224 protein-coding genes, 1 tRNA gene and 2 pseudogenes (1 of these 227 running past the window's edge) are annotated in these 230,686 nt (G+C 37.0%); 133 read left to right on the top strand and 94 right to left on the bottom strand.

What is annotated here, in order from left to right; all coding sequences use genetic code 11:
* From AW165_RS10560 to AW165_RS10545, 4 genes are all read left to right on the top strand, one after another.
* On the top strand, positions 1-376 hold the 3' end of the coding sequence (locus AW165_RS10560) for an amino acid ABC transporter substrate-binding protein (RefSeq protein ID WP_005076378.1). 518 nt of this gene lie to the left of the window's left edge; only the last 376 of its 894 coding nucleotides appear in the window; the start codon falls outside the window, past its left edge; it ends in the stop codon at positions 374-376.
* 94 nt (positions 377-470) lie between these two features.
* Positions 471-1,313 (top strand): amino acid ABC transporter permease, encoded by an 843-nt coding sequence (locus tag AW165_RS10555; protein WP_002114400.1) that lies wholly within the window; start codon positions 471-473, stop codon positions 1,311-1,313.
* A gap of 2 nt (positions 1,314-1,315) precedes the next feature.
* Positions 1,316-1,993: an amino acid ABC transporter permease gene (locus tag AW165_RS10550; RefSeq protein ID WP_016145033.1), complete on the top strand. Its 678-nt coding sequence runs from the start codon at positions 1,316-1,318 to the stop codon at positions 1,991-1,993.
* A gap of 13 nt (positions 1,994-2,006) precedes the next feature.
* Complete coding sequence (locus AW165_RS10545; protein ID WP_002114298.1) at positions 2,007-2,750, top strand: amino acid ABC transporter ATP-binding protein; 744 nt, start codon at positions 2,007-2,009, stop codon at positions 2,748-2,750.
* Positions 2,751-2,800: 50 nt separating this feature from the next.
* Here AW165_RS10545 and AW165_RS10540 read toward each other — a convergent pair whose 3' ends face one another.
* Positions 2,801-4,114, bottom strand: a complete 1,314-nt coding sequence (locus AW165_RS10540) for a DcaP family trimeric outer membrane transporter (RefSeq protein ID WP_212823852.1) — start codon at positions 4,112-4,114, stop codon at positions 2,801-2,803.
* A gap of 343 nt (positions 4,115-4,457) precedes the next feature.
* On the opposite strand from AW165_RS10540, the gene AW165_RS10535 reads away from it, so the two are divergent.
* Positions 4,458-4,928: an Lrp/AsnC family transcriptional regulator gene (locus AW165_RS10535; RefSeq protein WP_002050132.1), complete on the top strand. Its 471-nt coding sequence runs from the start codon at positions 4,458-4,460 to the stop codon at positions 4,926-4,928.
* A gap of 45 nt (positions 4,929-4,973) precedes the next feature.
* On the opposite strand, the gene AW165_RS10530 is transcribed toward AW165_RS10535, so the two are convergent.
* The 3 genes from AW165_RS10530 to AW165_RS10520 form a co-directional block, all read right to left on the bottom strand.
* Complete coding sequence (locus tag AW165_RS10530; RefSeq protein WP_002114471.1) at positions 4,974-5,723, bottom strand: YebC/PmpR family DNA-binding transcriptional regulator; 750 nt, start codon at positions 5,721-5,723, stop codon at positions 4,974-4,976.
* A gap of 161 nt (positions 5,724-5,884) precedes the next feature.
* A complete protein-coding gene (locus AW165_RS10525; RefSeq protein ID WP_060465777.1) occupies positions 5,885-6,430 on the bottom strand; it encodes a 1-acyl-sn-glycerol-3-phosphate acyltransferase in 546 nt (181 codons plus the stop codon).
* Between the two features lie 186 nt (positions 6,431-6,616).
* Positions 6,617-7,189: a TetR/AcrR family transcriptional regulator gene (locus AW165_RS10520; protein ID WP_005076373.1), complete on the bottom strand. Its 573-nt coding sequence runs from the start codon at positions 7,187-7,189 to the stop codon at positions 6,617-6,619.
* A gap of 269 nt (positions 7,190-7,458) precedes the next feature.
* On the opposite strand from AW165_RS10520, the gene AW165_RS10515 reads away from it, so the two are divergent.
* Positions 7,459-8,322 (top strand): iron-containing redox enzyme family protein, encoded by an 864-nt coding sequence (locus AW165_RS10515; protein WP_060465776.1) that lies wholly within the window; start codon positions 7,459-7,461, stop codon positions 8,320-8,322.
* A gap of 168 nt (positions 8,323-8,490) precedes the next feature.
* Here the strand turns inward: AW165_RS10515 and AW165_RS10510 are convergent.
* Both AW165_RS10510 and AW165_RS10505 read right to left on the bottom strand, forming a co-directional pair.
* Positions 8,491-8,567, bottom strand: a tRNA-Ile gene (locus tag AW165_RS10510).
* A gap of 1,113 nt (positions 8,568-9,680) precedes the next feature.
* A complete protein-coding gene (locus AW165_RS10505) occupies positions 9,681-10,565 on the bottom strand; it encodes a LysR family transcriptional regulator (protein ID WP_060465775.1) in 885 nt (294 codons plus the stop codon).
* An 89-nt stretch (positions 10,566-10,654) separates the two neighbouring features.
* Between AW165_RS10505 and AW165_RS10500 the strand changes: the two genes are divergently transcribed.
* Entirely contained in the window at positions 10,655-11,092 is a 438-nt protein-coding gene (locus AW165_RS10500; protein WP_060465799.1) for a PACE efflux transporter, read from the top strand.
* Between the two features lie 59 nt (positions 11,093-11,151).
* Here AW165_RS10500 and AW165_RS10495 read toward each other — a convergent pair whose 3' ends face one another.
* The 3 genes from AW165_RS10495 to AW165_RS10485 all read right to left on the bottom strand — a co-directional run bounded on the left by AW165_RS10495 (position 11,152) and on the right by AW165_RS10485 (position 14,439).
* Positions 11,152-12,567, bottom strand: a complete 1,416-nt coding sequence (locus AW165_RS10495; protein ID WP_005069645.1) for a purine-cytosine permease family protein — start codon at positions 12,565-12,567, stop codon at positions 11,152-11,154.
* 241 nt (positions 12,568-12,808) lie between these two features.
* On the bottom strand, positions 12,809-13,273 hold the full coding sequence (locus tag AW165_RS10490; RefSeq protein ID WP_017482308.1) for a hypothetical protein: 465 nt from the start codon (positions 13,271-13,273) through the stop codon (positions 12,809-12,811).
* A 236-nt stretch (positions 13,274-13,509) separates the two neighbouring features.
* Positions 13,510-14,439, bottom strand: a complete 930-nt coding sequence (locus tag AW165_RS10485; RefSeq protein ID WP_060465774.1) for a DMT family transporter — start codon at positions 14,437-14,439, stop codon at positions 13,510-13,512.
* 94 nt (positions 14,440-14,533) lie between these two features.
* Between AW165_RS10485 and AW165_RS10480 the strand changes: the two genes are divergently transcribed.
* Positions 14,534-15,385 carry a LysR family transcriptional regulator gene (locus AW165_RS10480; RefSeq protein WP_060465773.1) on the top strand — a complete coding sequence of 284 codons (852 nt, stop codon included), beginning with the start codon at positions 14,534-14,536 and terminating at the stop codon, positions 15,383-15,385.
* Between the two features lie 53 nt (positions 15,386-15,438).
* On the opposite strand, the gene AW165_RS19945 is transcribed toward AW165_RS10480, so the two are convergent.
* From AW165_RS19945 to AW165_RS10455, 5 genes are all read right to left on the bottom strand, one after another.
* Positions 15,439-15,618: a hypothetical protein gene (locus AW165_RS19945; RefSeq protein WP_031948130.1), complete on the bottom strand. Its 180-nt coding sequence runs from the start codon at positions 15,616-15,618 to the stop codon at positions 15,439-15,441.
* 558 nt (positions 15,619-16,176) lie between these two features.
* Positions 16,177-17,196 (bottom strand): fimbrial protein, encoded by a 1,020-nt coding sequence (locus AW165_RS10470; RefSeq protein WP_060465772.1) that lies wholly within the window; start codon positions 17,194-17,196, stop codon positions 16,177-16,179.
* A complete protein-coding gene (locus AW165_RS10465) occupies positions 17,193-19,637 on the bottom strand; it encodes a fimbria/pilus outer membrane usher protein (RefSeq protein WP_081325730.1) in 2,445 nt (814 codons plus the stop codon). The genes AW165_RS10470 and AW165_RS10465 overlap by 4 nt, the downstream gene beginning before the upstream one ends.
* Positions 19,638-19,776: 139 nt before the next feature.
* Positions 19,777-20,520, bottom strand: a complete 744-nt coding sequence (locus tag AW165_RS10460; protein ID WP_060465770.1) for a molecular chaperone — start codon at positions 20,518-20,520, stop codon at positions 19,777-19,779.
* A gap of 73 nt (positions 20,521-20,593) precedes the next feature.
* Positions 20,594-21,166, bottom strand: coding sequence for a fimbrial protein (locus AW165_RS10455; RefSeq protein WP_017399865.1), 573 nt, complete (start codon positions 21,164-21,166; stop codon positions 20,594-20,596).
* Positions 21,167-21,575: 409 nt separating this feature from the next.
* Between AW165_RS10455 and AW165_RS10450 the strand changes: the two genes are divergently transcribed.
* Positions 21,576-21,926 carry a hypothetical protein gene (locus AW165_RS10450; RefSeq protein WP_005076337.1) on the top strand — a complete coding sequence of 117 codons (351 nt, stop codon included), beginning with the start codon at positions 21,576-21,578 and terminating at the stop codon, positions 21,924-21,926.
* Between the two features lie 63 nt (positions 21,927-21,989).
* Positions 21,990-22,202, top strand: coding sequence for a hypothetical protein (locus tag AW165_RS10445; RefSeq protein ID WP_002121471.1), 213 nt, complete (start codon positions 21,990-21,992; stop codon positions 22,200-22,202).
* A 48-nt stretch (positions 22,203-22,250) separates the two neighbouring features.
* Here the strand turns inward: AW165_RS10445 and bioB are convergent, their stop codons facing one another.
* Both bioB and queG read right to left on the bottom strand, forming a co-directional pair.
* The gene (bioB, locus tag AW165_RS10440) at positions 22,251-23,240 is read right to left on the bottom strand and encodes a biotin synthase BioB (protein WP_017386794.1); all 990 of its coding nucleotides are present in this window, start codon (positions 23,238-23,240) and stop codon (positions 22,251-22,253) included.
* 87 nt (positions 23,241-23,327) lie between these two features.
* A complete protein-coding gene (gene queG, locus AW165_RS10435) occupies positions 23,328-24,428 on the bottom strand; it encodes a tRNA epoxyqueuosine(34) reductase QueG (RefSeq protein WP_060465769.1) in 1,101 nt (366 codons plus the stop codon).
* A gap of 26 nt (positions 24,429-24,454) precedes the next feature.
* Here queG and AW165_RS10430 point away from each other — a divergent pair, with 26 nt between their 5' ends.
* The gene (locus AW165_RS10430; protein ID WP_060465768.1) at positions 24,455-25,915 is read left to right on the top strand and encodes a bifunctional ADP-dependent NAD(P)H-hydrate dehydratase/NAD(P)H-hydrate epimerase; all 1,461 of its coding nucleotides are present in this window, start codon (positions 24,455-24,457) and stop codon (positions 25,913-25,915) included.
* A gap of 4 nt (positions 25,916-25,919) precedes the next feature.
* Here AW165_RS10430 and ruvC read toward each other — a convergent pair whose 3' ends face one another.
* Positions 25,920-26,465: a crossover junction endodeoxyribonuclease RuvC gene (ruvC, locus tag AW165_RS10425; protein ID WP_002121356.1), complete on the bottom strand. Its 546-nt coding sequence runs from the start codon at positions 26,463-26,465 to the stop codon at positions 25,920-25,922.
* A 198-nt stretch (positions 26,466-26,663) separates the two neighbouring features.
* On the opposite strand from ruvC, the gene AW165_RS10420 reads away from it, so the two are divergent.
* Entirely contained in the window at positions 26,664-27,257 is a 594-nt protein-coding gene (locus AW165_RS10420; protein WP_060465767.1) for a helix-turn-helix domain-containing protein, read from the top strand.
* Entirely contained in the window at positions 27,254-27,799 is a 546-nt protein-coding gene (locus tag AW165_RS10415) for a GNAT family N-acetyltransferase (RefSeq protein ID WP_017482297.1), read from the top strand. Before AW165_RS10420 ends, AW165_RS10415 begins: the two co-directional genes overlap by 4 nt.
* Positions 27,800-27,878: 79 nt before the next feature.
* On the opposite strand, the gene blaOXA is transcribed toward AW165_RS10415, so the two are convergent.
* On the bottom strand, positions 27,879-28,700 hold the full coding sequence (gene blaOXA, locus AW165_RS10410) for an OXA-213 family carbapenem-hydrolyzing class D beta-lactamase (protein WP_060465766.1): 822 nt from the start codon (positions 28,698-28,700) through the stop codon (positions 27,879-27,881).
* 492 nt (positions 28,701-29,192) lie between these two features.
* On the opposite strand from blaOXA, the gene AW165_RS10405 reads away from it, so the two are divergent.
* Positions 29,193-29,759, top strand: a complete 567-nt coding sequence (locus tag AW165_RS10405) for an FxsA family protein (protein ID WP_002121432.1) — start codon at positions 29,193-29,195, stop codon at positions 29,757-29,759.
* A 66-nt stretch (positions 29,760-29,825) separates the two neighbouring features.
* Here AW165_RS10405 and AW165_RS10400 read toward each other — a convergent pair whose 3' ends face one another.
* Complete coding sequence (locus tag AW165_RS10400) at positions 29,826-30,017, bottom strand: hypothetical protein (protein ID WP_032034812.1); 192 nt, start codon at positions 30,015-30,017, stop codon at positions 29,826-29,828.
* Positions 30,018-30,276: 259 nt separating this feature from the next.
* Between AW165_RS10400 and AW165_RS19940 the strand changes: the two genes are divergently transcribed.
* On the top strand, positions 30,277-30,525 hold the full coding sequence (locus tag AW165_RS19940; protein ID WP_002121448.1) for a hypothetical protein: 249 nt from the start codon (positions 30,277-30,279) through the stop codon (positions 30,523-30,525).
* 128 nt (positions 30,526-30,653) lie between these two features.
* Here the strand turns inward: AW165_RS19940 and metK are convergent, their stop codons facing one another.
* Entirely contained in the window at positions 30,654-31,820 is a 1,167-nt protein-coding gene (metK, locus tag AW165_RS10390) for a methionine adenosyltransferase (protein WP_005069601.1), read from the bottom strand.
* A 536-nt stretch (positions 31,821-32,356) separates the two neighbouring features.
* Between metK and tkt the strand changes: the two genes are divergently transcribed.
* The gene (gene tkt, locus AW165_RS10385; RefSeq protein ID WP_060465765.1) at positions 32,357-34,345 is read left to right on the top strand and encodes a transketolase; all 1,989 of its coding nucleotides are present in this window, start codon (positions 32,357-32,359) and stop codon (positions 34,343-34,345) included.
* A gap of 55 nt (positions 34,346-34,400) precedes the next feature.
* Here the strand turns inward: tkt and AW165_RS10380 are convergent, their stop codons facing one another.
* Positions 34,401-34,808: an OsmC family protein gene (locus AW165_RS10380; RefSeq protein WP_060465764.1), complete on the bottom strand. Its 408-nt coding sequence runs from the start codon at positions 34,806-34,808 to the stop codon at positions 34,401-34,403.
* Positions 34,809-35,023: 215 nt separating this feature from the next.
* Between AW165_RS10380 and AW165_RS10375 the strand changes: the two genes are divergently transcribed.
* Positions 35,024-35,614 (top strand): YceI family protein, encoded by a 591-nt coding sequence (locus AW165_RS10375; protein ID WP_002121395.1) that lies wholly within the window; start codon positions 35,024-35,026, stop codon positions 35,612-35,614.
* Between the two features lie 45 nt (positions 35,615-35,659).
* On the opposite strand, the gene AW165_RS10370 is transcribed toward AW165_RS10375, so the two are convergent.
* A complete protein-coding gene (locus AW165_RS10370) occupies positions 35,660-36,250 on the bottom strand; it encodes a lecithin retinol acyltransferase family protein (RefSeq protein ID WP_060465763.1) in 591 nt (196 codons plus the stop codon).
* A 193-nt stretch (positions 36,251-36,443) separates the two neighbouring features.
* Between AW165_RS10370 and AW165_RS10365 the strand changes: the two genes are divergently transcribed.
* Positions 36,444-37,190 carry a phosphodiester glycosidase family protein gene (locus tag AW165_RS10365; RefSeq protein ID WP_060465762.1) on the top strand — a complete coding sequence of 249 codons (747 nt, stop codon included), beginning with the start codon at positions 36,444-36,446 and terminating at the stop codon, positions 37,188-37,190.
* 35 nt (positions 37,191-37,225) lie between these two features.
* On the opposite strand, the gene AW165_RS10360 is transcribed toward AW165_RS10365, so the two are convergent.
* The 4 genes from AW165_RS10360 to putA all read right to left on the bottom strand — a co-directional run bounded on the left by AW165_RS10360 (position 37,226) and on the right by putA (position 43,232).
* Positions 37,226-37,456 (bottom strand): hypothetical protein, encoded by a 231-nt coding sequence (locus tag AW165_RS10360; RefSeq protein WP_000011679.1) that lies wholly within the window; start codon positions 37,454-37,456, stop codon positions 37,226-37,228.
* Positions 37,457-37,704: 248 nt separating this feature from the next.
* Positions 37,705-38,790: a tRNA (uridine(54)-C5)-methyltransferase TrmA gene (trmA, locus tag AW165_RS10355; RefSeq protein ID WP_060465761.1), complete on the bottom strand. Its 1,086-nt coding sequence runs from the start codon at positions 38,788-38,790 to the stop codon at positions 37,705-37,707.
* A gap of 108 nt (positions 38,791-38,898) precedes the next feature.
* On the bottom strand, positions 38,899-39,372 hold the full coding sequence (locus AW165_RS10350) for a GrpB family protein (protein WP_060465760.1): 474 nt from the start codon (positions 39,370-39,372) through the stop codon (positions 38,899-38,901).
* Between the two features lie 107 nt (positions 39,373-39,479).
* Positions 39,480-43,232 carry a trifunctional transcriptional regulator/proline dehydrogenase/L-glutamate gamma-semialdehyde dehydrogenase gene (putA, locus tag AW165_RS10345; protein ID WP_060465759.1) on the bottom strand — a complete coding sequence of 1,251 codons (3,753 nt, stop codon included), beginning with the start codon at positions 43,230-43,232 and terminating at the stop codon, positions 39,480-39,482.
* A 124-nt stretch (positions 43,233-43,356) separates the two neighbouring features.
* Here putA and AW165_RS10340 point away from each other — a divergent pair, with 124 nt between their 5' ends.
* The gene (locus AW165_RS10340; protein WP_060465758.1) at positions 43,357-43,845 is read left to right on the top strand and encodes an Lrp/AsnC ligand binding domain-containing protein; all 489 of its coding nucleotides are present in this window, start codon (positions 43,357-43,359) and stop codon (positions 43,843-43,845) included.
* Between the two features lie 34 nt (positions 43,846-43,879).
* On the opposite strand, the gene putP is transcribed toward AW165_RS10340, so the two are convergent.
* The 14 genes from putP to AW165_RS10270 form a co-directional block, all read right to left on the bottom strand.
* Positions 43,880-45,370, bottom strand: a complete 1,491-nt coding sequence (gene putP / locus AW165_RS10335; RefSeq protein WP_060465757.1) for a sodium/proline symporter PutP — start codon at positions 45,368-45,370, stop codon at positions 43,880-43,882.
* Positions 45,371-45,782: 412 nt separating this feature from the next.
* Positions 45,783-46,490, bottom strand: coding sequence for an SIR2 family NAD-dependent protein deacylase (locus AW165_RS10330; RefSeq protein WP_081309105.1), 708 nt, complete (start codon positions 46,488-46,490; stop codon positions 45,783-45,785).
* A gap of 109 nt (positions 46,491-46,599) precedes the next feature.
* Entirely contained in the window at positions 46,600-46,974 is a 375-nt protein-coding gene (gcvH, locus tag AW165_RS10325) for a glycine cleavage system protein GcvH (RefSeq protein WP_005069578.1), read from the bottom strand.
* 37 nt (positions 46,975-47,011) lie between these two features.
* On the bottom strand, positions 47,012-48,037 hold the full coding sequence (locus tag AW165_RS10320) for an AraC family transcriptional regulator (protein WP_002121430.1): 1,026 nt from the start codon (positions 48,035-48,037) through the stop codon (positions 47,012-47,014).
* Positions 48,038-48,145: 108 nt separating this feature from the next.
* Positions 48,146-48,586, bottom strand: coding sequence for a MaoC family dehydratase (locus tag AW165_RS10315; RefSeq protein ID WP_002121358.1), 441 nt, complete (start codon positions 48,584-48,586; stop codon positions 48,146-48,148).
* A complete protein-coding gene (locus AW165_RS10310) occupies positions 48,586-50,433 on the bottom strand; it encodes an ABC transporter ATP-binding protein (RefSeq protein ID WP_060465755.1) in 1,848 nt (615 codons plus the stop codon). Before AW165_RS10310 ends, AW165_RS10315 begins: the two co-directional genes overlap by 1 nt.
* 361 nt (positions 50,434-50,794) lie before the next feature.
* The gene (locus AW165_RS10305) at positions 50,795-51,331 is read right to left on the bottom strand and encodes a DUF2058 domain-containing protein (RefSeq protein WP_002121466.1); all 537 of its coding nucleotides are present in this window, start codon (positions 51,329-51,331) and stop codon (positions 50,795-50,797) included.
* Between the two features lie 3 nt (positions 51,332-51,334).
* On the bottom strand, positions 51,335-52,015 hold the full coding sequence (locus tag AW165_RS10300) for a YoaK family protein (RefSeq protein ID WP_060465754.1): 681 nt from the start codon (positions 52,013-52,015) through the stop codon (positions 51,335-51,337).
* A 5-nt stretch (positions 52,016-52,020) separates the two neighbouring features.
* Positions 52,021-53,223 (bottom strand): serine/threonine transporter SstT, encoded by a 1,203-nt coding sequence (gene sstT, locus AW165_RS10295; protein ID WP_014206582.1) that lies wholly within the window; start codon positions 53,221-53,223, stop codon positions 52,021-52,023.
* Positions 53,224-53,632: 409 nt separating this feature from the next.
* Positions 53,633-53,944, bottom strand: a complete 312-nt coding sequence (locus AW165_RS10290; protein ID WP_002121379.1) for an ArsR/SmtB family transcription factor — start codon at positions 53,942-53,944, stop codon at positions 53,633-53,635.
* A 468-nt stretch (positions 53,945-54,412) separates the two neighbouring features.
* On the bottom strand, positions 54,413-54,976 hold the full coding sequence (locus AW165_RS10285) for a TetR/AcrR family transcriptional regulator (RefSeq protein WP_060465753.1): 564 nt from the start codon (positions 54,974-54,976) through the stop codon (positions 54,413-54,415).
* A 353-nt stretch (positions 54,977-55,329) separates the two neighbouring features.
* A complete protein-coding gene (locus tag AW165_RS10280) occupies positions 55,330-56,493 on the bottom strand; it encodes a cupin domain-containing protein (protein ID WP_060465752.1) in 1,164 nt (387 codons plus the stop codon).
* Between the two features lie 30 nt (positions 56,494-56,523).
* Positions 56,524-57,117, bottom strand: coding sequence for a Maf family protein (locus AW165_RS10275; RefSeq protein ID WP_060465751.1), 594 nt, complete (start codon positions 57,115-57,117; stop codon positions 56,524-56,526).
* Positions 57,117-57,500, bottom strand: a complete 384-nt coding sequence (locus AW165_RS10270) for a DUF2237 family protein (RefSeq protein WP_002121396.1) — start codon at positions 57,498-57,500, stop codon at positions 57,117-57,119. The genes AW165_RS10275 and AW165_RS10270 overlap by 1 nt, the downstream gene beginning before the upstream one ends.
* Before the next feature lie 138 nt (positions 57,501-57,638).
* Between AW165_RS10270 and AW165_RS10265 the strand changes: the two genes are divergently transcribed.
* From AW165_RS10265 to fba, 3 genes are all read left to right on the top strand, one after another.
* Positions 57,639-58,826 (top strand): phosphoglycerate kinase, encoded by a 1,188-nt coding sequence (locus AW165_RS10265; RefSeq protein ID WP_017386816.1) that lies wholly within the window; start codon positions 57,639-57,641, stop codon positions 58,824-58,826.
* A 123-nt stretch (positions 58,827-58,949) separates the two neighbouring features.
* Positions 58,950-59,195, top strand: a complete 246-nt coding sequence (locus AW165_RS10260) for a hypothetical protein (RefSeq protein ID WP_002121463.1) — start codon at positions 58,950-58,952, stop codon at positions 59,193-59,195.
* A 121-nt stretch (positions 59,196-59,316) separates the two neighbouring features.
* A complete protein-coding gene (gene fba, locus AW165_RS10255; protein WP_002121428.1) occupies positions 59,317-60,354 on the top strand; it encodes a class II fructose-bisphosphate aldolase in 1,038 nt (345 codons plus the stop codon).
* A 118-nt stretch (positions 60,355-60,472) separates the two neighbouring features.
* Here fba and AW165_RS10250 read toward each other — a convergent pair whose 3' ends face one another.
* Both AW165_RS10250 and AW165_RS10245 read right to left on the bottom strand, forming a co-directional pair.
* Positions 60,473-61,783, bottom strand: a complete 1,311-nt coding sequence (locus AW165_RS10250) for a peptidylprolyl isomerase (RefSeq protein ID WP_060465750.1) — start codon at positions 61,781-61,783, stop codon at positions 60,473-60,475.
* Positions 61,783-64,218 carry an LPS-assembly protein LptD gene (locus AW165_RS10245; RefSeq protein WP_060465749.1) on the bottom strand — a complete coding sequence of 812 codons (2,436 nt, stop codon included), beginning with the start codon at positions 64,216-64,218 and terminating at the stop codon, positions 61,783-61,785. Before AW165_RS10245 ends, AW165_RS10250 begins: the two co-directional genes overlap by 1 nt.
* A gap of 120 nt (positions 64,219-64,338) precedes the next feature.
* On the opposite strand from AW165_RS10245, the gene AW165_RS10240 reads away from it, so the two are divergent.
* From AW165_RS10240 to pyrF, 28 genes are all read left to right on the top strand, one after another.
* Entirely contained in the window at positions 64,339-65,352 is a 1,014-nt protein-coding gene (locus tag AW165_RS10240; RefSeq protein ID WP_060465748.1) for an aminoglycoside phosphotransferase family protein, read from the top strand.
* Positions 65,352-66,041 carry an N-acetylmuramate alpha-1-phosphate uridylyltransferase MurU gene (gene murU, locus AW165_RS10235; protein WP_060465747.1) on the top strand — a complete coding sequence of 230 codons (690 nt, stop codon included), beginning with the start codon at positions 65,352-65,354 and terminating at the stop codon, positions 66,039-66,041. The genes AW165_RS10240 and murU overlap by 1 nt, the downstream gene beginning before the upstream one ends.
* 87 nt (positions 66,042-66,128) lie before the next feature.
* Positions 66,129-66,761, top strand: coding sequence for a 16S rRNA (guanine(527)-N(7))-methyltransferase RsmG (gene rsmG, locus AW165_RS10230; RefSeq protein ID WP_002121443.1), 633 nt, complete (start codon positions 66,129-66,131; stop codon positions 66,759-66,761).
* A gap of 21 nt (positions 66,762-66,782) precedes the next feature.
* Positions 66,783-67,565, top strand: coding sequence for a ParA family protein (locus tag AW165_RS10225; protein WP_002121458.1), 783 nt, complete (start codon positions 66,783-66,785; stop codon positions 67,563-67,565).
* Positions 67,562-68,449 carry a ParB/RepB/Spo0J family partition protein gene (locus AW165_RS10220; RefSeq protein WP_060465746.1) on the top strand — a complete coding sequence of 296 codons (888 nt, stop codon included), beginning with the start codon at positions 67,562-67,564 and terminating at the stop codon, positions 68,447-68,449. The genes AW165_RS10225 and AW165_RS10220 overlap by 4 nt, the downstream gene beginning before the upstream one ends.
* Positions 68,450-68,499: 50 nt before the next feature.
* Positions 68,500-69,135, top strand: coding sequence for a MotA/TolQ/ExbB proton channel family protein (locus tag AW165_RS10215; protein ID WP_060465745.1), 636 nt, complete (start codon positions 68,500-68,502; stop codon positions 69,133-69,135).
* Between the two features lie 15 nt (positions 69,136-69,150).
* Positions 69,151-69,579, top strand: coding sequence for an ExbD/TolR family protein (locus AW165_RS10210; RefSeq protein WP_005069548.1), 429 nt, complete (start codon positions 69,151-69,153; stop codon positions 69,577-69,579).
* Complete coding sequence (gene msbA, locus AW165_RS10205) at positions 69,576-71,303, top strand: lipid A export permease/ATP-binding protein MsbA (protein WP_060465744.1); 1,728 nt, start codon at positions 69,576-69,578, stop codon at positions 71,301-71,303. Before AW165_RS10210 ends, msbA begins: the two co-directional genes overlap by 4 nt.
* 2 nt (positions 71,304-71,305) lie before the next feature.
* A complete protein-coding gene (gene lpxK, locus AW165_RS10200) occupies positions 71,306-72,316 on the top strand; it encodes a tetraacyldisaccharide 4'-kinase (protein ID WP_060465743.1) in 1,011 nt (336 codons plus the stop codon).
* Positions 72,317-72,325: 9 nt separating this feature from the next.
* On the top strand, positions 72,326-73,087 hold the full coding sequence (kdsB, locus tag AW165_RS10195) for a 3-deoxy-manno-octulosonate cytidylyltransferase (RefSeq protein ID WP_060465742.1): 762 nt from the start codon (positions 72,326-72,328) through the stop codon (positions 73,085-73,087).
* Positions 73,088-73,100: 13 nt separating this feature from the next.
* Positions 73,101-74,081, top strand: a complete 981-nt coding sequence (locus AW165_RS10190; RefSeq protein WP_060465741.1) for a DNA polymerase III subunit delta' — start codon at positions 73,101-73,103, stop codon at positions 74,079-74,081.
* Between the two features lie 10 nt (positions 74,082-74,091).
* A complete protein-coding gene (locus AW165_RS10185; protein ID WP_002121335.1) occupies positions 74,092-74,433 on the top strand; it encodes a PilZ domain-containing protein in 342 nt (113 codons plus the stop codon).
* Between the two features lie 17 nt (positions 74,434-74,450).
* The gene (locus AW165_RS10180) at positions 74,451-75,224 is read left to right on the top strand and encodes a TatD family hydrolase (protein WP_060465740.1); all 774 of its coding nucleotides are present in this window, start codon (positions 74,451-74,453) and stop codon (positions 75,222-75,224) included.
* Between the two features lie 36 nt (positions 75,225-75,260).
* Positions 75,261-75,869 carry a TetR/AcrR family transcriptional regulator gene (locus AW165_RS10175; RefSeq protein ID WP_005069536.1) on the top strand — a complete coding sequence of 203 codons (609 nt, stop codon included), beginning with the start codon at positions 75,261-75,263 and terminating at the stop codon, positions 75,867-75,869.
* A gap of 6 nt (positions 75,870-75,875) precedes the next feature.
* Positions 75,876-76,430: a type II secretion system protein gene (locus AW165_RS10170; protein WP_060465739.1), complete on the top strand. Its 555-nt coding sequence runs from the start codon at positions 75,876-75,878 to the stop codon at positions 76,428-76,430.
* Positions 76,420-76,800 (top strand): type II secretion system minor pseudopilin GspI, encoded by a 381-nt coding sequence (gspI, locus tag AW165_RS10165; RefSeq protein WP_017482272.1) that lies wholly within the window; start codon positions 76,420-76,422, stop codon positions 76,798-76,800. Before AW165_RS10170 ends, gspI begins: the two co-directional genes overlap by 11 nt.
* Entirely contained in the window at positions 76,800-77,615 is an 816-nt protein-coding gene (gene gspJ, locus AW165_RS10160; protein ID WP_060465738.1) for a type II secretion system minor pseudopilin GspJ, read from the top strand. Before gspI ends, gspJ begins: the two co-directional genes overlap by 1 nt.
* Positions 77,616-78,575 carry a type II secretion system minor pseudopilin GspK gene (gene gspK / locus AW165_RS10155; RefSeq protein WP_060465737.1) on the top strand — a complete coding sequence of 320 codons (960 nt, stop codon included), beginning with the start codon at positions 77,616-77,618 and terminating at the stop codon, positions 78,573-78,575.
* Positions 78,576-78,803: 228 nt separating this feature from the next.
* The gene (locus tag AW165_RS10150; RefSeq protein ID WP_060465736.1) at positions 78,804-79,400 is read left to right on the top strand and encodes a 6-pyruvoyl trahydropterin synthase family protein; all 597 of its coding nucleotides are present in this window, start codon (positions 78,804-78,806) and stop codon (positions 79,398-79,400) included.
* 53 nt (positions 79,401-79,453) lie between these two features.
* The gene (gene ung / locus AW165_RS10145; protein WP_060465735.1) at positions 79,454-80,167 is read left to right on the top strand and encodes a uracil-DNA glycosylase; all 714 of its coding nucleotides are present in this window, start codon (positions 79,454-79,456) and stop codon (positions 80,165-80,167) included.
* The gene (locus tag AW165_RS10140) at positions 80,164-81,288 is read left to right on the top strand and encodes an enoyl-CoA hydratase/isomerase family protein (RefSeq protein ID WP_081410607.1); all 1,125 of its coding nucleotides are present in this window, start codon (positions 80,164-80,166) and stop codon (positions 81,286-81,288) included. The genes ung and AW165_RS10140 overlap by 4 nt, the downstream gene beginning before the upstream one ends.
* 5 nt (positions 81,289-81,293) lie before the next feature.
* On the top strand, positions 81,294-81,797 hold the full coding sequence (gene tadA / locus AW165_RS10135) for a tRNA adenosine(34) deaminase TadA (protein ID WP_002121378.1): 504 nt from the start codon (positions 81,294-81,296) through the stop codon (positions 81,795-81,797).
* A gap of 70 nt (positions 81,798-81,867) precedes the next feature.
* Positions 81,868-82,308, top strand: coding sequence for an SRPBCC family protein (locus AW165_RS10130; RefSeq protein WP_014206600.1), 441 nt, complete (start codon positions 81,868-81,870; stop codon positions 82,306-82,308).
* A gap of 10 nt (positions 82,309-82,318) precedes the next feature.
* A complete protein-coding gene (gene cmk / locus AW165_RS10125) occupies positions 82,319-82,999 on the top strand; it encodes a (d)CMP kinase (RefSeq protein WP_005069521.1) in 681 nt (226 codons plus the stop codon).
* Positions 83,000-83,110: 111 nt separating this feature from the next.
* Positions 83,111-84,784, top strand: coding sequence for a 30S ribosomal protein S1 (gene rpsA / locus AW165_RS10120; protein ID WP_002121348.1), 1,674 nt, complete (start codon positions 83,111-83,113; stop codon positions 84,782-84,784).
* 156 nt (positions 84,785-84,940) lie between these two features.
* Positions 84,941-85,243, top strand: a complete 303-nt coding sequence (locus AW165_RS10115; RefSeq protein WP_002121337.1) for an integration host factor subunit beta — start codon at positions 84,941-84,943, stop codon at positions 85,241-85,243.
* A 25-nt stretch (positions 85,244-85,268) separates the two neighbouring features.
* Positions 85,269-85,634 carry a lipopolysaccharide assembly protein LapA domain-containing protein gene (locus AW165_RS10110; RefSeq protein WP_002121360.1) on the top strand — a complete coding sequence of 122 codons (366 nt, stop codon included), beginning with the start codon at positions 85,269-85,271 and terminating at the stop codon, positions 85,632-85,634.
* Between the two features lie 179 nt (positions 85,635-85,813).
* Complete coding sequence (pyrF, locus tag AW165_RS10105) at positions 85,814-86,512, top strand: orotidine-5'-phosphate decarboxylase (RefSeq protein ID WP_025466022.1); 699 nt, start codon at positions 85,814-85,816, stop codon at positions 86,510-86,512.
* On the opposite strand, the gene AW165_RS10100 is transcribed toward pyrF, so the two are convergent.
* Complete coding sequence (locus AW165_RS10100; RefSeq protein WP_060465733.1) at positions 86,509-87,420, bottom strand: lysine exporter LysO family protein; 912 nt, start codon at positions 87,418-87,420, stop codon at positions 86,509-86,511. The genes pyrF and AW165_RS10100 overlap by 4 nt on opposite strands.
* A 46-nt stretch (positions 87,421-87,466) precedes the next feature.
* Positions 87,467-89,014 carry a flavin-containing monooxygenase gene (locus AW165_RS10095; RefSeq protein WP_081410606.1) on the bottom strand — a complete coding sequence of 516 codons (1,548 nt, stop codon included), beginning with the start codon at positions 89,012-89,014 and terminating at the stop codon, positions 87,467-87,469.
* 121 nt (positions 89,015-89,135) lie between these two features.
* On the opposite strand from AW165_RS10095, the gene AW165_RS10090 reads away from it, so the two are divergent.
* The 4 genes from AW165_RS10090 (at position 89,136) to AW165_RS10075 (ending at position 94,461) form a co-directional block, all read left to right on the top strand.
* Complete coding sequence (locus tag AW165_RS10090) at positions 89,136-90,158, top strand: AraC family transcriptional regulator (RefSeq protein ID WP_060465731.1); 1,023 nt, start codon at positions 89,136-89,138, stop codon at positions 90,156-90,158.
* A gap of 77 nt (positions 90,159-90,235) precedes the next feature.
* The gene (zapE, locus tag AW165_RS10085) at positions 90,236-91,378 is read left to right on the top strand and encodes a cell division protein ZapE (protein ID WP_002117902.1); all 1,143 of its coding nucleotides are present in this window, start codon (positions 90,236-90,238) and stop codon (positions 91,376-91,378) included.
* A 368-nt stretch (positions 91,379-91,746) separates the two neighbouring features.
* Complete coding sequence (locus AW165_RS10080) at positions 91,747-93,912, top strand: malate synthase G (protein WP_060465730.1); 2,166 nt, start codon at positions 91,747-91,749, stop codon at positions 93,910-93,912.
* A 99-nt stretch (positions 93,913-94,011) separates the two neighbouring features.
* Positions 94,012-94,461: a GNAT family N-acetyltransferase gene (locus AW165_RS10075; RefSeq protein ID WP_060465729.1), complete on the top strand. Its 450-nt coding sequence runs from the start codon at positions 94,012-94,014 to the stop codon at positions 94,459-94,461.
* A gap of 67 nt (positions 94,462-94,528) precedes the next feature.
* Here AW165_RS10075 and AW165_RS10070 read toward each other — a convergent pair whose 3' ends face one another.
* From AW165_RS10070 to AW165_RS19635, 6 genes are all read right to left on the bottom strand, one after another.
* Positions 94,529-94,942: an ExbD/TolR family protein gene (locus tag AW165_RS10070; protein ID WP_005076261.1), complete on the bottom strand. Its 414-nt coding sequence runs from the start codon at positions 94,940-94,942 to the stop codon at positions 94,529-94,531.
* Positions 94,943-94,961: 19 nt separating this feature from the next.
* Positions 94,962-95,384, bottom strand: a complete 423-nt coding sequence (locus tag AW165_RS10065) for an ExbD/TolR family protein (RefSeq protein ID WP_002118000.1) — start codon at positions 95,382-95,384, stop codon at positions 94,962-94,964.
* Positions 95,385-95,399: 15 nt separating this feature from the next.
* Positions 95,400-96,281: a MotA/TolQ/ExbB proton channel family protein gene (locus AW165_RS10060; RefSeq protein WP_081410605.1), complete on the bottom strand. Its 882-nt coding sequence runs from the start codon at positions 96,279-96,281 to the stop codon at positions 95,400-95,402.
* Between the two features lie 40 nt (positions 96,282-96,321).
* A complete protein-coding gene (locus tag AW165_RS10055; RefSeq protein ID WP_060465727.1) occupies positions 96,322-97,035 on the bottom strand; it encodes an energy transducer TonB in 714 nt (237 codons plus the stop codon).
* Positions 97,036-97,178: 143 nt separating this feature from the next.
* Positions 97,179-99,851, bottom strand: a complete 2,673-nt coding sequence (locus tag AW165_RS10050; RefSeq protein WP_060465726.1) for a TonB-dependent receptor — start codon at positions 99,849-99,851, stop codon at positions 97,179-97,181.
* A gap of 519 nt (positions 99,852-100,370) precedes the next feature.
* On the bottom strand, positions 100,371-100,493 hold the full coding sequence (locus tag AW165_RS19635; protein ID WP_014206611.1) for a hypothetical protein: 123 nt from the start codon (positions 100,491-100,493) through the stop codon (positions 100,371-100,373).
* Positions 100,494-100,624: 131 nt separating this feature from the next.
* Here AW165_RS19635 and AW165_RS10045 point away from each other — a divergent pair, with 131 nt between their 5' ends.
* The 7 genes from AW165_RS10045 to AW165_RS10015 all read left to right on the top strand — a co-directional run bounded on the left by AW165_RS10045 (position 100,625) and on the right by AW165_RS10015 (position 110,902).
* Positions 100,625-102,415, top strand: a complete 1,791-nt coding sequence (locus AW165_RS10045) for an ABC transporter substrate-binding protein (RefSeq protein WP_081410604.1) — start codon at positions 100,625-100,627, stop codon at positions 102,413-102,415.
* Between the two features lie 15 nt (positions 102,416-102,430).
* On the top strand, positions 102,431-104,254 hold the full coding sequence (locus AW165_RS10040) for an ABC transporter substrate-binding protein (RefSeq protein ID WP_081410603.1): 1,824 nt from the start codon (positions 102,431-102,433) through the stop codon (positions 104,252-104,254).
* Positions 104,255-106,288: a M3 family metallopeptidase gene (locus AW165_RS10035; protein WP_081410602.1), complete on the top strand. Its 2,034-nt coding sequence runs from the start codon at positions 104,255-104,257 to the stop codon at positions 106,286-106,288. It abuts the gene before it with no gap.
* A 12-nt stretch (positions 106,289-106,300) separates the two neighbouring features.
* Positions 106,301-107,239, top strand: a complete 939-nt coding sequence (locus AW165_RS10030; protein ID WP_000881922.1) for an ABC transporter permease — start codon at positions 106,301-106,303, stop codon at positions 107,237-107,239.
* A gap of 7 nt (positions 107,240-107,246) precedes the next feature.
* A complete protein-coding gene (locus AW165_RS10025; protein WP_014206615.1) occupies positions 107,247-108,389 on the top strand; it encodes an ABC transporter permease in 1,143 nt (380 codons plus the stop codon).
* A gap of 12 nt (positions 108,390-108,401) precedes the next feature.
* The gene (locus tag AW165_RS10020) at positions 108,402-110,135 is read left to right on the top strand and encodes an ABC transporter ATP-binding protein (protein ID WP_060465723.1); all 1,734 of its coding nucleotides are present in this window, start codon (positions 108,402-108,404) and stop codon (positions 110,133-110,135) included.
* A 107-nt stretch (positions 110,136-110,242) separates the two neighbouring features.
* Entirely contained in the window at positions 110,243-110,902 is a 660-nt protein-coding gene (locus AW165_RS10015; RefSeq protein WP_060465797.1) for an SOS response-associated peptidase family protein, read from the top strand.
* A gap of 59 nt (positions 110,903-110,961) precedes the next feature.
* On the opposite strand, the gene AW165_RS10010 is transcribed toward AW165_RS10015, so the two are convergent.
* Positions 110,962-111,330: a hypothetical protein gene (locus AW165_RS10010; RefSeq protein WP_002117993.1), complete on the bottom strand. Its 369-nt coding sequence runs from the start codon at positions 111,328-111,330 to the stop codon at positions 110,962-110,964.
* Between the two features lie 295 nt (positions 111,331-111,625).
* On the opposite strand from AW165_RS10010, the gene AW165_RS10005 reads away from it, so the two are divergent.
* A complete protein-coding gene (locus AW165_RS10005; protein WP_060465722.1) occupies positions 111,626-112,483 on the top strand; it encodes a 3'(2'),5'-bisphosphate nucleotidase CysQ family protein in 858 nt (285 codons plus the stop codon).
* A 57-nt stretch (positions 112,484-112,540) separates the two neighbouring features.
* Positions 112,541-113,275 carry a histidine phosphatase family protein gene (locus AW165_RS10000; RefSeq protein WP_002117975.1) on the top strand — a complete coding sequence of 245 codons (735 nt, stop codon included), beginning with the start codon at positions 112,541-112,543 and terminating at the stop codon, positions 113,273-113,275.
* Positions 113,276-113,332: 57 nt separating this feature from the next.
* Here AW165_RS10000 and rpsT read toward each other — a convergent pair whose 3' ends face one another.
* Positions 113,333-113,599, bottom strand: a complete 267-nt coding sequence (gene rpsT, locus AW165_RS09995) for a 30S ribosomal protein S20 (protein ID WP_002117906.1) — start codon at positions 113,597-113,599, stop codon at positions 113,333-113,335.
* 211 nt (positions 113,600-113,810) lie between these two features.
* On the opposite strand from rpsT, the gene AW165_RS09990 reads away from it, so the two are divergent.
* From AW165_RS09990 to AW165_RS09955, 8 genes are all read left to right on the top strand, one after another.
* Positions 113,811-114,476 carry an NAD(P)H-binding protein gene (locus AW165_RS09990; RefSeq protein WP_060465721.1) on the top strand — a complete coding sequence of 222 codons (666 nt, stop codon included), beginning with the start codon at positions 113,811-113,813 and terminating at the stop codon, positions 114,474-114,476.
* 12 nt (positions 114,477-114,488) lie between these two features.
* Positions 114,489-114,995: a ribonuclease E activity regulator RraA gene (gene rraA / locus AW165_RS09985; protein ID WP_060465720.1), complete on the top strand. Its 507-nt coding sequence runs from the start codon at positions 114,489-114,491 to the stop codon at positions 114,993-114,995.
* Between the two features lie 24 nt (positions 114,996-115,019).
* A complete protein-coding gene (locus AW165_RS09980) occupies positions 115,020-115,799 on the top strand; it encodes a glutathione S-transferase N-terminal domain-containing protein (RefSeq protein WP_002117989.1) in 780 nt (259 codons plus the stop codon).
* 141 nt (positions 115,800-115,940) lie between these two features.
* On the top strand, positions 115,941-116,873 hold the full coding sequence (locus tag AW165_RS09975) for a Dyp-type peroxidase (RefSeq protein ID WP_025466564.1): 933 nt from the start codon (positions 115,941-115,943) through the stop codon (positions 116,871-116,873).
* Between the two features lie 81 nt (positions 116,874-116,954).
* Entirely contained in the window at positions 116,955-117,311 is a 357-nt protein-coding gene (locus AW165_RS09970; RefSeq protein ID WP_060465719.1) for a hypothetical protein, read from the top strand.
* A 134-nt stretch (positions 117,312-117,445) separates the two neighbouring features.
* Positions 117,446-120,907: a transcription-repair coupling factor gene (gene mfd, locus AW165_RS09965; protein WP_060465718.1), complete on the top strand. Its 3,462-nt coding sequence runs from the start codon at positions 117,446-117,448 to the stop codon at positions 120,905-120,907.
* 201 nt (positions 120,908-121,108) lie between these two features.
* Positions 121,109-121,543 (top strand): HIT domain-containing protein, encoded by a 435-nt coding sequence (locus tag AW165_RS09960; protein WP_002117900.1) that lies wholly within the window; start codon positions 121,109-121,111, stop codon positions 121,541-121,543.
* A gap of 56 nt (positions 121,544-121,599) precedes the next feature.
* A complete protein-coding gene (locus AW165_RS09955) occupies positions 121,600-123,066 on the top strand; it encodes an adenylate/guanylate cyclase domain-containing protein (RefSeq protein WP_060465717.1) in 1,467 nt (488 codons plus the stop codon).
* A gap of 55 nt (positions 123,067-123,121) precedes the next feature.
* Here the strand turns inward: AW165_RS09955 and fdx are convergent, their stop codons facing one another.
* The 8 genes from fdx to AW165_RS09915 form a co-directional block, all read right to left on the bottom strand.
* Positions 123,122-123,460, bottom strand: a complete 339-nt coding sequence (gene fdx / locus AW165_RS09950) for an ISC system 2Fe-2S type ferredoxin (RefSeq protein WP_002117947.1) — start codon at positions 123,458-123,460, stop codon at positions 123,122-123,124.
* A gap of 17 nt (positions 123,461-123,477) precedes the next feature.
* Entirely contained in the window at positions 123,478-125,337 is a 1,860-nt protein-coding gene (gene hscA / locus AW165_RS09945) for a Fe-S protein assembly chaperone HscA (RefSeq protein ID WP_060465716.1), read from the bottom strand.
* Between the two features lie 37 nt (positions 125,338-125,374).
* Positions 125,375-125,893, bottom strand: coding sequence for a Fe-S protein assembly co-chaperone HscB (hscB, locus tag AW165_RS09940; RefSeq protein WP_002117921.1), 519 nt, complete (start codon positions 125,891-125,893; stop codon positions 125,375-125,377).
* Between the two features lie 90 nt (positions 125,894-125,983).
* Positions 125,984-126,304, bottom strand: coding sequence for an iron-sulfur cluster assembly protein IscA (iscA, locus tag AW165_RS09935; protein ID WP_002117986.1), 321 nt, complete (start codon positions 126,302-126,304; stop codon positions 125,984-125,986).
* Between the two features lie 30 nt (positions 126,305-126,334).
* On the bottom strand, positions 126,335-126,721 hold the full coding sequence (gene iscU / locus AW165_RS09930) for a Fe-S cluster assembly scaffold IscU (protein ID WP_002117907.1): 387 nt from the start codon (positions 126,719-126,721) through the stop codon (positions 126,335-126,337).
* Between the two features lie 66 nt (positions 126,722-126,787).
* On the bottom strand, positions 126,788-128,005 hold the full coding sequence (locus AW165_RS09925; protein WP_060465715.1) for an IscS subfamily cysteine desulfurase: 1,218 nt from the start codon (positions 128,003-128,005) through the stop codon (positions 126,788-126,790).
* 1 nt (position 128,006) lies between these two features.
* Positions 128,007-128,480 (bottom strand): Rrf2 family transcriptional regulator, encoded by a 474-nt coding sequence (locus AW165_RS09920; RefSeq protein WP_002117915.1) that lies wholly within the window; start codon positions 128,478-128,480, stop codon positions 128,007-128,009.
* A gap of 109 nt (positions 128,481-128,589) precedes the next feature.
* The gene (locus AW165_RS09915; protein ID WP_039761169.1) at positions 128,590-129,237 is read right to left on the bottom strand and encodes a hypothetical protein; all 648 of its coding nucleotides are present in this window, start codon (positions 129,235-129,237) and stop codon (positions 128,590-128,592) included.
* 208 nt (positions 129,238-129,445) lie between these two features.
* Here AW165_RS09915 and AW165_RS09910 point away from each other — a divergent pair, with 208 nt between their 5' ends.
* The 3 genes from AW165_RS09910 to AW165_RS09900 all read left to right on the top strand — a co-directional run bounded on the left by AW165_RS09910 (position 129,446) and on the right by AW165_RS09900 (position 132,340).
* Entirely contained in the window at positions 129,446-129,901 is a 456-nt protein-coding gene (locus AW165_RS09910; protein WP_005069443.1) for a phasin family protein, read from the top strand.
* Positions 129,902-130,070: 169 nt separating this feature from the next.
* A complete protein-coding gene (locus tag AW165_RS09905) occupies positions 130,071-130,343 on the top strand; it encodes an HU family DNA-binding protein (protein WP_001043034.1) in 273 nt (90 codons plus the stop codon).
* Between the two features lie 131 nt (positions 130,344-130,474).
* Positions 130,475-132,340 carry a SurA N-terminal domain-containing protein gene (locus AW165_RS09900; RefSeq protein ID WP_039761325.1) on the top strand — a complete coding sequence of 622 codons (1,866 nt, stop codon included), beginning with the start codon at positions 130,475-130,477 and terminating at the stop codon, positions 132,338-132,340.
* Between the two features lie 48 nt (positions 132,341-132,388).
* Here AW165_RS09900 and AW165_RS09895 read toward each other — a convergent pair whose 3' ends face one another.
* Positions 132,389-133,333: an AraC family transcriptional regulator gene (locus tag AW165_RS09895; protein WP_025469672.1), complete on the bottom strand. Its 945-nt coding sequence runs from the start codon at positions 133,331-133,333 to the stop codon at positions 132,389-132,391.
* Between the two features lie 189 nt (positions 133,334-133,522).
* Between AW165_RS09895 and AW165_RS09890 the strand changes: the two genes are divergently transcribed.
* Positions 133,523-134,734, top strand: coding sequence for an alkane 1-monooxygenase (locus AW165_RS09890; RefSeq protein WP_060465714.1), 1,212 nt, complete (start codon positions 133,523-133,525; stop codon positions 134,732-134,734).
* Positions 134,735-134,859: 125 nt separating this feature from the next.
* Here AW165_RS09890 and AW165_RS09885 read toward each other — a convergent pair whose 3' ends face one another.
* The 4 genes from AW165_RS09885 to AW165_RS09870 form a co-directional block, all read right to left on the bottom strand.
* A complete protein-coding gene (locus tag AW165_RS09885) occupies positions 134,860-136,065 on the bottom strand; it encodes an acyl-CoA dehydrogenase family protein (RefSeq protein WP_014206631.1) in 1,206 nt (401 codons plus the stop codon).
* 23 nt (positions 136,066-136,088) lie between these two features.
* A complete protein-coding gene (locus AW165_RS09880; RefSeq protein ID WP_171254249.1) occupies positions 136,089-137,372 on the bottom strand; it encodes an acyl-CoA dehydrogenase family protein in 1,284 nt (427 codons plus the stop codon).
* Between the two features lie 228 nt (positions 137,373-137,600).
* A complete protein-coding gene (locus tag AW165_RS09875; RefSeq protein ID WP_017386866.1) occupies positions 137,601-138,974 on the bottom strand; it encodes an ABC1 kinase family protein in 1,374 nt (457 codons plus the stop codon).
* 234 nt (positions 138,975-139,208) lie between these two features.
* Positions 139,209-139,511 (bottom strand): hypothetical protein, encoded by a 303-nt coding sequence (locus tag AW165_RS09870; protein ID WP_060465712.1) that lies wholly within the window; start codon positions 139,509-139,511, stop codon positions 139,209-139,211.
* Between the two features lie 189 nt (positions 139,512-139,700).
* On the opposite strand from AW165_RS09870, the gene ybaK reads away from it, so the two are divergent.
* The 9 genes from ybaK to AW165_RS09825 all read left to right on the top strand — a co-directional run bounded on the left by ybaK (position 139,701) and on the right by AW165_RS09825 (position 150,694).
* On the top strand, positions 139,701-140,168 hold the full coding sequence (gene ybaK, locus AW165_RS09865; RefSeq protein ID WP_060465711.1) for a Cys-tRNA(Pro) deacylase: 468 nt from the start codon (positions 139,701-139,703) through the stop codon (positions 140,166-140,168).
* Positions 140,169-140,326: 158 nt separating this feature from the next.
* Positions 140,327-142,558, top strand: a complete 2,232-nt coding sequence (locus AW165_RS09860; protein ID WP_081410600.1) for a TonB-dependent receptor — start codon at positions 140,327-140,329, stop codon at positions 142,556-142,558.
* A gap of 563 nt (positions 142,559-143,121) precedes the next feature.
* A complete protein-coding gene (gene mtlD, locus AW165_RS09855) occupies positions 143,122-145,269 on the top strand; it encodes a bifunctional mannitol-1-phosphate dehydrogenase/phosphatase (RefSeq protein ID WP_060465796.1) in 2,148 nt (715 codons plus the stop codon).
* Between the two features lie 100 nt (positions 145,270-145,369).
* Positions 145,370-145,996 (top strand): 2'-5' RNA ligase family protein, encoded by a 627-nt coding sequence (locus AW165_RS09850; RefSeq protein WP_060465709.1) that lies wholly within the window; start codon positions 145,370-145,372, stop codon positions 145,994-145,996.
* Entirely contained in the window at positions 145,984-146,502 is a 519-nt protein-coding gene (gene cobU / locus AW165_RS09845) for a bifunctional adenosylcobinamide kinase/adenosylcobinamide-phosphate guanylyltransferase (protein ID WP_060465708.1), read from the top strand. The genes AW165_RS09850 and cobU overlap by 13 nt, the downstream gene beginning before the upstream one ends.
* Position 146,503: 1 nt before the next feature.
* Positions 146,504-147,559, top strand: coding sequence for a nicotinate-nucleotide--dimethylbenzimidazole phosphoribosyltransferase (gene cobT / locus AW165_RS09840; RefSeq protein ID WP_060465707.1), 1,056 nt, complete (start codon positions 146,504-146,506; stop codon positions 147,557-147,559).
* The gene (locus AW165_RS09835; RefSeq protein ID WP_060465706.1) at positions 147,552-148,151 is read left to right on the top strand and encodes a histidine phosphatase family protein; all 600 of its coding nucleotides are present in this window, start codon (positions 147,552-147,554) and stop codon (positions 148,149-148,151) included. The genes cobT and AW165_RS09835 overlap by 8 nt, the downstream gene beginning before the upstream one ends.
* 124 nt (positions 148,152-148,275) lie before the next feature.
* Positions 148,276-149,844 carry a histidine-type phosphatase gene (locus AW165_RS09830; protein ID WP_060465705.1) on the top strand — a complete coding sequence of 523 codons (1,569 nt, stop codon included), beginning with the start codon at positions 148,276-148,278 and terminating at the stop codon, positions 149,842-149,844.
* Between the two features lie 106 nt (positions 149,845-149,950).
* Complete coding sequence (locus AW165_RS09825; RefSeq protein WP_060465704.1) at positions 149,951-150,694, top strand: adenosylcobinamide-GDP ribazoletransferase; 744 nt, start codon at positions 149,951-149,953, stop codon at positions 150,692-150,694.
* Between the two features lie 71 nt (positions 150,695-150,765).
* Here the strand turns inward: AW165_RS09825 and AW165_RS09820 are convergent, their stop codons facing one another.
* Complete coding sequence (locus AW165_RS09820; protein WP_078220773.1) at positions 150,766-151,875, bottom strand: 3-deoxy-7-phosphoheptulonate synthase; 1,110 nt, start codon at positions 151,873-151,875, stop codon at positions 150,766-150,768.
* Between the two features lie 96 nt (positions 151,876-151,971).
* A complete protein-coding gene (locus tag AW165_RS09815; RefSeq protein ID WP_017482233.1) occupies positions 151,972-152,859 on the bottom strand; it encodes a sulfite exporter TauE/SafE family protein in 888 nt (295 codons plus the stop codon).
* Positions 152,860-152,920: 61 nt separating this feature from the next.
* Here AW165_RS09815 and AW165_RS19200 point away from each other — a divergent pair.
* Positions 152,921-153,036: pseudogene (locus AW165_RS19200) on the top strand (hypothetical protein).
* Here the strand turns inward: AW165_RS19200 and AW165_RS09810 are convergent.
* The 4 genes from AW165_RS09810 to AW165_RS09795 all read right to left on the bottom strand — a co-directional run bounded on the left by AW165_RS09810 (position 153,011) and on the right by AW165_RS09795 (position 157,303).
* Entirely contained in the window at positions 153,011-153,292 is a 282-nt protein-coding gene (locus AW165_RS09810) for a hypothetical protein (RefSeq protein ID WP_017482232.1), read from the bottom strand. The pseudogene AW165_RS19200 and the gene AW165_RS09810 sit on opposite strands and share 26 nt — an antisense overlap.
* Positions 153,289-154,845 (bottom strand): PepSY-associated TM helix domain-containing protein, encoded by a 1,557-nt coding sequence (locus AW165_RS09805; protein WP_060465703.1) that lies wholly within the window; start codon positions 154,843-154,845, stop codon positions 153,289-153,291. Before AW165_RS09805 ends, AW165_RS09810 begins: the two co-directional genes overlap by 4 nt.
* Positions 154,838-155,137: a hypothetical protein gene (locus tag AW165_RS09800; RefSeq protein ID WP_005802273.1), complete on the bottom strand. Its 300-nt coding sequence runs from the start codon at positions 155,135-155,137 to the stop codon at positions 154,838-154,840. Before AW165_RS09800 ends, AW165_RS09805 begins: the two co-directional genes overlap by 8 nt.
* Before the next feature lie 66 nt (positions 155,138-155,203).
* Positions 155,204-157,303, bottom strand: coding sequence for a TonB-dependent siderophore receptor (locus tag AW165_RS09795; protein ID WP_060465702.1), 2,100 nt, complete (start codon positions 157,301-157,303; stop codon positions 155,204-155,206).
* Positions 157,304-157,523: 220 nt separating this feature from the next.
* On the opposite strand from AW165_RS09795, the gene lpxB reads away from it, so the two are divergent.
* Positions 157,524-158,699, top strand: a complete 1,176-nt coding sequence (lpxB, locus tag AW165_RS09790; protein ID WP_060465701.1) for a lipid-A-disaccharide synthase — start codon at positions 157,524-157,526, stop codon at positions 158,697-158,699.
* A gap of 36 nt (positions 158,700-158,735) precedes the next feature.
* Here the strand turns inward: lpxB and AW165_RS09785 are convergent, their stop codons facing one another.
* A complete protein-coding gene (locus AW165_RS09785; RefSeq protein WP_002049907.1) occupies positions 158,736-159,605 on the bottom strand; it encodes a DUF2797 domain-containing protein in 870 nt (289 codons plus the stop codon).
* A gap of 39 nt (positions 159,606-159,644) precedes the next feature.
* Here AW165_RS09785 and AW165_RS09780 point away from each other — a divergent pair, with 39 nt between their 5' ends.
* Together AW165_RS09780 and AW165_RS09775 are read left to right on the top strand one after the other, a co-directional pair.
* Positions 159,645-160,106, top strand: coding sequence for a DUF6231 family protein (locus AW165_RS09780; RefSeq protein WP_005069394.1), 462 nt, complete (start codon positions 159,645-159,647; stop codon positions 160,104-160,106).
* A gap of 99 nt (positions 160,107-160,205) precedes the next feature.
* A complete protein-coding gene (locus tag AW165_RS09775; RefSeq protein ID WP_060465700.1) occupies positions 160,206-160,796 on the top strand; it encodes a YidB family protein in 591 nt (196 codons plus the stop codon).
* 109 nt (positions 160,797-160,905) lie between these two features.
* Here the strand turns inward: AW165_RS09775 and AW165_RS09770 are convergent, their stop codons facing one another.
* From AW165_RS09770 to AW165_RS09760, 3 genes are all read right to left on the bottom strand, one after another.
* Positions 160,906-162,012, bottom strand: coding sequence for a porin (locus AW165_RS09770; RefSeq protein ID WP_014206653.1), 1,107 nt, complete (start codon positions 162,010-162,012; stop codon positions 160,906-160,908).
* Between the two features lie 256 nt (positions 162,013-162,268).
* Positions 162,269-162,682 (bottom strand): HIT family protein, encoded by a 414-nt coding sequence (locus AW165_RS09765; protein WP_005069390.1) that lies wholly within the window; start codon positions 162,680-162,682, stop codon positions 162,269-162,271.
* Between the two features lie 17 nt (positions 162,683-162,699).
* Positions 162,700-162,969: a YARHG domain-containing protein gene (locus AW165_RS09760; protein ID WP_060465699.1), complete on the bottom strand. Its 270-nt coding sequence runs from the start codon at positions 162,967-162,969 to the stop codon at positions 162,700-162,702.
* Positions 162,970-163,827: 858 nt separating this feature from the next.
* Here AW165_RS09760 and AW165_RS09755 point away from each other — a divergent pair.
* On the top strand, positions 163,828-164,295 hold the full coding sequence (locus AW165_RS09755) for a hypothetical protein (protein ID WP_060465698.1): 468 nt from the start codon (positions 163,828-163,830) through the stop codon (positions 164,293-164,295).
* 110 nt (positions 164,296-164,405) lie between these two features.
* Here the strand turns inward: AW165_RS09755 and AW165_RS09750 are convergent, their stop codons facing one another.
* Positions 164,406-165,491 carry an alpha/beta fold hydrolase gene (locus AW165_RS09750; RefSeq protein WP_060465697.1) on the bottom strand — a complete coding sequence of 362 codons (1,086 nt, stop codon included), beginning with the start codon at positions 165,489-165,491 and terminating at the stop codon, positions 164,406-164,408.
* Positions 165,492-165,627: 136 nt separating this feature from the next.
* On the opposite strand from AW165_RS09750, the gene AW165_RS09745 reads away from it, so the two are divergent.
* The 5 genes from AW165_RS09745 to AW165_RS09725 all read left to right on the top strand — a co-directional run bounded on the left by AW165_RS09745 (position 165,628) and on the right by AW165_RS09725 (position 169,879).
* Complete coding sequence (locus tag AW165_RS09745; RefSeq protein ID WP_033849962.1) at positions 165,628-166,815, top strand: O-succinylhomoserine sulfhydrylase; 1,188 nt, start codon at positions 165,628-165,630, stop codon at positions 166,813-166,815.
* Between the two features lie 169 nt (positions 166,816-166,984).
* Positions 166,985-167,221, top strand: coding sequence for a hypothetical protein (locus tag AW165_RS09740; protein ID WP_060465696.1), 237 nt, complete (start codon positions 166,985-166,987; stop codon positions 167,219-167,221).
* A gap of 265 nt (positions 167,222-167,486) precedes the next feature.
* A complete protein-coding gene (locus AW165_RS09735) occupies positions 167,487-167,816 on the top strand; it encodes a YbaB/EbfC family nucleoid-associated protein (protein ID WP_002113538.1) in 330 nt (109 codons plus the stop codon).
* A 9-nt stretch (positions 167,817-167,825) separates the two neighbouring features.
* Entirely contained in the window at positions 167,826-168,422 is a 597-nt protein-coding gene (gene recR / locus AW165_RS09730) for a recombination mediator RecR (protein ID WP_002113756.1), read from the top strand.
* A 332-nt stretch (positions 168,423-168,754) separates the two neighbouring features.
* Complete coding sequence (locus AW165_RS09725) at positions 168,755-169,879, top strand: ribonuclease D (RefSeq protein WP_060465695.1); 1,125 nt, start codon at positions 168,755-168,757, stop codon at positions 169,877-169,879.
* A 462-nt stretch (positions 169,880-170,341) separates the two neighbouring features.
* Here the strand turns inward: AW165_RS09725 and AW165_RS09720 are convergent, their stop codons facing one another.
* A complete protein-coding gene (locus AW165_RS09720) occupies positions 170,342-171,016 on the bottom strand; it encodes an FMN-dependent NADH-azoreductase (RefSeq protein WP_081410599.1) in 675 nt (224 codons plus the stop codon).
* 117 nt (positions 171,017-171,133) lie between these two features.
* Here AW165_RS09720 and AW165_RS09715 point away from each other — a divergent pair, with 117 nt between their 5' ends.
* The 3 genes from AW165_RS09715 to AW165_RS09705 all read left to right on the top strand — a co-directional run bounded on the left by AW165_RS09715 (position 171,134) and on the right by AW165_RS09705 (position 172,863).
* Positions 171,134-171,985, top strand: coding sequence for a LysR family transcriptional regulator (locus tag AW165_RS09715; protein ID WP_060465693.1), 852 nt, complete (start codon positions 171,134-171,136; stop codon positions 171,983-171,985).
* Between the two features lie 97 nt (positions 171,986-172,082).
* Positions 172,083-172,349: a hypothetical protein gene (locus tag AW165_RS09710; protein WP_014206661.1), complete on the top strand. Its 267-nt coding sequence runs from the start codon at positions 172,083-172,085 to the stop codon at positions 172,347-172,349.
* A gap of 178 nt (positions 172,350-172,527) precedes the next feature.
* Complete coding sequence (locus AW165_RS09705; RefSeq protein ID WP_019767826.1) at positions 172,528-172,863, top strand: hypothetical protein; 336 nt, start codon at positions 172,528-172,530, stop codon at positions 172,861-172,863.
* 71 nt (positions 172,864-172,934) lie between these two features.
* Here the strand turns inward: AW165_RS09705 and AW165_RS09700 are convergent, their stop codons facing one another.
* On the bottom strand, positions 172,935-173,099 hold the full coding sequence (locus AW165_RS09700) for a hypothetical protein (protein ID WP_002113596.1): 165 nt from the start codon (positions 173,097-173,099) through the stop codon (positions 172,935-172,937).
* Between the two features lie 466 nt (positions 173,100-173,565).
* Between AW165_RS09700 and AW165_RS09695 the strand changes: the two genes are divergently transcribed.
* The 8 genes from AW165_RS09695 to AW165_RS09660 all read left to right on the top strand — a co-directional run bounded on the left by AW165_RS09695 (position 173,566) and on the right by AW165_RS09660 (position 181,001).
* Positions 173,566-173,871 (top strand): YcgL domain-containing protein, encoded by a 306-nt coding sequence (locus AW165_RS09695; protein ID WP_005069366.1) that lies wholly within the window; start codon positions 173,566-173,568, stop codon positions 173,869-173,871.
* Positions 173,864-174,250 carry a hypothetical protein gene (locus tag AW165_RS09690; protein ID WP_025469819.1) on the top strand — a complete coding sequence of 129 codons (387 nt, stop codon included), beginning with the start codon at positions 173,864-173,866 and terminating at the stop codon, positions 174,248-174,250. Before AW165_RS09695 ends, AW165_RS09690 begins: the two co-directional genes overlap by 8 nt.
* 29 nt (positions 174,251-174,279) lie before the next feature.
* Positions 174,280-175,131: an AAA family ATPase gene (locus AW165_RS09685; protein ID WP_002113662.1), complete on the top strand. Its 852-nt coding sequence runs from the start codon at positions 174,280-174,282 to the stop codon at positions 175,129-175,131.
* A gap of 15 nt (positions 175,132-175,146) precedes the next feature.
* On the top strand, positions 175,147-176,334 hold the full coding sequence (locus tag AW165_RS09680) for a vWA domain-containing protein (protein WP_000498060.1): 1,188 nt from the start codon (positions 175,147-175,149) through the stop codon (positions 176,332-176,334).
* Positions 176,335-176,370: 36 nt separating this feature from the next.
* Positions 176,371-177,576 (top strand): tryptophan synthase subunit beta, encoded by a 1,206-nt coding sequence (trpB, locus tag AW165_RS09675; protein ID WP_060465692.1) that lies wholly within the window; start codon positions 176,371-176,373, stop codon positions 177,574-177,576.
* A 236-nt stretch (positions 177,577-177,812) separates the two neighbouring features.
* Entirely contained in the window at positions 177,813-178,820 is a 1,008-nt protein-coding gene (gene prmB, locus AW165_RS09670; RefSeq protein WP_002113580.1) for a 50S ribosomal protein L3 N(5)-glutamine methyltransferase, read from the top strand.
* 12 nt (positions 178,821-178,832) lie between these two features.
* The gene (gene aroC / locus AW165_RS09665; RefSeq protein ID WP_002113712.1) at positions 178,833-179,924 is read left to right on the top strand and encodes a chorismate synthase; all 1,092 of its coding nucleotides are present in this window, start codon (positions 178,833-178,835) and stop codon (positions 179,922-179,924) included.
* 330 nt (positions 179,925-180,254) lie between these two features.
* The gene (locus tag AW165_RS09660) at positions 180,255-181,001 is read left to right on the top strand and encodes a hypothetical protein (RefSeq protein ID WP_060465691.1); all 747 of its coding nucleotides are present in this window, start codon (positions 180,255-180,257) and stop codon (positions 180,999-181,001) included.
* 270 nt (positions 181,002-181,271) lie between these two features.
* On the opposite strand, the gene AW165_RS09655 is transcribed toward AW165_RS09660, so the two are convergent.
* Positions 181,272-182,501, bottom strand: a complete 1,230-nt coding sequence (locus tag AW165_RS09655) for a GGDEF domain-containing protein (protein WP_060465690.1) — start codon at positions 182,499-182,501, stop codon at positions 181,272-181,274.
* A 320-nt stretch (positions 182,502-182,821) separates the two neighbouring features.
* On the opposite strand from AW165_RS09655, the gene AW165_RS09650 reads away from it, so the two are divergent.
* The gene (locus tag AW165_RS09650) at positions 182,822-183,574 is read left to right on the top strand and encodes a TenA family transcriptional regulator (RefSeq protein WP_002113940.1); all 753 of its coding nucleotides are present in this window, start codon (positions 182,822-182,824) and stop codon (positions 183,572-183,574) included.
* A 48-nt stretch (positions 183,575-183,622) separates the two neighbouring features.
* On the opposite strand, the gene AW165_RS09645 is transcribed toward AW165_RS09650, so the two are convergent.
* Both AW165_RS09645 and lipA read right to left on the bottom strand, forming a co-directional pair.
* Complete coding sequence (locus AW165_RS09645; protein ID WP_017481196.1) at positions 183,623-184,762, bottom strand: hypothetical protein; 1,140 nt, start codon at positions 184,760-184,762, stop codon at positions 183,623-183,625.
* Between the two features lie 156 nt (positions 184,763-184,918).
* The gene (gene lipA, locus AW165_RS09640) at positions 184,919-185,905 is read right to left on the bottom strand and encodes a lipoyl synthase (protein WP_032057480.1); all 987 of its coding nucleotides are present in this window, start codon (positions 185,903-185,905) and stop codon (positions 184,919-184,921) included.
* Between the two features lie 362 nt (positions 185,906-186,267).
* Here lipA and AW165_RS09635 point away from each other — a divergent pair, with 362 nt between their 5' ends.
* The 6 genes from AW165_RS09635 to AW165_RS09610 are packed head-to-tail and all read left to right on the top strand — an operon-like array spanning position 186,268 to position 193,117.
* The gene (locus AW165_RS09635; RefSeq protein ID WP_060465689.1) at positions 186,268-187,230 is read left to right on the top strand and encodes a thiamine pyrophosphate-dependent dehydrogenase E1 component subunit alpha; all 963 of its coding nucleotides are present in this window, start codon (positions 186,268-186,270) and stop codon (positions 187,228-187,230) included.
* A 13-nt stretch (positions 187,231-187,243) separates the two neighbouring features.
* Complete coding sequence (locus AW165_RS09630) at positions 187,244-188,263, top strand: alpha-ketoacid dehydrogenase subunit beta (protein ID WP_049836581.1); 1,020 nt, start codon at positions 187,244-187,246, stop codon at positions 188,261-188,263.
* 1 nt (position 188,264) lies between these two features.
* Positions 188,265-189,803 carry a 2-oxo acid dehydrogenase subunit E2 gene (locus tag AW165_RS09625; protein ID WP_060465688.1) on the top strand — a complete coding sequence of 513 codons (1,539 nt, stop codon included), beginning with the start codon at positions 188,265-188,267 and terminating at the stop codon, positions 189,801-189,803.
* Positions 189,804-189,813: 10 nt separating this feature from the next.
* Positions 189,814-191,217, top strand: coding sequence for a dihydrolipoyl dehydrogenase (gene lpdA, locus AW165_RS09620; protein ID WP_060465687.1), 1,404 nt, complete (start codon positions 189,814-189,816; stop codon positions 191,215-191,217).
* 26 nt (positions 191,218-191,243) lie between these two features.
* On the top strand, positions 191,244-192,029 hold the full coding sequence (locus tag AW165_RS09615) for an acetoin reductase (protein WP_060465686.1): 786 nt from the start codon (positions 191,244-191,246) through the stop codon (positions 192,027-192,029).
* Positions 192,030-192,058: 29 nt separating this feature from the next.
* A complete protein-coding gene (locus AW165_RS09610) occupies positions 192,059-193,117 on the top strand; it encodes a 2,3-butanediol dehydrogenase (RefSeq protein ID WP_000642313.1) in 1,059 nt (352 codons plus the stop codon).
* A 47-nt stretch (positions 193,118-193,164) separates the two neighbouring features.
* Here the strand turns inward: AW165_RS09610 and AW165_RS09605 are convergent, their stop codons facing one another.
* Together AW165_RS09605 and AW165_RS09600 are read right to left on the bottom strand one after the other, a co-directional pair.
* Positions 193,165-194,076: a bestrophin family protein gene (locus tag AW165_RS09605; RefSeq protein ID WP_060465685.1), complete on the bottom strand. Its 912-nt coding sequence runs from the start codon at positions 194,074-194,076 to the stop codon at positions 193,165-193,167.
* A 69-nt stretch (positions 194,077-194,145) separates the two neighbouring features.
* Positions 194,146-195,417: a sigma-54 interaction domain-containing protein gene (locus AW165_RS09600; protein ID WP_060465684.1), complete on the bottom strand. Its 1,272-nt coding sequence runs from the start codon at positions 195,415-195,417 to the stop codon at positions 194,146-194,148.
* Between the two features lie 191 nt (positions 195,418-195,608).
* Here AW165_RS09600 and AW165_RS09595 point away from each other — a divergent pair, with 191 nt between their 5' ends.
* From AW165_RS09595 to AW165_RS09580, 4 genes are all read left to right on the top strand, one after another.
* Positions 195,609-196,304, top strand: coding sequence for an MBL fold metallo-hydrolase (locus AW165_RS09595; protein ID WP_032062287.1), 696 nt, complete (start codon positions 195,609-195,611; stop codon positions 196,302-196,304).
* 9 nt (positions 196,305-196,313) lie between these two features.
* Positions 196,314-197,969 carry a TIGR01244 family sulfur transferase gene (locus AW165_RS09590; protein WP_060465683.1) on the top strand — a complete coding sequence of 552 codons (1,656 nt, stop codon included), beginning with the start codon at positions 196,314-196,316 and terminating at the stop codon, positions 197,967-197,969.
* A gap of 267 nt (positions 197,970-198,236) precedes the next feature.
* Entirely contained in the window at positions 198,237-199,028 is a 792-nt protein-coding gene (locus AW165_RS09585) for a sulfite exporter TauE/SafE family protein (RefSeq protein ID WP_017399570.1), read from the top strand.
* 109 nt (positions 199,029-199,137) lie between these two features.
* Positions 199,138-200,139, top strand: a complete 1,002-nt coding sequence (locus AW165_RS09580; RefSeq protein WP_060465682.1) for a homoserine dehydrogenase — start codon at positions 199,138-199,140, stop codon at positions 200,137-200,139.
* A gap of 34 nt (positions 200,140-200,173) precedes the next feature.
* On the opposite strand, the gene AW165_RS09575 is transcribed toward AW165_RS09580, so the two are convergent.
* Complete coding sequence (locus tag AW165_RS09575; RefSeq protein ID WP_060465681.1) at positions 200,174-201,091, bottom strand: DMT family transporter; 918 nt, start codon at positions 201,089-201,091, stop codon at positions 200,174-200,176.
* Between the two features lie 166 nt (positions 201,092-201,257).
* On the opposite strand from AW165_RS09575, the gene AW165_RS09570 reads away from it, so the two are divergent.
* The gene (locus tag AW165_RS09570; RefSeq protein WP_060465680.1) at positions 201,258-202,112 is read left to right on the top strand and encodes a helix-turn-helix domain-containing protein; all 855 of its coding nucleotides are present in this window, start codon (positions 201,258-201,260) and stop codon (positions 202,110-202,112) included.
* On the opposite strand, the gene AW165_RS19195 is transcribed toward AW165_RS09570, so the two are convergent.
* Positions 202,109-202,504 (bottom strand): winged helix-turn-helix transcriptional regulator, encoded by a 396-nt coding sequence (locus AW165_RS19195; protein ID WP_005069321.1) that lies wholly within the window; start codon positions 202,502-202,504, stop codon positions 202,109-202,111. The two genes, AW165_RS09570 and AW165_RS19195, sit on opposite strands and share 4 nt — an antisense overlap.
* 95 nt (positions 202,505-202,599) lie before the next feature.
* Here AW165_RS19195 and AW165_RS09560 point away from each other — a divergent pair, with 95 nt between their 5' ends.
* Entirely contained in the window at positions 202,600-203,208 is a 609-nt protein-coding gene (locus tag AW165_RS09560; protein ID WP_060465679.1) for an FMN-dependent NADH-azoreductase, read from the top strand.
* A 77-nt stretch (positions 203,209-203,285) separates the two neighbouring features.
* Here AW165_RS09560 and chrA read toward each other — a convergent pair whose 3' ends face one another.
* Positions 203,286-204,635 (bottom strand): chromate efflux transporter, encoded by a 1,350-nt coding sequence (gene chrA, locus AW165_RS09555; protein WP_060465678.1) that lies wholly within the window; start codon positions 204,633-204,635, stop codon positions 203,286-203,288.
* Between the two features lie 241 nt (positions 204,636-204,876).
* Between chrA and AW165_RS09550 the strand changes: the two genes are divergently transcribed.
* The 8 genes from AW165_RS09550 to AW165_RS09515 are packed head-to-tail and all read left to right on the top strand — an operon-like array spanning position 204,877 to position 212,088.
* Positions 204,877-205,620 (top strand): GntR family transcriptional regulator, encoded by a 744-nt coding sequence (locus tag AW165_RS09550; RefSeq protein ID WP_000080816.1) that lies wholly within the window; start codon positions 204,877-204,879, stop codon positions 205,618-205,620.
* Positions 205,621-205,648: 28 nt separating this feature from the next.
* Positions 205,649-207,382 carry a fumarate reductase/succinate dehydrogenase flavoprotein subunit gene (locus tag AW165_RS09545; RefSeq protein WP_060465677.1) on the top strand — a complete coding sequence of 578 codons (1,734 nt, stop codon included), beginning with the start codon at positions 205,649-205,651 and terminating at the stop codon, positions 207,380-207,382.
* Between the two features lie 20 nt (positions 207,383-207,402).
* Complete coding sequence (locus AW165_RS09540) at positions 207,403-207,648, top strand: 4Fe-4S dicluster domain-containing protein (protein ID WP_000864073.1); 246 nt, start codon at positions 207,403-207,405, stop codon at positions 207,646-207,648.
* Between the two features lie 19 nt (positions 207,649-207,667).
* Positions 207,668-209,098, top strand: coding sequence for an ABC transporter substrate-binding protein (locus AW165_RS09535; protein ID WP_060465676.1), 1,431 nt, complete (start codon positions 207,668-207,670; stop codon positions 209,096-209,098).
* Between the two features lie 34 nt (positions 209,099-209,132).
* Positions 209,133-209,987, top strand: coding sequence for an ABC transporter permease (locus AW165_RS09530; protein WP_060465675.1), 855 nt, complete (start codon positions 209,133-209,135; stop codon positions 209,985-209,987).
* A 1-nt stretch (position 209,988) separates the two neighbouring features.
* A complete protein-coding gene (locus AW165_RS09525; RefSeq protein ID WP_060465674.1) occupies positions 209,989-210,828 on the top strand; it encodes an ABC transporter ATP-binding protein in 840 nt (279 codons plus the stop codon).
* On the top strand, positions 210,825-211,823 hold the full coding sequence (locus AW165_RS09520) for a HEAT repeat domain-containing protein (protein ID WP_060465673.1): 999 nt from the start codon (positions 210,825-210,827) through the stop codon (positions 211,821-211,823). Before AW165_RS09525 ends, AW165_RS09520 begins: the two co-directional genes overlap by 4 nt.
* Positions 211,807-212,088 (top strand): DUF971 domain-containing protein, encoded by a 282-nt coding sequence (locus tag AW165_RS09515; protein ID WP_060465672.1) that lies wholly within the window; start codon positions 211,807-211,809, stop codon positions 212,086-212,088. Before AW165_RS09520 ends, AW165_RS09515 begins: the two co-directional genes overlap by 17 nt.
* A 39-nt stretch (positions 212,089-212,127) precedes the next feature.
* Here the strand turns inward: AW165_RS09515 and AW165_RS09510 are convergent, their stop codons facing one another.
* Positions 212,128-213,414, bottom strand: a complete 1,287-nt coding sequence (locus tag AW165_RS09510; RefSeq protein ID WP_060465671.1) for an MFS transporter — start codon at positions 213,412-213,414, stop codon at positions 212,128-212,130.
* A 516-nt stretch (positions 213,415-213,930) separates the two neighbouring features.
* Here AW165_RS09510 and AW165_RS09505 point away from each other — a divergent pair.
* Positions 213,931-216,138 carry a TonB-dependent siderophore receptor gene (locus AW165_RS09505; protein ID WP_060465670.1) on the top strand — a complete coding sequence of 736 codons (2,208 nt, stop codon included), beginning with the start codon at positions 213,931-213,933 and terminating at the stop codon, positions 216,136-216,138.
* Positions 216,139-216,191: 53 nt separating this feature from the next.
* On the opposite strand, the gene AW165_RS09500 is transcribed toward AW165_RS09505, so the two are convergent.
* A complete protein-coding gene (locus tag AW165_RS09500; RefSeq protein ID WP_016806169.1) occupies positions 216,192-217,610 on the bottom strand; it encodes an aspartate ammonia-lyase in 1,419 nt (472 codons plus the stop codon).
* A gap of 404 nt (positions 217,611-218,014) precedes the next feature.
* Here AW165_RS09500 and AW165_RS19190 point away from each other — a divergent pair, with 404 nt between their 5' ends.
* The 4 genes from AW165_RS19190 to AW165_RS09485 all read left to right on the top strand — a co-directional run bounded on the left by AW165_RS19190 (position 218,015) and on the right by AW165_RS09485 (position 221,104).
* Positions 218,015-218,197: a hypothetical protein gene (locus AW165_RS19190; RefSeq protein WP_002113649.1), complete on the top strand. Its 183-nt coding sequence runs from the start codon at positions 218,015-218,017 to the stop codon at positions 218,195-218,197.
* Between the two features lie 110 nt (positions 218,198-218,307).
* Positions 218,308-218,529, top strand: a complete 222-nt coding sequence (locus AW165_RS09495; RefSeq protein WP_081410622.1) for a hypothetical protein — start codon at positions 218,308-218,310, stop codon at positions 218,527-218,529.
* A 554-nt stretch (positions 218,530-219,083) separates the two neighbouring features.
* Positions 219,084-219,977, top strand: a complete 894-nt coding sequence (locus AW165_RS09490) for a LysR substrate-binding domain-containing protein (protein WP_002113716.1) — start codon at positions 219,084-219,086, stop codon at positions 219,975-219,977.
* A 233-nt stretch (positions 219,978-220,210) separates the two neighbouring features.
* The gene (locus AW165_RS09485) at positions 220,211-221,104 is read left to right on the top strand and encodes a LysR family transcriptional regulator (RefSeq protein ID WP_003651675.1); all 894 of its coding nucleotides are present in this window, start codon (positions 220,211-220,213) and stop codon (positions 221,102-221,104) included.
* 48 nt (positions 221,105-221,152) lie between these two features.
* Here AW165_RS09485 and AW165_RS09480 read toward each other — a convergent pair whose 3' ends face one another.
* The 6 genes from AW165_RS09480 to AW165_RS09455 form a co-directional block, all read right to left on the bottom strand.
* Complete coding sequence (locus AW165_RS09480; protein WP_060465668.1) at positions 221,153-222,325, bottom strand: thiolase family protein; 1,173 nt, start codon at positions 222,323-222,325, stop codon at positions 221,153-221,155.
* Positions 222,326-222,390: 65 nt separating this feature from the next.
* Positions 222,391-223,800, bottom strand: coding sequence for a short-chain fatty acid transporter (locus AW165_RS09475; protein WP_060465667.1), 1,410 nt, complete (start codon positions 223,798-223,800; stop codon positions 222,391-222,393).
* A 114-nt stretch (positions 223,801-223,914) separates the two neighbouring features.
* Positions 223,915-224,556, bottom strand: coding sequence for a 3-oxoacid CoA-transferase subunit B (locus AW165_RS09470; protein ID WP_004792490.1), 642 nt, complete (start codon positions 224,554-224,556; stop codon positions 223,915-223,917).
* 1 nt (position 224,557) lies between these two features.
* The gene (locus AW165_RS09465; RefSeq protein ID WP_060465666.1) at positions 224,558-225,262 is read right to left on the bottom strand and encodes a CoA transferase subunit A; all 705 of its coding nucleotides are present in this window, start codon (positions 225,260-225,262) and stop codon (positions 224,558-224,560) included.
* Between the two features lie 245 nt (positions 225,263-225,507).
* The gene (locus AW165_RS09460) at positions 225,508-226,389 is read right to left on the bottom strand and encodes a LysR family transcriptional regulator (RefSeq protein ID WP_005305071.1); all 882 of its coding nucleotides are present in this window, start codon (positions 226,387-226,389) and stop codon (positions 225,508-225,510) included.
* A gap of 356 nt (positions 226,390-226,745) precedes the next feature.
* On the bottom strand, positions 226,746-227,765 hold the full coding sequence (locus AW165_RS09455) for a hypothetical protein (RefSeq protein WP_060465665.1): 1,020 nt from the start codon (positions 227,763-227,765) through the stop codon (positions 226,746-226,748).
* A gap of 1,189 nt (positions 227,766-228,954) precedes the next feature.
* On the opposite strand from AW165_RS09455, the pseudogene AW165_RS20105 reads away from it, so the two are divergent.
* A pseudogene (locus AW165_RS20105) lies at positions 228,955-229,357 on the top strand (J517_1871 family lipoprotein).
* Positions 229,358-229,916: 559 nt separating this feature from the next.
* Positions 229,917-230,576, top strand: coding sequence for a flagellar biosynthesis protein (locus AW165_RS09450; RefSeq protein ID WP_060465664.1), 660 nt, complete (start codon positions 229,917-229,919; stop codon positions 230,574-230,576).
* Positions 230,577-230,686 lie beyond the last annotated feature (110 nt).

Below are 230,686 nucleotides of genomic sequence, written 5' to 3'. Positions count from 1 at the left end.
TAATGTTCAAAATATTTATGGTAAAGATCATGCTGACTCTTTTGCCATGATGGCATCTGGCCGTGCTGCTGCATTTGTAATGGATGATAATATTTTAGCAGGCTTGATTGCGAAGTCTTCTACACCTAAAGCTTTCGCAATTGTAGGTCCGGTACTTTCATCTGAACCTTATGGAATTATGCTTGCTAAAGATGATCCAAAATTTAAAGCGGTTGCAGACCGTACCGTAAATAACTTGTGGAAAACTGGTAAAATGGACGCTTTATATAAGAAGTGGTTCTTATCTCCAATTCCACCAAAAAACACGAATTTGAACATGCAACAAAGTTCATCTTATAAGAAATTAAAAGCTAACCCAACAGATGCAGGAATCTAACTGGATCTTTTTGTCCTAAATTTACTTGTGTAAGTGTAAAGATTCATTTGCACAAGTGGTCTATTTTCTAAAGATATTAATTTAAGGGGCAAACATGTCAGTCGGCTCGCTAAACTGGACTATATTCTGTGCGGAGTCTAATGAATATGGTGTCGATAAAGCCGCATGGGCAGAATCAGTTTGTAAAGCTATTGGTAGCTCAAGCTACAATGCTTATGCTGAGGCACCCACATGGTTACAAATGTTAGGTTCAGGCGTGTTCACTATGGTTTGGACAGCTATTATAGCCTTTCTTATCGCATTTTTATTAGGTTCTCTCCTAGGGGTAATTCGTACATTACCCAACAAACCTCTCGCATTTATCGGCAATTGTTACGTTGAAATTTTCCGTAATATTCCACTTATTGTGCAACTATTCTTCTGGGCTTTTGTTTTTCCCGAGTTTTTACCGGACAGCTTAAGTGCAGGTAGTGGGGATGTAGTTGCTGGTGGTTGGTGGAAAAATATTTTAAATCAGCAACCTGCGGTTATTGGTGTTTTTGCATTAGGTCTCTACACGGCTGCCCGTGTATCTGAGCACATACGTGCCGGAATTAATACCGTGTCTCGTGGACAGAAGTTCGCAGCTTCCGCTATGGGTTTTACTACTGCACAAAGCTATCGTTATGTCATTTTACCGGTTGCATATCGTACCGTATGGCCAACGATTACATCTGAAGCAATGAACGTTTTTAAAAATTCAGCTGTTTTATATGCGTTGAGTGTGTTGAATTTCTTTGCTTACACGAAAACCATGCGTGAAGAAACTTCTCAGGACATTATCATTCTTATTCTCTCTACACCTGTTTATTTGATTATCACTTATAGCATTAAGTTTGTGATGGCATGGATTGAGAAACGAATGGCTGTACCTGGCTTAGGTTCAGGAGGGAAGTAATCATGGATTTTTCTTTATTACAAAACCCTGATGTGATCGCGGCACTCAAAGAAGGTTTCATTTTTACGCTTACTGTAACGGTATTAGCAATGATGGGCGGTATCCTAATTGGAACCCCATTGGCAATGATGCGATTATCTAGTAATGCCATCGCAAGTAATTTTGCAAAATTTTATGTTGATCTGTTTCGTGGTATTCCACTGATTCAGGTGATCTTTATCTTCTACTTTTTATTGCCGAAAATATTTGAGTTTCAATCTGATACCTATTGGGGACCATTATTTTCGAGTGTCGTGACCTTTGCTATTTTTGAAGCAGCTTTTTTCTCGGAAATTGTACGTTCTGGAATTCAGTCTATTTCAAAAGGTCAGGTACATGCAGGCTATGCGCTAGGTTTTACCTATGGTCAATCAATGCGCTACGTGGTATTACCTCAAGCCTTTCGTAACATGCTCCCAGTATTGTTAACTCAAACAATCATTCTATTTCAGGACATCTCTTTAGTTTATGTGATTAGTGCACCTGACTTTTTAGGTCGTGCAGATACATTGGCTAATACTTATGGACCTGAAACAAAAGCAACATTCTATTTAATCGTCGCTGTAGTGTATTTCTGTAGCTCGTTTGTGCTGTCGCATTTAGTCAAACGCTTACAGCAAAAAATTGCCATCATTCGCTAATTGGAGATTTTAAATGCCAATGATAGACATCCAACATATCTCTAAATGGTATGGTGATTTTCAGGTTTTAACAGATTGCACGACGAGTATTGAAAAAGGTGATGTCGTTGTTGTTTGCGGACCATCTGGTTCGGGAAAATCAACACTCATCAAAACAGTAAATGCTTTGGAACCATTTCAACAAGGTGACATTATTGTTGATGGAATTTCGCTTAAAGATCCAAAAACAGATCTCGCTAAATTTCGTTCACGAGTGGGAATGGTCTTTCAGCACTTTGAGCTTTTTCCGCACATGACTGTTTTGGAAAATTTAACCATTGCTCAAGTTAAAGTGTTAAAGCGTTCAGTTGCAGATGCTCGTGCAAAAGGTCTGAAATATTTAGAGCGTGTAGGCTTACTTGCTCATAAAGATAAATTTCCGGGGCAGTTGTCGGGTGGTCAGCAGCAACGTGTAGCGATTGCACGTGGCTTGTCTATGGACCCAATCTGTATGTTGTTTGATGAACCAACTTCTGCACTTGATCCTGAAATGGTCGGTGAAGTTCTTGAAGTTATGGTGCAGCTCGCACATGAAGGCATGACCATGATGTGTGTTACTCATGAAATGGGCTTTGCTAAAAGAGTATCTAACCGTTTAATTTTTATGGATGAAGGTAAAATTTTAGAAGATTGCCCAACCCATGAGTTCTTTGATAATTTAGAAGCTCGTCATGAGCGTGCTAAACTTTTCTTAGAAAAAATTCAGGCGATGCACTAATAACCCTAATAAAAAAAGAGCCATTAAAGGCTCTTTTTTATATCTAATTTTTAGAAACTATATTTTGCTAGCAGGTTGATACGTGAATAATCACCCTTGTCACCTGCAAAAGTTTCACGTTGACCGTAAGTATATTCTGCTCCTAAATCAATATTTTTAACTGGGTTCCAGATTAAATTGACTAAAGCGTTATAAATTTCTTTGTTATAGCTGGTATTGGTTAAATTGCTATTAGCATAGACATTATCATCTTTGTATTGAATACCACCTACAGCAAAAGTAGAACGCAGAATAGGGCTCCATTTACGTTGATATCCAATTACTGCGCTATCGAATTCTCCTAAATTAATATCTTGTGTTGTTGTGTCATAGTTATAAGCCGAATTGCTATAAAGTAAATAACGGCCATCGCCTTTAACATGATAGTAGTTAGCAACTACGCTATCTTGAGGCGTTAAATCATATTTACCACCAACGCCTACACCCCAGCCAAATTTCTCTTCAGAAGCACTATCTTTTGGAGCTACACGGTTTTCATGGGCAAGACCATGTAACTGTAATAGGCCTTTGTTATCCGTAGTTTTGAAATCATATCGTGCTGTTAAAGCAGGAAAACGACTTCCACCGGCAGCATTACCAGCTTTTTCAACATCGCCACCCTCTAAGGCAACTAATATTTTTTGTTGTGCATTAATTGGCTGGGTGTAACGAACCTGTACTGTACGTGTAGTACCTGTACCAATAGCGCCATTAAAATCTACTGTTTCTGGTGATGTATCTGTGTTTACAAAGGGTGAGGTTGTTTGACCAGCTAACCATTTTCCTAAAGACATATAGGCATGACGAACACGGAAAGTACCATTGCCATTATCTCCATTGCCACCCATGAAATCGGCTTCAATTTTACCTGTTAAATCTCCATATTGAGTTGGACGAGTAATATCTAAGCCAATTCGTGAAGTTGCTGCAGATATATTGAGTGAGTCTTGTTTTGGATCATCTTTATTCAGTGGATAATTGGCACCATTTGAAATACTGCCATTTGAACCTTTAAAGTCATAGGTTGCATCTGCCCGAACACTACCATAAAGCTTGACTTGAGTTTGCCCATCAGCCATAGCCATCCAACCTGGTTTTGATGCAGGAGGTGTAGGGGTAGAAGGTGCTGCGGGAGTTGTTGCTGGAGCAGTGACAGTTAAAGCTGTTTTTTGTTGATCAGATAGTTTCTGGACGAGTTGTTTTAACTCCTTTACTTCATCACGTAAGGCGTTAACTTCAGCATCTGTAGCGGCATGCACAGGCATCGTCACGCTCATTGCACCTAAAGAACTCATTGCTAACACTAGTGTTTTGATCTTATTCACAGGAACTCCCCCGACATGGATAAAAATTTTCCTGCAAATACATAACAAAAATGATGCCAACTTTAAGAAACTTGAAAAATAGTCAAATTTTGATGATTAATTCCTTTTTAGCCTCAAATGGTAGTGAGAATAAGGATTTTGCATCGATAAATCAGATTTAAGTATAAACCGACTCTCTAAAATGAATCGCCCCTGACACTACTTGCACGTTTAAAAGGCATAAAAGAATTAGGCTCTATAAAGGAAAAAGAGTTTTACTGTCTATAACCTTTGTATTTTCAATGCAGAGGTAGTGGTATAGGGGTATACTATCTTTAATGTGAAATTCTGGCTGGAGATAAGAGTGGAGTTAGATCGTTTTGATAAACAAATTCTAGAAATTTTGTCTCATGAAGACTTAAATTTGAATGAACTTTCAGAACGGATCAATCTGTCAGTCAGTTCTGTGCACCGCCGTATTAAGCACCTGATTGAAGCCAACATCATGGGACAGCTCAAAAGGGAAATTAATTTTAGTAAGCTTGGTTTTACTTTACATATTTTATTGCAAGTTTCATTGAGTAAACATGATAGTGAAACATTTGATAAGTTTCTGTCTGAAATAGAAGCAATTCCAGAAGTAACTAATGCATTCTTGGTAACGGGTCAGAGTGCTGATTTTATTTTAGAGCTTGTAGCACGCAACATGGATGACTACAGTGAAATTTTATTAAGACGTATTGGAAAAATCGACAATGTAGTTGCTTTGCATTCTAGCTTTGTCATTAAAGAATATAATGTGTTTAATTGCTATAACTTGCTCAATAAACTATAAAAAAACGCACCATTTGGTGCGTTTTCTTTGATTCAAATGTTTGATTTAAGCATCAAGTTGAGCCAAAACCTCATCCGAGAATTCAACGTTAGTATAAACGTTTTGTACATCGTCAAGATCTTCAAACATATCAATCATTTTAAGAATTTGTTTTGCTTGGTCAACATCTGTAATTTCAGCTTTTGTAGATGGACTCATCACAACTTCTGCGTTATCTGATTTTAAACCAGCAGCAGTAAGGGCATCTTGTACTTCACCGAAAGTTTCTGGTGAAGTGATTACCAAAATTTCATCTTCTGAAACTTCAATATCTTCAGCGCCAGCTTCTAAAGCAACTTCCATGATTTTATCTTCTAAAGAAACATCTTCAAAAGTAATCTCACCACGTTTAGTAAATAGATAAGATACAGAACCCGCAGTTCCTAAGTTACCATTTGTTTTACTAAAACAGTGACGTACGTCTGGTACTGTACGGTTTAAGTTATCTGTCATTGTTTCAACAAGAACAGCAACCCCACCAACACCATAACCTTCATAAGTTACTTCTTTTAGATCATCATTATCTTCACCACCAGCACCACGTTGGATAGCACGGTTAATGGTATCACGTGTCATATTAACTGAGAGAGCTTTTTCAACTACTGCACGCAGACGAGGGTTGCTAGCAGGATCTCCACCACCAAGTTTGGCAGCAGTCACAATTTCACGAATATATTTAGTAAAAACCTTACCGCGACTTGCATCTTGTTTAGCTTTACGATGCTTAATATTGGCCCATTTAGAATGACCCGCCATGGACGTGAACTCCAAAAAAAGAAAATGCAAAAGTGCTGGAATATTAGCATAGGCTTGGTTTTGTTGAAAACTGTTGCCCTGCGTTTTGTTAGCCAATTGAATAAGAACAATAAGCTTAAGACCTAATGATTGAGATTAGGTCAAATCAAGTCCAATTTGATTTAGTTAATTTTTACATCTATACCAAATTGAGCGTACAGCTCTTTAATGGTTTCCAAGTCTTTTTGTAAATCAGTCGGGTAAATTTTACCTAAAATCCCACCTTGTTTACTTCGAGCATTGGCATACATTAAAACAATAGGAACATTGGCTGCTTTTGCAATATGCCAAAAACCTGTACGGATAGGCTTACGTTCAGAGCCATCTTTAGCACGTGTAGCTTCTGGAGCAATCACTAAGTTAAAAGTTTCATGGGTTTGAAATTGTTCAACCATTTGCGAAACGATATCTTTACTTGCTTTACGATCAACAGGAATGCCACCCAATTTTTCTAAAATTGGCTTAAGTGGGCCTTTGAAAAGTTCTTTCTTTATTAAAGTATGAATTTTTATGTCTAACATTTGGAAGAGGGCAATCGAGAGCACTGCATCTAGATTTGAGGTATGTTCAAAGCCAATAATAACTTGTTTTTTCTCAAGAATTTTTGGGTCTACATTGTAGGTCCAACCAACGGCTTTAAAGATAGAGTTACCTAGAAATTTTTTCATACATCAGTGCAAATTGATAAATTTTCAGGATTCTAATATGAGTTTGTAAAAAAGCCTAGAAAAATTATGAAAGCTAAAGTAGAGCACAAAAGTTAAGGATTATCTAAGTTCTAAAATACTTTAAAAGTTCTTTTTTTATTTTTCTCAAACTTCGTCTGAAAGTAATAAACCTAGATAATTTTAAAATTAAGATACTGGCTGTGGTATCTCCTCATTAATTAAATATTCAATATATTTCCAAATTTTTTCAGGGTTAATAAGGTTTTTATCGGTCGTTCCATCAATAATCATCCCATCAATAATAGAAATAATGATATGAACAAGGGGAGTTGGGTTTTCTATACCTAACTGAGTAAGTTTTTCATGTAACAGATTAGTCAACCATTTTGTATATTCATAAAATGGTTCACGAATTGAAGTATATTGTTTAGATACTTCAATAAATGCCTTTTTAAATAAACAGCCATTAAATGTTTCGCTATTAATCCATTCAATATACCAATTAAAAATAATATGAATTTGCTCAAGAGGACTAGCATCTTGATGTAAACTCAATTGTTCATTGATTGAGTTTTGAATATTTATATTTCGATGTTGCAAGCATTCCATAATTAAATTTTCCTTTGACGGAAAATATTTATAAAAAGTCATTTTTGCAACATTTGATTCAGCAATAATACGGTCAACACCAGTAGCATTGTACCCAATCTGATTAAATAAATTTAAAGCAGTATTTATAATATCTTCTTTTTTTGACATTACTATTCCATATAGTTAAAACTAATTATAACTTAATCTAAAATATTAAATTTTTAATACAAATTATGATAATAAAAAACTGATTTTGATTCAAGTTGAGATTGTGATAATGATTATCATTAATTAAAGTTTTTTTTAATTTTTCATTTGATTTCGTACGATTTTAATTCTAATATTAATCAATGAAGGAACATATTTAAATATTAATTTAAGTCATTGTTTTTATAATAAAATATGTAAAAATCGATCATGCTTTAATGAGAGCGGATATGCCTAAGAAATTTGAGAATTTTAATAATCCTAGAAAGAAAGCACTCGCAGGGATGAAACAAAGCATTTCAGCTGAACTATGGGAAAAAAATTCAAACTTTTTGACCCGATTAAGAGCAAAGATTGCGAAACATCCTGTATCTCATCATCCTGCAATCGATATTTTAAATAATGGCGAAATTGATAAAGAAGATTTAAAAAAAATTCATTTAGAGTATCGCCATGCAATTGTGCAAACTTTTACTGATGCATTGCTCATGGCTCAATTTCAAACTAAACAATTAGAGCCGAGATTGCATGCTGGTGCAAAAATGTTCCCGCGTTTTCTTTTAAGTTTAAATATTTTTGATGAATTTGGATTTCGGCCAGGATTAGATAAAGACGGCTACTATCAGGGAAATCCTGAATATGCTCATTATCCCTTATTTGAAGATATATTGAATGATTTTGGTATTACAGAACAAGATCGTCTAACTTATCATCCGACTGAAATTGCAGATCAGGTTAGAGTATTTTTAGAAAATGCTTATGATGACTATAAAGCTGTTTCAGCCTTATTAGCGGTCGCAGAGGAAGAAGTCATTCTATATAGTCCACCTTTACGTAGAGCAACTAAAGCAGTTGGTCTAGATGTGGAGGGTGGTGGTTATTATCATGTACATGGTATCTCTGAGGATGAAAGTGCTGAAGCAGCAGATGATGATCATGAAGAAGATTTATGGTATGTCTTGATGCAAGCTTGTACAGAAGAAGACTATAACTATATTGAAAAATTGTGCTTAGAGTATTGTGATTTATGGGAAAAGTTCTGGGATACACAATTAGATAATTCTGAGCCCATGCGAAAGCAAATCTTAGCTTAATAGATGAAAGATGAATATTTAGTACGGAACGTAAGTGTATTTTAAAACATCTAAAATTTAGGGATAAAATAAATTTAAATTTTGAGTATTTTTATAAGAGTAAAGCATATTCTATTTGGATATATATTAAAAAACCCCATAAACTTTTTGTTTATGAGGTTTGGTATTTGGTGGGCCCACACAGACTTGAACTGTGGACCAACGGATTATGAGTCCGCTGCTCTAACCAACTGAGCTATAGGCCCTATAAGTCAGAAAAGCTTTTAATCTCAATGCTTTTCAGTGCGTGCAATACTAATCAATTTTTTAATTAAACACAAGTCATTTTCTGAAGTAGACGCAAACTAAACCCAAAAATATTGTGTCATATTGGTTAATATTTCAAGCGATAGTGATTCTAGCTTATGTGTACTTCAAGAGTAAAGTGTGAGAAGTTATTTATCGATCAATTAGAATTTATTCCAACAATCTACTGTGACGATGACTTAATTGTATTTTTAGTTTGAGACATCAATTTATATAAAATAAATTTTGTTTAAAATATAAGCAGGAGGTATGGGTGTGCTGTTTGAGTATTGTGAAAATATAGAATTAGAAAAACTTATTTAAGATAATATAAATGGAGATTAAAAATACTATATAAAAGTTTCTATATTTTCATACTGTCATTAAGCTTTAGATATATAATAAATCGTCTTTTAATTATATCTTTCGAAAAATAATAGTTGTAATAATTCTCTAAATAAGCTCTAGCCTATATAGTAAAGAACATAGACTATTACGTCTAAATGACTTAAGAAAATAGCATCATTAATTTTTAGATTAGCTTGAAATTTAAACTCAACTTAAAAAAGTAAACATTAAGATATAAAGTTAGCAACTTTAATAATGAAACATAAAACTAACGAATAAACGGATTCAATATTTTTTGATGCAAATAAATTTAATTAAAATATAATACTTTTTCTTAAGGTGTTGTTGTGTTTTTCTAAAAAAAAGCTGTTAAGGCCGGTAATAGAAATTTTTATCATTAAAATATCCCTTTTCTAAAGTATTTTCTATATAAAACCTAAATTGTGATTGTCTTCACAAGAATACAAATATTTGTATCTTATAAACTTTATTCTTGACTAAAACACTTGGTTTTAATAAAGTATAAGTGTATTTTTTACAAAACAAAATATTATTGCTTAATCCTGAAATACAACAAGAGGCCTACTTTCTAAGTAGGCTTTTTGTTTTTAGTAGTATTTAGAGAGATGGTACAGAGTAATAAGCTTAAGCTTTAAATAAACTAGATTTAACAAGAATAAAATTTATAAAAAATCTTTAGACTTTCAGAACTATCCTATAAAGTTTTATAAATTTTCTTGAATAATTTGAATTAACTCTCTAGCTGCTTTAGGTAAAGGGCGGTCTTGGAGCCAAATTAAATAAATAGATAAGGGTAGATGATTTTTCGTATTTTTAAAATCTAAAAGGACTAAGTGACCTTGATCAATTTTATCTTGTACTAGTGATAACGGAAAATTTCCCCAACCAAGTCCAGCTTCAACCATATTAATTGCTGTTTGTAGACTATTGGTTTTCCAGTACATTGCACCAATAATTGAGCGGGGATCTTTCATCTCATGTTCACTACTCGCCACAACAATTTGTCTAATATTGATTAATTCTTCAATAGAAAACTGCTTTGTTCTATCTTGTAGAAGAGCGTGGCTAGAAGAAATCGTAGCCGCTATTGTTTCAGTCATTACCAATTGTAGATTTTCACGCATTTTTATATTGAGGTCTGAACCCGCTAAGCAAAGACTGATTTGCTCCGTATAAAGTAAATTAACGATATCATCTTGAGGAGCAGTAATCACTTCTATGTTCAGTAAAGGGAATTTATCGGCTAATTTTTTTATTGAATGGAATAATAATTTTGTATTTACATCGGAAACAACGCCAATACGCAATTTACTTTCAAGTCCTAAAGAAAGTTCATGTGCATGAGTGCTAAATAGCCTAAGCTGTTCAGAAATAATTCGTGCTTGAGGTTCTAAGGCTAATGCTGTATCGGTAGGAATGACCTTTCGAGGAGTCCGTTCAAATAATATATAACCCAATTCTGCTTCTAAATTAGCAACGGCCATACTTACTGCTGAGGGGACTCGATTTAGTTTACGAGCAGCCGCAGAGAAAGAACCCGTATCGAGTACGGTTATGAAAAGTTCAATATTTTCACTGTTAAAATTCATTTTGATATCAGCTGAACTGAAAGCTATTAACTTTATATATGATTTTGACTGAAATTAAAATATAAGGAATGAAGCAGAGTTTATTGATTATGCAAGGTATAAAGCGTCGAATTGTATATATTTCTACCTATGAGATAATCGGCATGATTATTTCATCAATAGGGTTAGCGATTTTGGCAGGTGATAGTGTTGAACATACTGGACCATTATCCGTCATGATTACGACCATCGCTGTAACTTGGAATTTTATCTACAATATTTTATACGAGAAATGGGAAGCTAGACAAAGCAGTCATATCCGTACAGTTAAGCGTAGAGTTGGACATGCCATCGGTTTTCAGCTTACTTTGGTTCTGTTTTTAATTCCTCTTATTTCATGGTGGATGGATATTTCCCTGATTGCTGCTTTTTGGTTAGATGTGGCCTTTATTATCATTATTCCTATCTATACTTTTATATTTAATTGGAGTTTTGATAAGTTATTTGGATTGCCTATTTCGGCACAGGCTAAAGCGCTAGCAGAATAACCGTAAAATTATTTTATAAGCTATCAAGTTGATCGACTTTGATAGCTTATCTAGTTTCATTATTTGATTTGATCAATGACTAACTGTTTTGAAAACTTTAATTGAGCTTTCTTGGCGAAAATATAATAAATCAAGGCAGTAGAGATAAGACCTACGAGCCACGATAAATCGATTCCTCCTAGCATTGCCGCAATTTGACCCGTATAAAATTTACTATCAATAAATGGTAGTTGAATCAAAATACCTAGAAAGTAGCAGGTAATTCCAATCCGATTCCAACGGCCATACTTACCATTTGGATCATACAGTGCATCTACATCACATTCTTCTTTAGAGATAAAGTAGTAATCAACAAGATTAATGGCACTCCACGGAATAAAAAAGGTAAGCAAAAACAAAATAAATGCTTTAAAGGCGCTTAAAAAAGTATGTTCACCTATAATTGCAATAAAGGTTGAGACTACAACCATAGCAAGGACAATCAGTAATCTTGTTATTTTTGAGATTTGATTTGTCGATTTGAAACTATTCCAAATCGTAGCAATACACATAAAACTGCCATAGGCATTTAAGGTCGTTAGAGTAACTTTCCCAAAAGCGATACTAAAATATAGAAAGATCACGACGAGGGCAATTGGGTTCATACCAACAACATATTGAACTTCATTTCCGACAAAATTGCCGTTTGCAACCTGAGCGATTAAAACGCCTAGGCTCATAGAAATTTGTGAGCCAATTAAAGAACCTAAGCCGACAGCCCAAAAAACACGAGATGAAGATGTTTTAGTTGGAAGATATCGAGAATAATCTGCAACATAGGGACCAAAAGAGATTTGCCAAGAAGCAGAAAGGGAAACTGCTAACAAGAATGAAGACCAGCTGAAATGACGTACTGCTAAGAGTTCAGAAAAATCAGAAAGTGCGAAGATCTGAGTCAAAATAATCACAAAAGCAATCAAACCAATAATACTGGCTACTTTGCCTACCAAATGGATTAAACGGTATCCAATCGTTGCGAATAAAATGATTAAACTTGCATAAATTAAGATACCAGTTGTATTGCTGACATGTGCCAAATGTGCAATTGCTTTACCCGCTAATACCTCTCCAGTTGCGGTAAAACCAATATACATAAGGCAAACGAGTATGATTGGAATGCACGCGCCATAAACCCCAAATTGCACACGGCTTGAAATCATTTGAGGGAGGCCAAGTTTAGGACCTTGGGCAGCATGTAGTGCCATGACGCCAGCACCAAAACATTGTCCTACTAATAAGCCAATAATAGACCAAAAAACATCCCCACCTAACACAACGGCTAGCGCGCCTGTCACAATAGCTGTGATTTGTAAGTTAGCACCAAACCATAGGGTGAATTGGGCAAATACTCCGCCATGTCTTTCATTTTCAGGAATAAAGTCGATGCTTCGGTTTTCTATAAAACTACTATTAGGTTTCCCAGCCGATGAGTCCATTTCACTCTCCTTATCCTTTAAGAGCCATCCTATTCTTATTCATTTATATTTGTATAATCAAATATAAACATGTATATACAAGTAATTTTAAGAAGAATCAAATATTTTTGAAGTATTGGACGTTAAAATTGAGTTAAATAATTCATAGATAAGTAGAAAAAGTATTTGACTGATTTTATTTTTTAAAAGTTAAATGATAAAAAAATAATATATAAAAAAGCCCTCTGAAGAGGGCTCGATTTTATACGTTTGCGTCTAAAACAAGTTGGAAATAAGTGGGAAGTTCAGAAAATTGTACCAGTTGGGTCTTATCTTCTTGCTTAAAATAATACTGATAATTTGGAGTGTCTAAATGGTTATCTAGATATTGGGTTGCATCTGTAAACTGTGCTTTTGCAATCGGCTTATCTTTCTTGCATTTAATAATAACAGGGTTTACGGAGTTTAATTTTACAGGAACGCCATTTTCAAATTTAGCAGTTTCAATCAATAAGGAAATTTTGAAATCACCGAAGGTTACACAGAAGTGGCCTCCATTTTCAGTCTTAATTTCTCTGTCAGAGAAAAGATCTTTAAATAAATTCTTAAGGGATTCTCTATGTTTATCTAAGGCAACTTGAAATTCATGATCTCGTTGCTCGATCTTTTCTTGCTCTTCTTGTAGCAATTTGGCTTGCTTTTCAATTGTTGTAAAATCCAGCTTCATTTTAATATCTCCTTTGGTTGTTTTAAAACTATATATGGCAATCTTTTATTAAGTTTTAAAGAAACATACAGTATTTGTTACAACGGAATAATTAAGATGAGCTTTTGTATAAACTATCACAAATGTAAAAAAAAATTGAAAATATAAGAATTTAAAGAAATTATTGAGGAATAATTTTTATATTTGAAAATGCTGCTACATATTAAGGATAAATTTTTAATGTAGCAGCACATTTCTTATTTTGTACAAGGTTTTGCTATAAGTGGAGTGCTTTTAATTTTAAAAAATCCTCCGCTACTCATTACACCAAGCATCACTAAAACTGTTCCTACTAACTGCCAGATATTGAGGGCTTGTCCAGTAAGTAGAGCAATTATCATACTGAACACTGGCACAAAGTTAAAAAAGACAGAAGCACGACCAGCACCTAACTTTTGTATACCATTAAACCAGAATAGATAAGCAATCATGGTAGAGCAGATAACCACATATCCCATGGCTAAGTGCGCATTAATAGGGGCAGATGCAATTGCTGTAAAAGGATCTTCAAATATCACACTCAACAAACCAAGTGTTATTGCCCCGAACATCATAGAGAAAGTTGTTGTTTCTAAGGGAGTAGCATTTTTTACATAACGGCGAGACAGTACATTTGCTAGGCAAAATCCAAATGCGCCCAATAATATAAATAGATCTCCAATGTCTATTTTGAGGTGCAGCAAAGTCGTTATATGTCCCTGACTAATCACCAGTAACACGCCACTTAAGCCAAATAAAACGCCTAAGAATTTATTAGTAGTAAGTTTTTCACCATCTAAAAGGATTGTCATTAATAGAGTCATTAATGGCGTGGTTGCCATAATTAAAGCACCGTTAACAGCTGATGTGGTTTGAAGTCCATAAAAACAGCCAATGTTAAATCCCGCAATTCCGATAATACCAATAATCAGATAGATAGCTAGATTCTGTCTTAAGGCTGTCCATCTAAGCTGGCCTGTTATTGAAAAGATTAAGAGTAAGCCTAGACTTGCAATAAAAAAACGTTCAGACGCAGCAGATAACGGGGGCATATGTTGAATAATATAAGACATTGCATTAAATGCTGATCCCCAAAAAAACATCGTTAAAACAACACCAGCATAGGCATAAGCCACCGTTCTGTTCATGGACAGGCTCCCATTAAGAAAGGTTTTATTCTCGGCAAATCTATAAAGGTGTACAATTCCATATTAATACACTTCTAATGTGAAAATTTGCACAATGATTGATTGGGAAAATTTGCATTATTTTTCAGTTTTTACCGAAGAAAAGTCACTTTCTGCTGCTGCCAGGAAATTGGGAGTAGATCATGCAACTGTATCTAGAAGAATTGCCCAGCTAGAACAAAATTTAAAACTTAAATTAGTTGATCGTAGGCCACGGACATACATTCTGACTCCTGACGGAGAACGTCTTGCACAAGTAGTTGCTCGTATGATGGAAGAAACTTTTTCTATTGAACGTTTAACTCAAGCAGGTCAGCAAGAAGTAATGGGAAGTGTCTCTATTAGTATGCCTCCTTTAACTGCTGCACATCTCATCATGCCTCATTTGGGTAAATTTTATCGCCATTATCCGCAATTAAAATTACGGGTGCTCGGTGATGTTCATTATGTTTCTTTACAGCATAGTGAGGCTGATATTGCGGTACGATTTGGACGTCCCAAAGATGAAAATTTAGTTGCTCGAAAAGTAGGTGAAATACCTTTTGGAATATATGCAAGTCCAAATTATTTAGCTTCAACAGATCCTGAAAATTATGATTGGATTAGTGTAGAAGTGGGTGGAGTACATGGTCATAAACAGCAAAAGTTAAAAGAAAGGTTAAATCATAAAGAACCTATAATGGTTACCAATAATCCCGAGTTACAGTGGAGAGCTGCATGTGGAGAAATTGGTTTAGCGGTCTTACCTGATTTTTTAGGAGCTCTTAGTAATTTGATCAGATTACAAGATGATTATCCGATGAGTGCTGAAATATGGTTAGTCACACACGAAGATTTACGGCATAGTCCTGCAATACGTGCAGTAATGGATTTTCTAGTAAGCTGCTTCGAATCTTTCGAAATATAAATTTTCTTTAATAAACAAGCTAGATATTGATAGTTATACCCAATTGGTTTCATCTAGTTATCAGAAAAAAAGCCTGCATCTTCACGTGCCTGTTTTAAAGCTAAAATAAAAGATATTAGTAAAAGTAGCCCTATGAGGAAAAGAAAAAGATCAATTTTACTGATCGCGTAACCTATACTTGTAGCTCCTAGACTTAGTAAAACAATACATAATATTTTCCAAAAAATGAGCATGTTACGTTCTGATAAAAGCCTAAGAATATTGTTTGTAATTGAAGGGGATTTCTAAATTTATTTATGTTTTTTTTATTATAGATTATGTAATTCTTTATAATTTTATAAAATTCTTTTTTTATTAAGCTTTTGAAAAATAAATAAATTGTTTTTAAGTCATATGAATCAATTTCTTTCATTTTTTCTTAAAATTAAGTTTTTATTAATTAATAGAATGATAATTCTTTAGAAACACTATAAAATAGGAATGTAAAAAATAAATTTAATTTTTTAATTAATATAAAACAATAGTTTACTGTGGTTATTTAAATTTTTGTTAAAAAAAAGACTTGATTTTTAAGCTAAATTTTGGAATTATAGTTATGCAAATTGTGATCTATTTCCCACAATTTGTATTTCAGGTTAAGTGGTTATCACTAATGCTCATTTGCTATTTTTGCTTATGAGCATTTTTTTATGTGACTTTTTAATATAACTACAAAATTTTTGAAACATTAAATTTTAAGATTATTTAGCTGTGCTAAGCTTAATTATTTTTAATAAATTTTAAGAGATAAATTAATCATATTGAATAGTCACCGTCGCAGTGGCTTTAACCTCACCTGCGGTCACATTGGTGGCGGTCTGATAATAACGAGCAGTTAAGGGGATATCGTACTCTATAGTCTGATTAGAGCTGACTATGCCTATATTTTGTTTTATTGTTTTTTGAATTGGGGTAGTGGCACCATTCATATTCCATAATAATTCTACACCCACACCATTGGCTTTGGTTGAGTCCGCGGCACTATTATTAATGACCTGATTATTTGTAGAGTCAGAAGTATAATCAAAACTTAAACTGATCATATTACTTGTAGATATACCAGAAGTATTTTCGCCGCCGTTACATAAAATTGATAGATTAAAATTCTGTTCTCCTTGGGTTGAACCAATCGCTTTAAAACCTGACTTTGTAACAGTTGGGAGCTGAATGGGTATATCCACACCATTTTGAATTTCACACGATGAAGATGCAATTCGGATAGGAGCATTACTTAATACAGTTGTTGTTAATAAAGGTCGATTTAGTTGTCCTGTTACATAATAACTACTATAACGACCAGCTACTAATGCTCCAGAGCCAGTAATTTCAGCAGTTTTAATTATCTCCATAACGAAATATCCTTGTGAAAGCGTATATGGTGTATTTGGAGGTAATGGCTGTGAGTATGGATAATATCCTGTAAAATCTGAAACATCTGATGTTTCGCGATAAAGACGAATACCAATACCAGGTATATTTGTCGCAAAGACATTATTTCCAATAGGACTAATAGGATAATTTAAAGGGAGGATGGCATTAATCAGATCACCGGGACGGTTACAAGTTGCAGTTGAGTCATTTGGAGAAATTGCAAATGTACTTTTCTGTAAGATAGTCCCTATAGGGTCCGTAGGACGAACTACAATTGTTCCAACTGTCATTATAATGTCTATTGTTTTAAACCCTTTACTTAGAATGCAATTTGCATTTGTATGACTATATGCAAATAGACTCATCGCCAAAAATCCAATTTTTTTTAAGATATTGTTCATTTACACGCTGCCTTTGTCATAATAATTGACTGATTGTTATGCTTTATTTGATCCGTGATATCGTATTCAAGCTCGCACTTTTCAGTACTCTTATCACCCCATTTCACATATAAACGGTCATGTGTTAAAGGGGTTCGTAAATAAATACGGCTGCCTTGCGCAACAATACCTATCACTTCGTTATTTTGGTTGTATACCTGTGCTGCAAAAGGTAAGTGTGAGCCATCTAAAGTGGTCGTGCTAATAAAAAGTGCATAACCTTTTTTTGTTGTGAATTGAACTTTAGTGATTGAGCCTGCATAGGGAGCAATACGTAAGCTAGTTTCAGCTAGCTCAACCTGAGTAGACATGTTTTGCGGATCAAGACTAATGTCATTCATATGGTAAGGCGTAACATAGGGGATAACCGCATATCCATTTTTGTTTATGCTGAGGCCTGGTGTATTACCGACTTGTGCTCCTGTTGCATCTGGTGCATAAACTAAAACCATTGTTTGTGCTTGATCTGGCCCAAATAGAATTCCTTCGGAGTGGGCAACGATATTGCCACTCAAGTTAAGCATTTCTTGTTGATATGAGTCAGCGTAACTGAATGAAGCACCTAATGTTGTGTAGTTTGTCTTATAGTTGCCATTAATGTTGAGGTTTGTTTGACCATGGTCTTGACTAGAAATTGATGCGCCGTAATTCAAACGGTTTCCTGTAAAACCGCTAAAACTCAAAATTTGGCTATCTTTACTTAGAAGACTATTTAAATTTAAAGAGCTTTTCTTAAAATCTAAGGGAAAGGATAGAGAAATGAGGTATTGAGTATCTTGGTCAGCTCGCCCACCAGCTTCAATAGTTTCACTATTAATTGCAGAGAAACTATAAGTTAAATCTTTAAATTGGTTGCTATAACCTAATTGGAATTGCTTATTAGTAGTAGACTGGTTCCAATAGTTTGTCCACGAACCTACTAAATAGAAATTTCCCCATTGGTTTGGAAGAGCTTGATTTAAATTAATCTGGAATTCACTTTTTTGCTTACCTACCGAAAAACTATCAATGTTTTGCTCTTGTAAGTCCCGAATTAAAATTGCATCTCGTAGCTTGATATAGTTTTGTGTTGAATAACGATAAGTTGCTAGTGTTAAGTTAGTATGCGTTGGAGAAAATAACTTATTGTAACTTAGACGATAACTTTGCCCTGTCATTTTAGGTTGATGGGAAAAATTGGCATTTGACTGAGTTGCATCAAAAGAAATAGCACCAGCTGGCGTTGAAAAAGCTGTACCTAACAATACAGAGAAATACTGCTGCGTTCCTTGAATTGCGCTATAAGTTGTAAGGTAATTATTGATTCCGCGTTGATATTTACCCTGTATTAGCCATGGAGTTAACTTAATGTTTGGGTCTCGAAATTGTCCTAACGTGAATGAATATCGGCTTATTTGAGGACGTAACATTTCAATGACAGAAGCATATGGAATAGAATATTTTTGAACTATTCCATTAGATTCAAGTACCGAAACTTGTAATTCACCTCCAAATCCTGTGGGATAGAGATCATTAATTTCAAAGTTCCCAGGTGGAACAGTGGTCTGGTAAATTAAATTACCTTGTTGTCTAACTTCGACTTTTGCATTGGTTTTGGCATAACCTCGAACTCTTGGAGCATAACCGAGCATGCTATTTGGAAGCATTCGGTCATCACTTGAAATATTCATTCCACGATAGGGCAAAGAGTCAATAAAATCGCTATTAGTAAAATAATCTCCTAAAGTCACAACACCGTGAATATCGGGAAACGCCTTTTGTATATATGTATTTGTCGATGTATAAGAAGAATTATTAGATTGGCTTTGCCATTTCCATTGTCCATTATGGCGAAACTGCCACCTTGCTAAATTTGCTCCAAGATTGGTTCCCATAAAAGCATAACTATTTTGATGTTGTTCATTGACTATTCGATATGCTGTGGCGTTATAGCTTAAAAAAGCTGCATTAATACCGCGATCCCATAAATGTGGATCGATATAGCCTTGCGGATTTTTTTCTAAGACGACTTGCGGGATCGAAATATCAATTCTTAAACGGGAACTATCAAATACATAAAAAGCACCATCTATCCATGACGCGAGAGCTTTACATGAAGGTGATGAATTAGAATCATGTTGACTTAGAACATCAGCTTTTACGCCATATTCAAGCAACGCGGCTTCTGTAAAACATGTTTCAGCATTTGTGTTAGGAGCTGAGGCAGTAAATCGCATACGCCGTTTACCCAGCCATTGACCATTAATATAAACATCTAAGCTATATTCACCAGGCAAGATCGGGTTTCCGTATTTGAAGCGAGCTATATCAATTTTTTGTGCATTACCTACTAAGAAATTGCTATCAAATTCAGCCTTTGTAAAATGTGGAGCATCAGTATTATTTTCAGCATATATAGCCACAGGCATGAATAGCGTAATACTTGAGACGACATACCAAGTAAAGGGGCTTTTTAAACATATATAAGGTATAAACCATTTAGACATAGTTCTAGAGTCTATTCATGATAGGTTTTAAATTTTCTTAAGTAATACAATGAGGTTAGAATTTTATTGGGTGTTCAACTCGTCCACCGTAATCATTGATATATACAAAGCTCATATCGGCTAAGTTTTTATTTTTTAGTTTAATTTTATCCTCTGAATAAGGGGCAATCATTAAGCCTTGTTGCAATAAGTCTGTTTTATGGCCTTCACTTCCTTGAAAAATGGAGGTAATAGTAAGAAAAAAAGGTGTCGGATTTTTTATCATTAGATATTGATCATTTATTTTCCACTCGACTTTGTCACTTAGTTGATCAATATTTTCTTTTAGATCTATAGGGCGGTAAAAAAATTTAACTCGCGAACGAACAGCGAGTTGCAAAAAATTGTTAGAGGTTGTTGTGGTTTGACCTTGTTGAGTTCTCCCTTCAGGTTTAGGAGGTATATCTAAAACATTAAGCCAAAAAATAGATTCTTGTTGTTGGCTTAGTTGAGATGTAGTAGGCAACGTTGTAATTCTTAAGGTTTGCCCCTTAGTTGCTTCTACTCTTGAAATTGGTGGAGTAATAATGAAAGGTACATTTGTTTCATCTGGTGTTAAATTTGCATTTCCATCATCGATCCATGCTTGAACAAGAGACGGGGCCGTGCCGTTATTACTTAGTTGTAATGTGATCTCACGTGCATTTGAAGGGTAAATGACACGAGTACCATGTAAAACAATTTCAGTATGGCCTGTAGTAGTGAGCGCTACTTGCAGACAAACTAATCCCCAAAAAAATTTACGACCACGAAAAAGCATCAGTCATATTCTCAATAATAAATAATAGGAAGGAGATAGCTTCTATTCATGAATAGAAGCTTCAATTTTAAGTTTATTGATAAATGATCGTGTATTTTACTTGCGATGTTACCGTACCAGCAGTAGAAGCACCTGTAGCATAATATTCGGCATAATAGTTAAGATCAGCACTACCGCCTGCTGAAATATTTACCCATTGTGAATTCGTTTGAGTTTCATTTGTGCTTGTAGCAAGTACAGGAATTACAGCGTTATTACTGCCAAGTAACTGAATATTTACATTTGTTGCTGCACCAGAAGTTGCTTGGTTTAATAAACGACCCGTATTAAAGTCAATGGTTGCGCCTGGTTCAAAATAAGTTGCGACTTTACCTGCAGCAGCACAGTTCGTTAAATTAATTTGAAAAGGTGTGCGACCAGCTACATCACCAGCATTTTTTAAGGTTTGAGATGAAACAGTAGGCAAATTGATTGTTAAATTTTTATCTCCAGTATCAATAGTACAAGTATTATCCGTGACAAGACCATTAATAGTAATTGTGCCATCTGCTGCTTGTGCATTTGCTATATTTAAGAGAGAAACCCCCACCACAAAAATAAACTTTTTCATAAAATCCCCAAAATATATTTTTAAAATAAAATCCATTACTTTTCAGTAATTTTATTCTGATTAAGTAAGGCGAAGGAAATATATCACTTTTCAATCAAAAAACAAGAGAAACATTATATTTATATATATTTTGATCAATTGTTTTTATTAATAAAAATTAAAAAAAATTATTTTTATCATTTGGTAAAATAGCAAATTGGTTTTTACTTAAAATGAAATTTAAAAACTGGTAATATCTAAATGCTTGTATTCTATTTAATTAATGTAATTCTAAAATATTTAAGATAATAAATATTTAATATTTTTATATAAGTATTTGTTTTTTAATAATAAAATTATTTTGTGTGTATCTTATAAATATATTTAATTTTTTAAGAATTTTTTAAGGTTCAATTCCTACTGTTTTAGTTGTAATTCAATAAAAGATAATCTGGAGTTCAGTTCCATGAATACTATGAAGTATAGCTATAAACCTAATTACTTTTTCTTTGCTCATAAATTAGTTTTATTTTTAAAGGATTATCTCATCAAGCATCCGACGGAGCAGCAAACAACGTTTAACTTGCAAACGATTTATGACATCTTTAGCCATGATCTTGCTTCAAGTACGACAAACCTTGAAGGTATCTTAAATATTGCAGATGAATATGTTTTTGAAACAGAAGATGGCTTACTTCCATTAATTAGCAAGCATTCAGTCAATCTCAAAAATCATGTACTTTCTTTAGAATTTACACCTCAAGCCTTATCAAGGCTATTATCAGGACATTCGTTAGTAAATCCTAAAGCAGCTTAGATTTTCTTTTAAGGTAGAGTGAACTCATATAAAATTCATAAAATTTATTTTTAAGAGTTATTTATGAGTAAAGACTTCAAAGCCTTAACTTATATTGCGGATGAAAATGTAGCAGATACAGTGACTTGGCTTTTACACCATCAAGATGTTTTTGATTCTTTTAATTTTGATGTGTTGAGCCAAGAATTCACAGTAACGCATGCAGCAGGAAAGGATATTATTCGAGTCGGAACCTTTCTAAATGCTACTTACGGAATATTAGTAACTTCTATATAAATGAAAAAAGCCCTGAATAATCAGGGCTTTTAAATTTTCTAATTTGAGTTAAGCACTCATTGCATCTACTGATAAATCAGCAACTGTTGGCTTTGGTTTTTCAGCCGTTAAACCTAGTTTATTAAATAAAGCTTGGTCTTTACCTTCACCAGCATTTGGTGTGGTTAGTAGTTTATCACCAGAGAATAATGAGTTTGCACCTGCCATAAATGCTAATGCTTGGTCTGAATCACTTAATGATTCGCGGCCCGCAGAGAGACGGATATAACTATGAGGCATGATAATACGCGCCACAGCAATAGTACGAATCCACTCAATTACATCAAGCTTTTCAACATCAGCTAAAGGTGTTCCTTCAATAGGAACAAGCATATTGATTGGCACAGATTCAGGGTGAATTGGTAGGGTAGCTAGTTCATGTAATAAACCAATTCGGTCTTCACGAGTTTCGCCTAAACCCACAATACCGCCACTACAAACTTTCATACCAGCTTGACGAACATAATCAAGGGTATTTAAACGGTCATCAAAAGTACGAGTACTAATGATGTGAGAATAATACTCACGAGATGTATCTAAATTGTGGTTATAGTAATCTAAACCAGCAACCTTTAGGCGTTCTGCTTGAGATTGGTTAAGCATCCCTAAAGTCATACAGGTTTCCATACCTAATGCTTTAACTTCACGTACCATTTCTAAAACATAAGGCATATCGCGCTCATGTGGGTTACGCCAAGCAGCACCCATACAAAAACGTGAAGAACCTGAATCTTTTGCAGCTTTCGCTTCACTAATCACTTTTTCAACAGCAATACGTTTTTCTGCTTCTAATTTTGATTCGTAATGTGCCGATTGTGAGCAGTATTTGCAATCTTCAGGACATTTACCCGTTTTAATAGATAAAAGGGTACTGACCTGAATTGAATTGGCAGTGAAGTGCTCACGATGTACTTGCTGAGCCTTGAAAACTAAATCCAAAAAAGGTTGTTCATATAAAGCTTGGATTTCTTCACGATTCCAATCATTACGTAGAGTCATTGTCATATCCATGATGATGGCATTAATTCACTATACATAATCATACAGAATTCGTATTAAAGCTATAGGGCAAAAAACATCATTTTTTTAATTTGATAGCTGAAGTTGATTAAGTTGCTGTTCAATTGCCCAATCAATATGCACATTGACGATTTCGTCATGTAAATTTTTGCCATTTTGTAGTTGATCTACAATTTCTTTTGAATATGGAGCATTTCCTAATCCGATTGCAATATTACGTTTAAATGATTGATAACCTGTCCGGCGGATCGGGCTACCTTCTGTATTGGCAAAAAAAGTGGCTTCATCCCACTGCCAGATATCAAGCAGACTAATATTATCTAATCCATGTCTAGGATTAAAATCATTAATAGATGCTGTTTTGGCAAAACTATTCCAAGGACAAATTAACTGGCAGTCATCACAACCAAATATTCGATTTCCAATACCTGCACGTAATTCTTCAGCAATAATTCCTTTATATTCGATAGTTAAATAAGCAATACAACGTCGTGCATCTAGCATGTAAGGCTCGACAATTGCTTGCGTCGGGCAAATATCAATACAAGCGCTACAAGAACCACAATGTGCTGTTGCAGGCTCGTCGAAAGGTAAGTCGAGTGACGTAAATAGCTCACCTAATACAAAAAAAGAACCTGACTTTTTATGAATGAGCAAAGTATGTTTACCTGTCCAACCCATTCCAGCACTTTCAGCTAATGATTTTTCAAAAATAGGCGCCGAATCCGCAAAAGGACGAGATTCAAAGTCACCAACTTTTTCACGAATTCGTGTTGCTAGCGTTTTCAATCTACCACGCATGACTTTATGGTAATCACGGCCACGTGCATAACGGGCGATAATGGCAGAATTAGGCTCTAAAGGTACATATCGAGGCTTTGGAGATTCCACAAGATAATTCATGCGGACACAAATAATACTTTTTGTGCCAGGCACTAATAGTGTTGGATCAGCTCGTTTTTCTAGATTTTCTTCTAAATAGGTCATATCTGCATGAAAACCACGTTCAAGATACTCTAAAAAACGTGGCATTTGCTCTTGAGCATCTGGTTTTGCGATGACACAATCAGCAAAACCCAAGTCTAATGCTTGAGCTTTGATCCATGCTTTTAATTCATGTGGATCAATTTGTTGCACTGCAATGCGTGATGTGTCGGAAGATGTCATAAACCAAAATGCAAGAGGATAATAATATGCAAGCGGTAGTTTACCATAGCGATGATATTCGAGCATGGGAGCGGCGCTGGTTTGCTGCGCAAAACTCCTCATTAGGTTTAATGCAGCAAGCGGCTTGGTCAATTGCCCAGCAACTTATTGAGCTTTTTAACGATCGGGCTATTAAGAATATTGCTATTTGGTGCGGACAAGGCAATAACGCAGGTGATGGTTACTTTATAGCAAGTTACCTTAAACAAGCTGGATTTCAGGTTGAAATATTTGCGGCTCAATTGGGTGAGTCAACCGATTTACATTGTGCAGCGCAATTTGCTAGAGAAATGAAAGCCCAAATTCATCCAAATTTTGATATTAAAAGAACATTTGATTGTCATATTGATGCTTTATTTGGCATAGGTTTAAACCGAGAATTAAATATAGATTGGCAACAAGTAATTCAAAAGTTTAATGAACAATCTGGTCTAAAAATTTCAGTTGATATACCTAGCGGGTTACAAGCAAATACAGGGCAAGTTTTACCTTGCGCAGTGAGAGCTGATCATACCTTTACTGTTTTAGGACTTAAAGCTGGATTATTTACAGGACAAGGAAAAGAGTACGCAGGACAAGTTCATTTAATTAATTTAATTCCTATAGACCACGAGTTGAAACCCTTAGCTTATTTGTCACCCACAAATATTAGACTTCCTCAGCGTATGGCATTTGGCCATAAGGGAAGTTATGGGCATGTTTTAGTGGTGGGTGGAAATGAGCAAATGGGCGGTGCAGTTATTATGGCTGCTGAAGCTGCCTTTCATGCAGGTGCAGGCAAAGTGACAGTGGTTTGTCATCGCAACCATCATCAGGCCATTTTGTCGCGGGCACCTAATATTATGCTTCGTGATATTAATGCTTTAGATGAAAACAATATTAAAGAGATTCTATCTCAGATCGATGCAATATGCTTTGGAATGGGATTAGGCCGTGACGATTGGGCAAAGCAAATTTACCAACAATGGTTTAATTTGTTAAATCAAAGTACACGCTTAGAAATTGTTTTAGATGCAGATGCTTTATGGTTTCTGGCTAAACAGCCTGAAAAGTTAAATACACATATTTATGCCACACCTCATCCTGGTGAAGCCGCTACTTTACTTGGTTGCTCTACAGCGCAAATTGAAAATGACCGAATTGCTGCAATTTATGCCTTACAACAAAAATATGCAGGCCAGTGGGTACTTAAAGGAGCGGGTAGCTTAATTTTAGAAGATAATTTGTATATCTGTACGCAAGGTAATGCTGGAATGGGAACGGGTGGAATGGGGGATGTATTAGCAGGAATGATTACAAGCTTAAAAGCCCAATTCCACCAAGATATTGCGTTACATGAGATTGTTACCCTTCATGCACAAGCAGGAGACCTTTTAGCTAAAAATGGTATGCGTGGCTTGCAGGCTTTTGAGATGAATCAGGCAATTATTCAAGTCGTAAATCAATAAATTTTTAACGTCTGCGACTGCTAGAACGACTTCGCCCACGTGCCATACCACCTAAAGCATTTAAAACAGACAGTTTGCTCATACTTCCCGATGCATGAGCATGGCAAATGGCAGCAGCAAGAGCATCGGCTGCATCGGATTGAGGCTTAATCGTCAAATTAAGTAATCGCATGACCATCATTTGAACTTGTTCTTTATCGGCAGCGCCATAACCAACCACAGACTGTTTAATTTGACGGGCAGTATATTCTGCAACTTGTAAATCTAAATTCACTAATGCGGCTATGGCAGCACCACGGGCTTGTCCTAGTTTTAAGGCAGAGTCTGGGTTTTGAGCCATAAAGACTTGCTCAACCGCAGCTTCAGTTGGGCCATGGAATTTCACAATTCTCTCAACGCCAGCAAAAATACGTTTTAAGCGTTCTGGCATTTCTTGAGTTTCTGTTCGGATTGTACCGGCATCAACAAAACGTAGTTTACTACCATCTTTTTCAATGATTCCATAACCTGTTAAGCGTGAACCCGGATCAATACCAATAATCAATGCCATGTGAAGACTTATATAAATAGTTTAGAGAGTATTGTTACATAGCCAAAAAGGTTCTGCATGCGTAATTTAAAGAATGCTGCGATGAATGGTTATTTTTCGGTTTTTTATCGAACCAATTTATATCTTTAAAATCATTTGATGTAATTCTATTTTAGTGGAATACTTATCTATAATTTTGGAATTAAAGTTTATCGGTAGATGGAAGATATTAATATCCGCATTGCGCAGCAAGTGCGTGAAATACGTCTATTACGTGGATATACGCTAGATGTTCTTGCTAGTCGATGTCAGGTAAGCCGTTCTGCAATTTCACTCATTGAAAGAGGTGAGGCAAGTCCAACGGCGGTTGTCCTTGAAAAGCTGGCAAATGGTTTAGGGGTTCCTTTAACTCAACTATTCGCCATTTCACAAAATAATCAATCACCACAACCTATAGTTCGACGTATTCAACAATCCGAATGGAAAGACCCGGAAACAGGGTATATTCGTCGTCAAGTTTCGCCTCCAAATTGGAAATCTCCATTTCAAATCGTTGAAATTGAATTTCCAGCTCAGTCACGAGTTACTTATGAAACAAGTGCGAATTCCAAAGTTGTATTACAGCAAATTTGGGTGATAGAGGGGCAAATTGATATTCAATTGGGTGAAAACTTTTATGCTTTACAAGAGGGTGATTGTTTGGCGATGCAATTAGATCAACCGATCATATATAGCAATCCTTCTTCTAAAGCTGCTCGATATATTTTAGTTGTATGTAATGAGCTCGTCTCTATTCTTAAGGAATCTTCATGATTAAAAATCTTAATCCAAATTTACGTTTAATCGATTGTCATGAAGCTACACATGCAAAGGCTATATTAGATATTTTGAATGAAGCAATTATCAATTCTACTGCTTTGTATGACTATTTGCCGCGCTCTGAAGAGTCGATGAAAAACTGGTTTGCAGTTAAAAGAGAAAATGGTTTTCCTGTCATTGGTATTGTAGATGAGACAAACAAGTTATTAGGTTTTGCAAGTTGGGGAACTTTTAGAGCTTTTCCTGCCTATAAATATACGGTCGAACATAGTATTTATATTCATCATGAACATCGTGGCGGCGGATTAAGCAAAATTTTAATGCAAGAATTGATTAAGCGTGCTCAAGAGGCAGACTTACATGTATTGATAGGCTGTATTGATGCAACCAATCAAGCAAGTATTGGTTTGCATGAAAAAATGGGCTTTATTCATGCAGGTACTTTTAAACAAGTCGGTTTTAAGTTTGGCCAATGGTTAGATGCCGCTTTCTATCAGCTAAATTTAAATACACCGCATACCCCAGTTGACGGATAAATAATAAGGTTTTCAAATTTCAAGTTTTAAAATAACCCAGTTTATAAGGATGAATATAAGCTGGGCTATAAAGTTCAAATTATAAAATACCGAGTTGTTCCAATCCCTTATAAGCAATTTCTTTTCGAATAGAACTAGGTATGCCTTTTTTCATTTCTAAATTGAGTGAGAACGCTACAATTTCTCCTTGAGGTTGAACGACCCAGCCTGTTAACCAGCCCACTTGAGGCTCCACATCCCATCCCCAACCACTTTTGGCATAAATTTTCCGTCCATTTTTTTCTTCTATGAACAGCATAGATTGAACTTGTTCTTGCACATTCTTGCTAAAAGGAAGAGTTTTATGGGCTAGTTCATAAGCAAACTGGGCTTCTTGTTGAGGTGTAATTTTAAGTGGACCAACAAGCCAAAAATCATCTACTTTTGAACCAATATCAGCATTACCGAAACCAATGCGTTTTACCTCTTTAGACATAAGATCAAGGCCAATTCGTCGAGCTAGTTCCTGATAAACTGGAATAGCAGAAGCTTTCATCGCATCGCCTAGAGTCATGTCCTTTTCCCAATCAGGAAACAAACGCTTTTGCCCATCCCATTTAAACACTTCAGTTGGTGTTGCTTTATGATGCTCAAGTCCAATCAAAGCATTTAACATCTTAAAGGTAGAGGCGGGAACATATTCGGTTGATGCTCTTTTAAGATCATTGCCATAGACTTCCTCTATTTGCCCACGTTTTATAACTAAAACACCTTCAGTTTGTGCTTGATCAAACAATGATTTAATTTTCTTTGAGTTTTTATTGGTAGAAATTGACTGTATTTGATGCTGTTCTACCGTATTAAAAGAACATGCCGATAAAAACATCGTACCAATGGCAAAGAAAAGAGCTTTTTTAGTCATGAGTCTATGTGGGTTTAAAAGAGTTATTCTTTAATTTAACTTGAATAGAAGTCCTTCTAGATAGAAAAAATGTAAGTTATTTACGAAATTCTATATCTATGCACTACTTTTTAAAATTTTATAAAACGACTATATAAAAAGAAATATATCGAATTTTTCTAAGAACCTAAGTTTTCAACTAGATTAAAAAAGCTGCTTTTTTGAAGGACTTCCCGTTTAACTAGAGTAAAAAATTAAAATCTAATTGAAGTCGCACTTGATAAACTTGATACAGCACTCATTAATAATAAAGCATGTTTGTTTTTATCGAGTTAAAATCAAATGTACTCCAGTATTGCAGACTCTTGTTGATCCGATAGCGTTGTTAATTTTTAGGAATTAGACAGAACTATCAAAGCTAAGAGGAACGCTTAAACCTTATTTATAACTTAGGTAGGGTTGGGTCAAATAAAACTGCAATGAATTTTCTTTTTGAGATAGATAAAGTTTTACATGAATTTACTTCTTATTGTAGTTCTGGGCGCGATTGTTGAAATTGCCGTATGGATTGGCGTAGCACAGTTCATCAGTGGATGGTATGTGTTCTTTTGGTTCATTCTTGCTTTCTTTATTGGTTTGGGGCTTATTCGCAGAAGTACTGCTGGTATTATGCCTCAATTACAGCAAATGCAGATGACTGGCCAACTCGGTAATGACCCAACAGTAACTAAAAAACTTGCTTATGCTTTTGCAGGTTTCTTATTAATGTTGCCAGGCCTTGTTTCTGATGTGTTAGCGGTTTTAATTTTGATCCCTGGTGTTCAAACTGCTTTCCGTAATATAGCCATGAGAACTCTTGCAAAACGCCAACAAGCTATGATGGATAAAATGATGGGAGGTATGGGCGGTAATATGGGTGGGCAAAATCCATTTGCCGATCTAATGCGCCAAATGCAAGATATGCAGAATCAACAAGGTGGTGGTAGCCAAGGTCAATACCGTGATTCAAGCATTATTGACGGAGAAGCGCGAGAAGTCACTCCAGATCACAAGAAAATTGAACATAAAAATAAGGATTAATAAATACCTTATCTAAAGGCCTAAACCTCTAAAGTTTAGGCCTTTTTTATTTTAAGAAGATATAAATTATTTAGTTAGATGTTCAGTCACAACAGAATCTGTTTGAGCCACTTCAGTTGGGCTTTCTTGTGGTTTTGTTTGAGGTTGGTATTTGTTTGAAGCTAAGGCTGTTTGCTTATTCTCAGATTGTTGATAACCTCGGCTTCGGTTGGCTCGTTCGCGAAACCCACCTTTATTAATGAGCTTTGTATGTGACATGCATTTGCCTAAAATGTGAGATTATTCGCTTATTTTAACAAATTTGGCAAAATATCAAAATAAGAAAAATAGTCCTATAAAAATAATATTTAACTTATATATATGTTTTTAATTAATATTTTTTAATTGACTCAATTGTTCATCCAGATTGAATTATCTATTCATTTCACATAGGATAAATATAAAGGATGTATAAATTAAAAAATGTAGCAAACCTATTAAAACAACAACGGTTGAAATGAGGGAAGGAGGGTTACCTATGCTATATCAATACCATTGTGCGTGTTGCGACAAAGTTGTGGCATCGACTGATAAATCATGTCCATATTGTGGTTCACAACATATTCGAAGCCCGTATGGCTTATGGATGTTTTGTGTGATGGCTTGTCTAGCTGTTGTCGTTGTATTTAAAGTTGTCCATATTTATATCCAGAACCATCAAGATACTCCAACGCAGTCAACTTTACTGGATGTATTAAATCAGGATGATAAAACGACAAGACAATAGATTTTGATTACAGCTACAAATGATATGGCGTCAAGGATGATTGCTAGAAGATTAAACCCTACATACCATAAAATTTGAACTATAAATAAAAAAGCCCGCTCAATGGCGGGCTTTTTTACGATTTTATTTTAGAGGCCAGCAGCATCTTTAAGGGCATCAACTTTATCAGTTTTTTCCCAAGTAAATGCAGAGTCAGAACCTTCGCGACCAAAATGACCATAAGCCGCAGTTTGTTTGTACATTGGTTGAAGAAGATCCAACATACGAGTAATACCAAACGGTCTTAAATCGAAATGATCACGTACAAGTTGAATAATCAACTCATCAGAAACTTTTGCTGTACCAAAGGTATTAATTGAAATCGAAGTAGGTTCTGCAACACCAATTGCGTAACTCACTTGAATTTCACATTTGTCAGCAAGACCAGCAGCTACAATATTTTTTGCAACATAACGACCAGCATAAGCGGCAGAACGGTCAACTTTAGATGGATCTTTACCAGAGAAAGCACCACCGCCGTGACGAGCCATACCGCCGTATGTATCAACAATAATTTTACGACCTGTTAAACCACAGTCACCTACAGGGCCGCCAATAACGAACATACCTGTTGGGTTAATGTGGAACTTAGTAGCTGCATGGAACATTTCAGCAGGAATGATCGGTTTAATAATTTCTTCAATAACTGCTTCTTTAAGCTGGCTTTGAGAAATTTCAGGATCGTGCTGAGTAGATAAAACAACGGCATCTAGACGTACAGGCTTGCCATTTTCATAGGCAAAAGTAACTTGGCTTTTTGCATCTGGGCGTAACCATGGCAGGGCACCAGAACGGCGAAGTTCAGCTTGACGCTCCATTAAGCGGTGAGCATAAGAAATCGGCGCAGGCATAAGCACGTCTGTTTCACGGCTTGCATAACCGAACATTAGGCCTTGGTCACCAGCACCTTGATCTTCTGGTTTTTGACGGTCTACACCTTGAGCAATTTCAGGTGATTGTTTACCAATCATATTGATTACAGCACACGTTGACCCATCAAAGCCAAGATCAGAGTGGTGATAACCAATACCGTTAACAGTATTACGAACAACAGCTTCAACATCAATATTAGCAGTCGTTGTTACTTCACCAGCAAGTACAACAGCGCCTGTTTTTACCAGTGTTTCACAAGCAACACGTGCGTATGGGTCTTCTTTTAAGATTGCATCCAAAATAGCGTCGCTAATTTGGTCGGCCATTTTATCGGGATGACCTTCGCTTACAGATTCCGAGGTAAAAACAGCGTACTCGCGCATGAAAGTCCTATCTTGGTTATTTCAAAAGACATAATATGTTACATCGACTTGAGCTTGAGGACCAGTTCATACTGACTAAAAAGCATGAATTTATTTCATTTATAGTGTGTTTTAATTGATAAGTGTATTAGCAAAATTGATATAGAAAGCTTTAATTTAAAGTATTTATATTTTAACAACTTGTTGCTAGTGTGTTTTTTAAACATATAACTTAATAAAAATCTTAAATATCAGAATTTGAATTTTAAAGTAAAGAAACATGATCAACGCATACAAGATTAGCTAATTATTTTATCTATATATCAAAAGCTAACAAGATTAATGTTCTTACATTTAGTCGTTGTGCAGAAAAATGAACACTGTTTTGTATAACTTAAAGATTCAAATGTTTTTTGTGTAACCAAGAAACGGTTAAAAATAAAGAAATATATCGTGTTGGGGTTTACCCTAAGCCTTTTTTTTAAGACAATATAGCGGCATTGAATGGTTATTCATCTTCTTCTTTTCATCAATCTATTAAAATTGGATTCTGATCTATGACGACCCCTTTAAACGAACGTCGTATTGCAAATGCAATTCGTGTATTGGCAATGGATGCTGTGCAACAAGCAAACTCAGGGCATCCAGGTGCTCCAATGGGGATGGCAGATATTGCTGACGTCGTCTGGCGTGAGTTTTTAAATCACAACCCAACAAATCCACAATGGGCAAACCGTGACCGTTTCGTTTTATCAAATGGCCATGGCTCAATGTTGCAATACGCTTTGCTTCATTTAACAGGTTATGATCTTTCAATTGAAGATTTAAAACAGTTCCGTCAATTGCATTCTAGAACTCCTGGTCATCCTGAATATGGCTATGCACCGGGTGTAGAGACGACAACTGGTCCTTTAGGTCAAGGTATTGCTAATGCTGTTGGTTTTGCTTTAGCAGAAAAAACATTGGCTGCTCAATTTAATAAAGATGATTTAAAAGTTGTTGACCATTTCACTTACTGTTTCTTAGGTGATGGCTGTTTAATGGAAGGTATTTCTCATGAAGTATGTTCTTTAGCTGGCACATTACAACTTGGTAAATTGATTGCTTATTATGATGATAATGGCATTTCAATTGATGGTGAAGTAGAAGGCTGGTTCAGCGACGATACAGAAGAGCGTTTCAAAGCCTATGGTTGGCAAGTTCTTCGTGTAGATGGTCATGATGCTGATGCGATTCGTCAAGCGACAATCGAAGCAAAAGCTGAAACTCAAAAACCAACAATCATTATGTGTAAAACGATTATTGGTTTAGGTTCACCGAATAAGCAGGGTAAAGAAGACTGTCATGGTGCGCCATTAGGTAAAGATGAAATTACTTTAACTCGTGAAGCATTAGGCTGGAACGAAGAAGCATTTGTTATTCCTGCTGATGTATATGCTGCATGGGATGCAAAAGCAAAAGGTAGTGAATCTGAAGCAGCTTGGAATGCGGTATTTGCACAATATCAAGCAAAATATCCAACCGAAGCGGCTGAGTTACTTCGTCGTATCAGTGGTGAATTACCAGCAGAATTTGCAGCGCAAGCAGATGCTTTCATTCGTGAAACAAATGCGAAAGGCGAGACAATTGCAACTCGTAAAGCAAGCCAAAATACATTACAAGCATTTGGTCCTTTATTACCTGAATTGTTAGGTGGTTCTGCTGACTTAGCAGGTTCTAACTTAACACTTTGGAAAGGTTGCCAAGGTGTTCAAGAAAACCCAGCGGGTAACTACGTATATTATGGCGTACGTGAATTCGGTATGACTGCAATCGCTAATGGCGTTGCTTTACATGGCGGTTTCGTTCCTTACGTTGCAACATTCTTAATGTTTATGGAATATGCACGTAATGCGGTACGTATGTCTGCCTTGATGAAACAACGTGTAATTCATGTTTATACACATGACTCAATCGGTCTGGGTGAAGATGGTCCAACTCACCAACCAATTGAACAAATTGCTTCATTACGTGGTACACCTAACTTAAATACATGGCGCCCTGCGGATACTGTAGAAACGGCAATTGCTTGGAAGTCTGCTCTAGAGCGCAAAGATGGTCCTACAGCACTTATTTTCTCTCGTCAAAACTTACCGTTCCAAACACGTTCTGAAGAGCAAATTCAAAACGCTGCAAAAGGTGGTTATGTACTTGCTCAAGAAAAAGGCGAATTAAAAGCAATTATTATTGCAACTGGTTCTGAAATTTCTTTAGCAATGGAAGCTTATGCACAACTTGAAGGTGTGCGTGTAGTTTCTATGCCATGTGCAGAAGAGTTTATGAAGCAAGATGCTGCATACCGTGAAGCAGTATTACCGGCTCATATCCGTGCGCGTGTTGCTGTTGAAGCGGCTCATGTTGACTATTGGTGGAAGTTTGTTGGTCTTGATGGCAAAGTAATTGGTATGACAACTTATGGTGAGTCAGCACCAGCAAAAGATTTGTTCCAATTCTTTGGTATTACGACTGAAGCTGTTGTTGCAGCTGTAAAAGAATTAACTGCTTAAATATTAAAGTAGTGTAAAAAAGCGCTTTAGATAGAGCGCTTTTTTATTTGAGAAGTTAAATAGTGAGTTCTGTTTGGATATTAATCTGAGAGGTTAATAACTTATGAATAGGGCAATTCTCTGCAACTTTTAGTAATCGCTTATGCTGGTCTTCAGTAAATTCACCTTTGAGTGTAATTTTTCGTTCAATATTATTTTGGCCTTTTTCAGGTTCGCCATTAGGGTTTAATGCTAAATCCACTTGAACATGCTCAAGCTTAATACCTTTAAGATTCGCATACATTTCTAAAGTAATGGTGGTACAAGCTCCTAAAGCGGATAATAAAATCTGAACCGGGTTTGGAGCAGTATCTAGGCCACCTTTATCAGTTGGTTCATCTGCAAACCATTGATGACCTGAAGGATCGGTGAGAGTTACCCGATATGGAGTGGAAGTACTTTGTGCTTGAGCAGTATTAGCCATGTTTTACCTTATTATGAATCAATAAATTTGAAGTAAAAATGAAATTCTAGAATTCGAACACGGTATGACATTACCGCTACTTTATAATATTAGTTTTAAATAATAACTGTAACGCTTTTATTGTTGCATGGATGAAACATATCGTTTTATAAAGAATGATGAATTAAATTACTTGATGTATACACTAACGACTATATCAATAAAGGATACGAAAAATGCATCTTAAAACATTAAGCTTCGGTTTGGCAGTAGCATTAGCTAGTTCAGTTACTTTAGCTGCACCAGTAGACTACAAAATTGACCCAACACATACAGCTACTGTTTTCTCATGGAATCACTTTGGTTTCTCTACTCCAAGCGCTAACTTCTCGGATATCCAAGGTGTAATTAAAGTTGATAATGCTAAACCAGCAAACTCATCTGTAAACGTGACTATTCCTTTAAGTAGCGTAAATACAAACGTGCCTGCTTTAGATAAAGAGTTCCAAGAAGAAGCTTGGTTTAATGCAGCTAAATATCCAAATATTACGTTTAAAAGTACTAAAGTTGAAACCAAAGACAAAAAGCACTTTAAAATTACTGGTGACTTAACTGTTAAAGGTGTAACTAAGCCAGTTGTACTTGATGCTGTTTTAAACAAGCAGGGCGAGCACCCAATGGCTAAAGTTCCAGCAATTGGTTTTAATGCGACAACTTCATTCAAGCGTTCTGACTTTGGTTTAGGAAGTTATGTGCCTAATGTTGGCGATAAGATCACTGTAAATATTACGACAGAAGCAACTGCTGCTAATGCAGCTAAAAAATAAGCTATAAGTTTTCTAAAAAGCCCTCAAATATGAGGGCTTTTTTATTTAGACTGGCTCTTTTTTATCTGGGGCTATAAATACTAAAGGCGCTGAAGGATCGATATTTCTTTTCTGCGATTTTTCTCTTAAGAACTGGTAAGTAGGAACTTTTCTTTTTGCCTGATCGCGCAGTTTCTTTTTAATATAAAGAACCAGAGCAAAACATGTAGTTGCAACGGTCAACATCATACCATTCATATAGCTCATGATTGAGCTTACATAGCCAATAGTCGTTAAACGATGCATCATACGTTCAACTTGAGTGCTACTTTCAATGCCCGTAATTGCCCAACTGCATAGATGTTCACAGTTATTAATAATCAAATGATAGTGATTTTCATGCATACGCGAACGCATTCGGCGAACGACAATCTTTCCTTTATAACGAGGTTTGTCATAAGAACGGACGTGTATTTTTTTGCCATGCGAGAAAGCATCTATTGACGTGATTTCAATCGGGCGTTTTTTGATGAAATGAGCTAAGCCGGAATAATGGATAACTCGACCTCTCCCTGCATATATACCATGATGGCTATAGCCGAGATGCTTTACGATGAGGTGAGCCCCTAAAGGGTAGCGTTTATTCGGTTGTTGCATGCTTACGCTGATCCAATAAAGTGTAAATGGCTTTTATTGAAAAGCTGCTAAACATTATAACCAATATCAGCAATTTGGAGTGTATTGATTACGTCGAATGAAGGAATTTGATGCATATCCAATCTATTCATATTTCTTGTATATAATTTAAGAACTTAATATGAAGGGAAAATGTCATGTCAGGTGATGTTAAATGAAATGGGTCGTCGGGTGCTTAGCTTTATATGGGCTTTTGTTTCAGACTGCATATGCTATAGCGCATCAGCAGATTAAAACGGTGGAAGGTGACCAATACGATGTGGTCTCTATTAGCGATTTTAAAGCATTGCGCCTGTTTTTAAGAAATCCTCATAATCAACAATATTACAAAAGTTTTAACAATGTTCAGGAGCAATTAAAGCAGTGCCAGCAACTTAACTTTGCAATGAATGCAGGGATGTTTCATATAGGATTTTCTCCCGTAGGGCTATATGTTGAAAAGGCTAAGGTAATTCAACCCTTAAATGAGCATAAAGGATTGGGAAATTTCTTTTTACAGCCGAATGGTGTATTAGCTTGGAATAAAAAACAGGCCTTTGTTTTAACTACGCAAAAATATAGCCGACAAAATTTGAAAGTTGATTATGCAACCCAATCTGGGCCAATGTTAGTTATTGATGGAAAGATAAATTCTCTTTTTTTACCAGACTCTCAATCAAAGAAAATTCGTAATGGAGTCGGTATACGGGATAATAAACTCTACTTTGTAATATCGAAAAATAGGGTGAATTTCTATAATTTTGCCAAGTTTTTTCAAGGAAATCTTAAAGTCGAGCAGGCCTTATATCTCGATGGTTCTATTTCTAGTTTATATCTGCAAAAGAACAGACGGAATGATCAGCAATTTCAAATGGGACCAATGGTCGGTTGGGTAGGCGAGTCCAGTTGTGCATTAAAGTGAAATATAAAAAAGCCAGTACAAGACTGGCTTTTTAATTAATGAATAGATGGTTTTTGAGTGAGTTCATTTAACTCTTTTCGGCTATAACCACGGGAAATAAGAACTTTTTTAATTCCCTTAATGACATCTTCATCTGTTGCTTGTGCAAGTGCACTTAGAAGTTGTTCATTAGTTTTACATGAGCAGTCATTTTCAACACAAGCAGTTTGGTTTTTATGCTCGTTATGCTGTTGATCTGCCAAGAACAGCTTTTGCCAAAAACTCATAGAGCCTTCATATACAACCTAACATAGCTCGAAATATAGCCAATCTAAAATAAAATACAAGACTCCATAAGTGATAAATCCACCAATTGAACTCGAGAATTTTCGATGGGAATGCTTGAGTTAAACGAAATTATGACGAATAGATGACTTGATATTTTTTGAAAATTTAAATACTTAACTAATAAAACGTTAAAAAATAAGGAGGTATGTAGCCTCCTTATTTAAAACTTTACAATGAAAGATTTTGTTTAAATCTTCTCAAGTAAAACACCAGACTCGACATGATGCGTATAAGGGAACTGATCAAATAAGGCGAATTTAGTCACTTGATGAGTTTGACTGAGAGTTTTTAAATTTTCATATAGCGTGTCAGGGTTACATGAAATGTAGATAATACGTTCAAAACCTTGTAAAAGTTTTAAAGTCTCATCATCAATTCCTGCGCGTGGAGGATCTACAAATACGGTGTCAAAGTCATAGCTCTGAATATCAATATTTGCTTCTTGTAGACGACGGAATTCTCGTTCACCTTGATAAGCCTGAGTAAACTCTTCAGCAGATAGACGTGCTACCTGAATATTATCAATTTGGTTTTGTTCAATGTTCCATTGAGCTGCATAAACAGAGGATTTTGCAAGCTCGGTAGCCAATACTCGTTCGAACTTTAAAGAGAGCGGAAGCGTAAAATTACCATTACCGCAATAAAGTTCTAATAAGTGTTTTTTCGAACCCTCAGCTGCATCACATGCCCATTGCAGCATTTTTTTGCAAACTTGCGCATTAGGCTGGGTAAAGCTACTTTCAATTTGTTTATATTTAAATGAACGATTTAATAGTTCGAATTCTTCAACAACGAAATCATCGCCAATAACAATTTTCTGGCCACGACTACGGCCCATAATCTTAATATCTAATTTATCGGCAAGCGCTTTAGCGGCTTGTTCCCATTCTTGATCCAGTTTACGATGATAAATTAGGGTAACCAACATTTCTCCGCTAAGTGTTGCGAGGAAGTCAGCTTCAAATAAACGGTTAGAGAGCTTAGGCTCAGCCTTAAGTTCTTCCAAGAGTTTTGGCATTAAATCATTGATGCTTTGATCTGCAATTGGAAACTCATCAATGCATACAACGGTTTTTTGCTTGTCGTCATCGTTACGCTCAAACATGGCATAGAACATATCATTTTCTGTATGCCAGATACGAAATTCAGCACGCATACGGAAATGTTGTTCAGGTGATTCAAACACTTCTAATGTAGGTGGTGTAAATTCAGAAAATTGAGTAGTAATGCGATCAATTTTAGCTTGAAGTTGTTGACGATAAGAAGAGGTCATAGACAAAGAAAATTTAGACAGAATCAAATAGTGAATGGTATCAAAAAAATTGAGCTTACAGGAGCCAATTTTAACCAGATATACATAAGAGAAAAGGAGGTACCTAAACTAGAGATGATTTAAAACGCGATTAATAAAGTCTGATTTTATTGTTCTATATTGATCGGGGTCTAAATGGCTACACTGTAATTTTAATTGATTATATTCATTGACCAATGTGGGTGAGCTTATAAGCTTATTTTTAAATGTTAAGAAAAATGTAAATACTGAATCCGTGACTACAATTTGAAAAGCTACATCATCATTGTTAAGTGATTCGAGCATACAAAGCTCATGTGTTCTTAATGTGTTTTGTTTTTCGATAAAGTTAAGTGTTTTTAATTGTTCTATTGCGAATTCAAATTGCTCAGGTATAACTTCAATATAAATATCTAAATCACCTTTTGAAATTGCATTCGGTATTGCAGATGAACCAATGTGCTCAATTTTGGCAAATGTTAGAAGTGTGGAAATTTCTTTTTGATATGAATTAAAAAGTTGAGTGCATCTTTGTTGATACTGTTCTGGTTCTAAAAAGATCATTATTAGAATCTCGAATTGATAAAATTTATATATTTAGGAATAGGTTACTTTATTAAATAAAAAAGCCCAAATACTGAGATTTGGGCTTTTTTTTTGAAAATTATCGATTAATCAGTCATTGTCATTAAGCTTGCGTTACCACCAGCTGCAGCTGTATTCACACTAATTGCACGTTCAATCACTAAACGCTCAAGTGGAATAGTTTCATTCGGCTCAACATGGGTAATACCGACAATTGCACCAGAACGAGTAGCAATCTCTTGCTGTAATGAGAAGATCTCTTCGCGATTACCATGATGTAAAACTGCATCAAAATCATCTGATGTGATATTTTTAACTGTAGTAATTGCAGCAAGCACATCTTTTGGCAAAGTTTGTTTGTATTTTGCCAATAATGGGCTATTTGGCATTACTGCTGCTTGGCTACCCACTGCAAAAATTGCGAGCAACTGATACAACTGATTTTGTTCAGTGTCTGCAATTGAAAGCACACGATGACGCGGCAAAATAATATATTGGTTACTTTCGCCAGTAGGGCCTTGTAACTCATAGAATTTACCTACACCAAATGGTTCAATCTCACGATTTGCTTGCGGTAAATGCTGTTTCGCCCAATTTTGTAAGCTCTTATAAACCTCACGGTTAAAGCCTTCAAAAGCAGTTTGCTCATTCTTCATAGCAAATGGTGTTGCCAATACTTTGTTTGAACACTGCTGCATTAAGCGATACATGTAAAGCGGACCACCAGCTTTCGGGCCTGTACCAGATAGACCTTCACCACCGAATGGTTGTACACCAACGACAGCACCAACAATATTACGGTTGATATAAAGGTTACCCACTTCAGCATGCTGAATGACTGTTTGGATGGTTTCATCAATACGGGTATGTAGACCCATTGTTAAACCATAACCTTTGGCATTAATACGTGAGATCAACTGCTCAAGCTCGCCATACTTATAGGTAATGATGTGGAGAACTGGACCAAAAACTTCGCGCTGCAAATCATCAAGGTTAGGGAGTTCAATTGCTGTTGGTACAACAAAAGTTCCTTTATCCAGTTCATTCTGACTTGTTGCACCAAACATCAACTGATGTACTGGATAGCCTTTCGACTTCATTTTTTGGATGTGTTGATCAATCGTCTGTTTTGCTTCGTCATCAATAACAGGACCAATGTCAGTTTTTAAAATCGCAGGGTTACCTACGATCAACTGTTGCATTGCGCCTTTAAGCATTTTAATAACGGTTGCAGCACTGTCTTCTTGCACACATAAAATACGTAAAGCAGAGCAACGTTGACCCGCGCTATCAAAAGCAGAACTTACAACATCGAGTACGACTTGTTCAGTTAATGCTGATGAGTCCACAATCATTGCATTTTGACCGCCAGTCTCTGCAATGAGAGGAATAGATTGACCATTTTCAGATAAACGTTTCGCAACAGTTTTCTGTAAAATTTTTGCAACTTCAGTCGAGCCAGTAAACATAATGCCATCGATACGGCTATCTTGGCTAAGCTGAGCACCAACTGTCTCACCGCGGCCAGGAAGTAACTGTACAGCACCATGTGGAATACCAGCTTCCCATAAAATCTGAACTGCTTGAGCTGCGATTAATGGGGTTTGTTCAGCAGGTTTAGCAATAACGCAGTTACCACTGACTAATGCTGCAGCAATTTGACCAGAGAAAATTGCAAGAGGGAAGTTCCACGGGCTAATACAAAGTACAGTACCTAAAGGCTGAATAGCTGTATTTGCAGGAAGATTCTCAACTTGAGTTGCGTAGTAACGCAAGAAATCTACAGCTTCACGAACTTCTGCAATCGCATTGGCATAAGTTTTCCCACTTTCACGGCAAAGCAAAACCATCAATTCTTGAATGCGGCTTTCCATTAGGTCAGCTGCACGTTTTAAGTATTGAGCACGCTGTTCTTTAGGCGTATTCGACCATTCTGATTGAGCTTGTTCAGCTGCATTAAGCGCAATTTCAACATGCTTAAGATCAGCTTCTTGCACATAACCAACAATTTCATCATTTTGTGCTGGGTTTGTAATTGCAACAGAATGACCTTGCTCTAACGACTCGTTATTTGCCAATAATGGATGACTTTGCCAAATACGATTACGTAATTCTTGAGCTGTGCTGTCTAAAGCTGCAAGTGGAGTATCGTTTGCTAAATCATAACCTTTAGAGTTTTTACGAAGTGTTCCGTACATATCTAAAGGTAGAGGAATAGATGGGTGTTTTAAACCAACTGAACCTTCAAGCTTAGCTGCATTATGAATATCATAAATTGGAGACTGAATAAGGTCTTCAACTTTAAGTGTCTTATCGGCAATACGGTTAACGAATGAAGTATTCGCACCATTTTCGAGTAAACGACGTACTAAATAAGCTAACAACGTTTCATGGTTACCAACGGGTGCATAAATACGGCATGGTACGCCTAATTTATTTTGCTCACGTGGACCAACAACTTGTTCATAAAGCGGTTCGCCCATGCCATGTAAGCATTGGAATTCATATTGACCAGCATAATATTTGCTTGGATCAGCTAGATGATAGATCGTTGCCAATGTTTGAGCATTATGAGTTGCAAATTGCGGATAGATAAACTCAGGTGCTGCAAGTAATTTTTTAGCACACGCGATATAAGATAAGTCTGTATGTACTTTACGGGTAAAGACAGGGTAGTCATCCATACCTTCGATTTGCGCTTTCTTAATTTCGCTATCCCAATATGCACCTTTCACAAGACGAATCATGAGACGCTTTTGGCTGCGTTTAGCAAGGTCAATAATATAATCAACTACGAAGAAACAGCGTTTTTGGTAAGCTTGAATAACGAAGCCAATACCTTTCCAGTTTGCAAGTTCTGGCTCGAAGCAAAGACGTTCTAGTAACTCAAGAGAAATTTCTAAACGTTCTGATTCTTCAGCATCGATATTTAAGCCAATATTGTACTTTTTAGCTAAACGAGCGAGTTCAAATACTTTGCCGTAAAGTTCTTGATGAACACGTTCAATTTGCGCGCGTTGATAGCGAGGGTGTAAAGCAGAAAGCTTAATTGAAATGCCTGGGCCATCATAAACGCCTTTACCATTAGATGCTCTACCAATTGCATGAATGGCTTGTGTGTAATCGTTAAAGTAGCGTTCAGCATCATGTTCGGTTAAAGCTGCTTCACCTAACATATCGTAAGAATAGCGGAAACCTTTGTCTTCGAGTACTTTCGCATGGTCTACAGCTTCTTCGATGGTTTCACCAGTTACAAACTGCTCACCCATCATACGCATTGCAACGTCAACAGCTTTACGAATAATACCACGTCCACTGCGTGCTAAAAGGCCAGTAAGTACACTTGAAAGACTGGTTTGCTTTGGAGTTTCCATCAGCTTACCAGTTAACATGAGGCCCCATGCTGCAGCATTTACAAACATTAAGCTGCTTTGGCCAACATGTTCTTTCCAGTTACCTTGATTGATTTTATCTCGAATAAGCAAATCACGTGTTGCTGAGTCTGGAATACGAAGCAAAGCTTCGGCAAGACACATGAGCGCCACGCCTTCTTGTGAAGAAAGAGAGAATTCTTGTAATAACCCTTGAACAATACCTGCTTTACCCGAAGAGGTCTTGCGTTCACGTAAATTATTAGCAAGATTAAAAGCTAGGTCATAAATTTTATGATCTAAATCATCAGATACCGCAGCAGCTTGTAATAGCTCTTCTACAGCTTCTGGTTCAGCACGTCGCCAAGCTGTATTAATGCGTTGTTCAAACTCACTTTTATCGTTAAATTCGGTGATATAGCCTTGGTGAGATTTATCCATTTGATGAAAAGTATCCATTGTGTTCATATCTGTTTCCGCCAACCAGCTCTCGTAAACTCATCTTGAGTAGAGAGGTTTAGATAATTTATCATTACAGAAGAAACACCGAATAACTCACTATATTTAGCCCATTTTTTAGAGGAAAATTCAGATGAATGGCCCAATTTTAAGCCTTGACCGCACTGATTTAAAAATTTTGGATATTCTTCAAACAGATGGGCGAATTTCTAATAGTAAATTGGCGGAACTTGTTAACTTGTCGCCAACAGCAGTGATGGCACGAGTTCAAAAATTAACGAAAGATGAATTCATCTTAGGATATGAAGCTAAATTGAATCCAATCAAGTTAAACGCAAATTTTTTGGTGTTCGTAGAGGTGCTATTAGATAAGACTACCCCCAATGTTTTAGATGAGTTTATTGATGCTGTGGTTCACTATCCTGAAATTGTTGAGTGCCATATGGTGAGTGGTGGGTTTGATTTTTTAATTAAATTACGAAGTGGCAGCATGGAAGAGTTTAGACGAATTGCGGGGCAGGTACTGTGGCAATTACCAGGGGTAAAAGAGACTCGTAGTTATCCTGTCATGCAAGTTGTAAAAGATACTTCAAAAATTAAAATCAAAACTAAAAATAAATAAAGGGGCCGAAGCCCCTTTGATTTATTTCAATAACTTATACACTTTCTTTGTAGAGTTCATCTGCTTTTTCAAAGCGGCCAGTTACTGTCGTATTTGGCGCTTTAGTTAAAAGACTCACTACAATGATGCTGATAAATGCAAGGATAAAGCCTGGAATGATTTCGTAAACACCAGTGTCTGCGAAAAGATTTTTCCAGCCAATCACTACAACTGCACCAACGATCATACCCGCTAGAGCACCCTGTAAATTCATACGTTTCCAGAACAATGACAAGATGATAAGCGGACCAAATGCAGCGCCGAAACCAGCCCATGCATAAGCAACAAGACCAAGAACTTTACTGTCTGGATTACCAGCAAGAGCAATTGCAAGAACAGCAATCGCAAGAACCATAACACGGCCAACCCATACAAGCTCTTTCTGAGATGCATTCTTACGAATGAAACCTTTGTATAAATCTTCTGTTAATGCACTTGAACATACCAAAAGCTGACAGCTCAATGTACTCATCACAGCAGCTAAAATCGCAGCCAGAATGATACCTACAATCCATGGATTGAATAAGATTTTAGTCAATTCCATAAATACTGTTTCAGGGTTTTTGCTTACAACTGCTGCTAGTTCAGGGTGTTGCTCAAAGTAAGCAATACCGAAGAAACCAGCACCGACTGCACCAGCTAAACATAAAATCATCCAAGTCATACCAATACGACGAGCTGCAGGGATTGATTTTACAGAGTCAGCAGCCATGAAGCGCACAAGAATATGTGGCTGGCCAAAGTAACCTAAGCCCCATGCCATGGAGGAAAGAACCGCCACAACACTCAAATCGGAGATGATGTTAAACGCATGCGGGCGAGCAGTTTCAATGAGTGTCACAAATTGTGCTGTATCGCCAATTGCAAGATAAGTCACAATTGGTGTTAATAACAAAGCAAAAATCATTAGGCCAGCTTGGAATGTATCTGTCCAGCTAATCGCTAAGAATCCACCGATACAAACATAACTGATGGTTGCAATTGCGCTGAGCCAAATAGCAGTGGTGTATGACATTCCGAATAAATTTTCAAATAAACGGGCGCCTGCTACCATGCCTGAAGCACAATAAATTGCGAAGAAAACCAAGATGATAACGGCAGAGAAAATACGAAGTACTTTTTTCTGATCATCAAAACGACTTGTAAAATAATCTGGCAACGTGAGTGCATTATTTTGGACTTCAGTATGAACGCGTAATCGACCAGCAACCAGTAGCCAGTTAAGCCAAGCACCGATAATGAGACCAATTGCAATCCACGCTTCAGATAAACCAGAAAGATAAATTGCGCCTGGTAAACCCATGAGCAGCCAACCACTCATGTCTGATGCGCCTGCGGATAATGCAGTTACGAAACTGCCTAAACTACGACCACCGAGAATATAATCTGAGAAGTCGCTTGTAGCACGGTAGGCAAATAAGCCAATAAGAACCATTGCTACGATGTACACCATAAACATGATGAGGGTGGGATCAAAATAACTCATAATGGATGTGTGTCCTTATATCCATAATCCGTGATTGTAACCTAATCCAGGTCGCTGTTTTCTTGTACGGCATCCAAGAGGTTGAGATTCAACCACAAAAGATTTTTTTTGCACTGTTATTTTTGTATTGTACTTTTGTATCATTGTGTAACTTGAAATAAATTGTTTTTATAGATATAAAATTATAATATTAATCATTAACTTATAATTCTTTAATATTTATTTTTTTAAATTTTTCCAGCAAAAAAACGCCATTCTGAAAAAAACTAAATCGATATAGAGTTATAAATAGGCTATTGGTCAAAAAAAATTTATAGAAATTTAGAATAAAATTAAAAAAATCGACAATTTTTTGTTCAATTAATAATTTTTTTTATTCACGTTAGGCTTATTTAGTGTCTAAAAATAGCAATTAGCCGATTAAATTTTCAAAAAGTCTATGCATTCCTTGAGTCGCTGACATTTTTAATAATTCATATTGGTGAGGAACACGCAGATGATCCGCATTTGGGTCTATATAGTAGGCTTTACATTGATTTGAAATTTCATGAACTAAAGCTGCAACTGGATATACGCTTAATGTCGAGCCGATCACAATAAAAATATCTGCACTCTGTACTAATTGAATTGCTTCTTCATAGGCAGGTACAGCTTCACCGAACCAGACTACATGTGGACGCAGCGGATAGCCATCTGGGCAAAAGTCTTGTTCTAAATCTAGCTTCCAACCATTAATATCGTAAAACTTTGTTGTAAATTGTGCATTTGGGCCAGAGCTTTTCGCTAAACGAATATTTCCATGCAAATGTAAAACGTTAGAGCTTCCAGCCCGTTCATGTAAATCATCAATATTTTGAGTAATCACTTGTACGTCAAAGTAGTCTTGTAGTTTGGCAATATATTGATGAGCTTCGTTAGGTTCAGCCTCTAAAATATTTTTACGTCGCTCATTATAAAAGCGTTGAACTAGAGCAGGGTTCTTTTGCCATGCCTCAGGTGTGGCAACTTGTTGGATGTCGTAATTTTCCCATAGACCATTACTGTCACGAAAAGTGCTAATTCCACTTTCAGCACTCATGCCAGCGCCAGAGAATACAACAAGCTTTGTCATAGAAGTCACCGATTCGTAAAACTGAATTTGAATAGATTTTGAATAGATAATAGATAAAGAAAAAACCAGTTTAAGACTAAACTGGTTTTTATTAAATATGAAAAGCTAGAGCTATCTTTTATAAGCCAGCTTCATATTCTGCATTTGTTAAAAGTTTTTCAACATCTGCAATGTTGTCTGGTTTGATTTTATAAATCCAACCTTTTCCATATGGATCGTCATTTACAAAGTCTGGATCATCTTCAAGATCAGTATTCACCTCTACTACTGTACCTGAAACAGGAGCATGGATGTCAGAAGCAGTTTTTACTGATTCAACCACACCAGCTTGTTCGCCAGCAGTAACTTTACTCCCAACTTCCGGAGTTTCAACGTAAACCAAATCGCCAAGTTCATCTTGTGCATGATCGGTAATCCCTGTAATAACAAGATCACCCTCAATCTTTACCCACTCATGTGTACGTGCATACTTCAGTTCAGAAGGATGATTCATGGTAACTCCTTAAGCTTGTGTCCAATAGTTTTAAACATTATAAGTATGGGTCTTTACGCCAGTTGCTTGGGCTACGGCCACTCCAGCGTTTAAAAGCACGGCTAAAATTTGCAACGTCCGAATAACCAAGTTCATCTGCAATTTGTTCAAGACTGTAATCTGTACGTGAAAGCAGAGATGTTGCGTGTCGATAGCGTACTTCATCAACTAATGTAGAAAATGAAGTTCCTTCAGCCGCTAATTGGCGCTTTAGTGTGCGGTCTGACATGTGTAGACATTCAGCTACATTTTCAATGCTTAAATAATGTTGTTCAGAATTACTTAAAATATCACGAACTCGCATTGCTAAGCGACGGCGTTCACCTAAAGCGGAAAGTTCGGCTTCGCACTGATTAATAGCAACCTGACTTGCGATAGGATCAGCATTAACTAATTTAATTCCTAAGTATTTTTTATCAAAACTTGAAATCAGATGTGGCTGGTTGAAGCGAATTGTGCTGCTTAGTTTATTTCTATACTTTTCAAAGCCTTCTGGTTCAGGAAAGTCCAAATCTACATCACCAGCTAAATCTTCGATACCCGTAATCGCTTTAGCCATACTCATGATACCAATGGTCAAACCTAAAACGATTTCTGTCCGTAGAGGTTCAAGTTCGATGTCGCACTGTAATTGTAGGGTAGCTTTTGGCCCAAACGTTGAAAAATAGAGTTGTAAAAAAGGTAGACGTAGTTGAATAAAGCGTGCTGCAAGGGCAATTGCTTCTGTAATATCTTTGGCTGTCATAATTGCATAGCCAATGAAGCCATGAATCGAAATACGCATTTGAGTACCAAGATGGTAACCCAACGTGGTTTCACCAGTTAAATTAAGCGCGTGTTTAACTAGTTCGTTTGCTACAGGTGTAGAAATACGATAATCAGGATCGGCCAGTTGCTCACTAGTAAGATGAAATGGAGCAAATAATGTTTCATCGTTATATCCCCAACGCGAAACAACATCTAATAGCAATAAGCCATAGACTCCCGGAATACCTTGATCTTGACGAGCTGAGGTAATTTTCATATGCGTTCCATTGCTCTCATCAATTTGTCACATGCATTTCTTACACATCTTGTCATGAAATATAATCTGAGTTTATAAAAACTGTTAGACAATCATATCAACCATGTTTTAAACATTCTTTTTAAAGACAACAATTTTTGTTGTTGAAATAAGTAATACGTCACCATTTTGATTTAAGGCTTGCGTAACGTAACTTACAATACCACGATCTAATTTTGTTTTGGATGGTGTGATCGCTGAAATTTCTGCTTCAACATGAATTTTATCACCTGGTCGAGTAGGGCGTGGCCACCGTAAGCTAGACTCTGAACCAATCAGGCCGCCATGAATCGGCATACATTCTGTCCATAACCGCATAGTAATTGCAGAAGTATGCCAACCGCTAGCAGCAATTCCTTGAAAAATTGGATCGTGCTTAGCTTGTTCTTCATCTATATGGAAGGGTTGAGGGTCATAGGAGCTTGCGAATTTTTTGATTTCATCTAAGGTAATTTCATATTCACGGCTAATGAAACGATCACCAATTTTCAAATCTTCTAAATAAAGCATTAATCTTGACCCTGTAATACTTTTTGTTCAATTAGGAAACCACCTGTTTGACGTTTCCATAACTGTGCGTATATACCATTTTGCGCAATTAACTCTTCATGAGTTCCTTGCTCAGCAATTCGACCTTCATCAAGAACGATTAAACGGTCCATTTGTGCAATAGTAGATAAACGGTGTGCAATTGCAATAACGGTTTTATCAACCATCAGGTCATTTAAACTTGACTGGATTGCTGCTTCAACTTCCGAGTCTAATGCACTAGTTGCTTCATCTAAAATAAGAATAGGAGCATCTTTTAAGAATACACGTGCAATGGCAATACGCTGTCTTTGACCACCAGAAAGCTTAACACCACGTTCACCTACTTGAGCGTTATAACCACTACGTCCTTTTAAATCAATTAATTGCGGAATAAATTCAGCAGCTTTGGCTTTATTTACAGCATTCTCCATGTCTGCATCGGAGGCATCTGGGCGACCATATTTAATATTTTCTGCAACTGAGCGATGTAATAAAGACGTATCTTGAGTAACTAAAGCAATATTAGCTCTTAGACTATCTTGAGTTACATCTTCGATGTTTTGGCCATCAATTAAAATAGCACCTTGCTTAAGATGGTAAAAATGTAAAAGCAACTGGATCAGCGTCGATTTTCCTGCGCCAGAACGACCCACAATTCCTATTTTTTCGCCTGCTCTAATATGCAAGTTGAAGTGATCAATCACATTTTTATTGTTATAAGCAAAGCTTACATCTTTAAATACAATCTCACCTTTGGTCACTGCAAGTGGTTTTGCATCTGGTTTGTCTTGAATATTGATTTTTTTACCTAATGTTTGCATACCATCTTGAATGGTTCCAACATTTTCAAATAAGGCTGACATATGCCACATCATAAATTCAGCCATACTATTAAGTTTTAAAATCATTGCAGTAGTTGCTGCGATTACACCTAATGCTGCTAAACCTTGGGTCCATAGCCAAACAGAGGTACCAATAACACCTACAAACAAAACAGCAGACAACATATTAATGCTGACTTCAAATAGGGTACCTAAACGCATTTGAGCATAGACTGTAGTCATAAACTCTTTCATAGATGCTTTTGCGTATTGGCTTTCACGACCAGCATGGGCAAATAGTTTTACCGTTTGGATGTTGGTGTATGCATCTGTTACACGGCCCGTCATGATCGCTCTAGCATCGGCTTGTTGCTGAGAAACTTTACTTAAGCGGGGGATAAAGAACCATGCGCTTAATAAAAATAGGCTTAACCAGATTAAAAGTGGAATAAGTAAAATTGGTGAAATTGCGCCAAGAACAATGCTGACTGTAATGAAGTAGATGCTGACGTATGCCAACATGTCACCCAAAATAATCCAGAACTCACGGATTGCTAACGCTGTTTGCATAACCTTAGCAGAAAGTCGTCCAGCAAAGTCATTATGGAAAAAGTCCAAGCTTTGTTTCAATAAAAGGTTATGGAAACGCCAGCGCAAACGCATTGGGAAGGTGCTATATAAAATCTGATGTTTGATAATAGATTGAATATTTACAAAAAAGATGTTGGTAAATAAGACCGCAATCAAAATGAGTAAATCAGTAGCATGCTGACTTAAAAAGCTTTCCGGATGACTTTTACTTAACCAGTCTACGAGTTGTCCAATCTTTGAAAAAAGTAAGGCTTCAAAGCTTGCAGCACCTGCTGTAAAAAGAATGAGTAAGAATAAATAAGGGCGTAGGCCTTCCGTAGCTTGCCACACAAATGGGAAAAAACGAGTCGGTAAAGGTTCATCTAAACCTTTAGTTGGGTAGGGATCTACAAGTTTTTCAAACCACTTCAGCATGAATTACTACCTTTGACACAAAAGCCACTTAATTAAATCTTTGCAATTTAATTTGCAAAAAGTCAGTTAGATCAATATCACTTAGGGTTTCGATCTTGTGAATATATGCAAATACACATGAACTGATAATGTTGTACGTCTTAAATTAATATATGACGCAAAAAAGGAGACTCGAAGAAATCTTCAAGAACGTCGCGAGGACTAAAAGTATTATTCATTATATCGAGATTAATAGATAAAGGGTGAAGGAATTTATTCTTTAAGTATTTTTTATTAGTATTTTGAACATCTGTTAAATTATTACAGCTACACATATTAGAAAAGGCCTTTAGATTTGGGTCATAAAGGCCTAAGTATCGTATTACCACATTAAGTCATCTGGAATAACATATGCTGCATATGGATCTTCCTCATCAGTGGCTTGTTCGTTTTTCTCAGCATTATTAATCAAAATGAAGCCTTGCATTTTTTGATCAATTTTTTCACCTAAAGCTTTTGGAAGATAGGCGTATTGATCTTGATCTTTAGCAATAACTAGGCTACCTGCAACAAGTGCGTTATAAACTTGCTGAGATAGATACACTTTTTTGATTTTATTTTCATCAATAAATTGATAAGCCACATCCCCAGCAAAATCAGTAATTTTGTGCTGCTTAATCATCTGAATGATTGATGCTTTAAGTGCTTTTTCTTCAAGCTGTTTCTGTTTTTCTAAATTTAAAGCCTGATCTTTAGCTAACTTTTCTTGTTGAGCTTTTTCAATATTTGCTTTGATTTCAGCTTCATTACTTAGCCCAAGACGTTGTTCGTGATGAGCTTGCTTTGTTAATTTTTTTGCTTTTTTATTATCAACTAAACCAGCTTTTAATAGCTGTGCTTGTAAGGCATTTTTAACCATGTCTTAGTCCTTGTGTGAAGTTGAAGTACTATAGAGATAAACTATCCAGTAAGAAATACTTAAGGCTAAGCTTAAAATTGCTGGCAATAAAAATGATTGTAGTTTCAAATATGGATGTACTGAAGCGGCAACAATTCCACCCAACAGGAAGCCAACAAGAATAAGTAAATGTAAAACAATACGTCGATTTTCTACAATTAAGCCCCTGGCTTTATATCCAAGTGCTAAACCAATATCAGTCAGCACACCAGATAGATGAGTAGTGCGAATAATCGTTCCTTTGTAGTGGCTTACCATCGCATTTTGTAACCCCATTGCCGTACAAGCCCATAATAATCCATAGCGTGGAAAATAAGGAAGCAATAGCCAGCAAAGGAAAATGAATAAGGCAACAAGGCTCAAAGGTAAGCCATAACGACGACCTAGTCGAAAATGACTGCTACCTAAAATAAAACCACTATAAAATGAACCGCAAACATAACAAATAATCACCAGAAGTAAAAAAATGATATGTTCTGGTTGCCACTCTACCAAACTCATAGCCAGCATACTAACGTTGCCAGTCATATGTGAAATAGATTGATGCAAAAGAGTAATTAATCCTAAGACATTAATCATTCCGGCATTAAATGCCAGCAAAAAGGCTCCAAGTTGGAACCAGTTTGGTAGGCGTTGAAATGGCATTTTGCTTAAGACGCTTGCTTAGAGCGAATATCTACAGCTGCGGTAAATAATACATCTGTAGATGAGTTAAGGGCTGTTTCTGTAGAGTCTTGCAATACACTGATAATCATACCAACCGCTACAACTTGCATAGCAATTTCTGTTGAAATACCAAATAGACTACAAGCGACTGGAATGAGTAGTAAAGAACCACCTGCAACACCCGAAGCACCACAAGCTGAAATTGTAGCAACAACTGATAAAATAACCATTGTCGCAAAGTCAACATGAATGCCAAGCGTATGGACAGTCGCTAATGTAAGCACAGTAATGGTTACTGCCGCACCTGCCATATTTACTGTTGCACCTAAAGGAATAGACACACTAGCTGTAGATGGGTTAACACCTAAACGCTCTGCCAAATCTAAGTTAACTGGAATGTTGGCTGCTGAGCTTCGAGTAAAGAAAGCTGTAATACCACTTTCTTTTAGACACTTAAATACGAGAGGGTATGGATTTCCACGTATAGTAAGGGCAACAAGAATAGGGTTGATAACTAAAGCAACAAAGAACATGGTACCTAACAATACCACTAATAATTGTGCATAGCTTTCAAGTGTTGCAAGGCCGGCATCGGCAAAAGTCACTGCAACTAATCCGAAAATACCGACTGGTGCAAAAGCAATTACTTTATGAATAATAGCACTTACAGCATGTGAAACATCCTGCATCACTTGTTTTGTGGTGTCTGAGCTATGACGCATAGCTAAACCTAGGCCAATTGCCCAAGCTAAAATACCAATAAAGTTAGCTTCACTAATTGCTTGAACAGGGTTCGCAATAAAGCTTAAGAGCAAGTTTTTTAATATATCTGCGAGACTACCAGGCGCTTGTAAGTCATTATGTGAAACTGTATTGAGGAATAATGTGCTTGGAAAAGAAAGACTGACAATCACAGCTGTGAAAGCTGCAAGCAACATGCCTGCCACATATAGAATCATAATAGGGCGTAAATTGGCGCTATGACCCACTTGGAAGTTGGCAATAGAAGAAAGCACCAATACAAAAACTAAAATAGGGGCAACCGACTTTAAGGCTTTAATGAAAAGCTCACCAAATAAACTTAAGTAAGGCGTAACGTTCGGAAATAGTAATGCAACGCCTATCCCTAGAATAATGGCGATAATAATCTTAGTGACTAAGCTTAATCGAGAAAAGAATGCAAGCATATAAAGGCCTTATTAACCTAATCATGGCTAAAGGTTGAACAAGCGGAGTATTTTATACTTAAGTGATGTGAATCTTAAGCTTTTTTATAGCACCTATAAGTATTTATACTTGATGGTAATATTAAATGATTGTTTTTATTGGTCTTAATTTAATATTTTAAATTTTATAGTTGGTGGTTTTGCTTGTTAATTGCTCATTAAAAAACTAGGTATATCAAAAAGCTGTGAAAGCATGGAATAGGCTAAAGACAATATAGGGGCAAAAAGTTAAATATGGTTGAGCTTTTTTAGAAAAGCTACGCGAATTTTCAAAACTTTGTGCTTGGATTGGACTCTAAGCTTTCAAGCTGAAAAATCGCATATTTCAGGAAGTTACTACTATTATTATAAATTTATAATTTAAAAAATATTATTTACTTGCACAGTACAGCTGATGAAGCGTATTTAAAATTGAATGCATATTGTCATCCTTAATTGAATAAAAAATTTGCTTGCCATCACGACGGGTTGATACAACATCACTTTTGCGTAGCATCATAAGTTGTTGTGAAAGAGTGGGCTGGGTAATTTGGGTCTTCTCTTCAATTTGAGAAACATTTAACTCCTCATAAGCTAAGTGACATAAAATTAATAAACGATCTGTATTAGCCAAAGATTTAAGAATTCCAACGACTGAATCAGCCGCATTTTTCATTTCTTCGATTTGGAGTCCATCTTTCATACTTTATACCTATATCAATATAGCGGGCATAGTATAGATTGATCTTATGAAAATGAATGTAGCAAAACTAATCAATCCAATTGTTTTTGTTGAAAAGCAATATAAGAGGAATTGATAAATAAGTAGTCTTTCTAATTAAAAACAACTATTTGTATTTCTTTTGTGTCTAAAATGTTGCTTTGTGTTATAAGTGTAATTGTTAAGTATAAGTGAAACGAAGTCAACCTAAAACGATTTCAATTTGCTTTCAATAAATAGTTAAATCTAATTTATCTTAAGACAAATCATAAAAAAGGATTGAGTTTTTATTTTTTAAATATATAATCTGTTTTGTACAGACAGGTCTGTATATTTTGGTTCAGTAAGGTCGAAAAAAACGTCTAATTGTGAACCAAAATGACTTTCAGACGCAGCGTGATACATAAGAAGAATCATTAAATATAAGAAGAAGAATATCACGCTTTATTTTTATGCTGCTCTTTCGAAATCGATTAATTTTTCTACTCGAGTCCAGTAATCATTAATTTTTATTGAACCATGTTCGACTTGAGCCTGTATGGTCATACCTTCCAAAATATTAACGAGTAGTAAAGATAGGGGAACTGGCTCTTTTACATCATACTGGTTAAGAAGATTTTGCATGAGTTGGGTCAACCAAGCTTTATACAAAGTGGCAGGTTGATGGGTTGAAGGATATTGTTTTAAAACCTCTTCCAAGGCTTTTTGAAACATGCAGCCATTAAAATCTTCACTATTAAACCAGTCGGAATACCATAAAATTACTGCTTTAATTCTCGCAAGAGGGTCTAACTCATCATGTTTTGATAAGGCAGAAGTAAGAGAGTTTTGAAGAAGCGTATTTCGAAGAAGTAGACACTCTTCAATTAATTTTTCTTTTGATGGAAAATGCTTATAGAAAGTCATTTTTGCAACGCCAGATTCATTAATGATGCGATCTACACCTATAGAATTATAGCTATACGAGTTAAAAAGTCTTAATGCGGTGTTAATAATGTCATCTTTTTTCGACATATTTTAGCCTCTCACAAATGAATTGCTATTAGCTTGAACGGTGATCTTTATCAATGAGAATCTAGATAATTTAATTTTACAAGGTATTGTTTGTTATTGATAGAAAAAAGATATTATTTTTTTAAACGCTGAAGTTTTACTTTTAAGGGAAAGGTAAAGGGTTCTAGGCTATATATTTAAATAATTATACTTCCTTTTTCAAAATCTTTTAACTTCAATATTTTTGCGATAAGTCGCTTTAAAATTTAAAAAGGAAAATTAATAAACAAAAAACAAATCTATTTTTGAGTTTGTCGGCCAATTTAAAAGTGGACTTTCCGTTGCTTTGAAAAGTCCATTCTTATTAAAGTTTCTTACTCTGAAGGAGGTAAAAGCATCAAAATAGATTCATTGAGTAAGTAAGCAACATTCTCAAGGATTTCAAGCTCATTAAATTCGCTATCGAAAGCTAAGCTTTCTCCATCAGCAATAGCTTTTAATTTTGGTGCGAAAGTTTCAGCTATACATAGCGCTTCGCCATTTCCCCAGAAGCTCAGAATTCCGTTATTTTCTGTATAAAGTAGGCGAGAGGCAGGTTCTAATAGAACTTCATAACCTTCATGTAAGATCTCTTGAAGATCATCGGCTTCGATCTCATCAGGTTCTGGAATATTATCTGGATATTTAGGTTCACTCATGTATGACATGATTGCTGCATCAAGTGCTGTAGAGTCTTGCAACTGAGCTAAAACTAATTCTTTTAGATAACTTAGTTCAGTTGAGCTAATTTCACCAATTTGACTCATTTGTTTGCGTGCGATATCTACAACAGGATTTTGAAGTAAAATATTAGCTGAAAATTGATCGCTAATGCGTTCCATCATTCCTGCAATGTTTGGCATGCGAAAGCCAAATGAGAAAGTTAAGCAGTCATCTTCGGCAACCCCATAATGTGCCATTCCAGGTGGAATATAGAGTAAATCACCTGGTGCTAAAACTTCATCAAATTGCACATCTATTTCTGGCAAAAGTTTTAATGGTTGATTGGGTACAAATGTAGTATTTGCATCGCACATTTGACCTAGCTGCCAGCGACGATGACCATGACCCTGAACTAAAAACACATCATAAAAATCGAAATGTTTCCCAACTGAACCACCCTTAGGTGCATAAGACACCATAATATCGTCGCGGCGCCATTGAGGAATAAAAGGAAATTTTTTCCAAAGTTCAGAAAGATCAAAAGAGTAGTGATCTACTGCCTGTACTAAAATTGACCATAATTTTGGTAGCTTTTGAAAATCACCTTTGGTTAAAGGTGAAGACTTTACGTGCCATTCATTTGGATTTTTATCTTTTTGGCGAATCAGTCTGGCACTTGCGTGTTCTTCCAAGGCAAGTTCTTGCACATCCTGAGGTTGTAAAAGACCTATAATCTCTGGCAATCCGTTACGCACCAGTAAAGGTTTTTTCTGCCAATACTCTGCTAAAAATTGCTCGGCAGTAATGCCGCCTAAAACTGTTAAAGGTTCTGTCATGGAAATAACCTATTTATAAAATATCTAGAATTAAGGAATTTGTAGATCAAGTTGCCTTAAAATATGGCAAAGTTGAATCATAGGAAGACCCATAAGTGTGGTCTGGTCTTGGCCTATCATTTTTTCAAACAAGCTAATTCCTAAACTTTCACACTTAAAGCTGCCAGCGCAATGTAGTGGCTGATCTAATAAAACGTAACGTTCAATTTCAGCTTGATTCAGGTTTCGAAATTTAACTTGATAATGTTCAACGAGCGTTTGTTCAAAGTTTCTATCGAGCCATTGCACGCTAAGAGCTGTACTAAAGAAAACAGTTCGGCCAGAATTATCTGCTAGTTGTGCTTTAGCATTTTCAATAGTCATCGGTTTGCCAATAAAGTCATGCGAGGCATGTTCTCGCCAGGCAACTTGATCTGAACCAATAACGATGGCTGATGGGTTCTGTTCAGCAATCACCTGAGATTTTGTGAAAGCGAGCCTTTTTGCAAGTTCATCAGCATGGGTTTCATCGCGAGGACTTTCATCAATATCGGGACTAATACAAATATAATTAATTCCAAGACGGTCCATTAAGTCTTTGCGAGTTTGACTACTCGAAGCCAAAATAATTTGTGGCTGAACCATTACACTGCAAATTCCATTAATACATCTAAAGGTACATAGCTTAATACAGCTTGATGACATGCATGTATTTTAATAGGAGGCGCTTCACCAGCTTGATAAGCCTCTACCCAGCGAGTTACGCAGATACACCAGAAATCACCCGGTTTTAAGCCAGGGAAGCCTACTTCTGGTAAAGGAGTAATAAGATCATTACCAATTTTCTGAGAAAAATTTAAGAAATCCGAGGTCATTTGTGCACATACGGTATGCTGACCAAGGTCTGTTACTGCAGTGTGGCAGAAACCATTTCTAAAATAGCCTGTAATAGGGTCAAAGCAACAACTTGCTAAAGGTTCCCCTAAAACATTTAAGCGATTGATTTGTGGATCTGGATGAATAGACATAATGGGTGAAATATCAAATAACTACCTCTATCATAATCAAAACTGGGGCTTTCTACAGCTTTTATGCAAAAAAACTAACCTTTTTTGATGTAATCATTTAAAATTGGCACGTTTTTAAAATCATAAAGAGAGCTTTACATGAATTTTCAGCGTATGACTGACCTTAACTTAACAGGCAAACGTGTCCTTATTCGTGAAGATTTAAACGTTCCTGTCAAAAATGGTGTGATTACTAGCGATGCTCGCTTACGTGCAGCATTACCAACTATTAAAGCTGCTTTAGATAAAGGCGCAGCAGTGATGGTATGTTCACATCTAGGTCGTCCTGTTGAAGGTGAACCAAAGCCAGAACAATCACTTGCACCAGTCGCTGCTTATTTAACAGAAGTATTGGGCCAAGAAGTTAAATTATTAACAGATTATCTAGAAGGCGTTGAAGTTGAAGCTGGTCAAGTTGTATTGCTTGAAAATGTACGCTTTAACCATGGCGAAAAGAAAAATAATCCAGAGCTCGCTCAAAAATATGCTGCATTATGTGACGTATTTGTTATGGATGCATTTGGTACTGCTCATCGTGCAGAAGCATCTACTGAAGGTGTAGCTCGTTTCGCTCCAGTTGCTGCTGCTGGTCCTTTGTTGGCTGCTGAGCTGGATGCTCTAGGCCGTGCAATGCAAACTCCTGAAAAACCAATGGTTGCAATTGTTGCTGGTTCTAAAGTTTCAACTAAACTCGATGTTTTAAACTCACTTTCTAGTATCTGTGATCAACTGATCGTTGGTGGGGGTATTGCAAATACATTCTTAGCAGCTGCTGGTTTTAACGTTGGTAAATCATTGTATGAAGCTGACTTGGTTGAAACTGCTAAACAGATTGCTGCTAAAGTAAGTGTTCCACTTCCTACGGATGTTGTAGTTGCTGATGCATCGCAAATTAATTTTGAAGATTTCTTAGGTTCTTTAGCAGCAGCTCAAGCTGTTGTGAAGAAAGTAGAAGATGTGACTGCAAATGATATGATTTTAGACGTTGGTCCAGAAACAGCTAAAGCATTTGCTGATATTTTAACAACATCAAAAACAATTCTTTGGAATGGTCCAGTTGGCGTATTTGAAGTAGATCAATTTGGTGAAGGTACCAAAGCGCTTTCTCTTGCGGTTGCTCAATCTGAAGGATTCTCGATCGCAGGTGGTGGAGATACATTAGCTGCGATTGATAAATATAACGTCGCTGATCAAATTGGTTATATTTCTACAGGTGGTGGTGCATTCCTTGAATTTGTTGAAGGAAAAACATTGCCAGCAGTTGCTGCTTTGCTTGAACGTGCTTAATACTGTTATATAGAAATAAGAAGGGATTGGGTAACCAATCCCTTTTTCATTGATAAGTCATTAAACTGTCATATATCTGCAATAAAATGTCGAGTATTAAATCACCAACTGTGGAAAATAGTGATGAATTTAAAGCTTACATTTGCTGCTATGTTAATTGTACCAATGATGTTGACTGCTTGTGCTAAGAAAGATGAAGCATCTCAAGCGGGCCAAGAATCAGCTGCATCTACTGCTGTTTCTGAAAAAGTAACGCCTGAGCAACAAGCAGCAATTGATGCGATTGATAAGCCAGTTCTAGATGAAAAGAATACAGATGTGGTTGAAGGTAGTGCGCCAAGTGAGGCTGCTGCTTCAGAAACACATTAATTTGTTGTTTTTTGTTAAAAAATCCCTGCAAATGCGGGGATTTTTTTTGAAATACTGTGATTTGTTGCTGAATTGAAATAAATGACAGGGTAGAATAAGCCGCACTACCTGGGAGGATATTATGGCACTCATTTCAATGCGCCAGCTCTTGGATCACGCTGCTGAACATAACTACGGCGTACCAGCATTTAACGTAAATAACTTAGAACAAATGCGTGCAATTATGCTTGCCGCGGATGCAACCAATTCACCTGTAATTGTTCAAGCATCAGCTGGAGCTCGCAAATATGCAGGCGCTCCATTCTTACGCCATCTTATTTTGGCTGCAATTGAAGAATGGCCGCATATTCCAGTGGTAATGCATCAAGACCATGGAACAAGCCCTGATATCTGTCAGCGTTCAATTCAGCTTGGCTTTAGTTCCGTAATGATGGACGGTTCATTAGGTACAGATGGTAAAACACCTACTTCTTACGAATACAACGTTGATGTAACTCGTAATGTTGTTGCTTTAGCACATGCATGTGGTGTTTCTGTCGAAGGTGAGATTGGCTGTTTAGGTAGCCTTGAAACTGGTATGGCTGGTGAAGAAGACGGTGTTGGTGCTGAAGGTGTCCTTGATCACTCACAACTTCTTACTTCTGTTGAAGAAGCGACTCAGTTTGTTGCCGATACTAATGTAGATGCATTGGCGATTGCTGTAGGTACTTCACATGGTGCTTACAAGTTCACTCGTCCACCTACAGGTGATATCTTGGCAATTGACCGCATTAAAGAAATTCATGCGGCATTACCAAATACTCATCTTGTTATGCATGGTTCAAGTTCTGTGCCGCAAGAGTGGTTGAAAGTAATCAATGAGTTTGGTGGTGATATTAAAGAGACTTATGGTGTACCTGTTGAGCAGCTTGTAGAAGCAATTAAACATGGTGTGCGTAAGATCAATATCGATACAGACTTACGTTTAGCATCTACTGGTGCAATTCGTCAGTTTATGGCTGAAAACCCAGCTGAATTCGATCCACGTAAATACTTTGCTAAAACTGTAGATTCAATGAAGCAAATTTGTATTGATCGTTATGAAGCGTTTGGTACAGCTGGAAATGCTGACAAGATTCGTCCGATTTCTTTAGAGAAAATGGTTGATCGCTATAAATAATTCCCGTCAGGGTTTAATTTATAGAAACCGGTTATTTATATAACCGGTTTTTTATTACATACATTTCATTCATAAAAAAACCTGTGATAAACACAGGTTTTGATGAAGATAAAAAGACTTACTTTTGTAAGTTCTTTTTATCTAGACTTGGATCTTTGATTTCTACATATGCGTTTGCACGTACTTCACGTAACCAGCTATCAATCTCAGTGTTAAATTGGCGTTCACCTAAAATTTGACGTGCCATACGCTCTTGATATTCGTGCGTCATATCTTTTTCACGTTTATCTGTTACTTGTAAGATATGCCAGCCGAATTGAGTTTGGAAAGGTTCGCTAATTTCACCTACTGGAATTTCCTGCATTTTTTTATCAAATTCAGGAACCATCATTCCAGGTGTTACCCAACCCAAACTTCCACCATCACGTGCTGAACCTGTGTCGTTAGAATAAGTCGCTGCAAGTGTTGCAAAATCTTGACCAGCTTTTAAGCGTTTATAGATGTTATCAATAATTTGCTTGGCATTTTCAAGAGAGACAACTTCAGATGGCTGAATGAGAATGTGGCGGGTTTGAAATTGAGGTACTAAAGCTTTTTGCTCATTTTGCTTACGTTCAAGAAGCTTTAAAACATGTACACCATCACGTACTGAAACTAAGTCAGTTGTTTGACCATCTTGTAATGGAGTAATACGAGCCGCAAGTTCAGCAGGAATATCAGACAGTGGGCGGAAACCCATGTCAGCACCTTCAACTTTTACATTTGCAGTTGAAAGTTTTTTCAAAGCATTTATATCATTACTTTGCGCAAGCTTTGAGCGTACTTCTTGAGCTGCAGATTGAACTTCTTGTGCATTGTCACCTGAAATGCGCATATGAATTACATGTGCTTGATTACCTAGCGCAGCTTGTCCCTGAGGTGATTTTAAGAAGTTTTCTACATCTTGATCACTAATTTTAATACGAGACATCACTTGTTGTTGGCGCAAACGGCTAATCGCTAAATCCTCAGCGATTCGGCCACGTAAACTTTCATAAGTTCCTGGTGCCATAGCATCCAACTTCTGCTGGAAAGCTTCTAAACTTTTACTTCCAGATTGACTTGCTACTTTTAAGACTGCTTCATTTAAGCTTTTTTCATCAGGTTTGATGCCATATTTTTTAACTTGTTCAAGTTGTGCCTCACGCAAGATGAGTTGATCTAATACTTGAAACTGTAAGTATTGCTGAGGTGGCACTTCTTTCTTTTGAGCTTGCAGTTCATGAGCTGCTTCAGCCATACCTTGTTGAAGATCGCTTTTTAAAATTACGCTATTGTCCACAATTGCCACAACTTCATCAGCGGGTTGGGCAAAACTATGCATTGATGAAGAGATTAGGGCAGCAAGTGTAGTTGCTTTAAAAAACTGTTTAAGATGCTTTGTCTTCATTAACGTTGTGTCCAAGATTGATTAATTTTGTTAAAACCTAAAACGCGATTTTCAAGTAAAGACGCGAGTTTATTGTTTAAACCACCTAAACCTTTTAGTGTAATTTCGGCCATGATCGCGCGCTTTTCACTAACATCTGAAGTTTTCGGATCATCTAGATCGTTATAGTATGAACGGCCATAGACGGAAATACCCCAGCAACATGACTCATAGTTAACTCCTAGCAAGAGTTCACGGGCAACATCACTGTCCATGTCATATTGTACGTGGCCCATAATACGCCAATTGTCTTTAATTGGTTGTATAAACGATGCAACAACTTGGTCATAAGTATCTTGACGACCAGGAATATCTTTACGATAGAAATAGCCTAAGTTATATAGATTTCCTTTATCACCAGTATAGTAAAGTTGGAAGTCACGTTGAGCATTGTCACCATTCGACATCCAAGCTGAGTTGGCAGCAATGGTAAAGTTTTGGTTAAGCTGGCTTGATAGACTCACCACAGGACCTGTGTTGCGTTCAGTATCAATTTCATCTTGTTGTCGTTGTAAGGTGACACGACGGTCTTCGAAATAGTAACTTTGGCCTACGCTTGCACGTAAACGCTCTAAACCTACTGTGTCAAAAAGGCTATAACTTACACCTAATGATAAAAAGTTATTGTCTTCTAGGCGGTCATGACCATAAAAACGGTAAGGGTTAAATAATTGATCATAACTTACTGACGCAGTGGTTGAGTCAAAGTTAGGATAACCATCTTGATTTTTGTATGGCGCATATGCATAGAAAGCACGTGGTGTAAGTGTTTGTAGATACTTACCATCACGTTCAAAGTTTAGCCCAGTGTCTAACGTGAATTGAGGTACAACGACTGATTTATTTTCAGAACCGCCAGGGTTATTTAACTGAGTATCTTTATCATAAAACGTTTGAATAGAACGTACAGAGACTTCAGGAATCACAAAAGCTGCTGGTGTACGGTAGTTATAACGCGTTGCGAACTGGTTATAAATACGTGTACCACTACTTTCTTGAGCAGAATCATCATTAATTGATTTCTTAAAGTAAGCAGTGTCGTTATTAAATTCGTATTGTAGTCCTAGTGGATTGCCAGTGACGTAATTTAATAAGAATTGTGGTAAACGCGCGTATGGTTTATCTGCATCTGCAACTTCAGGATCAAGTGTCTGGAAATCTTCGACCTTAAGCTGTGCTTTTAAACCCGGAATACCATGTTGATAATTAAGTTCCCAAGCTCTACGTAAGTTAAGATCTGTTTTAGAGTTAGGACTGCTATCTAGGTCAGAGAAATAATCTTTATCTGATGCATAGTTATATTCGAGGTTAGTAGACCACTGGTCGTTGATATCCCAATTATGTAAAAAATGGAAATCTTTACGATCTTTGTCATCATAACCTTTGTCAGATGGCAAGATGCCACCCCACATTTCCCCAGCACCAAAGCCATCGGTTAAATATCTAAACTCACCTTTTAGCATTGCACCGCGGTCTGCTAAATATCGCGGAGTAAGTGTCAGATCATAGTTAGGTGCAAGATTTAAATAAACCGGAACAGAAAGCTCAACACCACCATCATTTGAGAAACCAAATTGTGGGTTGAGAATACCTGTAGTACGGCGGTCGTCAATCGGGAAGTTAAAATAGGGAACAGCTAGAACAGGAACGTCCTTAACATATAATTTTGTTCCACGAGTTACGCCGCGTCCAGTTTCCTGATTTAACTCAATTTTATTGGCTTGGATTTTCCAACCGGGTTTTTGGCCTGGTGGGCAAGTCGTATAGGTTGCATCATTAAGAACCATAACGTTTGGTGAGGTTCTTTCGATTTTTCCTGCATGACCATGGGCATGTTGCTGTTCAGAAATATAAAAACTATTGTCTAAATTCCCGGTTTGGGTTTTTAGGTTGTAATTAATTTCATCACTCTGTGAAAGTAACCCGCCTTGAGCTAACTGTACTCGACCTTGTGCATGCGCAAAGGTTTGGGTCTTATCAATCGTTACTTTGTCAGCACGAACTGTGCGTCCTTCTTGATCAATAACGACATCACCTTCTAAAACAGAATCACCCGCTGGGTTGTAATGTCCGTAGTTAGCAGTAACGACAGAAGTCGCTTTGTCGGCATCTAAAGCTTTGGTCTCAGGGTTAATCGGTGTAACCCATGTGCCTTGGCAAAATGCCGAGCTTAAATATTTATTGTCACGAAGCTGAGCTTCAGGTGCAGATTTATCAACATAATATTGCTGAAAGAATTCTTGACCTGGGTAAGCTTCCTTGATGCTCGCTTTAAGTTGATTATTGTCTATATTGGAGACAACATCAGTTGACTCAGCATAACTTGATTGTATGGAGCCACATAAGAGCGTAAAAATAGCTGTCGCTAAAGGATTAAATTTAAACTGATGCTTCATTGTCTCATTAACCAAGTATGCTAATTCACAATTAATTATTGTCGCATCATAGAGAAAAAGTTTATAAGTGGCTACACTTAACCCTTCAAAAATCTCAGCTTGTTTTAGATTTTATTGCAAATGAATACACAACGTGAACAATTGATATATACATGGCTTACATCTGTTCTTGAAAATGATCAATTTAAGATCGCTTTTTTAGCAGGTGATGCAAGCTTCCGCCGTTATGCGCGTATCGCGTTACAAAATAAAACGTATATGCTCATGGATGCCCCTCCAGAAAAAGAAGACTGTGTTCCGTTTGTGACCATTGACGAGTTTTTTGCGAGCCATGGCGTACGTGTACCTCAGATCGTCGCGAGAGATCTGGCTCAAGGTTTTCTCTTGTTAGAAGACTTTGGTGATGTGCTTTTGTCGACATTATTAACTAATGAAACTGTTGATAGATACTACGAACAAAGTTTTAAACAACTTATTCAATTGCAGTCTATTGACGGGACTAATCAGTTCCCAGCTTATTCTTACGAAAAATTAATGTCGGAAATGCATCTACTCACAGACTGGATGTTACCGTCGCTTTCTATTCAGCCGACTGCTGAACAGAAAAAAACGATTGATAATGCATTTGACTTCTTGGCTCATGCTGCATTAGCCCAACCGCAAGTTATTGTACATCGAGATTTTCATAGTCGAAATTTGATGAAAATTACCGGTGAGCAAGAATTAGGGGTAATCGACTTCCAAGATGCTGTTATTGGCGCTGATACATATGACCTAATTTCGATTACTCGTGATGCATATGTTCAATGGAACGCTGATCGTGTTTATCAATGGTTTAAAGTGTTTTATGACCTGTTACCAGCGTCGACTAAACAGAACCGTAGCTTTGATCAATTTAAACGTGATGCAGATTTAATGGCGATTCAACGCCATATTAAAATTCTAGGTATTTTTGTTCGCTTGTTTGAACGCGATGGTAAGTCAGGTTATTTGAAGGATTTACCACGTGTCATGTGGTATTTGCTTGAAGAAAGCCGTGGTTACGCTGAGCTTGAAGAGTTTATGGTATTTATGAATAACATCGTGATGCCTAAATTTATCGAGAAATATGGTAGCTATGAGGTAGCAGCATAATGAAAGCAATGATTCTTGCTGCTGGCTTGGGCAATCGTATGCGTCCACTTACGCTATATACACCAAAGCCTTTACTCGAGGTAGGCGGTAAGCCCCTAATTGTGTGGCATATTGAAAAACTTAAGAAAATTGGTGTGACTGAAATAGTCATCAATTCTGCATGGTTGGCAGATAAACTCATCAGTAGCTTAGGCGATGGTTCTCAATTTGGTGTTGATATCCGTTGGACACGAGAGGAAGAAGGTCTGGAAACAGCTGGCGGAATTATTAATGCTTTGCCACTGCTTGGAACAGAGCCTTTCATTCTGGTGAATGGAGATGTATGGACCACAATGGATTTTGAAGTTCTACGCCATATTAAGTTAAATGATGATTTAGCTCATCTTGTATTAGTTGATAACCCTAAACAGCATCCTGAAGGCGACTTTACATTATTGGATGGGCGCGCTTTTACATTCGATCAAGATGTGACGGGCGAAAACCTTACTTTTAGTGGTCTATCTGTTATTCATCCTAAACTTTTTGACGGATTGGAAGCGGGTAAGCGTCCTTTAGCTCCACTATTGAAGCAAGCGATGCATAATCAGAAAATATCTGGTGAAAAGCTTAAAGGTGCATGGGTAGATGTGGGAACGCCTGAGCGTTTAATGGAGCTAGATTTGCAAATTCGTGAAGGCTTCTACGATTAAGTGTGTAATCCCTAATCGTTAACTAGTGTTCCACGATGCATAAATGGGTATACTTTGTTTTAAATTTTACTTAGATGTTATCTGTTTATGCATCCGTTTTTTCAAGAGTTACAACAGGGTAGTCAAAAATTAGGTTTATCGCTTAGCGATGAAGCTTTGACATTATTGTTGAAGTATCAAGATGCTTTGGTACTTTGGAACAAAGCTTATAATCTAACAGCGATTCGTGATCCGAAAGAAATGTTAGTGAAGCATTTGTTAGATAGCCTAAGTATTTTGAAAGATTTGCCAACAGGCCGTTTGCTTGATGTAGGTACAGGTGGCGGTATGCCGGGCATGATCATTGCTTTATGTCAGCCGGAACGCTCATGTGTATTACTTGATTCAAATGGTAAGAAAATTCGTTTTTTGAAACAGTTTATTGCTGACCTTAAGTTAAAAAACGTAGTAGCCGTGCAAACACGTGTTGAAAATCAAGATACAATTGATGAGCTTGGTCAATTTGATGTGATTACAAGTCGCGCTTTTGCTTCTTTAACGGATTTTGTGGATGCAGCTCAGCCATACTTGCATCAAAGCAGTATAATTGCAGCAATGAAAGGAGTTGTGCCAGTTGAGGAAATTGAGCAACTTAAGCAGGACTTTTCATGTAAAGTGATTGAGCTGCGCGTACCAAGACTTGATGAACAACGTCATTTACTTTTACTTCAACGTATTTAAATAAAAAGTATTAGGGTTACCATGGCTCAAATTATTGCGATTGCAAACCAAAAGGGTGGTGTTGGTAAAACAACGACTGCAGTAAATCTTGCAGCGTCTCTAGCTGTATTAAAGAAACGTGTATTACTTGTAGATATGGATTCACAAGGTAATGCTACGATGGGGTCTGGTATTCAAAAGAACGATCTTTTGTATTCCATTACGGATGTTCTACTTGGTGAAGTACCAATTGAAACGGCCATTCAAAAAGCAGAAGTCGGATATAAAGTTTTAGGGTCTAATCGTGAACTTTCCGGTGTTGAGCTTGCTATTGCAGAACAAGAGGGCCGTGAATTCATTCTAAAAAATGCTTTGAATGAAATCCGAAACTCATTTGATTTTATCATTGTGGATTGTGCGCCAAGCTTGAGTTTGATTACCGTCAATGCTTTGGCAGCTGTAGATAGTGTAATCATTCCAATGCAATGCGAATATTATGCGCTTGAAGGTTTAGCTGATTTAACCCAGACTATTGATCGTATTCAAAAGGCATTAAATCCTGATTTAGAGATTATTGGTGTATTACGTACAATGTACGATGCACGAAATGCTTTAACACGTGATGTATCTGCTGAGTTAGAACAGTATTTCGGTAAAAAACTTTATGATACTGTCGTTCCACGTAATGTTCGCCTAGCAGAAGCACCAGCGCATGGTTTGCCTGTTATCTATTTTGAGAAAAGTTCTAAAGGTGCAGTTGCATACTTAAATCTTGCAGCTGAGATGTTGAAGAAAAGTAAAGTAAAGAAAGGAAGTAAAGTATGAGCATCAAAAAACGCGGATTGGCTAAAGGACGTGGTTTAGATGCATTACTTGGTTCAATTCAAAAAGAAAAATTACAGCTGGAAGCACAGGCACTTGACCACGGACAGTTGAAACAAATTGATGTAAATTTATTGAAACGTGGTGAATATCAACCACGTCGCTTTATTCATGAGCATGATTTACAAGAGCTGGCATCTTCTATTGAAAAACATGGAGTGATGCAACCTATTGTAATTCGTCCAGTTGATGATGAAGCACACCCATACGAAATCATTGCGGGTGAACGTCGCTGGCGTGCAGCGCAACTTGCGGGTTTAACTGAAATTCCTGCAATTGTTCGTGATTTAAATGATCAGGTTGCTATTGCACTGGCGCTTATTGAAAATATTCAGCGTCAAGATTTAAATCCGATTGATCAGGCTATAGCCTTGCAGCGTTTTCATGATGAATTCGGTTTGAGCCATCAAGAAATTGCTGACACAGTAGGGAAAGCACGTACTACAGTAAGTAATTTACTTCGTTTGTTGAGTTTGGCGGATGAAATTAAAGATTTCATGCAGCAAGGCCAGCTTGATATGGGGCATGCTCGAGCTATCTTGACGTTAAAGGGTAAAAATCAATTAGACGTTGCTAAAATCGTAATTGAAAAAGGACTATCTGTTCGTCAAACAGAGCAATTGGTGCGTGATAGAAGTGAGCCGAAGCAGGAGAAGGAAAAAGCACCTGTAGCACCAGATATTGAACAATTGACACAAAAATTATCAGAGCGTTTTGGCGCTAATGTGAAAATTGATCATAATCAAAAAGGTAAGGGTAAGCTTGTTATTCATTACCATACCTTAGATGAGTTAGATGGCATTTTAAATATTTGTTTGCCTGATTAATTTGCATTTGGTTCATATATTTCTAATTTTATATTCTTGGGGAAGAAGATATGTGGGAACTTGTGAGAGCGGGTGGCTGGTTGATGCTGCCTTTGATTCTGTGCTCAATTTTAACTGTTGCGATCAGCATTGAGCGTTTTGTTCGGTTAAGACGTTCACAAGTTCTACCCAAAGCATTAATCGATGATAGTTCGTTAAGAACTGAAGATATTGTGGAAAATTTGGAACAAAATGTAGAAGTGCAAAACAGCGCATTGGCTCACATTTTAAAAGCAGGTTTTGATCATCGTGAGCATGGCGAGCAATTTGCACGTGCACAAATGGAAGTAACCGCTTCTCAAGAAATTTCTTATTTAGAGAAAAATATTAATTTCTTGGGGACTTTGAGTGCTGTGGCGCCTTTATTAGGGCTGCTTGGTACAGTAGTCGGGATTATTGAGTCATTCCTTGTGATTGATTTTGGATCGGCAGGTAGTCCAAGTTTAATGATTCCGGGTATTTCTAAAGCGCTTATTACTACAGCTGTGGGAATGTTAATTGCGATTCCTGCTTTAGTTGCTTATCGCTATTTCCAAAGATTAGTACAAGACTATATTGCTGAACTAGAGCAGCAATCGACTTTATTTCATGCCTCATTGTTCTATAAACGTTCCTCGTCTATAGCAGAACATCGTCGTGTTGGGTGATGGGTGAATAGCCAGATGAAATTTAAACGTTCTCAGGTTGAAGACATCCATATCAATTTAACGCCTATGATTGACTGTTTGTTGTTCATTTTGGTTTTTTTATTACTATCGACTACTTTTAATCAGCCAAGTCGCCTCAATTTAACGTTACCAGATGCACAAGGTGTTCCACCAAAACAGTACGATCACAAAATTGAAGTCGTGGTAGACTCTTCTGGTCATTATGCTGTAAATGGTCAGGCACTTTCGTCTAAAGAGGTTGCTGATCTGAGTACTGCGATTAAGCAAGTTGCTCAAGAGCGCCGTGATTTTATGTTCATCATTGCTGCGGATGCCAAAGCGTCTCATCAGGATGTAATTCGCGTTATGGATGTAGCAGGACAACTCGGTTTTGTTAACATCAATATTAGTACCAAAGTTCCTTCTAGAGGTTTTTCTGAGTGAATCAAGATTTTAAGGTTTATATACGTCTCATAGCCTATTTAAAACCTTATTGGGGCGTGGCCTTATTAGTTCTTATCGGGTTCGGTATTAACTCAGCAACAGAAGTTTCTGTTGCTAAACTGATTAAATTTATTATTGATGCAATCCAAAGTAGTAGTAGAGCTGATTTGGATTGGTTCCCCTTATTAATTATTTTATTGGTTTTTTTCCGCGGCTTAGGCCTTTTTATGGGAGGGTACTATACTGCGGTAATTTCACGTAGTTTGGTTTTTAGTATTCGCCAAGAAGTTTATGCCAAACTTTTAAGATTACCAGCACAATATTATTTAGATAATTCATCTGGCCATATTACTGCCAAGATTATGTATAACGTTGAGCAGCTAACGGCAGCCTCTTCTGAGTCATTAAGAACCATTGTTAGAGATGGTATGATTACTCTCGGATTATTGGGTTACCTGTTTTATACCAATTGGCGTCTTACTCTGTGTATTTTTGTGTTTTTACCCGTAATTGGTGTATTGGTACGTAAAGCTTCAAAACGTATGCGAAAGCTATCGTTGCAGGTTCAAGATACGATGGGTGATGTAAATCACGTTGTCCAAGAGAGTATCAATGGTAATGCTGTAGTAAAAACTTTTGCTGGCGAAGAGTCTGAACAAGAACGATTTTATAAGTCATCGGAAGAAAACTTAAAACGTGGTTTAAAAATGGTAATTGTACAAAACCTGAATAGCCCGGTGGTTCAGGTAGTGATGGCTTGTGCGATGGCCCTTATTGTATGGTTAGCTTTACGACCGCAGATTTTAGGTAATACAAGTGCTGGTGAGTTCGTAGCTTATATTACAGCTGCTGGTTTATTAGCAAAACCAGTAAAAAATCTGACTGATGTTAACGAAAAGTTACAACGTGGTTTGGCGGCAGCTCATTCTGTTTTTGAACTATTAGATTTGCCTGAAGAGCAAAATAACGGTCAGTTGAAACCTAAATTAAATGGTGCGATTCGTTTTGATCATGTGGCATTAAATTATGCTGATGGCGTAAAGGCTATTAAAGATTTTTCTTTAGATATTCTTCCTGGTCAAACCGTAGCTTTAGTTGGTCGTTCAGGCGCTGGTAAGAGTTCATTGGTTAATATGTTAGTTCGTTTCCAAGAACTATCAAGTGGGCAAATTTACTTAGATGGTGTGCCAATTAATGACATCGATCTTTCTTGTCTGCGTACACAAATCGCAATGGTAAATCAGCAGGTTGTATTATTTAACCGTACCGTTCGTGAGAACATTGCTTATGGTCAATTGCAGGGTGCCTCAGATGAGGAAATTCATGCTGCTGCAAAAGCTGCATATGCACATGACTTCATTATGAATTTACCAAATGGTTATGATACTGTTTTAGGGGCACAGGGCCTAAACTTATCTGGTGGTCAACGTCAGCGAATTGCTATTGCTCGAGCAATTTTAAAGAATGCTCCAATATTAATTTTAGATGAAGCTACAAGCGCTCTTGATAATGAATCTGAACATTTCATTCAGCAAGCATTTGATGAAGCAATGCAAGACCGCACTACCATTGTGATTGCTCACCGTTTATCAACAATTGAGAATGCTGACCGTATTGTAGTGATGGATCAAGGACAAATTGTTGAACAAGGTACTCATCAAGAACTCCTCGCAAAACATGGTGCTTATTATCAATTACATCAGCGTAATTTCGAGGATAACTAAGCATGTCATTAACCCAGCTGATCCAGAATGCATGGAATAAACAATCGAGTTGGTTGATTGCTTTACGTCCATTGTCTTGCTTGTATCGGGCTGGGTTTTTACTAAATCGTAATCTTTATAATTCAGGTTTTAAACAAGTTTATAAAGCGCCTGTACCTGTGATGGTTATAGGTAATATCACAGTAGGTGGAAGTGGAAAAACTCCGTTGCTCATACAACTGGTGAATTATCTACAGCAGCATAATGTAAAAGTAGGGGTAATCAGTCGGGGATATGGGGGTAATGGTCCTTTTCCACTGCTGGTTACCTCGGGCGGCCAAGTAGCTCAAGCTGGGGATGAGCCAGCATTAATTGTTCAGGCTACACGTGTACCAATGGCAGTAGGTCCTAATAGGCAGGCCGCAATAGAGTTATTGCTTGAGTCATCAGAAATAGATTTGATTATTAGTGATGATGGGTTGCAGCATTGGGCATTAGATCGACAGATCGAGTGGATTGTACTGGATCAAAATCGTGGTTTAGGGAATAAAAAACTATTACCTGAAGGTTATCTGCGAGAGCCTGTTCAACGTTTAGAAACTGGAACAGTGATTGAGCATACTCATAAACCTGCTACAGAATTAAACATGCATCTCGAGACAGGACAGCCATATTTACTTAACCCTTTATCTAATTCTAAACCAAGCTTTAATCTTGAGAATAATTATCATGCTGTAGTTGGTATTGGTTTTCCTCAACGGTTTTATCAAACACTTAAAGATCTAGGGTTGAAGCAATTTCAAGAGCATGCATTTCGCGATCATCATGATTACACAATCAATGATTTAATTTTTAATGACGAGCTGCCACTTATTACAACTGAAAAAGATGCAGTTAAACTATTACCATTACTTGAAAAACATCCTGAATTTAAACAATCTATTTGGGTAGTTCCTGTTAAAGCTGTCCTGTCTACACAGTGTTATCAGGTTTTAAAAATGCAATTGCAAGAACTTGATATTCAATTATCTTAGGAAGAAAAAATGAAACACATCGTCATTCCAGCACGCTTCTCAAGTTCGCGTTTGCCAGGTAAACCATTGTTGCTTATTCATAACCGTCCTATGATTTTACGTGTAGTGGATCAGGCAAAAAAAGTCGAAGGTTTTGATGATTTGTGCGTGGCAACAGATGACGAACGTATTGCTGAGATCTGCCGTGCAGATGGAATTGATGTAGTTCTTACCAGCGCTGATCATCCTTCGGGTACAGACCGTTTAAGTGAGGTTGCTCGCATTAAGGGCTGGGATGCAGACGATATTATTGTAAATGTTCAAGGTGATGAACCTTTGTTGCCAGCTCAACTTGTTCAACAAGTTGCAAAACTTTTGGTAGATAAACCAAATTGTTCGATGTCTACGTTGTGTGAGCCAATTCATACCTTAGATGAGTTTCAGCGTGACAGTATTGTAAAAGTAGTCATGTCTAAACAAAATGAAGCTTTATATTTTAGTCGGGCTACCATTCCTTATGATCGAGATGGGGCTAAGCACGCTGAACCGACTTTACATACACAAGCATTTCGTCATTTAGGTTTGTATGCTTATCGAGTGAACTTATTACAAGAATATGTAACATGGGATATGGGTAAGCTTGAAAAGCTTGAGAGTCTTGAACAATTGCGTGTTTTAGAAAATGGTCATCGAATTGCAATTGCGGTAGCAGAAGCAAATTTACCACCCGGTGTGGACACACAAGCTGATCTTGATCGCTTAAATAATATGCCTGTTGAATCTTTTGAATAAGCGTTAATTTTTAATGAATCCGAATGTAACTTCAAAGGTCTATCCTTGGCAGCAAACAACATGGGACACCTTGACAACAAGGTTTCCCAAAATTGGACATGGTCTCTTGTTTTACGGCAAGCAAGGTTGTGGAAAACATGCTTTTGCTAAGCAGTTTTTGGCATGGGTACTTTGTTTAAATAAGCAGCCGCAGGGCCCTTGTGGTGAATGTAGTAGTTGCCAATGGTTAAAATCAGACACTCATCCCAATTATGTTCATATCACAACGGATGAAGAAAATAAAAAACAGAATGCAAAAATTAAAATAGAAAAGATTCGTGACTTACTACCTTTCGTACAACAAACGGGAGAGGGTTGGCGCGTTATTGTGATTGAGCCTGCAGAAGCACTTAATTTGGCATCTTCAAATGCTTTGCTAAAGACTTTAGAAGAACCAGGCGAGCGTGTTGTTTTAATTTTATTAGCTGATCACTATCTTAAACTACCGGCCACTATTCGTAGCCGATTGCAACATTTCGCTTTAGATCGTATTTCATATGAGCAAGCTACTTCTTATTTGAATGAGCATTTATCTGAACTTGCGGAAGTGCAGCCTGATTTACTGCTTGGCTTATCTAATGATATGCCTTTACAAGCAATAGAAATTGCTCAAAGTGACTGGTTTGCGAAAAGGCAAGTTTTCTTAAATGATTGGCTTAAAATTGTTGCTCAAAAAAATATGCCTTTATTTTTCTCAGGCAAATGGCAAAAAGAATTAAGTTTTAATGATTTTATAATGCTTTTTGAATACTTGTTGGGTGATTTAATTTGTGTCAAGCTAAACCAGCCACAGAAAAATACTGATTTAGATTTTGATCAGTTAAGCCCATATTATGATTTAGAAAGCTTATTTAATATTTATAGTGAATTACAGCAAGCAAAAAAGCTTGTTGAACAAAATGTACAAAGCCAACTTATTATTGATCAATTATTTATAACGTTAATGAATATTTAAGGGGAAAACTATGCAGCCGCAAATGGGGGGGATTATTCAGGTAAATATTCCTGATAAAGCTACTTTGCAAGCAAGCTATATGGGATATGTGCAAGGTGGAGGCCTATTCGTACCATCAAAACAAAAGGTAAAGATGGGACAAGAAATTTTCATTTTAGCGACTTTGCCTGAGCAGTCTCAAAAAATTCCTCTAACAGGCAAAGTAATCTGGATCTCCCATAAGCAAAGTGGATTTAAACCTCAAGGTTTTGCTATTCAGTTAAGTGGAGATAAGGGAATTTACTATAAAACTGAGGCAGAACGAGTTTTGGCTGGTAGTATGTCTTTAGACCGTCCAAGTTATACGATGTAATTAAATAGGAAAGAAAAGTGTTTGTTGATACGCATTGCCATTTAACGATGTTAGATTTAACGCCTTATAACGGTGATCTGGACCTTGCGCTTGCAGCGGCGCGAGCAGAAGGAGTGTCTAAGTTTATGGCAATTTCCGTTGATCTCGATGACCATATTGTATTGGCTGAAATTGCAAATAAACATGCAGATGTTGGTTATACGGTAGGTGTACACCCTTGCGAGGATGTGGACACAATGGCACGTGCAACAACTGAGTATTTGGTTGAATTGGCTCAATCAGAAAAAGTATGGGCTTTAGGTGAAACTGGACTGGACTATTTTCACAGTACAGATTTTATTGAAGAGCAAAAGGTGTGTTTTGCAAGACATATCCAAGCTTCAAAAATTGTAAAAAAACCAGTTGTCGTTCATACCCGATCAGCAAAGCATGATACGGTAGATATTATCCGTGCTGAACAATCAACCCATGGGATTCTGCATTGTTTTACCGAAGATTGGGAAACTGCTAAAGCTGTGCTTGATTGTGGTTATTACATTTCTTTTTCCGGTATTGTGTCATTTAAGAATGCACAGGATTTGCGCGATGTAGCTAAACAGGTCCCACTAGATCGCCTTTTAATTGAAACAGATAGTCCGTATTTAGCACCTGTCCCATATCGTGGTAAAACAAATGAACCAAAATATGTGCCTTATGTAGCCAAAGCGCTCAGTGATGTATATGATAAATCGATTGAGGAAATTGCAATGATCACCTCACAAAATTTTGAGAACTTGCTAAAAGCGATTTAGGTTATAGAAACTATATAAGAGAGTAATTGCGTGAAGATGGATCGTCAGGCTCAGTTCCGAGCAAGAGAAGTATTAATATTTCAGGTTGCGGAACAATTATTGCTAGAAAATGGCGAAGCCGGAATGACACTTGATGTCTTGGCTGCTGAGCTTGATCTAGCAAAAGGAACTTTGTACAAACACTTTCAAAGTAAAGATGAGTTGTACATGCTGTTGATCATTCGTAATGAGCGTATGTTACTTGAAATGGTTCAAGATACTGAAAAGGCCTTTCCGGAACATTTAGCCTTTTTCATGTTGCATCATTTACATCATCCTGAGCGAACAGTTTTATTCCATCAAATTGAGGAAAAACTCTCAATCACTGCTCAAGGCGTACATCATCTTTTTCACGAACTTTATCAAGTGCGTAAACAGAGATTGCGAATTATCATTCGCATGACAGACCACTACTTAGAATCTATTCAAAGCAGTATGCCTACACGAGATTATCTTGCTTCTATTTGGTCATTAACTCATGGTGCGGCAGCTATTCTCAATTCAAGTTTTTATCAACGATATTTAGGTTCAAGAGACACTTTAAGAGTGGCTTATATTGATCAGGCTTTAGCCTTACCTAAACAAGCTGTTGAGCAATATGCTTAGGTCGATATGAAATCTCAATCACCACTTAAATCCCAAAAAGGTTTTACTCTCATAGAAGTGATGGTGGTGATTGTTATTATGACGATTATGACCTCTCTAGTTGTACTCAACATAGGTGGGGTTGACCAAAAGAAAGCGATGCAAGCAAGAGAGTTATTTTTGCTTGATATGCATAAAATTGGTAAAGAGTCGCTTGATCAGTCTCGTGTTTTAGCTTTATCTACTGTCAGTGAAACAGATGTTTCACCATTTTCTTATGAATTGTATGAGTATCACGACCAGAGTAAATTACAGGTCCAAGATTTAAAAAATCGCTGGCAGAAATATTCTGAGTTTAATACACGCCAGTTGCCTAAACATGTATCGTTTACAATACAACCTTTAGATGAGCAAAACTATTCAAAAGCTACGAATACTGATTTAATTGGAGGGCAGGCTCCCCAGTTAATCTGGTTCGGTAACGGTGAAGCTAAAACTGTGAAAATACAGTTTTACTTTGAACAAAAACCAATTGGTTCAGAAATACAAATTGATCATTTGGGTAAAATAAATGAAATCTAAAGGTTTTACTCTATTAGAAGTAATGGTTGCTTTAGCAATTTTTGCAGTAGCGGCTGTCGCGTTAACTAAAGTAGCCATGCAATATACTCAATCTACCTCAAATGCAATTCTTAGAACAAAAGCTCAGTTTGTGGCAATGAATGAAGTTGCTTTAATGGAGATAAATCAGGAATGGCTTGAAGGTACTCAAAGTAAGCAAATTACTTCTCAAGGCGAAACTTGGCAGATTGACAAATCTGCACAATCTACAATTAGCCCGAATGTTCAGAAAGTAGATTTACAAATTAGCTTATATGATTCTGATAAGGGCAAAGTTCAAAATGGTATTACTCACTTGGTATTTTTTAATTATCCAATGAAAGCAAAATAATGATAAAGAATAAAAGTTTTCGCTCTCCAAGCTTAGCTTCACGTCTTGCGGTACGATCGGAGCAGATGATGAGGGGTTACTCCAAGCAAAGCTCTTCGCCTTGCACTCAGACAAAGCATTGCTTTAAAGACTCTCATACTCGAAACATAGTTTCTCATCTTGCGACACGATCGAGCAGTGCTCGATTAACTCGTGCCTCAGGATTTACTTTAGTTGAGCTTTTAGTTTCAATTGCAATTTTTGCTATTTTATCTTTGTTGGGTTGGAAGGTTTTTGACTATTTATTAAAAGTTCGCGATCGTAATACTCAACATGAAGTGCAGCTATTTGAATTACAAGATGCTTATCAACAAGTTTTGCGTGATACATTGCAAATTATACCTTTATCAGCCAATCAAGGCGGGCAATTACGTCCAGCTTTAGAGATTGATAATCAAGTTCTCCGCTTTAGTAAGGCGGGTGTTACTGATCCATTAAAGCAAGGATTATCACCTTTTGAGCGTATCGAATATCGATATGATCCTGATCAAAAAAAGCTTTATCGCCTTAAATATAGTAACTTAAATACTTCAAATAGAGAGCAACCCTTATCAAGTACGCTGTTGAGCCAAGTTGAACAACTTCAAATTATGGTTTTGACACCTCAAGAAGTAACAAAGTGGCCTGAAGTTAACATTGACCCTACAAAACCTGATGAATTTAGGAAGTTGCCAAAAGGAATAAAAATGCAACTCACGGTTGCAGGTGTAAGTTATGAGTGGATTTATAGCTTAAACCAATGTGACTTATCGCTCTCCAAACAGGGAGGTCAATAAATGTTACTCTATAAAAAAAATCAGCAAGGTGTAGCGTTACTCACAATTTTGATAATGGTTGCTTTGGCTACAATTTTAGCTGCCTCTATCGCAAAGCATCAAACTAATACGATGGAAAATACGGGTTATTTGATGCGTCAAAATCAGTCATTACTCTATGCAAAAAGTGCAGAAGCTTTTTTTTCTGAATTATTAATTCAAGATACAAATAATGCTGGTGGTATCGATCATTTAAAGGAAAGTTGGGCTCAGCCAATGCCACCTTTCCCAATAGAAGATGGAGCCGTATCGGGGCGCTTACTAGATGAGTCAGGAAAATTTAATCTAAACAATTTAACGACCAATGAAGGCAAGGTAAACGAAGCTGCTAAAAATTGGTTTGAGCGATTGCTTGTGCGTGTAGGATTGCCAGCAGAGTTAAGTCAAGCAGTTATTGATTGGCAAGATCCAGATGATGAACCAAGCGGCCCTATGGGGGCAGAAAGTAACTATTATGAAGGACTTGAATCTGGCTATTTGGCTTCAAATGCTAAATTTCATCGTATAGAAGAGTTGAAATTGGTAAGAGGTTTTGAAGGCAAGAAATATGATTTAATTGCACCATATATTTCTGCATTACCTGAAAATACAAAAGTGAATGTTAATACCGCATCACCATTAGTATTAGTGAGTATTGATCAAAAATTAGATTTAGGGACTATAGAAAAAGAACTTCAATTACGTCAACAGAATTTAAAGTTCTTTCAAAATATTGATGAATTATGGCAATTGAATGCTTTTTCAGCAGTTGATGCGCAAAAGAAAACTGAAGTTAATAGCCTTTTAGATGTGAAGTCGAACTTTTTTCAAGCACAAATCGAGGTTGTGTTGAATAATAGAAAAAGACAGTTTACAAGTGCCTTAATGCGCAGTGATAAGCAGGTTTATGTATATTCTAGAAATATAGTGCCTTTTAACTAATTGAAAAATTATGATTTATTTACTTTAGATGTTTTTTGAAGTTTGTAATTATAAATTTTTCTGAAGTTAAATATTAAAGTAAATATAAACTTTCTATATGATTATATTCAATATTTCTTCATCAGTCTTATCATACTTTTTGCTAATTGTTTCTAATTGAAAAGTGGTGCGAAATTTTCGTCTTTTGCTTTATAATAATGTTCTTAGAAGGAATGATCGATTTGGCACATGTTAATTCGTAAGTTATTTAAGTTTGAAAATGCACATGTTGTACGTAACTGTACATCGGATCGTTGTAAGCGATCAATTCATGGACATAGCTATAAAGTTGAGTTATTGCTTAAAGCTTCGAAATTAGATCATGGGCAAATGGTTTATGATTTTGGACTCCTAAAAGGAGTAATAAAAGACCTATTTGACAGCTTTGATCACGCAATCTGTTTTTGGGAAAAAGATGATTCTCAATATATTGATGCATGTCAGACTTTTAGCGCTCGTTGGATTTCTTTACCTGTTTCACCGTCGGCTGAACAGTTTTCACGTATTTTCTTTTATCTAGCTCAGCAAGTTTTACAATCAACAGTCACTCAAAATGGGGAAGGTGATGTTGAAGTATATTCTGTTATTGTTCATGAGACTGATACTGGATATGCTCAAAGCTTTATTGAAGATATTCAAAACGAACAAATGGGTATTTTAAGTCTTGATGGAATTGTTTTTTCAGAACAAATTCAGATAGAGTGGACAAATCCACACATGTACGAAGACTTGAAAAAAGGGGTTAAATTTAATAATCCTCAAGTTGATTTACAAGTCGAAGTATAAATCGAATTACTTATTTTATTTGTAGAATTGAAAATTGATCTAGGATGACATTAATGCAATTAACTGAGCAACAGCAAGATAAACTCAGTAAAGTTCAATTAGAAGAAAGTTGGAAAAGATCTTTAGCACCTTTTCTATTAAGCCCTCAGATGGATAGTTTGCGCGATTTCTTATTTCAACAGAAACAAGCTCAGAAAATAATATATCCGCCTAGTAAACAGATCTTTAATGCTTTAAATACCACACCATTAGCTGATGTGAAAGTTGTGATTTTAGGTCAAGACCCATATCACGGGCCAAACCAAGCGAATGGATTAAGTTTCTCTGTTCAAAAAGGTATTGCATTACCACCATCTTTGCGCAATATTTTTCATGAATTACATACAGATTTGGGTATTCCGGCTCCTCGCCATGGTGACTTAACAAAATGGGCTAAACAAGGCGTGCTTTTACTCAACAGTGTGCTTACCGTTGAGGCTGGACAGCCGACTTCACATCAAAAGCAGGGTTGGGAAGCCTTTACTGATGAAGTTATTGATGTTCTAAATGAAGAGAGACAACATATAGTATTTATTTTGTGGGGTGCTTATGCACAGCGCAAAGGACAACGTATAAATAGAGATAAACACTTGGTTTTAACAGCCGCACATCCATCACCTCTTGCTGCAAATAGAGGGGGATTTTTTGGATGCAAAGTGTTTTCAAAAACAAATCAATATTTGAAACAACATGGCATTGAGCCCATAGACTGGCAATTGGACGCATGATGAACTCTCCCAATGTAAATAACTATCACCCGGACTTGGTGGTTGAAGAAGCAAAAAACGGCTGGCGTATAGTACGTTTGAATCGTCCTAAATCGTTACATGCTTTAGACGAATCAATCGTAACGGCATTATTGCGTGTATTTGAAGATTTCCGTGACAATGAACAGGTTAAAGCAATTTGGTTAGACTCAACTACACCAAAAGCTTTTTGTGCAGGTGGTGATGTTAGAAAATTACGACAACTTGTTATAAATCAAGAAGTCGATACCGCAAATAAGTTCTTCCAGCAGGAATATGCTTTAGATCTACTTTTACATAATTATGCTAAACCGATTGTGGTTTGGGGAGAAGGTTATGTAATGGGCGGTGGTTTAGGCTTGTTTATGGCTGCACCATTCCGTTTAGTGACGCCATATTCACGTTTAGCAATGCCTGAAATTAATATTGGTTTATATCCTGACGTTGGTGCGAGCCGTTTCTTGGCAGATCGTGGTCCAATAGGTTTGTTTACGGGTTTAACCGGTTCAATCATGACTGCTGCTGGGGCGTATAGCATCGGTTGGGCAACACATATTTGTGAAGCTCAGCGTGATAATGTTTTGCAAAAAGTTTTAAATATTAATTGGGCTCATTATCCTGCTGGGGATTTCCGAGCAATTGATGATACTTTAAATAGTTTGCACCGTCCTGTTGCGGCAGGTCCATTGCAAAACTCACTTGATGTAATTCATAGCGTTTGCCGTGGTTTTAATTTTGAACAAGACTATCAAGCTATTGTTAGCTTGCGTGATGCGAGCAGTGATTGGTTACGTCAAGCGAGTGAGAATTTGCAAAAAGGATCTCCTAGTACCGCGGCAATTACTTGGTTACTGTGGCAATGGGGCAAACAAATCCACTCATGGGATGAGGTCTTTGATCTAGAGGCTCAGATTTCTGAGTGGAAAATACGTCATCCTGACTTTGTGGAAGGTGTTCGCGCACGCTTAGTTGATAAAGATTTATCACCTGAATGGAAACCATGTGACGATCTAAGCTTGAGAGGTATATTGGCTGATTGTCCACCAGTAACTTCAATTGATAGCTGGAATGCCTTACTTAGACAACACGGTGTGATCACCTAAAATAAATGACTGAATATAGTGATGAATACTGGATGCAGCTTGCTTACGAGCAAGCTGAATTAGCCGCCCAGCAGGGTGAGATACCTGTTGGAGCGGTTCTGGTGAGCCAAAATCGAGTAATTGGATCTGGTTATAATGCTCCAATTACTTTATTAGATCCAACTGCACATGCAGAAATTCAAGCTATCCGTGCAGCGTGTTCCTCTTTAGAAAATTATCGATTACCCGAAGATACGACTTTATATGTTACTCTTGAGCCATGTACTATGTGTGTAGGTGCGCTCGTACATGCAAGAATTAAACATGTGGTTTTTGGTACGCCAGAACCTAAAGCAGGCTCTTTGGTGAGTGCGCGTCAGTTATTACAGCAAGGTTATTATAATCATAGGTTTACATTTCAGAATGGCTGTCTACAAGAAAAATGTGCACAACAGCTTAGCCATTTTTTTAAACAAAGACGTGAGCAAAAGAAACAAGAGAAACAACAAAAAACGTCCTTAAATGATTAAAAATTAACATACTCTTATGGCAAACTAACGCGGTTTTAATGTCATGATTCTATTTAATAAGGACGATCCAATGCGTAATGTAATTACCGTAGAAAAAGAATTTAATGCTCCTCTTACTGATGTATTTAATTTGCTCTCTAAGCATTCAACTTACAATACTGCTTTTGCACCTTTACAGGTTGTGCGTGTTAAAGACTCCGCAGATTCTAAAAGACCTGATGGTTTAGGCTCAATTCGACGTATGGGATTTGGTCCAATTAAGCCACTTAAAGAAGAAATTACATTGTTGGAAGAAAATAAAAGTATTGAGTATAAATTAATAGACAATCCTTTGATTAAACACCATTTAGGTAGAATCGAGTTTTCTGAGATTACTCCATACATTACCTTAGTTACATACCGCATCGAGTTAACGGCAAAAGCGCCAGTGGTCAGTAAATTAATCCTTGCACAGCTAAAACTAGCCATTACACTAGGCTTTTCGAGATTAGCTAAAGCATTTGCTTCTTAGTGAGAGTTCAATGACAGTTCAAATTATTACTATTGATGGTCCGAGTGGTTCGGGTAAAGGAACATTGGCTGCAAAACTTGCAGCACATTATCAATATCATTTACTCGATTCGGGTGCCTTATATCGTTTATTAGGGTTGTCATTACATAAACACGATTTATTAGAGAAATTAGATAGTCAGCTTGATGAATGCATCCAATATGCACGTCAACTGGACATTAAATTTGAAACGTCTACCTCAGGGATTTTGGTCTTCTTGGATGGCGAAGATGTATCTCAAACAATCCGTACAGAAAGAGTTGGTGAGTACGCATCAAAAGTTGCAGTGGTTCCAGAGCTTAGACAGGCACTATTTGAAAGACAAAGAGCTTTTGCGCAAAGTCCTGGTTTAGTTGCAGATGGCCGTGATATGGCAACATCTATTTTTCCGGAAGCTAATGCCAAAATTTATCTGACAGCTTCGGCTGAGTCGCGCGCTGAGCGAAGAGTAAAACAGTTGCAGGGTATGGGGCTAGATGCTAAAATAAACGACATTTTAGCTAATATACAGGCACGAGACAAAAGAGATATGGAGCGAGAAGTTGCTCCGCTCAAGCCAGCCAAAGATGCTTATATTATTGATAGTTCGGAATTAACGATCGATCAGGTATTTAAGTTAATGGTTGATTATGTCGATAGCCGTACTATTTAGTAAATAGAATTATCAGTTGAAGCATAGCTTGATCAGTCTATAAAGACTATGTTGATACTTAACTAAACCGGCCTTGTCTGATCCAAGACCGCTGAATTTATCAGGTATATCATGACCGAATCTTTTGCAGCCCTCTTTGAAGAAAGTGAATTAAACCTCAACGTTGAAAAGGGTGCAGTCATCCAAGGTGTTGTTGTAAACATCGATAGCGACTGGGTAACTGTTGACACTGGCCTAAAGTCTGAAGGCATTGTTGACCGTGCTGAATTTTTAAATGAACAACGTGAACTTGAAGTTCAGGTTGGTGATACTGTTGACGTAGTTGTTGAAGCTCTTGACAACGGTATGGGTCAAACAGTTTTATCACGTGAAAAAGCTAAGCGTGCTGAAACTTGGACTAAACTTGAAAAAATCTTTGAAGATGGCGAAATCGTTACTGGTGTTATCTCTGGTAAAGTTAAAGGCGGTTTCACTGTTGACATCGGTCCTGTTCGTGCATTCTTACCAGGTTCATTAGTTGACACTCGTCCTATCCGTGACACTACTCACCTTGAAGGTAAAGAGTTAGAGTTCAAAGTAATCAAACTTGATGCTAAACGTAATAACGTTGTTGTATCTCGTCGTGCTGTTATGGAAGCTGAATCTTCTGCTGACCGTGAAGCATTACTTGCTCAACTTGAAGAAGGTCAAACAGTTACAGGTACAATCAAAAACCTTACTGATTACGGTGCATTCGTTGATCTTGGCGGTATTGATGGTCTTCTACATATCACAGATATGGCTTGGAAGCGTATCAAGCACCCTTCAGAAGTTGTTGAAGTTGGTCAAGAAGTTACTGTTAAAGTACTTAAATTTGACCGTGAACGTAACCGCGTATCTTTAGGCCTTAAACAATTAGGCGAAGATCCATGGTTAGCGATCATGAGCCGTTACCCTAAAGGTTCTATCGTTAAAGCTCGCGTAACTAACTTAACTGACTACGGTTGTTTCGCTGAAATCGCTGAAGGTGTTGAAGGTTTAGTTCACGTTTCTGAAATGGACCACACTAACAAAAACATCCACCCATCTAAAGTTGTTCAGATTGGTGATGAAGTTGATGTTATGGTTCTTGAAGTTGATGAAGAACGTCGTCGTATTAGCCTTGGTATCAAACAAACTCGTGCTAACCCATGGGAAGAGTTTGCTAAAGCTCATGAGAAAGGCGAAAAAGTATCTGGTACTATCAAGTCTATCACTGACTTTGGTATCTTCATTGGCTTGAACGGCGGTATCGACGGTTTAGTACACTTGTCTGATATTTCTTGGAACGAGCAAGGTGAAGAAGCTATTCGTCGTTACAAGAAAGGTGACACTGTTGAAGCTGTTATCTTGTCTGTAGACGCTGAAGGTAACCGTATCAGCCTTGGTATCAAGCAATTGAACAGCGATCCGTTCAATGACTTCTTAGCTGCTAACGAACGTGGTGCTTTAGTTAAAGGTACTGTAACTGCAGTTGATGCTCGTGGTGCAACTGTTAAGTTAGCTGACGAAGTTGAAGCAACTCTTAAAGCTTCTGAAATCAACCGTGACCGCGTAGAAGATGCGACTAAATTCTTAGAAGTTGGTCAAGAAGTTGAAGCGAAGATCATCAACGTTGATCGTAAATCTCGCTCTATCAACTTGTCTATCAAAGCGAAAGACGAAGCTGAAGAGAAAGAAGCAGTTGCTAGCTTGCGTACAGCAACTACAAGTCAAGACAATGGTCCTAAGACTATTGGTGACTTGATCAAAGCACAAATGAAGTAATAAGTTAACAAAGTACAGTTTCATGTAACGGAATTGTACTTTTTATACAAATTACTGTAAACGGTAGCCTAGTATTCAACATACTGCGCTACCGTTTTGTATTTAAACAGGTTATTATCGAACGACATAGAGTAGCAATAAATAACGAGGTCGTAGATGACTACTGAAGCTCTTAATAAGTCTGATTTGATTGAACGCATTGCGCTAAAAAACCCACACTTAGCTGAACCTTTGGTGGAAGAGGCGGTTAAAATTATGATTGATCAAATGATAGAAGCACTATCAACTGATAATCGAATTGAAATCCGTGGTTTTGGTAGCTTTGCTTTACACCACCGTGATCCAAGAGTTGGTCGCAATCCTAAAACAGGAAAATCAGTTGAAGTTGCAGCTAAAGCTGTTCCACATTTTAAACCCGGAAAAGCCCTTCGTGACGCAGTAAACGAATCTGGGAAATAAATAAAATTTATAAGTCGGGGTGTCTATGCGTTATATTTTAATTGCATTGCTTATTGTTGTATTTGGCTATTCTTTAGCACTTGTTTTGCAGAATCCAACAGAACTTTCTGTTGATTTGTTATTTACCCAAGTTCCAGCTATGCGTTTAGGCTTATTATTGCTACTCACATTAGTACTAGGAACAGTGGTCGGTCTTTTACTTGGTGTACAGGTTTTCAGAGTATTCCAAAAAGGTTGGGAAATTAAACGCCTGCGTAAAGATATTGACCATTTAAGAAAAGAACAAATCCAAAGTGCTCAATTAGCAGCGGCTGAAGCAGCTGCAAATGTAAGACATGAAAAAACCGTTGTAGATATTTATCCGCAAGATAAAAATTCTACTCCGCTATAATCCCCCCGTACTACTCTTTATTAATGAGTAAAGAGTAGTATGTCTCTAAATTTTATCTCTTCTTTTATTCTTCTAAATATAAACGCTTTTGATCTTATCGCTTTAATTTTGGAAAGCAGCTCTCTACATTCCTTTATTCCTTCATGAGTTGTCTATTATAATAACGCTGATTTTATATGATGGAAGAAAGTCTCTTGAGTATCATTGTTGCGTTAGATGCAAAAAGCCAATATGACGCTTTAAAAATTGTTGAACAGCTTGATCCTGCTTTATGCCGCGTAAAAGTGGGTAAAGAGCTTTTTACTCATGAAGGCCCATCTGTTGTAAAAAAACTGCAAGAACAAAATTTTGAAGTTTTTCTTGATCTTAAATTTCATGATATTCCAAACACTACAGCTCAAGCAGTATGTGCAGCGGCTGATTTAGGTGTATGGATGGTAAATGTTCACGCTTCAGGTGGCCGTAAAATGATGGAAACCTGTGTGGAGCGTTTAAAAGCGGGTAACTATCAAACCCAACTTATTGCTGTGACAGTACTCACATCAATGGGTCGTGAAGATTTAAAAGATATTGGTTTAGATGTTGAGCCAGTAGAGCATGTAAAGCGCTTGGCTAATTTAACGAAAGAAAGTGGCTTGGATGGAGTGGTTTGTTCAGCTCAAGAAGCTAAGATTCTTCGTGAATTAATTGGGCAAGACTTCTCTTTAGTAACACCTGGTATTCGTCCAGAAGGTTCTAATGCAGACGACCAAAAACGTATTGTAACTCCAAAGCAAGCTATGCTTGATGGCTCTACGCATCTGGTAATTGGTCGACCGATTACTAAAGCAGAAAAGCCAACAGAAATGTTGAAATCTATTCTTGCTTCGATTGCCTAAAAATTTAGGAATAAGGTAATTAATAACGGGGCGAGTAGGCTTAATAATAAGCCGCTCATCATGGCATGTGGTACATAATGTGTGCCACATGACTGTTTTACCATTGCTAAGGTAACATCCATTGAGGTTGCACCAGCACTTGAGATAGCAGGGCGTGGAAAACGCCAACCCATGGTATACATTAGAAAAATAGCAACAATTTCTCTAAATAAGTCAGTTAATAAGGCGATTCCACCCAACTCTGCTGAATGTAATTGCGTAAATAAAATCCCCGACATTGAATACCAGCCATAGCCTTGTGCTAAAGCTAAAGTTTCATTAAGTGTAAAATGCTTGTGAAGTAAATAGTAATTCACAAAGCCCGCTATACATGACCCTATAAAAGCAGCTAAGGGTACAATTAAAATTTTCCAGCTTAACCATGTACGGTTAAAGTGGGTGAAGGCAAGTTCGATACCAATTAAAAAAATAAAAAATAATAACAAATACCAGCTATTAAATGCGATATGTGAGGTGTATTGAGTAATGATCGCGCCGAATAAAACACCGACACCTAGTGCAAGAAAAGCCTTCGCAATATTCTTTAAAGCATTTACAAAAAGTTGTAGGGAAATTTTGCCTTTAACACTTTGTTTATCAAAAATTGTATAAGCAAATAAACACGTAAAGAACGAACCAAAAGACGTGGTAAGAGCAATAATAATAGCGGGTGGGAGTATGGCAGAAGGATTCTCGATTTGATCAAGTGCCAAAGTTAATTCAAAAGCTACACTAGCTAAAAGAATATAAGAAAAATAGGGCAGTATTTTAAATATAAATTGTCGGATATTTAGAGATAGTTTGGGTGCTAGGAAATAACCGAAAGCCAGTGCTAAAAAAATTTGAATGATGAGATAAAAAGATTGCATATAATAGATAGATTGTTATCAATCTACCTATTATGTCTTGAACATTTTAAGCTGCATAGCTTTGTGAGCTTTTATTTAAAAGTAAGTAGTCTTTGGGCTTAACTTTGCGTGTTTCTAACCAATACTTCCATGTGTAAGTTGGCCATAGTGAAAAGTTTCTACCATCGGCAGATTGATACCAACTACTACAGCCACCAGCTTGCCATACGGTTGCTTGCAGCTGCTTTTGGACACGTTCATTAAAGGCGTCTTGAATTTCAGGCTTGATCTCAATTGCTCTTTGACCAGACTCTTCTACTAACTGAATAAGCTGTAAAATGTAATTCACTTGAGATTCAATCATAAAAATAATCGAATTATGACCTAGAACTGTATTAGGGCCTACCAGTTGGAATAGATTGGGAAAGTTTTTAGTCATAATGCCGTAATAGCTTTCAGCACCATCTTTCCATGCTTGTTTTAACTCGATTTGATTACGTCCGATACATGTGAAATGTTTTAAATAAATACGTGGGTCAGTAATAAAACCTGTACCGTAAATTAAACAATCAATAGGTCGTTCTCGACCATCTTTAGTAACAATACTATTTTCTTTGATCTCTTGAATACTATCAGTTACTAGCTCAACATTTTTTCGGTTAAAGGTAGGAAAGTATTTATTCGAGATAAGAATACGTTTACATCCCATGACGAAGTCAGGTGTGAGTTTTTTTGCTAACTCTTTATCCTTAACTTGAAAACGGATGAATGCTTCTGCCAATTTTTGGCCATACTTCATGATTTGAGGTTGAACAATGGGCACAACGCGAGATTCATTACTCCAGTAAAGGCGACTACGATGAAGCTGGCGATAAATATTAGAAGATTTGAATAATGCTTTACTTAAGCTTGAATATTTGCGCTCATCGCGTGGTATTACCCATGCAGCTGTTCTTTGAAATACATAGAGCTGTTTAACATCTTTGGCTATTTCAGGAATATATTGAATTGCGCTACCACCTGTACCAATAGATGCGACTGACTTTCCGTTTAAGTCATAGTCATGTTCCCATTGTGAGGAATGAAATACTTTTCCTTTGAATTTTTCGATCCCTTTGATGGGAGGAATTTGTGGGATGTGTAGGGGACCAGATGCAAAAACTACAAATTGCGCTTCTATTGAAGGTTGGTTCTTAAAGTCTAGAGTCCACACATGACGTGTTTCATCATATTGGACATGAGTTACGTCATGGTTAAATTTACAGTAATCTTTAATTTTATATTTCTGTGTAATGTCTTGAATATAATTAAAGATCTCTGGTCCCTCAGCATAGCGTTTTGTCCAATCTGTTTTGGGTGCAAAAGACAATGAATACATATGAGATTGAACATCACATGCTGCACCTGGATAACGATTTTCTCGCCAAGTTCCACCGACATCATTTGATTTTTCTAAAATAACAAAGTCTTGCTGTTGATTTTGTAGTAAACGGATTGCCATTGCTAGGCCACCAAAGCCAGCACCAATAATAGCGATTTTAGTTTTTTGAATAGCATCTTGCTTTGCGTTTAGCATTGGAAACCCTGCATAAGCTGAAAAGAGGATTGCACGCAAGACTAACGTTTTTTAATCAGTTTAAACATGATTGTATCGACGTGAAAATTGATAGATTCGGCAATTAATTTTCTTGCTTCTTTATAGTAAAACATTTCAGTCTAGGGAAATTGATAGAAGAATGAAACGGTCGATACTTGGTTTAATCTATTTAATTCAAGGAATGCGCAATGCTGGCATTGATGTCGACTCACGTTTGGCCGATATAGGTATTAAAGTCGATGCTTTAGACCCGAGTTCCACAATTCATGATCGTCTTGAATGGGACATTCAACAAATAATTAGTAAAAATGTAGAGCCTGAAAAGGGTTTATTTATTGGACAGCATTATGCTTTAGCCGGTTACGGCCCATTGCTTATGCTACTTGTCACAAGTAATGATATTCAAACTGCTTTAAATAAAGGTATAAAATATCAAAAGCTTACGCACTTATTTGGTAGCTTGGCTTTAAATGAAACTGATGAGCGGACGATTTTAAATTATTTGCCTGTTGATTTAAAAACGGAAATTGGCCAGTTACGGGCACAATGTGAAATCTCTGGAACTTATAAATTTATTCAAGATATTTATACGATGATGGGATTACAAATGCCTACGATGCGTATAGAACTTCCATTTGAAAAACCTACTGATATAGAAACTTTGTCACACTATTTTGCATATTATGGCGAAGATGTACATTTTAATGGTAAATATGCGGCATTTAGCCTAAGTAAGGATGTACTTGAAATCAAGATTCCTTCTGCCGATATCATCACACATCGTATTTATGAATCAAAATGTATTGCAGAAATAACAAGATTAAATCAACAAGATCATCAAACTCCACATATCATACAATGTGTGCAAGATTATCTTGAACTGCAACAAGGAATTATCCCGAGCATGGCGGAAACAGCTTTTGCATTGAAAATACCTGAAAGGACATTAAGGCATCAACTGCAACAGCTAAATACGAGTTATAAGCAAATTCGTGAACAAATTATCAAGAATAAGGCATTGAAGCTTATGGAATATAGGGAATACTCAATAGAAGTTGTTGCCGAATTACTCGGCTATTCTGAACCGGCGGCATTTAATCATGCATTTAAACGATGGTTTGGACAGAGTCCTCGACAATATGCAAAAGAGACATCGTCGTAACTCTTGATGCTAAAAGCTAATGTGGTTGAACAAAATGTTCGCTATACTCTCATCAGTTAAAATTGAAATAAAACGATATGTTAAATTTAAAATCTTCTCATAGTACTGCATTCACACCTTCTTCCCCAGCAGAACGCTATGCTGAGGCTTTAGCTTCAGGTCAATTTATGGCAGATGAAGCGCAAGCACAGGCAGTGCAAGAATTAGATCGCGTATGGAAAGAACTTTTAAACCGTTATAAAGCCTCAAAAAAAGCTTTCCGTCGTTTCCGTCGCCAAACTTCACCTAAAGGTGTATATATGTGGGGCGGAGTAGGCCGGGGGAAAACTTGGCTTATGGATCAATTTTATGAATCTGTGCCATTTCGCCGTAAAACGCGTATGCATTTTCATCATTTCATGCAACATGTTCATAAGGAGCTAAATAAGCTTTCAGGCCAACGTAATCCACTTGAAATCGTAGCTGACCAAATCTATAAAGATGCTGTCGTTATTTGTTTTGATGAGTTCTTTGTATCAAATGTAACAGATGCAATGATCTTAAGCGATTTATTCCAAAAATTATTTGTGCGTGGTGTGACATTAATTGCAACATCAAACATTGCACCAGATGGCTTATATAAAAACGGTATTCACCGTGATCGTTTCTTGCCAACCATTGAAATGGTTAAAAAGAACTGTGCTGTTTTAAATGTAGATGCAGGTGTGGACTATCGTTTGCGTGTACTAAAACAAGCTCAATTATTTAAATCGCCATTAACGAATGAAGCGCAAAGCTGGATGGCTGAACGTTTTAGTGCTTTAACCCATACACAAGCTCATTCTCAAGAGCCGATTGTGATTAATAATCGTGTTGTCGAGACTTTGGGACATACAGAAGATGTGTTGTGGTGTGAGTTTTCTGAACTCTGCTTTAAACCACGTAGCCCAGCCGATTTTATTGAAATTGCGAATATTTATAATACGGTTCTAGTGAGTAATGTTCCTCATTTGACAGATTTCTTGTCAGAAGGTACTCGTCGTTTTATTTATCTAGTCGATGAATTCTACGATCGAGGTGTGAAATTACTTTTAACGTCTCAAGATAGTATTATTGATATTTATCAAGGTGAAAAATTAGCATTTGAAATTGAGCGTACGCGTTCACGTTTGCTAGAAATGCAGTCTGATGAATATTTACATTCTGAACATCGACATATTGATGCTACAAAAACCTCTTAAGTAAAGTAGATATGAAAAGCGCTCTAGATTGAGCGCTTTTTTATAACAAAAAATAGATAAATTTAATTAAATAGTGCTTTTTCACACAGCAAAGTTTGATATAACTAAATACGCTTTAGAAAAACAAGATAGTGAAATTTTTTGTCTGTTAACAAAAAGTCTAGTTTCAGTATCTTTAAATATTGAATAAATTGATGGGAATCCTAGTTAGAATTTTAATATTTCCTATATAGGAAAATTTATCTTTGTCAATAGTTTTGCAAGGGAAAATGCTTACTATTTAGGAATGTGATATTAGTATTCAGCTTAATTTAAATCGGTATACTAGGATTCTCTTGGTATAAAAAGTAGCAACTTCAGGAAAGACAATGACTGCACGTATTCAAAAAGGCAAGTTAGCGATTGCTAAAGAACTTTACGATTTTATCGAAAATGAAGCTTTACCAGGTTCTGGTTTAGATAGTGAAACTTACTGGAAGAACTTTGAGCAAGTTGTTGTCGATCTTAGCCCAAAAAATAAAGCATTATTGGCTAAGCGTGATGAATTACAAGCAAAAATTGATGAATGGCACCGTAACAACAAATTTGAATTAGGTGCTTATAAAACGTTCTTAACTGAAATTGGTTATTTATTACCAGAAGTTGAAGATTTTCAAATTACTACTGAAAATGTAGATGAAGAAATTGCGTTGTTGGCAGGACCACAGTTAGTTGTACCTGTACGTAATGCACGTTATTGCTTAAATGCAGCAAATGCCCGTTGGGGTTCTTTATATGATGCACTTTACGGCTTCGATGTAATTTCTGAAGAAGGCGGAGCTGAAAAGGGTAAAGGATATAATCCTGTTCGTGGTGCAAAAGTTATTGAGTTCGCTAAGAATTTCTTAAATGAAGTTTTCCCGCTTGCTCAAGGTTCACATGCAGATGCAACAAAATATGCAATTGAGCAAAATAAACTTGTTGTAACTTTGAAAGATGGTTCAAAAACAGGTTTAGCTCATGAAGCTCAGTTTGTTGGTTTCAATGGTGAAGAAGAAAATCCTTCAGAAGTTGTACTTTTAAGTAATGGTCTTCATGTCATTATCGAAATTGATGCAAATAGCCCAATTGGACAAACTGATCCAGCGGGTGTTAAAGATTTAACATTTGAAGCGGCAGTAACCACAATTCAAGATTTGGAAGACTCTGTTGCGGCTGTCGATGCAGAAGAAAAAGTTGAAGGTTACCGTAATTGGTTAGGTTTAATGAAGGGTACACTTCAAGAATCTATTGAAAAGAATGGTAAAACGATTGTTCGTGATCTAAATAAAGATCGCGAAATTAAAAACTTAATTGGTGGTACAACAAAACTTCATGGTCGTTCACTTATGTTACTTCGTAACGTAGGTCACTTAATGACTAACCCAGCTATTTTGGTAGATGGTGAAGAAATTTTCGAAGGTATTATGGATGCATTGGTAACTCCATTGTTATCAATTGCTGATATCCGTAGTACAAACGAAAATAAAAACTCTCGTAAAGGTTCTATGTATATTGTTAAGCCAAAAATGCATGGTCCTGAAGAAGTTGCATTTGCTGTAGAGTTATTTGAACGTGCTGAACAGGCGATTGGATTACCACCTAAATCGTTAAAAATCGGTATTATGGATGAAGAGCGCCGTACATCTGTAAACTTGAAAAACTGTATTGCTGCTGCTAAAGACCGTACAATCTTTATTAATACTGGCTTTATGGACCGTACGGGTGACGAAATCCATACTTCTATGGAAGCTGCGCCAGTTGTTCGTAAAGAAGCTGTTAAAACACAAAAATGGATTGCTGCTTACGAAAACCGTAACGTTGCAATTGGCTTGAAATGTGGTTTACAAGGTAAAGCACAGATTGGTAAAGGTATGTGGCCAAAACCAGATAGCATGAAAGATATGTTAGCAACTAAAGCTGCACATCCAAATGCTGGTGCTTCTTGTGCTTGGGTTCCATCTCCAACTGGTGCTGTTCTTCACGCGATGCATTACCATCAAGTAAATGTAAAAGCACGTCAAGATCAGTTAAAAGCTGAAGAAATGTTGTCATTAGATGACCTATTAACCCCTCCATTTGCACCTGATACAAATTGGTCAGCGGAAGAGATTAACAATGAACTTGAAAATAACTGCCAAGGTATCTTAGGTTATGTTGTTCGTTGGGTTGACTTAGGTGTAGGTTGTTCGAAAGTTCCTGATATTAACAACGTGGGCTTAATGGAAGACCGTGCAACATTACGTATTTCTTCTCAACACGTTGCTAACTGGTTACGTCACGGTATTGTAACTCGTGAACAAGTTGAAGAAGTGCTTAAACGTATGGCAAAAATTGTTGATGAGCAAAATGCGAATGACCCATTGTATAAACCAATGGCAGCTAACTTTGAAACAAATATTGCTTTCCAAGCAGCTTCTGACCTTATCTTCAAAGGTTGTGAACAGCCTTCTGGTTACACTGAGCCGTTACTTCATGCTGCTCGTTTGAAGTTAAAAGGTTATACAGGTGATTAATTTCATCCTGTTTTGAAAAAAGCCTCTTCGGAGGCTTTTTTTATTTTCGGTATATTTTGTGCTTATAGGAAGGGAATTTATAGCTAAAAGGTTTTGAATTTGATTAGTCTAAAAGATCTTGATCGTGAGAATTGGATTCTATGTGCAAAGCTGTCGTTGGATGAATATCAAAAGGACTATGTTGCACCAAATGTATATTCTATTGCTGAGTCTAAAGTGGAAGAACATTACTGTCCAAGAGTGATCTGTTTTAATGATGAAGTCGTTGGGTTCCTAATGTATTGCGTCGAAATTGATCCACCTGATGAGACATTATTTTGGTTGTTTCGTTTGATGATTAGCAAAGATAATCAAGTCAAAGGTTATGGTACTAAGGTATTGCAAATAGCAATTGATGAAATGGCTGCAAAAGGAGCTAAACGAATTAGAACGATGTATAAATCATCCAACTATGTGGCTGGAAAACTTTATAAAAAAATGGGTTTCCGAGAAACTGGAGAATATGATGAGTGTGGAGATATTATTTTAGAGTTGAATATTTCTAATTAAAAAAACGCTAACTGAAGATTCAAGTTAGCGCAGGAGTTAATAGAATTAAATATATTGAAAAGCAATATTAGTTATTGCTCACAATTCCAATTTTAGTGACACCTAAACGTTGTGCAGTAGCCATGACCATTGCTACATTCTTATATTCAGCCATCTGGTCTGGTTTGAGTTTGATCTGGTCTTGATCTTTTTTAGCAACAACACCTTGAAATAAAGTCTCTAGCGCCTTTCGGTCAGAAACCTCTTGGTTATTCCAAAATACTTTGCCTACCGCATCAATTCTTACATCAATCACTTCAGGTGGCTTTTCATTTGTTGGTGGCGGTGTGCCATTTGGCAAATTAATATTAATCGCGTTGTTTGGTGCAGGTATAGTAATAATAAACATAATAATAAGTACCAGCATGACATCAATAAGAGGTGTCATGTTGACTTCTAACATCACATCGTCATCATTATTTGAACCGACATTCATACCCATAAAATTCTCCTTAAGTTAATTACGGGGAGGCTGGAGGGGTAGTAACAAAAGCAATTTTGCCAATACCAGCTTCTTTGGTCGTACTAATGACCTGATCTATCGCTTCAAAATGGGTAAGCTGATCACCCCGAATATGAACTTCTGGCTGAGGTCTTTTTTGTGCAACTGCTTGAAGTTTTGCCAGTAATATCTCTTTACTAGGCACATAACTTTCGTTCCAGAAAATATCGCCTTTCTTATTTACTGAGAGTTGAATATTTTCAGGCGTAGTTGCATAGGGAGTATTTTTTTCTTCTGGTAGTTTCACTGGAACCGTATGTGTGACTACCGGAATAGTAATAAGAAAAATAATAAGTAAAACCAACATGACATCAACCAGAGGTGTCGTGTTAATTGTGCCAATCATTTCGTCATCATCTTCAGAACCAACACTCATACCCATAATGTTTGCTCCTGATTATTTAATACTGCGATTAACTGAATTATTGGTATTAATTTCTCCACTTAATAAAACCGCGTGTAAATCTGAACCAAATGAACGAACATTTTCCATAACGGCTTTATTACGGCGTGTAAGCCAGTTATAACCAAGTACAGCAGGTACTGCGACTGCAAGACCAATCGCTGTCATAATCAGAGCCTCACCAACGGGGCCTGCAACTTTATCGATAGATGCTTGACCTGAGATACCAATGGCTGTTAATGCGTGATAAATTCCCCAAACCGTACCAAAAAGTCCAACAAATGGTGCAGTAGAACCTACTGTTGCTAAAAAGGCTAAACCACCGCCTAAATGATTTTGTATTTTCTCAATTGCGCGTTGAATTGAAATGCTCACCCATGTATTAAAATCGATTCGTTCAAGTAAAGAACCGCCATGTGATTTAGTTGAATTAATACCTTTTTCTGCAATAAAGCGAAAAGCGCTACTTTGTTCTAAACCTTCTGCAGCATTATCAAGGGAGGTAGCTTCCCAAAAGTGTTTTTCAGCTTCTTTGCCTTGGCGTTTGACTTTACCTTGCTGCAATAGTTTAGAGATGATGATGTACCAAGTTCCAATCGACATGAGTACTAATATAAATAAGGTAGACTTAGCAACTAAATCACCTTCGCGCCAAAGGGCTTCTAGACCATATGGATTTTTAACAGTTTCGCTTGTTGCGGGTTTCGGTGGTGGAGTTGGAGTATTTGTACTTGACGTAGCTTCAGTAGTTGCTGTGGCCACAGGAGTATTGCTTGTTTCTTCTGCGAAAACTGAGCTTAATGGAAGTAACGAGCAAGCTGCGATTAGACTTGCAGAAGCGAAACGAACTAAAGGTTGAGTTGATTTTTTCATCATATATCTCCAATATTTTTTAATTTCTTGCTAATTCAATTGTTTATTCAATTACGAATGGATATTCAATTTCATACCAATCTTGCTGAGGTACACCATCTTTCATTGCTGGTTTGAACGTACATAAGCTGTAAGCTTTAGTTGCAGCCTTATCTAAAATTTTGCTGCCACTCGATTTTTTTACTTTGGCATCAATAACTTTGCCGGATGTATCAACCAGAACACGTATACGCACTGTCCCTTGTTCTTCATTCATAAGTGCTTCGCGTGGATATTCTGGTTTTTCACAACCAGCAGAACCCTCTGAAACACCACGACTTACTCCAGCTGGTTTGGGGGCTGGCGCAGCAGCCACTGGAGCAGGTGTGGCAACAGGGCTTGGAGATGGGGTACTAGGTGTAGCAGGAGCTGGGGTAGCCACTTTAGTTGGTTGAGCCACCGATGTCGTTTTTTGTACCGGTGTTGCTACTTTCTCTACTTGTTTAGGTGACTCAGGAACCTTGGCAACTTTTTCTACCATTTTAGGTGGCTCAGGTGGTTTTTCCTTAGGTTTTGGCTCCTCTGGTTTTGGTGGAGGAGGCGGCTTAATATCCTGAATAATTTGTAATTCCACAGGTTTTTCTGCTGGTTTTTGAATATTGTTTGCTAAACCTGACATCAGAATATAGGCAACAAGGAGATGCAGAAAAATAACTGCAGCAATACCAATTAGGCGTTTGGCAGATTTATTTTCTATGTCTGTAAAAGTCATGCCCATAGTTACTCCTGAAACTGTAGACAAACAATTTATATTGAAATGCTTGGATAAAGACTTATGCATTTCTTGTTTGGCTAAGTGAGAATTTCATTTTGCAAACATGGTCCATTGATGTTATGGAGCCATATTTGCAAAACACCCGTTTAGAACTTGTAAGTACCACGTAGGAAGTACGTACGGCCTGTAGGGTCGCTGTAACGAGGGTCATAGCCCATTTGGAAGTTGTCCTCAACATTGGTTGCAGCAGGTTCTTCATCAAAGATATTCTTGATACCGGCTGTTAACTCTAAGTTCTTAAAGCCTTTGTATGTGCCTGAAACGTTGTAGAGTGTGTAGTCGCTGACTTTATGGTTTTGGTCTGATGCATTCTGATCGTCATAACCACGAGTGAACTGTTGTTGGAAGTTGAGTGCCCAGTCTTCGTAATTCCAATTTAGGTTGGCAACATGTTTCCATCGAATAATTGGACCAGTACCTTCATAGCTGCCTACATTGTGAATCCATTCACCATCTTTTTCATTTTGGTAGTCATATTTGATGACATAAGTACCATCAATACCAAAGCTATAACGGCCTGTTGCAGTCATTGGTGTAGCATAGTTTAAGCTCACATCAATGCCGGAGGTTTTTAAATCTCCCATATTTTGTTGAGTAGTGATGATATATGCGAGTGAACCATCAGAATTACGTACAAATTTATCTGCATATTTGATTGGATTATTAAAAATATCGCTTTCTGGAAGAGCTGAAATTTGTTTTTCAACTTCGATATTGTAATAGTCTAAAGTTAAGACTAGGTTTTTGATCGGTTCTAACACAAAGCCGGCTGTAAACGACTTTGATTCTTCTGCATCTAAGTCTTTGTTACCACCATTTTTACGGTCAAATTGCATATTACAGTCGCGGCTTTTATCACCACCAGCGGCTTCGTTTACTTTTCCACCTGGGCAAAGAATTGGATCATCATAGCTGGCAGATGTATTAGTTATTGAGTTTGGTGCATTCATTTCCCAAAGAGTAGGGGCGCGGAAACCTGTACTATAAGAAGTACGGAACATCAATTGTTTGATTGGTTCCCAACGGAGTGCAAATTTAGGGTTAAAAGTATCACCAAAGTCGCTGTAATCATCATAACGTGCAGCAAGTTGAGCTTCTAATGTTTTATGGAGTGGAATGTGCAGCTCGGTAAAAGCTGCTTTGATTTCACGTTTACCTTTGTTGATAGGTTCATCTGGATCTACACCAGTACTTGGTGCGAGACTTGCGATTTCTGAATTTACTTTTGATGTCCAGTCATCTCGACGGTAACTAGCCCCGACTGCGAAACCAACATCGCCTGCTGGTAAAGTATAAATTGGACGGCTTGCTGTGAAATCAACTGTGGTTGAATCAACATCAGCATCCATATATTTGCCAGTTACACCTAAAGTATCCCATAAACCAGCATCTTCAGGTTGTTGTGCACCAAAAGGATTAAGTTTTCCTGCAAGTAGTGCTTCAGAAGTCTTGCTGTAGTTTAAGTAGCCGCTGTTTAAAGCATCTGAGGCTTTACTTTTTGCATAGGTAATACCTGTGTTGATGTCCCAACCATAAGCGTCACCTTCTATACCGCCAAAGATACGATGGGATTCATTGACACTCGTACTTACACGATTGCCAGCTTGAGAGCGTAGAGATAGGGTGACGTCTTGCCCATTGACACCTGCTAATGCAGGGGTAATGCCGTTACCTGGATAGTATTTACTATTTCCTTCAAGTGGTAAATCGAAGAATACATCTGGTGCAACCGAAGTAGTGACTTCATTACGTGCATATACATATTCAGCTATAGCATTAAAATTATCGTTCAGTTTAAATGTAGCTCGGCCCATAGCTGAGATGTCTTCTGTTTTTGGAACAATACCGATTACCGCTTGACTATTGAAGCGACAGGTATTTCCATCAACGTAAATAAGAGGATTATCTCCACAACCTGTTGCAGCATAAGGATTCCCTAAGTTTTTTGAAATATTTGCAGGAAATGCACCGCTACTACCTCTTGTAACACCTAGTTCAGGAAGTAAGCCGCCGCGCTTACTAACCTTACGATCTTGGGCCATGATGTCATTACCATGACGATAATCTACAACACCAAAAACGTTGAAACCATTTTCATCTATATCACCAAAACCGCCAAAAACGCTAATATCTTGAGTATCTCCATCAGTTTGTTCTGGCTGGGTCAACCCGGCACTAATATTTAAACCAGTGAATTGTTTTTTTGTAATGAAATTAATAACACCACCAATAGCATCTGTCCCGTAAATGGCAGAGGCTCCATCACGTAATACTTCAATGCGCTCTAACATGGCAAGTGGGATGATATTGAGGTTAGTCACACCGCTATCGTAAGCATTGGCTGCTAGACGTCGTCCATTGAGTAAAATCAGGGTTTTGTTGGCACCAATACCACGTAGGTTTGCTGTTGAGCCAGCTGTACCGCTAGCTCCTACATTTTGTGCCGTAACAAATCCCGCTTGATTTGCGGTGATTTTAGATAATGCTTCCTCTGTTGTTGTTACCCCTTGTTTTAATATTTCATCAACTTTCACCACTGTGATTGGCGACGCACTTTGTGCTGCAACTCCTTTGATTGAAGAACCTGTAACGGCAACTTTTACGACTTTTGTTGGTTTTTCATCAGTACTTGATTGTTCAGTTTCTGCTGCCTGTGCCAGGGTAAGACACATCATACTTAAACTAAGGGTGCTTAATTTAAGAATTGTTTTGCTGATCTTGGGGGTTGCCTGAGATCGAACATTGTATTTTTTTTTCATCGTGGATTTGATCCCTTTTTGTTGTCGTTAGCGATATTGCTGGAAAGTTTTTAAGCAAAGCAAGTGCCAACTATATATTTTTCTTTTTTTAGTTTATGCAAAATATTGATGTATATTGATTTTATTATGGTTCAGCACGAAGGTTCATCTTTTATTAAACAAAAATAAATTTTCCGTTTGGAAAATTTTTGAACGCTAGCCAAAAGTTTCAATTTTTTTGTATAAAAAATATACATTACTGGACTCTTCACATGCTTAATAAATAAAAATGTATCGTTTTAGAACCTTTTTATATGTAATGTTATACTATTTGTAATGCTGAGTTTTTTTTGATTTTTTATTTTAAATCAATTGTTTATTTTATATTTATTTGTTAATTTGGCTTGTCTCAATATGAATCATAATGTGTCATTAATGTATTTTATTTGTGCATTTAAGGTATTAGATGATTAACATATGCAAATATAATATTTGGCAAAAAGTTACTTTTATTTATACAGTTCAAACTATTTTAAGTACCTAATAAAAATATGAATTTCTAATATTATTAATTATTTTGTGATGAATATTAATAAATGGCATGAAATTCGCTTTATTTTCAGTAGTTACAAAAGATTGGGTTTTTTGACTTTGTTTTTCCATTTGTTCAAATAAAAACGCTTATAGAAAAGTAAAGAATTAAACCCAAATAGGCTTATCTGTTGAAAAAGAACTTTTCTTATGCAGATTTAGATGTTACTCAAAAGGATAATATCTTTTAAAAAACTAATTACGTGGGTATGAACTTGAAATTAAAATTTTTTAAGCTCGCCATTTTAAGTCTGGCTATTACATCAGTTCCTTGTGCTTACGCAATTACACCAGCACAACCAAACAAAATTTTGCATGTTGCCTATGAAGCTCCAGATGATGGCTTCGATATGGTTAAAACTACCAATTTCTATAGTGCTAATATTGCTGAGGCAATTTTTGAGCCTTTACTCAAATATGACTATCTGGCACGTCCATTACAGTTAGCTCCCTATACAGTAGAGAGCCTGCCTAAAGTGGAACAAGACGGTAAAGTTTATACTTTTAAAATTAAGCCAGGTATCTATTTTACCAATGATCCCGCTTTTAAAGGTAAACGCCGTGAACTAGTAGCCGAAGACTACGTCTATACAATTAAACGGATTCTAGATCCTAAAAATAGAGCACCGTCTGTTTCATTCATTGATGGTAAGTTACTAGGTGCCGATACGGTTGTAGCTCAAGCAAAGAAAACTGGAAAATTTGATTATGCTGCTCCAATTGCAGGAGTTAAAGTGCTTGATCGATATACTCTACAATTTACCTTAACTCGCCAAGACTATAATTTTCCTTATATTCTTGCCTATATTACTTTTGGCGGAGTTGCTAAAGAGGTTGTTGATTATTACGGTGACCGTATTGCTATGCATCCCGTAGGTACAGGCCCCTACATGTTAAGTAAGTATGTACCAAGAAGTAAGGTCGAGTTGGTTGCTAATCCTGATTATCGTGGTTTTGCCTGGAACTTTAAGTCGACAGGAACACCTTGGGATAACCAGCTTGTTAAGGAAATGTCTGGAAAGAAAATGCCACAAATTGGAAAGGTGGTAGTCAGTATTATCGAAGAACAACAGTCAAGATGGTTAGCTTTTCAGTCGGGTCAATTAGATTTTGACAAACTTACAGCAGATGCTGTTCCTCAAGCTTTAGATGGAAATCAGCTTAAAGCCTCTTTCAAGAAAAGAGGAATTAAACATTATCCAAATAAAGACCCCGAGATTACCTATACGATGATGAACATGCGTGATCCGGTGATTGGAGGTTTTAGTCCAGAAAAGATAGCTCTACGTAGAGCAATTACTTTGTCATACAACCAAAAAGAAAGTATAAAACAGGCTTATAAAGGGCAAGCTGTTCGGGCTGAAATGTTTATACCTGAAGGTGTAAATGGCTATAATCCGAAATATAAAAGTAGCGTAGGATACAACCCACTACTAGCAAATAAATTACTTGATTATTATGGTTATAAAAAAGGTGCTGATGGTTATAGAACCCAGCCAAACGGGAAACCTTTGATTTTAAAAATCAATACAGAAAATAGCTCAGCCTCAGTTATTCACTCCGAACTCTGGAAAAAGAATTTAGATGCGATTGGCATTCGAGCTGACTTTAAGGTAAGTAATTTTGCAGATAACTTAAAAGCCGCAACTCAATGTAAATATATGATTTGGAGTGGGGCATGGATTGCTGACTATCCTGAAGGAGATAATTTTGCACAGTTGCTTTATGGACCAAATGCTGGTCAGGGAAACCATGCTTGTTATCAGTCTAAAACATATGACGCTCTTTATACTCAGGCCATTCATTTACCACCGCAACAACGTCTACCATATTATGAAAAGCTCAATCGCCAGATTGAAGCTGATAACCCATGGATTGTTCATGTAACTCGAATTCGTAACTGGTTAGTACGGCCACAAGTTCAAGGTTTTAAACCCCATCCTATGATGAATACAAACTGGCAATATCTTGATATTACTCCTATTAAAAAATAATTTTAGATAAAGATCATGATGACTGAAAATTTAAAACAAAAGCTCAAACACTGTAGTATCAGCTTGCTATTCGCTAGTATGGCCTTAACGGGATCTACAAGTATTTTTGCGAAAAGCCCAGCCGATCCGAATAAAGTTTTACGTTATGTATTTCCAACAGCTGAGACAGGTTTCGACCCGGCTTATATCCATGATTTATATTCTGCGCATGTAACCACATCGATATTTGAAACTCTATATACCTATGATTATTTAGCAAGGCCGGCAAAACTTATTCCGCAAATAGCAACCGCTATGCCAGAAGTCAGTGCCGATGGTCTGACCTATACCATTCGCATTAAGAAGGGAATTTATTTTACGCCAGACCCTGTTTTTAAAGGCAAACCTAGAGAATTAACAGCTAATGATTATGCGTACTCTTTTAAGCGTTTATTGGACCCGAATCTGCGCTCTCCAAATAGCTGGTTATTAGAAAACAAAATTGAAGGTATGGATGCTTTAGTCAAAGCAGCCAATAAATCTGGAAAATTTAACTATGACCAAAAGGTAAGTGGTTTACAAACACCTGATAAATACACTTTGGTGATTCGTTTAGTTAAGCCAGACTATAACTTTCCTTTATTACTGGCCCATGACCCGACAGGTGCGGTGGCACGTGAAGTTATCGAAAAGTATAAAGACAAAGCTGGTTATGTAATGGGCCATCCTGTAGGTACCGGCCCTTATGTGCTGAGCAAGTGGGTACCAGCATCGCGTATTGTTTTAAAAGCGAATCCTGATTATCGCGGCTTTACTTGGAACTTTACTGCCAGCAGCCCTGAAGATCAGGCAATTGTGAAGCGACTTAAAGGTAAAAAAATGCCTCAAATCGGCACAATTGATATTCAGGTGATGGAAGAAAACCAATCGCGGTGGCTAGCATTTCAGCGTGGTGAGGTTGATATATTTCAGCTTGAAGGCCAACTGGTCGCAAAAGCGGTTAAAGACGGTAAATTAAGACCTGAACTTGCTAAAGAAGGTGTGCAGTTATCTCGCATTGTTGACCCCGAAATTAGCTATATTTATTGGAATCTTAAAAATCCAGTCATTGGCGGAATGAGTAAAGAAAAAATTGCTTTACGCCGTGCGATTGCGATGTCTCGTTCGATAGATCAAGAAATTAAACTAGTAAGAAATGATGATGCACAGCGTCTACATTTTCCAATTCCACCAGGTGTAGTGGGTAATGACCCTCAATACAGAACCAGTACCCCATATTCTGTGAAAGCAGCAAATTTACTATTAGATAGATATCACTATAAAAAAGATGCCTCAGGTTGGCGTACTCAACCAGATGGGAAACCTCTGGTCATTGAATATATGGCGCGTAGTGACAGTATTGGCCAGCAAAGCGCTGAACTCTGGAAGAAAAATTTTGATAGTTTGAATATCCGTATGGTCTTTAAACCCATGCTCTTTGCAGATCTTATTCGTGCGCAAAAACAATGTGAAGGGATGTTCGGGTCTTCTGCATGGATAGCCGATTATCCAGATGGTGATAATTTTATGCAGAATTTTTATGGACCCAATACACATATGACGAACTGGTCTTGTGGTTCTACACCAGAGTTTGATCAGTTGTATCGCCAAACGCAACAAATGCAAGCAGGTGCTGAGAGAGATGCGCTTTATCGAAAAATGACACGGTTGTTAGAAGTGTATATGCCTGTCCAAATCTCATATGCACGCTACCGGAATATGCTGGCTCAACCAAAAATCATTGGATATAAGAAGCATCCAATTTTACATGCAGAGTGGATGTATTTCGATATTGATACAAATACTAAATCTAATCATTAAATGAAAAAAATTGGAGATACGATGAAAAATAATGCACTGAAAATGACAACTTTATGTATGTTGACCATAGGTGTAAGTCAGTTTGCAATGGCAGAGACAACACGTCCTACTTTGCCATTACTTAAAGCACAACAACTTCCAGCATGGTGTGATGCGAATTTAAAAAAGATTCAGAAAGAGATTTCAAATTTTGAAAAAACACCTGTTAAAGATAATGCAGCAGCGGCACCTATATTGGCAAAATGGGATAAAATTTTTGCGCATTTTGAAGATTTCTCAGGTCCTATAAGTCTATATAGTAACGTAGACCCAGATGCAAAGTTACGTAAGGCAGCAGAAGACTGTGAAATCAAAATTAATCAGTTTCATACTGATATATTTCAAAATTCAAAATTATATAACGTCATTAAGAATACAAAAGCTACTGATCCGATAGACCAAAAATATCGTCAAGATATCTTAGATCAATTTGAAGACACAGGCGTTCAACTTGAGCCAGTAAAACGTGCACGAATGAAAGCTATTCTGGATGAGTTGACCAAACTCGAACAAGAATATGCCCGTAACGTCCGTGATAATCCAGAGAAACTTGAGTTTACTCCTGAAGAGATGAAAGGCTTACCTCAAAGTTATATTTCAGCATTAAAGAAAAATGCTAAAGGCAACTATTTATTAGGTTTTGAATATCCGGAATATCGTCCTTTTATGGAGTTGGCAGATAATGATGATGCCCGAAAAAGATATCAAATTGCCTTTACGCGACGGGGTACTGAACAAAATTTAAAACTACTTAAACAGGCAATTGATTTGCGTTATGAGCTTGCTCAGTTATTTGGAAAAGCAAGTTATGCAGATTGGGTTTTAAAAGACCGTATGGCTAAAACGCCTGAGGCTGTAAATCAATTTTTGGCAGAAGTACAAAAAACAGTAGCACCACTAGAACGCAAAGAAGTAGAAGAACTCCGAGCATTTAAAGCACAAACTTTAAAAACGCCATTAGAAAAAACCGAGATAACGCGTTGGAGTGAAGCTTATTGGAGTGAAAAACTTCGTAAGAGTAAATATCAGATTGATCAGGAAAAACTTCGTGATTATTTTCCAACCTTAGCTGCTCAAAAATGGTTGTTTGCTATTTCATCTGATCTTTATGGTATTGATTTTAAACCTGTCAAAGTTAAAGCATGGCAGGATGAAGTTGAATATTACGATGTGGTTGACAAAAAAACAGGAAAACTCCTTGGTGGCTTATATATGGATAAATTCCCTCGTGAAGGGAAGTATGGCCATGCCGCTGTTTGGGGAGTATATGGTGGTAGTACATTAACAAACCGCTTACCAGTTTCAGCCCTAGTTACGAACTTTAATCGTAAAGGGCTAAATAGCGATGAGCTTGAAACGTTTGTCCATGAGTTTGGTCATGCTCTACACGGCATTTTGTCAAATACCCGCTATACCAGTCAGTCTGGAACATCCGTAGAGCGTGATTTTGTAGAAGCACCATCTCAAATGTATGAAGAGTGGGCACGCCGTAAAGAGACTTTATCTAAAGTGGCTGATTATTGTGATCCAGCATGTCCACGTGTTGACGATGAGTTAATTGCCCGATTAAAAGCAGTACATAACTATGGTCGTGGCTTACGTTATGCGCGTCAGACCCTTTATGCACAGTACGATATGTCATTGCATACTGCTGATGCCTTAAAAGTAAAACCTTTAGAAAATTGGCAAAAAATGGAAGCTGCTACAGCCTTAGGTTATGTACCAACAACCGAGTTTCCTGGGCAGTTTGGGCATTTGATGGGCGGTTATCAAGCAGGTTATTACGGCTATATGTGGTCTGAGGTTTTAGCTTTAGACATGCTTTCTGCATATGGGGACAACCTTAATAACCCGCAAGTTGGACAGCGTTACCGTCAAACCATTTTGTCACAAGGTAGCCAAAAACCGGCAGCTGAATTAGTTAAAGATTTCCTTGGCCGTGAACCTGATAACAAAGCGTTTTTTAATGAAATTACTGGACAACGGGTTAAATAAGGAATTATCACTATGCTGGCATATGTTATTCGGCGGTTATGGCAGATGATTCCAACGATGTTGGGAGTAGTCTTACTTATTTTTATTCTTTTTAACTGGGTAGGTGGCGATCCTGCTTATATTTTAGCGGGCAAGATGTCTAATCCTGAGCAGATAGAAAACATTCGTAAGCAGTTAGGTGTCGATCAGCCTTATTACGTTCAGCTCTGGATTTTCATTAAACAAATACTAACTTTTGACTATGGTGCAAGTTGGAGTACTGGCGAACCCGTTTCTCAAATTATTTTAACCCGATTAGGACCCTCGCTTACGCTTTTAATCCCACTGACTATTTTACAGACGGTTATTTCAATTATTTTGGCATTAGCTGTTGCTGCGGTACGAGGCTCTCTAACCGACCGTATGGTCATGATGCTATGTACTATTGGCATGTCGATCAGCATCTTAGTTTACATCATCGTTTTTCAATATGTTCTGGCTTATCAACTAAGTTGGTTTCCTGTACAAGGCTGGAGCGACACCTTTACTGATAACTTATTTAAGTTTGCCTTACTACCAATTCTAATCATGTTGGTGGTGAGTATTGCACCGACTTTACGTTTATATCGTAGCTTTGTGCTTGATGAAATTAATCAGGACTATGTTCGAACAGCACGGGCTAAAGGTGTGGGTGAAAGCCGAATCTTAGGTGTACATGTACTACGTAATGCTTCAATTCCTATTATTACCGATGTGATGTCAACTTTACCTGCATTGCTCATAGGCGCATTTTTAATTGAACGTTTTTTTGGTATTCCCGGGATTGGTCGAGAGGTGATTATTGCAGTTGAGCGGAGTGATTTTCCTGTTATTAAAGCAATTACAGTTTACATCGCAGCTGCAACCATGATTTTTAACCTGATTGCCGATTTGGTCTACAAAGTGGTTGATCCACGTGTACAGTTGAAGTAGGTGGGCTATGCTGAGCGTTTTATCAAAAAGAAAACAACAAACAAAAGCCGAAGCTCATTCATCTGGCCTGTGGAAACTTGCCATGCGTCGTCTTCGGGCCGACAAGATCGCAATGTCATCGCTAGTGATTGTATTGCTTTATTTTATTATCTTGGTTCTATCAATGACGGGCGTGATTGCATCTGACTGGAATAAAGAGGTAGCCGTAAGTTATGCACCGCCTACATTTATAGGGGCAGATAAGACAACAGATGCAGGGCAAAAGGCGGCAGCGATTGAAGAAGAGTTACCAGAAAATCCAGTCGACCCTTTAAAAGATGTAATTGATAAGCTTAAGGCTGAAATTAAACAAGAAAAGAGCTCTGGAAGTGCAATTGATTATTATGGTGTAGTTGACCCATTAGCCGATGATATGAAAGCGATCGATCAGCAACTTGGAGGACATTTACTTGATCAACAAGCAGAACTGAAAAGTACCCTTGTGTTTGGAGCTGATAAATGGGGACAGGATGTTTTAAAGAAAACTATTAAAGGTGCTGAAACCTCAATTATTGTTGGGGTGATATCGGCTTTACTTGCAGTAGGAATTGGTACACTTTTAGGCGCAATTTCTGGATATTTCGGTGGTTGGGTTGATGATATTCTCAACTGGTTTTATAACATTTTTACCTCAATTCCATATTTGTTATTAGTTCTCGCTATTGCTGCCGTACTTCAACAAAAAGGCATTCTATCTATTGTTCTGATTTTAGGTTTAACGGGCTGGACGGGTGTTTATCGATTAATTCGTGCTGAATATATGAAACACACTGCACGTGAGTACGTTCTTGCTGCCAAAGCAATTGGTGTTGGTCACTTCCGCCGTATGTTCATTCATATTTTCCCAAATGTCAGCCATATCGCTTTGGTCCAAATGTCAATTCTGGTGGTTTCTTTTATTAAATCTGAAGTTATTTTGAGTTTCTTGGGCTTCGGTGTGCCAGTAGGCGTAGTGTCTTGGGGGAGTATGCTAAATGAAGCACAAAGTGAACTTCTTTTAGGCAAATGGTGGCAGCTTGTAGCAGCCTCTGTCGCAATGGCTGTTTTGGTAACGGCATTTTCAATGTTTACTGATGCACTTCGTGATGCATTAGACCCAAAACTAAAATAAGAGGAAGGTCAAATGTTAGAACAAGAAAATAAGAATGCGCCGTTACTGCATGTTCAAAATTTACGAGTAAGTTTTAAAGGTGAAGATAAGCAATATATTGAAACCGTAAAAGGAATTACTTTTGATATTCCTGCAAATACTACGGTTGCTTTAGTGGGTGAGTCGGGTAGTGGTAAATCGGTTACTTCTTTGGCAACTATGGGATTGCTGCCTGTAGGTCAGAGTAAAATTGATGAGCAAAGTAAAATTATATTTGAAGGCAAAGATTTACTGAGCTTATCTCGTACAGAGATGCGTAAAATTTGTGGCAAAGATATTGCGATGATTTTTCAGGAGCCGATGTCATCATTAAATCCTGTTTTTACGGTTGGCAATCAAATTGCAGAAGTTTTGTGTTTACACATGGGGTTGAGCCGTAAACAGGCTCGACAACGTGTTTTAGAGTTGCTTAAAGAAGTAGGTATTCCTTCACCTGAAACTAAAATTGATGCTTATCCAAATCAACTTTCGGGTGGTCAACAGCAACGTGTCATGATTGCTATGGCGATTGCTTGTGAACCTAAACTGCTGATTGCTGATGAGCCTACCACTGCACTTGATGTCACAATTCAAAAGCAAATTATTGATTTGCTCGAGTCATTGCGTAAGCGCCGTCAAATGTCGATGCTTTTTATTACCCACGATTTAGCATTGGTTGGTGAAATTGCAGATAAAGTCATTGTAATGCGTCATGGCGAGATTAGAGAGCAAGGTGCTGCTGATCAGGTCCTTGAACAGCCTAAAGATGTATATACGAGAGCTTTGTTATATTGCCGCCCGCAAATGTCACAACGGCCTTATCGATTGCCCGTGACGAGCGATTTTATGCGTCAAGAAGATGATGTATTGGTCGAACAAAGTTTTGATGTTTCAGCAATTCCCGAGCGCAAGCGTGGTTTAAATGGTGATGAGCAAATCATCTTAGAAGTAAAAGACCTGAAAAAAAGTTTTTATAGCCGTAAAGGCTTATTTGGCAAAGAAGAGTTTCAGGCCGTTAAAGGCGTTTCTTTTAAACTTGCTAAAGGAAAAACCTTGGGTTTAGTCGGTGAGTCAGGTTCAGGTAAAACGACTGTTGGGCTATTACTCATGCGCTTACATCAGGCATCTGGTGGGCAGGCTTTTATCGAAGGTAAAGATATTCTTTCATTAACTGAAAAAGAGTTTGCTAAATATCAACGGAAAATCCAGATCATTTTTCAAAATCCTTATGCCTCTCTTAATCCACGCTTTACCATCGGGCAGATATTATTAGAGCCTATGCAAATTCATAACATTGGTAAAGATGATGCTGAGCGCAAACAAATTGCGCTTGGTTTACTTGAGCGAGTCAATTTACCTGAACAAGCTTACTACCGATATCCACATGAGTTTTCAGGTGGTCAACGTCAACGTATTGCCATTGCACGCTGTTTAACGCTGAAGCCTGAAATTCTAATTTGTGATGAGTCTGTTTCTGCACTTGATGTATCTGTACAGGCACAAGTACTTAATTTATTACAAGACTTACAAGATGAGTTTGGACTTAGTTATATCTTTATTTCACATGATTTATCGGTTGTGAAATATATCTCTGATCAGGTCATGGTCATGAATCATGGCGAGGTTGTTGAAATAGCCAATTCAGATGAACTCTATGCACATCCTCAACATGATTATACTAAACGACTATTACAGGCGATTCCTCAAGGGATTCAACACGTTTCATAAGCGTAAAGTTATGTCGTGAAGGGCACTTTCGAGTGCCTTTTTATTTGGTTTATGTGGTAAATGCTTATAAAATAAAAGAAGTAAATGTAGAGTATTTTATTCTTGTTATGTGCGCTAATTTTAAACCTTTAACGCTTGTCCAATTACAGCAACTTCAGTTGCCTGTGGTCGGCTTTAGCTATGCCGAAGAGGTTTATCCTGCTGGAACAATGCCACTATTATTCAAATCATCACAAGGGTTTGAATGGCGCGAAGTGATGTTTGGATTGGTTCCTAAATGGGCTGAAGATACAAATATAGCAAAACATACCTACAATGCCCGTCATGAGACTATTTTCCAAAAACCGAGTTTTCAAGAAGCCGCACTTAAATGTAAATTCGGTGTGATTCCAGTGACCGAATTTTATGAAAGTAAGTATATAAATGATAAGCCTGAGCGGTGGGGTGTTCGCCGTAAAGATGGGCAGGCCTTTTTCATCGCAGCAATCTATGAAATTTGCAAAATAAATGAAACGATTATTCGTTCTGCAAGCATGTTGACCATGGATGCTATAGACCATCCAATGATGAAAGACTTTCATGAGCCGGGCGATGTTAAACGATCAGTTATTGTGATTCCACACGACCGACTAGATGAATGGTTAAGTTTAGAATCACCAGATATTTCCAGCTTTATCGAAGGTTTTCCAGTTGAAGAGTTTGAATGCTCTCATGTCCCAAAAGAAAAAATTATAAAACCTACACCTCAGTTAAGCATGTTTGACTAATCTATCTAAAATTAAGATGAGGTTATTGATGTCAAATTTGAATCAATAACCTATATCACTTATTCAATATCTTTACTTAATGTTTGTACCTCGGGATCTTCAGCTAAATAGCTCAATTCAATCGGTGAAATCACAAAAGTTGTATTATCTGAGGTCTGTTTAAATACAAAACCATATTCAAAAGATTGGCTATTTTTACTTGGTAACCAGAATAGATAAGGACAGCCTGTATAGCTACCATCCCAACCCATTTCTCTAGCGAGAGCCAAAGCTGTATCAGATTTCGCTATGATTTCTTTGAGAGATTCTTTATCTCGTGTTGAAACATCACCATCATCATCTGCAAATGTTTGTAGAAACTCATTTAAGGGCTTAAGGTCTTCCCAGTTATGTTCTATTGTCGAGAAATGATATCCATATAGCATCATGTGCACTTTCTTCCATCTTGTTATTGTGTCCTTGACCATACCAAGAAATATATGAAAAGGAAATGGATAAATCTGATTTAAGTTGTTTATTTTTCATAACTTATAGATTGTTTTTTGTACGGAATAAAGACTTTTATAAATATTAAAATTATTCATATTACCTCAATAGCATAGGGGGAAAGTAACAATCCTAATGATTAGGATAAATGACTATTTTAGTAAATCAAACTGTTGGCGAATATAGAATTGTTCATAATTCACCTATAATAGAAATGAAACTATGTAGAGCATATTTATGTTTATAACAACTACGCGCCCACAAGATAATTTAATTAACCAACTTCTGCCGATTTTGGAACAGGCGAGTCAGATTTTACTAGAAGAATATCAAAACTATTCTGCGGGTTATGAGTTTACTATTCATGAAAAGCAAGATGATTCACCTGTAACCCAAGCAGATCTAAAGGTAAATAGATTTTTATTAAAGCATCTTGCAGAGATTACTCCAGAGTTGCCTGTATTGTCTGAAGAAAGTGATTATAGTGCCCGTCATGAATGGTCTACTTGTTGGATGTTAGATCCACTCGATGGAACCAAAGAATTTATACATGAACGTGATGAATTTACGATCAATCTAAGCTTGATCAACGGCAAAGAAACAGTTTTCTCAGTTATTGCTGTGCCATGTGAACAAGTTGTGTACTTAGGATATCTGCAAGATTTACCTTTTAAATATAGCTTTAGCCAACAACAATGGTATCAATATCGGGTCAATTCAACTTCGTTAGATGCCCCTATACAAATAGGACTTAGTCACGGTAGTAAAAATCCAAAATACCAAAAATTTATTCAACCTATAGAAAAAGAACATCGCATTATTCGGCGAGAAGCAGGAAGTGCCTATAAGTTTTGTATGATGTTAGAAGGTGAAATAGATATTTACCCACGCTTTCATCCTACTTCTGAATGGGATACCAGTTCTGGTCAAGGTCTCTTAGAAAGTATAGGCGGTGGTTTACTTACTCTGGATGGAAAACCTTTTGAATATAACCAAAGAAACACGGTTTTAAATAAGGGCTTTATCGCTTTTCGTGATCAGGAAAGCAAAAAAATAGCATTTGAAGCATTAGCCCAATCAGGTGTTATAGATTGAGAGTTATGCCAGACATGTTATAGTGGCAAAGTATTGAAAAAAGATGACAAGATAAAGATGGCACTCGATTTATTGCCTAAAAGTATGTTTGAAGCAATTGATTTATTGCCCGATGCTTCAACTCCTGTAACCTTATTTACGCGCCATTCTTTAAGAGAACTTGTAGATGGGCAGGGCTTGGCTGGTTATGATCTCCAACTTACTCCTCAAGGACGTGAGCTTGCGCAGGCATGGGGTAATTACTTAATTAAAAATACAGATCGTGTTATTCAGCATTGTATTTCAAGTCCAATACAACGCTGTGTCGATACGGCTGCGCTCATGATTGAAGGGGCTGATGACGTAAGCCCTCAATCAAATACCCATACGATTGAAATTATTGAGCAAGGGCTGCTTGTTGAACCGGGTAGCTTTGTGTTGGATATACAACAAGCTGCTCCTTATTTCAAAAAGCAAGGTGCGTTGGGTTTTATTAATAGTTTTGTAAATAATGCATTACCTGGTATGAAACATCCCATTACTGGGGTTTTAGATGTACTAGAGCTTATTTACCGAACTCATCCAAAAACTAAAGGCGGACTTAGTTTAGCCGTGAGTCATGACACGATTATTGCAGCCATTGTTGCTGTAATTTCAGGTGAAAATAAAATTAAGAAAGAAGATTGGCCGGAAATGATGGAAGGGTTATTTGTATGGTTTGAAGGTGAAGAGTTTCCAAATTGTAAATTAAAGTGGATTTGGAGAGGAAAGGCCTACGAACTGAATGTGGCTAAATTTCATAAAGTGCTATAAGCTTAAAAACGATAGATAATAAAAAAAGCCCTATTGGGCTTTTTTTACATGTTCAAATTAGTTAGCTAACGCTTTAACTTGAGCATTTAAACGGCTCTTATGACGAGCAGCTTTATTTTTGTGGATGATGCCTTTATCAGCCATGCGGTCGATTACAGGAACAGCTTTTTTGTAAGCTTCTGTAGCAACAGCATAATCACCACCAGCGATTGCACTTAAAGTACGTTTGATGTAGGTACGAACCATAGAACGCAAGCTTGCGTTGTGTTTACGCGCTGTAACGTTTTGACGCGCACGTTTTTTAGCTTGAGCAGAGTTTGCCACTCTTGCACTCCTTGAAAATAAGTTGGTCTGGGCGGGCTGTGGTCAATTCAGTAAACTGGTTAACCATCACCAGCCCGTAAACAAGTGCCATATTGTGATGAATCAACACCGTGAAGTCAAGCCTTGCGAGCATTTTAAGCGGTTTTAGGGGCTGCTAAAACGGTAAGAAAAGGTTAAATTTGATACAAACTTAAAGAGGGTTGGATAAAAAATGACTATAAGTACTAAAAAAGCAATTGTGATAGGTGCTACGGGACTTGTGGGTTTAGCGCTTGTCGAACAGCTTGAGCAAACACCAGAATTTGAAGCGATTACTGTTGTGGTAAGAAAAGAATCACAACTACTTAATACATATAAAAAAGTTACTCAACTCATTATAGAGGATTTTTTATTACTCAATGATGAAGATGTGAATGGCCATACCCATGCATTTAGCTGTCTTGGAACAACATTAAAATTGGCAGGCTCAAAACAGGCTTTTTACGCTGTGGATTATGAAATCAATGCTCATTTAGCAGATTTAGTACAAGATAAACATATTCATCTATTGCTAGTGAGTGCCCTTGGAGCAAATGCAAATTCTCCAATTTTCTATAATAAAGTGAAAGGACAGTTAGAAGATTATATTGAGAGTTTAGAACTCGAAAAACTATCAATTTTTAGACCGTCTTTACTGATTGGTAAACGCAGCGATGTACGGTTTATTGAAGACTTAGGACAAAGTCTATTTAAACTTATCGAGAATAAATTTCAAAAGCCATTCAAATATAAGCCAGTAACTGCGGAGCAATTGGCTCATACGATGGTCGTAGCGGCGCTAACGCAAATTGAAGCCTTTAAACGATATGATAATCTGAGCATACAACAAACTCGATAAGGGAGTATTAAAGTGTCAACAGTACCATTTGTAACATGTGATTTATTAGATGATAACCCTGAAAAAGACTTACAGGTTGTAATCCCATCAATGGATGGCAAGTTCTTTCAAAGTTATGGAGCACGTAAAACTTTTGGGGGGCAGGTTGTAACAGTAAAGTGCTTTGAAGATAACTCACGTGTAAAAGAGTTATTGGCAACAGATGGTACAGGTAAAGTATTAGTTGTTGATGGTGGTGCATCTATGCGCTGTGCACTTATGGGTGATTTGATTGCTGAGTCAGCAGTTAAAAACAACTGGAATGGTGTAGTGATTTACGGTTGTGTACGAGATGTTGATGCAATTGCGACCTTAGATTTGGGAGTACATGCATTGGCTGCAATTCCGCAAAAAAGTAATCGTAAGGGCATTGGTGAGGTAGATATTAATTTGTATTTTGGTGGAGTCACAATTCAATCTGGTGATTTTATCTATGCTGATAATAATGGGATTGTGATAGCAAAAGAAAAATTAGTCTAATTCTCTAATATAAAGGAAGGCACGATGGTGATTCATCAAATTAAAGTACTTCAAGCAGTTGTATCTGCAATTGCTGAAGGTGGTAGAGGTGTTTCAGGAACAGCATTTCCACAACAGCCTGTAAAGGCTTTGAAACTATATGAATTTGAAGGTTCACCATTTTGTCGTCGCGTTCGTGAAGTGATTACACTTTTGAATCTGGATGTTGAAATTTATCCATGTCCTAAAGGCGGAACAAAGTATCGTTCAGTGGTAAAAGAAAAAGGCGGCAAATTACAGTTTCCTTTTTTAATTGATGAAAATACTGGCGATCAGCTATATGAATCACAGGATATTATTCATCATTTATTTAAACATTATGGTAAGACAGGGAAAACACCGCAGAAATTTTCGAGTTACCCAAACATGCCTTATGTTGCAGTTGCAGGAACTATATTAAATGGAGCTCGTGGAATATGGATAAATAAAAAAATTGTTGATAGAGCTGCACCTGAACAAAAACTTGAGTTATGGAGTTTTGAAGCAAGTCCGTATTCACGAATTGTAAGAAGTCTACTCTCTGAACTTGAGCTACCATATATTTTGCATAATGTGGCAAAAGAGAGATGGCAAGATATGGGACCTGCTATTCTTCGCTTAAAACCTGGTAAATACATACCTTTAGAAGGCGGAAAAAGAGAAAAGCTGTTGCCGATTATGCAAGGTAAAATGCAAGTACCATACTTAGTAGACCCAAATACGGGAGTGAAGATGTTTGAGTCGGCTCAAATCGTAAAGTATTTAAAAAAGCAATATGGACGTTGATTAAGCTTAATCTGAGTAAGAGTTTAGGCGTTTTCTTAAACTCTTATCAACATCAGATTTCTTAACAGGTTGTATGAAAAAAATATGAGTATGCTAAATTAATAAGCTTAAATACCTAAAAAGGCATATTTTATGGAATGTATGAGAATTCAACCTGTAACGAGTGCTCCTGGTGAAAATGCATTATTTATTGTATTGGGACTAGCTCAAGGTGATTCTGTAATAGAAAAAGTAAAAGATTTTGCTGCTAATTTTTCAGCACTAACCAGAAGTCTCTTTAATCGTTATCCAGATAGTAAATTTAATGCTACTTTAGGTTTTAGCTCAAATGCATGGGATATATTATTTCCAGAGCAATCCAAGCCTCAAGAGTTACAACCATTTCAAGAAATTAGAGGTCCGAAATACACGGCTGTCTCAACTCCGGGTGATTTATTTTTTCATATACGTGCTGATCGTCAGACTTTATGTTACGAGCTGGGTAATATAATTAATCAACAGCTTGGTAAAGTAACGTATCCAATTGATGAAGTTCATGGTTTTCGTTATTTTGACGGTCGTGCAATTATTGGCTTTGTGGATGGAACAGAGAATCCTGAACCTGTTATTGCAGCACAGTGGGCATTAGTAGGCGATGAAGACCCTGACTTTATCGGGGGAAGTTATGCTTTTATCCAAAAATATACACATGATATGGACAAATGGCGTTCATTAACTGACGAAGAGCAAGAAAAAGTGATCGGCCGAAAAAAGTTCAATGATGTTGAGCTCGGCGATGATGAAAAACCTTTAACTGCTCATAATGTCGTTAGTAAAGCTCATGATGCAGAAGGTAATGAGCTTAAAATTATGCGAGCTAATATGCCTTTTTCAAATCCGTCTAGAAATGAATATGGCACATTCTTTATTGGTTACTCGCGTAAATTTAGTACAACCCGACAAATGCTTGAAAACATGTTTTTAGGCAATGAGCATGGTAACCTAGATCGGTTACTTGACTTTAGTACTGCTCAAACAGGTACTTTATTTTTTGTACCGACTGTAGATTTTCTTGATGATTTAGGCGATGAATAATCTTTAATTTAGAAGACTCAAATGATGGGAGTGACTAGGTTACTTCCATTATTTAAATTGAAATAAATATGATGTGATGAAATGTTTAAAAAGATAACACAGCTTTTTCAAGGCTCGAAAGAGACACCTGAACAAATTTACTTGCAAGAGAATCAATTAAAATTTGATTCTGAACGTGGGCCTATCATTAATGATGTAGTGATTAATCAAAAGTGGTCAGAGCATCTTGAATATTTCTCAAACCGTAAATTACAGAATTTTGATAATCTTCAAAAGTTATTTCAAATTACGCCACAAATTAATGAAAAGATTGATCTAGAAATCGCAACACAGCGTTATGTTGCAAGATTGGAAAATAATCAAGAAAAGCTACTTCAACTTAAAGCGATTATACAAATTTTAAATCAATATTATGTTTTGTTTTTGCGTGATAAATAATCATAGTTGATTGATTAAAAAATATAAAAAGTAGGGCCAACTAGTAGTTTGATTTTCAAAAAAATAACTCATTTCACTAAAAACATCATGCTACTATTGAGCTCATATCTTCTTAGCTGATAAAAGCCATATACATGTTTCAACAAGAAATCTCTCAATTGAATTTACAACAGCTCAAAGTCGGTGAAAAGCGTTGGGTAGGGTCGTTATTAGGTTCGTCTGCTGCATTATTATTCAAAGAAATTGCCGTTCAGCATTCATCTTTGCTTGTTGTAGTCGCTCGAAATAATCAACATGTTGCTCAGTTAGAAAGTGAACTTGAATTTTATGGCATAAAACCGACAATTTTCCCTGATTGGGAAATTTTGCCGTATGACCGCTTGTCACCCCATCAAGATATTGTTTCAGAACGGCTCGCGATTTTATCCAATATGCCGCAAAAAGGTGTATTGCTCGTTTCAGCAAGCACTTTAGCTCAAAGAGTTGCACCATATTCTTGGGTTTTAGGTGAGCATTTTGATATACGTGTGGGGCAAAAATTTGATTTAGAACAACAGAAGCTACGTTTAGTACAAGCTGGGTATCATTTAGTAGATACAGTTTACGACCATGGTGAGTTTGCTGTACGTGGCAGCATTATGGATATTTTTGCATCTGGTCAGGATGCACCTATCCGTATTGACCTGTTTGATGATGAAATTGATACTTTAAAATTCTTTGATCCAGAAACGCAAAGAACAACAACTACTTTAAAAAGTTTTACAGTTCTTCCCGCGAAAGAGTTCCCATTAAAAGAGGCTCGTTCCATTTTCAGAGATCGTTATTCTGAACTTTTTCCGACCGCAAATCCTAAGAAAAACCCAATTTACCAAGATGTTCTTGATGGAATCGCATCTCCGGGAATTGAGTTTTATTTACCGTTATTTTTTGATAAAACTTACATGCAATCTCAAAGTGCACTTACAACGTACTTTCCAAAGAATTGCATTGTAATTACAACTAATGATGTAGATGCTGATTTAACCAGTTTTTGGAAAGAAGTTTTCCGTCGCTATGAAGATAGACGCCATAACGCAGACCAGCCAATTCTCCCACCTGATGAGTTATTTATTGCACCAAATAACTTACTAAGTGCTTTAAATCAGTTCCCGCGTATGCTTGTAAGCGCTGAAGCAGTTGAAGAAAAAGCTGGGGCTCTAAATCTTAAGGTTGAGCAACCACCTAAGTTGCCAGTTGACCCGAAAAAAGAAAAACCATTTGCGGTAGTTAAAAAATATATTGATGAAGCAAATCATCCTGTTTTATTGGTTGCAGAAAGTGCTGGTCGACGAGAAAGTTTAAGAGATGGTTTGCGTGCCAGTCTGGGAGATATTCCTAGTGTAGATAGTTTTGAGCAATTCCAGAAAAGTCAGTTTGCGATTGCTATTACGAATGCGCCATTAGACCGTGGGTTGCTTTTAACCGATCAATTGTCTGTTATTTCAGAAAATCAGTTATATGAGCATCGGGTAGTCCAACGTCGTCGTAAACGTCAGCAAGAAGTTTCAGAAGAATTCCTAATTCGTAGTTTGACCGAATTAAGCATAGGTGCTCCTGTTGTTCATATTGACCATGGTGTAGGGCGTTATGCTGGATTAATTACTTTGGCAATTGAAGGGCAAGATTATGAATTCTTGCAACTAGACTATGCTGAAGAGGCAAAAGTTTACGTGCCTGTGACTAACTTGCATCTCATTAGCCGCTATAGTGGTGGAGACCCGGATTTAGCACCATTACATAAAATTGGAACTGACGCGTGGAGTAAGGCTAAACGTAAAGCTTTAGAACAAATTCATGATGTTGCAGCAGAGTTGCTACATATACAAGCACGTCGTCAGTCAAAACCTGGCTTTGGTTTTGAAGTCGATCAGTCACTTTATATGCAATTTGCAAGCGGGTTTGCGTATGAAGAAACACTTGATCAAGCCAATGCTATTGAAGCGACGCTTTACGATATGCAACAAGCTAAACCGATGGATCGACTTGTTTGTGGGGATGTTGGTTTTGGTAAAACAGAAGTTGCAATGCGAGCAGCATTTGTTGCGGTGCAAAATGGCAAACAGGTCGCTGTTTTAGTACCGACGACATTACTTGCTCAACAGCATTATGAATCTTTTAAAGACCGCTTTGCCGACTGGCCTGTTCGTATCGAAGTACTATCACGCTTTGGTTCAAATAAAACGCATACGAAAAATATTGAAGATCTTGCTGAAGGTAAAGTCGATATTGTGGTGGGTACCCATAAACTTTTACAAGAAAATGTACAGTTTAAAGATCTAGGGTTAATGGTAGTCGACGAAGAACATCGTTTTGGTGTGCGTGATAAAGAGCGAATTAAAGCATTACGTGCAGATGTAGATATGTTAACACTTACAGCTACACCAATTCCACGTACGCTTAATATGGCTTTTTCGGGAATGCGTGATTTATCTATCATTGCTACACCGCCAGCCCGTCGTTTAGCTGTTAAAACCTTTGTACAAGAACACACTGAAGCGTCTATTAAAGAAGCGATTTTGCGTGAGTTACTACGTGGTGGCCAAGTATATTTCTTGCACAATGAAGTTGATACGATTGAGAGAGCAGCTGAAAATATTCGTGTGCTTGTCCCTGAAGCTCGTGTAGCTGTTGCACACGGACAAATGAGGGAAAGAGAACTTGAGCAAGTCATGCAACAGTTCTATCACAAAGAATACAATGTATTGGTATGCTCAACAATTATCGAAACTGGAATTGATGTTCCAAATGCCAACACTATTTTGATAGAAAGGGCCGACAAACTAGGTTTAGCTCAACTACACCAATTACGTGGCCGTGTAGGACGTTCACACCACCAAGCCTATGCCTATTTATTAGTTCCTTCGATAAAGCATTTAAAAGGTGATGCTGAAAAACGTCTAGATGCAATTCAACGTGCTTCAACTCTTGGTGCTGGTTTTATGCTGGCTACAGAAGATTTAGAAATTCGAGGCGCAGGTGAGCTTTTAGGTGAGCAGCAAAGTGGCTCAATGCAGGCAATTGGATATAGCCTATATATGGAAATGCTGGAAAAAGCTACTAAAGCGATTCAGCAAGGTAAAACACCGAATTTTGATGCGCCTTTATCATTAACTGCAGAAATTAATTTACACATTCCTGCACTGATTCCAGATGATTATCTAGGTGACGTGCATCAGCGTTTATTATTCTATAAGCGTATTAGTAATACAGATACCCAAGAAAAGCTCGACAATATCCGTATGGAGCTGATTGACCGTTTTGGGGTTCCACCGCAATCAGTTAAACACTTATTTAGTGTTCACCAAATTCGACTGAAAGCTGAACAGTTAGGTATTACTAAAATCGATATTAATACTCAAGGCGGCAATATTGAATTCTCGCCTGATACACCTGTTCAGGCCATCAGTATTATTCAACTCATGCAAAAGCATCCAACCTATTATCGTATGGAAGGTGGTCAACGTTTAAAGGTTATGGTTCAGCTTGAGGAACAGGAAAAACGAATCCAATTTATTAATGATTTATTAGCGAAATTATTGAATGAATTACATGCTTAAATAGTGTTTTAAAGTGATTTTCATTCTATACAAATCCTTTGTGTGTTGATAACAGAGTTTTATGCACGATTTCTCGGTCTATTGGGAGAATAAGTGCATAAAATCATTGTTATTTGTAATCAAACCAGAGACTAGCAATACTCACATCAAAACTGATGTGATAGTATTAGCCATTATTGTTTATTGTCATTTATAAAAGATATGTTTAGTTTGCATCCACAACTTGCTCAAGATACTTTTTTTGTAGGCGATTTTCCGCTTTCAACATGTCGTTTAATGAATGATATGCAATTCCCTTGGCTGATTTTAATCCCTCGTGTGCCGGGAATCACAGAACTATATGAGTTGAGCCAAGCTGACCAAGAACAGTTTTTACGTGAATCAAGTTGGTTATCTAGCCAGCTATCTCGCGTATTCCGTGCTGATAAAATGAATGTTGCAGCTTTGGGGAATATGGTGCCTCAATTGCATTTCCATCATGTGGTACGTTATCAGAATGATGTTGCATGGCCTAAACCAGTATGGGGGACACCTGCGGTTCCTTATACAAATGATGTGCTGGCTCATATGCGTCAAACTCTTATGCTTGCGTTACGTGGTCAAGGTGATATGCCATTTGATTGGCGCATGGACTAAATCAATGCAATGCCACATTTATGTGAATGTGGCTACATTGAGGTGTGGAGGATAGGGTGCAATTAGAGAGGTTTATCGATAGAGAGCCTAAGCAGTTTGCATATTTTCATCGTTTGATGGGATATTCAATTCTGTCATTAATTTTAGTGATCTATGCTTTTACCTCACCTAATACTAATTATCAGATCTATGTTCCACCTTTTTTCCTATTCCTACTTTTTATTAGTTCGAAGTTAGAACACTGGCTTCAGTACCAATTCGATAAAAAAACTCAAAAAAGTGTTTTCTTTGCAATTGATGCAATTGTTGTAGCCGTTACCTTAGCAGGTCTGCATCTTAATTTGGTGCCTACATTTATTGCACTCTTTGCATTATTTTATTCAGCAATTAATAGTCGTATTTCTTTCGCAGTCATTTGTTTGACCAGCTTATTAGGCGCGATTATTTTTTATTTAAGTACTTTCTTTTTATTTGGTTTTTATACATATTTTGAGCCTACTAGCCAAGAGTTGACTGTAATTACACTTCTTGGCTTGGTTATGTTTATTACCATTGGAAACTACTATCAGCATCGCTGGGTTAAAAAAATCAGTCAGCAGCGTCAGCATTATTATGATCAAATGACCCGTTATATTGCTTTTGCTAATCAGTTAAGCCGTTATGCGCCACTACAGTTGTGGCAGTCTATTATGCGTGGTGAGGCTGAAGCAAAGATTGAATATAAGCGTAAAAAAATGACGGTGTTTTTTTCTGATATTCAGGGTTTTACAGAGTTATCAGAAACTTTAATTCCAGATGATTTAGCATTCTTGCTTAATGATTATTTAAGTCATATGACGGAAATCGCTAAACAGTATGAAGCCACAGTCGATAAATTTATGGGTGATGCCATCCTCATATTTTTTGGTGATCCGAATTCACAAGGTGTGGAGCAAGATGCCAAAGCCTGTGTAGAAATGGCAATCGCTATGCGTCAGCAAATGAAATTGTTGCGCGAGCGCTGGAAAAAAATGGGTTACTCAGCATTGCATATCCGAATGGGCATTAGTACTGGTTATTGCCACGTAGGAAATTATGGGGCAACACATCGTATGGCTTATACGATTGTAGGTCGTGATGTGAATTTAGCGGCTCGTCTGCAATATGCTGCTGAAATAGATGAAATCTTAATTTCAGATGATACTTATCAATTAATCAAAAGTGATTTCCTGTGCGCACCTAAAACACCGATTTATCTAAAAGGTATTCAAGGTGCCGTAAAGACATGGCAAGTGATGGAGAAATATACAGGCAATAAATCGGATCATCAGCAATGGTTCGATTATGAGTATAAAGGCTTTCACTTGGTACTTAATTTAGAAGAAGTACAAAACTATGAATATCCTGAATTAGTAGAAGTGCTTGAGAAGATGATTCAACGAATTAAAGTTCAACAAACTTTAGTAAATACTCAAGGTATTGCACAGTTAAAACTTGAAGATGAAGTTAAACCTTTAGAAATAGACCAGCAAGATCAGGTTTAGAGTTTATAAAATATAAAAAAAAGCTGCTTTAAAAGCAGCTTTTTTATTAACATGATTAATGATTTTCTGAAGCATGGTTAATTGTATATTTAGGAATCTCAATTTCTAAATCTTCATCCACAACTTTTACTTGGCATGAAAGGCGAGAATCCGGTTCAAGACCCCAAGCGCGATCTAAAAGATCTGCTTCAACATCATCCATTTCTTCTAAGCTATCAAAACCTTTACGAACTACTACGTGACAGGTAGTGCAAGCACATGACATGTCACATGCGTGTTCAATTTTAATTCCTCGATCAAGCAAACTTTGGCAAAGATTTGCATTCTGTTCAACTTCAAATTCTGCACCTTCAGGACAAAATTGAGCGTGAGGAAGTACTTTAATGCGGGGCATATTGATCACCTATACCTTTAGTTTGAATTTGACCAATCTTCAAGTTTTGTACCTTTTAAGGCGTGGTCAATATGTCGATTCATACGTAGTGCAGCAAAAGCATCACTATGTACTTTAAGTTGTTCTACAGCTTTTTCAATTGCTTGAATATCATTGCCTTCAAGTTGTACTTTAAGCGAGTTTTCAGCGGCTTTAAGTGCTTCGAGCTGTTCATTATTGAGTAAATCAGCATCCACTTTCAAAGCTTGTTCTAATGCTTCAAGCTCGCGTTGGGCCTCAACTTTGGTTTCTTTTAAATGACGCAGATTTTTGTCTTCTTCTGCGTGTTGGAAACCTTCAATTAGCAAGCGTTCAGTGTCAGACTCTGATAAACCATAAGATGGTTTAATATCAATTTGAGCTTGTACACCTGAAGTTGTTTCACGAGCTGAAACAGTAAGCAAGCCGTCTGCATCTACCTGAAAGGTAACTTCAATACGTGCTTGACCAGCAGTCATTGGGGGAATGCCATGAAGAATGAATCTTCCTAACGATCGACAGTGTTCGACTAAATCTCTTTCACCTTGAACTACATGAATCAGCATGGCAGTTTGGCCATCTTGATAAGTAGTAAACTCTTGGCGGCGAGCAACCGGAATAGCCGTATTACGAGAAATAAGACGCTCTACTAATCCACCCATGGTTTCTAAGCCAAGAGAAAGAGGAGTAACATCTAAAAGTAGTGAGCCGTCTTGGCTGTTTCCAATTAATTGATTGGCTGTGATAGAAGCACCAATCGCTACTACTTCATCAGGATTAATCGTGCAAAGTGGTTTTTGGTTAAATACATTGCGAACTGCTTGCTGAACAGCATACGAACGGGTAGAGCCACCTACTAAAACCACATTTTGAATATCTGATAATTCAAGTTTTGCATCACGTAAAACACGTTTGCAAACACTGATTGTTTTGTCTAAAGCAACTTGAATAATGCTCTCAAAGGTTGAACGATCAAGTGTTAGTACATTTTCAAGTAGTTTTAACTGAACAGATTCTTGTGTAGAGAGTTGTTCTTTTGCTTGGCGAGCAGCAACAATAAATACTGCATAATTTTCATCACTTAGCGTATCAATATTTAATTGTTTTTTAGCCCACTTAACAATGAGACGATCTAAATCATCACCGCCTAAAGCAGTATGACCACCTGTAGCTAATACTTCAAAGACACCTTGTGAAAAACGTAGGATTGATACGTCGAAAGTACCACCACCTAGGTCATAAATCACATAGTTATGATCTGTAGCTAAATTGGTTTCTTGATCTAAACCATAAGCCACAGCAGCAGCAGTTGGCTCATTTAAAAGACGTAGTACATTCAACCCAGCCAGCTGTGCAGCATCGCGTGTTGCTTGACGTTGTGCTTCATCAAAATAAGCTGGAACAGTAATTACGGCTCCATTTACTGGGTTTTGTAAGCTAGATTCAGCACGCTCTTTTAGTTGTTTTAAAATTTCAGCTGAAATTTCAACAGGCGTTTTACGACCAGAACGTGTCTCGAAAGCTGGCATCTCATTTTCAGAACCCACTAATTCATATGGGTGTTGAAATTTGATATCTGCTTTTGAGCGTCCCATAAAACGCTTTACAGAAACAATTGTATTTTTTGGATCAGCAATAATGAAAGGTTTTGCTTCTTCACCATAATGAGTGACATCATTTCCATAATGCACAATAGAAGGAAGAAGTCGTCTTTCTTTTTCGTCGTTAAGGACTTTTGGTTTGCCTGATAACACTGTCGCAACTAAAGAATGTGTTGTTCCTAGGTCGATACCAATCGCAATGCGGTGTTTATGTGGGGCACTGGATTGACCCGGTTCAGCAATTTGCAAAAGTGCCATGAGTTAAATCCTTTGAATATAAATTGGAAAAAGCAAATTAAAAATCATCGTCTAAATCAAAGTTGTCTTCATCATCCAACAGTTGATCTTCTGCTTTTTCAATATCGTTAAGAACGCGCTGAAAGAAACGTAATTTACGTACAGTATCTCGAGCTTCGCCCCAATCTTCATCTGAGTAGTCAATTTTAAATTCGCGAACTAAGCCATCAATCCACTGAAAAACTTCTTGCTTAAGAGTACTTAAATGCTCTTGTGAAGTTGCTTCATCAAGTTGCTCACGAAGTTCTAGAGCTGATTGTAGGAACTCAAAATCACTAATGGATTGATCAAGGTGATGATCTTGCTTTTTTAACGCTAATAGATAAGCAGCGCGGCTATCTACTTGCGAAAGTACTTTAAAAGCTTGATTGATTTCACTTGATTTGATCAATGCCTGATCTTTATCTTCTGCTTTATCTGGGTGATATTGCTGTTGCAAACTTAAGAAACTAGATTTTAAGCTCGCCAAATCGATATCGAGTTCTACGGGTAAATTGAACAACTCAAAATGATTCATTAGAAAGGAGGTCCACGTTAATTAAATACATTAAAACAGTGCTATAAAAAGTCACTGTTTTAATGAAAAGGATGGAAGGAGAAGAGGGAGTTATACAGTGAAAGACTCACCGCAACCACATTCACCTTTTTTATTGGGATTGTTAAATTCGAACCCTTCGTTAAGGCCATTCTTTACGTAGTCCATTTCTAAGCCTTCTAAATAGACAAGACTTTTTGGATCTACAAAAACCTTAACGCCAAATTGTTCGAAAACTTGGTCATGTTCATCGACAGAATCAACAAATTCGAGAACATAAGCCAACCCAGAACAACCAGAAGTTTTCACACCCACGCGAATGCCTTCACCCTTACCTCGATTTTTAAGGTAATTGCTAATATGAGTCGCAGCATTTTCAGTTAAATGAATCATGAAAACTCCAACGTTTACAATGGTAACAAATTAAGCTTTAGATTTTTTACTGCGGTAATCATCAATCGCAGCTTTAATTGCATCTTCGGCTAGTACAGAGCAGTGAACTTTTACTGGAGGAAGAGCAAGCTCAGTTGCGATATCAATATTTTTGATCGCTTGAGCTTCATCAAGAGTCTTACCTTTTAACCATTCAGTTACAAGTGAGCTTGATGCAATTGCAGAACCACAGCCATAAGTTTTGAAGCGTGCTTCTTCAATCACACCACTATCATTTACCTGAATTTGCAAACGCATCACGTCGCCACATGCAGGTGCACCCACCATGCCTGTACCAACATTTTCAGAGTTTTTATCTAAAACACCAACATTACGTGGGTTTTCGTAATGATCAATTACCTTTTCGCTATAAGCCATTTCGCTTCTCCAAACCTCGGGGTCAGCCTAATATTAATATGAGGGTTAAAACACTAATTTCAATAATTAGTGTTCTGCCCATTCAACTGTAGAAAGATCGATACCTTCTTTGTACATATCCCAAAGCGGAGAAAGTTCACGTAATTTCTCAACAGCGGCTTTGGTAATTGTAAGCACGTGGTCAATGTCTTCTTCAGTTGTGTATTTACCAAAACTAAAGCGGATTGAGCTGTGTGCTAGCTCATCAGATAAACCTAATGCGCGAAGAACATATGAAGGCTCTAAAGTTGCAGAAGTACAAGCAGAACCACTTGATACTGCAGCATCTTTAAGCGACATCATTAAAGATTCACCTTCAACAAAGTTGAAGCTAACGTTTAAATAGTTTGCAACGTTTTGAGTTGGGTGACCATTTAAGAACACTTGTTCAAGGTCTTGTAAACCGTTCCAAAGTTTGTCACGAAGTTTACGGAGACGCTCTTGTTCTGCATGCATTGTTTTGCCTGCAATTTCAAAAGCTTCACCCATACCAACGATTTGGTGAGTAGCCAAAGTACCAGAACGCATACCACGCTCATGACCACCACCATGAATTTGTGCTTTTAGACGAATACGCGGGTTACGACGTACATATAATGCGCCGATACCTTTTGGACCATAAATTTTATGAGCAGAGAAACTCATAAGGTCAATTTTCATCGTAGATAAGTCGATATCAACTTTACCAGCTGCTTGTGCTGCATCTACGTGGAAAAATGTTTTATTGGCACGTGTTAATTCACCAATCGCTGCTACATCTGTAACTGTACCAATTTCATTGTTTACCATCATAAGAGAAACAAGAATAGTATCTGGGCGAAGGGCAGCCTTAACCATTTCAGGAGTGATTAAACCTGTTTGTGGTTCTGGCTCTAAATAAGTAATTTCAAAGCCTTGTTCTTCTAATTCACGACAAGGATCTAGAACAGCTTTGTGTTCAATTTTACTTGTAATGATATGTTTGCCTTTAGATGCATAGAATTGAGCTACACCTTTAAGGGCAAGGTTATCTGATTCAGTTGCACCAGAAGTCCAAACGATTTCACGTGGATCAGCTTTAATTAAATTTGCTACTTGCTCACGTGCATATTCAACTTTTTCTTCTGCCTGCCAGCCATAAGCGTGGGAACGAGACGCAGCATTACCAAAGGTACCGTCGAAAGTTAAACACTCCATCATACGTTCTGCAACTTGCGGATCTACTGGAGTGGTTGCTGCGTAATCAAGATAAATTGGACGTTTCATATCAAATACCTGTACCCGATAAAAGAGCTGAATCTGTGCCAGTCACATTTTGGCGTAATGCAACAGTTTGAACGTTGTCTCGGCTAATGAGGTCGGCAAGAGAGATTTTTGCTAAATAGTCGGCAATATGATGAGAGAGTTCTTGCCATAAATCATGAGTGAGACACATTGCACCATTTTGGCAGTTACCTTTATGGTCACAACGTGTTGCATCAACCGTTTCATTTACAGCTTCAATAATTTCTAACACAGTAATTTCATCAGCATTTCGAGCCAAATGGTAACCACCATTTGCACCACGAACACTAGAAACTAACCCATGACGCTTAAGTTTTGCGAATAACTGTTCTAAATAAGCAACTGAAATGGATTGGCGTGCGGCAATTTCGGCGAGCGTGATCGTTTGTTCAGTTGGCTGCAAAGCTAAATCAAGTAGAGCAGTCACTGCGTAGCGACCGCGAGTTGTAAGGCGCATGATTCGATACACATGTTAAGACTAGATAATAGGATTTTATGAATCCCGACTAAAATAGTCAAGTTTTTTTATTTTTAATTCAAGTGTAGGAACAAAATAGAAAAATAAATTAGGCAACCCAGAAATTATATATGAAATAAACAATAAATATTAGGCTAATTATACCAAAGGAGAAGTTAATATTTCGTTGACGTCGTTGTAAGCGAGTAATTCGATTTTGATATTGTTTAATTTCCACGTGAAGGGAGTTGATCTCTGATCTTTGTTGATCAATTTTCTCAAGTAATGGAGCGATCCGTTTACGTGAAGCAAGGGTTTCAGCTTCATCATCTGAAGTGTTAAACCACTGTTTCCAGTCAACTAGCAATTTTGGAAGAGTTAAATGAGAAATTAAATCTAGAAGTTCCTTTTTCGTTTCCTCATCACCATCAATACGCATATTTTTAAGACTGCGTTGGTTAGAAAAACCAAAAATTTTAATTAAATCGATAAGCGTACTATTGATCTCAAGATCAATATGTCTATCAAAAGAATGAATATCGAATAACAAACCTTTTTCTGTAAATTGAACATAGAAGTCAAAGAAAGGTAAATAGCTATTAATACGAATCGTTGTTTTGTTCAAAATAAACTTTTTCGCTTGCAAGCGAAGGGCACCATCGTGGGTGAGAATAAATGAAAAAAAAGTTTCTAAAATAATTAGAACAATATTCAGCAACAGACGCGGATGTTTTTGTCTTTGTTGCGTTTCACTCATAAAAGTTTATCCTTAGAAATAGCAATTAACCGAAGAATGGGACATCCTATCCCAAACTTAACACAATGTCGTGTTAAATATATTTACATGACTTATTTGCTTTGTAGAACAGTTTTGTAAATGGATCAAGTCTTTACTTTGTTATTATAGAAATATTTTGTGGTCAAATCAGTCATCATTTCTCTCATCTGATTAGGAGTTTAGATTAATGGATAATGCAAATACAGATACCCAGATAGAAGAGTCGGAAGAAAAAAATAAATTAAAATCAAAAAGTTCAAGAAAATCAGCTTTAGATTTTAGGAAGTATACTAAGCAAATTTGGCTAGCAGGACTTGGTGCTTTTTCACGTGCGGAAGAAGAGGGAAATAAGCTCTTTGATTCTTTGGTTAAAGTGGGTGAGGAGCTAGAATCAAAAACTGGAGACTTGGCAGACAATACTGTTGGCAAAGTCACAGAAAAAGCAAAAGAATCTGTATCTGAAACAAAAGACAGAGTAGAAAAGATTCTTGATACGAGTGTTAATCACTCTTTAAACCGTATTGGATTGGTGACACCAAAGGATTTGCAACACATCGAACAGCTGCTCGTACAACTGCATATTAAGGTGGATGCTTTAATAGAAGAAAATCAACAGTTGAAAGCAAAATTGAATAAAAAGTAAAAAAATGTTGGGATTTAGCAAATATATAACAGTTTTTTAGCATTTATTTTTGCTAAAAGCCCTGCTCTAGTATTGCGTTTTCCCCTAAAGCATTGCTATAAAGGCGTCATGGCCTTTTAAACTATAGCCTTGGACCTTAAACAAACGATATTAAGAGGATGTTTTATTCATGAATAAATCAGAATTAATCGATGCAATTGCTGAAAAAGGGGGAGTATCTAAGACTGATGCAGGCAAGGCACTCGATGCGACAATTGCGTCAATTACTGAAGCACTTAAAAAAGGTGACACAGTAACTTTAGTTGGTTTTGGTACTTTCAGTGTTAAAGAACGTGCTGCACGCACTGGTCGTAACCCTAAAACTGGTGAAGAGCTTCAAATTAAAGCAACAAAAGTACCTAGCTTTAAAGCTGGTAAAGGTCTTAAAGATTCAGTAGCTTAATCTTTTAAGATGAATAAACGCGCCAATATAGGCGCGTTTTTTATTAAATATCTGAATTGACCAATATTGCTCATTCATTGATTGTGGTTTTTCAGTTAAAATTCTCCTCGAAATAAAATATTGGAATACTTATGGAATCGTTTCGTACAGTCATTAAGGGTTGGCTCGGCAAAGTCCTTCTAATTTTGTTTTTGACCCCTTTAGCACTTGTAGGTATTGAAGGATATTTTAATAGGGGAAACAAGGCTGATGTTGCTAAGACAGTAAATGGCCAAGAAATATCTAAAAAAGACCTTGAAACTTTAACTCAGTCTTACAAAGAACAATATTTAGCTGCTGTTAAAGGGGATGAAAGTTTACTTAATTTGCCTGTCATTCAGGCTAAGGCACTCGATATTTTGGTGTCACGTAATCTATTAATACAGCAAGCAGAAAAATTAGGTATCTCTTTGAGTGATGCTCAAATTGAGCAAATGTTAGCTCAGCAGCCTAGTTTGCAAGAGAATGGTCAATTCTCACAAAAACTCTATGAAAATTACTTACGTTCTATTGGCATGACGAGTCAGGGTTTAATAGCAAGCCTACGTCAAGATCATGCTTTGAAAATGTTAACGTCAACCTTTGCTGATTACTCTTTAGTAAGCAAAGTTGATCTAATGCAAATTGCGAATTTGCAAACTGAACAACGTACGTTACATTTAGCTAGTATTAAATTAGATGCTTACAAAACAGGTTTAACTGCATCTAATCAAGAAGCTACAGATTACTATAACAAGCATCAAAATGAATTTAAGCAACAGGCTTCGGTTGATGTTGATTATGTTGTCTTATCTCCATCAATGATGGCTAAACCAGCTCCTGCAACTGAAGCTGAACTTCAGCAAGCTTATGCAAAGTTTGTTGAAACTCAGAAAAAAGATGCTAAACGAACTGTAAAGCATATTTTAATTACTACTGATGCTCGTGATGACGCAGCTGCTCAAAAACTTGCAAAAGAAGTTTATGCGAAAATTCAGGGTGGTCTTTCGTTTGCACAAGCTGCATCGCAGTTTTCTGAAGATCCTAGTTCAAAAGCAAAAGGTGGTTTAGTTGAAGCATATGCTCCAGGTGTTTTCTCGGATGCATTTGATAAAACTGTTTTAAGTTTGAAAAATGGACAAGTTTCGCAGCCAGTAAAAACACAATATGGTTATCATATTATTGAAGCAGAAACCCAAGCTAATCAGATCCCTTCATTTGAAGCTGAGAAAGCGCGTTTAACGGCTGAGGTTGAAAAGAATAAAGTTGCTACTGTTTATTCAGATGCCGTAAACAGTTTGAATGAAACAATTGTTGGTAATGATTCTTTAGAAGCTGTTGTACAAGAAGTAAAAGGTGCAAAGGTTGAATCATTGAATGGTGTAACTTTAGCAACTCAAAACCCATATTTAAGTGATCCAAGTGTCAAAATTAAGTTATTTAATGATGATGTGAAAAATGGTGACCGTAATGCATCATCTAATATTCAATTAGCAAGTGGTGATACGGTATGGGTTAAAGTGCGTGATTACCACGCAGCTGGTGTAAAACCATTAGCGCAAGCGATGAATGAAGCAAAAGCCAAAGTTATCGATGCAAAAGCGCGTAAAGCAGCCCAAGCAAAAATTGCTACCATGTTGACTGAGTTTAAAACTCAACCAGCAGAACAAGTAGTTGCTAAAAATAAAGTCGCATTTGAATCAGCTGGCGTATTTAGTCGTTCACAGGGTTTAAAGCGTGAAATTGAACGTGCAGCATTTAGTTTAGCTACCCCTAAACCAGGTATGTGGTCTGTTACAACAGCAAACTTACCAAATGAACTGGTAGTCGTTGCAGTTTCAAATGTAAATTCATCAGCCGCTAATGCTATTCCTGCTGATCAATTACAACAGCTAAAACAACTTTATCGTCAATCTCGTGGTCAACAAATATTGGAAGATTACAGCCAATATTTAAAATCACATGCAAAAATTAAATAATAATTTGATCAAATAAAAAAAGCGCTTCGGCGCTTTTTTTATTTTCTATTAATCGAGATGATGTTCGATATATTGCTGTCGATATTGTTTAGGTGATAAATCAAAAATTCTTTTAAAGGCCTGACTAAAAGCAGTCTCGGATGAATAGCCGACTTTGTTTGATATTTGCTGAATTGAAAAATTACTTGTGCGTAAGTACTGACTTGCTAAACGAAAACGGTAATGTTGCAAATAAGTTAGAGGTGGTTCCCCAATAATACTATTAAATAGATTTGCGAATTTGGACCGTGACATACAGCATTGTTCTGCTAAAGACTCAACTGTCCAAGCGACTTCTGGTTGGCTGTGAATAGCAGATAGGGCATTACTTAATTCAGGATGGGTTAACGCACTTAGCCAGTTTTGTTGATCTGTCATTTGTTGAACGTGATCACGGATGCACTCAATGAGAAGAATACTGACCAAATGATCAATAATTTTGTCATGTCCCGGCCTGATTTTTTGAGTTTCAATTGCTAAAAAATAAAGCCCAATTTGTAGCCATTCTGGTGGGTTGGTTTGATTTTCGTGTTGAATATGCATGATCGAAGGCAATGCATTAATCAAAGGGCCTGCCATATGAGTATCAATCTGACAGCGCAAACACAGTAATAAGGTTTTATTAGGAGAGGAGGTACCAAATTCAATTGCGTCTTGTCTATGACCGTTAAAAAGCGAAGTAATATCTAATGAATCTACTAATTTAGTTGCTGTTGATTTTGAGTCGGTGGCATTATGTGCCTTTCCAGAAGGAATTAAAATAATATCACCAGCTGTCGCAATTATTTTTTCTGACGCATTAAGTTGAATATATACTGAACCAGTTAAAACAATATAGGCAAGTAAAGCAGATTGATCTTGTGTTTTAAAAGCCCATTCTCCTTGTGCTTTTAAATAAATGTATTCAGACTTATTAAGGTGAATATCATCAAAAAATTTACTTAGTGCATCCATCTTTAAATGATCAATCATTATTTTAATAAAATTATAGTGAGCTATAAGAATAGATCAACATGTGTTTTTAGGACAAAAAAGTGGAAGAAAATGCCAAAGACTTTGAAATAGGTTTTTTGGACGGTTACTACTGTTAAGTAAGTACTATTTCTTTAACTATATAGATATATAGAAAAAGGAAATATGACTATGAATGCACCAGTAAATGTTCAGCACGAACTTATGCCAGTGCCAGCGTCTATGCGTGAGATAGATCGTAAGCGCTATTTATGGATGATTAGTCCAGCTCTACCTGTAATTGGCTTAGGTATTTTAGCTGGTTACCATTTTGGTCCACGCCCATTAAAAAAAGTTTTCGCTTTAGGTGGTCCACTTTTATTACATGTTGTGATCCCTGCAATTGATACTGTTATTGGGAAGGATGCACGTAATCCGACTGATGAAGAAATTAAGCTTTTAGAAAAAGATCCATATTATTCACGTCTTGTGAAAAGTTTTATTCCTTTGCAGTATGCTGCAAATGTTTATGCATGTTATTTAACAAGCCGTAAGACCACGTCATTCATTGATAAAATTTTACTTGGTGTTTCAATGGGGGCGATTAATGGTATTGCGATTAATACAGCCCATGAATTAAGTCATAAGCATGATCGTATTGATCATATTTTATCTCATCTTGCTTTAGTTCCTACAGGTTATAACCATTTCCGTATCGAACATCCTTATGGACACCATAAACGTGCAGCAACTCCTGAAGATCCAGCTTCTTCACGTATGGGCGAAACATTTTATGAGTTCTGGCCACGTACAGTTGTAGGTTCTTTTAAGTCTGCAATTGAAATCGAGAAAAATCGTTTAAAACGTAAAGGAAAAGAGTTCTGGTCAGCAGATAATGAATTATTACAAGGCTGGGGAATGAGCGCTGCTTTCCATGCTTCTATGGTGGGAATTTTTGGTAAAAGTCCAATTCCATATTTAGCGACACAAGCATTTTATGGCATTAGTCTTTTTGAAATTATTAACTATATTGAACATTATGGCTTACTGCGTCAGAAAAAAGAAAATGGTCAATATGAGCGCACAATGCCAGAGCATAGCTGGAACAATAACAACGTAGTAACAAACTTATTTCTGTACCAGTTGCAGCGTCACTCAGATCATCATGCTTATCCGACTCGTCCATTCCAAGCATTACGTCATTTTGATGAGGCGCCAGAATTACCAAGTGGTTATGCAAGTATGTTATTACCTGCGTTAATTCCTTCGTTGTGGTTCAAAATAATGGATAAGCGAGTTTTTGATCACTATAAAGGTGATTTGAACAAAGCGAATATTTCACCAAAACGACGTGCAAAAATCTTCAAAAAATTTGGTGCAGTAGATAAATCATTAGAAGCATAAAAATTGAATAAATAATATATATTCCTGAAATACCAAACCCTCTAATCATGTGATTAGAGGGTTTTATCTTTTAGATAAATCTTAGAGTTATGAAGCAAGAGAGTTTAGATTCTCTTGCGTCTTTTTTATTTTAATTCACTGGAAGATTTACCAAGCTCACGACGCGCAATAATTAATTGTTGAATTTGCTGAGTACCTTCAAAAATATCAAGAATCTTTGAATCACGTGCCCATTTCTCAAGTAGTTCATCTTCGTTATAGCCAACACTTGCTGCTAACTCGACACATTTTAAAGTGATCTCGTTACCAACACGACCTGCTTTTGCTTTTGCAATAGAAGCTTCTTTAGAATTTGGCTTTTTGTTATCAGCCATCCATGTTGCTTTTAACATGAGCAGACGAGCAGCTTCCCATTCAGCCTCCATACGGTAGATTTGTGCTGCAAGGTTAGAAGCATGCAAATAGGGAGTCGAGTAGTCAGGATCAAGCTGATCTTTAAAAATCTCTTTAATACGCTCTAGTGAAGCTTTTGCACAACCGATTGCCATTGCTGCAACTAAAGGCCGAGTATTGTCAAAAGTTTCCATTACACCAGCAAAACCTTTAGCAACATCCACTTCGGCATTACCCAAAAGGTTCTCAGCAGGTACACGGCAGTCAATAAAACTAATCACTGCCGTATCTGATGCTTTAATTCCTAATTTATGTTCGAGACGTTCGACCTTCATGCCAGGCGTACCTTTGGGCACTACAAATGATTTAATAGCTGCACGGCCAAGTTTGCGATCAAGTGTGGCCCAAACAACGACAGAGTCTGCTCGTTCACCTGAGGTCACAAAAATCTTTTCACCATTTAGAATGTAGTCATTGCCATCTTTAGTTGCCGTGGTACGGATAGCGGCAGAGTCGGAGCCACAACCAGGTTCTGTGATGGCCATTGCTGCCCATGTTCCTTTGAACCGTTCTAATTGCTCATCATTTGCGACAGCAGCAATTGCTGAGTTTCCAAGACCCTGACGAGGCATACTCAGTAATAAGCCTGTATCGCCATAACACATCTCAATAATTCCAAGAGCAGTCGACATGTTGGTTCCATTGCGAATACCTTCATTGTCGGTATCACCGCGCTTTCCAGCACCCGCAGCACCAGCATTAATTCCTTCACCACCTTCATTCATGCCATCAATGAGGGAGGCAAGCATATCAAGTTCTTTTGGATATGCATGTTCAGCTTTATCATATTTGCGAGAAATAGGGCGTAAAACATTGATCGCAACATCATGTGCCTGATCAATCATCATTTTGAATTTTTTAGGATTTTGTAAATTCATTAAAGTATCCTCTGATTGATCTTTTAAGCATGTAAGCCAGATTGTAAAATTGCAGTAGCCCGTAAATCGCGGTACCAACGTTCAACAGGATGTTCTTTTGTGAAACCATGTCCACCAAGAATTTGCACACCGTCTGTGCCAATTTTCATGGATTTTTCAGCACAAAGTAGATGGGCTAAGTAAGCTTCGCGGTGAAATGGCTTGCCTGACTCTGCAAGGCTTGCTGCATTTAAAATCAACATACGCATTGCATCAATTTCAATTGCCATATCTGCAATCATGAAAGCGACACTTTGACGATGTGAAATAGGTTCACCGAACGCGGTTCGTTCATTGGCATATTTAATACAGTAAGCTTTTACAGCTTCACATGTACCTACAGCCATTGCACACCACATTAAGTTGCCTAAATCTACAAAGGCTGTGTAATCAAAATCTGTTGCACCTAAACGTAGAGCAGGAGTGTGATTAAAGCGAAGAGTTGCTGTTTCTGTCGCTTTAAGACCCATGGCCGGAGTGTTTTTTATTGAAATTGTTTCATTACACTGCACGACGAATACGTCTGGCTTGCCGTTAAAGTCTGCACTTACTAAAAATACATCAGCTAAATCGCCTAAAATCACTAATGTTTTTTCACCATCAATAAAAAACTGATCATTTTCAAGTGATGCTTTTGTTTTTAAAACATAAGGGTTAAATGCTGGAGTTGTTTCTTGAACAGCAAAAGTTGCTGTAATGTCTGAGTCTTCTGCAAAACATGGTAGGTACATCGACTGAACTTCAGCAGAACCCCAACGTGTGATTGCATTAATAACGCTAAATGTACTGAGTAATCCTGCTGTAAGACTGAAATCACCTTCAGCTAGTTTTTCAGCAATTAATAAGTTACTAACGATATTTTGTTCGGCCGCTACTCCACCGAGTGCTTCTGGAAGTGCATAGTAGTTAAGTCCTAAATCTTCAACATATTGCCAAAGACTTTCAGGAAACTGAGCTTCCTGATCGGCATTATGAGCTAACCCCAATAAAACCTCTTGAGCAAATTGAGACATTGCTTCAGAAGTCATTTGTTGTTCTTCGGTTAAACTTAAATCAAATAAATTTTTTTGTTGGCGAGGTAAACGTTGTTGAGAGATTTGCTCGGGCTTAAATGCTTTTTGAGTCTGCGTTAATGCTCTAAAGCCAGCTTTTGAACCTTGATAAAGAGATTTTTCAACAAATTTACGCAACTTGAGTTGATCAAGTACATCGCTTCCAGCCAATCTTGTGATCAGCGATAAACCCAAACCCTGAGCTTTATTGATCATACTTGTCATGATTATGGTGTCCTAACACATTGTTATTGTTTTATGCTGACACGCCTTATATTAAAAAACTATGTCGTTACTGACATTCGAAAAATGAGTAGATAAATGGTAAATAGAAAATAAGAAAATTATAAGTTTTTGATTTTATTTATTTAAAATAATTGTAATGTTGGGGAGCCGAGAAGGATTGACTAGAATGACATGGAATCATTCTAGTCTTTCATTAAATCAAGCAAAGTTACGAATCATACGTCGCACATTGGTTTTTGCATCAATAACCGTCATAAATGTGTAGGCTCCAATGAATTTACGGCTAATAAACATAAACTCTTTTGGCGGAACTGAAAAATAACGTGAAGCCATTGATTTACTAGCTTGTTGCATAACACGGCTATGAAGCTGGCTTTTCTTCCAGTCATAACGTTCGTGTTCATCCATAAGACCAGCGGGCATATCTGGGTTATTTGCAGGAGTACTGAATGCTTCTGTAGCAAGTAAAAAGACATCAGCCATACCTGGTTTAATACTTTCAGGCATTGCATCAAAGAACTCGTAACCAGTCATGGCTTTGACCATTGCATCTTTATTATGTTGATAACCTGCCTGAATGAGTTGACGGGCAACTGATAGCAAGTGTTCATCAAACTGGCGAATAGCACCAAAATCTAATAATACAATTTTGTCTTGAATGTCTTGGCCATTACCTAAACGAACAAGGTAATTACCAAAGTTAGGGTCAGTTTGCATTTCACCCCATTCAAAAATTTCACGAACGGCAATCTCTAATGACGCTTCACCGAGTTGATTACGACGTTCTTGAGGTAATGACAACATCACAGGGCTATTAATTGGCACACCACGTTCAAAAGTCATACAGAGCACTTGATTTGTGCAATATTCATCTACAATTGTAGGAACAATATAGCGCTCATCATCTTTTAAGCGTTCACCAAAGCGACGAGTAGTGGCAGCTTCAACATCATAGTCAACTTCGCGATGCATCATTTCACGTACTTCATCAAACCACTGATCAAATTCACGGGTTTGTGGAACCATACGCGTCAGTTTAAGCATGTTTTTAAACAAGCTCATATCGGAGTCAATAGCATTTGCAACGCCCGGATATTGAATCTTTAAAACTAACTCTAAACCATCTGATTTACGCGTTGCACGGTGTACTTGTGCGAGAGAGGCCGTACCAATTGGCTCATGATCAATTGTTAAATCATTTAATTTAGCGCCCAATTGCTCTTGAAGGTGCGGCTTAATTGCAGGCCAATCTAAAGCAACTGTCTGGTTATTTAAGGTGTTTAGTGCTTGTGTAATTTCTTCAGGTAAAAAATGCTCACCATAAAGGGCCATCATTTGGCCAATCTTAACAATAGAACCCTTAAGTTTACCTATTTCAGAAACCAGATAATTAGCTTGCTCGCTCATCGCTTTTTTGCGTTTCTTTTCTTTTTCTTCCTCATTAGAAAATAAAGAAGAGGCACTTGCAGTTGCCCAACGTGTTCCTGCAAGTAAAGAAGCTTTCGCGATTGATAAGCGTCGATCCATGGAAGAAGTTTTTAAACTCTTAAGCTTATCTTTCTGATTTGACATGAAAATAGAATCCTATGCGCATCATGCAGCCAAACGCTGGTGATCTAAAATTGTAACGAATATTACATGTTTTGAGCGTATTAAAATAGTTCTCTCAGACTGAATGATCAGTCGAAATGGCTATCTTTATTTCATTAACTTTAAAATAGCCTAAGCAATTTTAAAATTTAAGAAACTTACAGCGTTCAGGTGAGTAAAACTAGGGTAAAAACGGATCTTTCACAAAAACTTAAATTACATTTTAAATTGGATCTTCAATTCAGACTTTTGCATTAAGTGAAGGCGATTGGACTGAATATGCAGTAATAACATTTGTTTGACTGAATCATGCATAAAACCAAGTGCATGAGCTTTTACAATAATAATGCTGGGTAAGGTATAGAAAAAATACTTAACATCCTCGAGTGTTGCGTTATTAAAGATGCGTTGTTCAATTAACGTCTGCTGTAAAAACTGCTTTTCATTTAAGACATAATCTGAAGATTCATCCCAAAAACGGTGACGCATAGCCATCAGATTGTTGTGTTTATAACTCATAAAATTGTCAGCTCAGACTTAAATCTAAATAAAATATATGGAGTCGAGCCATGAATATCAAGTTGAGATTATTTTTTATTCAGTTGCTGTTTGATTTTTTATGTAATTCTTGTAAATAGCCTAAGCGAATTTAAAAATTTTTCTAAAAAAACTATAATCCAAATAATTTCATCTATAACACTACTTATTATGACTCCTGCATGTAGACTGTTAAAAAGTAATAAAATCGAATTTTCTATTCATGAATATGAACATGATTCAAATGCTAAAAGTTTTGGATTAGAAGCAGCAGAAAAACTAAATTTAGATGTAAGGGAAGTATTCAAAACATTGATGGTTAGCGATGATAAGAATTTTTTTGTTGCAATATTGCCAGTTAATCACCAATTAAATTTAAAAAAAGTGGCTATGGCGTTTGGCTGTAAAAAATTGCAAATGGCTAATCCTAAAGACGCTGAACGTTTAACAGGATATTTGGTCGGAGGGATTAGTCCGTTAGGTCAAAAGAAACGCTTAAAAACCGTTATTGATGCATCTGCACAAGAGTTCAGCAAAATCTATGTGAGTGGAGGAAAACGGGGACTAGATATTGGCTTAAACCCGAAAGATCTAGCACAACTCTTAAATGCTCAATTTGTTGATGTACTTGATGAGTAATATAAATCTTTTTCTTATCTCACTAAATTAACTAATTTTAAGATAGGTAGTATTAAATCAAGTTCTTTTAATAAAAACAATTCTCATTATTATTTATATTTAGTATTATGCCGAACCTTATAACTATCTAATAACTTTTGGGTTTGGAGAAAGGGAAAATGAATCAATACAAAAAGGTTCGGGCTAACTCAAATCATCTGATGTGTGCTGAATCACAGTATTTTAAATTAAAACCTTGTTGTATTGCTCTAGCAGCAGTATTTGCGCAGCAGGTTTATGCAAATACAAATATTGAAAAGGAAATCCTTAATAATCAACCGACACAAAAGCCTGTAGCTCAATTGCAAAAAATTATAGTGACGGCGACAAGGACGCCCAAAAATATTGCTGAAATTGCCGGCACAGTTCAAACGATTGAAAAGCAGCAAATTGAACAACAGGCAAATGCTGGACGAAAAATTGCCGATATACTCGCTCAGTTGGTTCCATCACTTGGGGTAAGTAGTGGAACGACTACCAACTATGGGCAAACAATGCGTGGTCGTGATGTCATGATTATGATTGACGGCGTATCACAAAATGGATCACGCGATGTTGCTCGGCAGCTAAATAGTATTAGTCCAGGCATGATTGAACGTATTGAAGTTCTTTCAGGAGCTACAAGTATTTATGGATCAGGTTCTACCGGCGGGATTATTAATATTATTACGAAACGTGCTGATTCGACTAAACCAGTAAGTTTTGAAACTAAACTTGGTATTACGTCTTCCGATACATTTCGGAGTGATAGTCTAGCTTATGATATTGGCCAATCTATTTCATTTAATAAAGATAATATAAATGGTTTCTTAGGGGCTAATTTCACTAGTCGCGGATCTCAGTTCGATAGCCATGGTGATCGTATTGCTATAGCACCTATGCAAGGTAGCCGTCCTGATACTGATACAATTGATATTAATAGTCGTATAAATATAGATTTAACTGATAACCAATCACTAAGTTTGGGTGCACAGTATTATAAGGATGAACAAGATACGAATTATGGTCCTGATTATGGGAAAAATTATATTTATGGAGGAGCGCCTAACTCATATATTGGGAAAAAGGGTTTAGAAATATCTAATCAGCCTTTTACAGAGCGCTATGCATTCAACACTCAATACCAAAATAAAGATATTTTAGGTCAGGTCTTAAATTTAGAAGGATATTACCGTAAAGAAGATGCTCGTTTCTTTCCAGTCTTTTTAGGAGGGGAAGGTACAGAAGCAAAGCAATCTCAATCTGAAATCGAAGTGGCTGGTCTGCGTTCAACAGTACAAAGTGATTTAAATATTATGAATCGTGATCTTAATCTAACTTATGGTTTAGATTATGAACATGAAAAAGATCATCAACATTATGAGCATTTCACAGCGTTTAATACAGGTTTGACCTATAAACCTACAGGTAAAACTTCCGATGCCGGTCCAAATACAACAATTCAAAGTGCTGGCATTTTTATACAAGGTGATTACGCTTTAACAGACCGTATGAATGTCCAGGCTGGTACTCGTTACCAATATATCAAAGCTGAAACAGAACAGTACTCGACTAAAAATGGCATACAGCCAAGCGGATCTGTAAATGACGATGCTGTTTTATTCAATTTGGGAGCGATATATAAATTAACAGATGAGCAGCAAATATTTGCTAATTTCTCTCAAGGTTTTAGCTTTCCAGATGTACAACGGATGATGCGTGATGCATTTAATATCTCAACAGCGAATATTCAACCTATTAGTGTAAACAGCTATGAACTAGGCTGGCGTTTACAAGGGGAGCAAAGCCTAAATCTAGGTATAACGGGTTTCTATAATACCTCAGATAAAGTTGTTCAATTCTACAAGAACAGTAATAAAGAAACTGTTGCTGAGGTTATGGACAAAGACCAACGTGTATATGGTGCTGAACTAACGGCGACCTACCCATTTATGGAAGAGTTTAAAGTTGGGGGAACACTGGGTTATACGCGAGGTCAATATAAAGATACGGATGGTAAATGGAAAGAGTTGAATGCTTTTCAAGTTTCACCAATCAAAGGTACTGTTTTTGCCGAGTGGAACAGTGATGAAGGATATGGTGCTCGTATGCAAATTCTTGCTATAAAAGGTACAAATGAAGCAGTAAAAGATGGTTCACTTTCAGCTGTAAAAATTAAGGGCTATAGCACGATGGATGTTTTGGCTCATTTTCCAGCTTGGAAAGGACGTATAGATTTTGGTGTATATAATGTTTGGAATAGAGACTATCGAACTGTCTATAGTCAACAAGCAGAAAAAGTATATGGTCTTGTAGAAAGTATACCAGCTGAAGGACGTACTTACGGCCTCAGTTATACATTTAATTATTAATATGAAGTGAGATAGGGAATATCTATAAATCATAGGTATTCCTTAATAAATTAAAAAAATAATAAAATAAACTTGCATTATTAAATGTAAATGATTATCATTATCTATATTGAAAGTTGAGGAATATTCTAGTAATTAAGTTTAACGTCTACTACTTTAATGCTAAGTTTTAGGCGATTTAAAGTTATACCAGAGACTCCAATAATAATGATGTTGAAAAAGATGAGTTGATTTCTGGTATGTGAGCGCCTGCAGGATATTATAAAAATAGGCAGGTTCAACTAGCGGTAAATGGAACAAAGAAAAATAAACATTATCAGCGCAACAAAAAGAACTAACCAAAAGCAGTAGGCGAGGATGGCCTACTGCTTTTGTAGTTAAAGTTCATTTCATAGTTATTTATACATTTCAACTCTTTTGGACATTTAACTCTATACAGTAACAGTTCGAGTATGTTTTTGATTAAAAAATAACCACTAATGTTTCATTTATTAACATCCTACCTTTTTAGCGATTTTTTTGTATACCCTGAATAAAACATGATCAAAAAAAGAGGTAAAAACGTGCTTATTTTTCATGGAAAACCTGTTCACGGAGCTATCTTCGATATGGATGGGACAATGTTTGACACTGAGCGATTACGGTTTCAAACATTGCAACAGGCATCTCAAGAACTCATTGGACAGGAATTTTCACACGAATATTTAATGCAATGTTTAGGCTTAAGTGCAACTACTGCTGAGCAACTGGCTCAACGTCTATATGGCGTAAATGTTCCATATAAAGAAATTCGAAAAAAAGCTGATGAGATGGAACTCGAATATATTCGAAAACACGGCGTACCGATTAAAAAAGGTTTGGTTCAAGTTTTAGAACGTTTACGAAAATCTGGTTTAAGAATGGCTGTTGCGACTTCAAGCCGTAGGGCAATTGCCGAAGAATATTTAATTAATGCGAATGTTTATAAATTTTTTGATGTGATTACCTGTGGTGATGAAGTAGAGCAAGGAAAGCCACATCCAGAAATCTTTTTAAAAGCTGCTAGTCAACTTCACTTGGACGCTAACCAGTGTCTTATGTTTGAAGATTCTGAAAATGGTTTAACTTCAGCTCATACTTCAAAAGGTTTAACGATTTTATTAAAAGATATTAAAGAACCAAATGACGAAATGCTGGAAAAAGCACATTTTTATTATGATCAGATGTATGACTTTTTAACCGATCTCGACCAATTTATTCCTGTTATGGACATGCCAGAAATGCAGGAACCTTTTCCGCAAAGTCTGAATCAACTGACAGTGGGAATACATGGTTTCGGTGCTATTGGCGGTGGTTATGTAGCGCAAATCTTGTCACATTGGGATGGGTACACAAAACCAAAAAGAATTATTGCTTCAACACGTAATAGTCTTTTTCGAGAAGCCGTAAATGCATTTGGAACATATAGCATTCGCTATGGGCAATTTTCTTATGATGAACGTATTGAGAATATGACCATTGTTGATTCTGACAACGAACAACAAATGTTGGAGATGTATACCCATTCAAGTTTGATCGCACTGTGTTTACCCGAACAGGCCATCGAAGTTGAGGCAAAAATAATTGCAAAAGGGCTATATGCACGTTTTAACTCATCACTTGAAACATGTATTGAGCCGTTAACTTTTCTAATTATTTTAAATAAAGTCGGTGCGAAATATTTAGTTATGAAACATCTTAGAGAAGCTCTACTAGAATTGACCAACGATGAAGATGTGACTGAGCATATTTTAAAAGAACATTACTTTTGCGACACCGTTGTAAACCGCATGGTTTCAAAGCTATCTAATCAAAATTTATATCGCCAACTTCGTATTAAGCATAATTTTCTTGAACAGCATTTAGAAGATGTGGAAAACGAGGAACAAATCGAAATTGAAGACTGTAATAAATTGACTCAAGATCAGCAAAATCAGGCATCTTTATATGTTGATAACATGCGCCGTAATTTTCAGCCAGGCCATATATTACAAAGCATGGATCTAATTCTGTTTCATAGCGAAACGGATATGCCAATTTATGTAGAAAAAGGCAGCCCTTTACTCGAAAAGTTGCGTCAAGTTGTCTTGGTTAATCAGATTACAGACATTCAATTAATCAAAAACCGACTATGGAATGGCGTGCATGCCATGCTTGCTTGGTATGCATCTTTACTAGGTTATGATTCTATTGGCGTCGCAATGGGGGATCATTCAGTTAAAGCGTTTGCAGAGAATTTAATTAGGGAAGTAAAGCAAGGGCTTGCAATTGTATTACCTAATTATGCAAAAGATCTGGACCGCATGGCACAAAGCTTTCTAGACTCATGTGAATATGCATTTAAAGACCCTTGTCAACGAGTAGCAAGAGATCCACTTCGCAAGTTAACTCATAATGAAAGAGTAATCGCATCAATTGAGGTAAATATTGCACATAATTTACCTTATAAAAACCTATTAAAAGGTGCTGCTTTGGGTTATGCCTATGCGATTCAATTTTTAGAAATTGAAGAGACTAATGCAATTAAACATTTACACGAGCAAGTTAAAAAACTGGATATGAGTGCTGCTCAAAAAGCACAACTTGAAGTTGAGTTAACGCAATTAGTTCAATATTTATTTTCTGAACAAGGCAAACAGCCTTTAAACATGAATATTGTCAACTCAGAAAAAGCGCGTACTCAATATGCCTAAATCCTTTTAATTATGCTCTACAACTGAAAGGCAAACATGCTTTAATACAAGAATTGAATGATTTTGAATTAAAGCTGTGTTGCTAAAACCCTCGACGTTCATGGTGCCAACATCTATACGAGATTATCCTGAGTGGCATCTTGGACGGCAAAATTATGCTTTATGGTATTTAGAAATTAATAATCAAAAAATAGTTGATTATTTAGATGACTTGCGCGCGCATTTTTCAGAATTCTTATTAGAACCCAATAGTCGTCAATATCATATCACGCTGTTTATATGTGGATTTTTAGACCACGAAACCAGAGTTTATAGTGATGACTTTAGTTTGAGTGAATTTGAGCAGCAAAGAGAAATCTTAAAAAAAGAAGATTTTGCTCCGTTTCATTTAAAAATTGGTTCAATCGATAGCTTTAGTAGTGCTCTATTTGTAGAAATAGGAGACACTGAAAATATCTTATTTCAGATACGCCAAAAGTTAGGTTTAGTTTCTAATGAAATTGCGGCTTTAGATTATTGCCCACACATCACTTTGGGGTTGTATAAAACAGACTATAGTAGTGATTTGATTTTACAAAAAATTTCTGAATTACCTGTACAATATAAACAGGCTGAATTTGACCTTAAAGTTGAGCATTTAACATTTGGTTATTATCAAGCTCAAACTTTACAAGGTAAGTTATATCCGTATCAGCATTTGTTTTTAGGTGATGCATGTTGCAACTGATTTTGGGTGGAGCCCGTTCTGGCAAAAGCCGACTGGCTGAACAAACGGCAATAGACAGGCAATTAGCTGTCACTTATGTTGCAACGGCGCAAGCGCTAGATTCTGAAATGCAAAGTCGAATAACCCATCATCAAAATCAGCGTCCTTCTCACTGGTCCTTGGCTGAAGAACCTTTATATTTATCAAAAATGCTGCAAAAAATTGATAGACCTAATCAAATTATTCTTGTGGATTGTTTAACACTTTGGCTAACCAATTTGTTACTTTTAGAAGATCAAAATGTTCAGAAATTTGAATGTGAGCAGCTGTTAAAAATTTTACCCACGCTTCAGTCAGAAATTATTTTAGTAAGTAATGAAACTGGTCTTGGTGTTGTACCACTCGGTGAGATCAGTCGTCGGTTTGTCGATGAAGCAGGCAGACTACATCAAGCTCTAGGGCAAATTGCAGATAAGGTTGTGTTTTGTGTGGCTGGTTTTCCAATGATTTTAAAAGGTGAGAAATAAAATGAACTGGTGGTTACAATCTGTACAGCAACCTGATGTGGACGCAAAACAACAAGCTGAGCAACACCAGCTTCAACTCACTAAACCTACTGGAGCCTTAGGTGATCTAGAACTGATAGCAGTAAAACTTGCTAGTTTGCAATCAAATGCGCATCCACACATTAACCATCCATGGATTACAGTTTTTGCTGGCGATCATGGCGTGGTTGAAGAAAATATCTCTGCATATCCTCAAGCCGTTACCCGTCAAATGTTACAAAACTTCACGACTGGTGGTGCAGCAATTAGTGTTATTGCCAAATATCATCAAGCTCATTTACAAGTGATTGATTGCGGTACAGTTGGTGAAGCATATGAATATGCAGGGGTTGAACGTCATTGTATTCGTGCCGGCACAGCAAATTTTGCCAAACAAGCTGCAATGAATGCAGATGAATGTCGTGCTGCTTTAGAGTTAGGTAAAAACAGTGTAGACACGGCCAAATCTAAAGGTGCAGATATTTATATTGCTGGTGAAATGGGTATAGGAAATACCTGTTCTGCTTCTGCCTTAGCATGTCTTTTATTAAATGATACTGCCGAGCAATTAACCGGAGTTGGTACAGGAATTGGTGCCGATCAGTTAAGACATAAAATTGAAGTAATTGAAAAAGCCATTGAGCTTCATCATAAACATGTTGTTGGTGATGTATTTAAAACACTATGTGTTGTAGGTGGTTTGGAAATTGCGGCAATTACAGGTGCTTATATCCGCTGTGCGCAGGTGGGCTTACCTATCATTGTGGATGGTTTTATTAGTTCGGTCGCTGCTTTATGCGCAGTACGAATGAATTCTAAAGTGCGTGACTGGATGCTTTTTGGCCATCAATCGGCAGAATATGGCCACCAACGTATTTTACAAGAACTCAATGCTGAGCCGATTTTAAAAATGAATTTACGTTTAGGTGAAGGTAGTGGTGCTGGCACTGCTTTGGCATTGGTTAAAATGGCATGTGTATTACACAACCAAATGGCTACCTTTGCTCAAGCTGCCGTAAGCGGGGATAAAATTGGGTAAATTTAGAATTGATTTGCTCAGACATGGCGAAAGTCAATATAGCCATACTTTACGTGGCCATTTAGATGATGAGTTAACAGCAAAAGGTTGGCAGCAAATGCAGTCAACCATTGAGCAAGTGGCTAATCAGCCATGGGATGTCATTATAAGTTCATCATTAAAGCGTTGTGCTTGTTTTGCTGAGCAACTTGCGAAGACAACTCAGCTGCCTTTACTTCTAAATCATGACTTAAAGGAAATGTATTTTGGTGATTGGGAAGGCGTCTCAACTCAGCAAATTTATGAAACCTCACCCAAATTACTTGCAAATTTTTGGCAAAAACCGAGTCAATATTGTCCACCTCGCGCAGAAACATTAAACCAGTTTCAAATAAGGGTTCTTAAAGGCTTTCAAGATTTGCTAAAGCATATGCAAAAGCAAAACTTACAGCATGCTTTAGTTGTTACTCATGGCGGTGTAATTAAGCTATTGGCTTGTTTAGCCAGACAACAACCTCTAGATGACTTACTTAAAATGCCAGCAGAGCTCGGAAAATTATATTCACTCGAATTTTATGAAACAGATGGTCAAATAACTTTTAAGTTAAGATAGTAGTTTTATATTTTTATACACTTGTAAGTTATTATTTTTACAATATTATTTTAGCCTGTGTAATAGAATTGTCATTACTACTATCTAAGCTAATGGCATTTCTTATTAATCACACATTTGGCTTATGAATATTTTATTTAAAACAACTATACTCGCTGCATCACTATTACTCGTTGCGTGTAACGATAATGATGATCAAGGAGCTCAAACTACACCATCTACAAACCAATCAAAATATTATCAAACGAAAACACCTTATCAACCTCAACAAGAAATAAAAAACTATGAACAAACACCGAATGGATTCCAGCCAGTTTTTACAGAGCTAGTAGCACGTCACGGTTCAAGAGGTCTCTCAAGTCTGAAATATGATTTGGCACTTTATAATTTATGGAAACAGGCAAAAGCAGAAAATGCCTTAACACCATTAGGTGAGCAATTAGGTGCTGATTTAGAAGCTATGATGAAGGCAAATATCTTATTAGGCTATGGTGTAGAAGGGATCCGCCAGTATGGTTATGGGAATGAAACTATGACTGGTATTTTAGAACACCGCGGCATTGCCGATCGCTTATTACAGCGCTTACCAACTCTTTTAAACTCGCAAGCATCTATATTGGTACAAAGTTCTGGAGTGGATCGTGCGGTAGATAGCGCAAAATTCTTCACTGCTGAACTCATCAAACAACGACCGCCACTGAAAGATAAAATTGTTCCATTGTCTTATACCAATTTATCGAGTGAAAGCGTGCCAAGTGTTGAAGATGGTGGCGTTGATCGTTTCAAACTCTATTTTCATAGTTTGAATGCAGACGAAGACTTAGCTCAACCCTTGAGTGCTAGCCAACAAAAAATTTATGATGCTAGTCAGGCCTATCAAGATTTTGAAGAAAATAATAAAGATTTAGCACAAAAGTTAGATGAGTTATCGAAAAATACCGAGGCTGAAAAAACAGCTCAAACAGTGCTCAGCCCGATTTTTAAAGCAGACTTTATTAAAAAACTTGGTACAACAGGTTATAGTTTTAGCAACACTGGATCTTTTACAGTCACTTCACCTAAAGGTGAGCAAATTACAGAAAAAGGTAAGGGCAAAAATACGATTGCTAGTGCAGTAGATGCAGCAGCTTATATTTATGAGCTCTATTCAATTTCGGGCGGCATGAAAGATGAGTTGAAAGGTATTAATTTTGATAAATATATGCCGTTAGATGCTGCAAAATTTTATGCTGAATTTAATGATGCGAATGATTTTTATGAAAAAGGTCCAAGTTTCACAGAGTCAAATCAAGTCACAAGTGAAATTGCCCAAGGACTCAAACAGGACTTGTTCCAACAAGTTGATGCGGTTGTAAATAAAACCCAACCATACAAAGCAGTTTTACGTTTTGCCCATGCTGAAATTATTATTCCTCTAGCAACCAGTCTAGATTTACATAATATGATGCAGCCTTTACCGCTTCGCCAGACTTATAATTACTCAACAAACACATGGCGCGGTGAAGTAGTTTCACCTATGGCTGCAAATGTACAGTGGGATATTTATCAAAATAGCCAAGGCTCTACTTTGGTTAAAATGCTTTATAATGAAAAAGAAACTTTGTTTAAATCTACATGTAACTATGCACGTTATACACCAACTAGTTTTTACTATGACTACATCAAATTGAAACAGTGCTATCAAATGCAATAGATTTTCAGTTTTTGAAGTCTTTAATGGGAATAGGGATTGCTATTCCCATTTTTATTTCTTCATAATTCAATTTGTTTTTAAATATAGACCAGTTAGAGACTTGGATATGATACCTTTTTGGATTGCATTGCAATTTTTAACTGTTCTGCCTATTGAGTTAAGGACTATACCAACGGCGCAACAAAATGGTCGAGCTACTTTATTTTATCCGCTGGTCGGGCTGATTATTGGTGGCATACTTTTTATTGTTGCCTGTCTTCTTGCCAAATTACCCATTCTTTTACTTACGACAATCATACTCACTTTATGGATTTGGCTGACAGGTGGATTGCATTTAGATGGGCTAGCGGATACTGCAGATGCGTGGATAGGCGGTTTTGGTGACAAGCTGCGTACTTTACAAATCATGAAGGATCCAAGTTGTGGCCCAATTGGAGTTCTCAGCTTAGTTATCATATGTTTGCTCAAATTTGCACTGGTTTATGTATTGATTGAACAGCATCAAACGTTATTTTTAGTCTTTGTTCCTTGCCTTGGACGTATTGTGCCATCTATTTTGTTTTTAACTACACCCTATGTCCGTGAAAAAGGTTTAGGGCGTTCTTTGACAGACCATTTACCCAAAACTGCTTCATGGATAATTACTGGGTTCGTTCTACTATTACCTTTGTATTGGGAGTTGCAAGGGCTTATTGCCATCATTAGTTTTTTAATAAGTCTCGTTTATTTGAGACATGTGTTTATAAAAAGCATTGGTGGTATTACAGGGGATACAGTTGGTGCAGCAATTGAGATTAGTGAAACCGTGCTGCTTTTTGCTTTTGTTTTGAGTTATTTTTATTTAGTTTAATTTTGAGTTCCATTAAAAAATAAAAAAGCCCTCAAAAATGAGGGCTTAATTTTCAATTGTAAAAAGATGAATTAACGGTTTGGTAAAACATTTTTTAAAGCTTCATGCATTTCAAGCAATGTCTTTTCAGTAGTTTCCCAATCGATACAACCATCAGTTACTGATTTACCATATTCAAGGTCACAAAGATTTTCAGGAATATCTTGGCGGCCGCCTTTTAAGTGACTTTCGACCATAATACCTACGATTGACTTGTTACCATCTAAAATTTGTTCAGTAATATTTTTAAGAACAAGCGGTTGTAAGTACGGGTCTTTATTTGAGTTAGCATGGCTCGCATCAATCATGATTTTGTTGCTCACTTTTGCTTTTGCTAAAGCATTTTCTGCTTCCGCAACAGAGCCTGCGTCATAGTTCGGTTTGCCATTACCACCACGTAATACAACGTGTGCATAAGGGTTACCATTTGTATTAATAATTGAAACCTGACCGTCTTCATTTAGACCTAAGAAACTATGGCCATATTTAACAGATTGCATCGCATTGGTTGCAACAGTTAAGCCACCGTCTGTACCATTTTTAAAACCAACTGGTGAAGATAAGCCAGAAGACATTTCACGGTGAGTTTGGCTCTCTGTTGTACGTGCGCCAATTGCAGACCATGAAATTAAGTCTTGGTAGTACTGTGGAGAGTTAGGATCGAGTGCTTCAGTTGCACATGGCAAACCTTTTTCATTCAACTCAAGCAAGAGTTTACGGCCAATACGTAAACCTTTTTCGATATTAAATGAGTCATTCATATCAGGGTCATTGATTAGGCCTTTCCAACCAATTGTTGTACGTGGTTTTTCAAAATAAACACGCATAACTAGATATAGAGTATCTTTAACCTTTTCGCTTAGCGCTTTTAAGCGATCAGCATATTCGTGAGCAGCTTTTGGGTCGTGAATAGAGCAAGGACCAATAACAACAAACAAACGTTTATCTGAACCATCTAAAATATTACGAATAGTTTCGCGGCCTTTTAGAACAGTTTGCGAAGCAACATCAGATAAAGGAAGTTCTGACTTAAGCTCATTTGGTGTTACAAGAGTTTGAATGCTTTTAATATTAACGTCGTCGATATCTGGCTTTGAAACGGAATTTGAATGTGTAGTCATTGCTGTCACTGGTTCGATCATACTAAAGGTTGTTTTGTGTACTGAATATACCATGAAATAATTATGAAAATACTACATCTCATGGTATTTCAGATTGGAAAAATCCTATTGATTTTACTATCTTTCAGTTGAGTTGCCTGTTTTTTCGGCAACTACTGCTTGTTGTTGTACCACAGGTGCTTTCGGTTTTGCTTTGACTGGATGAACCATAAAGTTAACACCGAGGGCAAATAGGGTAATCCCTAGAATTTTTCGGATTAAACGTTCAGGCATACGAGAGCTAATTAATGTTCCAATAATAATTGCTGGAATTGAACCCACCAATAACCACATCAGAAGTGTAAAGTCGACGTTACCAGCACTCATGTGTCCAAGGCCAGCCACTAAGGTAAGCAATACTGCATGTACAACATCCGACCCAATAATTCGGATCATAGGTAAGTTCGGGAACATAATCACAAGTGCCATTATTCCAAATGCACCCGCACCAACTGATGAAAGAGTTACGAATACACCTAAAATGATACCCATAATCACGATAAAGCTACGTTTTTTATGGATTGCTAACTGCTCATTTTCACTTTGAGTAACTTCTTTAGTTCTGAATTTATTAAAGAATTTCTCAATACGCGTACGGAAAATGATGGAAACACCAGTTAAGGTCAACATAAAACCTAACACCATGGTGAGTACAGCTTTATAGTGTGTTGACTGGCTTAAATAATGCTCAAGTACCCATGAAGTAATGAAAGATGCAGGAATACTACCTACGGCTAACCATAAAACAATTGGCCAGACAATATTGAGTTTTCTAGCGTGAACCATTGATCCACAAAATTTTGAGATTGCAGCATAAAGTAAATCGGTACCAATCGCGATATGAGGTTCAATTCTAAAAAGGCTAATTAAAATTGGTGTCATTAATGATCCACCACCAACTCCTGTAATCCCTACACAGAAACCAACTAACATACCCGCTAAGATAAATTCAAAAGCACCAGACATCTTTATCGCCACTTATCACGAAACGCAGATATCTTATTCCTTTTAGAGATAAACAGTTGTCATGAATAATGATTTACTTATGCAAAAAAAAGCTAAGCAACGAAAATTTTGCTTAGCTTGTACTATTTTTCATCATTTTTAAAGAAAATGATTATTTTGATGACTTTAGTGGGTTAATTAAAAGTATAAGAATAAAAGTTAATGGCGTTGCAAAGATCCACCAACTGACAAAACCAATTGAAAATTTATATTGTTGAATAAGAATAAATGCACATAAACCAAATAGCATGAATGCAGCTATTTTAAAGTGCCGGTAATATTTTTGAGCTAATGATTTGAAATGACCTGTTGATTTCGGTGATCGATATTTTTCGCTCGCCATAAACAACAAATACATCCCTAATAAAATTAAGATGAAAGCTATAAGAATCATGAGCTCACCTCAGTATTTAATTTATTCAGCTTTTTTTGAATTTTTGCGACAGCTTTATGCTGGATAGGTTGAATTTTGCAAAATATAAAAATGGCTAAAGCTGCAAATAGCCACAAAAATACATCTACACGTGCAAAGATCCAATAATCACTGAGGCTTTGAACATACTCATGTTTAAGTAAATAAATTAGATTTAAGATTGGAAGTGCAAGACACAGCATAATAAAAACGCTAAGTTGAGTTCGCCACAAATGCTGTTTTTTAGTGATTAATGCAATGATTAAGCTGATTAACCAAACTAAGAAAAAGCTATAAATTTCATAATTGATTGTGGTTGAAGTGACTGTAAATAATCGATTGGCGCTTAAATAGGCGACAGTTGCAGAAGGTAATCCCACAAACGCTGCAACATTTAATCGATCAACTAAGTAGTGCCCAAAATGAAACTTACTATTCTTATTTTGAATTTGTCGTTTAAGACTCCAGAGTAACAAACCAGAGGAAATCATTACACAGCCTAAAATGCCTGAGAAAAAGAATCCTAAGCGAAGTAAAGGTTGAGCAAATGTTGCCATGTGCAGGCCATAGACACCCGCATTTAACGTTGCAATAGGACTATTATTACGTGTATCTGCCAAGACTTTGCCAGTTGAAGCATTTAAGGTAATTTGAGGCTGATTTCGAGTAATAGTGCGGTCTTCTTTTTGAATAAATGTAATTTGAGCTTGATTGGTATTTGGATTTTTTACACTCATTGTTGATAAAGGTTGGTTGCCCCAACTTTGTTGAACTTGGCTCAACAGCTTCTCAATAGCTAAGTTTTGAGCAGGCTGAATCGATTGATTCTCAAGTACAGTCTTTGTGCGGATTTCGGTAAAATATTGATAAGGGTTTTCAGGGTAAAGCTTTTGCATTCCCCAAGGCAAATATAAATAAAAGAAAATAGCTAAGCCCGTAAATGTAATAGTTAAAAAGAAGGGCAGAGCAACGACTGAAGAAATATTGTGAAAGTCTAGCCATGAGCGCTGAGACTTAAATGTGCGTAAAGTAAAAAAGTCGGTGAATATTTTTTTATGGGTAATAATGCCTGAAACCAAAGCAATCAGCATAATAAATGCGGCAAGACATACGACTAATCGCCCAACTATGATTGGAATTCCAAAAAGTTGGTAATGGAAACGGTAAAAAAAATCGCCGCCTAGAGTTGCCGAAAGTTGAAGCTCTTTTCCCGTGTTAGCATCAAGTGTGGCATTGCCATAACCGCCGTCAGCTTTTTCCCAATACATAGTGTTGACGGGACTTTCTGGTGTTGCAACTGTTAAATACCAAGATTTGGCATCTGGAGCGTTTTCTTGTAAATATTGATATGCTGTTTTAATAGCAATATCTTGCTTTACTTCATATTGTGCAAGTGCAGGCTGCATCCATAAATTAATTTCGTGGCGGTAATAAGATAGGCTACCCATTAAGAAAATGGCAAATACGAGCCATCCAAAAATTAAGCCAGTCCATGAGTGTAGCCATGCCATAGATTGACGTATACCTTTATGCATAACCCACCGTCCGTGTCACAATAAAGAAAAGGGCAAATAGTGCGATTGATAAAATGGTCAGTCGTACTAATGATTGAATGCAGAAACCAACAATTACAAAGACTACGTAAAATAAAATCGATATAAATGCTGAAAGATAGATAGCCTCAGCTTTGTCCAGATTCAAAAGGAAAATTCCAGTGAGTCCAAGACTTAAATACGTCATACAGGCAAAGCCCATACCGAAAACTAGCAAGAATCGATAGAAAACTTTTATACGATATGACACAGGGAGATTTACAGTTTTGGACATCTTGACTGACACATAAACAAAGAATAATAAGTAAAGCCAATCCCTAAATTGAGATTGGCTACGGTATTAATATTTAAACTTTACAGCAACTGTATAGTTGGCTGGAGCGCCATAGTAACCTTGGCCACCAGATAAACCTGTCAAATATTTTTCATTTGTCAGGTTGTTACCATTTACTTGGAACAGTACATGTTCGTTTAAATCATAACTGGCCATAACGTTAAGCAATGCATACGCATCCTGTTTTACAGTTGAGTAAGAGGTATCATGTATATCATCTTGCCACTTAATGCTTGCACCAACTTTTAACTTTGGAATCTGTGGAACAGTATAAGATGCCAAAACGTTAAGCGTTTGAGTCGGGATATTAGGTCTACCTCTTTCACCCGTTTCCATATTTTTTAGACTAAATGTTGAAAAACCAAAAACCAAATCTAAGTTATCAGTTAATTTTCCAGTTAATCCTACCTCAACACCTTGCGATCTAATCGTTCCGATTGGAGATGAGTATTTGTTATAAAGCGGATCCCATAATGGGTTTAGTGCAAAATTATCTTCATCTGTTCTAAAGATGGCGATATTTCCTGTTAAAGCCCCATCTAACCAAGCGCTTTTTACACCTAATTCATAGCTTTCACCCTCTACTGGTACAGCTGTTTGTTTAGTAGAAAGATCAATAACAGTTTGTGGTCTAAAAATAGAGGTATAACTCATATAACCTGTGTATTCAGGAGTAAAGTTATATGTAATACCTGCATATGGAGAAACTTTATTCTTTTTATATTCTAAAGTGTCGATTTCAGTGTAGTTGGCACCTAAGATAAATTTAAGATCCTCACCTAAATGAAGACGAGTCGCACCGTAAACGGACTTCATGGTTCTTTCTTCTGGGTCTGCATAGGTAAAGTCTCCCCAAGTCGGTTCTTCAGGAGTCCAGCTTGGTAAGTCTGTGGTAATAACACCTAAACTACTGCCATACGAATAAACACTTTGAGCACTATATTTTGACCAGTTATAACCAATATTTGCTTCGTGTTGCTGTCCTAATAAATTAAAAGTACCTTGAATGTCTGCATTAGCAGTAGTTTCTTTAAATTTCTGATTATAAATTTCTGGATATAGTGAAATACCAGACGTATTGTCAGTAGCAGAAGGAAAACCACTGAGATAAAGCATTTTATCTTTAACATCTGATTTCTTAAGGTTATAGCCTAATCTTAACTTCCAGTCTCCCCATAATTTTTGTTCAATATTGGCAAAATAATTATCTATTTCCCAATCGTAGTATGTCCATGACGGTGCATAATTATAGTTACGAGAATAACTTAATGGTTCACCTTTGGAGTTAACCAAGGGTAGAGCACCCCATTGAGAACCATTAGCGTATTGACGAGTTTTCGAATATCCTGCTGAAACATTCGTAGTGTCTGTAACGTCAGCTTCTAAAATTCCTTGAAAGCCATTCTTTTCTTCTGAATAGCGGTCTAGATAAGAATCTCCTACTTTCTCATAACCTACAAGACGTCCTCGTACTCGTCCATCTTGTGTAAGAGAACCAGAGATATCCGCTTCATAACGTTGTGTATCCCATGAACCATAGCTCACCCCGGCATTTGCTTGAAATTCTTTAGTGGGACGTTTACGAATATAATTAATTGTAGCGCCAGGATCCCCTAGAGCATTTGTCAGGGCATCAGCACCTTTGACAATTTCAACACGATCATAGAAATAACTATCTGCATCACTATTATTATAGTTATAGCTGTCAACTTGAGGGATACCGATTCCATCAACCAAAATGTTTGAAATATCAAAACCACGAGCAGTATAAGTTGTTCGGTTTGTTTCTAATCCAGTTACAGTTACACCTGGTGTATTACTTAAAATATCTCGGGTACTGGTAAGTCCGAAATCTTCAATTTGCTGACGAGTAACAACGTTAATGGTTTGAGGAGTTTCTTTAGCCTCAATATTAAGCTTGGTTGCACTACTCGAATTTTTAACATTATATGCTTTAGTTTGTTCAGAAGACTGTTCAGCATTTGAGGCTTTAACTTGGATCGTCTGTAAAGCTTGTACCTGTGCATCTTGGGCATAGGTGAGGTTTGCATAACAAATCGCGCAGGCGATTACGGTAAGCTTAAATGGTCGAGGTGGGATATTCATAAGATTAAAGATAATGTAAATAATTCTCATTTATTTTATTGTTTGTAAATGTAAGCTACAATTCAAATTGCATTGTTAATTTAGATTAAAAGATGGTGAATGAGTGTAATTTTAGATAGCTTGTGCTGTGGTCGCTCTTGGTAAGTATATATAGATCAAGTTCAAGATTGATAAACCTCTATGCTAGAATGCATTATTTCAAATTCTTGGGTAAATCACCTTGGCAAACCGAAAACTTAAAATAGGTATTGTAGTTGGGGAAGTTTCTGGAGATACGCTTGGTGTGAAACTTATGCGTAGTTTTCGAGAACAGGGAATCGATGCTGAATTTGAGGGAATCGGTGGTCCTCAAATGATTGCTGAAGGTTTTAACAGTTATTACCCAATGGAAACTCTATCTGTGATGGGGATTGTTGAGGTCTTAAAAGATTTAAAAAAATTATTCGCCGTGCGTGATGGTCTAATCAATCAATGGACTCAACATCCGGTTGATATTTTTATTGGTATTGATGCACCAGATTTTAATCTCAGACTTTCTAAAAGTATTAAAGAAAAGAATCTTCCAATAAAAACAGTTCAATATGTGAGCCCATCAGTTTGGGCGTGGCGCCAAGGACGTGTTCATGGCATCAAACAAAGTATAGATTTAGTACTTTGCTTATTTCCTTTTGAAAAAGTTTTTTATGAACAATATGAAGTTCCAGCAGCATTTGTAGGACATCCGCTAGCTAAACAATTGCCATTTGAGAATCCAATTCAAATTGCCAAACAGCAATTGGGTATTGATGAAAATCAGAAGCATATTGCCTTGTTACCTGGTAGCCGCAAAGGTGAAGTAGAGCGTCTTCTTCCTATGTTACTGGGGGCTGCCAATATTTTGCATACCAAACATCCAGACATTCAATTTTTAATTCCGGCAATTAATGATGCTCGTAAACAACAGATTGAGCAGGGTGTTGAACAATTAGCGCCTCAATTAAAAGCAAAAATTCATATTTTAGAAAATACGGATAATGAATCGAAAATTGGTCGTATGGTCATGAATGCGAGTGACGTTATTGCTTTAGCTTCTGGAACAGCGACATTAGAAGCCATGCTCATGCATCGCCCAATGGTCACATTCTATAAATTGCATTGGTTAACTTATTTAATTGCTAAATTCTTGGTGAAAATTCCTTATTACTCTTTGCCTAATATTATTGCGGGTAAAAAAGTAATTGAAGAGCTAATTCAAGCTGATGCCACACCTGAAAATTTAGCAGCTGAAATAGAAAAATTGATGAATATAGAAACCGCTCAAATTCAAGTGATGCAACATTTAACTATGCATAAACAGCTTATTTCTGGAAATACAGAAGACCCAGTCCAAACAATCCTAAAAGTACTTGAAAAGTAAAAAAAAGCCCCATTTTTAGGGGCTTTTTAAATCTACTCAGGCACGTACAATCAGCTCGTAACCAGTATATTTACGAATGTTGATAACACCAATATCAAAAATTAAATATTGGCCTTTAATACCTTGTAATACACCGCGAATTTTTGGTGTTTTATCTAAGTTTAGAGACTTAATTTTTTCAGGATATTGTTCAACTGGGTATACAAACTCACGTGGCAATTCATTTTCTAGTAGTTCAACCGTTTCGTTAAATTCAAGGTTTTGACTAAATTCTTCACGAATAGTTTGAATTTTAGGGGCGAACTCTTCGATTAATTGATCACGTTGTTCAACCATATTTAAAGGTTCAGCTTCACCCTTGAGGAGTTTGCGCCAATCTGTTTTATCAGCAATTAAAGAACCGAACATGGTTTCAAGCTGACCAGATAAACGGCGTGATCCAACTTTTAAAATAGGTAAGGCTTGAGTTGCACCTTGATCTAACCAACGACCTGGCATATGGCTAACACGCGTAATACCCACTTTTAAAGCACTAGAGTTTGCCAAATAGACAATATGTGGTTGGAAACAAACACTATGGGCAAAGTCATCTTCACGACATGTACCTAAATGATAGTGACATGTTTCAGGTTTCATAATGCAAAGATCACATTCTGCTTTGGTTTTAAAACATTTAAAGCAGTGGCCTTGAGAATAAGACTTCGGTGTTTTAGCGCCACAAGAGGTGCAATAAATATTACCTGTCCATTCGATTTCTAGTTCTTGTCCTAAATTAAAAGGAAGATCAATTTCTGAACGGTCTAATACAAATTTGTATTCAACATTTGCCTTGGTTGTCTGTTGATCAGTTACACTAGCATCTTTTAGGCCTGCATGCATTTTATGGCAAATGCCTTGTAGTTCCATAAAGTTTAAACTCACATCTTTCAATTAAGGGTTGCAGTTATGGCTGAACAAAATGTCATCACTTCTATGCTAGACGATTTATCAAACGAACAGCCCATTCATACTGCACTTTGTATTGGCCAGAAAATTGACCAGAATAACGCAATTCAATGGCACTATTTTACCGTAACTGAGCTTTTAAGTCTGCCTTTTACTCAGCGTTATGACTTGGGTTTTGTATTGTTTGATACTGATGAAATGCAGAACATCAGCGATGTACAAAAATCACAATTATTAGTAAAGCTAAGAGATTTATTAGCGAAACGAATTGTAGTGGTAAGTAAACGCAGTGATGAGCAGTTATTACGTTCTTTAGGTTTTACTCAACTTATTGATAAAACTTCACATGATAGTGATTTTGCTTTATGGCAATTTAATATATTGACTTATAAACATGTTCCAGACTGGTTTAATTCAAAGTTCTGGGCGAACCCGGAAAACTGGAATAAATTCCGCTGGTAAAAGAGCCCTAAATCTCTTTCAAAATTTAACAATTTGGCTTTTGCTGTCTTATCAAGAATCCGCGTATGCTCATGTATAAACCATACATAAGAGTTACACATGACTAATTTAAGCAACATTGTAGAAGTTTTGGCTAAGCAGGCTTTAGGTGGGAATCAGCAAGCGTCAGGTCAAGGTGGTTTAGGTGGAATTTTAGGTTCAGTGCTAGGACAAATGGGGGGTAATACTTCATCTGGTACCCAAGGTGGCCTTGGAGGAGTATTAGGTTCTGTATTAGGGCAAGTGACTGGCAATAACAATACACCTCAAACAGGTGGCGGCGTACAAAGTTTATTAATTGCAGTTGTGCCTTTAATTTTAGGTTGGGTACAGCAACAAGGTGGTTTACAAGCTGCATTAGAAAAGTTGAAAGGGGCTGGTTTAGGAAGTCAGGTTCAAAGTTGGGTTGATCCAAATCAAAGTAATAGCGAAGTTCCGACCCAACAGTTACAGAGTCTATTTAACCCAGCTGACATTGAACAAGTTGCCGAGCAAGCTCAAGCGCCCAAAGAACAAGTTTATGGTGCAATCGCATCGGTCTTACCCCAGGTCATTGACTCTTTAACACCTCAAGGTAACAGTACCGATCATCAAGAAGCAAACCAAGATATTCAAAATGTCATGAATCTTGTAAGTGGTTTTTTAAAATAAGATATAAATCTACAAAAGCCGATAAGTTTTATATCGGCTTTTTTTACTCAGAACAAAAAATAAAAGGGCATAAGCCCTTTTATTTTAGATCTGAATCAAACATAACTGATTAGAAGTTATATTCGATACCAGTACCTACAACAGTTTGTTTATCGTCTTCTTTAATCCAGTCGCGTTTTTGTTGAGCAACGATACCGTAGAAGCGAGCTTGTTTGTTGATTTGGTAGTCAAGACCTAAACCGTACAAGTCGATTTTACGATCTGATTGGCCACTTACTTGTGTTTCAGCTGAAGCATATTCTGCTTTCACTTTAAGTTTAGTGTTAGGAATTTTATAAGCAGCTGTTACTGCATATGCTTCTTCTTCTAAACCACGGTAAGCTTTGCCAGCTTTATCGATTGAACCATCTGATTTATATGATTGACCATATGCAGTCAAGTCATCAGTAGGTTCAGCGTGTTGCCATAAAGCACCTACAACAAAACCAGATTTAGCAATATCATAAGAACCAGTTACACGGTAAGCATCTGTATAGACATCTTTTAGACCGTAAGCTGCATATTTACCTTTAATACCAAAGTCACCAGCAGCAGCAATTGCTAAACCGATATCTTTGTTTTCGTAACCAAGCGATGTTGATACAGAGTCAAAGCTATCATTTTTGCTATCTTTACCAGTTTCACCCGGTTTGCTATCAGAGGTGCTTTCACCAGTTTGAGCCATGATATTGAATGTTAAACCAGCTAATAATTTAGGGTCTAATTCAAAACCGATCACGTTGTCTAAACGGTTTTCACCGTACATGATATTAGTAATATCTAAACGTGTATCGTCATTAAAGATGTCTTGGTTACCACCAGCAGCTGTTTTGAAGTAAGAATCATACTTACCTACTTTTAATGTACCAACACCTTCAGTTTTTAAACCGATAAAACGGTTACGAGCACTAAGGTCAGTATCAGAACCTGAACCATCAGTAGAAATTGCCCATTCAGCTAAATAAACAGCAGATAACTTGTCAGTTAATTTCTCTTCGCCTTTTACCCCAATACGAGAAGAGTTTGAGTTAACTTCGGTAACGTCACTTTTACCATCGAAATTTTTATTATCAACTTGGTTAATAGAAACATTTAGTTTGCCATACAAAGTTGGCGCTGCTTGCACCGCGTTTACGCTCAAAGTTGCAACTGCGGCAGCGAGTAGCAATTTCTTCATTGAGATTTCTCCAAAAGGTATTTAAAAATGGCGTATGCCTAGCTAACTATTTATTTTGTAGTTGACTTATGTACAAAAAGTTACAAAAGCTCACCAACTTGCTAAGCAGTATCGGCAAATTTTGTGACAGAGAAGTGAAGAATAAATGACAGTTTTATGACGTTTAAAATTTAGAAATAAATTAGTTGTTTTCATTTTTTGATAGTTTTTAGACGAAAAAAAGCGGAGCCTAAACTCCACTTTAACCATCTAAAAATCAAAGAGCTGCTTTAATTTTTTCAGCTAATTCTTTAATTTTTTCTTGATCCCCTAACTCAACAGCATGGCGTCCAAGATGATGCACATTTGTTGGAATTAGGTGAAAATGAACATGTGGAACAGTTTGTCCTGCTGCTGCTCCAGAAAGTTGCATCAATACAATACCTTCCAAATTGAGCGCTTTTTCCATTGCCTTAGCAATCTTTTGAACAATTTGTATAGTATAGGCTGCTGCTTCAGCAGGTAAGTCCAGCAGTGTTACAGCAGGTGTTTTTGGAATAACTAATGTATGACCATCGGCTTGAGGCATAATATCCATAAAAGCTAGAACTTGATCATCTTCATAGACTTTTATCGCTGGAAGTTCACCACGTAAAATTTTTGCGAAGATATTTTGATCATCATATGCCATGTATTATTCCTTTAAAATTATTTACATTTCAATTCTTTTTGACGTTCTTTAATAGCGTCAAGACGTTGTTGCTCTTTGTCAGAAAACTTTGGTTTCGTCGTATGACAGTTTTCATTACCATATTTTTCTTTAGCATCAGGATCTTTAAAACAAAAGCCTTTTGACGCATAAATCAAATTGTAATCATCTTGCAATTTTTGACATTCTTGCTCAGGTGTTGCAGCTTGTACGCCTAAACTAGCAATGCTCACTATGCCAGTAAAGACTGCAACCATAAATTTATTCATGAGCTTTTCCTCAGTTAAAGGTATGAACCTGTACTCAATATAAGGTTTCTTACCAATATTTCAATGACTATTAATTACTCAAGTGTCATTTTGGTTTGTATTTTAGGCAAAAAATGAATAAAATCTTTATATATCAATGTTTTAAAAATAAACAATAAAAACAAAAACTTAACTAAATTTTTATATATCTTTCGATAATTTAACTACGATCTAACACTTTGTAATTGCTCGTAATGAATGTAACAGAGGTCTTGCATCTGTTAAATAAAAAATTAAAAATGGCGTAGAAAAGCCATATTCACGACTCATCTTTTGCTGAAAAGACAGTTTTAGTTTGAATTTTGGTCAATGGAAAAGAAAGATATTAATGACATGATCAAAAAATAAAGCGTGATAGTTATCACGTTTTGTATTTTAGGATTTGGTGGAATTCACTAGGCCCATTTATTTTAGACGGAAATGGGCTTCTTTTATTGAAACAAAGATAAAATTTTCTCGACTTTTATTTTAGTTTACAATTCAACTGAAAGATATATTGCTTTTACATGTTATAGCTTCTATCATATGCTCCTTAATTGCTGCGTTTGATAGTTTTTTGTTTTTATAGCCTATTTCTCCAAATGAAATAGGTTTTTTTTATTAAAATTATTTCAAATCATGAAAAATAAACGGTTTATAATGATAATGATCTTACATTATATTTTATTTTTGTGATCGAATAGAGGGGTCACTTTCACAATTGCTGTGGTAGTTACTTTATAGCCTCATACCCTTACATATGGTAATAATATATCCATCATACTTCCTTAAAGGATCTAGTCATTCGTTAAGACTAAATATTAAAGGAATAGATGAGTGATGCCACAATTTTTACTAATTGCTGAAAGAGTTTATAAAAAGTTTGAAGAGCAAAAGCTTTTCTCAGAGGATGTAATTGGGCACTTAAATAGCTTAGTTAGTATTATCCGGCAAGAGATAAGAAGTACACCCTATCAACTAAAATATAACTTTATTGATTTTGAAGAGTGTTTAAATAAACCCGCACAGGAATGTAAAGTTAAACTCGATATTAGCTTAATGCCAACTTATAAGAATAAAAGTGAGTACATTATGTGGTTGGCAAGTTTTATCGAAAAAATTACTTTAGGTGGAAGAGAAAAGTTTCCACCACTTACAAATAGTTTACTACCGAGCTGTATAGTGATTAATCCTTATTTAACAAAACTGGAGCAGGCAAAGGCTTCTTCTGAAAAAAGTGCACAGATGATTGTAAATTACTTTAAATCATCTGATTATAAAAAAGTTAATAAAGTGCCTACACAATAAAAATAATAATTTTCTATTAAAACAATAATATTATAGGTAAATGTATCGTTATATGATCGTCTATTCCATCCACGCAAATAAAAGCAATAGGTTAAATTGTGACCTTATTCTTAAATTTGCGTTGATCTTTCGGTGAGCCATTTCGCTAGTTGTGGCCAGAACTCCAGCGCACTTGCCTGACTCGACATGAGGCCCAGATGACCGCCAGGGATGAGAGTAAATGTGACATCTTGGCTACTGGTTAACTGACTTAATGGTTGAGCTGCATCAGCCGTAACCAGTTGATCACTACGACCAGCTCCAACTAAGAGTGAACAGTCAATATTTTTTAATTCGATTTTTTTATCTTTTAATTGAATAGAACCTTGTCTTAATGGATTTTGTAGCCAAACATTGAACAACATGTCCTGATTTATTCCCCCCGGGTAATCAATCATATTATTTAAAAAGCTACTTAGTGTGGCATGTTCTTGTACGAACTGAAGATCATTAAGATTTTTAAGTAATTGAATATGACCATCGAGCCAGCCTTTAGGGTCGAGAATTTTGAAACCTAAAGAATTTAAAATTCCTGGGCTATGAATCAAACGTTTTGGCAATCCAGAATAAATACGGTCTTGAATTTTTTTATTGCGACCAATCGCGTTGTTTATGGCTCGGTAGAGTTTTCCAATATAACCAGAAGCATAACTGTCTATTGGACTACCAAGAACAATAAGATTTTTAACATAATTTGGATGATTATGCGCTGTATATAAAGTGACGAATATACCTGCCATACTCCATCCGTGAAGCGAGATTTGTTCACTTCTGGAGTGTGTTCTGACAAGTTGTATGGCTTTAGGAATGAAATCTTCAATAAATGATAAAAAGTTAAGATGTCTGTCCTTAAACTTTAAACGGCCCCAATCTACCAAATAGACATCAAAACCAGCATTTTGGAAGTATTTAATAAGAGAACGATAAGGATATAAATCATATATCGCCATATTAATAGCGAGTGGTGCAACAAATACTAAAGGTTCTTTAAATTGTTTTTGGTTAGTGGCGTAATAACGAATACGGGTTTGATTGAATTCACCAATCACTTCAAACGGAGTGCTTTGTGACAATACTAATGTCTGTGGGTGAAATAGTCGGGTAGAGAGGTGCTTGATTTGACTTTGTTCAGAGACAAGGGACTTTAAGCGTTTCATCTTGCTTTTACCAACTATTTACTAAAGTTGAATAAAGTCTAAGCGATAATTTTAAGGTTTACCTTGACCTTAAATACCCTAGACACTCAAAATGATGATAGTTTTTTAGTACATGACCAGTAAAGGCGAACATTTAATGAACCAGTCTGATGATTTAGAATACCAACTTGATACATTAGCCATTCGTACCGGACATACTCGTAGTTTTGAAGGCGAACATGGCGAACCGATTTTTTTGACTTCATCATTTGTATATGAAAATGCGGCTGAAGCTGCAGCAAAATTTTCTGGTCAGGTTCAAGGAAATATCTATTCTCGTTTTACTAATCCGACTGTATCAATGTTCGAAAAACGTTTAGCAGCTTTAGACGGTGCTGAACGAGCTGTAGCGACGAGCTCTGGAATGGGCGCAATCTTGTCAGTTGCTATGGCATATCTAAAAGCGGGTGATCATGTTATTTGCTCAAGAGCAGTTTTTGGTTCAGTTGTTGCCTTATTTGAAAAATATATTGCCAAGTTTGGTGTAGACATTACATTTGTTGATTTATGTGATTTAGACGAATGGAAAAATGCTGTACGTCCTGAAACCAAACTTTTCTTTGTTGAGTCACCGTCTAACCCTCTAGCTGAGATTGCAGATATACAAGCACTAGCAGATATCGCCCATGCGAATGGCGCATTACTTGCGGTTGATAACAGTTTCTGTACACCTGTTTTGCAGCAACCACTCAAGTTTGGTGCGGATCTTGTGATTTACTCTGCGACTAAATACCTAGATGGCCAAGGCCGTGCATTAGGCGGTGCTGTTGTTGGCAATCATCAGTTGTTAGAAGAAGTTTTTGGTGTTGTTCGTACGCTTGGACCATCAATGAGCCCATTTAATGCATGGGTTTTCTTAAAAGGTCTAGAAACTTTACGTTTACGTATGAAAGCACACTGTGAGAGTGCTCAAATTCTTGCAGAATGGTTATCTACTCATGAAAAGGTAGAGAAGGTTTACTACGCTGGTTTACCAGCTCATGACGGTCATGAACTTGCTGCTAAACAGCAAAATGGCTTTGGCGGTATTGTATCGTTCGTTGTTAAAGGCGAGCGTGAAGGTGCGTGGAAGGTTATTGATAATACTAAGTTTATCTCGATTACTGGTAATCTAGGTGATGTGAAATCGACGATTACCCATCCAGCAACCACAACTCATGGCAAACTTTCTGTTGAAGCAAAAGAAGCAGCTGGTATTCAAGAAGGTCTAATTCGTGTTTCTGTGGGTCTAGAAGATATTAATGACATTATTGGTGATATCTCACGTGGGTTAGATTTAATCTAATTAAGTTATGTTTGTTATGGAAAAGCCACATACATTTTAATGTGGCTTTTTTGTGTTACTAATAAACAACAATAGCAATAAAAAGTCTACGTTTTGTTATAAATCAGTCTAAAATTTCAACGTATAAAAGCTCTAAATTTAATAAAAATAACAAAGAGAGTCTTTAGTCATGCTTAAACCAATAATTATTTTAGTTGCGATAGGGGCAATTGGACTGGTTGGATATAAAGTATTTGCTCAAAAAGATGAACCAACACAGATGAGTGAAACTGTATTATTAATTAATGATGCAAACAAATCCGTTCAAGATGCTGATCTTTCAATAGAAAAAGCCAATACTTCGTTCAAGAAAGTTCCTTTAAGTGAATATAAAACAAACAATAAAAGTCTACAGGCTGCACAGTAACTTTTCTAAATTTTACTTTTTTCTATTCAACAAAAGTTTTTTATATAAAAGCTTTATAGTGGATTGACCATAGAAAATAGTTTCATAGATACCAATAGAAAACATTGATTTATTGTGTCAGAATTACGGATTAATTTTGATTTAAACGTACTAACCTCAATGATCTTGAAGATCTATAGGGGGAGTAGAAAGAGTTTAAGTTTTGCAGTGTTATGTGACTATCAATAATACTTGAAATATGTGATAGAGATACGGAGTTAGGTTTATGAATATCAATATGCTTATGCAGCAAGCGCAGCGCATGCAAAAAGATATGGAATCAAATATAAAAAAGGCTAAAGAAGAGCTTGCTCAAACTGAAGTACATGCTGAAGCGGGCGGTGGTTTGGTTAAAGTCACAATGACTGGCCGTTATATCGTAAAACGTATCGAAATTAATCCAGAATTACTTCAAGATGAACCAGACATGATTGAAGACTTAATTGCTGCTGCAGTAAATGATGCTGTGCGTCAAGCAGAAGTGATTTCTGAAGAAAAAATGCAAAAAGCAAATTCTGGTATGGGTTTACCACCTGGTTTAGCGGGCATGTTCTAAGGAAATTCAGTGTTTAGCGATAGATTTGAACAACTCGTTCAAGCTTTACGTATATTGCCAAGCGTTGGTCCGAAGTCGGCTCAACGTATGGCTTTACATCTTTTGATGAAAAACCGAGAAGGGGCATTTGCATTAGCGCATGCTTTACATGAGGCTTCAAGTTATATACATGAATGTAGTGTCTGCCATTCTCTGACTGAACATGAAATTTGTGATATTTGCGCCTCAACTGACAGAGATGATCAGTTATTGTGTGTGGTTGAATCACCAGCGGATGTGATGGCGATTGAGCAAAGCGGTAGCTTTCGTGGAAAATACCATGTTTTAGGTGGCCATCTTTCTCCATTAGATGGTATTGGTCCGGAAGAAATTGGTATTCCTTATCTCATTCAGCGTCTAAGCCAAGGTACTATTGAAGAAGTCATTTTGGCAACCAATGCAACTGTAGAAGGACAAGCGACAGCCCATTATTTGGTAGAGGCGACTAAACATTTACCAATACAAATGACACGTATTGCTCAGGGCGTACCTCAGGGTGGTGAACTCGAATACGTAGATAGCCATACTTTAAGTCAGGCAGTGCATAACCGCATGAGAATGAAATAAGCATTTCGATGCTTATTCCATTACTGAATGCGCTATTAATTTGATTAAATTTATTAATTGAATTCAGTTATTAAACATAAATATTATTCTGTCTTTTATTATTAAAGATAGTTTAAATAAAATATGAATATAAGCATGAAAAAGATCTTATAAATTTTAAATAAAGAACATTTGGAGATAAATTTAAAAAGTACAAATAAAAGATCAAAAAATTATCTATTTTCGAAAAATTGTTCAAAAATAGAGTATTCATAAAGGATTAAGTAGCATTTTTCTGCTTCTATGTTATATATACCAGAGTTTAAAGCACTCTTTGCAATACTTGAGAAAGCATGTTTCAGTTTATCCAACAGCAAACCGAATTGGTTGATGTTCTTCAAAAAATGGATCAATGTTCAATATATGGACTTGATACAGAATTTATTAAGGTTGACACACTCTGGCCTAAACTTGGAGTATGCCAAGTCAATGTAAATGGTGATGTCTATCTGTTGGATGGTGTTTCATTAGATCTAAGTCAGTTTTGGAAAAAGATTTTTCTCGCGCAGCAAAACATTTTTCATGCATGTGGAGAAGATATTGATTTAATCTATCATTATGCTGATCAAGAAGATTTGCTTAATGTGTTTGATACTCAAGTGGGGCTTTCTTTTTTAGGTCATGGCCTGCAAGTGAGTTATCAAGGTGCTTTAAAACTTTGTCTTGATATTGATATTGAAAAAGATCAAACCAGATCTGATTGGTTAGCTAGACCGTTATCGCCTCAACAACTTTGTTATGCTGCTAATGATGTTTTGTATCTAATGAAGTTAGCTCATCATATTCAAGAGCAGCTTAAGCAGAAAGGGCTGTATGACTACGTTCTTGAGGATTGTAGTAGCTTAACTAAAGAAATCATTAGAGAAACCCCTAACGAATTACTATATACCGATGTGGGAAATTATCGTCACTCACGTCGTCAGCTAATGCAGCTACAAAATTTAAGTGAATGGCGTGAATACATTGTGAAAGCAACGAATCAGCCACGTAGTTTTATTCTTAGAAACTCAACTATGATTGATATGGTTGAAAAGAACCCACGCAATAGCTTTCAACTATCGCAAGTGAAAGATATTCGTCCAAATGTGGTTCGTGAGTACGGCAAAACGATTTTAGAACTTCTTAAAGATTTGCCAGTCGAAAGCAAATGGCCATCAAAGATTGCAAAACCATTTAAGGTTACGTCTAAAGAGACTTTAAATAAAATGGATATGGTGCTTGCTCATGCAATAAATGAGACTTCTATTCCTAAAGAAGTGTTGCTGAGAAAAAAATGGTTAAACGCCATTCATCAACATGTTCTATGTCAAGGGGATGAACAGGATTTACCAGACTATCTGTTAGGATGGCGTTATGAGTTATTAACGCAACCATTAATCCAATTGTTTCAAGAAGAAAAACAAAGTTTATCTATTTAAAATGAACAAATAATAAGAAATTTAAAGGCTCATCATATGATGAGCCTTTTTAACTAAAGCATAATCATTCTGTTAAATTTTTAATTAATTATTATTTAAAATGAGCTAATTATAATATCTAAGTATACAAAAAATAGATTTTCTGTAGTTTATCTAAATAATTATTTAGCCTGATAAAATTCATAAAATAATGTAATAAAGTTAATATAATTTGAAATTTCAATAATGAATTAAATTAATTTATATAATGAGAAAAATTCAATTGATTAAACATACAGGTCTGTATATTCTTAGATCTAAGAAAAACAATTTCAACTTATATAATATATAACTATAAGTTTGTTTCGGTGCAGAAATGAAAAGCCTACCCAATTGGGTAGGCTTTTTTATTTTTAATGATATGGATCAGTTAAAGTGACTTAATTTATGAAATTTAAAAATGAGTATTGAAATCTACAGATATTATCTAAATGAATCAGCAAGTTTAGACACAACTTCTTCAGTTTTTCGAAAAGCATTTTCCAATGACTCTCTATGCCTTTGATCTCCAAACTCTTGATACTCAGAAGTAATTTCATAAATTTTTTCTACGCCTAAATATTTGCTCAGTGTACGAATGTGGGGTACAAGATGACTCATATCATGCCGAATCCCATCTTTCTCAAACCCAAATTCACCGCTGGAAGTGATAATAATTAAAATTTTTCCAGCTAAAAGAGGTTGTAAGGGAAAGTCTCCACGAGCTAGGTCAAAATCAAACGTTTTATTGATACGAATAATTTGATCAAACCATGCTTTCAGTTGAGCAGGCATGCCGTAATTGTACATAGGTGAAGAAATTACAAGAATATCTGAGCTCGAAACTTCTGCTATTAATTGATCTGATATAGATAAAACATCACGTTGAGCTTCGGTCCTTTTATTGTCAGGTGTGAATACAGCATCAATCCAATTTTGATTAATAAAGGGTGGTGGATTCATTCCTACGTCACGATAGATATACTCATCTATAGGCAATTGTTGTTTCCATGAGTTGATCAACCGACTGGCAATATTTTTTGAAATAGAATTGTGATTTGGGTTAGGGTTAATTGCAGCTCTGACACTAGCATCTATATGTAATATTTTACTCATCATTAATTCCACAAAGTTGGGATTTAATTTATTTTGAGTTTTAAAACATAAGTAGACAAACGAGAAAATTACAATTATAGATGATTTTAGTTCATCTATAATTGTAAATGGGGAGAAGACATGCAAGTTTCTTTGCAAGCACTTAAAGCATTTGAATCAGCCGCTCGATTGGGTAGTTTTAAGTTGGCTGCTGAAGAACTTTCGCTTACACCGACTGCAATTTCACATCATGTTGCGAATCTAGAAAGCAGATTAAATGTTGATTTATTTCATCGACAGGTAAGGAAAATAACGCTTACAACGACAGGGCAAAGACTTGCTGCAGCAATTTCTGAGGGGTTTCGTAAGATTGAAGATGCACTAGATGAAATAACAGTAAATGGAAACGTAGTGAGAGTCGCTAGTACGTCTTCACTAGCTGCAATGCTGCTAATTCCTTCAATAAATGAATTTTATCAATTGTACCCCGATATATCAGTTGAGTTTTCTACTGGTGAAACTTTAGATAATCACTTATATACATTACCTATTCGATATGGCGACGTATCATTGGTCCAGTCTCAAGATATCGTTAAATATGAGTCTTTTAATGTATTTGGTACATCCAAACTTGATCCGCTTAAATGTTCTAGTGAACCAATAACTTTATTTACGACAGAATGGAAAAATAAGGCGTTACCAAGCCCACCACTAGAGGCTTGGCTTGAGGAAAATGAATGGAACCAAGATAGGGTGACGATTAAGAAATTTGATCAGGAAATTTTTGGGATACACGAGGCTTTATCTGCCAATGGATTAGTATTTTGCTCTACTACACTTATCCATAGGTTTGTTAAGGCGAATCTTTTACAGGAGTTTAAAACTAAAGCCGTTCAATCAAAGCTATGTTACTACATTCCAAATAAGGAAGATCTTAAAAATAGAAATGCCAGAAAATTTATCGAATGGGTAGAAAGTTTATTCAATCAATAAACTTATATCTCTGATTAGTTTTAACTACACAACACTAAAACTTATATAGCCTTTTTATGCTATAAAATTATATAGATTAATAATTAGAGAGATAAATATGCTTAACAACTTTAATGCTGAACAAGCTCGTCAAAACGCTAAAAACTTTAAAATAAATCAAGACGTCATATTGGAAAAAATTTTAACTGGTACTGAGTCTGAATCTAAGGAGGGGAAACGAAAAGCAACTTTCTGGTTTCCTGTTGATGCTATAAGCCCTGATCATCTTACACTGGTTGAAGAGGAGCTTAGAAGCAGAGGTTTTAATGTATCAACTGATATTGAGCACTCCGGTACTACGATTACAATTGAAATAAGCTTCTAATGAGTGATTGTTTTAACTAAACCACTCTTAAAAAAGAGTGGTTTTTTACTGTATATTTTTCCGTGATTTAAATGAAGTTAAATATAAATTTATTTACAATTAAATTTATATTAATCAGGATATTATTTGACAGATTCTACCTTGTTCTGTAGCTTTACTTTTTAAGTGGAATATGGATATGAACTTCCAAACAATACTTTTATCTTTCAAAAATCAATCTACTGGTACAGATGCATTTAAAGACTTAAAAAATGCATGTGAGCAGTCTCTTAAAGAATCTCAAGATACAAAAGAAAAAGCAGCAGTTTACCTAATCTACGGTTTCGCACGTAGTTATGTAATCTTATATGAAGATGAAGCTGTAACGACCGAATTTGCCCATACTTCTAAAACCCAACTCATCGCTTATATGGAAAGTCTTAATGAGGCTTTATTAAGTCAAGATGATAGCGCTATTTTGAGTGCCTTAAATCAAGTAAGCGATGACTATATAAAAAGCTCTCGCGTCTTCTAGAAAAAAATTAAAACGTCCTTAAATAAAAAATACTTCTTTAGTTTGGCTAAAGAAGTATTTATTTTTATATATTAATGGGACTTTTTCTTACCGCCACCATCTTGTTTGTTGACGGTAGACCATGCAATTCGTTCGGCTTCTTCTTGAGAATGGCCTCTATCTACTTCACTCTCAACAATATGTTTGGCCTGACGTTTTTGCTTTGCTGTATAAGCAGTTTTATCACCACGAGGCATAAGTTCATCCTCCACCATATCTATGAACAAGATACTTATTATTGAAACATATCTCGCTATTAAACGAGTTAAGTAACATCTGGTGATGTGTAGTGAAGTAGTTAAAAGTTTTACTCAAGTGTGTATTCTTAAATAGGTGAAAAAGAAATTTATTATTTTGATAGCTTAAGTATAAATCTTGCAAGAACACTATTATCAAATCTTTGATGATGAATACTTTTTTAAAATCCAAGAACTGCTTTTATTTTAATAAAATAGATTTTGTGTTTTAGTATTTAAAATCAAAAACTTATATTGTTTTTATGAAATCTAACTCCTGTTTGGAACAAAGTTATTATCGACCTTAATCAATGTTGTAGGTTAATATTTCTCAAGAATTAAAAAAACGACTGATGCGTAAACAAACCTGCGTGTGTGTGTCGTTTTTTTTCATGTATGCTGTCCTTAGTTCAAGAGTTGATTTGAAATGCACTGTGATATTTATAGATCGAGCAAAAAAGATGAAATGTACATGTATATTGCTCGTCCAAACTATCCTGACAATACGGAACAAGCTGATCCGTTTGAAAATGTTCCTGAAGCTGTTTTACAAGCGTTTGGTCGTGCAACGTTTGTCATGCATTTAGAGTTGGCTCCAACACGTAAATTGGCGCGTGTTAATGTTTTACATGTTTTAGACTCATTACAAACAAAAGGTTTCTTTATTCAGATGCCGCCAGAAGGGTTAATTAACCCGAATGCAGTTGAACCAGAGGGCTTACGTGGTGCGTGAAGATCAAACTGGAATAATGAATCAGTTATTCTCTTTTTTGGATGTTATTCCTGAAGGTGTTATTGCTTTAACAGCTTATGGAATAGGCGCTATTATTGCTTTGTGGTGTTGGTGGCGATTAATGCGCCGTCTTCCTACCACTTTTGGTGCAATTAGCTGGTTGATTGTATTTGCTATTTTAGTTACACCAACAGTGTCTGAAGGACCGAATGCATCTGTAGCACCTGCTATTTTTGGACTTCTTTTTGGTATTTTAACTAAAGATAGTCCGTTAATTTGGTCAAATTTATCTTTAATTCTGTTTGTAGTTGGTCTAGGTTTGGTGATTGGATATTGTTGGTCAAAATATTCAACAAACAAAAGCATGCGTTCCATCTAACCATTGAAATAGAAAAATAAGGTCTTTACATGTCTGCTGATACCCAACATTTTACCGGTACAGATCAATATATCGCGACTGATAGTCTTAAGCTTGCTGTAAAAGCAGCTCGTGCTTTGCAAAAGCCTTTACTGATTAAGGGTGAACCGGGCACGGGTAAAACTTTACTTGCTGAACAAGTAGCACAAAGTTTAGGTTTAAAACTGATTACTTGGCATATCAAATCTACAACTAAAGCACAGCAAGGGTTGTATGAATATGATGCAGTTTCTCGTTTAAGAGATAGCCAGTTAGGTGATGACCGAGTTTACGATATTAAGAACTACATTAAACCCGGTAAATTGTGGGAAGCTTTCACCAGTGAAGAGCGTTGCGTATTATTAATTGATGAAATTGATAAGGCCGATATCGAGTTTCCAAATGACTTGTTGCATGAACTCGATAAAATGTCTTTTTATGTTTACGAAACGAATGAAACAATTACGGCAACGCAACGCCCAATTGTAATTATTACTTCAAATAATGAAAAAGAATTACCGGATGCATTCTTGCGTCGTTGCTTCTTCCACTATATTGAGTTTCCAGATGAAGCCACAATGCGAGAAATCATTGCGGTTCATTTCCCAAATATCTCTGCCACACTAGTAAACGAAGCTTTACAGGTTTTCTTTAAACTACGTGAAATTCCTAATTTAAAGAAACCACCATCAACCTCTGAGTTAATTGATTGGTTAAGCTTACTCATGGCAGATGATATGCCTGAAGATGTATTACGTAATCGAGATACCTCTAAAGCTATTCCACCTTTATATGGTGCTCTCATCAAAAACGAGCAAGATGTACAACTTCTCGAACGCTTGGCTTTCATGTCTCGACGTTAAGGGAGGGAGTAACCCATGTTTGTGCGGTTATTTTACACCTTACGTAAATATGGTGTTCCAGTTACCACTCGTGAACTCATTGATCTAAACCGTGCGGTGAGTGAAGGTTTGGTTTTTGCCGACCAAGAAGAGTTCTATCAGCTTGCTAAAACTATTTTAGTTAAAGATGAGCGATTTTTTGATAAGTTTGACCGTGCCATGAAAGATTACTTTGATGGCATTGAAACTTTTGATATCGATGAGTTGCTTAAGCAAGTTCATAAATTACCAAAAGACTGGTTCGATTTAGAACTTCTCGAAAAGCATTTAACACCAGAGCAAAGAGCTGAACTTCAAAAAGCAGGTTCTTTAGAAGAACTGATGAAAATGCTAGAAGAGCGTTTACGCGAACAGCATAAGAAACACCAAGGTGGTAACCGTATGGTTGGCACAGGTGGAACTTCACCTTTTGGAGCTTTTGGTGACCATCCAGAAGGCGTCAGAATTGGTGGGCCGGGGCGTAAACGTTCGGCGGTTAAAGTCTGGGAACAGCGGAAATACCAAAATCTAGATGACGACCAAGTTCTTGGAACTCGTCAGATGCAAATTGCGTTACGACGTTTACGCAAATTTGCTCGCCAAGGCGCAGCTGAAGAGTTAGACGTTGATGGAACTATTCGAGAAACAGCCAAGCAAGGTATTTTAGATGTTCAGATGGTGCCAGAGCGTCGCAATCGAATCAAAGTACTCATGTTGTTTGATGTGGGTGGTTCGATGGATGCACACATTGCCCAATGTGAAAAGCTTTTCAGCGCAGCTAAAACCGAATTCAAAACGCTTGAATACTTTTATTTCCATAACTGTCTTTATGACTATGTTTGGAAAGATAACTACCGAAGAACAGCAACCCGCATGAATACATGGGATCTGTTCCATACTTACGGACGCGACTATCGTGTAATTGTGGTGGGTGATGCCAGTATGGCACCGTATGAGCTGAAATCGGTAGGTGGCTCGGTTGAATATATGAATGATGAAACAGGTGAAGTTTGGTTACGTCGCCTACGTCAACATTTTGATAAAACAGCATGGTTAAACCCCGAAACTGAAGGGTATTGGCATTACACTCAAACCATTGGTTGGATTAAAGAGATTTTTGAGAACCATATGTATCCAATGACTCTAAAAGGCATTGAGGATTTGACGCGTTACCTTTCTCGATAAACTTGATAACTTTAATAATTTAAAAAGAGGGATGATATGCAACATCAAATTAATGGTATTGCTTTGCCAAATGAACAGGGATTTTTTGGTGAGTATGGAGGTCAATTTATTCCTCCACATTTAAAAGAAGCAATGGATGAAATTAATGTTGCTTATGAAGAAATTCGCCATACACCAGAATTTCAAAATGAATTATCAGACCTCTTTTCAAATTATGTAGGTCGTCCAAGTCCTTTATTTTACGCAAAACGTCTTTCTGAGCAGTTAGGCGGTGCACAAATTTATTTAAAACGTGAAGACTTAAATCATACGGGTGCCCATAAAATTAATCACTGTTTAGGTGAGGCTCTACTTGCCAAATATATGGGCAAAAAGAAAGTTATTGCCGAGACTGGTGCGGGACAGCATGGCGTTGCTTTAGCAACGGCTTGTGCTTTAGTTGGTATTCCATGTGAAATTCACATGGGACAAGTCGATATTGAAAAAGAACACCCTAATGTGGTCAAAATGAAAATTTTGGGTGCTCATTTAGTTTCAGTAACACGTGGTACAGCAACCTTAAAAGATGCAGTTGATAGCGCTTTTGAAGAATATTTAAAAGACCCTAAAAACTTTATTTATGCAATTGGTTCTGTGGTTGGACCACATCCATTTCCAAAAATGGTTCGAGATTTTCAATCGATTATTGGTAATGAAATTAAAGAGCAGACGCATCATCGTTTTGGTAAAAACCCAGATTATGTTGTCGCATGTGTTGGTGGCGGTTCAAATGCAATCGGTGCCTTTACAGCATTTCTAAATGATTCGGATGTGAAATTGGTTGGGGTTGAACCAGCAGGACATGGTTTAGAAACTCACATGCATTCGGCAACTTTAACCTTAGGTAAACCAAGTCAAATTCATGGTATGGCGTGTTACGTGCTTGAAAATGAAGCTGGTGAACCGTTACCCGTGCATTCTATTGCTTCAGGATTGGACTATCCTGGTGTTGGGCCACAGCATAGTTTCTTAAAAGATTTAGGCCGTGTGGAATATAGCACTGCAACTGACCAAGAATGTTTGAATGCTTTTATGACCTTATCTCGTGTAGAAGGAATTGTTCCTGCGCTTGAAAGCTCACACGCTGTCGCATGGGCAATACGAGAAGCACCAAAGCTGTCGAAAGAAACCATGATTGTGGTTAATCTTTCTGGTCGTGGAGACAAAGATTCGGATTATGTGGCAGAAAAACTTAAGCTTTAAACCAACTAAACACAAAAAGCGGTCTTTAAATATTGACCGCTTCTTTATTTCATAGACGAAATCTATACCTGGTTAAAAGTTCATTATTTCTTAATTAAAACAAAGTATTCTGATTTTAAGCTGTGATTGTTAGAGATAGGTGTGTAAAACACTGCTTCACAAGGCAAAGCGTTGCGTTGCTTTGTCTCACTCAGTAGAATAGTCACTTTGCAAAATTTGCCTTTGGAGACGCCTAAGTGGAGCGACCGACGATTAGCCCTGAACATTTACAGGAAGCTGCTGAAAATTTATCTACAATTCGAGATTTTATTCGCTTTGGGGTATCAGCATTACGTCAACATGATGCACATTTAGGACAAGGTACTGAAGATTATTTTGCAGAAAGTTCTGCATTAGTTTTACAAACCTTATCTCTTGAATGGTCAGCAGACTCAGAGATTTTAGATGCTAAGCTTTTACCAAGTGAAAAAGCAGAATTCTTAAGTTTGTTAGAGCGTCGTATTAACGACCGTATTCCGACATCTTATTTATTAAATTTAGCTTACTTCTTTAATAAGCCATTTTATGTCGATGAGCGTGTACTTATTCCTCGTTCACCAATTGCAGAGTTAATTGAGCAACGTTTTGCACCATATTGCTTAGATGAAAATGGTCAAATGCGTGAAGCACTTAACAACCTGCCAGAAAATGCAAAACCTAAAACTCCACAGCGTATTTTAGATATGTGTACAGGTTCTGGTTGTATTGCTGTAGCTTTGGCTTATGCTTACCCAGATGCGGAAGTGGATGCAACGGACATCTCTAAAGAAGCCTTAGAGGTAGCATCGATTAATGTTGAACACCACAATAAGCAATATCAAGTTGCGTTACTTGAATCAGACCTATTTGCCAAGATTCCAGCTGAAAACCAGTACGATTTAATTGTAAGTAATCCTCCGTACGTTGATGCCGAAGATATGGCTGACTTACCAGAAGAGTTTTTACACGAACCTGAGCTTGCATTGGCAGCAGGCCAAGACGGTTTAGATCTCGTGCGTAAAATGCTTGCTCAAGCGGCAGATTATTTAACTGAAGATGGTTTAATTGTCATTGAAGTGGGTAACTCTGAATGGGCTATGCGTCAAAACTTCAATACTATTGATTTCAACTGGCTTACTTTCCAAAAAGGTGGTTCTGGCATTTTTGCTTTAACTGCAGAACAATGTCGTCGTTATAGAAAACTATTTGAACAGCAACAAGCATAAGGAGTTGTACATATGGCAGGGAACAGTATTGGACAACTCTTTCGTGTAACGACATGTGGCGAGTCTCATGGCGTTGGCTTAATGGCAATTGTTGATGGCGTGCCACCTGGTCTTGAGTTAACCGAAGAAGATCTACAAAAAGATCTGGATCGCCGTAAGCCGGGTACATCAAAATTTGCGACTCAGCGCAAAGAACCTGATCAGGTTGAAATTATTTCTGGTGTGTTTGAGGGTAAAACTACTGGTACACCAATTGGTTTACTCATTCGTAATACTGACCAAAAATCGAAAGATTATGGAAATATTGCGCAAACCTTTAGACCGGGTCATGCGGACTACACCTATACACAAAAGTATGGTTTCCGTGACTACCGTGGTGGCGGTCGTTCGAGTGCACGTGAAACTGCTATGCGTGTTGCAGCGGGTGCTATTGCTAAAAAATATTTAGCAGAAAAATTTGGTGTCTTGATTCGTGGTCATGTCACTCAAATTGGTAATGAAGTTGCTGAAAAACTGGATTGGAATGAAGTTCCAAATAATCCATTTTTCTGTGGTGATGTAGATGCTGTTCCTCGTTTTGAAGCATTGGTTACGTCTTTGCGTGAACAAGGTACAAGCTGCGGGGCTAAGCTAGAAATTTTAGCTGAAAAAGTTCCTGTAGGCTGGGGTGAACCTGTTTTTGACCGTCTAGATGCTGACATTGCTCATGCCATGATGAGCATTAATGCGGTTAAAGGTGTTGAAATCGGGGATGGTTTCGCAGTTGCTGGGCAGTTTGGTCATGAAACACGTGATGAGTTGACGAGTAATGGCTTCTTAGCGAACCATGCAGGCGGTATTTTAGGCGGTATTTCGAGTGGTCAAACCATTCGAGTCGCTATTGCATTAAAGCCTACTGCAAGTATTACAACGCCAGGTAAAACGATTAATTTAAGCCGTGAAGATACTGATGTGTTAACTAAAGGTCGTCATGACCCATGTGTAGGTGTACGAGCAACTCCAATTGCAGAAGCAATGTTGGCTATTGTCCTAATGGATCACTTCCTACGCCATCGTGCACAAAATGCAGATGTTGTTCCACCGTTTGCACCAATTGAACCATAGTCATAATTTTGACTATAGTAAATTAAGCCCCCATATTTAACTTAAACTTGGGGGCTTTAATTTTTTATCATATTCGGCTCTATTAAATTTTAAATTATTTCCTTGTCTTATAATCTCTATATAAATATAATACCCGCGATTTATTTCTGAATATATTTATCTGCTTAAGTAAAAAATTAAAATCTTATTAATTTTTATACTTGCACAAGATATTTATATCTTAAAACTAATTTTATTAAAATTAGTTTTATATAAGTTTATTACATATTTAAATTTTATTACTTTAAACAAATAATTTTCAAAGTCATCATTGAAATTGGGGAAATATCAATGAATCAATGTACATATAGAATTGGCTGTATGTCAAAGGATAAACTATTGCCTAAAAACTTAGAGGCAATGATAAAAGTTATTCATGACTTATCTTTATCGTCTCAGCTATCTGAAAACTGGATATATAGTGATGATAATCCAGATATATATATTATTGATTTAGATAGTGGCTATACAAATATTCTTATTCCTAAAAAAATTAAAATTGTATTAAGTAATAATCCTGAGCTTTTAAAAGGTTATCAATATGGATTAAAGAGGCCCTTAAGGTATCAGGAGCTTTTAAAAATTTTATTAGAAATTGAAAATAATGAATATTTTAAAAAATCTTATCGAGAACGAATAGAAAATATAACTGCTACAGATCCGTTTGAGACAAAAATTCTATACAAACTTGTTTGTTATCCAAACTTTAAAAATATTCATGCAGAGCAGATTGTTAATGTCACTAGAGTTTGTGCTTTATTATCTATTGAATCAAAGACAGTCCAAGAAATTAAAAAATTCTTGAACTTATCTGTAGATGAAATACAAAAAATTATAGAGATTATTAAAAAAGAGGCTTATCCTAACTATGAAACGATACATGAAAATATTGTTTCAATACTGCCATTTTCAAGTGAGACTATTCCTGTCGTACCACAAAGAATACAGCAAAGTTTATTGCTTAATTTTATCAATAAACTCTGGAATAAGTTAAAAGTAAAAAGTTTAATGAACTGGCGTATTTTTAAACTAGAGTAGTTAAATACTCATTTTAAAGATAAATATTTGAAATATTTTACACGTATAAATAATATAAATTTACCATATGGTTTATATAAATTATTTCTAGTAAGATATTTTAAGACTAAATTGAAGAAATGTAGGATATGTACTAGATTTAAATTACATGTTAGCTTTTCCAACGGATGGGAAAAGCTAATTGATTATTTCTAGTCATTTTAATTTAAAGAGGGAAGCTATAAAAGATCATAATTATTCAAAAGTCATTTTGAATAACGGTCTGACTTTCTAAGTCAGATCTACAATTTGTTCTTCGTTTACAGCAATCTTATATTGATTACGTCCATTGGTTTTTGCTTTATATAATGCATGGTCAGCTCGTGCAACAAAAGCAGAAATAGAATCGTTTAGACGTGGAATTGTAGTTGCGACTCCTACACTAATAGTGACATGTGGTGAAACATCACTACATGGATGTTTAATTGCAATTCTATTAATCGCATTCATTAAACGTTCGACTTGTATCAAAGCTTGCTGAGAATTTGTCATTGGGAATAGTAGTAAAAATTCTTCACCACCATAACGAGCAACTAAATCTCCACTACGAGCAGCGATAGAAGAAATAGCGATGGCGATTTCTTTTAAACATTCATCACCTTTGAGATGTCCTAGCGTGTCATTGTATGCTTTAAAATAATCGATATCGACCATCATAATGGTGAGTGGGGTTTCATGTCGTAATGCACGGCGCCATTCATTATCCAATGTTTCATCTAGATAGCGTCGATTGGCTAAACCAGTAAGTGCATCTTGCTGGGAAAGCAAAGATAATTGCTGTGCTTGCTGCATGAGCTCAATGCGATTCAGCTCGATCATGCAGTTTTGTAAGTAGTTTTCTCGATGTTGGCGGTCAGTTGCATAGGCAAGGGTCATTCCCAAGAAACTACTGAAGGTATAAGTTCGGTTTAAGAACGTCCAGTCGATCACACCATTTAAGTAATTGCTTGCTAAAATTCCAACCAGTCCTCCCATCCATCCAGCAAATATAGCCGTATAGAAGCGCATACCAACAGCGCCATAAATAATAACGATTGCATACATCATCGCAGCATGAAAAAGAACATTATCTTGTCCATTCTCAATAACGTTAATTAAAATAAAAGTAATTGCTACCGCTAAAGCCGAGCCAATTCCTACATAATAATCAAAATACTGATTTAATTTTTTAATAAATGATAAAATCCAAGCGATAAGAACAATTACACCTACCCAAGAATAATAGCTAAACCAGGATAAAACTTGCTCACTTGGTAAAACTTGATATATACCAAAGCTTAAAAATATATATAATATTAAAATAATAGGCGCTCTATAGCGGAACTCATAGGCAGCGCCATTTTGGTATTGAAAACGATAAATCGTTTCAAGCTGCTTTGGAAACCATACGAAGTTTAGTCCTCGTGTGGTTAATAAATCTATTTGTTCCTGTCCCAATATATTGGAACCCTGCAACTTCATAATTAATGCTCTCTATATTGGAAGTTGTCATAAAATGAGACTTATTTTAAGTAAAGTTCCATCTAAAAATATTGATTATATAATGTGTGGTTTATTCAAAATAATAATACAGATTTTTTAAAAAAGTAATGATTTTTATCTATGTTAAATGTGATAAAAATCACGACATTTCAATGATTAGCCTAATAATTATCTAAAGTTTTCCAATCCATCGAAAAAAGTTACAAATGGTCGATTAACGATTGTATCTTTATCATTTTCGGATAGACTTATAGCGTGAAATACAGATGATTGCTGTCATATAAATAGGAAAATTAGCAATGACTGCTCTAAATCAATATGGAATGAATTTAGAAATTACGCCGCATAATGGATGGTCACAACGGTTCTGGGACGACCTGTTACCAGCTAAAGAACGGGTGAGTAAACATCCGTTTTTTACGGAAATGGCCAATGGGGGATTGAGCCTAGATAGTTTCCGTTATGCTCTACTTAATTTCTATCCATTAGTCGCCCATTTCCCGTCATATATGGCTGGAGCATTGGGGAAAGCGACTGGATTTTCTGAACCGGGAGTTACTGAAGCGCGAGATTGGTTAATTCAAAATATTAAGGTAGAAGAGCGACACTTAAAATGGTATCGCGATTGGGCTGGAGGTTTTGGCTTAACAGTTGAAGAACTTGATCATGTACGACCACCCGCTGCTATGAATGCTGTAAACCATTTTCTATGGAATATGAGTCATCGAGGCAATTTGGCAGAATGTCTGGCTGCAACAAATTTGGCGATTGAATGGGCAACTGGAGATTGGTCTATTCAGGTGTATAAAGGTATTCATACCTATACTAATCATCCTGAAGTCACGATTGATAAACGTTCTTTAGCTTGGTTGCGCGCTCATGCACATTACGATGATCTTCATCCATATGAAGCTATGGAGTTGATTAAACGCTTATGTAATGACCGTCCTGACTGGCAGCAAAAAGCATTTCATGCTGCTGAAGAAGGGCTGCGATATTATGAATTAGCTTTGGACGACTGCTATAGGGTACAGCTTCAAGCCTCTGCTTGATCTAGCCTTAAAAAGGGAGAATATCGTATGGATATTCTCCCTTTTATTTTATTCGAGCAACTTTAAGAGTTTAGTTCGATAAGGTGTTTCTTCGGGTAATAATTCAAGTAAACGTTCAACAGCATCTACACGGTCTGGTACACGACTGACTACTCGCAATAATTGATCAATATCTTCAATTTGATAAATCACATGACTCAAACGAGCGTCAAAACAATCTCTCCATGCGCATAAAAAAGGACTTTCTGATTTAGCTAAGAAACTTCCTCTATAGAGTGTAAGCGTAGTTGATGTAAAACCTAGGTTTAAGGCTTGTTCGGCCATTAAAAAATCACATTGAATTTCGCAGTTGAGTCTATATGGTCGTGACTCGATAACGTCGGGTATTAAGTTTCTGAGTTGAGAAAGTTCTGCTTTTAAAGTGGTGGTACTTACAGGCCGATCACCATATAAAGCATAGTGAAGTTCTTCAAGATTAATCCCTTCGGGACAAAGGGTTAGAATGCACAGAATCTCAATTTGACGTTGAGTCAATGTAAGGCTGTGTTGGTTATATTGAACTTTAGGAGTACCGAAGGCTTTAATATATAAGATATTTTTCTGATGAAGCTGAATTGCTTGTTTAACAATGTCAGCACAACGCTCTACTGCTAAAACTCCAAGTGAATTATGTTTTTGATATTTGGTCGATAAATTCATAATTCCATAAAACTGACCTGTATTTGCATCAGTTATTGGGGCAGCATAACAGACCCAGTCTCTGACACTATTCATTTGGTTTTCATGTGAGTAAACACAGCTTGCAGAATGTGTATTTAATGCTAAACCAATGGCATTTTGACCTACTGCCTGTGTAGACCATTGTCCACCTTCGACAAAGTGTACTTGCTCTGCCGATGAGCGCATAGGGTGACTACTCCATGTCCAAAGTAGAGTACCATGAGGATCAGTTACACCAATGGCCATATCGGCATCTTCGGCAATATGCATTAAGTTGCGATGGCACTCGTGAATCGAACGACCAAATAATGAATGTTCCCATTCCTCGCCCAGATCAAACAAAGGTGCTGCTTCAAGGTCAAGTGACGGCTTTTTTCCTAATTGTTTAGAATGAGATGAGGATTCCGGCCGAAATAAGGACGGACTAGTGTCTATTAAAGGCGATGATAATTGTTCTGACATATCCATATCGAAATTCCTTTATCATTGAAATGGCGTATCCGTAGCCGCTTAACAGTTATAACTTTTTTATTGTGACTATTTCCTAGTTATCTCCTTACCTTAAATAATTTTATAAGTCTTGACCATTATCCTATTGGATAAGTTTTGTTAATTGCCTAATCATTAAGATAAGACATCTTGTCGGCTGAAAGGCTTTGGCACTTCTTCTCCGAAATATTGTCGATCAGCAAAATAGCTAGAACGAACCATAGGTGCACTCCAAATATTTTTAAAACCTAATCGCTTGCCGTGTCGGGTATATCGTTCAAATTCTTGTAAATTTACAAACCGATGAATAGGCGCATGTGATTTTGAAGGCTGAAGATATTGACCAATCGTGACAAGATCTACTTGATAGTCTTTTAAATCGTTGAGTAGGGCAAGCACTTCGGCCTCAATTTCTCCTAATCCAACCATCAGGCCAGACTTGGTTTTGATATCGGGACAATATGCTTTAAAACGTTTAAGTAACTCTAGTGAATGTTGATAATCTGAACCGGGGCGCATCGCTTTATATAAACGAGGAACCGTCTCAATATTATGATTAAACACATCTGGAGGAGATAAGCTCAAAGTTGAAAGCGCTGTCTCTAAACGACCGCGAAAATCTGGTACTAAAATCTCAATCAATGTTTCTGGACAACGTTTCCTAATTTCTTCAATACACTTTACAAAATGTGCAGCACCGCCATCATGTAGATCGTCGCGGTCTACAGAGGTAATCACGACATACTTTAAGTTTAGATTTGCGACTGTTTCTGCCAGATGCTTAGGTTCATCTTCATCTAGCGGTTTTGGACGACCATGAGCGACATCACAAAATGGGCAGCGACGAGTGCAGATATCGCCCATAATCATAAATGTTGCCGTACCTCCACCAAAACATTCTGGTAAATTTGGACACGCCGCTTCTTCGCAAACACTGTGTAACTTCTGTTGGCGCAGTAAATTTTTTATGCGTTTAATTTCTTCAAAATCGGTTATTTTGGCTCTAATCCAATCCGGTTTAGTGGGTAACTCTTCTGTAGGTAAAATTTTAATCGGAATGCGAGCAACTTTATCCGCTCCTCTTAATTTAATACCAGTTTCTATTTGCCTTTTTAAGTCCATATATAAAATTCCATTTTATATTAAATGATTTTCAACTAGACTCTATATAATAAAAATCCTTATAATTTAAATAGAGAATATGGATTTTATTAATGAGCGTAGTACACAGCTAATATTATAAATTAATAAAGGTTGGTTAAAGGTTTGTTTCACAAGTCAATGAAATGTATTAAAATTTTTTAATTTTATTTTTGCTACGCAAGTTCTTGAATAATAAAAAATAATAACCATAAAAACCATTTAAAACTTTTTAGTCTAATAGCATATTAAATTAAATTGAGCTTTATTATTTATAGCGAAATATATAACTCTCGCTGAAACTTGGTTGATTTTTAATAATCAAGATAATAAAGGAAAAGGATATGCAATTAACGGAAGAGCAATTACTCGCAGCATATAAACGCATGCGCGATATTCGTGAATTTGAGGATCGACTTCACGAAGAAAATACCAATGGTGATATTCCTGGCTTTATTCACTTATACAGTGGTGAAGAAGCTGTAGCAGTCGGGATTTGCGAAAATTTAACCGACAAAGACTATATCACTTCAACACACCGTGGACATGGACACTGTATTGCAAAAGGCTGTGACATTCACGCTATGATGCTGGAAATCTTCGGTAAAGATGACGGACTATGCCGTGGAAAAGGCGGTTCTATGCATATTGCCGATTTAGATAAAGGTATGCTCGGTGCCAACGGGATTGTGGGTGGCGGGCCTCCTTTAGCAATTGGTGCAGCGTTGACAGCAAAAACCTTAAAGACTGGTGGCATCGGACTGTCTTTTACAGGTGACGGTGGCTCAAACCAAGGCCTTACTTTTGAAGCGATGAACATGGCTGTTGTACTTAAACTTCCAGTAATTTTCGTTTTTGAAAATAACGGCTTTGGTGAAGGAACAGGGCATGATTACGCAGTAGGAAGCAAGGACATTGCTGGTCGTGCAGCAGGTTTTGGTTTACCTGCAGTTAAAGTTGATGGGACCGATTTCTTTGCCGTCTATGAAGCTGCTCAAACTGCCATTGAACGTGCACGTCGTGGTGAAGGTCCGAGTGTTATTGAAACCATTACGAACCGCTTTTATGGCCACTTCGAAGGTGACCCTGGCTTGATTCGTTCTAAGGAAGAAGTCGAGTTTATTAAAGAGAACAAAGATCCTTTGAAAATTTTCCGCGAAAAAGTCAAAGGCAAAATTGATGAAGCCAAACTAGACGAGATTGATGCATCTTCTAAGGCGAATGTTGATGACGCCGTTGCTAAAGCTCGTGCTGCGGCATATCCACAACCAGAACAACTCCTTACCGACGTCTATGTCTCTTACTAAAGGAATAGTAAAGATGCCAAATAAAAGTTTTCGTAATGCAATTAAAGAAGCCATTGAATCAGAAATGCGCCGCGACCCAACGGTTTTTGTAGTTGGTGAAGATGTTCGCGGTGGGCATGGTGGTAAAAATACCGAAGATAACGCGCTTGAAGGTTTCGGTGGTGTATTAGGCGTAACCAAAGGCTTATGGACTGAATTTGGTTCAGAGCGTGTTATTGATACGCCAATTACCGAATCAGCAATTATCGGTATGGCTGCCGGTGCTGCTGCAACAGGTTTACGTCCTGTTGCTGATTTAATGTTTATGGATTTCTATGGCGTGTGTCATGACATGCTCTATAACCAAGCCGCTAAATTCCGTTATATGTTCGGTGGAAAAGCAAAAGCGCCCATGGTTGTACGTGGCATGATTGGCGCAGGTTTCTCTGCGGCAGCTCAGCACTCGCAGTCACCATATAACGTATTCGCTGCGGTTCCGGGCTTAAAAGTTGTGGTTCCGTCTAGCCCATACGACGTGAAAGGGCTATTAATTCAGGCTATTCGAGATGACGACCCTGTGGTGTTCTGTGAGCATAAAATGCTTTATGACATTAAAGGCGAAGTTCCAGATGATGCCTATACCATTCCTTTTGGTGTAGCAAATTACACCCGTGAAGGCACAGATGTGACCATTATTGCTTTAGGCCTGATGGTACATCGCGCTAATGAAGTAGCAGACAAACTAGCAAAAGATGGTATTTCGGTTGAAGTGGTAGACCCCCGTACAATTTCACCTCTTGATGAAGAAGGAATTTTAGAGTCTGTTGCGTCGACTGGGCGTGTGGTTATTGTGGATGAATCAGCAGCACGCTGTGGTTTTGGTCATGATGTTGCTGCACTGGTCGCACAAAAAGGTTTCCACTATTTGAAGGCACCTGTTGAACTCGTAACGCCACCACATACGCCTGTTCCATTCTCTCCAGTTTTAGAAAAAGAATGGATTCCAAGTGTAGAGCGTATTGAGCAAGCTGTGCGAAAAACATTGGAGGCTTAGGATGAGCGAAATTAAAACGCTGGAGATCCCGAAATGGGGATTATCCATGGAAGAAGGCACGATTGCCCAATGGTTGATTAAAGAAGGCGATAGCTTTAATAAAGGCGATGAAATTTGTGAAATTGAAACCACAAAAATCGTCAATGTATTAGAAGCGCCTTTTGCAGGAATGCTCCGTAAAATTTTGGCGAAAGACGGTGATACTTTACCCGTCGGTGGTCTTATTGCAGTATGTGCTGATAGTGAAGTTTCTGATGCAGAAATTGAAAAGTTTATCGCATCACTAGGTGGTTCAGCAGCTCAAGCCCCCGAAGCACCTTCGGAGCAAAGTAAAGCGGAAACATCTGCACCTGTTGTTGAAAAAGCAGAACAACCACAGACTGCAGCAGCTAGCGCTCCAGCTCCTGTAAAGGTAGCTAAAGGTGACTATGCTGTACCCGAGTCATTACAAGGCTATCAAACATCTGATGAATTGTTTACAACACCGCATGCCTTAAAGCTTGCAGAAAAGCACAATGTGAACTTAGCAAAAGTCACAGGTTCTGGTCGTGAAGGACGTATTAGTGTTCAAGACATCCAGAAAGCTGTACAAGCTGCTGGTGGTCAATGGCCTGATGTTAAGCAGCAAACTCAGGCTAAAGTGGTTAAATCTACTGCTGATGATAGCCGAGTTTCAGCGACACCTGTAGCACGCCGTTTAGCAAAACAATGGGGCATTAACCTAAATGACTGCCGTGTTTCAGGTACTCGTGGCCGTGTCTGTAAAGAAGATGTTGAAGGGGTTTATTACCGTAATAATCCAACCTCGGTAAATGAACAATCTGCTCAATGTGCTGTTGCTCAACCACAATCGACGGTTACGACTGTGGCGATGAATGGGATGCGTAAAGCGATTGCTTCACGGTTACAGGCTGCAAAACGTAATGCACCACATTTTCGCTTAGTGGTCGATCTAAACGTAGAAGCTTTGCAAAATTTACGTAAACAGATTAATGAGACTGTTCCACAAGTGAAACTTTCTATTAATGACATGCTAATTAAGGCAGCGGCAGCGGCGCTGATTAAAGTACCTGAGGTGAATGTTCAATTTGATGAGGCGACTCAATCAATTTTACAGTTCTCTCAAGCGGATATTTCGGTGGCTGTAGCGATTCCAAACGGTTTAATTACACCGATTGTAAAAGCAGCAAATCAGAAGTCTTTAGTACAGATTTCCGATGATATGCGTGATTTGGCAACCCGTGCTAAGACTGGCAAGTTACAACCTGATGAGTTTCAGGGCGGTAGCTTTAGCATTTCAAATTTAGGAATGTTAGGCATTAAACAGTTCGATGCCATTATTAACCCACCGCAAGGTGCAATTATGGCATTAGGCGCTTCTGAATCACGTGCTGTTGTTGAAAATGGCAATGTAGTGGTTCGTGAGATTGTTACAGCGACGTTGTCATGCGATCACCGAGTCATTGATGGTGCAGTTGGGGCGAAATTCTTGGCCAGCTTTAAGCAGTTTGTTGAAAACCCTGCTTTAATTTTGGTGTAGGAGAACCCGCATGTCAGAAACTCAATTTGATTTAATTGTGATTGGCGCGGGACCGGGTGGATATGTGGCTGCAATTCGTGCAGCCCAGCTCGGGTTAAAAACCGCAATTGTAGAAGAGCAACATTTAGGCGGAATTTGTCTAAATTGGGGCTGTATTCCAACTAAAGCTTTGCTTGCAGGGGCAGAGCTTGCAACTCAGTTTAAACATGCAGGACAGTTTGGTTTTCAGGTATCCCAACTCGATTTTGATATACAAAAGCTTGTGCAGCATAGCCGACAAGTGTCAGCTCAGTTAGTACAAGGCATCGATTACTTACTGAAAAAGAATCAGGTGACTGTGTTTAATGGTCGTGCTCAACTTACGGCTAAAGAAAAAATTGAAGTGACTGATGCTCAAGGGAACAGTCAAGCTTTAAGTGCACCGCATATTATTTTGGCAACCGGAGCTAAAGCTCGACATGTTCCTCAGCTTCCTGTCGATGGAACATATGTCTGGAGCTATAAAGAAGCGCTTGTACCAGAGCAATTACCAAAAAGTTTACTCGTTGTGGGCTCGGGTGCGATTGGTAGTGAGTTTGCTAGTCTTTATCAAGACTTGGGGTGTCAGGTCACGCTTATTGATTTAGCCAAGCAGATTTTACCAACCGAAGATGCAGAAGTTGCTCAATTTGTCAGAAAACAATTTGAACAAAAAGGAATGAAAGTCTTAACTGATGCCGTTGTTCAAAGTATTCAAATTGAAAATGGGCAAGTTCACTGTGTGATTGAAACAGCAAATGACGTTCAAACGCTAGTTTTTGACCGTGTGCTTTCGGCAATTGGTGTACAGCCGAATACCACGGGTCTAGGTTTGGAACATTTAGGTGTAGAACTGAATCCACAAGGTTTTGTGGCAATTGATGAGTATTGTAAAACCAATGTAGCAGGGCTTTATGCCATTGGGGATGTTGCTGGAGCACCGTGTCTTGCCCATAAAGCAAGCCATGAAGCCATGATATGTGTCGAGAAAATTGCTGGTGTAGCAAACGTCCATTCACTCGATCGTAGCCAGATACCCGGTTGTATTTTTACGCATCCACAAGTGGCGAGTATTGGTTTAACGGAAAATGCAGCAAAAGCTCAGAATCTACCTATACGAATTGGCAAGTTTTCTTTAACTGCAAACGGCAAAGCTTTGGCAATTGGAGATGCATCAGGTTTCGTTAAAACAGTGATACATGCAGAGACGGGTGAATTACTTGGTGCACATATGGTAGGCCATGAAGTGACCGAACATATCCAAGGCTTTGCAATTGCTAAATATCTAGAAGCAACTGATGAAAGTTTAGCTCAAGTGATTTTTCCACATCCAACATTATCAGAAGCCATGCATGAGTCCATTTTGGCCTCAATGCAACGAGCGATTCATATGTAGAAATTCTACATTTACAGGAGTTGAACATGGTTAAGGGATTAAAAAATAAAGTCGTTTTAGTGACTGGGGCAGCTCAAGGCATTGGCCGTGGGATTGCCCTGCGCTTGGCGCAAGAAGGGGCACACATCGCATTAGTTGATATGAAACAAGATCGACTGAATGATGTGCAGCAAGAAATTCAGGCTTTAGGCGTAAATGCGAGTACATTTATTGCCGACGTAAGTGACCGCGAGCAAGTGTATGCCGCTATAAATCATGCTGAGAAGACCCTTGGTGGGTTTGATGTCATAATTAATAATGCTGGAATTGCACAAGTTCAAGCGATTGCGGATATCACACCGGATGAATTTCAAAAAATTGTTGATATTAATATTGGTGGCGTGCTGTGGGGCATTCAGGCTGCAGCTGCAAAATTTAAACAACGCGAACATAAAGGTAAAATCATTAATGCTTGCTCAATTGCAGGCCACGATGGGTTTGCTTTACTTGGTATTTACTCGGCAACCAAATTTGCGGTACGAGCACTTACCCAAGCTGCGGCAAAAGAATATGCCAGTCACGGTATTACCGTAAATGGATATTGCCCTGGAATTGTCGGAACGGACATGTGGGTTGAAATCGATAAGCGTTTTGCTGAAATTACCGGTGCAGCAATTGGTGAAACTTATAAAAAATATGTGGAAGGCATTGCCTTAGGTAGAGCCCAAACGCCTGATGATGTAGCCGCATTAGTTGCTTTTCTGGCAAGTGAAGATTCAGACTATATTACAGGTCAATCCATTTTAACGGACGGTGGAATAGTCTATCGCTAAAACAACATCCTGATTTGAGGGAGATAATAATGAAAGCAGCGCGTTTTTATGACAGAGGTGATATTCGTATTGAAGATATTCCTGAACCAGAAGTCACTCCCGGCACTGTAGGCATTAAGGTAGCTTGGTGTGGAATCTGTGGTACAGATTTGCACGAATTTATGGAAGGGCCAATTTTTATTCCACCGTGTGGACATCCGCATCCTATTTCAGGTGAATCTGCGCCGATTACCATGGGACATGAATTTTCAGGTGTGGTTTATGCCGTAGGTGAAGGTGTTGATGATATTGAAATTGGCCAGCATGTAGTCGTAGAGCCTTATATTGTGGCCGATGATGTACCGACTGGACCGGGTGATAATTATCATCTTTCCAAAAATATGAACTTTATTGGTTTAGGTGGTCGTGGTGGTGGTTTATCGGAAAAAATTGCGGTTAAACGCCGTTGGGTGCACCCAATTTCCAATAAAATTCCACTCGATCAGGCAGCCTTAATTGAACCGTTATCGGTAGGTCACCATGCTTTCGTACGTAGTGGTGCAAAGGCTGGTGATATTGCACTGGTTGGCGGTGCGGGGCCAATTGGTTTATTGCTTTCGGCAATTTTAAAAGCGAAAGGTCTTAAAGTCATCATTACCGAACTAAGTGCAAAACGTAAAGAAAAAGCCAAAGAGTCGGGTGTTGCAGATTATATTTTAGACCCGTCAGAAGTTGATGTTGTTTCTGAGGTCATGAAAATCACTAATGGTGATGGTGTCGATGTCGCGTTTGAATGTAGTAGCGTTAACAAGGTATTAGATACTTTGGTTGCGGCAGTGAAACCAACAGGCGTTATTGTTATTGTTTCGATTTGGAGTCACCCAGCATCAATTAATGTGCACAGTGTGGTAATGAAAGAGCTTGATGTACGAGGCACAATTGCCTATGTAAATGACCATCAAGAAACCATTAAATTGGTCGAAGAAGGTAAAATAAATCTGGAACCTTTTATTACGCAGCGTATTCAACTTGATGATTTGATTTCACAAGGCTTTGAAACTTTAATTCATAATAATGAGTCAGCCGTTAAGATTATTGTACATCCATAAACAGACACTTAAACCTATAAAAAAGAGCGATGATTCGCTCTTTTTTATTAAAGTAAATTGTTGTTTTGAGCTTCAATAATAGGGGGTAATGGCTGCCCTAATGAACTTAGAGACTCACGTTCAATCAAACGTACAATTGAATCTAGCGGTAAATCATTTTCTTGCAAACCAAAAGGTTCTTCAATTTGAGCACTTAAAGCATCTAAACCTAAAAACATATAAGCAATTAAACCCACAATAAGCGGTGTCCAAATGCCTAAAGCTGCTTCAAGGCTAAACGGTAATATGAAACAGAAACAATAAACGGCACGATGTAAAAGTACTGAATATGAGTAGGGTAAAGGTGTCCCAGCAATACGGTCACAACCTGCTTGAATATTGCCTAGCTCAACAATATGGCGCGTCAATGTGCTGTAGATAATGTCGCTAATTTCGCCGTCTTTTAAAGCTTTGACTAAATCTTTTTGAATATTTTCGAGTACAAACTGTGGTGCATTAATATGCTCATTTAAATAATTAAGTGAAGAGTTATTTAAATAGGCATGCTCAAGAAATTTTGTGGGTTCGACTGTTTGTTGACGTAAACGATCACGCAATAAATTACTAAAAATTAAGACCTGATGAATTAAATGTTCACGTTGTTCATTAGATAGAACATGGCTGTCTCTAACAATATGTCTGGCATTGGCAATTAAAGCACCCCAAAGTTTGCGGCCTTCCCACCAACGGTCATAACACGCGTTATTTCTAAAACCTGTACAAATCGAAAGAATCACACCAAAGATAGTAAATCCGATCGCGGGTACGGTAGGGATTTGAATCCAATCATAATAAGAGAGCCAAACTACACATGCTGAAATAAGTACAACAAAACCCAGTGCTGGCAAGACCTTCGGTAAAATTGTTCCTTTCCAAGCAAATAAAAGTTTAAATACATTGCTTTTATCACGAACAATCATATAAAGCCTTTGAACTAATGAACCTAACCAAGTGCAATATGATACGCCTTAGACGAGCTAAATACCTAGCTAAAGCTTATGCTTTTGTCTGTATCGCCAAAGAGTAGTGCGGCTAATTCCAAAAATATTCGCGACCATATTCAAATTATGGTTATATTTTTCTAAAGCAGCTTGTACATTTTCAGGGGTAAGCTCTGTATTTGTTTCAGGTAATTTAACGTAATCCTCTGCATTTAATAGCTCATTTGGTAAGTCCTCAACTTCAATTTCGTCCTTACCATTTGCCATAGTTAAGGCATAAAGCAAAGTGTTTTTAAGCTCACGAACATTTCCCGGCCAGTCATAGTTCAGCAGAACTTGCATAGCTTTTTGATTGACATGACGAGGCATGGTGTCGAGTTGAGTTGAGCTTTCTTTTAAAATCTGATCGACAATAAGAGGAATATCGACTTTTCGTTCTCTGAGCGGTGGTATAAAAATTGGAATGACACGCAAACGGTAGAGTAAATCATGACGGAAACGGCCAGCCTTAGCTTCTTCACGTAAAGCTTTATGTGTTGCGGTAATAATTCGGACATTGGCTTGAATCGGTTTTTCACCACCTACAGGAGTAAATTCACCTGTTTCTAAGACCCGTAATAATTTAGCTTGAAGTTCTAAAGGAATCTCGGCAATTTCATCCAGAAACAGTGTTCCGCCTGCGGCACGTTCAAACACACCTTTATGGTCGCGAATTGCTCCCGTAAAAGCACCTTTCACATGCCCAAAGAGTTCACTTTCTAAAATATTAGCATTAAGAGCGGCACAGTTAATCGCCACAAAAATTTTATTTTTACGTTGGCTATAATCATGAATTGCTTTTGCCACAAGCTCTTTACCACTACCAGATTCACCGCGAACAAGCACTGGAAACTCAGTAATTGCCACTCTTTGAATGATTGAAAACATACGGGCCATTTCTGGTGAACAACTATTGAAAACTTTAGCCAAGTCTTGTAATTGTTCTGTGAGCTCTAGTTGATCAGCGATATCATTCTCTATGCTAATGGGCTGTAGAATATGCAATTTCCCGATAATGCGATGCTCGGCAATATAAATATCATGTTCTTGATAGATAAATCGCTTTCTCATTTTAGGAGTATTGATTTCGAGATATTGATTGTGATGGTCTTGAGTAAGCGCTGCCATACTCTCAACAGAAATGTCATCTGTATTAAATTTATAGTGAATTGCTTGAGTCGTTGTGTCAGCGAGAAACAGACTCGCATTTGGGAATAAAGCTTTTAATTGCTCAAATAAAGTAAAAAAATCTTGTTCTGACTCAAAATTTAACTTTGCCATTTCATGTGTTTCACAATCGTTTCATTGAAACATACTTGAGTTTCATAGGAACATCAAGCTGAGTTTGTTTTCTAGCTTAAAATTTACTTATTATTATAAATATTTGATTTTTATATTTATTATTTAATTTTAAATAATTGGCATCTTATTTGCAAAATATAGGAAAGAAATAAATTATTAGGGTATAAATCATGTTCTTTAAGCAGTTTTTTGAAAAAGAAAGTTCGACTTATACATATATGCTTGGATGTGAAGAAACACGAGAGGCTGTTTTAATTGATCCAGTCGCATCAGATATTGAGATTTATGCAAAAGAATTAGAGCAGCATCAATTTACGCTCATCTATACCTTAGATACCCATGTCCATGCAGACCATATTACTGCTGCGAATTTGCTTCGTGAACGTTTTCATTGCAAATCAGTTTTACATCGAAACTCAGATGTGAGTTGCGGAGATATTTTAATTACAGATGGTTGCATGCTTAAAGTCGGCAATCTCAGTATTGAAGCACGTTATACACCAGGTCATACCAATGCTTGTACGAGTTATTTGGTTGAAAACATGGTTTTCACGGGTGATGCATTATTAATTGACGGCTGCGGTCGAACCGATTTCCAGCAAGGTAATGCGGGCACACTTTATGACAGTATTCATAAACAACTTTTTAGCCTGCCTGACGAGACTATTGTATATCCGGGACACGATTATAAAGGTCGTTTGTCTTCAACGATCGGTTATGAACGCTTAAATAACTCACGTCTAGGTCAGAATCGCTCGCGTGAAGATTTTATTGAATTAATGAATAACTTAAATCTGCCATATCCAAAACAAATCGATAAAGCGCTACCAGCCAATCAGGCTTGTGGTTCAACCTCACAATCATAAGGTGGCAATATGGAACTTAAACGAGTTAATCAAGATTTTTATGTTGCTGGCCAGATTACTGCCGACGATATTGTAAAAATTGCAGACCAAGGAATAAAAACTCTGATATGTAACCGTCCAGATGGAGAAGGTGCAGATCAACCTAATGTGATTGAAATTGAAGAAGCAGCTCAGCGGCATAGCCTAAACGTAATCTATCAGCCTGTGACCAGTGGTAAAATTACCGATCAACAAGTTACCGAGTTTAAGCAGCTTTATCAGAATGCTCAGAAGCCCGTTTTAGCGTATTGCCGTTCTGGTATGCGTGCAATCAGTTTATGGGCTTTGGCTGAAGTTGCTCCACAAGATGCAGCACTGTTAGTAGAAGCAGGTAACAAACTTGGTTTTAACTTAAAAGGCTTAGTGCCACGTATTTTAAAACGTGATCATGAACCAGCCACAATTCCTTGCTATAGCGTTGTGATTGTGGGCGCTGGCGCAGCAGGAATTTCTGTAGCATCGAGCTTACTGTCTCGTGAACCTCATTTAGATATTGTCATTATTGATCCGGCAGACACCCATTACTATCAACCGGGTTGGACTATGGTCGGTGGTGGTATCTTTAAACCTCAAGTAACCGCACGCTCAATGGCAAGTGTGATTCCTTCAAAAGTGAAATGGATGAAAGCTGCTGTTGCTGGATTCGATCCTGAGCATAATCAGGTCATTTTGGAAGGATGCCAACCGATTCAATATAAAGCTTTGGTCGTCTGTCCCGGTTTAAAACTAAATTGGCATGGAATTGAAGGTTTAGTTGAAACCTTAGGAAAAAATGGGGTGACGTCTAACTATCGTTATGATTTAGCACCGTATACATGGGAACTGGTACAACAACTAAATGGTGGAAAGGCAATTTTTACCCAGCCGCCTATGCCGATTAAATGTGCCGGTGCTCCTCAAAAAGCGATGTACCTTTCAGCCGACTACTGGTTAAAGCAAGGCAAACTTAAAGATATCTCTATCCATTTTTATAACACTGGTGCTGTTTTATTTGGTGTGAAGGAATATGTACCTGCACTAATGCAATATGTCGAAAAATATGGCTCTGAACTTCATTTTAACCATCAACTTGTCAAAGTAGATGGGCCTGCAAAAAAAGCATGGTTTAAGGTAGTGAACAATGAAAATGCAGCATTGGTCGAGACTGATTTCGATATGTTGCATGTTGTTCCACCGCAACAAGCCCCAGACTTTATTCGTGCCAGCACACTCACTGATGAAGCAGGCTGGGTGAGCGTGAATCCTCAAACCCTACAACATACACAGCATGCCAATATTTTTGCTTTAGGCGATGTGATGAATGCACCTAATGCCAAAACTGCTGCTGCGGCACGAGCACAAGCTCCGATCGTTGCAGTAAATGTTCTCGCACAACTGAACGGTGAGCAAAATTTATGTGAATACAACGGCTATGGCTCATGTCCACTTACTGTAGAACGTGGAAAAATCGTTCTGGCTGAGTTCGGTTACGGCGGCAAATTACTCCCAAGCTTTCCGAAATGGGTGATTGATGGGCAAAAGCCATCTCGTTTGGCATGGTTACTTAAAGAGCAGATTTTACCACCGATTTATTGGCAAGGCATGCTTAAAGGCCGCGAGTGGATGGTCAAACCTGAGCGAGGATAAGTAAAGCAACGCTTTACCCGAGCGCAAGGCGAAAGCTGTGCTTGAGCGGAAGAGGATAAACAAAGCAACGCTTTACCCGAGCGCAAGGCGAAAGCTGTGCTTGAGCGGAAGAGGATAAACAAAGCAACGCTTTACCCTGAGAAGAGGATAAGTAAAGCAACGCTTTGTCCTGAGAAGCGACTAAAGCTTCGCAAGAAAACGAGATCTACTTCCTCATTAACCAGCAGTCTACTGCAAATGATGTATATGCAATTTTAGGCTTTTGATATGTTATTACTTGTCGTTGAAGGCATCGTGATTGGCTTTTTACTTGGTCTTACTGGTGCAGGTGGGGGTATTCTTGCTGTACCCGCGCTCATGACCAGTCAAGGCTGGAGTGTGGCGCAAGCTGCACCGATTGGGTTGTTGGCGGTTGCGCTATCTACTCTCATAGGAACCATTGAAGGCTTATTTAAAAAGATTGTGCGTTATCGCGCTGCAATCTGGATTGCCCTAATTGGTGCTCCTATGGCACATATCGGCATTTTAATAGCCAACGCGATTTCACCTATTTGGCTCATGTTAATGTTTAGCTTGGTCATGTTTACAGTGGGCTATCGACTTATTAGTAACCGAGTATCAGACTTTCATAACCCGCCGTGTCAGGTTAACCCAAGTACGGGACGCTTTATCTGGAATTTTAAAACGGGAAGCGTTCTTGCCAGCATCGGAATTATTGCTGGGCTTTTAACAGGCATGCTAGGGGTTGGTGGCGGCTTTGTAATTGTACCAGCGCTTAGAAAAGTCACAAATTTGGATATGCATAGCATTGTTGCAACGTCACTTATGATTATTTTTCTCATTAGTGGAATGAGTATTGTGATGCATATTGCAGAGGGTTTTCACTATCCAGTAGGCATTACTAGTGCGTTTGCGCTCGCATGTGCAGTTGGTATGTTATTAGGGCGCAGAGCTATTCGTTTTATTCCGTCTGCAATTGTGCAAAAAGTCTTTGCTTTAATGGTTTTTGCTGTCGCAATTTATATGGTTATTAAGATTGTTAATCTAACAAATATCTGAGCGATATAGTATTTTAACCATCTCTATAATTAGCAATTTTCCAAAGATGAGATATTAAAATTATCTTGGGAAAATTGTTTTAAACGATATAAATTTTTGAGAAAGCGATATGAAGCGAGTTAACGTAGCAATTTGTGGTTTTGGACGGATTGGGCAACAAATTGCAGAGCTTCTTTTAAATCGATCGACATACTATAAAAAATATCAAATTGATGCCCGTTTAGTGGGCGTCTGCAACTCATCATCAGGTTTAATTGATCAAGAAGGTTTACACGCTTCAAAGTGGCTAGATAAAACAAAATATCAAGTAGGCCTAACAGAGCAAAAGTTTTTAGAACAGGTTCAAGCAGATGTCATTATTGAGACAGGGCCAAGTGACTATGTGACAGGTGGAAAAGGCCTATTTTATTTAGATTATGCTTTAACAAATAGCATGAATGCGATTGCGGTATCTAAAGGTGCTTTAGTCGTAGATGGTAAAAAATTAGTTAACTTGGCACATCAGCACAATAAAAAACTATTTTTTAGCGGTGCGACAGCTGCTGCCTTACCAACTGTTGATTTGTTTGAATATAACTTAGCTGGCTGCCAAATTTTAGAAATAGAAGGTGTGTTTACAGGCACCACGAATTTTATTTTGAATGATATGTTGCAACATGAATGTGCGTTTGCAGAATCTCTTGAAAAAGCTCAAGCAAAAGGTATTGCAGAACCTGACAGCTCTTTCGATGTAGATGGATGGGATACTGCTGCCAAAATTACGATACTAGCCAATACTGTTTTGGGGGCTGATGTAAAAATTCAAGATATTCCAAGACAAGGAATTAGTCACGTTACGGCTGAACATATTCGTGGTTGGAAAAAAGAAAATGTAATTCCTCGTCTGGTTGGTTTTATTCATATTAAGAATCAGCAAATTCAAACAGGTGTTGAATTAAGATTAGTTCCAGCAAATCATGCGTTTGCTCATCTGCAAGGTTCCAATAAATGCATTCGGGTGTTAACGCAAGAAATGGGGGAATTTGTTGTCAGTGGAGGGGCATCTGCGCCTTTAGCCACAGCAGCCGCGGCTTTAAAAGATTTTGAGTTGATGCTTAAAACGGGCTGCTAGAGATGAATTATTACTTATAAAAAAAAGCAGGCTTTTAGGCCTGCTTCTCACAATTTTTTTGACTATTAAATAACTTTTTTCCAATTTCTAACTTACTAAACATTAAGTAGTTACCAAGTAAGATGAGTAAAATTCCAAATACCGCATTTAAAGTCCATACATATCCTTCAAAGAAAGTAGAAACTGTTAGAGCAACTAAAGGAAAGAGCAACGTGCTATACGCTGCTTTGGCCGCGCCAATTCGTCCAACAAGAGAAAAGTAAGCAGAGAACCCAATAACCGTACCAAATACAGCCAAGTAAAGTACCGAGCTTAAAAATGGGAAATTCATTGGAGGCATTAAATCTTGGCCAGTAAATAAAGCTAGACTTAACATCACCAATGCCCCATAAGTCATGGCATAACAATTTGTTGAAAAAATGTTTAGGCCACATTTTTGGTGTCTAACACTAATCATGTTCCCTAAAGAAAAACCGTAAGTGCCTACTGCACATAGTCCGATACCCATTAATAATTGTGCATTAAACTGACTATTAATCAGGTCATGCCAAAATAGTAAAACAATACCACCTAGGCCTAAAAGTGCAGCTGGAGCAAAGTTTGGCGATGGTTTTTGCTTAAAAAAGATAAGCGCATTAATGGCATTAAAGAAAACAGCCATCGAAAAAATAACGGACTCTAAACCGCTATTTACATATTTAACGGCGGTATAAAAACAAATAAAGTTTAGGCCGAAAACACAAATGCCTTGCAGCATACAGAACAAATGATCTTTTAAAGCAATGCGCTGTAATTTTCCTGAAAATAGTAAAACACCCCACAGTAATAAGGCTGAAATAGCAAAACGCCATAAAATCGCGACAACGGGTGTTGCATAATGGCTTTGAACGGCAATTCCAATCCATGTTGTTCCCCAAATCAACACCACCGCAACATAGAGTAAAATATTCATAACTTCATCCTCGATTACCAAGCTTAAGTATCTAGGAATCCTTCATTTTTCACGTATATATTCTTGTGTTTCACATGCAAGATCTTGCGTTTTTTATATGACTGAACTAGCTGAATTTTGCTGAATATGGTTAACTTAAGCTCAATGATATTCGTTTTAATTTTGCATGGCCTATCAAACTTTAGAACAGCTACAGCAATCTAAAGCCAAGCTTCACGAAACTGTGGTGCTTGATGAGAATATGCAACTTGCATTTTGGTCTAATCAGCAAGATCGTGTAAGTGTCTGTAGCGATCACCATACTTTAAGTCTCTATATTCAAGATGGCTATGAAAGCTATCAAAAAACCCCTGCAGGCTGGAAAAACGGCGGTGGGCCGGGGCGTTTTTGCTTATTGCCTGAGCATCAGGAGTCGACTTGGGATATACGTGGTGGGCTTAAATTCGTTCACTTATATTATACAGACCAACATTTGCGTGATGTTGCCGAAAAAATATGGGACAAAGAACCTAATCAAATTGAACTAAACGAAGTTGTCTTTAATGATGACGAAAAGATTCGAGCGCTTTATCAGTTTTTCTTACTAGATTGTGATTGGAAAGATTCAGCAAACCATTTACAAATGAGTACAACTGCCAGTTTATTACTGAACCATTTAATTCGAAGATATAGCAATGTTCAATGGCAGCAACCTATCATTAAAGGTGGGCTCGCTCCTCATAAACTCAAATATATTCAAGACTGGATTGAAGGCCATCTAGATCAAGCACTTACCTTGTCTGATTTGGCAAATGTTGTGAATTTAAGCGAATACCATTTTGCTCACATGTTTAAACAGTCTATGAATATGGCGCCTCACCAATATGTCATGCAAAGACGCTTAACCAAGGCAAAGGGGCTAATTCAGTCATCTCAGCTTTCTTTGCAAGATATTGCCCTAGTATGTGGGTTTAGTTCAGCAAGCCATTTAAGTCATCGCTTTAAACAGTTTTATGGTATGAGTCCTTCACAGTTACGTTAAGTGTCTAATGTAATTGGTTTATCTTGAGCTGCATCAAACGCAGCTCTTGCCGCATCAATATCAGCAATGTGCTGTTGAGCCCATTGGCCTAAAGCAATTACAGGTTCTGTAAGTGAATGGCCGAGTGGAGTTAATTCATATTCAACATGCGGTGGAACTACAGGATAAACCGTACGTTTAACTAAACCATCTCTCTCTAAACCACGCAAACATAAGGTAAGCATACGCTGCGATATTCCATTGATACTTCTTTTAATTTCAGAAAAGCGATGAGAACGTGATGCAAGTGTCATTACAATGAGTATACTCCATTTCTCGCCAACTCTAGCCAATACTTGACTGACTCTTTGGCAATCTGAACTTTGGATATCGTGAGGTATGGTTACAGTCATATTACTTGGTTCCCTAAATGTGCCTTCTTGTGCATCAGAATAATAGTAGTAACATAATTAGTTCAAGTAACAATTTTATACTGTAGGTATAAACGATGAAACTACTTCAAATTGACACAAGTATTTTAGGTGAGCAGTCTGTTAGCCGCCAACTCACCTCATCTGTTATTGGAAAGCTCAGCGCAGCTTATCCTGATGCAGAAATTATTCATCACGATTTTGCTTTAGAACCAATTCCTCATTTGTCTGATGCTGAGTTTTTGGCATTGCAAGGTGTTGAACCTAATAATGAAACAGCGCAGCAACGTGTTGCACGAAACACCCAATATTTGGAAGAGTTCTTATCGTCAGATATCGTTGTAATTGGCGCACCTATGTACAACTTTAGCTTTCCATCACAGTTAAAAGCGTGGCTTGACCGACTATCTGTTGCTGGAAAAACATTCCGTTATACTGAAAACGGCCCTCAAGGTTTAGTAGAAGGTAAACGTATCATTATTGCTTCTTCGCGTGGTGGTGTGTACTCAGAAGGTTCACCAGCCGAAGCTTTAGACTATCAAGAAACTTATATCAAAGCGTTTTTCAATTTTATTGGGGTGACTGATATTACTTTTGTGCGCGCGGAAGGGATTGCTTTCGGCCCAGAAGCACGTCAAGCAGCCTTAGATAATGCAGCAGCGCAAATCGCACAACTAGCGGGTTAAAAATATAAGCAGCCGAACAGTAAAGAAACTGTTCGGCTGTGTTTATGGGTAATTAAAAAAGTTAAATCAATAAATAACTAAAAGAAAGTGACAGCGAGTCCAACCAGCGCTGATGCAAAAATCACATATAGCACGTTCACGTTAAAGCGAAATAAAGCAATAAATGCAGCCACAGTAATGAGGGCTGCAACTATATCAAAATGCCCTGAAAAGCCTTGTGGCCATAACACGTGATAACTAAAAAATAGTGCGAGATTTAAGATTACACCCACCACAGCCGCGGTAATTGCAGTGAGTGGCGCAGTAAATTTAATTTCATTATGTGTAGATTCAATAATGGGTGCACCCGCAAAAATAAAGACAAATGAAAAGAGAAAGGTAAACCAAGTCACAATGACCGCACCAAGTGCTCCAGCAAAAAATAGATGCTCAGAGCCAAGTAGTGAATGATTAACGCCTCCTAAAAAGCCAACAAAGGCAACTACCATAATCAGTGGACCTGGTGTAGTTTCACCTAAAGCGAGTCCATCAATCATTTGCGTAGGTGAAAGCCATCCAAAATGATTTACAGCCCCTTGATAGACATAAGGTAAAACCGCATAAGCCCCCCCAAACGTAAGTAAAGCAGCTTTGGTAAAGAACCACGCCATTTGGGTATAAGAATGATGCCATCCAAAATATGCGCCTAAAGCTAAAATTGGCAATAGCCATAAAGCGATTGCTACAAAAATAAGTTTAGCTAAACGCAACCAATGGAATTTAGCGTGCTCTGGTGTTGGAGTCTCATCATCAATAAATGCCGGACCATAATCTTTTTGACTGGCTTTATGTCCAGCCGCGGAGGAAAATAGTTCTGGGTACTTTTTACTCGCTAAATACCCAGCAATACCAGCTGATAAAACGATAAGCGGGAAAGGAAGCTTTAAGACAAAGATGGCAAAGAACGCCGTAATCGCGATGATCCATAAAAACTTATTTTTAAGCGAACGACTACCTATACGGTACGTTGCATGGAAAACAATTGCGGTAACGGCAGGCTTAATTCCATAGAAAATACCTGCAATAACGGGAACATCTCCAAATTTTATGTAAACCCAAGACAGTCCAATTAAAATAAATAAGGAGGGTAATACAAATAGAATACCTGCAACCAATCCTCCAGCAGTTCTATGCATGAGCCAACCAATGTAGGTTGCTAATTGCTGTGCTTCAGGACCAGGTAATAACATGCAGTAGTTCAGGGCATGCAAAAATCTTTTTTCGGATATCCAGCGCTTTTGTTCAACGAGTTCCTGATGCATCACAGCGATTTGTCCAGCTGGTCCGCCAAAGCTAATAAAGCCGAGCTTGAGCCAAAATAAAAAGGCTTGCCAGAAGGTGACTTGTACCACTGAATCATCAGGGGTATTTTGTTGTTTTTGTTGCATATTATCCCCTAAAAAATAATATTAATTTTTACGTTTATGGCATAACGGAGTATGTTTTATAGCATAACAAACACAAATGTATTTTTTATGATAAAAATTCAACTTTTATAGATAACTATTTATTAATTTATTGATATCAAATGAAATTATTTTTTTAACTAAAGTTATCGCTTTAAATTATTTCCAAAGCTGAAACATTTTAAACATTATTTGCTCAAGTTGTTATAACAGGTTGTGAGCCGTGAGTCAGCTACCCCAAGATCCCAAAAATCATAAGCCTCTTTACGATCAGTTAAGGGAACTCATCCTTAACAAAATTGTAAATGGTGAATATGCCGTATTGAGTCAAATTCCATCTGAAAACGAATTTGCTGAACAGTTTGGTGTAAGCCGAATCACAGTTCGCCAAGCACTCAACCAATTACAGTTGGAAGGTTATATTTTTAAGGTGCCAGGTAAAGGGACCTTTGTAAGTAAGCCAAAAACATTCCAGAACATTTCAAGTTTGCAAGGTTTTGCAGAAGCAATGTCATCTGCTGGTCACGAAATTTTAAACCGTGTCATCTCGGCCGAGCTTAAGCAGATCCCAATGCACGTTGTACCCAAATTAAAGTTACCTGTTAAAGCTAATGTGTATGAAATTCAACGTGTCCGTTTACTCAACCGTCAGCCAGTGTCTTATGAGTTGACTTATTTGCCAGAACATATTGGTTTGAAGCTTAAAGAAAAAGCGATTGATTTACGTACAACCGATATTTTCAAGGCATTAGAACAAGAGTGTGACATCCCTTTGGGACATGCGGATTTAAGCATTGATGCCACGGTGGCGGATGAAGAATTGGCGGCTTTGCTGCAAGTCGAAATCGGAACTCCTGTATTACGGGTTGAACGTTTAACTCATGACGCAAATGGCCAGCCGATTGACTATGAATATCTCTATTTCTCAGGGGATACCTTCCAGTACCGTTTACGTATTCATCGTTAATAGCTCAGATAAAAATAAGGATTTTACAATGGAAACTAAATATCTTGTGTTCGATATTGTGGTAATTGGTGGTGGAACTGCTGGACCAATGGCTGCGATTAAAGCAAAACAAGAAAACCCGAATTTAAAAGTCTTGCTCATTGAAAAAGCGAATGTAAAACGCAGTGGGGCGATTTCAATGGGAATGGATGGGCTGAATAATGCTGTTATTCCGGGCTACGCAACACCTGAGCAATACACCAAAGAAATTACCATTGCTAATGATGGGGTAGTTAACCAAACCACTGTATATGCATATGCAAAGCATAGTTTCAAAACCATTCAACAGCTCGATCAATGGGGCATTAAGTTTGAAAAAGATGAGACTGGTGAATTTGCAGTAAAAAAAGTACATCACATGGGGGCATATGTTTTACCAATGCCCGAAGGTCATGACGTTAAAAAAGTTTTATATCGTCAATTAAAGCGAGCTCAAGTCAAAATTAATAATCGGATTGTCACCACAAAGCTTTTAAAGAATGAGCAAGGTGCAATCAATGGTGTACTCGGTTTTGACTGTCGTAGTGGTGACTTTTATGTCATTAAAACGAAAGCTGCCATTTTATGTTGTGGTGCCGCAGGGCGTTTAGGTTTGCCAGCTTCCGGCTATTTAATGGGCACTTATGAAAACCCAACCAATGCAGGTGACGGCTATGCAATGGCATATCATGCAGGTGCTGAACTAGCCAACTTAGAATGCTTCCAGATTAATCCATTGATTAAAGACTATAACGGCCCAGCTTGTGCCTATGTGACTGGTCCTTTAGGAGGTTATACCGCCAACAGTAAAGGTGAACGTTTCATTGAATGTGACTACTGGAGTGGTCAAATGATGTGGGAGTTTTACCAAGAACTGGAAAGTGGTAATGGTCCTGTTTATTTAAAAGTAGATCATCTGGCCGAAGAAACCATTCAAACCATTGAAGAAATCTTGCATACCAATGAGCGCCCAAGCCGTGGACGTTTTCATGAAGGGCGAGGAACCAATTACCGTCAAGATATGGTGGAAATGCATATTTCAGAAATTGGTTTCTGTAGCGGACACAGTGCTTCTGGTGTATGGGTCAATGAAAAAGCTGAGACTTCAGTTAAAGGTTTATATAGTGCTGGCGATATGGCTGCTGTGCCTCACAATTATATGCTTGGTGCATTTACCTATGGTTGGTTTGCAGGTGTAAATGCCGCGCAATACGTAAGTGCAATTGAAGATAGCGAATTAAACCAAAGCGAAATAGAAGCAGAAAAAGCTCGAATATTTGCGCCATTGGATTGTTCAGAAGGTTTACCTCCAGAACAAGTGGAATATAAGCTGCGCCGTTTTGTAAATGACTATTTGCAGCCCCCTAAAACTCGCCAAAAAATGGAAATTGGGCTCAAGCGTTTTGAAGAAATTAAACAGGATATTAAACGAATTTCTGCAAGAAACCCGCATGAGCTGATGCGTGCCGCTGAAGTTTCTTTTATTCGAGATTGTGCTGAAATGGCAGCAAGAGCTTCACTGTTTAGAGAAGAAAGTCGCTGGGGACTGTATCACTATAGAGCAGATTTCCCTCAAAAAAATAACTCGGATTGGTTCTGTCACGCGCATTTGAAAAAAGATGAACACGGCAACATGGTCAGTTTCAAAAAGCCAATCGAGCCTTATGTGGTTCCGATTAATCAAGATGAAGCTGTGTCGTATGACCGTTTACGCATTCAAAAAGATGTTGCTCTAGCAGACTAAATAAATCAGGAATTTAAATTATGGCTTTTATTTTTAAAGAAGTACAGCACCGTACTGTCGCACCCGTCATTATCGATGAAGATAAATGTATTGCTGATAAAGGATGCACAGTCTGTGTAGATGTTTGTCCAATGGACTTATTGGCAATCGATCCAACAACTCAAAAAGCTTTCATGCAGTTTGATGAATGTTGGTACTGCATGCCTTGTGAAAAGGACTGCCCAACAGATGCAGTCAAAGTAAATATCCCATACCTACTCAAATAATTAATTTGGAATACTCAACATGAGACAAAATAAATTGATCAATAAAAAACTATTACTCAGTAGCTTAATTGGTGCCATTGTACTCGGCACTTTGGGGTGCGGCAGTAAAACAGAAACTGTTCGTGTAGCGATTGGTACGCAAGACACAACCATTAACTGTGCAACAGGTGGGTTGCTGATTCGTGAATTGAATCTATTACCAAAATATTTACCTAAAGATGGTAAATACAAACATGTTAAATATGACATTCAATGGAAAAACTTTACCTCTGGTGCACCGCTTACCAGTGAGATGGTGGCTGGGCGTCTAGATTTGGGAGCAATGGCTGACTTTCCTGCTGTTAATAATTTAGCGGCATTTAAAAAAGCTGGAAAAGAAAGCATATTTTTAGCGCCTTTGTCGGGCAGTATTAATGGTAGCGGTAATGCGATTGTTGTTCCAATTGAATCAAAAGTAACATCACTCAAAGAACTAAAAGGACAAACCATTTCCGTACCTTTTGCCTCAACTGCTCATGGACTGTTACTGCGAGCGATTCAAGCTGAAGGCTGGCAACTTGATAAAGATATTAAAGTGATTGCTCAGGCGCCAGAAGTGGCGGGGCCTGCATTAAAAAGTCATAAGATTGCTGCGCATGCTGACTTCGTACCATTTGGAGAGTTATTTGCTTACCAAGGTTTTGCTAAAAAAATCTATGATGGTTCACAAGCAAAATCACCTACATTTCATGGTTCACTTGCCAGCAAGGATTATGCACAGCAGCATCCAGAAGTCATAAAAGCTTATTTACAGGCAACTATTGAAGCGAATCGATTGATTCGCGAACAACCTGAAAAATATAGTGAATTTATTGCTGAAAAAACAGGTATTCCTGCCGAAGTGGTCTATCTGTTTCATGGTCCACTAGGTCTGCAAACTCGTGACTTAACTTGGAAACCTGAATATCGAAAAGCGACTCAAATTGCGATAGACACATTAAAAGTTTTAGGCAAAAACGACGGTACGCTTGATGTAAATAAATTTATTGATGATCAATATATTAAGGATGCATTTCAGGCATCTGGACTTAATTACAGCCAGCAATTGGCTGACTATGCAAAATCCCCTTTAGTTGCCAATGACACTTTAACGGGACAACCCATCAAAACATTTGATCGGGTGACTCAAATTTGGGTAAAGGGTGAAGAAAAAGTGCGTAGCTATGAAACACCTGAGAATGCTTTTTCTGATTTAAAGAAAATTCAAGCCGATGGAAAAACGGTGCGTGTGGTTTATAGCCAAGATCATCAGTCCGACATTAAGTTACTTGCCAATCTGGCATGGTATGCCACAGATAAAGCAGGACAAATTCAGGCCTTTTTATTAAAAGATGATGCTGAAAAATGGGCTAAACAACAGGGCGGAAAAGTATATGACTTTAAAGCTATTCAGCTTGTAACACAGAGCTGATGTGTTGTCTTACCTAATGAGCAGGAGGTGACGAATGAGTAGTTTAGTCCAAACAAAACCTAAAAACCAAAGTACATTTTTGATTAAATTTTTCCAACAATTGAGGTTATATCCGACGCATTTAAAAAACTACGCGATTGCTTTTATATCGATAGTTTTCTGGATAGTCATTTGGCAAGGCCTAGCTCAGTTTAAAATAAATTTAGGTATTGTGAACTTTAGCAATGTACCCACACCTTTAGATGTTATTCATGCACTGTGGACTTTCTTTCAACTCAGCACTGCATTTGAACATGTTGAATCTAGTGTGTTTCGTGTAGTGATTGGTTTTGTATTGGCAGCTCTAATTGGTGTAGGTATTGGTTTGTTAGCAGGACGTTATCAAAAACTTGCTGCATTTCTAATGCCGCCATTAGAAGTACTACGTCCAATTCCAGCAGTTGCATGGATTCCTTTAGCAATTCTGATTTTTCCATCATCAGAAGCGTCTATGATTTTTATTACCTTTATTGGGGCTTTATTTCCAATTTTATTAAATACGGTACATGGCGTTGGTGCAGTTGACCCAAGGTTCGTTGCGTCAGCGAAAAGTCTGGGTGCTTCTGATCTCGCCATTATTCATGAAGTCATTATTCCGGGCGCATTACCGAACATTATTACGGGTTTATCTATTGGAATGGGCACTTGTTGGTTCTGTTTAGTGACTGCGGAAATGATTTCTGGACAACACGGAATTGGATATTTCACATGGGAGTCTTTCACCTTGCAAAATTATAGCAATATCGTGGTTGGCATGGTGCTGATCGGAGCATTAGGTATGTTTAGCAGTACATTGGTGCGTGTGATTGGAAACCGATTTACTCCATGGTATCAACTGAGGAAGTCTTAAAATGTCAATTACACAAGGCCATGTGCGTATTCAAAATCTATCGCTACATTTAGGGCAAGCTAAAAATCGTTTTCAGGCGCTAGATCGGATTAATTTCGAAATACAACCGGGCGAGTTTATATGTCTACTTGGCCCATCTGGCTGCGGTAAATCCACATTATTAGATGCTTTGGCAGGGCACTTACCGATTAGTTCTGGGACTTTAATGGTCGATAATGAATCTATCCTCGAACCGCATCCAGACAGAGGTTTGGTGTTCCAGCAACATACCTTATTTCCATGGAAAAGCGTGCTTGAAAATATTGCTTTTGGCTTAAAAATGAAAGGCATCGCCAAACAAAAGCGTATTGAACAAGCTCAGAAAATGATTGATCTGGTCGGCCTTAAAGGTTTTGAACATAAATTTCCAGCTGAACTTTCTGGTGGCATGCAGCAACGAGTTGAAATTGCGAGAGTACTGATTAATCAACCTCGCATTTTATTAATGGATGAGCCTTTTGGTGCGTTAGATGCTCAAACTCGTTTAAAAATGCAAATGCTATTACTCGAAATTTGGCAAGAAATTCAAACGTCGGTTTTATTTATTACCCACGATATTGATGAGGCACTTTTTTTAGCTGATCGAGTGCTGATTATGAGCCATAGACCGGGGCGAATTATTGAAGAAATTCCACTTAAGTTTGAACGCCCAAGAGACGTTGAGCTTGTAACAAGTAGTGAATTTACAGCCATTAAAAAACATTGCATCCAGACTTTAAAAGAAGCAACCCAACAAGAAGAGTTAAGCCGTTTAAATCCATTAGGGCTTGGAAAGAAATCACAAATTAAGGAATACGAATGAGTTTTTATTATCAAGCTTTAGATGACCTCGATGAATATAATCAGGAATTTCTTGCGCAGCTCAATCATGCAGATGAAAAGATCCGCTTTGTCGCTTTAATGAATATTGGTGATGAAGAAAATCCGGATTTACTTCCTTGGTTGCATACAGCACTGCAACACGACTCTTCAGCTTTAGTCCGTGAAGAGGCGGCAAAAAAACTAGAAAGTTGGGAATATCCAACCAGTTTGCAAGTATTGGCACAAGCCTTATTTGATACTGATCTGAATGTAAAACAAGCTGCCAGCCAAAGCTTAAGTGAAGTAAAAAATGCGGCATCAGCCCAGATCCTTGCGCCTTATTTAAAGCATACGGATACTTTTGCTCTTAGTGCAATTTTACGTGCTTTAAGACCTTTACGACCACAGCAATTATTCACAGAGATATCTGCTTTGGTACATCATGAAGATGCTTTAGTGCGCCGTGAGGCAGTCAGTGCATTAAGTTGGTTACAACAAGACCAAGCGATTACGATATTGGCAAAAATTGCAGAAACAGATACAGATGATGAGGTTCGCCGCATTGCAACAGGTGGTTTGGCTTATAGCCAGAACATAAACGCTGATGTTATCCAAGCGCTTCAACATTCTTTAACCTCGGAAAGTTGGCAACTAAGAGTGGAAGCCGCACTTACGATTGGAAAATTACATATCATTCAGCTTGAAACTCTCTTAATTCATGCTTTATCTGACTTGTATTGGCAAGTACGTATTGCAGCAGTAAGGAGCTTGGGACTACTTAAATCACATCTGGCAGTTGCTCATTTGACTGATAACTTTAAGCATGAAATTAGTAATTTACGTAAAGAAGTCGCTTTAGCACTCGGTGAAATTGGCACCTCAGAAGCTCAGAATCTATTAGAACAACATAAAAATGACCCCGACCCAGAAGTACGAAAAGCGATTCGTATTGGATTAAATCAAATTGGTGAGGTGAAATATGCAAGTCAGACCTGATATTCGTGTCGATACTACAAATAAACAGGTTCACTTTATATGGACTGATGGCTTAAGCGTATCTTTGAGCCATCAAAATTTAAGGGAAATTTGCCCATGTGGCTTTTGCCGAGCGAAGCGAATTAAGCAAATTAAAATAGAGTATCAAAATATTGAAGTAACAGCTATGTTCGATCAAGGTTACGGTGCCCAAATTTGTTTTAATGATGGGCATGATAAAGGGATTTTTCCTTGGGCTTTTTTAAAAGAATTTGCTAAGTGCTAAAAAATGCCTTCTGCTTGGGACAGAAGGCATCTCATTTAATTAATGATCATGTTCTAAATAATCAGGTTTTTTCGGAAGCGCAAGGCTACATAAGAAACAGATAATCAGCATGACAATGACATATATAAAGAAGGTATTTTCAATTCCGGCAGCTTTAAACTGTAAGGCAACTGAAGGTGCAGAACCACCAAACAGCGCATTACCTACTGCATACGAAAAACCTACACCTAAAGCTCGCACATGAGGTGGGAACATTTCAGCTTTTACCAAGCCACTGATAGATGTATAGAAACTGAGTAACATCATCATAAAAATAAGTAGCAAGGTAATAATGATCGGCGAATCAATATAGGCACGCATCCCGATCACCATGACTGGGTATATAAAAATCGCAGACAATAAGCTAAAGGCCAGCATTGAAGAGCGTCGCCCAATACGGTCGGAAATAGCACCAAATACAGGTTGAGCACACATATAGACAAATAGGGCGAAGGTCATGATATAACCAACGGTTTTTCCATCCATCCCTAAATTGGTTAAATAGGTTTTTGAATAAACGGTCTCTACATAAAACGTTAATGAACCAGCAGAAGTGTATCCAACCACCAATAAAAAGGTTTTCCAATGTTTCTTAAAGAGTTCTCTTAAGCTACCAGATTCTTTTCGTTCGCTATCTTGATGAGAAAGTGTTTCTTCTAAGCGACTACGTGCAAGCAAAGAAAAAATTGCTGCAATACCACCAATAACAAACGGAATACGCCATCCACCATCATGTAATTGTTGTTCACTTAAGAACGTTAATAAAATTACACCAAGTAAGCTTGCGAGTAACTGACCACCAGAGAGGGTGACATATTGGAAAGATGAGTAAAAACCACGTTGGCCTTTTAAACCCAATTCACTCATATATGTTGCTACTGCACCATATTCACCACCAACCGATAAGCCTTGAAGTAAGCGCACTACCAGTAAAAGAAAAGGGGCAAATAAGCCAACTTGGTCATAAGTAGGTAGGGCTGCAAATAGAAAAGAACTCAAAGCCATCAGACAAATTGAGATGACCATCGACTTTTTTCGACCATGTCGGTCTGCAATTCGTCCAAATACCCAACTACCAATAGGACGCATAAAAAAGCTTGCAGCGAATACGCCCCACACATAGATAGATTTAGTCGTACTATCCATATCAGGTGCTGTTAGTGCTTGAGTAAAGTAGGCAGCAAATACTGCATAGATATAAAAGTCGAACCATTCAACTAAATTACCAGAGGCTGCGCCTACAATCCCACGTATTCTGCTACGTTTTTCTTCCTGAGTGTATGTCATATTTCTTCCATCATTTTGCAGACAAAAATGAAGAATTTATAGATATGCTGGATAGAAAATGAATGAAACTTTAAATATCACTCGATCCTGAGCACTTCCTTAAATTCCTAACCATTCATTTTTTCTAATTTTAAAATTCGATTCTAGAGAGATTACGTCCTTTTGTTCGATTTAAAGAGATTTTTCCCAATGATCGAACACTTCCTTTCGTTTAACTTCATAATTAATTGTATTGAAAACCAATCAGCTAATTTAACAACGGTATTTTTTTATTTTATTTCTCCTTTTAAGTTCCATTTTGAGCTTAAGTTTATTTTGAATATTTGGTAATACTTAAAAAGTTATAGCGTCAATTCCTCATAAAATAAATGAAATTTATATAATGATAAGTTCATAAAAGTTGTATCACATTCACTTAATCGAAAAAGTACAGAATGTGTTGTTTCTCAATATATGTAGCTGTATTCTTGCGTGGCTAAAAATAGACTCCGCAATCATTTCTAGCGCTTTAGAATTATGCACGGTATGGCAGGTAGTTATTCAATGGAAAGACATTCGTTAAATCTTCACTTCATGACATGCTCTAAAACAGCATTGGCTTCATCTATTGCACTCATAACATCTGTCGTCTATGCAAATGAAGTGGAGGTTTCGCAGCTCCCAACCATTACTGTGAATGCTACACAAAATAGTGATGCGTTATATACATCTAAAAAAGTAAGTTTATCTGGTTTTCAAACTAGTGATATAAAGAAAGTTCCTGCATCTATTACCACCATTACAACTGAGCGCATAGCAGACCAACACGCAAAAACGTTAACTGATGTTATTAAAAATGATTCATCTTTAGGCGATGGTTACGCTCCTATTGGCTACTATCCAAACTTTGTAGCACGTGGTTTTGCGCTTGACTTAGGTTCGAGTTATCTCATTAACGGCCATACCATACGTGGTGAGCAAAATGTGGCTTTAGAAAATAAAGAACAAGTTGAAATCTTAAAAGGCATTTCTGCAATTCAAAGTGGAATGTCGACACCAGGTGGTGTTGTTAACTATGTCACAAAAAGACCTGCCGATGTTAAAAACATTACTGTAGATGCAAATTCGGAAGGCGGCTATACACTGGCAACAGATGTTGGCGGCTTTGTTAATGATAGTTTGGGTTATCGAATCAATTTAGCCCATGAAAGCATCCATCCAAATGTTGATCACGCAAATGGTAAACGAGAGTTTGGTTCAGTTGCTTTAGACTGGAAAATTAATGATCGTTCTAAATTATTGTTTGATATTGAAGCTCAGCATCAAAGTCAACGTTCAGTACCAGGTTATCAACTGCTTGATGGGCAAGAAGTACCAACAAATGTAGATCAAGACCGTTTATTGGGTTACCAGTCTTGGAGTAAACCTGTTGTAAATAACAGTGTAAATGCAAGTTTGAAATATCAATATGCATTTAATGATCAATGGAATGCTAGCTTAAGTGCATCGCAAAGCCGTGTTGTGATTGATGATTACAGCGCTTTTCCATGGGCTTGTTATAGCGACGGAGTTTGCCAAAATAATACTTTTGATAAAGATGGTAATTACGGTATTTACGATTTTCGTAGTCCAGACGATACACGTATTACCAACCAGTTTTCTGCTGGGTTAAATGGACAATTCCATACTGGCAATATTCAGCATCAAATCGCTTTTGAAATACAACATACTTATAAAACATTGAAGCGCTACAACTCTAACTCAATGGAGCTTGCCCCTATAGGATTAGGTAATATCTATGAAGAAACAAAGGATTATGAGCCAGCTCAGATTGAATTAAGAAATTACTATAAAGCTCTAGAAAGTGATCAGACTGCATTTACTATAACTGACCGAGTTCAATTTAATGATCAATGGTCAACTCTACTCGGTGGGAAACTTATTCATCTTGATGAGCAAGCTTATGATCCAAATGGCCAGCAAAGCCGAGATACCGATTTAAACAAGTTCTTGCCACAATTAGCACTCATGTATAGCCCAACTTCCGCGGCTAATCTTTATGCTTCATATGCCAAAGGTTTATCGGATGGTGGCGAAGCTCCATGGTATGCAGAAGCGAATGCTTATCAAGTTCTATCACCTAGAAATTCTGAACAATATGAACTTGGTGTTAAGCAGCAAATTCGAAACTTCTTATTAACAGCAGCTATTTTTGATTTAAAACAAGATAATCAATATACAACTACAAATTCTGAAGGAAAATTAGAATTTGTTGAGCAAGGTGAACAACACAATCAAGGTATTGAGTTAGGTTTAACTGGCGCTTTAACCGATACAGTTGACGTAAGCTCTGGCATTAGCTATACCAAATCTCGTCTTGTTGATATTGATAGTGACAGCTATAAAGGTCATCAAACTCAAAATGTACCAAAAGTCCGCGCAACTGCGCAGTTATCTTATAAAGTACCTTTAGTTGAAGGATTTAGATTATTGAGTGGCATGCAATACAGTAGCAGTAAAAATGCAAACAAAGAGGGAACTGCAAAAGTAGGCGGTTACAGCGTTTTTAATATTGGTGCGGCCTATAAAACAAATTTTGCTGGGCATGACACAACTTTTAGATTCAATATTGATAACTTGTTTAATAAGAAATATTGGCGTGATGTAGGTGCATTTATGGGGGATGACTATCTATTCTTAGGTAATCCTCGTACAGCTCAGTTCTCTACAACTTTTAGTTTTTAAAATATAAAACAAATAAAAAAGGAGCTTATAAAAGCTCCTTTTTATTTCAGGAATTAAGCCGACATTTTTGGTTTAACCATATTATTAATCGACAAGATATCATCAAGCACTTGTGCCGATAATAAACCTTCATTTTGAACTAAAGCCAATACGCTTTGTCCAGTTTCGTTTGCAGTTTTAGCAATACGAGTTGTAGTTTCATAACCTAGATATGGGTTAAGTGCAGTCACGATACCAATTGAGTTTTCAACCAAAGCTTTACAATGCTCAGGGTTCGCCGTAATTGTATCAATACACTTAGTTTGGAACATTGCCATTGCTTTACCGAGCAAGTCCATCGATTCAAATAGTTTGAATGCAATAAGTGGTTCCATTGCATTTAACTGTAATTGACCAGCCTCAGCAGCTAAAGTTACAGCCAAGTCATTTGCAATAATTTGGAAACAAGCAAGGTTCATTGCTTCAGGTATAACTGGGTTTACCTTACCCGGCATGATCGAGCTACCCGGTTGGCGAGCTTCTAAATTAATTTCATTAATGCCAGTACGTGGACCACTTGAAAGTAAACGTAAGTCATTGGCAATTTTTGAAAGTTTAGTTGCGGTACGCTTTAATAAACCAGATAAAAGAACAAAGTCACCCATATCTGAAGTTGCTTCGATTAGATCAGGAGCAGACTTAATTTTCTTACCAGAAATTTTTGCAAGCGCTTGAATCGCAAGTTCACGGTAACTATATTCAGTAGTAATTCCCGTACCAATCGCCGTGCCACCAAGGTTCATATACGCTAAAATATTTGGAATAAGCGTATTAATTTGCTCAAGGTCTTTTTGTAAAGTTACTGCAAAAGCACCAAACTCTTGACCTAATGTCATTGGCACAGCGTCTTGTAACTGTGTACGGCCCATTTTTAGAATATGAGCAAATTCTTGAGATTTATTGCGGAAACTTAAGATTAAGTTGTTAAAAGGAAGATTTAGTTCATCTAAGCTTAATAACAAACCTAAGCGAATCGCAGTAGGGTACACGTCATTTGTTGACTGTGACATGTTAATGTCATTATTAGGATGCAAATATTGATATTGGCCTTTTGCGTGTCCCATATATTCTAAAGCGACGTTTGCTAATACTTCATTTGCATTCATATTGGTTGAAGTACCAGCACCGCCTTGCATCATATCAATTGGGAACTGGTCGTGAAAATTACCACGAATAAGTTGATTACAGCTGTATTCAATCGCTTCAAATTTAGTCTGATCTAAGCTTTTTAGATTATAGTTCGCTTCAGCACAAGCAAGCTTTACCATTGCTAAAGCTTTAATAAGGTGAGGGAAATTTCCGACCTTGCTTTGAGTTAAATTAAAGTTTTCTAGAGCACGTAATGTTTGAACTCCGTAGTAGTCGTTATTATTGATCTCTCTATAACCAATAAGATCCTTCTCAATACGGGTGGTAATTTCAGCGTTCATCATTAAACTTCGAATTAGTAAAGAAGATAATTCATATTAGATTTCGAAATGCTTCACTTCTAATGCATTTATCAAGTTAATTATGCATTTTTTGCATATCAGTTTTTTAATTTTATAGTCAACTAACTAGGAGAGTTCATTTTAAACTATTAATTTAACTATATAAATTAATAACTTAATAATTAGATGAAGTTAATTTCAAAATTTGCTTGATACAATGAATGGTCATCTAATTTTTAAAAGCAACCCATTGCAAAAATTAAGACTAGTTAATTTAAGTGAAATATCAACTTAATTATCTTTATTATTAGCTTTTAAAGTGAAGCCTATCTAACAAATTCATATAAAAATGTGATGCATTTCACATAAAAAACACTATAATACGAAAAAATCTTAGTTTTAAGTTTATGTTAAAAGTCACAGCCGCATTAATTATTTTGGGAAGTTTTACATACTATGTGCTTTTCCACGGTGAAGAGAAAAGTGAGTCTAAAACTTCTCGTCTGCTTAAAGAAGCAGAGCAATCAATCGCTTCTGCTGAAACCTCGGTAAACAAGGCTAATAGTATTGTGCCCATATCTTACAAGTAGCCTTAGTTCTTAGGTTAACCATTCCATATTATCCATCAAAATATTGTTTTATCTAGATTTTCTTAAAATTTGGGTAAAAGACTGTATGTATAGAGACAAAATTCATGAGAATGAAGTTTATCGCCTATGATCCCACTTCTGGGGAAAAATTAAGCTTAAAAGAGCATATCCACCATATGGATAAATACACCACTTATATCTTTTTTAGTGATGAAAATGACAATATGGTGTTCAATCCTCAGAAAAAGCAAGTTTTTGAAATTACTCAATATACTTCTAATATGATGGTTGAAATTTCAAGAAAGTTATATTACCTCATTGGTGAATATTAGAAATTCGGTTTTTATTCAATCTTAAGTCTTAAGTTAAATACTTTAGTAGAATAGTCAGGTTTTATGGAGTGAGCTATACTACAAGCATATCTTCTGATTTAAATGAATTTATTGAGTCAGAGAGTTTAATTCCTGAAATAAGCAAGATAGTCATTTTCAGTTTTACAGTCCGTATTCTTCCCCAAGGTGCGGACTTTTTTTATAAAAAATAAAACATGAGTAAAGCATAGGATTATTTCTATTTTTTATTAACTTAAAACTTGTTATTTACTTGCGTTATATACTCCTTACTTTTTGATTTAAAATAATTTTTAGATTAATAATTTTATATTTGTATGAGTTGTTGAGTTAAATCAAAGTCTTTTATTCTCTTACGCTCTTTTCTATGTCAGAATTATTTAAATACTTACTTTTATTGTTTGGCTTTGCCAACCCTCCATCGCATTTTTGCAGGTACTCCCATGTTTTATAGTTTTTATTCATCTATTCAGCTATTTATTCAGCTTCCCAACCAGACAGATTAAGGACATAAATATAAAAAGGGAATGCATAAAATGAACTTAGAAGTACGTTGGGTAGAAGACCTTTTGACACTTGAGCGTGAGCGTTCTATTTCAAAAGCAGCCGAAAAACGATTTATTAGTCAATCTGCGTTTACGCGTAGAATTCAGCAAATAGAAGAGATGATCGGAGCTGAAGTTATTATTCGAAATAATAAAAATAATATTGAATTTACAGACATCGGGCGGATTATGCTGGTGATGTCTAAAAATATTGAAAAGCAGGTAGAAGAAACAGCAAAGCTGATTAAAAACATCAAAAATGAAACCGAATCTACGATTCGTTTCTGTGTTGTACACTCATTAGCCTCAGGTTTTTTAACCACTTTTTTAAAAAAATTTCCAACATTTATGCGTGATTTAAAAATCGAAATTGTCGCGACGAATAGTGGTGAAGGCTTATCTCTTTTAAAAGAAGGTGCCTGCGATTTTATGATTTGCTATGCAGATCGATCTAATATCAATCGAGTTGGCGATGATATTTTAAGTGGCATCAAGATCGCTGAAACAGAGATTGTTCCAGTGTCAGCTACCGAAGCAGATCATACGCCTAAGCATACAATTCAGAGTAATTTTTCATTACTTGCTTATAGTAAACATGCTTATTTGCGTAAATTGGTCGATCAATTGATTGAAGGTAAACTGATCTATAAAACCTTATATGAAACTGACAATGCCACCAACTTGAAAGAGCTTGTATTACAAGGTTTAGGTGTAGCATGGATTCCAAAAATTAATGTAGAGGAAGATCTCGCTACCGGAAAATTGGTCATGTTGGACCATAACGAATATTGCTTGCCACAAGATATTTATATTTTTAAAAATAACTTGAGTGATAACAAATCTGTTCAGCAAATCTGGAAGGGCTTTCAAACTCAGCATGATTAAAAATTATAATGATATGTGATGTCCTCAAGATATTTACATACAAAGTAATCAATTAAAGAGCTCATACCTTTGTCTTTATGATGAAAGGCTTTATAAAGCATTGCTCATGGTCTAGATTCTTTGTTAATTTAGACCATATATCAATAATTCAGAAATCTAGTGAGCATTTTTATATATGCTGTGCCTGATTTCATTCCTTTTGAATGGATTATTTGATCCAGACGGAGACAATTTTGTTTGATCTAGATAGTAGATTACTAAATATTTTTTATCATATTTATCGGTTTAAAAGTGTTTCAATGGCTGCTGATGCGATTGGCCTTACACAACCGAGCGTTAGTAATGGACTGAACAAAATCCGTCAGCATTTTAATGACCCGCTTTTTATTCGTGTTGGAAATGAAATGATTCCAACCGAATTAGCTAAAGAAATCTTTCCGCTCATTAGTGAAGTGATTGATAAAGTAGAAAGCATTAATAATTTTAGCGTAAATTTTGATCCGTTAACTTCAGATCAGCTTTTTACAATTGCGATGACAGATGTATCTCATCTGGTTTTATTACCGCAATTAACAAACTATTTAAAAGAGAAAGCACCTTTAATTCGCTTGAATATTAGGCCGATTACGCCAGAAACCAGCTATCAAATGGCAAATGGTGAGATTGATCTTGCAATTGGCTTTTTACCCCAATTAGAAGAAGGCTTTTATCAACAAAAGTTTTTTAAACAACATTATGTTGTGATTAGCTCTAAGAGCCATCCTCGTTTAGACCCAAATAATTTTACTTTAGATGATTATATGCGCGAGTATCATATCGATATTGACGCGGGAATTGGGCATTACCATATTAAAAATGAATTGCAGAACAAAGGATTGGATCGAAATATCTTAATTCGATTACCAAGCTATCTTGGAGTGGGATTAGTCGTTCAAGAAACAGATGCGATCGCAACGGTACCGTATTATTTAAGCCAAGTCTTATTGGTGAGAGAAAACTTACAGATTTTACCAGCACCTCTAGACTTCCCAACCTATGATGTTAAACAGCATTGGCATATGTCTTGCCATCATAAAAGTAGTCATAAATGGTTCCGCCAAACCTGTTATGAACTTTTTAAAGTCTAAAAAAGAAGATGTAAGAAAAATTCTTACATCTTCCGTGCACTTTAATTTTTAGATTTCAATTGCGACAGCTGTAGCTTCACCACCACCAATACATAATGCAGCAACACCTTTCTTTTTACCTAGACGTTTTAAAGCATAGATAAGAGAAAGGATAATTCTTGAACCAGTTGCGCCAATTGGATGGCCTAAAGCACAAGCACCACCATGGACGTTTACTTTTGCCTCATCAATGCCGAGTTCATGAATTGGCGCCATTGCGACCATTGCAAAAGCTTCATTAATTTCCCAAGCATCTACTTCATCAACAGACCACCCAGCATGCTCTAGCACTTTTTGAATAGCACTAATTGGAGCGATGGTAAATTCACTTGGATGCTGTGAGTGAGTCGAAGTTGCAACAATTTTCGCCAAAGTATTTAAACCATGGCTTTGAGCATATTCTTCAGTGGTGAGTACTAACGCAGCAGCACCATCAGAAATTGAGCTTGAGTTTGCAGCAGTAATTGTTCCATCTTTACTAAAAGCTGGGCGTAATGTTGGGATCTTCTCAAGATTGGCTTTTAATGGCTGTTCATCTTGATCGATAACTTCAACACCTTTACGTGTTTTGACTTCAACAGGAACAATTTCTTCTTTGAAATAACCTTCTGTAATCGCAGTTTGCGCTTTTTTAAGTGAAGAAATTGCAAAGTTATCCATTTGCTCACGTGTAAAGCCCTTGGTATTTGCCATGTCTTGAGCAAAAGAACCCATTAAGCGGCCTGTTTCTGCATCTTCAAGACCATCTAAAAACATATGGTCCTTAATTTCACCATGACCCATACGGTAACCACCACGAGCTTTAGGTAAAATATAAGGTGCATTGGTCATAGATTCCATACCACCGGCAACAATAATATTGGCACTGCCTGCTTTTAAAGTGTCTGAAGCCATTAACACCGCTTTCATGGCAGAGCCACACAGTTTATTAATAGTCACTGCACCGACATGGTCAGGTACACCAGCTTTACGCATCGCTTGACGAGCTGGACCTTGGCCAATACCTGCACTGAGTACACAACCAAAAATAACTTCATCTACTTGTTTAGGAGCAATACCTGCACGTTGAATAGATTCACGAATTACAGCCGCGCCAAGTTCTGGTGCAGTTAAAGCGGATAGGCTGCCTTGAAAACCGCCCATTGCAGTACGGCTACCTGAAACTATAACAATTGAACTCATCTTAATATCTCTTATTGATGTATTTGCTAAATTTGCCTTTAGTCGAAACTAAAGGCGCCAATAAATTAAAAAGTGGGTGGGGTATAGCTAAGTGTTCTTCCAAAGAACCACAATAAAAATAAAACTAACGGAAAATGCACAACAAGCTGAGTCACTGTAAAACCAATCACATCTTTTGCTTTTAGTTTTAAAATACCTAACATTGGAAGCATAAAGAAGGGATTGATTAAGTTCGGTAAAGCTTCGGCTGCATTATAAATTTGTACAGACCAGCCTAAATGAACTTTCAAATCATTTGCTGCTTGCATGACATATGGGGCTTCAATAATCCATTTTCCACCACCAGATGGCACGAAGAACCCAAGGATGGCAGAATAAATTCCCATCACAATTGCAAAGGTTTCTTTTGAAGCAATTGAAACGAAAAACTCAGCTATATAATGCGACAGCGATAAATCTTGACTGTTTAAAGCTTGCGTCATAATAAAAGCGATGCTTCCGTAAAGTGGAAACTGAATTAAGATTCCAGATACAGCAGGAACTGCCTTTGAAACAGCATTCAAAAAGTTTCGTGGTGTGCCATGCAAGGCTAACCCAAGCATTAAAAACACAAAGTTATAGGTGTTAAGGCTTGAAATAGCAATGATTGGATTGCTTTTTGAAAACTCAAAAAACATCCAGATTAAGCCTAATGCGACCACAATAATTGTTAAGATAGGCGAGTTTTCTAACCAGTCACCTGGACGATTAGATTTCTCATCATAGGGTTTGTCTTCTTCAAATTGAACATCAAAACTATCAATCGTTTTAACATTATTACCTTTTGGAGCTGACCAATAGGCGATTGCAATTGAAACAATCACCAAAATAATGGTCATCGCAATTGATTGCCAAAGGAAAATCGTTTCAGTAAATGGAATAACGCCAGTTAGGTTGTAAATTGACTCAGGCAGACTAGTTTTATTCGCTTGAAGCTGTGCTGCCGAAGAGCTAATTCCGAGTGCCCATGTTGCTCCCATACCAATGATTGCCGCCGCTGCTGCTGCACGGTAATCCATATTCAGCTCTTTACGTTTTGCTAATGCAATCACTAAAAGTGCTGTAAGAATTGTGCTTACTGCCCAATTGACCAGTGAAATTAACAAGCTGACGGTTGCAACTAAAACAATAGCACCACGTCCAGAATTTGGAATACGTGCCATTTTTTGAATTAGGAACTTTACGGGCTTAGATACAGAAACGACATAACCTACAATAATGAGCATCGTCATTTGCAGGGTAAAGGGAATAAGGCTCCAGAAACCGTTACCGAAGGAAGTCGCGACATCGTGAATAGGCGCACCAATACCTAAAGCGGCAACAGAGACAATAATGACACCAAGTAGAGCAAAAATATATGAATCAGGAAACCATTTTTCAGACCAGTCACTAATCCGAAGAGCAAATCTTTCAAAAATTCCTTGCTGTTTTTCCATAGCTGAAAAATCCTTCTCATTCTTATTTATAGACAGCACATCCGGTGCTTAAAAGGGCTAAGACTTAAGCTCACTTTCTAACTTAAGTCTTATATTTCTTACTAAAATTAAAATTTATGCGACTAAGGTTTTGTAAAATTCGACGCCTGTAACAGCTTGAATTTGTTCAAGCGTGACATCTTTAGCAAGTTCAATCAGCTCAACACCTTGTGGAGTAATGTCCATTACACCTAGGTCAGTAATTACGCGATGAACCACACCTTTACCTGTTAAAGGTAAACTACAGTTTTTAACGATCTTTGGCGTACCATCTTTTGCACAGTGTTCCATAAGCACTACAACTTTTTGGACACCAACAACCAAATCCATGGCACCGCCCATACCTTTGACTTTCTTACCCGGAATCATCCAGTTCGCTAAGTCACCATTTTCGGAAACTTCCATTGCACCTAAAATTGCAATGTTGACATGGCCACCGCGGATCATGGCAAAAGATTCTGAGCTTGAGAAAAATGCTGCGCCAGGGCGAGCAGTAACCGTTTGTTTACCGGCATTAATTAAATCGGCATCGACAGTTTCTTCGGTTGGAAACTCACCAATACCTAATAGGCCATTTTCAGATTGAAGCCAAACATTAATATTTTCTGGAATATAGTTAGCAACTAGGGTAGGTAAGCCAATACCTAAATTGACATAAAAACCGTCTTCAAGTTCTTTTGCAGCACGTTGTGCCATTTCATTGCGTGACCAAGCCATTTTATACTGCCTCCGTGCTTAAAGTTTTATGCTCAATACGTTTTTCAGGTGACGCATTAAGTACAATGCGGTTTACATAGATACCCGCTAAATGGATCTCATCCGGATCTAATTCACCAATTTCAACAACCTGTTCAACTTCGGCGATTGTAATTTTTCCAGCCATTGCACATTCAGGGTTAAAATTCTGAGCAGTTTTACGGAACACTAAGTTACCAGCCTTGTCTGCCTTATAGGCCTTAACAAGAGCTACATCTGCTGTTAAAGATTCTTCTAAAATGTAGTTTTTGCCATTAAACGTACGCTCTTCTTTACCTTCGGCAATGAGTGTACCAACGCCGGTTTGTGTATAAAACGCCGGAATACCAGCACCACCAGCACGTAACTTTTCAGCTAAAGTACCTTGCGGAGTAAGTTCTACATCAAGTTCACCATTTAAATATTGGCGCTCAAATTCTTTGTTTTCACCAACATAAGAAGAGATCATTTTTTTGATCTGTTTGGTTTGAAGTAAAATCCCTAAGCCGAAATCATCTACACCTGCGTTATTTGAAATACATGTGATACCAGTCACACCACTTTGCTTAACTGCAACAATCAGTTTTTCAGGAATTCCACATAGACCAAAACCGCCTACGGCAAGTGTTTGATTATCTGCAATAACGTCTTTTAGTGCTGCCTCTGCATTTGCATAAACTTTATTCATTCTATTGTTATCCTATATCCCTTAGTAATCTTAGTTTTAGCATCACATTTTGCGTTATAGAAGTTAATTTTTTTAAATGATTAATAAGTATAATCAATGAATGGTTTCAAATTGTCTACAAAAGATCAGACGAACATAAAGCAAAATACTTTAAAAAATCACCTCATATCATTGAAAATTATAATAATTAATAATTTTAGCTTAAGCGTATGCTTAGCTCATCCTAAAAAGCAGTCTTTAATTTTTTAAAATTTATATTGAACCAAAGCCTCAATAAATTGAGTCGAAATATTTGAAATTTCAAAGTTCTTTTTATAAACAATTCCTACAGTCTTATGAATAGATTCATCCTTTAACTCAATGAGTACGTTATGTTCTTTATCAATGTGTTTAGCAAAATGTCTTGGAATTGCACTTACTCCAATTCCATAAGCAACAAAACTTGAAAGTGATGAAATTTGGTGACATTCAACTTTCAAATCGAGCGTTATATTATTTCGCAAACAATTTTGCTCAACTAAATATCGAACAATTGAAGGTTTTTGTAAGGTCACAAATGGATTTGAACAAAGCTCATGCCATGTAATAGAAGACGATTGAGCAAGTGGGTGAGTCTTAGGTAATAAAGCTAAGAAATCTTCTTCAAATAGAGGCTTGAATTCTAAGCCCTCGGTGAGATCAGGTTCAAAGCAGATACCAAGTTCAAAAATACCGTCTTGTACTTTTTCTATAATGGTCTCATTTGGAATATCTTGAATTGAAAAGTTCAGGTTGGGATGAAGTTCTAAAAATTGATGAATCACCTCAGGTAAAATTGCATGAGTCACAAAGGGCATTGAGGCGATACTTAAGGTTCCACGATTGAGCTTAAAACGTTGTTTAACATCATTTTCCATTTCATCCCAGTTGGCGAGTAATTTTTTAGCATAGGGAATCAGGGATTTACCTTCTTGGGTAAGCTCAACGCGACGTGTGTTACGGTTAAACAATTTACCGCCTAACTCTTCTTCTAAACTCTTGATGGTGAGACTTAAAGCAGACTGGCTTAGATGTAGCTCTAAAGATGCATTGGCATAGTTGAGTGTACGCGCAAGTGCTAAAAAAGCTTTTAATTGTTTAAGCGTCATTTCATTCCTTTAGATTGCTCAGTTTACATTGGGGTGAATTACTTCAAATATAGTATATTGATTTAAACAGTCAATTGATGCACGTTCTTACTCAAGCTTTAAAGTAATGTTAATAGCCGTTTGAGGTTTGAAAACCAGAATATTTACGATTTGTTGATGGTTTTATAAAACCAATTAACTATAAGAAAGGCCCGGACTCTTATAAATTTTTTTGATGAGCATATTGGCGATTTTTTACGCTGTTAGGATAATTTTATCAGTTTTATACTGCATTATTACAGTGCAAAGATGTAATAATGCAATTTATATTAAATGACCATATAAGCAACAAAACTAATTTTTGTAATTGGCTCGAATTAATTCGAGCCAATTACAAAATTATTTTTAATTTTTATGTTCTGATTTTTTGTATAATCTGTGCAAAATTTACTTGATTTGAAATTATTCTTTTTATCCTGAGTTATATTGTCTAAATTAATAACTAAATTATTGTTTATAACATTTGTGAAGCAATAGTTTGAATGGCGACTATTCAAATAATCAGAATTGGAAACATTAATACTACCAGATATAATAGGCTTGTTTATTCCATTTATAATTAAACCAAAATAAGATCCATTATCCTCATGATTGTTTAAATTAATTTTAACTTTTTTTGAGGTATTGTTGTATTTAGTTAATGAAATCTGCATTCCATTACCTTTGTTGTTCATAGTTCTTATATTAGTAAAGTTTAAATTATCTAAAAAAGCCTTATTATCATTTGGCTCTATATCAATTCCATTGGCAGGAGATGTCCCTTTTGTATTAGATATTACTAGATCATTGGCATAAAGATTTTTTGCTGAAACAATGGTTAAACCTTGTCTTCGGTTATCATCCATTTTTACATTTTTTAAGGTAATCTGATTATTTGGATTTCCTCTATAATTTGTTCCAAGATAAATAGCATCGCCCCACATCTGGTTAATATTTATATTCGAAATATTAACATTTTGAGAATCCTTAATATCAATTCCCATTCCCCATTCCCCAGATTTTTTTAAATGGGAGTATTTGTCACCTATTAATGTTCCACCAGAAATAGTCACATTTTTTACATCGTGGATTTTAAAAAATTGATAGCTTTTTTCAGCATTAGGTATGGCTATTAACTTAGTCTGTGGATCCAATTTTAATGTAGTATCACTTTTGAGAACTACTGACTTAATGGTATCAATTTTATAGATACCTGCAGGAATACTTACTATTCCACCTTTCATAATGTCTTTATTCAATTGATCAGTAATATCCGTATTCTGCTCATAAGTATCAGCAAAAGATGAAGTATTAACCACAATAAGAAAAAAAGCCATTTTTTTTAAAATCTTATACATTGCAAAATACTAATGTTCTATCTAGAGGAATGCATAGTATTCTAAAATTTTAGAAGAAATATTAAAAATCGATAGGGAAATTGTAAAAAATATTATTTCGTGAAGTGTAGTAGAAATTAGACTATTTAGATCGTCCGCCTTACTTTAGAGTGGTGCATGCATCAGATGGGCCAGCATAGCCCAGAATGATGTTTGAACATAGTTCTAATAATTTTGTAGAGGGAGATGGACTTCTTTTCCAGCTCTTTTTATTTATTGATGGCATGTATACTGTTAGGAACTCAGAAATGTGTTGTAAAGCTGATTTTTAGAGCCGCATCAAGTTTAGTTGGTAGTTTCCATCATTGTGAAATGGAAACTACATGAATAGGGCTATCGCATTTAGGATTGGGCTCGCGTCCGACGGTTCTTAAATTTCATTGCGAAACAAGAAAGCAAAAAAATTGTTAAATTCATCGATCAATATTACTAATCAATCTATTTATTATTTTATAAACTATTACTCAAACAAAAATATTGATTTATATTTAGCTTCTAAAAGTTATACTTAATTTTAAACTCAATATTATCTTAAAAATCTAGATAATGTTATTTTAATTGATAAACTTATTAATACTTTAGATATCCTTGTTTAGAAATTTATTTTTGATACTAGAAATTTACAAGTCAACCTAAGTGCTACTTCGCAAATGTATAACTATATTTTTCTTAAAGAAAATAATTACTCTGGTATCGTAAATAGTGGTTTTATTAACGTATTAGACATAATTAATAAATCAGATGAAGAGGTTATTTAGCACTTTTAAGTACGGCGAGGACCAATAATATTATAAAAGTACTTACTGATAGAACGGTCAGAGTAAGTATTTTTGCAAATCAAAACAGTAAACAAGTTGATTATATAATTACTGATACCAACTATGGCTATCTAAATCGCGTTATGAAAAAAATTAAGAAATATCGGCTTTACCATTGTAATTAACCAAAACTTTTTTGCTAAATCTAATCTAATTTGAAAACCTTGGCTACGGATAATTCAATTTTTTTTAATTGTCCTGCTGGGCTAAGGATATTTGTGAGGTGGCTTTATAAAAAGTAAATTTAATTAATTTTTTCATCAACCACCTTTTTGTGGTTTTTTACTTTCTGAACTGTTAAATTTTACTCATAATTAAAATGGATAATTATTATGCAAAAGATAATTGCACTAAGCTTAGTTTTTTTATTAAGTAGCTGTGTAAGTCCAACCGTTCACATGGCTAATAATAAATTTAACGAAGAGCAGCCTTCCATACCTGTAGTCTCAGGCATAGGGACGATTTCGACCGGTCCAAGCATATCAATCATAAAAAATAGAAGCAGATGGCAATGGAATACTTTGTGACGATACGAGAGGGCACGTTGTATTCAACAAAATTAAGTATACAAATAATATGATCTATATCCAAAATGGTATGACCCTACAAGTTAAGATTCTGAACAAAGATATAATTTCAGCTAGAACAATTTTAAGTGCCTCTAATTCAAATACGCTCTACAAAGCGGATAATGACTTAAAGGTGGCTTCATTAAAGTGTGTCAAAGAATTATAGATACTACTTTCCGTATTTATAATTATATTTTCTCCTCTCTTAGGTTGAACTTAATTTAAATTCCCTAATTCTTAATATAATGAATCCTTTTTTCATGGCATTATTTGGAATAGTGGAACTGACTACTTCAGGTTATATTTTACTGCTAAATTAACTAAAAATAGGTATAAAAATACTCTTTATATCTCAATCATTCTTTCACTTATACTGACGATATTTTCTGTAAGGAAAAATAACGATATTATTGGCATCTTTTCTAGTATTATTACTTTAGTAATAATACTCCAATTGGGTTCTCTTATTCATTATTTAATTCATCATACTAAAAAAACAATTGTTTAATTTCTAACATCTTTCATAGGGGTCAAGATGTGATTAATTACATCTTTTTTTATAAATTGGATGTAGCCTATGTAGAAGAGCCTTTGTCGATGGAACTTTAGTATGGAGTAGCTCTATTAGCTCATCATTAATTAGGATTAGCTGATTATTTCTTTTTTGTGGCATTTAGTAACTATTTTGTTAAATTAAGTGAACTTTATAACAAAAAGTAAAAACCGTGAAGAAAGTATTGGCTACTACTTTAATTGCTTTAAGTTTAGTGGGATGTGCAACTTCAAGAGGTCTAATTGAAATACCCCAAGGCCAAAAACTAAATCAATCTCAAGAAATAGTAGCACAAGGCAAATCGATTATAGTCAATGTTGAAGATGATCGAAAATTTCAAGACAAGCCTGCATCTGCTGATATTCCATCTTTAAAAGGTGAGCAATCTCATGCTACAGCAGAAGAAAAAGCTCGAGCTGTTGCCCGTAAAAGAAATGGTTATGGAAAAGCTTTAGGGGATATCCTTTTAAAGGATGAGACTGTATCGCATTTGGTTGATAAACGTGTTTCTCAAGCATTGCAACAGTTTGGATATAAAGTTCTCGATAATAATACCAATAATGAAGCTAATGCTGATCTGATACTCAATATTAAAATTAATAGATTTTGGTCGTGGTTCCAACCTGGATTTGCTTCAATAAAAATTCATTCTGAAATTGATACCGAGATTTTAGATGCTAAACACCCTAACCGTCCGCCATTTAAAATCTATAGTAAGGTAACTAGATCAGCTCAAGTAGCGAACGAGTCAAAGTGGGTTGAAAATATTGACAACGTGCTCAATGACTACGAAAAGAAACTGATTGTCGAGCTTTCTAAACAAAGTCAGTAACTTTCATTAGGCATTTGATATTTCTTTAAATTAAAAAGCACTTTAGGGTGCTTTTTGTATCTTGGTATTTTAGCCCATAAGCGGTATTAATATGGAGAGAGGTAGAAAAG

The sequence above is a fragment of the Acinetobacter sp. LMB-5 genome (assembly GCF_001541635.1).
Taxonomy (GTDB): Bacteria; Pseudomonadota; Gammaproteobacteria; order Pseudomonadales; family Moraxellaceae; genus Acinetobacter; species Acinetobacter pittii.
Note: the sequence above shows the minus strand (reverse complement) of the source record. Positions and strands in the feature narration are given on the sequence as shown.

What these genes read in the sequence shown, in the direction of transcription:
- AW165_RS10555 (WP_002114400.1), top strand. Translation starts at nt 471, where the DNA reads ATGTCAGTCGGCTCGCTAAACTGGACTATATTCTGTGCGGAGTCTAAT.
- sstT (WP_014206582.1), bottom strand. Translation starts at nt 53,223, where the DNA reads ATGCTTGCATTCTTTTCTCGATTAAGCTTAGTCACTAAGATTATTATC.
- AW165_RS10520 (WP_005076373.1), bottom strand. Translation starts at nt 7,189, where the DNA reads ATGTCAAAAAAAGAAGATATTATAAATACTGCTTTAAATTTATTTAAT.
- AW165_RS09465 (WP_060465666.1), bottom strand. Translation starts at nt 225,262, where the DNA reads ATGAATAAAGTTTATGCAAATGCAGAGGCAGCACTAAAAGACGTTATT.
- AW165_RS09760 (WP_060465699.1), bottom strand. Translation starts at nt 162,969, where the DNA reads ATGAATAAATTTATGGTTGCAGTCTTTACTGGCATAGTGAGCATTGCT.
- queG (WP_060465769.1), bottom strand. Translation starts at nt 24,428, where the DNA reads ATGACATCTTCCGACACATCACGCATTGCAGTGCAACAAATTGATCCA.
- metK (WP_005069601.1), bottom strand. Translation starts at nt 31,820, where the DNA reads ATGCGCGAGTACGCTGTTTTTACCTCGGAATCTGTAAGCGAAGGTCAT.
- AW165_RS09570 (WP_060465680.1), top strand. Translation starts at nt 201,258, where the DNA reads ATGGCCTATCAAACTTTAGAACAGCTACAGCAATCTAAAGCCAAGCTT.
- AW165_RS09885 (WP_014206631.1), bottom strand. Translation starts at nt 136,065, where the DNA reads ATGAATTTACAAAATCCTAAAAAATTCAAAATGATGATTGATCAGGCA.
- lpdA (WP_060465687.1), top strand. Translation starts at nt 189,814, where the DNA reads ATGTCAGAAACTCAATTTGATTTAATTGTGATTGGCGCGGGACCGGGT.
- AW165_RS09585 (WP_017399570.1), top strand. Translation starts at nt 198,237, where the DNA reads ATGTTATTACTTGTCGTTGAAGGCATCGTGATTGGCTTTTTACTTGGT.
- AW165_RS09590 (WP_060465683.1), top strand. Translation starts at nt 196,314, where the DNA reads ATGGAACTTAAACGAGTTAATCAAGATTTTTATGTTGCTGGCCAGATT.
- cobT (WP_060465707.1), top strand. Translation starts at nt 146,504, where the DNA reads ATGAACTGGTGGTTACAATCTGTACAGCAACCTGATGTGGACGCAAAA.
- AW165_RS10035 (WP_081410602.1), top strand. Translation starts at nt 104,255, where the DNA reads ATGAAAAAAATTGGAGATACGATGAAAAATAATGCACTGAAAATGACA.
- AW165_RS10000 (WP_002117975.1), top strand. Translation starts at nt 112,541, where the DNA reads ATGGCACTCGATTTATTGCCTAAAAGTATGTTTGAAGCAATTGATTTA.
- AW165_RS09860 (WP_081410600.1), top strand. Translation starts at nt 140,327, where the DNA reads ATGAATCAATACAAAAAGGTTCGGGCTAACTCAAATCATCTGATGTGT.
- AW165_RS09780 (WP_005069394.1), top strand. Translation starts at nt 159,645, where the DNA reads ATGGCTGAACAAAATGTCATCACTTCTATGCTAGACGATTTATCAAAC.
- AW165_RS10270 (WP_002121396.1), bottom strand. Translation starts at nt 57,500, where the DNA reads ATGTCTATTCATCCAGATCCACAAATCAATCGCTTAAATGTTTTAGGG.
- AW165_RS10055 (WP_060465727.1), bottom strand. Translation starts at nt 97,035, where the DNA reads ATGGGCATGACTTTTACAGACATAGAAAATAAATCTGCCAAACGCCTA.
- AW165_RS09470 (WP_004792490.1), bottom strand. Translation starts at nt 224,556, where the DNA reads ATGGCTTGGTCACGCAATGAAATGGCACAACGTGCTGCAAAAGAACTT.
- rpsA (WP_002121348.1), top strand. Translation starts at nt 83,111, where the DNA reads ATGACCGAATCTTTTGCAGCCCTCTTTGAAGAAAGTGAATTAAACCTC.
- AW165_RS10040 (WP_081410603.1), top strand. Translation starts at nt 102,431, where the DNA reads ATGATGACTGAAAATTTAAAACAAAAGCTCAAACACTGTAGTATCAGC.
- AW165_RS09545 (WP_060465677.1), top strand. Translation starts at nt 205,649, where the DNA reads ATGGAAACTAAATATCTTGTGTTCGATATTGTGGTAATTGGTGGTGGA.
- AW165_RS10515 (WP_060465776.1), top strand. Translation starts at nt 7,459, where the DNA reads ATGCCTAAGAAATTTGAGAATTTTAATAATCCTAGAAAGAAAGCACTC.
- cmk (WP_005069521.1), top strand. Translation starts at nt 82,319, where the DNA reads ATGACAGTTCAAATTATTACTATTGATGGTCCGAGTGGTTCGGGTAAA.
- AW165_RS10340 (WP_060465758.1), top strand. Translation starts at nt 43,357, where the DNA reads ATGAATGGCCCAATTTTAAGCCTTGACCGCACTGATTTAAAAATTTTG.
- AW165_RS09970 (WP_060465719.1), top strand. Translation starts at nt 116,955, where the DNA reads ATGTTTAAAAAGATAACACAGCTTTTTCAAGGCTCGAAAGAGACACCT.
- AW165_RS09520 (WP_060465673.1), top strand. Translation starts at nt 210,825, where the DNA reads ATGAGTTTTTATTATCAAGCTTTAGATGACCTCGATGAATATAATCAG.
- AW165_RS10185 (WP_002121335.1), top strand. Translation starts at nt 74,092, where the DNA reads ATGCAGCCGCAAATGGGGGGGATTATTCAGGTAAATATTCCTGATAAA.
- AW165_RS09725 (WP_060465695.1), top strand. Translation starts at nt 168,755, where the DNA reads ATGTTTCAGTTTATCCAACAGCAAACCGAATTGGTTGATGTTCTTCAA.
- AW165_RS19635 (WP_014206611.1), bottom strand. Translation starts at nt 100,493, where the DNA reads ATGGAAAAACAAAGTCAAAAAACCCAATCTTTTGTAACTACTGAAAAT.
- AW165_RS09660 (WP_060465691.1), top strand. Translation starts at nt 180,255, where the DNA reads ATGAATCAATGTACATATAGAATTGGCTGTATGTCAAAGGATAAACTA.
- AW165_RS10065 (WP_002118000.1), bottom strand. Translation starts at nt 95,384, where the DNA reads ATGGGTATGAGTGTTGGTTCTGAAGATGATGACGAAATGATTGGCACA.
- trpB (WP_060465692.1), top strand. Translation starts at nt 176,371, where the DNA reads ATGCAACATCAAATTAATGGTATTGCTTTGCCAAATGAACAGGGATTT.
- AW165_RS10480 (WP_060465773.1), top strand. Translation starts at nt 14,534, where the DNA reads ATGATTGATTGGGAAAATTTGCATTATTTTTCAGTTTTTACCGAAGAA.
- AW165_RS09775 (WP_060465700.1), top strand. Translation starts at nt 160,206, where the DNA reads ATGACTAATTTAAGCAACATTGTAGAAGTTTTGGCTAAGCAGGCTTTA.
- AW165_RS09925 (WP_060465715.1), bottom strand. Translation starts at nt 128,005, where the DNA reads ATGAAACGTCCAATTTATCTTGATTACGCAGCAACCACTCCAGTAGAT.
- AW165_RS10275 (WP_060465751.1), bottom strand. Translation starts at nt 57,117, where the DNA reads ATGGTTCAGCCACAAATTATTTTGGCTTCGAGTAGTCAAACTCGCAAA.
- AW165_RS10505 (WP_060465775.1), bottom strand. Translation starts at nt 10,565, where the DNA reads ATGAATTTTAACAGTGAAAATATTGAACTTTTCATAACCGTACTCGAT.
- AW165_RS10115 (WP_002121337.1), top strand. Translation starts at nt 84,941, where the DNA reads ATGACTACTGAAGCTCTTAATAAGTCTGATTTGATTGAACGCATTGCG.
- AW165_RS09530 (WP_060465675.1), top strand. Translation starts at nt 209,133, where the DNA reads ATGAGTAGTTTAGTCCAAACAAAACCTAAAAACCAAAGTACATTTTTG.
- gcvH (WP_005069578.1), bottom strand. Translation starts at nt 46,974, where the DNA reads ATGAATCATCCTTCTGAACTGAAGTATGCACGTACACATGAGTGGGTA.
- AW165_RS09880 (WP_171254249.1), bottom strand. Translation starts at nt 137,372, where the DNA reads ATGATCAATAAAGCTCAGGGTTTGGGTTTATCGCTGATCACAAGATTG.
- AW165_RS19940 (WP_002121448.1), top strand. Translation starts at nt 30,277, where the DNA reads ATGCTATATCAATACCATTGTGCGTGTTGCGACAAAGTTGTGGCATCG.
- AW165_RS09850 (WP_060465709.1), top strand. Translation starts at nt 145,370, where the DNA reads ATGGTGCCAACATCTATACGAGATTATCCTGAGTGGCATCTTGGACGG.
- AW165_RS09870 (WP_060465712.1), bottom strand. Translation starts at nt 139,511, where the DNA reads ATGAGTTATAAACACAACAATCTGATGGCTATGCGTCACCGTTTTTGG.
- AW165_RS09495 (WP_081410622.1), top strand. Translation starts at nt 218,308, where the DNA reads ATGAAGTTTATCGCCTATGATCCCACTTCTGGGGAAAAATTAAGCTTA.
- AW165_RS19195 (WP_005069321.1), bottom strand. Translation starts at nt 202,504, where the DNA reads ATGACTGTAACCATACCTCACGATATCCAAAGTTCAGATTGCCAAAGA.
- AW165_RS10250 (WP_060465750.1), bottom strand. Translation starts at nt 61,783, where the DNA reads ATGAAGACAAAGCATCTTAAACAGTTTTTTAAAGCAACTACACTTGCT.
- AW165_RS10550 (WP_016145033.1), top strand. Translation starts at nt 1,316, where the DNA reads ATGGATTTTTCTTTATTACAAAACCCTGATGTGATCGCGGCACTCAAA.
- chrA (WP_060465678.1), bottom strand. Translation starts at nt 204,635, where the DNA reads ATGCAACAAAAACAACAAAATACCCCTGATGATTCAGTGGTACAAGTC.
- AW165_RS09475 (WP_060465667.1), bottom strand. Translation starts at nt 223,800, where the DNA reads ATGGAAAAACAGCAAGGAATTTTTGAAAGATTTGCTCTTCGGATTAGT.
- AW165_RS10350 (WP_060465760.1), bottom strand. Translation starts at nt 39,372, where the DNA reads ATGATCTTTTTAGAACCAGAACAGTATCAACAAAGATGCACTCAACTT.
- pyrF (WP_025466022.1), top strand. Translation starts at nt 85,814, where the DNA reads ATGGAAGAAAGTCTCTTGAGTATCATTGTTGCGTTAGATGCAAAAAGC.
- AW165_RS09645 (WP_017481196.1), bottom strand. Translation starts at nt 184,762, where the DNA reads ATGGATATGTCAGAACAATTATCATCGCCTTTAATAGACACTAGTCCG.
- AW165_RS09560 (WP_060465679.1), top strand. Translation starts at nt 202,600, where the DNA reads ATGAAACTACTTCAAATTGACACAAGTATTTTAGGTGAGCAGTCTGTT.
- tadA (WP_002121378.1), top strand. Translation starts at nt 81,294, where the DNA reads ATGACTGAATATAGTGATGAATACTGGATGCAGCTTGCTTACGAGCAA.
- AW165_RS10090 (WP_060465731.1), top strand. Translation starts at nt 89,136, where the DNA reads ATGAAACGGTCGATACTTGGTTTAATCTATTTAATTCAAGGAATGCGC.
- AW165_RS09825 (WP_060465704.1), top strand. Translation starts at nt 149,951, where the DNA reads ATGATACCTTTTTGGATTGCATTGCAATTTTTAACTGTTCTGCCTATT.
- AW165_RS10490 (WP_017482308.1), bottom strand. Translation starts at nt 13,273, where the DNA reads ATGAAGCTGGATTTTACAACAATTGAAAAGCAAGCCAAATTGCTACAA.
- lpxK (WP_060465743.1), top strand. Translation starts at nt 71,306, where the DNA reads ATGTCATTAACCCAGCTGATCCAGAATGCATGGAATAAACAATCGAGT.
- AW165_RS09580 (WP_060465682.1), top strand. Translation starts at nt 199,138, where the DNA reads ATGAAGCGAGTTAACGTAGCAATTTGTGGTTTTGGACGGATTGGGCAA.
- AW165_RS10210 (WP_005069548.1), top strand. Translation starts at nt 69,151, where the DNA reads ATGAAATTTAAACGTTCTCAGGTTGAAGACATCCATATCAATTTAACG.
- AW165_RS09480 (WP_060465668.1), bottom strand. Translation starts at nt 222,325, where the DNA reads ATGAGTTCAATTGTTATAGTTTCAGGTAGCCGTACTGCAATGGGCGGT.
- AW165_RS09510 (WP_060465671.1), bottom strand. Translation starts at nt 213,414, where the DNA reads ATGACATACACTCAGGAAGAAAAACGTAGCAGAATACGTGGGATTGTA.
- AW165_RS10150 (WP_060465736.1), top strand. Translation starts at nt 78,804, where the DNA reads ATGTTAATTCGTAAGTTATTTAAGTTTGAAAATGCACATGTTGTACGT.
- ung (WP_060465735.1), top strand. Translation starts at nt 79,454, where the DNA reads ATGCAATTAACTGAGCAACAGCAAGATAAACTCAGTAAAGTTCAATTA.
- AW165_RS10415 (WP_017482297.1), top strand. Translation starts at nt 27,254, where the DNA reads ATGATTAAAAATCTTAATCCAAATTTACGTTTAATCGATTGTCATGAA.
- AW165_RS09960 (WP_002117900.1), top strand. Translation starts at nt 121,109, where the DNA reads ATGTTTAGTTTGCATCCACAACTTGCTCAAGATACTTTTTTTGTAGGC.
- AW165_RS10450 (WP_005076337.1), top strand. Translation starts at nt 21,576, where the DNA reads ATGAATACTATGAAGTATAGCTATAAACCTAATTACTTTTTCTTTGCT.
- AW165_RS10070 (WP_005076261.1), bottom strand. Translation starts at nt 94,942, where the DNA reads ATGGGTATGAATGTCGGTTCAAATAATGATGACGATGTGATGTTAGAA.
- ruvC (WP_002121356.1), bottom strand. Translation starts at nt 26,465, where the DNA reads ATGGCATTGATTATTGGTATTGATCCGGGTTCACGCTTAACAGGTTAT.
- AW165_RS09500 (WP_016806169.1), bottom strand. Translation starts at nt 217,610, where the DNA reads ATGATGAACGCTGAAATTACCACCCGTATTGAGAAGGATCTTATTGGT.
- trmA (WP_060465761.1), bottom strand. Translation starts at nt 38,790, where the DNA reads ATGACCTCTTCTTATCGTCAACAACTTCAAGCTAAAATTGATCGCATT.
- AW165_RS10245 (WP_060465749.1), bottom strand. Translation starts at nt 64,218, where the DNA reads ATGAAGCATCAGTTTAAATTTAATCCTTTAGCGACAGCTATTTTTACG.
- AW165_RS09765 (WP_005069390.1), bottom strand. Translation starts at nt 162,682, where the DNA reads ATGGCATATGATGATCAAAATATCTTCGCAAAAATTTTACGTGGTGAA.
- cobU (WP_060465708.1), top strand. Translation starts at nt 145,984, where the DNA reads ATGTTGCAACTGATTTTGGGTGGAGCCCGTTCTGGCAAAAGCCGACTG.
- murU (WP_060465747.1), top strand. Translation starts at nt 65,352, where the DNA reads ATGAAAGCAATGATTCTTGCTGCTGGCTTGGGCAATCGTATGCGTCCA.
- AW165_RS10360 (WP_000011679.1), bottom strand. Translation starts at nt 37,456, where the DNA reads ATGAGTTTTTGGCAAAAGCTGTTCTTGGCAGATCAACAGCATAACGAG.
- AW165_RS09900 (WP_039761325.1), top strand. Translation starts at nt 130,475, where the DNA reads ATGGAATCGTTTCGTACAGTCATTAAGGGTTGGCTCGGCAAAGTCCTT.
- AW165_RS10470 (WP_060465772.1), bottom strand. Translation starts at nt 17,196, where the DNA reads ATGAACAATATCTTAAAAAAAATTGGATTTTTGGCGATGAGTCTATTT.
- AW165_RS10445 (WP_002121471.1), top strand. Translation starts at nt 21,990, where the DNA reads ATGAGTAAAGACTTCAAAGCCTTAACTTATATTGCGGATGAAAATGTA.
- AW165_RS10020 (WP_060465723.1), top strand. Translation starts at nt 108,402, where the DNA reads ATGTTAGAACAAGAAAATAAGAATGCGCCGTTACTGCATGTTCAAAAT.
- AW165_RS10265 (WP_017386816.1), top strand. Translation starts at nt 57,639, where the DNA reads ATGAATTTTCAGCGTATGACTGACCTTAACTTAACAGGCAAACGTGTC.
- iscU (WP_002117907.1), bottom strand. Translation starts at nt 126,721, where the DNA reads ATGGCTTATAGCGAAAAGGTAATTGATCATTACGAAAACCCACGTAAT.
- hscA (WP_060465716.1), bottom strand. Translation starts at nt 125,337, where the DNA reads ATGGCACTTTTGCAAATTGCTGAACCGGGTCAATCCAGTGCCCCACAT.
- AW165_RS09915 (WP_039761169.1), bottom strand. Translation starts at nt 129,237, where the DNA reads ATGAGTGAAACGCAACAAAGACAAAAACATCCGCGTCTGTTGCTGAAT.
- AW165_RS09630 (WP_049836581.1), top strand. Translation starts at nt 187,244, where the DNA reads ATGCCAAATAAAAGTTTTCGTAATGCAATTAAAGAAGCCATTGAATCA.
- AW165_RS09980 (WP_002117989.1), top strand. Translation starts at nt 115,020, where the DNA reads ATGGTGATTCATCAAATTAAAGTACTTCAAGCAGTTGTATCTGCAATT.
- AW165_RS09805 (WP_060465703.1), bottom strand. Translation starts at nt 154,845, where the DNA reads ATGCATAAAGGTATACGTCAATCTATGGCATGGCTACACTCATGGACT.
- AW165_RS10530 (WP_002114471.1), bottom strand. Translation starts at nt 5,723, where the DNA reads ATGGCGGGTCATTCTAAATGGGCCAATATTAAGCATCGTAAAGCTAAA.
- AW165_RS09755 (WP_060465698.1), top strand. Translation starts at nt 163,828, where the DNA reads ATGCCACAATTTTTACTAATTGCTGAAAGAGTTTATAAAAAGTTTGAA.
- AW165_RS09820 (WP_078220773.1), bottom strand. Translation starts at nt 151,875, where the DNA reads ATGATCGAACCAGTGACAGCAATGACTACACATTCAAATTCCGTTTCA.
- AW165_RS09540 (WP_000864073.1), top strand. Translation starts at nt 207,403, where the DNA reads ATGGCTTTTATTTTTAAAGAAGTACAGCACCGTACTGTCGCACCCGTC.
- AW165_RS10405 (WP_002121432.1), top strand. Translation starts at nt 29,193, where the DNA reads ATGAATTTACTTCTTATTGTAGTTCTGGGCGCGATTGTTGAAATTGCC.
- AW165_RS09515 (WP_060465672.1), top strand. Translation starts at nt 211,807, where the DNA reads ATGCAAGTCAGACCTGATATTCGTGTCGATACTACAAATAAACAGGTT.
- gspK (WP_060465737.1), top strand. Translation starts at nt 77,616, where the DNA reads ATGTTACTCTATAAAAAAAATCAGCAAGGTGTAGCGTTACTCACAATT.
- AW165_RS10280 (WP_060465752.1), bottom strand. Translation starts at nt 56,493, where the DNA reads ATGACAGAACCTTTAACAGTTTTAGGCGGCATTACTGCCGAGCAATTT.
- AW165_RS09535 (WP_060465676.1), top strand. Translation starts at nt 207,668, where the DNA reads ATGAGACAAAATAAATTGATCAATAAAAAACTATTACTCAGTAGCTTA.
- AW165_RS10545 (WP_002114298.1), top strand. Translation starts at nt 2,007, where the DNA reads ATGCCAATGATAGACATCCAACATATCTCTAAATGGTATGGTGATTTT.
- AW165_RS10400 (WP_032034812.1), bottom strand. Translation starts at nt 30,017, where the DNA reads ATGTCACATACAAAGCTCATTAATAAAGGTGGGTTTCGCGAACGAGCC.
- AW165_RS10420 (WP_060465767.1), top strand. Translation starts at nt 26,664, where the DNA reads ATGGAAGATATTAATATCCGCATTGCGCAGCAAGTGCGTGAAATACGT.
- AW165_RS10110 (WP_002121360.1), top strand. Translation starts at nt 85,269, where the DNA reads ATGCGTTATATTTTAATTGCATTGCTTATTGTTGTATTTGGCTATTCT.
- aroC (WP_002113712.1), top strand. Translation starts at nt 178,833, where the DNA reads ATGGCAGGGAACAGTATTGGACAACTCTTTCGTGTAACGACATGTGGC.
- blaOXA (WP_060465766.1), bottom strand. Translation starts at nt 28,700, where the DNA reads ATGACTAAAAAAGCTCTTTTCTTTGCCATTGGTACGATGTTTTTATCG.
- AW165_RS09680 (WP_000498060.1), top strand. Translation starts at nt 175,147, where the DNA reads ATGTTTGTGCGGTTATTTTACACCTTACGTAAATATGGTGTTCCAGTT.
- tkt (WP_060465765.1), top strand. Translation starts at nt 32,357, where the DNA reads ATGACGACCCCTTTAAACGAACGTCGTATTGCAAATGCAATTCGTGTA.
- AW165_RS10375 (WP_002121395.1), top strand. Translation starts at nt 35,024, where the DNA reads ATGCATCTTAAAACATTAAGCTTCGGTTTGGCAGTAGCATTAGCTAGT.
- rsmG (WP_002121443.1), top strand. Translation starts at nt 66,129, where the DNA reads ATGCATCCGTTTTTTCAAGAGTTACAACAGGGTAGTCAAAAATTAGGT.
- AW165_RS09655 (WP_060465690.1), bottom strand. Translation starts at nt 182,501, where the DNA reads ATGAAGTTGCAGGGTTCCAATATATTGGGACAGGAACAAATAGATTTA.
- AW165_RS09875 (WP_017386866.1), bottom strand. Translation starts at nt 138,974, where the DNA reads ATGTCAAATCAGAAAGATAAGCTTAAGAGTTTAAAAACTTCTTCCATG.
- AW165_RS09720 (WP_081410599.1), bottom strand. Translation starts at nt 171,016, where the DNA reads ATGATGAGTAAAATATTACATATAGATGCTAGTGTCAGAGCTGCAATT.
- AW165_RS19190 (WP_002113649.1), top strand. Translation starts at nt 218,015, where the DNA reads ATGTTAAAAGTCACAGCCGCATTAATTATTTTGGGAAGTTTTACATAC.
- AW165_RS09735 (WP_002113538.1), top strand. Translation starts at nt 167,487, where the DNA reads ATGAATATCAATATGCTTATGCAGCAAGCGCAGCGCATGCAAAAAGAT.
- AW165_RS09910 (WP_005069443.1), top strand. Translation starts at nt 129,446, where the DNA reads ATGGATAATGCAAATACAGATACCCAGATAGAAGAGTCGGAAGAAAAA.
- AW165_RS09490 (WP_002113716.1), top strand. Translation starts at nt 219,084, where the DNA reads ATGAACTTAGAAGTACGTTGGGTAGAAGACCTTTTGACACTTGAGCGT.
- AW165_RS09635 (WP_060465689.1), top strand. Translation starts at nt 186,268, where the DNA reads ATGCAATTAACGGAAGAGCAATTACTCGCAGCATATAAACGCATGCGC.
- AW165_RS10060 (WP_081410605.1), bottom strand. Translation starts at nt 96,281, where the DNA reads ATGATGAAAAAATCAACTCAACCTTTAGTTCGTTTCGCTTCTGCAAGT.
- AW165_RS10285 (WP_060465753.1), bottom strand. Translation starts at nt 54,976, where the DNA reads ATGTCGAAAAAAGATGACATTATTAACACCGCATTAAGACTTTTTAAC.
- fdx (WP_002117947.1), bottom strand. Translation starts at nt 123,460, where the DNA reads ATGCCCCGCATTAAAGTACTTCCTCACGCTCAATTTTGTCCTGAAGGT.
- AW165_RS10300 (WP_060465754.1), bottom strand. Translation starts at nt 52,015, where the DNA reads ATGCCATTTCAACGCCTACCAAACTGGTTCCAACTTGGAGCCTTTTTG.
- gspI (WP_017482272.1), top strand. Translation starts at nt 76,420, where the DNA reads ATGAAATCTAAAGGTTTTACTCTATTAGAAGTAATGGTTGCTTTAGCA.
- AW165_RS10170 (WP_060465739.1), top strand. Translation starts at nt 75,876, where the DNA reads ATGAAATCTCAATCACCACTTAAATCCCAAAAAGGTTTTACTCTCATA.
- AW165_RS09600 (WP_060465684.1), bottom strand. Translation starts at nt 195,417, where the DNA reads ATGGCAAAGTTAAATTTTGAGTCAGAACAAGATTTTTTTACTTTATTT.
- AW165_RS10010 (WP_002117993.1), bottom strand. Translation starts at nt 111,330, where the DNA reads ATGATGCTATATGGATATCATTTCTCGACAATAGAACATAACTGGGAA.
- AW165_RS09455 (WP_060465665.1), bottom strand. Translation starts at nt 227,765, where the DNA reads ATGTATAAGATTTTAAAAAAAATGGCTTTTTTTCTTATTGTGGTTAAT.
- AW165_RS09815 (WP_017482233.1), bottom strand. Translation starts at nt 152,859, where the DNA reads ATGTCTGGTGCTTTTGAATTTATCTTAGCGGGTATGTTAGTTGGTTTC.
- AW165_RS19945 (WP_031948130.1), bottom strand. Translation starts at nt 15,618, where the DNA reads ATGCTCATTTTTTGGAAAATATTATGTATTGTTTTACTAAGTCTAGGA.
- kdsB (WP_060465742.1), top strand. Translation starts at nt 72,326, where the DNA reads ATGAAACACATCGTCATTCCAGCACGCTTCTCAAGTTCGCGTTTGCCA.
- AW165_RS10030 (WP_000881922.1), top strand. Translation starts at nt 106,301, where the DNA reads ATGCTGGCATATGTTATTCGGCGGTTATGGCAGATGATTCCAACGATG.
- AW165_RS09830 (WP_060465705.1), top strand. Translation starts at nt 148,276, where the DNA reads ATGAATATTTTATTTAAAACAACTATACTCGCTGCATCACTATTACTC.
- AW165_RS09740 (WP_060465696.1), top strand. Translation starts at nt 166,985, where the DNA reads ATGCTTAAACCAATAATTATTTTAGTTGCGATAGGGGCAATTGGACTG.
- AW165_RS09700 (WP_002113596.1), bottom strand. Translation starts at nt 173,099, where the DNA reads ATGCCTCGTGGTGATAAAACTGCTTATACAGCAAAGCAAAAACGTCAG.
- AW165_RS10175 (WP_005069536.1), top strand. Translation starts at nt 75,261, where the DNA reads ATGGATCGTCAGGCTCAGTTCCGAGCAAGAGAAGTATTAATATTTCAG.
- AW165_RS09905 (WP_001043034.1), top strand. Translation starts at nt 130,071, where the DNA reads ATGAATAAATCAGAATTAATCGATGCAATTGCTGAAAAAGGGGGAGTA.
- AW165_RS10220 (WP_060465746.1), top strand. Translation starts at nt 67,562, where the DNA reads ATGAGCATCAAAAAACGCGGATTGGCTAAAGGACGTGGTTTAGATGCA.
- ybaK (WP_060465711.1), top strand. Translation starts at nt 139,701, where the DNA reads ATGACTCCTGCATGTAGACTGTTAAAAAGTAATAAAATCGAATTTTCT.
- AW165_RS09895 (WP_025469672.1), bottom strand. Translation starts at nt 133,333, where the DNA reads ATGGATGCACTAAGTAAATTTTTTGATGATATTCACCTTAATAAGTCT.
- AW165_RS10430 (WP_060465768.1), top strand. Translation starts at nt 24,455, where the DNA reads ATGCAAGCGGTAGTTTACCATAGCGATGATATTCGAGCATGGGAGCGG.
- AW165_RS09605 (WP_060465685.1), bottom strand. Translation starts at nt 194,076, where the DNA reads ATGATTGTTCGTGATAAAAGCAATGTATTTAAACTTTTATTTGCTTGG.
- AW165_RS09770 (WP_014206653.1), bottom strand. Translation starts at nt 162,012, where the DNA reads ATGAAGAAATTGCTACTCGCTGCCGCAGTTGCAACTTTGAGCGTAAAC.
- hscB (WP_002117921.1), bottom strand. Translation starts at nt 125,893, where the DNA reads ATGAATCATTTTGAGTTGTTCAATTTACCCGTAGAACTCGATATCGAT.
- putA (WP_060465759.1), bottom strand. Translation starts at nt 43,232, where the DNA reads ATGAACACAATGGATACTTTTCATCAAATGGATAAATCTCACCAAGGC.
- AW165_RS10140 (WP_081410607.1), top strand. Translation starts at nt 80,164, where the DNA reads ATGATGAACTCTCCCAATGTAAATAACTATCACCCGGACTTGGTGGTT.
- AW165_RS09715 (WP_060465693.1), top strand. Translation starts at nt 171,134, where the DNA reads ATGCAAGTTTCTTTGCAAGCACTTAAAGCATTTGAATCAGCCGCTCGA.
- AW165_RS10005 (WP_060465722.1), top strand. Translation starts at nt 111,626, where the DNA reads ATGTTTATAACAACTACGCGCCCACAAGATAATTTAATTAACCAACTT.
- AW165_RS09610 (WP_000642313.1), top strand. Translation starts at nt 192,059, where the DNA reads ATGAAAGCAGCGCGTTTTTATGACAGAGGTGATATTCGTATTGAAGAT.
- AW165_RS09810 (WP_017482232.1), bottom strand. Translation starts at nt 153,292, where the DNA reads ATGATTCTTATAGCTTTCATCTTAATTTTATTAGGGATGTATTTGTTG.
- AW165_RS09615 (WP_060465686.1), top strand. Translation starts at nt 191,244, where the DNA reads ATGGTTAAGGGATTAAAAAATAAAGTCGTTTTAGTGACTGGGGCAGCT.
- AW165_RS09685 (WP_002113662.1), top strand. Translation starts at nt 174,280, where the DNA reads ATGTCTGCTGATACCCAACATTTTACCGGTACAGATCAATATATCGCG.
- AW165_RS10310 (WP_060465755.1), bottom strand. Translation starts at nt 50,433, where the DNA reads ATGCTGAAGTGGTTTGAAAAACTTGTAGATCCCTACCCAACTAAAGGT.
- AW165_RS09785 (WP_002049907.1), bottom strand. Translation starts at nt 159,605, where the DNA reads ATGGAACTACAAGGCATTTGCCATAAAATGCATGCAGGCCTAAAAGAT.
- AW165_RS09460 (WP_005305071.1), bottom strand. Translation starts at nt 226,389, where the DNA reads ATGACGCTTAAACAATTAAAAGCTTTTTTAGCACTTGCGCGTACACTC.
- AW165_RS09705 (WP_019767826.1), top strand. Translation starts at nt 172,528, where the DNA reads ATGAACTTCCAAACAATACTTTTATCTTTCAAAAATCAATCTACTGGT.
- AW165_RS10290 (WP_002121379.1), bottom strand. Translation starts at nt 53,944, where the DNA reads ATGAAAGATGGACTCCAAATCGAAGAAATGAAAAATGCGGCTGATTCA.
- AW165_RS09750 (WP_060465697.1), bottom strand. Translation starts at nt 165,491, where the DNA reads ATGAAACGCTTAAAGTCCCTTGTCTCTGAACAAAGTCAAATCAAGCAC.
- AW165_RS09575 (WP_060465681.1), bottom strand. Translation starts at nt 201,091, where the DNA reads ATGAATATTTTACTCTATGTTGCGGTGGTGTTGATTTGGGGAACAACA.
- gspJ (WP_060465738.1), top strand. Translation starts at nt 76,800, where the DNA reads ATGATAAAGAATAAAAGTTTTCGCTCTCCAAGCTTAGCTTCACGTCTT.
- AW165_RS10495 (WP_005069645.1), bottom strand. Translation starts at nt 12,567, where the DNA reads ATGGACTCATCGGCTGGGAAACCTAATAGTAGTTTTATAGAAAACCGA.
- AW165_RS10015 (WP_060465797.1), top strand. Translation starts at nt 110,243, where the DNA reads ATGTGCGCTAATTTTAAACCTTTAACGCTTGTCCAATTACAGCAACTT.
- AW165_RS09505 (WP_060465670.1), top strand. Translation starts at nt 213,931, where the DNA reads ATGCACGGTATGGCAGGTAGTTATTCAATGGAAAGACATTCGTTAAAT.
- AW165_RS09650 (WP_002113940.1), top strand. Translation starts at nt 182,822, where the DNA reads ATGACTGCTCTAAATCAATATGGAATGAATTTAGAAATTACGCCGCAT.
- AW165_RS10315 (WP_002121358.1), bottom strand. Translation starts at nt 48,586, where the DNA reads ATGCTTTATTTAGAAGATTTGAAAATTGGTGATCGTTTCATTAGCCGT.
- AW165_RS10365 (WP_060465762.1), top strand. Translation starts at nt 36,444, where the DNA reads ATGAAATGGGTCGTCGGGTGCTTAGCTTTATATGGGCTTTTGTTTCAG.
- AW165_RS10305 (WP_002121466.1), bottom strand. Translation starts at nt 51,331, where the DNA reads ATGGTTAAAAATGCCTTACAAGCACAGCTATTAAAAGCTGGTTTAGTT.
- AW165_RS09625 (WP_060465688.1), top strand. Translation starts at nt 188,265, where the DNA reads ATGAGCGAAATTAAAACGCTGGAGATCCCGAAATGGGGATTATCCATG.
- AW165_RS09525 (WP_060465674.1), top strand. Translation starts at nt 209,989, where the DNA reads ATGTCAATTACACAAGGCCATGTGCGTATTCAAAATCTATCGCTACAT.
- AW165_RS09800 (WP_005802273.1), bottom strand. Translation starts at nt 155,137, where the DNA reads ATGTCCAAAACTGTAAATCTCCCTGTGTCATATCGTATAAAAGTTTTC.
- AW165_RS10380 (WP_060465764.1), bottom strand. Translation starts at nt 34,808, where the DNA reads ATGGCTAATACTGCTCAAGCACAAAGTACTTCCACTCCATATCGGGTA.
- AW165_RS10225 (WP_002121458.1), top strand. Translation starts at nt 66,783, where the DNA reads ATGGCTCAAATTATTGCGATTGCAAACCAAAAGGGTGGTGTTGGTAAA.
- lipA (WP_032057480.1), bottom strand. Translation starts at nt 185,905, where the DNA reads ATGGACTTAAAAAGGCAAATAGAAACTGGTATTAAATTAAGAGGAGCG.
- AW165_RS09990 (WP_060465721.1), top strand. Translation starts at nt 113,811, where the DNA reads ATGACTATAAGTACTAAAAAAGCAATTGTGATAGGTGCTACGGGACTT.
- AW165_RS09695 (WP_005069366.1), top strand. Translation starts at nt 173,566, where the DNA reads ATGCACTGTGATATTTATAGATCGAGCAAAAAAGATGAAATGTACATG.
- AW165_RS09595 (WP_032062287.1), top strand. Translation starts at nt 195,609, where the DNA reads ATGTTCTTTAAGCAGTTTTTTGAAAAAGAAAGTTCGACTTATACATAT.
- zapE (WP_002117902.1), top strand. Translation starts at nt 90,236, where the DNA reads ATGTTAAATTTAAAATCTTCTCATAGTACTGCATTCACACCTTCTTCC.
- AW165_RS09920 (WP_002117915.1), bottom strand. Translation starts at nt 128,480, where the DNA reads ATGCGCCTTACAACTCGCGGTCGCTACGCAGTGACTGCTCTACTTGAT.
- AW165_RS10190 (WP_060465741.1), top strand. Translation starts at nt 73,101, where the DNA reads ATGAATCCGAATGTAACTTCAAAGGTCTATCCTTGGCAGCAAACAACA.
- AW165_RS09975 (WP_025466564.1), top strand. Translation starts at nt 115,941, where the DNA reads ATGAGAATTCAACCTGTAACGAGTGCTCCTGGTGAAAATGCATTATTT.
- AW165_RS09710 (WP_014206661.1), top strand. Translation starts at nt 172,083, where the DNA reads ATGCTTAACAACTTTAATGCTGAACAAGCTCGTCAAAACGCTAAAAAC.
- AW165_RS10260 (WP_002121463.1), top strand. Translation starts at nt 58,950, where the DNA reads ATGAATTTAAAGCTTACATTTGCTGCTATGTTAATTGTACCAATGATG.
- AW165_RS10500 (WP_060465799.1), top strand. Translation starts at nt 10,655, where the DNA reads ATGCAAGGTATAAAGCGTCGAATTGTATATATTTCTACCTATGAGATA.
- AW165_RS10130 (WP_014206600.1), top strand. Translation starts at nt 81,868, where the DNA reads ATGCGTAATGTAATTACCGTAGAAAAAGAATTTAATGCTCCTCTTACT.
- AW165_RS09745 (WP_033849962.1), top strand. Translation starts at nt 165,628, where the DNA reads ATGAACCAGTCTGATGATTTAGAATACCAACTTGATACATTAGCCATT.
- AW165_RS10455 (WP_017399865.1), bottom strand. Translation starts at nt 21,166, where the DNA reads ATGGATTTTATTTTAAAAATATATTTTGGGGATTTTATGAAAAAGTTT.
- AW165_RS10460 (WP_060465770.1), bottom strand. Translation starts at nt 20,520, where the DNA reads ATGCTTTTTCGTGGTCGTAAATTTTTTTGGGGATTAGTTTGTCTGCAA.
- mfd (WP_060465718.1), top strand. Translation starts at nt 117,446, where the DNA reads ATGTTTCAACAAGAAATCTCTCAATTGAATTTACAACAGCTCAAAGTC.
- putP (WP_060465757.1), bottom strand. Translation starts at nt 45,370, where the DNA reads ATGAGTTATTTTGATCCCACCCTCATCATGTTTATGGTGTACATCGTA.
- AW165_RS10080 (WP_060465730.1), top strand. Translation starts at nt 91,747, where the DNA reads ATGACTGCACGTATTCAAAAAGGCAAGTTAGCGATTGCTAAAGAACTT.
- AW165_RS10050 (WP_060465726.1), bottom strand. Translation starts at nt 99,851, where the DNA reads ATGAAAAAAAAATACAATGTTCGATCTCAGGCAACCCCCAAGATCAGC.
- AW165_RS09890 (WP_060465714.1), top strand. Translation starts at nt 133,523, where the DNA reads ATGAATGCACCAGTAAATGTTCAGCACGAACTTATGCCAGTGCCAGCG.
- AW165_RS09795 (WP_060465702.1), bottom strand. Translation starts at nt 157,303, where the DNA reads ATGAATATCCCACCTCGACCATTTAAGCTTACCGTAATCGCCTGCGCG.
- AW165_RS10320 (WP_002121430.1), bottom strand. Translation starts at nt 48,037, where the DNA reads ATGAAAATTACCTCAGCTCGTCAAGATCAAGGTATTCCGGGAGTCTAT.
- AW165_RS10525 (WP_060465777.1), bottom strand. Translation starts at nt 6,430, where the DNA reads ATGAAAAAATTTCTAGGTAACTCTATCTTTAAAGCCGTTGGTTGGACC.
- iscA (WP_002117986.1), bottom strand. Translation starts at nt 126,304, where the DNA reads ATGATTCATTTAACTGAAAATGCTGCGACTCATATTAGCAATTACCTT.
- AW165_RS10100 (WP_060465733.1), bottom strand. Translation starts at nt 87,420, where the DNA reads ATGCAATCTTTTTATCTCATCATTCAAATTTTTTTAGCACTGGCTTTC.
- AW165_RS10025 (WP_014206615.1), top strand. Translation starts at nt 107,247, where the DNA reads ATGCTGAGCGTTTTATCAAAAAGAAAACAACAAACAAAAGCCGAAGCT.
- bioB (WP_017386794.1), bottom strand. Translation starts at nt 23,240, where the DNA reads ATGACTCTACGTAATGATTGGAATCGTGAAGAAATCCAAGCTTTATAT.
- AW165_RS10370 (WP_060465763.1), bottom strand. Translation starts at nt 36,250, where the DNA reads ATGCAACAACCGAATAAACGCTACCCTTTAGGGGCTCACCTCATCGTA.
- fba (WP_002121428.1), top strand. Translation starts at nt 59,317, where the DNA reads ATGGCACTCATTTCAATGCGCCAGCTCTTGGATCACGCTGCTGAACAT.
- AW165_RS10485 (WP_060465774.1), bottom strand. Translation starts at nt 14,439, where the DNA reads ATGAACAGAACGGTGGCTTATGCCTATGCTGGTGTTGTTTTAACGATG.
- AW165_RS10240 (WP_060465748.1), top strand. Translation starts at nt 64,339, where the DNA reads ATGAATACACAACGTGAACAATTGATATATACATGGCTTACATCTGTT.
- AW165_RS10215 (WP_060465745.1), top strand. Translation starts at nt 68,500, where the DNA reads ATGTGGGAACTTGTGAGAGCGGGTGGCTGGTTGATGCTGCCTTTGATT.